The 226,471-nt window shown below is 55.5% G+C and carries 217 protein-coding genes, 3 tRNA genes, 2 pseudogenes and 1 riboswitch (1 of these 223 cut by a window edge); of the genes and pseudogenes, 119 read left to right on the top strand and 103 right to left on the bottom strand.

The annotated features are described in order from the left end of the window. Nucleotides 1-93 precede the first annotated feature (93 nt). Nucleotides 94-429, bottom strand: a complete 336-nt coding sequence (locus ABTW00_RS12835; RefSeq protein WP_433635919.1) for a nuclear transport factor 2 family protein — start codon at nucleotides 427-429, stop codon at nucleotides 94-96. A 490-nt stretch (nucleotides 430-919) separates the two neighbouring features. On the opposite strand from ABTW00_RS12835, the gene sufA reads away from it, so the two are divergent. The 7 genes from sufA (at nucleotide 920) to ldtE (ending at nucleotide 7,530) form a co-directional block, all read left to right on the top strand. Then, nucleotides 920-1,288, top strand: a complete 369-nt coding sequence (gene sufA, locus ABTW00_RS12830) for a Fe-S cluster assembly scaffold SufA (RefSeq protein ID WP_064545857.1) — start codon at nucleotides 920-922, stop codon at nucleotides 1,286-1,288. A gap of 10 nt (nucleotides 1,289-1,298) precedes the next feature. Continuing rightward, nucleotides 1,299-2,786 (top strand): Fe-S cluster assembly protein SufB, encoded by a 1,488-nt coding sequence (sufB, locus tag ABTW00_RS12825; protein WP_064545855.1) that lies wholly within the window; start codon nucleotides 1,299-1,301, stop codon nucleotides 2,784-2,786. Between the two features lie 17 nt (nucleotides 2,787-2,803). After that, nucleotides 2,804-3,550: a Fe-S cluster assembly ATPase SufC gene (gene sufC / locus ABTW00_RS12820; RefSeq protein WP_064545853.1), complete on the top strand. Its 747-nt coding sequence runs from the start codon at nucleotides 2,804-2,806 to the stop codon at nucleotides 3,548-3,550. Next, nucleotides 3,525-4,799: a Fe-S cluster assembly protein SufD gene (gene sufD, locus ABTW00_RS12815; RefSeq protein WP_433635917.1), complete on the top strand. Its 1,275-nt coding sequence runs from the start codon at nucleotides 3,525-3,527 to the stop codon at nucleotides 4,797-4,799. Before sufC ends, sufD begins: the two co-directional genes overlap by 26 nt. Beyond that, entirely contained in the window at nucleotides 4,796-6,016 is a 1,221-nt protein-coding gene (sufS, locus tag ABTW00_RS12810) for a cysteine desulfurase SufS (RefSeq protein WP_065357558.1), read from the top strand. The genes sufD and sufS overlap by 4 nt, the downstream gene beginning before the upstream one ends. A 12-nt stretch (nucleotides 6,017-6,028) precedes the next feature. Beyond that, nucleotides 6,029-6,445, top strand: coding sequence for a cysteine desulfuration protein SufE (sufE, locus tag ABTW00_RS12805; protein ID WP_433635915.1), 417 nt, complete (start codon nucleotides 6,029-6,031; stop codon nucleotides 6,443-6,445). A gap of 110 nt (nucleotides 6,446-6,555) precedes the next feature. Beyond that, nucleotides 6,556-7,530, top strand: a complete 975-nt coding sequence (ldtE, locus tag ABTW00_RS12800) for a L,D-transpeptidase LdtE (protein WP_433635914.1) — start codon at nucleotides 6,556-6,558, stop codon at nucleotides 7,528-7,530. A gap of 64 nt (nucleotides 7,531-7,594) precedes the next feature. Here the strand turns inward: ldtE and ABTW00_RS12795 are convergent, their stop codons facing one another. From ABTW00_RS12795 to ynhH, 3 genes are all read right to left on the bottom strand, one after another. Next, nucleotides 7,595-7,831, bottom strand: a complete 237-nt coding sequence (locus tag ABTW00_RS12795; RefSeq protein WP_002908860.1) for a major outer membrane lipoprotein — start codon at nucleotides 7,829-7,831, stop codon at nucleotides 7,595-7,597. A 310-nt stretch (nucleotides 7,832-8,141) separates the two neighbouring features. After that, entirely contained in the window at nucleotides 8,142-9,554 is a 1,413-nt protein-coding gene (pykF, locus tag ABTW00_RS12790; protein ID WP_064545844.1) for a pyruvate kinase PykF, read from the bottom strand. Between the two features lie 7 nt (nucleotides 9,555-9,561). Next, the gene (gene ynhH / locus ABTW00_RS12785; protein WP_425337848.1) at nucleotides 9,562-9,768 is read right to left on the bottom strand and encodes a protein YnhH; all 207 of its coding nucleotides are present in this window, start codon (nucleotides 9,766-9,768) and stop codon (nucleotides 9,562-9,564) included. 251 nt (nucleotides 9,769-10,019) lie between these two features. On the opposite strand from ynhH, the gene fumD reads away from it, so the two are divergent. Continuing rightward, complete coding sequence (fumD, locus tag ABTW00_RS12780; RefSeq protein WP_065357560.1) at nucleotides 10,020-10,235, top strand: fumarate hydratase FumD; 216 nt, start codon at nucleotides 10,020-10,022, stop codon at nucleotides 10,233-10,235. A gap of 9 nt (nucleotides 10,236-10,244) precedes the next feature. On the opposite strand, the gene ABTW00_RS12775 is transcribed toward fumD, so the two are convergent. After that, complete coding sequence (locus ABTW00_RS12775) at nucleotides 10,245-10,883, bottom strand: TetR family transcriptional regulator (protein WP_065357561.1); 639 nt, start codon at nucleotides 10,881-10,883, stop codon at nucleotides 10,245-10,247. Nucleotides 10,884-11,014: 131 nt separating this feature from the next. On the opposite strand from ABTW00_RS12775, the gene ABTW00_RS12770 reads away from it, so the two are divergent. The 4 genes from ABTW00_RS12770 (at nucleotide 11,015) to ABTW00_RS12755 (ending at nucleotide 15,933) form a co-directional block, all read left to right on the top strand. Further along, the gene (locus tag ABTW00_RS12770; protein WP_433635912.1) at nucleotides 11,015-12,865 is read left to right on the top strand and encodes a bifunctional sugar phosphate isomerase/epimerase/4-hydroxyphenylpyruvate dioxygenase family protein; all 1,851 of its coding nucleotides are present in this window, start codon (nucleotides 11,015-11,017) and stop codon (nucleotides 12,863-12,865) included. Between the two features lie 84 nt (nucleotides 12,866-12,949). Further along, a complete protein-coding gene (locus ABTW00_RS12765; protein ID WP_433635911.1) occupies nucleotides 12,950-14,299 on the top strand; it encodes an MFS transporter in 1,350 nt (449 codons plus the stop codon). Continuing rightward, entirely contained in the window at nucleotides 14,289-15,125 is an 837-nt protein-coding gene (locus tag ABTW00_RS12760) for a shikimate dehydrogenase family protein (protein ID WP_433635910.1), read from the top strand. Before ABTW00_RS12765 ends, ABTW00_RS12760 begins: the two co-directional genes overlap by 11 nt. Nucleotides 15,126-15,192: 67 nt before the next feature. Continuing rightward, the gene (locus ABTW00_RS12755; RefSeq protein ID WP_433635909.1) at nucleotides 15,193-15,933 is read left to right on the top strand and encodes a substrate-binding domain-containing protein; all 741 of its coding nucleotides are present in this window, start codon (nucleotides 15,193-15,195) and stop codon (nucleotides 15,931-15,933) included. Here ABTW00_RS12755 and ABTW00_RS12750 read toward each other — a convergent pair. From ABTW00_RS12750 to ABTW00_RS12735, 4 genes are all read right to left on the bottom strand, one after another. Continuing rightward, the gene (locus ABTW00_RS12750) at nucleotides 15,908-16,666 is read right to left on the bottom strand and encodes an ABC transporter ATP-binding protein (RefSeq protein WP_433635907.1); all 759 of its coding nucleotides are present in this window, start codon (nucleotides 16,664-16,666) and stop codon (nucleotides 15,908-15,910) included. The two genes, ABTW00_RS12755 and ABTW00_RS12750, sit on opposite strands and share 26 nt — an antisense overlap. Continuing rightward, the gene (locus tag ABTW00_RS12745; protein ID WP_065357567.1) at nucleotides 16,663-17,670 is read right to left on the bottom strand and encodes a FecCD family ABC transporter permease; all 1,008 of its coding nucleotides are present in this window, start codon (nucleotides 17,668-17,670) and stop codon (nucleotides 16,663-16,665) included. The genes ABTW00_RS12750 and ABTW00_RS12745 overlap by 4 nt, the downstream gene beginning before the upstream one ends. After that, a complete protein-coding gene (locus ABTW00_RS12740; RefSeq protein ID WP_433635905.1) occupies nucleotides 17,657-18,724 on the bottom strand; it encodes an ABC transporter substrate-binding protein in 1,068 nt (355 codons plus the stop codon). The genes ABTW00_RS12745 and ABTW00_RS12740 overlap by 14 nt, the downstream gene beginning before the upstream one ends. Before the next feature lie 190 nt (nucleotides 18,725-18,914). After that, nucleotides 18,915-19,022 carry a type I toxin-antitoxin system toxin Ldr family protein gene (locus ABTW00_RS12735; protein ID WP_433635903.1) on the bottom strand — a complete coding sequence of 36 codons (108 nt, stop codon included), beginning with the start codon at nucleotides 19,020-19,022 and terminating at the stop codon, nucleotides 18,915-18,917. Nucleotides 19,023-19,360: 338 nt separating this feature from the next. Between ABTW00_RS12735 and ABTW00_RS12730 the strand changes: the two genes are divergently transcribed. Continuing rightward, a complete protein-coding gene (locus ABTW00_RS12730; protein ID WP_433635902.1) occupies nucleotides 19,361-20,197 on the top strand; it encodes an alpha/beta hydrolase in 837 nt (278 codons plus the stop codon). Between the two features lie 23 nt (nucleotides 20,198-20,220). On the opposite strand, the gene ABTW00_RS12725 is transcribed toward ABTW00_RS12730, so the two are convergent. After that, on the bottom strand, nucleotides 20,221-21,921 hold the full coding sequence (locus ABTW00_RS12725) for a penicillin-binding transpeptidase domain-containing protein (protein ID WP_420811703.1): 1,701 nt from the start codon (nucleotides 21,919-21,921) through the stop codon (nucleotides 20,221-20,223). A 503-nt stretch (nucleotides 21,922-22,424) separates the two neighbouring features. On the opposite strand from ABTW00_RS12725, the gene ABTW00_RS12720 reads away from it, so the two are divergent. From ABTW00_RS12720 to ABTW00_RS12710, 3 genes are read left to right on the top strand one after another with little or no spacing between them, the layout of a single operon-like run. Then, a complete protein-coding gene (locus tag ABTW00_RS12720) occupies nucleotides 22,425-23,570 on the top strand; it encodes a transglutaminase domain-containing protein (protein WP_433635901.1) in 1,146 nt (381 codons plus the stop codon). A gap of 7 nt (nucleotides 23,571-23,577) precedes the next feature. Further along, the gene (locus ABTW00_RS12715) at nucleotides 23,578-23,904 is read left to right on the top strand and encodes a hypothetical protein (RefSeq protein WP_240492983.1); all 327 of its coding nucleotides are present in this window, start codon (nucleotides 23,578-23,580) and stop codon (nucleotides 23,902-23,904) included. Next, nucleotides 23,901-24,185, top strand: coding sequence for a heavy-metal-associated domain-containing protein (locus tag ABTW00_RS12710; RefSeq protein ID WP_433635898.1), 285 nt, complete (start codon nucleotides 23,901-23,903; stop codon nucleotides 24,183-24,185). Before ABTW00_RS12715 ends, ABTW00_RS12710 begins: the two co-directional genes overlap by 4 nt. A gap of 59 nt (nucleotides 24,186-24,244) precedes the next feature. Here the strand turns inward: ABTW00_RS12710 and ompC are convergent, their stop codons facing one another. Beyond that, a complete protein-coding gene (gene ompC / locus ABTW00_RS12705; protein ID WP_433635897.1) occupies nucleotides 24,245-25,435 on the bottom strand; it encodes a porin OmpC in 1,191 nt (396 codons plus the stop codon). A 355-nt stretch (nucleotides 25,436-25,790) separates the two neighbouring features. Then, nucleotides 25,791-29,318, bottom strand: coding sequence for a pyruvate:ferredoxin (flavodoxin) oxidoreductase (nifJ, locus tag ABTW00_RS12700; protein WP_433635895.1), 3,528 nt, complete (start codon nucleotides 29,316-29,318; stop codon nucleotides 25,791-25,793). 308 nt (nucleotides 29,319-29,626) lie between these two features. Here nifJ and ABTW00_RS12695 point away from each other — a divergent pair, with 308 nt between their 5' ends. Next, a complete protein-coding gene (locus ABTW00_RS12695) occupies nucleotides 29,627-29,893 on the top strand; it encodes a putative hemolysin (RefSeq protein ID WP_064545809.1) in 267 nt (88 codons plus the stop codon). Between the two features lie 3 nt (nucleotides 29,894-29,896). Here the strand turns inward: ABTW00_RS12695 and hslJ are convergent, their stop codons facing one another. Beyond that, on the bottom strand, nucleotides 29,897-30,337 hold the full coding sequence (gene hslJ / locus ABTW00_RS12690) for a heat shock protein HslJ (protein ID WP_064545807.1): 441 nt from the start codon (nucleotides 30,335-30,337) through the stop codon (nucleotides 29,897-29,899). Between the two features lie 123 nt (nucleotides 30,338-30,460). Then, on the bottom strand, nucleotides 30,461-31,450 hold the full coding sequence (locus ABTW00_RS12685; protein ID WP_433635893.1) for a 2-hydroxyacid dehydrogenase: 990 nt from the start codon (nucleotides 31,448-31,450) through the stop codon (nucleotides 30,461-30,463). Nucleotides 31,451-31,760: 310 nt separating this feature from the next. On the opposite strand from ABTW00_RS12685, the gene ABTW00_RS12680 reads away from it, so the two are divergent. From ABTW00_RS12680 to ABTW00_RS12630, 11 genes are all read left to right on the top strand, one after another. After that, entirely contained in the window at nucleotides 31,761-34,400 is a 2,640-nt protein-coding gene (locus tag ABTW00_RS12680; protein ID WP_433635892.1) for a YdbH family protein, read from the top strand. 35 nt (nucleotides 34,401-34,435) lie between these two features. After that, a complete protein-coding gene (locus tag ABTW00_RS12675; protein WP_416374502.1) occupies nucleotides 34,436-34,591 on the top strand; it encodes a YnbE family lipoprotein in 156 nt (51 codons plus the stop codon). A gap of 11 nt (nucleotides 34,592-34,602) precedes the next feature. Then, nucleotides 34,603-34,926: a YdbL family protein gene (locus ABTW00_RS12670; protein WP_064545799.1), complete on the top strand. Its 324-nt coding sequence runs from the start codon at nucleotides 34,603-34,605 to the stop codon at nucleotides 34,924-34,926. Between the two features lie 128 nt (nucleotides 34,927-35,054). Further along, nucleotides 35,055-35,411 (top strand): purine nucleoside phosphoramidase, encoded by a 357-nt coding sequence (gene hinT, locus ABTW00_RS12665; RefSeq protein WP_064545797.1) that lies wholly within the window; start codon nucleotides 35,055-35,057, stop codon nucleotides 35,409-35,411. Nucleotides 35,412-35,414: 3 nt separating this feature from the next. Then, the gene (locus tag ABTW00_RS12660) at nucleotides 35,415-35,789 is read left to right on the top strand and encodes a YcfL family protein (protein WP_433635891.1); all 375 of its coding nucleotides are present in this window, start codon (nucleotides 35,415-35,417) and stop codon (nucleotides 35,787-35,789) included. A gap of 22 nt (nucleotides 35,790-35,811) precedes the next feature. Beyond that, nucleotides 35,812-36,450, top strand: a complete 639-nt coding sequence (lpoB, locus tag ABTW00_RS12655) for a penicillin-binding protein activator LpoB (protein WP_167351058.1) — start codon at nucleotides 35,812-35,814, stop codon at nucleotides 36,448-36,450. Then, a complete protein-coding gene (gene thiK, locus ABTW00_RS12650; protein WP_271447528.1) occupies nucleotides 36,431-37,273 on the top strand; it encodes a thiamine kinase in 843 nt (280 codons plus the stop codon). Before lpoB ends, thiK begins: the two co-directional genes overlap by 20 nt. Continuing rightward, complete coding sequence (nagZ, locus tag ABTW00_RS12645) at nucleotides 37,261-38,286, top strand: beta-N-acetylhexosaminidase (RefSeq protein WP_433635889.1); 1,026 nt, start codon at nucleotides 37,261-37,263, stop codon at nucleotides 38,284-38,286. Before thiK ends, nagZ begins: the two co-directional genes overlap by 13 nt. A 38-nt stretch (nucleotides 38,287-38,324) precedes the next feature. Then, nucleotides 38,325-38,867, top strand: coding sequence for an alpha/beta hydrolase YcfP (ycfP, locus tag ABTW00_RS12640; protein WP_064545786.1), 543 nt, complete (start codon nucleotides 38,325-38,327; stop codon nucleotides 38,865-38,867). A 273-nt stretch (nucleotides 38,868-39,140) separates the two neighbouring features. Continuing rightward, nucleotides 39,141-40,445, top strand: a complete 1,305-nt coding sequence (locus tag ABTW00_RS12635; protein ID WP_065358180.1) for an NAD(P)/FAD-dependent oxidoreductase — start codon at nucleotides 39,141-39,143, stop codon at nucleotides 40,443-40,445. Between the two features lie 259 nt (nucleotides 40,446-40,704). After that, nucleotides 40,705-41,241 carry a glycine zipper 2TM domain-containing protein gene (locus ABTW00_RS12630; RefSeq protein ID WP_074398785.1) on the top strand — a complete coding sequence of 179 codons (537 nt, stop codon included), beginning with the start codon at nucleotides 40,705-40,707 and terminating at the stop codon, nucleotides 41,239-41,241. A gap of 54 nt (nucleotides 41,242-41,295) precedes the next feature. Here the strand turns inward: ABTW00_RS12630 and ABTW00_RS12625 are convergent, their stop codons facing one another. After that, nucleotides 41,296-41,931 carry a TetR/AcrR family transcriptional regulator gene (locus tag ABTW00_RS12625; RefSeq protein ID WP_064545781.1) on the bottom strand — a complete coding sequence of 212 codons (636 nt, stop codon included), beginning with the start codon at nucleotides 41,929-41,931 and terminating at the stop codon, nucleotides 41,296-41,298. A gap of 245 nt (nucleotides 41,932-42,176) precedes the next feature. Here ABTW00_RS12625 and bhsA point away from each other — a divergent pair, with 245 nt between their 5' ends. After that, complete coding sequence (gene bhsA / locus ABTW00_RS12620) at nucleotides 42,177-42,434, top strand: multiple stress resistance protein BhsA (RefSeq protein ID WP_064545779.1); 258 nt, start codon at nucleotides 42,177-42,179, stop codon at nucleotides 42,432-42,434. Between the two features lie 88 nt (nucleotides 42,435-42,522). Here bhsA and ldtC read toward each other — a convergent pair whose 3' ends face one another. Then, entirely contained in the window at nucleotides 42,523-43,482 is a 960-nt protein-coding gene (gene ldtC / locus ABTW00_RS12615; RefSeq protein ID WP_433635887.1) for a L,D-transpeptidase LdtC, read from the bottom strand. Between the two features lie 146 nt (nucleotides 43,483-43,628). After that, complete coding sequence (locus tag ABTW00_RS12610) at nucleotides 43,629-45,710, bottom strand: TonB-dependent siderophore receptor (RefSeq protein WP_433641031.1); 2,082 nt, start codon at nucleotides 45,708-45,710, stop codon at nucleotides 43,629-43,631. A 513-nt stretch (nucleotides 45,711-46,223) separates the two neighbouring features. Between ABTW00_RS12610 and ABTW00_RS12605 the strand changes: the two genes are divergently transcribed. The 7 genes and pseudogenes from ABTW00_RS12605 (at nucleotide 46,224) to ABTW00_RS12575 (ending at nucleotide 52,865) form a co-directional block, all read left to right on the top strand. Beyond that, nucleotides 46,224-47,045 (top strand): ABC transporter ATP-binding protein, encoded by an 822-nt coding sequence (locus ABTW00_RS12605; RefSeq protein ID WP_433635885.1) that lies wholly within the window; start codon nucleotides 46,224-46,226, stop codon nucleotides 47,043-47,045. Next, nucleotides 47,045-48,070, top strand: a complete 1,026-nt coding sequence (locus tag ABTW00_RS12600; protein WP_433635884.1) for a FecCD family ABC transporter permease — start codon at nucleotides 47,045-47,047, stop codon at nucleotides 48,068-48,070. Before ABTW00_RS12605 ends, ABTW00_RS12600 begins: the two co-directional genes overlap by 1 nt. After that, complete coding sequence (locus tag ABTW00_RS12595; protein ID WP_433635882.1) at nucleotides 48,067-49,119, top strand: FecCD family ABC transporter permease; 1,053 nt, start codon at nucleotides 48,067-48,069, stop codon at nucleotides 49,117-49,119. The genes ABTW00_RS12600 and ABTW00_RS12595 overlap by 4 nt, the downstream gene beginning before the upstream one ends. A gap of 8 nt (nucleotides 49,120-49,127) precedes the next feature. Continuing rightward, the gene (locus ABTW00_RS12590) at nucleotides 49,128-50,078 is read left to right on the top strand and encodes an ABC transporter substrate-binding protein (protein ID WP_433635881.1); all 951 of its coding nucleotides are present in this window, start codon (nucleotides 49,128-49,130) and stop codon (nucleotides 50,076-50,078) included. Then, nucleotides 50,044-50,974: pseudogene (locus tag ABTW00_RS12585) on the top strand (MurR/RpiR family transcriptional regulator). The gene ABTW00_RS12590 and the pseudogene ABTW00_RS12585 overlap by 35 nt, the downstream one beginning before the upstream one ends. A 128-nt stretch (nucleotides 50,975-51,102) precedes the next feature. Beyond that, the gene (locus ABTW00_RS12580; protein WP_433635880.1) at nucleotides 51,103-51,978 is read left to right on the top strand and encodes an NAD(P)-dependent oxidoreductase; all 876 of its coding nucleotides are present in this window, start codon (nucleotides 51,103-51,105) and stop codon (nucleotides 51,976-51,978) included. A 17-nt stretch (nucleotides 51,979-51,995) separates the two neighbouring features. Then, the gene (locus ABTW00_RS12575) at nucleotides 51,996-52,865 is read left to right on the top strand and encodes an oxygenase MpaB family protein (RefSeq protein ID WP_433635879.1); all 870 of its coding nucleotides are present in this window, start codon (nucleotides 51,996-51,998) and stop codon (nucleotides 52,863-52,865) included. Nucleotides 52,866-52,916: 51 nt separating this feature from the next. Here ABTW00_RS12575 and ABTW00_RS12570 read toward each other — a convergent pair whose 3' ends face one another. After that, a complete protein-coding gene (locus ABTW00_RS12570) occupies nucleotides 52,917-53,057 on the bottom strand; it encodes a hypothetical protein (protein WP_100250004.1) in 141 nt (46 codons plus the stop codon). A 249-nt stretch (nucleotides 53,058-53,306) separates the two neighbouring features. On the opposite strand from ABTW00_RS12570, the gene ABTW00_RS12565 reads away from it, so the two are divergent. After that, the gene (locus tag ABTW00_RS12565) at nucleotides 53,307-53,513 is read left to right on the top strand and encodes a glycogen synthesis protein GlgS (protein WP_064545763.1); all 207 of its coding nucleotides are present in this window, start codon (nucleotides 53,307-53,309) and stop codon (nucleotides 53,511-53,513) included. An 89-nt stretch (nucleotides 53,514-53,602) separates the two neighbouring features. Here ABTW00_RS12565 and ABTW00_RS12560 read toward each other — a convergent pair whose 3' ends face one another. Both ABTW00_RS12560 and ABTW00_RS12555 read right to left on the bottom strand, forming a co-directional pair. Continuing rightward, a complete protein-coding gene (locus ABTW00_RS12560) occupies nucleotides 53,603-54,904 on the bottom strand; it encodes a uracil/xanthine transporter (protein WP_433635877.1) in 1,302 nt (433 codons plus the stop codon). Nucleotides 54,905-55,049: 145 nt separating this feature from the next. Next, nucleotides 55,050-56,003, bottom strand: coding sequence for a LysR substrate-binding domain-containing protein (locus ABTW00_RS12555; RefSeq protein WP_433635876.1), 954 nt, complete (start codon nucleotides 56,001-56,003; stop codon nucleotides 55,050-55,052). Nucleotides 56,004-56,145: 142 nt separating this feature from the next. Between ABTW00_RS12555 and ABTW00_RS12550 the strand changes: the two genes are divergently transcribed. The 5 genes from ABTW00_RS12550 to ABTW00_RS12530 all read left to right on the top strand — a co-directional run bounded on the left by ABTW00_RS12550 (nucleotide 56,146) and on the right by ABTW00_RS12530 (nucleotide 59,382). Beyond that, on the top strand, nucleotides 56,146-56,673 hold the full coding sequence (locus ABTW00_RS12550) for an NAD(P)H-dependent oxidoreductase (protein WP_433635875.1): 528 nt from the start codon (nucleotides 56,146-56,148) through the stop codon (nucleotides 56,671-56,673). Nucleotides 56,674-56,689: 16 nt separating this feature from the next. Then, a complete protein-coding gene (locus tag ABTW00_RS12545) occupies nucleotides 56,690-57,673 on the top strand; it encodes an aldo/keto reductase (RefSeq protein WP_433635873.1) in 984 nt (327 codons plus the stop codon). A gap of 134 nt (nucleotides 57,674-57,807) precedes the next feature. After that, the gene (locus tag ABTW00_RS12540) at nucleotides 57,808-58,446 is read left to right on the top strand and encodes a carboxymuconolactone decarboxylase family protein (RefSeq protein WP_416374500.1); all 639 of its coding nucleotides are present in this window, start codon (nucleotides 57,808-57,810) and stop codon (nucleotides 58,444-58,446) included. A 123-nt stretch (nucleotides 58,447-58,569) separates the two neighbouring features. Beyond that, nucleotides 58,570-58,908, top strand: coding sequence for a thiosulfate sulfurtransferase PspE (gene pspE, locus ABTW00_RS12535; RefSeq protein ID WP_065358194.1), 339 nt, complete (start codon nucleotides 58,570-58,572; stop codon nucleotides 58,906-58,908). 156 nt (nucleotides 58,909-59,064) lie between these two features. Then, nucleotides 59,065-59,382 carry a putative quinol monooxygenase gene (locus ABTW00_RS12530; protein WP_064545745.1) on the top strand — a complete coding sequence of 106 codons (318 nt, stop codon included), beginning with the start codon at nucleotides 59,065-59,067 and terminating at the stop codon, nucleotides 59,380-59,382. Between the two features lie 48 nt (nucleotides 59,383-59,430). On the opposite strand, the gene ABTW00_RS12525 is transcribed toward ABTW00_RS12530, so the two are convergent. The 3 genes from ABTW00_RS12525 to ABTW00_RS12515 form a co-directional block, all read right to left on the bottom strand. Beyond that, nucleotides 59,431-59,507, bottom strand: a tRNA-Val gene (locus tag ABTW00_RS12525). A 4-nt stretch (nucleotides 59,508-59,511) separates the two neighbouring features. Further along, a tRNA-Val gene (locus tag ABTW00_RS12520) sits at nucleotides 59,512-59,588 on the bottom strand. 4 nt (nucleotides 59,589-59,592) lie between these two features. Continuing rightward, nucleotides 59,593-59,669 (bottom strand) — tRNA-Val (locus tag ABTW00_RS12515). 267 nt (nucleotides 59,670-59,936) lie between these two features. On the opposite strand from ABTW00_RS12515, the gene zinT reads away from it, so the two are divergent. Continuing rightward, nucleotides 59,937-60,590 carry a metal-binding protein ZinT gene (gene zinT, locus ABTW00_RS12510; RefSeq protein WP_433635871.1) on the top strand — a complete coding sequence of 218 codons (654 nt, stop codon included), beginning with the start codon at nucleotides 59,937-59,939 and terminating at the stop codon, nucleotides 60,588-60,590. Nucleotides 60,591-60,638: 48 nt separating this feature from the next. Here zinT and mdtK read toward each other — a convergent pair whose 3' ends face one another. Continuing rightward, nucleotides 60,639-62,012, bottom strand: a complete 1,374-nt coding sequence (mdtK, locus tag ABTW00_RS12505; protein WP_065356903.1) for an MdtK family multidrug efflux MATE transporter — start codon at nucleotides 62,010-62,012, stop codon at nucleotides 60,639-60,641. A 250-nt stretch (nucleotides 62,013-62,262) separates the two neighbouring features. On the opposite strand from mdtK, the gene ABTW00_RS12500 reads away from it, so the two are divergent. Continuing rightward, on the top strand, nucleotides 62,263-62,901 hold the full coding sequence (locus ABTW00_RS12500) for a riboflavin synthase (protein WP_065356904.1): 639 nt from the start codon (nucleotides 62,263-62,265) through the stop codon (nucleotides 62,899-62,901). A 42-nt stretch (nucleotides 62,902-62,943) separates the two neighbouring features. Here ABTW00_RS12500 and ABTW00_RS12495 read toward each other — a convergent pair whose 3' ends face one another. Together ABTW00_RS12495 and ABTW00_RS12490 are read right to left on the bottom strand one after the other, a co-directional pair. Then, nucleotides 62,944-64,899 (bottom strand): NAD(P)/FAD-dependent oxidoreductase, encoded by a 1,956-nt coding sequence (locus ABTW00_RS12495; RefSeq protein WP_271447514.1) that lies wholly within the window; start codon nucleotides 64,897-64,899, stop codon nucleotides 62,944-62,946. 17 nt (nucleotides 64,900-64,916) lie between these two features. Further along, nucleotides 64,917-66,158 carry an L-lactate MFS transporter gene (locus ABTW00_RS12490; protein WP_433635869.1) on the bottom strand — a complete coding sequence of 414 codons (1,242 nt, stop codon included), beginning with the start codon at nucleotides 66,156-66,158 and terminating at the stop codon, nucleotides 64,917-64,919. Between the two features lie 202 nt (nucleotides 66,159-66,360). On the opposite strand from ABTW00_RS12490, the gene ABTW00_RS12485 reads away from it, so the two are divergent. After that, the gene (locus ABTW00_RS12485) at nucleotides 66,361-66,909 is read left to right on the top strand and encodes a PadR family transcriptional regulator (RefSeq protein ID WP_433635868.1); all 549 of its coding nucleotides are present in this window, start codon (nucleotides 66,361-66,363) and stop codon (nucleotides 66,907-66,909) included. 36 nt (nucleotides 66,910-66,945) lie between these two features. Here ABTW00_RS12485 and cfa read toward each other — a convergent pair whose 3' ends face one another. Next, nucleotides 66,946-68,094, bottom strand: coding sequence for a cyclopropane fatty acyl phospholipid synthase (gene cfa / locus ABTW00_RS12480; protein WP_271447512.1), 1,149 nt, complete (start codon nucleotides 68,092-68,094; stop codon nucleotides 66,946-66,948). Between the two features lie 298 nt (nucleotides 68,095-68,392). After that, on the bottom strand, nucleotides 68,393-69,586 hold the full coding sequence (gene punC / locus ABTW00_RS12475; RefSeq protein WP_065356908.1) for a purine nucleoside transporter PunC: 1,194 nt from the start codon (nucleotides 69,584-69,586) through the stop codon (nucleotides 68,393-68,395). Between the two features lie 112 nt (nucleotides 69,587-69,698). On the opposite strand from punC, the gene punR reads away from it, so the two are divergent. Then, nucleotides 69,699-70,625, top strand: coding sequence for a DNA-binding transcriptional activator PunR (gene punR / locus ABTW00_RS12470; protein WP_064545733.1), 927 nt, complete (start codon nucleotides 69,699-69,701; stop codon nucleotides 70,623-70,625). A gap of 3 nt (nucleotides 70,626-70,628) precedes the next feature. Here punR and purR read toward each other — a convergent pair whose 3' ends face one another. Continuing rightward, on the bottom strand, nucleotides 70,629-71,654 hold the full coding sequence (gene purR, locus ABTW00_RS12465; RefSeq protein WP_064545731.1) for an HTH-type transcriptional repressor PurR: 1,026 nt from the start codon (nucleotides 71,652-71,654) through the stop codon (nucleotides 70,629-70,631). A 294-nt stretch (nucleotides 71,655-71,948) separates the two neighbouring features. On the opposite strand from purR, the gene ABTW00_RS12460 reads away from it, so the two are divergent. Then, entirely contained in the window at nucleotides 71,949-72,038 is a 90-nt protein-coding gene (locus ABTW00_RS12460) for a YnhF family membrane protein (RefSeq protein WP_100249952.1), read from the top strand. Between the two features lie 160 nt (nucleotides 72,039-72,198). Beyond that, on the top strand, nucleotides 72,199-73,365 hold the full coding sequence (locus tag ABTW00_RS12455) for an MFS transporter (RefSeq protein ID WP_064545728.1): 1,167 nt from the start codon (nucleotides 72,199-72,201) through the stop codon (nucleotides 73,363-73,365). 79 nt (nucleotides 73,366-73,444) lie between these two features. Here ABTW00_RS12455 and sodB read toward each other — a convergent pair whose 3' ends face one another. Together sodB and ABTW00_RS12445 are read right to left on the bottom strand one after the other, a co-directional pair. After that, complete coding sequence (gene sodB / locus ABTW00_RS12450) at nucleotides 73,445-74,026, bottom strand: superoxide dismutase [Fe] (RefSeq protein ID WP_065356909.1); 582 nt, start codon at nucleotides 74,024-74,026, stop codon at nucleotides 73,445-73,447. Between the two features lie 123 nt (nucleotides 74,027-74,149). Beyond that, nucleotides 74,150-74,965, bottom strand: coding sequence for a C40 family peptidase (locus tag ABTW00_RS12445; RefSeq protein ID WP_064545724.1), 816 nt, complete (start codon nucleotides 74,963-74,965; stop codon nucleotides 74,150-74,152). Between the two features lie 340 nt (nucleotides 74,966-75,305). Between ABTW00_RS12445 and ABTW00_RS12440 the strand changes: the two genes are divergently transcribed. Then, nucleotides 75,306-75,650 (top strand): Grx4 family monothiol glutaredoxin, encoded by a 345-nt coding sequence (locus tag ABTW00_RS12440; protein ID WP_035896299.1) that lies wholly within the window; start codon nucleotides 75,306-75,308, stop codon nucleotides 75,648-75,650. 56 nt (nucleotides 75,651-75,706) lie between these two features. Here ABTW00_RS12440 and rnt read toward each other — a convergent pair whose 3' ends face one another. The 4 genes from rnt to ABTW00_RS12420 all read right to left on the bottom strand — a co-directional run bounded on the left by rnt (nucleotide 75,707) and on the right by ABTW00_RS12420 (nucleotide 78,687). Then, the gene (gene rnt / locus ABTW00_RS12435) at nucleotides 75,707-76,354 is read right to left on the bottom strand and encodes a ribonuclease T (protein ID WP_064545723.1); all 648 of its coding nucleotides are present in this window, start codon (nucleotides 76,352-76,354) and stop codon (nucleotides 75,707-75,709) included. Between the two features lie 103 nt (nucleotides 76,355-76,457). Beyond that, nucleotides 76,458-76,865, bottom strand: coding sequence for a lactoylglutathione lyase (gene gloA, locus ABTW00_RS12430; protein ID WP_043000807.1), 408 nt, complete (start codon nucleotides 76,863-76,865; stop codon nucleotides 76,458-76,460). Nucleotides 76,866-76,937: 72 nt separating this feature from the next. Further along, entirely contained in the window at nucleotides 76,938-78,035 is a 1,098-nt protein-coding gene (locus ABTW00_RS12425; RefSeq protein ID WP_064545721.1) for an alkene reductase, read from the bottom strand. Between the two features lie 55 nt (nucleotides 78,036-78,090). Then, complete coding sequence (locus ABTW00_RS12420) at nucleotides 78,091-78,687, bottom strand: TetR/AcrR family transcriptional regulator (RefSeq protein WP_064545719.1); 597 nt, start codon at nucleotides 78,685-78,687, stop codon at nucleotides 78,091-78,093. Between the two features lie 143 nt (nucleotides 78,688-78,830). Here ABTW00_RS12420 and ABTW00_RS12415 point away from each other — a divergent pair, with 143 nt between their 5' ends. Beyond that, nucleotides 78,831-79,070, top strand: a complete 240-nt coding sequence (locus ABTW00_RS12415; protein WP_064545717.1) for a DUF1289 domain-containing protein — start codon at nucleotides 78,831-78,833, stop codon at nucleotides 79,068-79,070. A gap of 50 nt (nucleotides 79,071-79,120) precedes the next feature. Beyond that, on the top strand, nucleotides 79,121-80,017 hold the full coding sequence (locus ABTW00_RS12410; RefSeq protein ID WP_064545715.1) for an aldo/keto reductase: 897 nt from the start codon (nucleotides 79,121-79,123) through the stop codon (nucleotides 80,015-80,017). A gap of 46 nt (nucleotides 80,018-80,063) precedes the next feature. On the opposite strand, the gene ABTW00_RS12405 is transcribed toward ABTW00_RS12410, so the two are convergent. The 3 genes from ABTW00_RS12405 to ABTW00_RS12395 are packed head-to-tail and all read right to left on the bottom strand — an operon-like array spanning nucleotide 80,064 to nucleotide 83,191. Further along, nucleotides 80,064-82,088, bottom strand: a complete 2,025-nt coding sequence (locus tag ABTW00_RS12405; RefSeq protein WP_433635866.1) for an FUSC family protein — start codon at nucleotides 82,086-82,088, stop codon at nucleotides 80,064-80,066. Further along, nucleotides 82,085-82,945 (bottom strand): efflux RND transporter periplasmic adaptor subunit, encoded by an 861-nt coding sequence (locus ABTW00_RS12400; RefSeq protein WP_064545710.1) that lies wholly within the window; start codon nucleotides 82,943-82,945, stop codon nucleotides 82,085-82,087. Before ABTW00_RS12400 ends, ABTW00_RS12405 begins: the two co-directional genes overlap by 4 nt. A 9-nt stretch (nucleotides 82,946-82,954) precedes the next feature. Further along, nucleotides 82,955-83,191 (bottom strand): DUF1656 domain-containing protein, encoded by a 237-nt coding sequence (locus ABTW00_RS12395; protein WP_433635865.1) that lies wholly within the window; start codon nucleotides 83,189-83,191, stop codon nucleotides 82,955-82,957. A 195-nt stretch (nucleotides 83,192-83,386) separates the two neighbouring features. Here ABTW00_RS12395 and slyA point away from each other — a divergent pair, with 195 nt between their 5' ends. Continuing rightward, complete coding sequence (gene slyA, locus ABTW00_RS12390; protein ID WP_064545707.1) at nucleotides 83,387-83,827, top strand: transcriptional regulator SlyA; 441 nt, start codon at nucleotides 83,387-83,389, stop codon at nucleotides 83,825-83,827. A gap of 36 nt (nucleotides 83,828-83,863) precedes the next feature. Here the strand turns inward: slyA and ABTW00_RS12385 are convergent, their stop codons facing one another. Then, on the bottom strand, nucleotides 83,864-85,222 hold the full coding sequence (locus ABTW00_RS12385) for an MASE4 domain-containing protein (RefSeq protein ID WP_433635864.1): 1,359 nt from the start codon (nucleotides 85,220-85,222) through the stop codon (nucleotides 83,864-83,866). Nucleotides 85,223-85,438: 216 nt separating this feature from the next. Then, a complete protein-coding gene (gene slyB / locus ABTW00_RS12380) occupies nucleotides 85,439-85,906 on the bottom strand; it encodes an outer membrane lipoprotein SlyB (RefSeq protein ID WP_064545703.1) in 468 nt (155 codons plus the stop codon). Between the two features lie 274 nt (nucleotides 85,907-86,180). Between slyB and anmK the strand changes: the two genes are divergently transcribed. From anmK to pdxY, 5 genes are all read left to right on the top strand, one after another. Beyond that, nucleotides 86,181-87,305 (top strand): anhydro-N-acetylmuramic acid kinase, encoded by a 1,125-nt coding sequence (anmK, locus tag ABTW00_RS12375; protein ID WP_433635863.1) that lies wholly within the window; start codon nucleotides 86,181-86,183, stop codon nucleotides 87,303-87,305. A 94-nt stretch (nucleotides 87,306-87,399) separates the two neighbouring features. After that, a complete protein-coding gene (gene mliC, locus ABTW00_RS12370) occupies nucleotides 87,400-87,723 on the top strand; it encodes a C-type lysozyme inhibitor (RefSeq protein ID WP_064545700.1) in 324 nt (107 codons plus the stop codon). 57 nt (nucleotides 87,724-87,780) lie between these two features. Further along, nucleotides 87,781-88,437: a pyridoxamine 5'-phosphate oxidase gene (pdxH, locus tag ABTW00_RS12365; RefSeq protein ID WP_065357008.1), complete on the top strand. Its 657-nt coding sequence runs from the start codon at nucleotides 87,781-87,783 to the stop codon at nucleotides 88,435-88,437. Between the two features lie 125 nt (nucleotides 88,438-88,562). Then, nucleotides 88,563-89,837: a tyrosine--tRNA ligase gene (gene tyrS, locus ABTW00_RS12360; protein ID WP_065356918.1), complete on the top strand. Its 1,275-nt coding sequence runs from the start codon at nucleotides 88,563-88,565 to the stop codon at nucleotides 89,835-89,837. A gap of 65 nt (nucleotides 89,838-89,902) precedes the next feature. Next, entirely contained in the window at nucleotides 89,903-90,763 is an 861-nt protein-coding gene (gene pdxY / locus ABTW00_RS12355; RefSeq protein ID WP_433635861.1) for a pyridoxal kinase PdxY, read from the top strand. Nucleotides 90,764-90,846: 83 nt separating this feature from the next. Here the strand turns inward: pdxY and gstA are convergent, their stop codons facing one another. The 13 genes from gstA to blr all read right to left on the bottom strand — a co-directional run bounded on the left by gstA (nucleotide 90,847) and on the right by blr (nucleotide 102,833). Then, complete coding sequence (gstA, locus tag ABTW00_RS12350) at nucleotides 90,847-91,452, bottom strand: glutathione transferase GstA (RefSeq protein WP_064545694.1); 606 nt, start codon at nucleotides 91,450-91,452, stop codon at nucleotides 90,847-90,849. Nucleotides 91,453-91,599: 147 nt separating this feature from the next. Next, a complete protein-coding gene (dtpA, locus tag ABTW00_RS12345) occupies nucleotides 91,600-93,105 on the bottom strand; it encodes a dipeptide/tripeptide permease DtpA (protein ID WP_065356919.1) in 1,506 nt (501 codons plus the stop codon). 594 nt (nucleotides 93,106-93,699) lie between these two features. Then, complete coding sequence (gene nth / locus ABTW00_RS12340; protein WP_433635859.1) at nucleotides 93,700-94,335, bottom strand: endonuclease III; 636 nt, start codon at nucleotides 94,333-94,335, stop codon at nucleotides 93,700-93,702. Continuing rightward, complete coding sequence (locus ABTW00_RS12335; RefSeq protein ID WP_064545689.1) at nucleotides 94,335-95,030, bottom strand: electron transport complex subunit E; 696 nt, start codon at nucleotides 95,028-95,030, stop codon at nucleotides 94,335-94,337. Before ABTW00_RS12335 ends, nth begins: the two co-directional genes overlap by 1 nt. A gap of 3 nt (nucleotides 95,031-95,033) precedes the next feature. Next, complete coding sequence (gene rsxG / locus ABTW00_RS12330; RefSeq protein WP_433635858.1) at nucleotides 95,034-95,654, bottom strand: electron transport complex subunit RsxG; 621 nt, start codon at nucleotides 95,652-95,654, stop codon at nucleotides 95,034-95,036. A gap of 8 nt (nucleotides 95,655-95,662) precedes the next feature. After that, nucleotides 95,663-96,715, bottom strand: a complete 1,053-nt coding sequence (rsxD, locus tag ABTW00_RS12325) for an electron transport complex subunit RsxD (protein WP_433635856.1) — start codon at nucleotides 96,713-96,715, stop codon at nucleotides 95,663-95,665. Continuing rightward, nucleotides 96,716-98,950: an electron transport complex subunit RsxC gene (rsxC, locus tag ABTW00_RS12320; protein WP_433635855.1), complete on the bottom strand. Its 2,235-nt coding sequence runs from the start codon at nucleotides 98,948-98,950 to the stop codon at nucleotides 96,716-96,718. Then, nucleotides 98,943-99,518 carry an electron transport complex subunit RsxB gene (rsxB, locus tag ABTW00_RS12315; protein WP_064545681.1) on the bottom strand — a complete coding sequence of 192 codons (576 nt, stop codon included), beginning with the start codon at nucleotides 99,516-99,518 and terminating at the stop codon, nucleotides 98,943-98,945. The genes rsxC and rsxB overlap by 8 nt, the downstream gene beginning before the upstream one ends. Next, nucleotides 99,518-100,099, bottom strand: a complete 582-nt coding sequence (gene rsxA / locus ABTW00_RS12310; RefSeq protein WP_064545680.1) for an electron transport complex subunit RsxA — start codon at nucleotides 100,097-100,099, stop codon at nucleotides 99,518-99,520. The genes rsxB and rsxA overlap by 1 nt, the downstream gene beginning before the upstream one ends. A 77-nt stretch (nucleotides 100,100-100,176) precedes the next feature. After that, nucleotides 100,177-100,617 carry a DUF2569 domain-containing protein gene (locus tag ABTW00_RS12305; RefSeq protein WP_064545678.1) on the bottom strand — a complete coding sequence of 147 codons (441 nt, stop codon included), beginning with the start codon at nucleotides 100,615-100,617 and terminating at the stop codon, nucleotides 100,177-100,179. A gap of 84 nt (nucleotides 100,618-100,701) precedes the next feature. Further along, a complete protein-coding gene (gene ydgT, locus ABTW00_RS12300; RefSeq protein ID WP_064545676.1) occupies nucleotides 100,702-100,917 on the bottom strand; it encodes a transcription modulator YdgT in 216 nt (71 codons plus the stop codon). 284 nt (nucleotides 100,918-101,201) lie between these two features. Beyond that, a complete protein-coding gene (locus tag ABTW00_RS12295) occupies nucleotides 101,202-102,572 on the bottom strand; it encodes a GH1 family beta-glucosidase (RefSeq protein WP_433635852.1) in 1,371 nt (456 codons plus the stop codon). A gap of 117 nt (nucleotides 102,573-102,689) precedes the next feature. After that, nucleotides 102,690-102,833, bottom strand: a complete 144-nt coding sequence (gene blr, locus ABTW00_RS12290) for a division septum protein Blr (protein ID WP_064545672.1) — start codon at nucleotides 102,831-102,833, stop codon at nucleotides 102,690-102,692. A 236-nt stretch (nucleotides 102,834-103,069) separates the two neighbouring features. Here blr and ABTW00_RS12285 point away from each other — a divergent pair, with 236 nt between their 5' ends. Further along, nucleotides 103,070-104,110, top strand: a complete 1,041-nt coding sequence (locus ABTW00_RS12285; protein ID WP_433635850.1) for an oxidoreductase — start codon at nucleotides 103,070-103,072, stop codon at nucleotides 104,108-104,110. A gap of 44 nt (nucleotides 104,111-104,154) precedes the next feature. On the opposite strand, the gene add is transcribed toward ABTW00_RS12285, so the two are convergent. Then, the gene (gene add, locus ABTW00_RS12280; RefSeq protein ID WP_433635849.1) at nucleotides 104,155-105,156 is read right to left on the bottom strand and encodes an adenosine deaminase; all 1,002 of its coding nucleotides are present in this window, start codon (nucleotides 105,154-105,156) and stop codon (nucleotides 104,155-104,157) included. Between the two features lie 491 nt (nucleotides 105,157-105,647). Here add and ABTW00_RS12275 point away from each other — a divergent pair, with 491 nt between their 5' ends. Next, entirely contained in the window at nucleotides 105,648-105,920 is a 273-nt protein-coding gene (locus ABTW00_RS12275) for a hypothetical protein (protein WP_433635848.1), read from the top strand. A 193-nt stretch (nucleotides 105,921-106,113) separates the two neighbouring features. On the opposite strand, the gene ABTW00_RS12270 is transcribed toward ABTW00_RS12275, so the two are convergent. Then, nucleotides 106,114-106,632, bottom strand: a complete 519-nt coding sequence (locus tag ABTW00_RS12270) for a phosphoribosyltransferase (RefSeq protein ID WP_433635846.1) — start codon at nucleotides 106,630-106,632, stop codon at nucleotides 106,114-106,116. Between the two features lie 246 nt (nucleotides 106,633-106,878). Between ABTW00_RS12270 and ABTW00_RS12265 the strand changes: the two genes are divergently transcribed. Further along, nucleotides 106,879-107,649, top strand: coding sequence for a DeoR/GlpR family DNA-binding transcription regulator (locus ABTW00_RS12265; protein WP_433635845.1), 771 nt, complete (start codon nucleotides 106,879-106,881; stop codon nucleotides 107,647-107,649). Nucleotides 107,650-107,957: 308 nt separating this feature from the next. On the opposite strand, the gene ABTW00_RS12260 is transcribed toward ABTW00_RS12265, so the two are convergent. The 7 genes from ABTW00_RS12260 to malX all read right to left on the bottom strand — a co-directional run bounded on the left by ABTW00_RS12260 (nucleotide 107,958) and on the right by malX (nucleotide 116,112). After that, nucleotides 107,958-108,524 (bottom strand): nucleotidyltransferase family protein, encoded by a 567-nt coding sequence (locus ABTW00_RS12260; protein WP_433635844.1) that lies wholly within the window; start codon nucleotides 108,522-108,524, stop codon nucleotides 107,958-107,960. 100 nt (nucleotides 108,525-108,624) lie between these two features. Then, on the bottom strand, nucleotides 108,625-109,575 hold the full coding sequence (locus ABTW00_RS12255; protein ID WP_433635842.1) for a spore coat protein U domain-containing protein: 951 nt from the start codon (nucleotides 109,573-109,575) through the stop codon (nucleotides 108,625-108,627). After that, nucleotides 109,566-111,908: a fimbria/pilus outer membrane usher protein gene (locus ABTW00_RS12250; RefSeq protein ID WP_433635841.1), complete on the bottom strand. Its 2,343-nt coding sequence runs from the start codon at nucleotides 111,906-111,908 to the stop codon at nucleotides 109,566-109,568. Before ABTW00_RS12250 ends, ABTW00_RS12255 begins: the two co-directional genes overlap by 10 nt. After that, a complete protein-coding gene (locus ABTW00_RS12245; protein WP_433635840.1) occupies nucleotides 111,874-112,590 on the bottom strand; it encodes a fimbrial biogenesis chaperone in 717 nt (238 codons plus the stop codon). Before ABTW00_RS12245 ends, ABTW00_RS12250 begins: the two co-directional genes overlap by 35 nt. 22 nt (nucleotides 112,591-112,612) lie before the next feature. Then, entirely contained in the window at nucleotides 112,613-113,086 is a 474-nt protein-coding gene (locus tag ABTW00_RS12240) for a Csu type fimbrial protein (RefSeq protein ID WP_433635839.1), read from the bottom strand. A 194-nt stretch (nucleotides 113,087-113,280) separates the two neighbouring features. Then, nucleotides 113,281-114,453 carry a MalY/PatB family protein gene (locus ABTW00_RS12235; protein WP_433635838.1) on the bottom strand — a complete coding sequence of 391 codons (1,173 nt, stop codon included), beginning with the start codon at nucleotides 114,451-114,453 and terminating at the stop codon, nucleotides 113,281-113,283. Between the two features lie 66 nt (nucleotides 114,454-114,519). After that, entirely contained in the window at nucleotides 114,520-116,112 is a 1,593-nt protein-coding gene (gene malX / locus ABTW00_RS12230; protein ID WP_065356936.1) for a maltose/glucose-specific PTS transporter subunit IIBC, read from the bottom strand. Between the two features lie 176 nt (nucleotides 116,113-116,288). On the opposite strand from malX, the gene ABTW00_RS12225 reads away from it, so the two are divergent. Further along, nucleotides 116,289-117,317 carry a Mal regulon transcriptional regulator MalI gene (locus tag ABTW00_RS12225; RefSeq protein WP_433635837.1) on the top strand — a complete coding sequence of 343 codons (1,029 nt, stop codon included), beginning with the start codon at nucleotides 116,289-116,291 and terminating at the stop codon, nucleotides 117,315-117,317. Nucleotides 117,318-117,363: 46 nt separating this feature from the next. Here ABTW00_RS12225 and ABTW00_RS12220 read toward each other — a convergent pair whose 3' ends face one another. Both ABTW00_RS12220 and manA read right to left on the bottom strand, forming a co-directional pair. After that, entirely contained in the window at nucleotides 117,364-118,875 is a 1,512-nt protein-coding gene (locus ABTW00_RS12220) for a YdgA family protein (protein WP_064545913.1), read from the bottom strand. Nucleotides 118,876-118,973: 98 nt separating this feature from the next. Next, nucleotides 118,974-120,152: a mannose-6-phosphate isomerase gene (gene manA, locus ABTW00_RS12215; protein ID WP_433635836.1), complete on the bottom strand. Its 1,179-nt coding sequence runs from the start codon at nucleotides 120,150-120,152 to the stop codon at nucleotides 118,974-118,976. 199 nt (nucleotides 120,153-120,351) lie between these two features. Between manA and fumA the strand changes: the two genes are divergently transcribed. After that, nucleotides 120,352-121,998, top strand: a complete 1,647-nt coding sequence (fumA, locus tag ABTW00_RS12210; RefSeq protein ID WP_271447780.1) for a class I fumarate hydratase FumA — start codon at nucleotides 120,352-120,354, stop codon at nucleotides 121,996-121,998. 102 nt (nucleotides 121,999-122,100) lie between these two features. Then, nucleotides 122,101-123,504: a class II fumarate hydratase gene (gene fumC, locus ABTW00_RS12205; RefSeq protein WP_271447779.1), complete on the top strand. Its 1,404-nt coding sequence runs from the start codon at nucleotides 122,101-122,103 to the stop codon at nucleotides 123,502-123,504. Here the strand turns inward: fumC and tus are convergent. Both tus and rstB read right to left on the bottom strand, forming a co-directional pair. Further along, nucleotides 123,501-124,433, bottom strand: coding sequence for a DNA replication terminus site-binding protein (tus, locus tag ABTW00_RS12200; protein WP_433635835.1), 933 nt, complete (start codon nucleotides 124,431-124,433; stop codon nucleotides 123,501-123,503). The two genes, fumC and tus, sit on opposite strands and share 4 nt — an antisense overlap. An 81-nt stretch (nucleotides 124,434-124,514) precedes the next feature. Next, nucleotides 124,515-125,816 carry a two-component system sensor histidine kinase RstB gene (gene rstB, locus ABTW00_RS12195; RefSeq protein WP_433635834.1) on the bottom strand — a complete coding sequence of 434 codons (1,302 nt, stop codon included), beginning with the start codon at nucleotides 125,814-125,816 and terminating at the stop codon, nucleotides 124,515-124,517. A 603-nt stretch (nucleotides 125,817-126,419) separates the two neighbouring features. On the opposite strand from rstB, the gene ABTW00_RS12190 reads away from it, so the two are divergent. The 4 genes from ABTW00_RS12190 (at nucleotide 126,420) to ABTW00_RS12175 (ending at nucleotide 130,461) form a co-directional block, all read left to right on the top strand. Beyond that, nucleotides 126,420-126,914, top strand: coding sequence for a molybdopterin-dependent oxidoreductase (locus tag ABTW00_RS12190; RefSeq protein ID WP_064545638.1), 495 nt, complete (start codon nucleotides 126,420-126,422; stop codon nucleotides 126,912-126,914). A gap of 17 nt (nucleotides 126,915-126,931) precedes the next feature. Continuing rightward, the gene (locus tag ABTW00_RS12185; protein ID WP_433641028.1) at nucleotides 126,932-128,872 is read left to right on the top strand and encodes a putative bifunctional diguanylate cyclase/phosphodiesterase; all 1,941 of its coding nucleotides are present in this window, start codon (nucleotides 126,932-126,934) and stop codon (nucleotides 128,870-128,872) included. Between the two features lie 74 nt (nucleotides 128,873-128,946). Continuing rightward, nucleotides 128,947-129,768 carry a PhzF family phenazine biosynthesis protein gene (locus ABTW00_RS12180; protein WP_433641026.1) on the top strand — a complete coding sequence of 274 codons (822 nt, stop codon included), beginning with the start codon at nucleotides 128,947-128,949 and terminating at the stop codon, nucleotides 129,766-129,768. Nucleotides 129,769-129,918: 150 nt separating this feature from the next. After that, a complete protein-coding gene (locus tag ABTW00_RS12175) occupies nucleotides 129,919-130,461 on the top strand; it encodes an isochorismatase family protein (protein WP_433635832.1) in 543 nt (180 codons plus the stop codon). 126 nt (nucleotides 130,462-130,587) lie between these two features. Here the strand turns inward: ABTW00_RS12175 and rstA are convergent, their stop codons facing one another. Next, nucleotides 130,588-131,307, bottom strand: coding sequence for a two-component system response regulator RstA (gene rstA, locus ABTW00_RS12170; RefSeq protein WP_064545632.1), 720 nt, complete (start codon nucleotides 131,305-131,307; stop codon nucleotides 130,588-130,590). A gap of 140 nt (nucleotides 131,308-131,447) precedes the next feature. After that, nucleotides 131,448-131,522 (bottom strand): annotated as a pseudogene (locus ABTW00_RS12165) (type I toxin-antitoxin system toxin Ldr family protein); the annotation flags it as partial. 96 nt (nucleotides 131,523-131,618) lie between these two features. On the opposite strand from ABTW00_RS12165, the gene ABTW00_RS12160 reads away from it, so the two are divergent. Further along, nucleotides 131,619-131,954 (top strand): GlpM family protein, encoded by a 336-nt coding sequence (locus ABTW00_RS12160; RefSeq protein WP_064545630.1) that lies wholly within the window; start codon nucleotides 131,619-131,621, stop codon nucleotides 131,952-131,954. Nucleotides 131,955-131,957: 3 nt separating this feature from the next. Here ABTW00_RS12160 and folM read toward each other — a convergent pair whose 3' ends face one another. From folM to ydgH, 3 genes are all read right to left on the bottom strand, one after another. After that, the gene (gene folM / locus ABTW00_RS12155; RefSeq protein ID WP_433635831.1) at nucleotides 131,958-132,680 is read right to left on the bottom strand and encodes a dihydromonapterin reductase; all 723 of its coding nucleotides are present in this window, start codon (nucleotides 132,678-132,680) and stop codon (nucleotides 131,958-131,960) included. A 39-nt stretch (nucleotides 132,681-132,719) separates the two neighbouring features. Further along, nucleotides 132,720-134,102: an amino acid permease gene (locus ABTW00_RS12150; protein WP_223802561.1), complete on the bottom strand. Its 1,383-nt coding sequence runs from the start codon at nucleotides 134,100-134,102 to the stop codon at nucleotides 132,720-132,722. A gap of 168 nt (nucleotides 134,103-134,270) precedes the next feature. After that, a complete protein-coding gene (gene ydgH, locus ABTW00_RS12145) occupies nucleotides 134,271-135,221 on the bottom strand; it encodes a DUF1471 family protein YdgH (protein WP_065356948.1) in 951 nt (316 codons plus the stop codon). 525 nt (nucleotides 135,222-135,746) lie between these two features. Here ydgH and pntA point away from each other — a divergent pair. From pntA to ABTW00_RS12130, 3 genes are all read left to right on the top strand, one after another. Continuing rightward, nucleotides 135,747-137,276, top strand: coding sequence for a Re/Si-specific NAD(P)(+) transhydrogenase subunit alpha (pntA, locus tag ABTW00_RS12140; protein ID WP_064545620.1), 1,530 nt, complete (start codon nucleotides 135,747-135,749; stop codon nucleotides 137,274-137,276). Nucleotides 137,277-137,286: 10 nt separating this feature from the next. Next, entirely contained in the window at nucleotides 137,287-138,675 is a 1,389-nt protein-coding gene (gene pntB / locus ABTW00_RS12135) for a Re/Si-specific NAD(P)(+) transhydrogenase subunit beta (protein WP_064545617.1), read from the top strand. A 138-nt stretch (nucleotides 138,676-138,813) separates the two neighbouring features. Beyond that, entirely contained in the window at nucleotides 138,814-139,002 is a 189-nt protein-coding gene (locus ABTW00_RS12130) for a YdiH family protein (protein WP_064545615.1), read from the top strand. Nucleotides 139,003-139,103: 101 nt separating this feature from the next. Here the strand turns inward: ABTW00_RS12130 and uspE are convergent, their stop codons facing one another. Beyond that, the gene (gene uspE, locus ABTW00_RS12125; RefSeq protein WP_433635830.1) at nucleotides 139,104-140,054 is read right to left on the bottom strand and encodes a universal stress protein UspE; all 951 of its coding nucleotides are present in this window, start codon (nucleotides 140,052-140,054) and stop codon (nucleotides 139,104-139,106) included. A 254-nt stretch (nucleotides 140,055-140,308) separates the two neighbouring features. Here uspE and ABTW00_RS12120 point away from each other — a divergent pair, with 254 nt between their 5' ends. Next, nucleotides 140,309-140,794, top strand: a complete 486-nt coding sequence (locus ABTW00_RS12120; RefSeq protein WP_064545612.1) for an anti-virulence regulator CigR family protein — start codon at nucleotides 140,309-140,311, stop codon at nucleotides 140,792-140,794. 60 nt (nucleotides 140,795-140,854) lie between these two features. Here ABTW00_RS12120 and fnr read toward each other — a convergent pair whose 3' ends face one another. Next, nucleotides 140,855-141,607 (bottom strand): fumarate/nitrate reduction transcriptional regulator Fnr, encoded by a 753-nt coding sequence (fnr, locus tag ABTW00_RS12115; protein ID WP_122983151.1) that lies wholly within the window; start codon nucleotides 141,605-141,607, stop codon nucleotides 140,855-140,857. 196 nt (nucleotides 141,608-141,803) lie between these two features. After that, a complete protein-coding gene (gene ogt, locus ABTW00_RS12110; protein WP_064545610.1) occupies nucleotides 141,804-142,319 on the bottom strand; it encodes a methylated-DNA--[protein]-cysteine S-methyltransferase in 516 nt (171 codons plus the stop codon). 593 nt (nucleotides 142,320-142,912) lie between these two features. Between ogt and smrA the strand changes: the two genes are divergently transcribed. Further along, a complete protein-coding gene (gene smrA / locus ABTW00_RS12105) occupies nucleotides 142,913-143,476 on the top strand; it encodes a DNA endonuclease SmrA (protein ID WP_064545608.1) in 564 nt (187 codons plus the stop codon). Here smrA and ABTW00_RS12100 read toward each other — a convergent pair. Next, the gene (locus ABTW00_RS12100) at nucleotides 143,473-144,279 is read right to left on the bottom strand and encodes an IclR family transcriptional regulator domain-containing protein (RefSeq protein WP_433635829.1); all 807 of its coding nucleotides are present in this window, start codon (nucleotides 144,277-144,279) and stop codon (nucleotides 143,473-143,475) included. The two genes, smrA and ABTW00_RS12100, sit on opposite strands and share 4 nt — an antisense overlap. Before the next feature lie 167 nt (nucleotides 144,280-144,446). Here ABTW00_RS12100 and ABTW00_RS12095 point away from each other — a divergent pair, with 167 nt between their 5' ends. The 10 genes from ABTW00_RS12095 (at nucleotide 144,447) to ABTW00_RS12050 (ending at nucleotide 152,860) form a co-directional block, all read left to right on the top strand. Beyond that, the gene (locus tag ABTW00_RS12095) at nucleotides 144,447-145,136 is read left to right on the top strand and encodes a 3-oxoacid CoA-transferase subunit A (RefSeq protein WP_065356951.1); all 690 of its coding nucleotides are present in this window, start codon (nucleotides 144,447-144,449) and stop codon (nucleotides 145,134-145,136) included. Nucleotides 145,137-145,146: 10 nt separating this feature from the next. Next, nucleotides 145,147-145,803 carry a 3-oxoacid CoA-transferase subunit B gene (locus ABTW00_RS12090; protein WP_433635827.1) on the top strand — a complete coding sequence of 219 codons (657 nt, stop codon included), beginning with the start codon at nucleotides 145,147-145,149 and terminating at the stop codon, nucleotides 145,801-145,803. Nucleotides 145,804-145,812: 9 nt separating this feature from the next. Then, nucleotides 145,813-147,015 carry a 3-oxoadipyl-CoA thiolase gene (gene pcaF / locus ABTW00_RS12085; RefSeq protein WP_065356953.1) on the top strand — a complete coding sequence of 401 codons (1,203 nt, stop codon included), beginning with the start codon at nucleotides 145,813-145,815 and terminating at the stop codon, nucleotides 147,013-147,015. 9 nt (nucleotides 147,016-147,024) lie between these two features. Then, nucleotides 147,025-148,389, top strand: a complete 1,365-nt coding sequence (locus ABTW00_RS12080) for a 3-carboxy-cis,cis-muconate cycloisomerase (protein ID WP_433635825.1) — start codon at nucleotides 147,025-147,027, stop codon at nucleotides 148,387-148,389. Continuing rightward, nucleotides 148,367-149,131 (top strand): 3-oxoadipate enol-lactonase, encoded by a 765-nt coding sequence (gene pcaD / locus ABTW00_RS12075; protein WP_065356955.1) that lies wholly within the window; start codon nucleotides 148,367-148,369, stop codon nucleotides 149,129-149,131. The genes ABTW00_RS12080 and pcaD overlap by 23 nt, the downstream gene beginning before the upstream one ends. Continuing rightward, a complete protein-coding gene (gene pcaC, locus ABTW00_RS12070) occupies nucleotides 149,121-149,513 on the top strand; it encodes a 4-carboxymuconolactone decarboxylase (protein WP_065356956.1) in 393 nt (130 codons plus the stop codon). Before pcaD ends, pcaC begins: the two co-directional genes overlap by 11 nt. 87 nt (nucleotides 149,514-149,600) lie before the next feature. Next, nucleotides 149,601-149,966 carry a RidA family protein gene (locus ABTW00_RS12065; RefSeq protein WP_433635824.1) on the top strand — a complete coding sequence of 122 codons (366 nt, stop codon included), beginning with the start codon at nucleotides 149,601-149,603 and terminating at the stop codon, nucleotides 149,964-149,966. Next, nucleotides 149,963-150,619 carry a helix-turn-helix transcriptional regulator gene (locus ABTW00_RS12060; protein ID WP_064545592.1) on the top strand — a complete coding sequence of 219 codons (657 nt, stop codon included), beginning with the start codon at nucleotides 149,963-149,965 and terminating at the stop codon, nucleotides 150,617-150,619. The genes ABTW00_RS12065 and ABTW00_RS12060 overlap by 4 nt, the downstream gene beginning before the upstream one ends. Then, nucleotides 150,609-151,418, top strand: coding sequence for a PhzF family phenazine biosynthesis protein (locus ABTW00_RS12055; RefSeq protein ID WP_433635822.1), 810 nt, complete (start codon nucleotides 150,609-150,611; stop codon nucleotides 151,416-151,418). The genes ABTW00_RS12060 and ABTW00_RS12055 overlap by 11 nt, the downstream gene beginning before the upstream one ends. Before the next feature lie 191 nt (nucleotides 151,419-151,609). Then, nucleotides 151,610-152,860: a putative acyl-CoA thioester hydrolase gene (locus ABTW00_RS12050; protein ID WP_433635820.1), complete on the top strand. Its 1,251-nt coding sequence runs from the start codon at nucleotides 151,610-151,612 to the stop codon at nucleotides 152,858-152,860. Nucleotides 152,861-152,932: 72 nt separating this feature from the next. Here ABTW00_RS12050 and ABTW00_RS12045 read toward each other — a convergent pair whose 3' ends face one another. The 4 genes from ABTW00_RS12045 to ABTW00_RS12030 form a co-directional block, all read right to left on the bottom strand. Next, nucleotides 152,933-154,366 carry an aldehyde dehydrogenase gene (locus ABTW00_RS12045; protein ID WP_433635819.1) on the bottom strand — a complete coding sequence of 478 codons (1,434 nt, stop codon included), beginning with the start codon at nucleotides 154,364-154,366 and terminating at the stop codon, nucleotides 152,933-152,935. A gap of 131 nt (nucleotides 154,367-154,497) precedes the next feature. Next, entirely contained in the window at nucleotides 154,498-156,621 is a 2,124-nt protein-coding gene (locus ABTW00_RS12040; RefSeq protein ID WP_433635818.1) for a virulence factor SrfC family protein, read from the bottom strand. Then, nucleotides 156,618-159,599 (bottom strand): virulence factor SrfB, encoded by a 2,982-nt coding sequence (locus ABTW00_RS12035; RefSeq protein ID WP_433635817.1) that lies wholly within the window; start codon nucleotides 159,597-159,599, stop codon nucleotides 156,618-156,620. Before ABTW00_RS12035 ends, ABTW00_RS12040 begins: the two co-directional genes overlap by 4 nt. A gap of 3 nt (nucleotides 159,600-159,602) precedes the next feature. Beyond that, the gene (locus ABTW00_RS12030; RefSeq protein WP_433635816.1) at nucleotides 159,603-160,925 is read right to left on the bottom strand and encodes an SrfA family protein; all 1,323 of its coding nucleotides are present in this window, start codon (nucleotides 160,923-160,925) and stop codon (nucleotides 159,603-159,605) included. 258 nt (nucleotides 160,926-161,183) lie between these two features. Here ABTW00_RS12030 and ABTW00_RS12025 point away from each other — a divergent pair, with 258 nt between their 5' ends. Then, a complete protein-coding gene (locus tag ABTW00_RS12025) occupies nucleotides 161,184-162,782 on the top strand; it encodes an ABC transporter substrate-binding protein (protein ID WP_433635815.1) in 1,599 nt (532 codons plus the stop codon). Between the two features lie 9 nt (nucleotides 162,783-162,791). Continuing rightward, nucleotides 162,792-163,025 (top strand): DUF2526 family protein, encoded by a 234-nt coding sequence (locus ABTW00_RS12020; protein ID WP_065356965.1) that lies wholly within the window; start codon nucleotides 162,792-162,794, stop codon nucleotides 163,023-163,025. Between the two features lie 127 nt (nucleotides 163,026-163,152). Here ABTW00_RS12020 and ABTW00_RS12015 read toward each other — a convergent pair whose 3' ends face one another. Both ABTW00_RS12015 and ABTW00_RS12010 read right to left on the bottom strand, forming a co-directional pair. Further along, on the bottom strand, nucleotides 163,153-163,602 hold the full coding sequence (locus ABTW00_RS12015; RefSeq protein ID WP_065356966.1) for a DMT family transporter: 450 nt from the start codon (nucleotides 163,600-163,602) through the stop codon (nucleotides 163,153-163,155). Further along, nucleotides 163,599-164,117, bottom strand: coding sequence for a GNAT family N-acetyltransferase (locus tag ABTW00_RS12010; RefSeq protein WP_065356967.1), 519 nt, complete (start codon nucleotides 164,115-164,117; stop codon nucleotides 163,599-163,601). The genes ABTW00_RS12015 and ABTW00_RS12010 overlap by 4 nt, the downstream gene beginning before the upstream one ends. 38 nt (nucleotides 164,118-164,155) lie before the next feature. Between ABTW00_RS12010 and ABTW00_RS12005 the strand changes: the two genes are divergently transcribed. Both ABTW00_RS12005 and ABTW00_RS12000 read left to right on the top strand, forming a co-directional pair. Further along, a complete protein-coding gene (locus tag ABTW00_RS12005) occupies nucleotides 164,156-164,731 on the top strand; it encodes a helix-turn-helix domain-containing protein (RefSeq protein WP_433635814.1) in 576 nt (191 codons plus the stop codon). 173 nt (nucleotides 164,732-164,904) lie between these two features. Then, complete coding sequence (locus ABTW00_RS12000) at nucleotides 164,905-165,570, top strand: GntR family transcriptional regulator (protein WP_065356969.1); 666 nt, start codon at nucleotides 164,905-164,907, stop codon at nucleotides 165,568-165,570. 44 nt (nucleotides 165,571-165,614) lie between these two features. Here the strand turns inward: ABTW00_RS12000 and pqqU are convergent, their stop codons facing one another. Further along, a complete protein-coding gene (gene pqqU, locus ABTW00_RS11995) occupies nucleotides 165,615-167,726 on the bottom strand; it encodes a TonB-dependent receptor PqqU (protein WP_433635813.1) in 2,112 nt (703 codons plus the stop codon). 255 nt (nucleotides 167,727-167,981) lie between these two features. Here pqqU and ABTW00_RS11990 point away from each other — a divergent pair, with 255 nt between their 5' ends. Together ABTW00_RS11990 and ABTW00_RS11985 are read left to right on the top strand one after the other, a co-directional pair. Next, the gene (locus tag ABTW00_RS11990) at nucleotides 167,982-169,046 is read left to right on the top strand and encodes a YncE family protein (RefSeq protein WP_433635812.1); all 1,065 of its coding nucleotides are present in this window, start codon (nucleotides 167,982-167,984) and stop codon (nucleotides 169,044-169,046) included. A 141-nt stretch (nucleotides 169,047-169,187) separates the two neighbouring features. Beyond that, nucleotides 169,188-169,409: a YgdI/YgdR family lipoprotein gene (locus tag ABTW00_RS11985; protein ID WP_064545563.1), complete on the top strand. Its 222-nt coding sequence runs from the start codon at nucleotides 169,188-169,190 to the stop codon at nucleotides 169,407-169,409. A gap of 11 nt (nucleotides 169,410-169,420) precedes the next feature. Here ABTW00_RS11985 and feaR read toward each other — a convergent pair whose 3' ends face one another. Beyond that, entirely contained in the window at nucleotides 169,421-170,329 is a 909-nt protein-coding gene (gene feaR / locus ABTW00_RS11980; protein WP_433635811.1) for a transcriptional regulator FeaR, read from the bottom strand. Nucleotides 170,330-170,562: 233 nt separating this feature from the next. Here feaR and ABTW00_RS11975 point away from each other — a divergent pair, with 233 nt between their 5' ends. Next, nucleotides 170,563-172,062, top strand: a complete 1,500-nt coding sequence (locus tag ABTW00_RS11975) for an aldehyde dehydrogenase family protein (RefSeq protein WP_433635810.1) — start codon at nucleotides 170,563-170,565, stop codon at nucleotides 172,060-172,062. A gap of 104 nt (nucleotides 172,063-172,166) precedes the next feature. Here the strand turns inward: ABTW00_RS11975 and ABTW00_RS11970 are convergent, their stop codons facing one another. Next, nucleotides 172,167-173,093 carry a LysR substrate-binding domain-containing protein gene (locus tag ABTW00_RS11970; RefSeq protein WP_433635809.1) on the bottom strand — a complete coding sequence of 309 codons (927 nt, stop codon included), beginning with the start codon at nucleotides 173,091-173,093 and terminating at the stop codon, nucleotides 172,167-172,169. A 105-nt stretch (nucleotides 173,094-173,198) separates the two neighbouring features. On the opposite strand from ABTW00_RS11970, the gene ABTW00_RS11965 reads away from it, so the two are divergent. Further along, nucleotides 173,199-174,224, top strand: a complete 1,026-nt coding sequence (locus ABTW00_RS11965; protein WP_433635808.1) for a zinc-dependent alcohol dehydrogenase family protein — start codon at nucleotides 173,199-173,201, stop codon at nucleotides 174,222-174,224. A gap of 115 nt (nucleotides 174,225-174,339) precedes the next feature. Here ABTW00_RS11965 and ABTW00_RS11960 read toward each other — a convergent pair whose 3' ends face one another. Beyond that, on the bottom strand, nucleotides 174,340-174,726 hold the full coding sequence (locus ABTW00_RS11960; RefSeq protein ID WP_433635807.1) for a VOC family protein: 387 nt from the start codon (nucleotides 174,724-174,726) through the stop codon (nucleotides 174,340-174,342). Between the two features lie 191 nt (nucleotides 174,727-174,917). Continuing rightward, nucleotides 174,918-175,814 carry a LysR substrate-binding domain-containing protein gene (locus ABTW00_RS11955; RefSeq protein ID WP_433635806.1) on the bottom strand — a complete coding sequence of 299 codons (897 nt, stop codon included), beginning with the start codon at nucleotides 175,812-175,814 and terminating at the stop codon, nucleotides 174,918-174,920. 163 nt (nucleotides 175,815-175,977) lie between these two features. On the opposite strand from ABTW00_RS11955, the gene ABTW00_RS11950 reads away from it, so the two are divergent. Both ABTW00_RS11950 and ABTW00_RS11945 read left to right on the top strand, forming a co-directional pair. Beyond that, complete coding sequence (locus ABTW00_RS11950) at nucleotides 175,978-176,523, top strand: sugar ABC transporter (RefSeq protein WP_433635805.1); 546 nt, start codon at nucleotides 175,978-175,980, stop codon at nucleotides 176,521-176,523. Nucleotides 176,524-176,602: 79 nt separating this feature from the next. After that, on the top strand, nucleotides 176,603-177,448 hold the full coding sequence (locus tag ABTW00_RS11945) for an MBL fold metallo-hydrolase (protein WP_433635804.1): 846 nt from the start codon (nucleotides 176,603-176,605) through the stop codon (nucleotides 177,446-177,448). A 139-nt stretch (nucleotides 177,449-177,587) separates the two neighbouring features. Here ABTW00_RS11945 and asd read toward each other — a convergent pair whose 3' ends face one another. From asd to paaZ, 3 genes are all read right to left on the bottom strand, one after another. After that, a complete protein-coding gene (gene asd / locus ABTW00_RS11940; protein ID WP_433635803.1) occupies nucleotides 177,588-178,706 on the bottom strand; it encodes an aspartate-semialdehyde dehydrogenase in 1,119 nt (372 codons plus the stop codon). A 250-nt stretch (nucleotides 178,707-178,956) separates the two neighbouring features. Beyond that, nucleotides 178,957-181,224, bottom strand: a complete 2,268-nt coding sequence (gene tynA, locus ABTW00_RS11935; RefSeq protein ID WP_433635802.1) for a primary-amine oxidase — start codon at nucleotides 181,222-181,224, stop codon at nucleotides 178,957-178,959. A gap of 252 nt (nucleotides 181,225-181,476) precedes the next feature. Then, complete coding sequence (paaZ, locus tag ABTW00_RS11930) at nucleotides 181,477-183,522, bottom strand: phenylacetic acid degradation bifunctional protein PaaZ (RefSeq protein ID WP_433635801.1); 2,046 nt, start codon at nucleotides 183,520-183,522, stop codon at nucleotides 181,477-181,479. A gap of 285 nt (nucleotides 183,523-183,807) precedes the next feature. Between paaZ and paaA the strand changes: the two genes are divergently transcribed. The 13 genes from paaA to paaY all read left to right on the top strand — a co-directional run bounded on the left by paaA (nucleotide 183,808) and on the right by paaY (nucleotide 195,025). After that, complete coding sequence (gene paaA / locus ABTW00_RS11925; protein ID WP_065356980.1) at nucleotides 183,808-184,737, top strand: 1,2-phenylacetyl-CoA epoxidase subunit PaaA; 930 nt, start codon at nucleotides 183,808-183,810, stop codon at nucleotides 184,735-184,737. 11 nt (nucleotides 184,738-184,748) lie between these two features. Next, nucleotides 184,749-185,036 (top strand): 1,2-phenylacetyl-CoA epoxidase subunit PaaB, encoded by a 288-nt coding sequence (gene paaB / locus ABTW00_RS11920; RefSeq protein ID WP_065356981.1) that lies wholly within the window; start codon nucleotides 184,749-184,751, stop codon nucleotides 185,034-185,036. 7 nt (nucleotides 185,037-185,043) lie between these two features. Next, nucleotides 185,044-185,799, top strand: coding sequence for a 1,2-phenylacetyl-CoA epoxidase subunit PaaC (gene paaC, locus ABTW00_RS11915; RefSeq protein ID WP_433635800.1), 756 nt, complete (start codon nucleotides 185,044-185,046; stop codon nucleotides 185,797-185,799). 12 nt (nucleotides 185,800-185,811) lie between these two features. Further along, nucleotides 185,812-186,312: a 1,2-phenylacetyl-CoA epoxidase subunit PaaD gene (paaD, locus tag ABTW00_RS11910; protein WP_065356983.1), complete on the top strand. Its 501-nt coding sequence runs from the start codon at nucleotides 185,812-185,814 to the stop codon at nucleotides 186,310-186,312. A 7-nt stretch (nucleotides 186,313-186,319) separates the two neighbouring features. Further along, entirely contained in the window at nucleotides 186,320-187,390 is a 1,071-nt protein-coding gene (gene paaE / locus ABTW00_RS11905) for a 1,2-phenylacetyl-CoA epoxidase subunit PaaE (RefSeq protein ID WP_433635799.1), read from the top strand. After that, nucleotides 187,387-188,154 (top strand): 2,3-dehydroadipyl-CoA hydratase PaaF, encoded by a 768-nt coding sequence (gene paaF, locus ABTW00_RS11900; RefSeq protein ID WP_433635798.1) that lies wholly within the window; start codon nucleotides 187,387-187,389, stop codon nucleotides 188,152-188,154. The genes paaE and paaF overlap by 4 nt, the downstream gene beginning before the upstream one ends. Nucleotides 188,155-188,156: 2 nt before the next feature. Continuing rightward, entirely contained in the window at nucleotides 188,157-188,945 is a 789-nt protein-coding gene (paaG, locus tag ABTW00_RS11895; protein ID WP_433635797.1) for a 2-(1,2-epoxy-1,2-dihydrophenyl)acetyl-CoA isomerase PaaG, read from the top strand. A gap of 3 nt (nucleotides 188,946-188,948) precedes the next feature. Then, nucleotides 188,949-190,367: a 3-hydroxyacyl-CoA dehydrogenase gene (locus tag ABTW00_RS11890; protein WP_433635796.1), complete on the top strand. Its 1,419-nt coding sequence runs from the start codon at nucleotides 188,949-188,951 to the stop codon at nucleotides 190,365-190,367. Then, the gene (gene paaI / locus ABTW00_RS11885; RefSeq protein WP_065356988.1) at nucleotides 190,360-190,782 is read left to right on the top strand and encodes a hydroxyphenylacetyl-CoA thioesterase PaaI; all 423 of its coding nucleotides are present in this window, start codon (nucleotides 190,360-190,362) and stop codon (nucleotides 190,780-190,782) included. The genes ABTW00_RS11890 and paaI overlap by 8 nt, the downstream gene beginning before the upstream one ends. Beyond that, a complete protein-coding gene (pcaF, locus tag ABTW00_RS11880; protein ID WP_433635795.1) occupies nucleotides 190,782-191,987 on the top strand; it encodes a 3-oxoadipyl-CoA thiolase in 1,206 nt (401 codons plus the stop codon). The genes paaI and pcaF (ABTW00_RS11880) overlap by 1 nt, the downstream gene beginning before the upstream one ends. A 28-nt stretch (nucleotides 191,988-192,015) precedes the next feature. Further along, on the top strand, nucleotides 192,016-193,332 hold the full coding sequence (gene paaK / locus ABTW00_RS11875; RefSeq protein ID WP_433635793.1) for a phenylacetate--CoA ligase PaaK: 1,317 nt from the start codon (nucleotides 192,016-192,018) through the stop codon (nucleotides 193,330-193,332). A gap of 158 nt (nucleotides 193,333-193,490) precedes the next feature. Next, complete coding sequence (gene paaX, locus ABTW00_RS11870; RefSeq protein ID WP_164092374.1) at nucleotides 193,491-194,417, top strand: phenylacetic acid degradation operon negative regulatory protein PaaX; 927 nt, start codon at nucleotides 193,491-193,493, stop codon at nucleotides 194,415-194,417. An 11-nt stretch (nucleotides 194,418-194,428) separates the two neighbouring features. Next, complete coding sequence (gene paaY / locus ABTW00_RS11865) at nucleotides 194,429-195,025, top strand: phenylacetic acid degradation protein PaaY (RefSeq protein WP_064545557.1); 597 nt, start codon at nucleotides 194,429-194,431, stop codon at nucleotides 195,023-195,025. Nucleotides 195,026-195,129: 104 nt separating this feature from the next. Here the strand turns inward: paaY and ABTW00_RS11860 are convergent, their stop codons facing one another. Further along, nucleotides 195,130-196,020: a LysR family transcriptional regulator gene (locus ABTW00_RS11860; protein ID WP_064545555.1), complete on the bottom strand. Its 891-nt coding sequence runs from the start codon at nucleotides 196,018-196,020 to the stop codon at nucleotides 195,130-195,132. 102 nt (nucleotides 196,021-196,122) lie between these two features. Here ABTW00_RS11860 and ABTW00_RS11855 point away from each other — a divergent pair, with 102 nt between their 5' ends. Beyond that, nucleotides 196,123-196,680, top strand: coding sequence for an AAA family ATPase (locus tag ABTW00_RS11855; RefSeq protein WP_433635792.1), 558 nt, complete (start codon nucleotides 196,123-196,125; stop codon nucleotides 196,678-196,680). Between the two features lie 58 nt (nucleotides 196,681-196,738). Continuing rightward, nucleotides 196,739-196,966 carry a tautomerase PptA gene (pptA, locus tag ABTW00_RS11850; RefSeq protein WP_065356994.1) on the top strand — a complete coding sequence of 76 codons (228 nt, stop codon included), beginning with the start codon at nucleotides 196,739-196,741 and terminating at the stop codon, nucleotides 196,964-196,966. Nucleotides 196,967-197,011: 45 nt separating this feature from the next. On the opposite strand, the gene ABTW00_RS11845 is transcribed toward pptA, so the two are convergent. Then, a complete protein-coding gene (locus ABTW00_RS11845; protein WP_433635791.1) occupies nucleotides 197,012-198,391 on the bottom strand; it encodes a glycoside-pentoside-hexuronide (GPH):cation symporter in 1,380 nt (459 codons plus the stop codon). Nucleotides 198,392-198,413: 22 nt separating this feature from the next. Beyond that, entirely contained in the window at nucleotides 198,414-199,985 is a 1,572-nt protein-coding gene (locus ABTW00_RS11840; protein WP_433635790.1) for a sugar hydrolase, read from the bottom strand. Nucleotides 199,986-200,186: 201 nt separating this feature from the next. On the opposite strand from ABTW00_RS11840, the gene ABTW00_RS11835 reads away from it, so the two are divergent. Both ABTW00_RS11835 and ABTW00_RS11830 read left to right on the top strand, forming a co-directional pair. Further along, entirely contained in the window at nucleotides 200,187-201,008 is an 822-nt protein-coding gene (locus ABTW00_RS11835) for a helix-turn-helix domain-containing protein (RefSeq protein WP_433635789.1), read from the top strand. 3 nt (nucleotides 201,009-201,011) lie between these two features. After that, nucleotides 201,012-202,052, top strand: coding sequence for a LacI family DNA-binding transcriptional regulator (locus ABTW00_RS11830; protein WP_064545545.1), 1,041 nt, complete (start codon nucleotides 201,012-201,014; stop codon nucleotides 202,050-202,052). A gap of 25 nt (nucleotides 202,053-202,077) precedes the next feature. On the opposite strand, the gene ABTW00_RS11825 is transcribed toward ABTW00_RS11830, so the two are convergent. The 4 genes from ABTW00_RS11825 to ABTW00_RS11810 form a co-directional block, all read right to left on the bottom strand. Next, nucleotides 202,078-203,424, bottom strand: a complete 1,347-nt coding sequence (locus ABTW00_RS11825; RefSeq protein ID WP_083965154.1) for an MFS transporter — start codon at nucleotides 203,422-203,424, stop codon at nucleotides 202,078-202,080. 36 nt (nucleotides 203,425-203,460) lie between these two features. Next, nucleotides 203,461-205,944, bottom strand: a complete 2,484-nt coding sequence (locus ABTW00_RS11820) for a hypothetical protein (protein WP_433635788.1) — start codon at nucleotides 205,942-205,944, stop codon at nucleotides 203,461-203,463. A 29-nt stretch (nucleotides 205,945-205,973) separates the two neighbouring features. Then, nucleotides 205,974-207,056, bottom strand: a complete 1,083-nt coding sequence (locus ABTW00_RS11815) for a glycoside hydrolase family 88/105 protein (protein ID WP_433635787.1) — start codon at nucleotides 207,054-207,056, stop codon at nucleotides 205,974-205,976. A gap of 252 nt (nucleotides 207,057-207,308) precedes the next feature. Further along, nucleotides 207,309-207,893: a flavin reductase family protein gene (locus tag ABTW00_RS11810; protein WP_433635786.1), complete on the bottom strand. Its 585-nt coding sequence runs from the start codon at nucleotides 207,891-207,893 to the stop codon at nucleotides 207,309-207,311. Nucleotides 207,894-208,104: 211 nt separating this feature from the next. Here ABTW00_RS11810 and ABTW00_RS11805 point away from each other — a divergent pair, with 211 nt between their 5' ends. The 6 genes from ABTW00_RS11805 to ABTW00_RS11780 all read left to right on the top strand — a co-directional run bounded on the left by ABTW00_RS11805 (nucleotide 208,105) and on the right by ABTW00_RS11780 (nucleotide 213,821). Next, nucleotides 208,105-208,809 carry an ABC transporter ATP-binding protein gene (locus ABTW00_RS11805; protein WP_167351057.1) on the top strand — a complete coding sequence of 235 codons (705 nt, stop codon included), beginning with the start codon at nucleotides 208,105-208,107 and terminating at the stop codon, nucleotides 208,807-208,809. Further along, nucleotides 208,806-209,765 (top strand): ABC transporter substrate-binding protein, encoded by a 960-nt coding sequence (locus ABTW00_RS11800; RefSeq protein WP_433635785.1) that lies wholly within the window; start codon nucleotides 208,806-208,808, stop codon nucleotides 209,763-209,765. Before ABTW00_RS11805 ends, ABTW00_RS11800 begins: the two co-directional genes overlap by 4 nt. Nucleotides 209,766-209,841: 76 nt before the next feature. Further along, nucleotides 209,842-211,482, top strand: coding sequence for an ABC transporter permease (locus tag ABTW00_RS11795; RefSeq protein WP_433641023.1), 1,641 nt, complete (start codon nucleotides 209,842-209,844; stop codon nucleotides 211,480-211,482). A gap of 80 nt (nucleotides 211,483-211,562) precedes the next feature. Beyond that, nucleotides 211,563-212,408 carry an N-hydroxyarylamine O-acetyltransferase gene (nhoA, locus tag ABTW00_RS11790; RefSeq protein ID WP_433635784.1) on the top strand — a complete coding sequence of 282 codons (846 nt, stop codon included), beginning with the start codon at nucleotides 211,563-211,565 and terminating at the stop codon, nucleotides 212,406-212,408. Nucleotides 212,409-212,466: 58 nt separating this feature from the next. Beyond that, nucleotides 212,467-213,258 (top strand): MBL fold metallo-hydrolase, encoded by a 792-nt coding sequence (locus ABTW00_RS11785; protein WP_271446985.1) that lies wholly within the window; start codon nucleotides 212,467-212,469, stop codon nucleotides 213,256-213,258. A 41-nt stretch (nucleotides 213,259-213,299) separates the two neighbouring features. Then, complete coding sequence (locus ABTW00_RS11780) at nucleotides 213,300-213,821, top strand: shikimate kinase (protein WP_433635783.1); 522 nt, start codon at nucleotides 213,300-213,302, stop codon at nucleotides 213,819-213,821. A 146-nt stretch (nucleotides 213,822-213,967) separates the two neighbouring features. Here the strand turns inward: ABTW00_RS11780 and ABTW00_RS11775 are convergent, their stop codons facing one another. The 7 genes from ABTW00_RS11775 to ABTW00_RS11745 form a co-directional block, all read right to left on the bottom strand. Continuing rightward, entirely contained in the window at nucleotides 213,968-214,981 is a 1,014-nt protein-coding gene (locus ABTW00_RS11775; protein ID WP_064545528.1) for a magnesium transporter, read from the bottom strand. A gap of 54 nt (nucleotides 214,982-215,035) precedes the next feature. Beyond that, nucleotides 215,036-215,219, bottom strand: a riboswitch (M-box (ykoK) riboswitch). Nucleotides 215,220-215,490: 271 nt separating this feature from the next. Further along, nucleotides 215,491-216,171, bottom strand: a complete 681-nt coding sequence (gene narI / locus ABTW00_RS11770) for a respiratory nitrate reductase subunit gamma (protein ID WP_433635782.1) — start codon at nucleotides 216,169-216,171, stop codon at nucleotides 215,491-215,493. Continuing rightward, nucleotides 216,168-216,863, bottom strand: coding sequence for a nitrate reductase molybdenum cofactor assembly chaperone (narW, locus tag ABTW00_RS11765; RefSeq protein ID WP_433635781.1), 696 nt, complete (start codon nucleotides 216,861-216,863; stop codon nucleotides 216,168-216,170). The genes narI and narW overlap by 4 nt, the downstream gene beginning before the upstream one ends. Next, a complete protein-coding gene (narH, locus tag ABTW00_RS11760) occupies nucleotides 216,863-218,389 on the bottom strand; it encodes a nitrate reductase subunit beta (RefSeq protein ID WP_064545522.1) in 1,527 nt (508 codons plus the stop codon). The genes narW and narH overlap by 1 nt, the downstream gene beginning before the upstream one ends. Further along, the gene (locus ABTW00_RS11755; RefSeq protein WP_433640906.1) at nucleotides 218,386-222,126 is read right to left on the bottom strand and encodes a nitrate reductase subunit alpha; all 3,741 of its coding nucleotides are present in this window, start codon (nucleotides 222,124-222,126) and stop codon (nucleotides 218,386-218,388) included. The genes narH and ABTW00_RS11755 overlap by 4 nt, the downstream gene beginning before the upstream one ends. Nucleotides 222,127-222,185: 59 nt before the next feature. Then, nucleotides 222,186-223,571 (bottom strand): NarK family nitrate/nitrite MFS transporter, encoded by a 1,386-nt coding sequence (locus tag ABTW00_RS11750; protein WP_433640904.1) that lies wholly within the window; start codon nucleotides 223,569-223,571, stop codon nucleotides 222,186-222,188. A gap of 177 nt (nucleotides 223,572-223,748) precedes the next feature. After that, nucleotides 223,749-224,330: a TetR family transcriptional regulator gene (locus ABTW00_RS11745; protein ID WP_433640902.1), complete on the bottom strand. Its 582-nt coding sequence runs from the start codon at nucleotides 224,328-224,330 to the stop codon at nucleotides 223,749-223,751. A 123-nt stretch (nucleotides 224,331-224,453) separates the two neighbouring features. On the opposite strand from ABTW00_RS11745, the gene ABTW00_RS11740 reads away from it, so the two are divergent. The 3 genes from ABTW00_RS11740 to ABTW00_RS11730 all read left to right on the top strand — a co-directional run. Continuing rightward, nucleotides 224,454-225,944, top strand: a complete 1,491-nt coding sequence (locus ABTW00_RS11740; protein ID WP_433640900.1) for an MFS transporter — start codon at nucleotides 224,454-224,456, stop codon at nucleotides 225,942-225,944. A gap of 124 nt (nucleotides 225,945-226,068) precedes the next feature. Beyond that, a complete protein-coding gene (locus ABTW00_RS11735; protein ID WP_064545512.1) occupies nucleotides 226,069-226,470 on the top strand; it encodes an antitoxin Xre-like helix-turn-helix domain-containing protein in 402 nt (133 codons plus the stop codon). Beyond that, nucleotides 226,467-226,471 carry the 5' end (the start) of an RES family NAD+ phosphorylase gene (locus ABTW00_RS11730; RefSeq protein ID WP_209438766.1) on the top strand. Its footprint extends 694 nt past the window's final position, so only the first 5 of its 699 coding nucleotides appear in the window; the start codon lies at nucleotides 226,467-226,469; its stop codon lies beyond the right edge, outside the window. The genes ABTW00_RS11735 and ABTW00_RS11730 overlap by 4 nt, the downstream gene beginning before the upstream one ends.

Genomic DNA, 226,471 nt, shown 5'->3' with positions numbered 1-226,471 from the left:
TCACCATAGGATATAAACGGCAGTATTCTGCCTATTCAGAAAGCAACATCCGTTGTGACCTGATTCTTATTGAGAATGACAGCGCGTTTCGCATTACGGAAAATAGAACCAGGCAGTTGTAATGCGTTCATTTTTAACTTCAAAGACGGCTACGCTTTCCAGCGGATTGGGAGACAAACCGTATATCAGCTCATGGTCGAACACTTTATTACCTAATACCGTTCTGGAAATAAGCTTTGCTCTGAGTTGTGGATTGTTAAAGCGATTATTGACGTAAAACTCACGTAATGACGCTTTGCCTATCGTTGAGGGCGTTTCAGTGGGCATCCGATATCCTTTAAACTCATCTGAAAAGCAAGAGATAAATCCGTCAATATCATGCGCATTATATGCTTCAAACTGTGCTTTAACGATTGATTCTACTGACATGCAGCAACTCCATGTGTGAATTTTAATGCAAATTTAATGAATATGAAATCACATCAACGGCGCGGTCTCAAGACAAATTTATCCAGTTATGCCGTTGTCGCACGCATCACGTCAGAGGAATGTGGTGTACGGGGAATCATCATTGGTGGTGCGTTATATATCTCCATACCGTGTTTTTATAACTCATTGATAATGTTCTAAGTGCTTGATTCGCAGAAAGTCGAAAAACCGATTAAATAAATAGGCATTGGCTATGCATCTTTAGCACACCCTCATTTTTTGCCTATTACTCATCATAAATACATTATTTTTCAATTCATTATAAAAAAATCGCTATCTCACTCGCTCGTGTCGACAGGGTCTATGCTTATAAAAAGGCCTGAGAAAAGGGGCACCCGTGGAATACCCCCATGCGCTGAGGGTTGAAGTGATAATCATTATCACTAACATGGTGCTAGCCCCTTTGTGGCTCCACTGATGAGGTAGACCTATGGATTTGCATTCAGGAACCTTCGATCCCAACGATGTGACCTGGCGCGGCATTACGCTGACGCCGTCGGCCGCGGCGCATATTCGCGAGCTGGTCAAACAGCAGCCCACGATTCAGGGCGTACGTTTGGGGGTGAAGCAGACCGGCTGCGCGGGCTTTGGCTACGTGCTGGACGCGGTAAGCGAGCCGGATAAAGACGATCTGTTGTTTGAATCCGACGGCGCGAAGCTGTGGGTGCCTTTACGCGCAATGCCGTTTATTGATGGCACAGAGGTGGATTATGTGCGCGAAGGTTTGAATCAGCTGTTCAAATATCATAATCCGAAGGCGCAGAACGAATGTGGCTGCGGCGAAAGCTTCGGAGTATAGGCGGTACATAATGACGCGTAATACTGACGCAACTGACGATGTCCAGACCTGGGCCGGTGGCCCGCTGAACTACAAAGAAGGGTTCTTTACCCAGCTGCAAACCGACGAGTTGGCGAAAGGCATCAACGAAGAGGTGGTGCGGGCGATTTCTGCCAGGCGCAACGAACCGGAATGGATGCTGGAATTTCGCCTGAAGGCCTACCGCGCCTGGCTTTTGATGGAAGAACCTCACTGGTTAAAAGCGAAATACGACTCGCTGAATTACCAGGACTACAGCTATTACTCCGCGCCGTCCTGCGGCAACTGTGACGATACCTGCGCCTCTGAACCTGGGGCACGGCAACAAACGGGGGCCAGCAGCTTTTTAACCGATGAGGTGGAAGCCGCGTTTAATCAACTGGGCGTGCCGGTCCGCGAGGGCAAAGAGGTGGCGGTTGACGCGATTTTTGATTCCGTCTCGGTTGCCACGACCTACCGGGAAAAGCTCTCGGAGCAGGGCATTATCTTTTGTTCGTTTGGTGAAGCGATTCACGATCATCCCGAGCTGGTCAAACGCTATCTCGGCACGGTGGTGCCGGAAAATGACAACTTCTTCGCCGCGCTCAACGCCGCGGTGGCGTCGGACGGCACCTTTATTTATATCCCCAAAGGCGTGCGCTGCCCGATGGAGCTGTCGACCTATTTTCGCATTAACGCGGAGAAAACCGGCCAGTTTGAACGCACCATTCTGATTGCCGATGAAGGCAGCTATGTCAGCTACATTGAAGGCTGCTCGGCCCCGGTACGAGACAGCTACCAGCTGCACGCGGCGGTGGTGGAGGTGATCATTCATAAAGACGCGGAGGTGAAATACTCCACCGTGCAGAACTGGTTCCCTGGCGATAACAACAGCGGCGGGATCCTGAATTTCGTCACCAAGCGCGCGCTGTGTGAAGGCGAAAACAGCAAGATGTCGTGGACACAGTCGGAAACGGGCTCGGCGATCACCTGGAAATACCCCAGCTGCATTCTGCGCGGCGATAACTCGGTGGGCGAGTTCTTCTCGGTGGCGCTGACCAGCGGCCATCAGCAGGCCGATACCGGCACCAAGATGATTCACATTGGTAAAAACACCAAATCCACCATTATTTCGAAGGGGATCTCCGCCGGACACAGCCAGAACAGCTATCGCGGTCTGGTCAAAATCATGCCGACGGCAACTAACGCCCGTAACTACACCCAGTGCGATTCGATGCTGATTGGCCCTGACTGCGGAGCGCATACCTTCCCGTACGTGGAATGCCGTAATAACAGCGCGCAGCTGGAGCACGAAGCGACCACTTCACGCATTGGCGAAGACCAGCTTTTCTACTGCCTGCAGCGCGGAATTAGCGAGGATGACGCTATCTCAATGATCGTCAACGGATTTTGTAAAGATGTTTTCTCGGAGCTGCCGCTGGAGTTCGCCGTGGAAGCGCAAAAACTGCTGGCTATCAGTCTTGAACACAGCGTCGGTTAAGGATTAAGGAAAGTGATATGTTGAATATCAATGAATTACAGGTCTCCGTTGATGATAAAGAGATCCTGCGTGGCGTCAGCCTGAACGTGCGTCCTGGCGAGGTACACGCCATTATGGGGCCGAATGGCTCCGGGAAAAGTACGCTTTCCGCGACGCTGGCAGGCCGTGAAGATTATAGCGTGACGGGGGGAACGGTGACCTTTAAAGGGCACGATCTGCTGTCGCTATCGCCAGAGGAACGCGCGGGAGAAGGGATCTTTATGGCCTTCCAGTATCCGGTTGAGATCCCCGGCGTGAGCAATCAGTTTTTCCTGCAAACCGCTCTTAATGCGGTACGCGCCCATCGAGGTCAGGAACCGTTGGATCGCTTTGACTTTCAGGATCTGATGGAGGAGAAGATCAATCTGCTGAAGATGCCAGCGGATTTGCTAACCCGTTCGGTCAACGTGGGTTTCTCCGGCGGGGAAAAAAAGCGCAATGATATCTTACAGATGGCAGTGCTGGAGCCCGCGCTGTGTATTCTGGATGAAACGGATTCCGGGCTGGATATCGATGCGCTGAAGATCGTCTCTGACGGGGTTAACGCGCTGCGCGACGGCAAGCGCGCCTTTATTATCGTCACCCACTATCAGCGCATACTCGACCACATCAAGCCCGATTTCGTCCACGTCCTGTACCAGGGACGTATCGTGAAATCCGGTGATTTCCGGCTGGTGAAACAACTGGAGGAGCAGGGCTATGGCTGGCTTAGCGAACAACAGTAGCGCGCTGCAGCAGTGGCATGCGCTGTTTCAGGCGCGCGGCGGTCAGGCATCGCCTCAGGCGTTAGCGCATCTCCAGCAGGTGCATCAGCTTGGCTTACCGACGCGTAAAGACGAAGACTGGAAGTACACCGCGCTGGACAAGCTGCTGACCAGCACCTTCGTGGCACCTGCGCTGCCTGCGTTGACGGACGCGCAGCGGGATAGCCACGCGGTGGCGCTGGAGGCGTATCGGCTGGTGTTTGTGGACGGTCAGTTTGACGCCCGTCTTAGCGATGATGTCAGCAACAGCGGATTTGACGTTACGGTGGATAATCAGCGTCAGTCGCTGCCGGAGGCGGTACATCCTGAGGTCTTCCTGCATCTCACCGAAAGCCTGTCTACCAGCGTCACGCATATTCAAGTGCGCCGCAATCAGCGCCCCGACAAGCCGCTGCTGTTGCTGCACATTACGCGCGGTCTGGAAACGGACGAGATGAATACGGCGCACTATCGTCACCATCTCCAGCTGGCGGAAGGGGCGCAGGCGACAGTTATTGAGCAGTATGTCAGCCTGAATACCCTACGCCATTTTACCGGTTCAAGACTCACCATGGAGGTGGCTGACAATGCCCAGTTACAGCATCTGAAGCTGGGGTTTGAAAACGACCAGAGCTACCATTTTGCCCACAATGATTTGCGTCTGGGGCGCGATGCTGCCGCTTTTAGCCACAGTTTTTTACTGGGCGCGGCGGTGACGCGTCATCACAGCAGTGCACAGCTGAATGGCGAAAACAGTACGCTGCGACTGAACAGCCTGGCGATGCCGGTCAATTCGGAAGTCTGCGACAGTCGTACCTGGCTTGAACACAACCAGGGCTACTGCAACAGCCGCCAACTGCATAAAACTATCGTCAACGATAAAGGACGCGCGGTGTTTAATGGCGTGATTACCGTCGCGCCGCACGCCATAAAAACCGACGGTCAGATGACCAACAATAATCTGCTGTTGGGGCGTCTGGCGGAAGTCGATACTAAACCGCAGCTGGAAATTTATGCCGATGACGTGAAATGCAGCCACGGTGCGACCGTCGGGCGCATCGATGACGAGCAGCTCTTTTATCTACGCTCGCGTGGGATTGCGGTGGAGGAAGCCAGAAACATCATCCTCTACGCATTCGCCGCCGGGCTGACCGATGCCATTACCCTTGAAGCGCTGAAACAACATGTGCTCGCGCGCATAGGGCAACGTCTGGCAGGAGGTAAACAATGACCTTTTCCGTACAACAGGTGCGCGGCGATTTCCCGGTACTTTCCCGTGAGGTGAACGGTCAGCCGCTGGCTTACCTCGATTCCGCCGCCAGCGCGCAGAAACCCGAGCAGGTTATCCATGCCGAGGCGACGTTTTATCGCAACGGCTATGCTGCGGTGCACCGCGGTATTCACACACTCAGCGCCGAGGCTACGCAGCGGATGGAAGAGGTGCGTCAGAAGGTGGCGCATTTCCTTAACGCCGCGAGCGCGGAAGAGATCGTGTTTGTACGCGGTACCACGGAGGCGATTAACCTGGTTGCCAATAGCTGGGGGAGCAGCAACGTTCAGGCGGGTGACAACATTGTCATTACGGCGATGGAGCACCACGCGAATATCGTGCCCTGGCAGATGCTCTGTACGCGCACGGGCGCGCAGTTACGGGTGATCCCACTCAATGCGGACGGAACGTTGCAAATGGACGCCGCGTCTGGGTTATTTGATTCCCGCACGCGGCTGTTGGCGGTCACGCAGGTGTCTAACGTACTGGGTACGGAAAACCCGCTGGCTGAACTGATTGCGCTGGCGCATGGCTATGGCGCGAAGGTGCTGGTGGACGGCGCGCAGGCCGTGATGCATCACCCGGTTGACGTCCAGGCGCTGGGCTGCGACTTCTATGCTTTTTCCGGGCATAAGCTCTACGGCCCGACGGGTATCGGCGCGCTGTACGTTAAAACCGATATCCTGCAGGCGATGCCGCCGTGGGAAGGAGGCGGTTCGATGATCGCCACCGTCAGCCTGAGCGAAGGCACCACCTGGGCAAAAGCGCCGTGGCGCTTTGAAGCCGGGACGCCCAATACCGGCGGCATTATCGGGATGGGGGCGGCGCTGGATTACATCAACGGCCTGGGGCTGACGCAAATTGGCGAGTACGAGCAGACGCTGATGCGCTACGCGCTGGACGCGCTGGCGAACGTGCCGGACCTGCGCCTTTATGGCCCAGCGGACCGGCTGGGGGTGATTGCGTTTAATCTCGGCAAGCATCACGCCTACGATGTGGGGAGCTTCCTCGATAATTACGGTATCGCCGTACGGACGGGGCATCACTGTGCGATGCCGTTGATGGAATTTTATCAGGTGCCCGCGATGTGCCGGGCATCGCTGGCGATGTATAACACCGTTGAGGAGGTCGACCGCCTGGTGGCGGGCCTGCAACGCATTCGCCGTTTATTGGGATAACAGGGAGCAACCATGGCGGCTTTACCGGACAAAGATAAACTGTTGCGCAACTTCAACCGCTGCGCCAACTGGGAAGAGAAGTATCTCTATATCATCGAACTGGGCCAGCGCCTGGCACCGCTGAGCCCCGAGCAGCATAGCCCGGAGCATATGATTCAGGGGTGTCAGAGCCAGGTGTGGATCGTGATGGGGCGCGATGCGCAGGGGCACATCACGTTACAGGGCGATAGCGATGCGGCTATTGTTAAGGGCTTGATTGCCGTCGTATTTATCCTTTACGATGGGATGACCGCAGCGGATGTACAGGCTTTTGATGTGCGTCCCTGGTTTGAACACATGGCGCTGACGCAGCATCTGACGCCGTCGCGTTCTCAGGGGCTGGAGGCGATGATCCGCGCTATCCGCACGCAGGCGGCGAGTTTTAGCTAATATCAAATAGACAGCTTTCATTCTGTTACGAAAGGTGGGCGGACCGCTCACCACGCTGGTGGTTCAGCTTTCTGGCATGTTGTCAGTGAATATGAATAAGGAATCCAGATATGAAGCGCGCGTCCCTCTTAACACTCAGCATTTTAGGTGCCCTCAGCGCGATTTCCAGCGCCTGGGCAGTCGACTACCCATTACCCCCAGCCAATAGCCGTTTAATCGGCCACAATCAAACCTACACCGTTCAGGAAGGGGATAAGAACCTACAGGCGATCGCCCGCCGCTTTGATACGGCGGCGATGCTTATTCTCGAAGCCAACAATACGATCGCGCCGGTTCCTCGTCCGGGTACCGTGGTGACCATTCCATCGCAGATGCTGCTGCCGGACGTGCCGCGTGAAGGGATTGTGGTTAACCTTGCCGAACTGCGCCTGTACTACTTCCCGCCGGGCGAACAGCAGGTACAGGTCTACCCGATTGGCATTGGCCTGCAGGGGCTTGAAACCCCGGAAATGACGACACGGGTAGGGCAGAAGATCCCAAATCCGACCTGGACGCCGACGGCGGGTATCCGCAAGCGTTCACTGGAACGTGGCGTCACATTGCCGCCGGTCGTGCCTGCCGGGCCAAATAACCCATTAGGGCTCTATGCGCTGCGTCTGGCCTACGGTAACGGGGAATATCTTATCCACGGTACCAACGCGCCGGATAGCGTCGGCCTGCGCGTCAGCTCGGGCTGTATTCGTATGAATGCGCCGGATATTAAGGCGCTGTTTGCGCAGGTGCGCAGCGGCACGCCGGTGCGGGTGATTAATGAGCCGGTGAAGTACGCGGTTGAACCCAACGGCACGCGTTATCTGGAAGTGCATCGCCCGCTGTCGCAGAACGAAGCGCAGGATACGCAAACTATGAAGATGACGTTGTCGTCGGGCTTCAAGCAGTTTGCTGAACAGGTGAGTGAAGGGCAGGTGAAAAGCGCGCTGTCGCGTCGTGCCGGGTATCCGGTGATTGTCTCTGAGGGGAAGGGCGCGGCATCGGTACTGTCGGCTCAGAATAGTACAGCGACTTCAGAAACCGTTACGCAGTAGAGAAGGGTAAATCGTAGGCAAAAAAAATGGCGCACAATGTGCGCCATTTTTATTACCAGAACTCTTACTTACGGTAAGAGTGAGCCTGGTTGTCCAGACGCTGGTTAGCACGAGCTGCGTCGTCTTTAGCAGCCTGAACGTCGGAACGCATTGCGTTCACGTCGTTGCTCAGCTGGTCAACTTTAGCGTTCAGAGTCTGAACGTCAGAAGACAGCTGATCGATTTTAGCATTGCTGGAGCAACCTGCCAGCAGAGTAGAACCCAGGATTACCGCGCCCAGTACCAGTTTAGTACGATTCATTATAAATACCCTCTAGATTGAGTTAATCTCCATGTAGCGTTACAAGTATTACACAAACTTTTTTATATTGAGAATATTTTTTTATGCGATTTCCCTTATTTTTGATCGTTCGCTCAAAGAAGCATCGACTTTACGGTTTTGCGGGGAAAATGTGTGTGAAAACAGAGGACTTCCATCGGATTCATCTTAGATAATCAAAGTTTAAATAGTGACAGCCTATTGGATTTTTTATTGAGCTCGGTTATCAGAATGTATAAAAAAAGCGCCCGAGGGCGCTTTTTTAGGCAAACTATAATAAGTATGTGAATTATTACAGTACGTGCACGGAAGCAGTGTTGGTGGTGCCGCTTGGAACCAGCGCGCCGGAAACCATGACAACCACGTCGCCTTTCTGCGCCAGGCCGCTTTCTACAGCGACTTCTTTACCCATGCGGTAGAAATCATCGGTAGAGCTGATTTCTTTGACAACCTGAGCGACAACGCCTTTGCTCAGCACCAGCTGACGCGCAGTGGTTTCATTGGTGGTCAGCGCCAGGATGGTGGCATCCGGGAAGTATTTACGGATAGCGCGTGCGGATTTACCGCCCTGGGTAGCAACCACGATCAGCGGCGCGTCCAGTTTTTCCGCAGTTTCAACCGCGCCACGGCAAACGGCTTCGGTGATGCGCAGTTTACGGCTGTCGTTGTTGAACTCCAGACGGCTGGTCATCACGCGGTCAGTACGTTCGCAGATGGTTGCCATGATGGTCACAGCTTCCAGCGGGTATTTACCTTTAGCGGATTCGCCAGACAGCATCACTGCGTCGGTACCGTCGAGGATGGCGTTAGCGACGTCGCCAGCTTCCGCGCGGGTAGGGCGCGGGTTTTTGATCATGGAATCCAGCATCTGGGTCGCGGTGATAACCACTTTACGAGCACGGATACATTTTTCGATGATCATCTTCTGCGCGAAGATAACTTCTTCAACCGGGATCTCAACGCCCATGTCGCCACGAGCAACCATGATGCCGTCAGACGCTTCGAGGATTTCGTCGAAGTTGTTCAGGCCTTCCTGGTTTTCGATTTTGGAGATGATCTGGATGTTTTCGCCGCCGTGCGCCTTCAGGTGCTCGCGGATTTCAACGACGTCAGAACGTTTACGGATAAAGGAAGCCGCAACGAAGTCAACGCCCTGCTCGCAACCGAAGATCAGGTCCTGTTTGTCTTTCTCAGCCAGTGCCGGCAGAGCGATAGAAACGCCCGGCAGGTTAACGCCTTTGTTTTCACCCAGGTCGCCGTTGTTCAGCACTTTACAGATAACTTTGTTACCTTCGATAGCGGTGACTTCCATACCGATCAGACCATCGTCAACCAGTACGGTGTTACCAACGGACAGATCTTTGGTGAAGCCTTCGTAGGTTACAGCAACGATTTCGCTGTTACCGACAACAGATTTGTCAGTGGTGAAGGTGAAGGTCTGGCCAGCTTTCAGGGAAACGTCGTTACCGCCTTCCAGCTTGATAGTACGGATTTCCGGGCCTTTGGTATCCAGCAGGATAGCGGCTTTCTTACCGGTTTTGCTCATCACGTTGCGCAGGTTCTGGATGCGCTGACCGTGTTCAGCATAGTCGCCGTGGGAGAAGTTCAGACGCATAACGTTCATGCCCGCGTCGAGCATTTTGCCTAACATCTCTTCGGATTCGGTTTTCGGCCCGATGGTGCAAACAATTTTGGTCTTTTTCATGACAGTCTTAGTCTTTAAGTTGAGATTGAGAAGGATTGGGATTTTGAATTCTCGCTCCATGCGCGCACGGCCACGGAGTCAAACCTGTATTACGAAAGTTGCTATGCCACGCCATAAGGATAGGTGACATAAAAAAAGCGTGCAGAGGAAAGTGTGCTAGAGGTTCAGCATAGTCAAAAAGGCGATGTTTTAATCGTTTATTGATGTAGTCCAATGAGCTGAAACCATTCAAGAAAGAAACGCGGCGGATTATACGATGTTATGGCGAAAAAAGAAAATAAAAACGCTGTTTCAAAAATAAAACTAGCTAATTAACAAATCAAAAACGATTTTCTTGTGAAAATGTAACAGTGGCGATGCGCAACAATCGGTCTACCGACGCATAACGACAGGCGCAAATTTGCTTTATGGGCGAAACCAACCAATAATGAATTGATTATTAATGGAAATTAGCGAGCGTAAACGATGGGAAATCAGGCGAAAGACGACGTTTTATACCAGGAAATGTGTCGCGTAGTGGGCAAAGTCGTGCTGGAAATGCGCGATTTAGGGCAGGAACCAAAGCATATTGTGATTGCCGGGGTGCTGCGCACTGCGTTGGCGAATAACAAGGTCCAGCGCACAGAGCTGACGCGTGAAGCGATGCAGAAAGTGGTCACGGCGCTCTCGGGACAACCGTAACCCTTTGAATTACGCGATAACGAAGCGCAGAATCGATTTCACCGCCAGCTCGCTGTGATGGCGAATGAGCGCTTCATCATCGATGTCCGGAAGCGGACCTTCAAGGTAGAGACTATTAAAGCTGTAGAAGTTCGACACCTGATAGAAGCTAAAGCTGCTGATCAACCGATGAACGTCACGGGCCTCAAGTTCAGGCTGGAATATACCCAACTCTTGCCCACGGTGCAGAATCTGCTCCAGCAGAGAGAGGGCGCTCTTGTTCAGGCGCTTCAAATCGCCTGAAGCCAGCAGCCATTTTCCGCGCTGCATATTCTCCATACAGATAATCCGCATGAAATCCGCATGTTCGACATGATAGCGAACGCTCCACTTCACCAGCTGCACCAGCGCCTCAACCGGCGGCAGGTTCTCCAGCCCAAGCTTTTGCTCCGTTTCGCGAATGCGCGAATAAACATATTGCAGAACCGCCTGGTACAGCAGCTCTTTGGTTTTGAAGTAGTAAACCACCATCCGTTTTGTGGTCTGCGCCTCAGAGGCAATTTGCTCCATGCGTGCGCCAGCTAGCCCATGCTCGGCGAACACCGCAATGGCGGCGGTAAAAATCCGTGTTTTTAGCGACTGTGCTTCATCTTGAGCAATGGCTGACATAACAACTCCTGTTTATTTTACCGGGCACAAAAAATACACATAATGATCACAATTTAGCAACCAATTCTGGCATCTCTGAACCAAATGATTCATATTCGATGCAACTGTTACAGCGTGAGCCAGGTGAAACTATGTTGCGTTCTATTGCTACCGTATCCATTTCCGGAACCCTGCCTGAAAAACTGAGCGCGATTGCAGCGGCGGGTTATCAGGGCGTTGAAATCTTCGAAAACGATTTGCTCTATTATACCGGTACACCGGCGGATGTCCGTAACATGGCCGACGATCTGGGGCTTAAAATCACGCTGTTTCAACCGTTTCGCGATTTTGAGGGCGGCACGCGCGCCCAGTTCGCGGCCAACCTGGCGCGGGCGAAGCGCAAGTTTGCGCTGATGCATGAGCTGGGTTGCGACACGCTGCTGCTGTGCAGCAACGTACAGGCCGACAGTTCTGCCGACTTCGATCAGCAGGTGGCCGACCTGCGGGCGCTGGCGACGCTGGCGGAGCAGGAAAATATCCATATTGGTTATGAAGCGCTGGCGTGGGGGGCCCACGTAAACCGCTGGTATCAGGCGTGGGAGCGGGTGAAAGCCGTGGATAGCCCGGCGATGGGTATCGTGCTCGACAGTTTCCATATTCTGGCGCTCGGCGACGATCTTAGCCGCCTGCACGAAGTGCCGATGGAGAAAATCACTTTCCTCCAACTCGCCGACGCGCCATTGATGAAAATGGACGTGCTGGAGTGGAGCCGCCATTTCCGCTGTTTCCCGGGGCAGGGTGAACTGCCGCTGGTGGAATTTACCCGTGAACTGACTCGTTTAGGCTACCGTGGGCCGTGGTCGCTGGAAATCTTTAACGACGGTTTCCGCGCTTCACCGAACGGCGCGACGGCGAAAGATGGCTACCGTTCCCTGCTGTGGCTGGAGGAGCAAACCCACCGCGCGCTGGGCGAAAGCGATGCCGAACTCTTCCAGACGGCCGATCTTCCCGCTTTTAGCGATATCGAATTTATTGAATTTGCCGCCAGCCCCGCCGAGGCGAAAAAGCTGGGCGTCATGCTCGGTGGCATGGGGTTTCAATTGGCAGGGAAGCACCGTTCCAAGCAGGTAGCGCTGTGGAGTAACGGCGGTGCACGAGTGATCATTAACTATCAATCGCACAGTTGGGCGGATCACTTCTATCAACGTCACGGCGTTTCGCTGTGCGCCATGGCCTTGCGCGTCAGCGCCAGCGCGCCGATTATTGCCCGCGCCAAAGCCTATGGTTACGCGACCTGGCAGGGGGAGGTGGGGCCGAATGAGAGCACCATCCCTGCGGTGTGCGCACCGGACGGCAGTCTGGTTTATCTGGTGGATGACCAGAAGGATATCTACGCGCAGGATTTCAACCTCACCGACGCGGCGACCAACGGACAGCTGTTAGGGATCGACCATTTGGCGCTCGGTATGGAGGCTGACAGCCGCGACAACTGGGTGATGTTTTTCCGTGCGGTGCTGGGGTTCACGCTGGAACATGAGCAGACCATGCCCGATCCTTACGGCCTGGTACGCAGCCTGGCGGTGCAAAGCCCACAGGGCAACGTGCGCCTGGCGCTAAACATATCTCAGAGCCGCGCGACGCAGATTGCCCGCTCGGTGGCGTGTTATCAGGGGGCCGGTTTACAGCATGCGGCGTTCGCCAGCGGCGATCTGCCAGCTTTCCTGGAAAATCAGCCGCTGGCGGCCTCGCTATCGCTGCCGGTACCGGCCAACTATTACGAGGATTTACAGGCGCGGTTCGGCGACGCGGCGCAGGTGGAAACCTTACAGCGTCAGCAGATTCTTTACGATCGCGACGGGGCGGGCGGCGAGTTTTTACATCGCTACACCTGGCCGTTCAGCGAAGGACGCTTCTTCTTTGAATTAACCGAAAGACGCCACGGCTACGCGCAATACGGCGCGGTGAACGCTGCCGTGCGGCTGGCGGCTATGCAGTACCGTTAGCGGGGGGATGTACCACCCGGTACGCTGACGGACAGACCATAACAATAAACTTTCATCTGCACTCGACAACGACAGGTAAACACTATGAACTCACTTGGCCAAAATCGCGTGGCTACCGCTGAGGCGGTTAACGCGGTACCTCGCTCCCGGCGGCGCATTGGTATTCTGGCGCTGCTGGCAGTGGGGACCATGATTAACTATCTCGACCGTACCGTTCTGGGCATTGCGGCACCGCAGCTGACCCAGGAGCTCGGCATCAGCGCGGCGGTGATGGGGATTGTCTTTTCCGCCTTTGCCTGGACCTATGCGCTGGCGCAAATTCCAGGCGGCATGTTCCTCGACCGCTTTGGTAATAAGGTGACCTATTTCCTGGCCCTTAGCTTCTGGTCACTGTTCACGCTGTTCCACGGTTTCGCCGTGGGGCTGAAAACGCTGTTGCTGTGCCGTTTTGGTCTTGGCGTCAGCGAAGCGCCATGCTTTCCGGTCAATAGCCGGGTGGTCAGCGCATGGTTCCCGCAGCACGAGCGCGCAAAGGCGACCGCAGTCTATACCGTTGGTGAATATCTCGGACTCGCCTGCTTCGCGCCGCTGCTGTTCTGGATTATGGACGGCTTTGGCTGGCGCACGCTGTTTATTACCGTTGGCGTGGTCGGGCTGCTGTTTGCGCTGGTCTGGTGGCGTCACTATCGCGAACCGCACGAAGACCGCCGTCTGAGCCAGCAGGAGCGCGAATACATCACCGCGGGCGGCGGCATGACCACCGGTGCCGAGCAGCGTAAAGCCTTTAGCTGGCCGCTGGTGCGTCAGCTGTTGCGCAAACGGCAAATTATTGGTGCCAGCATCGGCCAGTTCGCAGGTAATACCGTTCTGGTGTTCTTCCTGACCTGGTTCCCGACCTATCTGGCTACCGAACGTCATATGCCGTGGTTGAAGGTTGGCTTCTTTGCCATTCTGCCGTTCCTGGCAGCGGCGGGCGGCGTGATGTTTGGCGGCTGGGTGTCTGACAAATTACTCAAAGCAACCGGCAGCGCGAATCTGGGCCGTAAGCTGCCGATTATCGCCGGCCTGCTGATGGCGAGCTGCATTATTAGCGCCAACTGGCTGACCAGCGACACGGCGGTGATCCTGGTGATGTCCTTTGCCTTCTTCGGGCAGGGGATGGTCGGCCTTGGCTGGACCTTAATTTCCGACATGGCGCCAAAAGGGTTGGGCGGTTTGACCGGCGGGTTGTTTAACTTCTGCGCTAACCTGGCGGGCATCCTCACGCCGCTGGTAATCGGTTTTATCGTCGCCGCCTTTGGCAGCTTCTTCTACGCCCTGGTCTACATCGGCGGCGCGGCGCTGCTCGGCGTAGTGGCGTATCTGTTTATTCTCGGCGACGTGAAGCGTATCGAACTGGATCTGCCTGAGCAGGAGGACGTACATGCAAATTAGTGGGCATACGCGGTTAATTGCTCATTTGGGTTATCCAACCGAAAGTTTTAAAGCGCCGATGATCTATAACCCCTGGTTTGCCGACCAGGGCGTGGATGTCAAAGTGGTGCCGATGGGCGTGAAGCCGGAAGACTATGCGGCGCTGATCCCCACGCTGTTTTCGCTCACCAACATCGCGGGGGCGCTGGTGACCATGCCGCATAAAATCGCCACCTGCGAACTGGTCGACCGGATGAGTCCCACCGCGCAGATTGCCGGTGCCTGTAACGCGATTCGCCGGGAAGCCGACGGTTCGCTGACTGGCGATATGTTTGATGGCGACGGCTTTGTGCGCGGTATCCAGCGCAAGGGGTTTCGCACTACCGGCGCGCGGGCGCTGGTGGTGGGCAGCGGCGGCGTGGGGTCAGCCATTGCCGCCTCGCTCGCGTCGGCGGGGATCAGTGCGCTAACGTTGGTTGACGCCCAAGAAAGCGCGGCGCGGGCGCTGGCCGATCGTTTGCACGCGCACTATCCGCAGCTGACGCTGACGGTGATGGCGGGCGATCCGGCGGGGCATTCGCTGGTGGTCAACGCCACGCCGCTCGGTATGTCGCCCGGCGATCCGCTACCGCTGGATGTCGAACGCCTTGATGCTGGGACGTTTGTCGGTGAAGTGGTGATGAAGCAGGAATACACTCCGTTGCTACAGGCGGCGATGGCCCGCGGCTGCCCGGTGCAGCGAGGTACCGATATGCTGTTTGAAATGATCCCGGCCTACCTGGACTTCTTCCATCTGCCGGTGGCGACGCCGGAGCAACTGCAGGCGCTGGCGGAAATTCGCTACTAAAGCGCTGGTCAATAGCGTAATAGCCCGGATAATATAACGCTTATTTTCGGGCTATAATCTTGCGCTTATGCACTCCACATTGACACTGATGGCGGCGGGAAGCCTTCGCCGCGCATTGATTCCCCTCCAGGCGGCGTTTACCGCACAGACCGATATTCCGGTTTCACTGGTTTTTGGCCCGGCGGGGCTTCTGCGTGAACGGATCGAGAATGGCGAGCGGTGCGCGCTGTTTGCCTCGGCGAACCGTCAGCATCCGCAAACGCTTTGTGATGCGGGGCGCGCCCGCGGTCTCCATCTGTTTGCCCGTAACACGCTGATGTTGACCGTTCGAAATACGCCGCAGACGATGGGCAAAACGTGGCTGGAGCTGCTGGCGGATACAACGCTGCGCTTAGGCACCTCCACACCGCAGTGCGATCCTTCAGGTGATTATACGTGGCAGCTGTTTGAGCGGATTGAACATAGTCATCCAGGATTGGGTAACGCGCTAAAGCAGCGTGCGATGCCGCTGGTTGGCGGGGAAAATTCGCTCACGTTACCGAATGGCGTTATCGCCAGCCGATGGCTTATTGATGAAGGGCACGCCGATCTGTTTATCGGCTATGCGCACTACGCGGCGGCGCTGGCGAATCAGGTGACAGTCAGCTGCGTGACGATCCCTGCGCCGTGGAACATCTGCTGTGAATACTACCTGACGCTGCTCGATGAGCGTGACGCCGCGCATCGGTTCTGCCAGTTTATCCTCGGTGAAGAGGGGCAGCGCTGTTTGCGCGACGCCGGGTTTATGTTGCCGGGCGACGAATGCTAAAGAGCGGCGTTACCACCGGAGACGGATAACCCTCAAGTTCGAGTCGACGGACCTGCACGCCGTAAGCCTGCTGGAGATTCGCTTCCAGCACTACCTCCGACGTTGGCCCGGCCAACCACTGGTTGCCCGGCATCAGCAGCAGCGTGTGGCTGGCGACCTGTAGCGCATGAGTGGGATCGTGCGTGGTAAACATCACCGTGCGCGACTGCGTGTGAGACAGATCGCTAATCAACTGCAATACCGTTTGCTGATTGCCCAGATCCAGCGCTGAACAGGGTTCATCCAACAAGATATTCTGATTGGCGCCGACCAGCGCGCGGGCGATCATCACCAGTTGCTGTTGGCCGCCGGAGAGGGCGCTGAATAGCGTCTCGGCCAGGTCAGCGATGTTTAGCTGGGCCAGCGCATCAAGTACCTGACGCTCATCTGCTTTCTGCGGCTGGGCGAAGAGGGCGATATGCCGCGCACGACCCATCAACACCACCTCTTTTACCCGCCAGCCGAAGGCCGGACGGAATGACTGCGGCACGATGCCCACTCCGCCGGAGGCTTTCACGCTGCCCGAAAGCGCGGGTAAAACGCCGGTAATGGTATCGAGTAGGGTACTTTTACCGCGCCCATTGGCGCCGAGAATCGCCCATATTTCTCCGGGCTGGCAGTGCAGGTTCAGCGGCGTAAACAGCGGAGACTGATGGCCATATTCCAGTTGGGATAGCGTTAGGGTCGGCGTCATTTCAGCATCCCTTTGCGGCTAGCCCGAACCAGCATCACGGCAAATAACGGCGCGCCAACCAGCGCGGTAATAATACCAATCGGAATCTCGGCGGCGGTCAGCGTGCGCGCCAGATCATCGACCACAATCATAAAACAGGCCCCCATCCAGAAGGCACAGGGGAGCAAACGGCGATGGTCGGCACCGCAGAGCATCCGCGCCAGATGTGGGATCACCAGGCCCACCCACGCAATACTGCCGCTGACCGCCACCTGCGCGGCAACCAGCAGTGCGCAGCAGAGCAGCACGCCGCGGCGCAGTGCGGTCACGCTGACGCCCAGCGCTTGTGCGTCTTTGTCGTCCAGCGACAGCAGGTTGATACGCCAACGCAGCCGGTACAGCACCAGCGAAGCGGCGACCACCGGCAGGGCCAGGAGCAGTACTTTGTGCCAGTTAGCGGTCGCGAAGCTCCCCAGCAGCCAGAAGACGATGTTGGGGAGCACTTCTTCCGTATCCGACAGGTACTGCATCAGGCTGACCAGCGCGGCGAAGAAACCGCTGAGCACGATCCCCGCGAGAATCAGTACCAGCGTGTTCTCCCGGCCCTGAAGCGCGGCGAGCAGATACACCAGCGTCAGCGCCAGTAGGCCGAAGAAGAAAGTGGTGCTCATCATCAGCGGCATACTCAGCCCGAGCAGAATGGCCAGCGTCCCGCCAAACGCGGAGCCGGAGGTGACGCCGATAATGTGCGGATCCACCAGCGGGTTCTGGAATACCCCCTGTAAGGTGGCACCGCACAGGCCAAGCGCGCCGCCTGCCAGCAGGGCGAGCAAAATACGCGGCAAGCGAACTTCCCAGACAATCTGATGGGCGATCGCTAACGTATTGTGCGGCTGCGCAAACTGAGTCAGCACCTGGCCTATCGACAGTTTGTATTGACCCAGGCAGAGAGAAGACACCGCCACGGCCAGGGTGAGCAGCATCAGACCACCCTGTACCTTGACGGCGTGACTACTGCTGTGCATTTGGCCGCCAGTCGGTACGATAAAAACGTTGGTAGTAATCCTGGGCCTGCGCGTCGACATCAATGTCCTGGTAGCGTTCCGGGTAGAGTTTTTTCGCCATCCACAGTTCGCCTATAGCCAATGCTTCCGGCATAGGATAGCCCCAGGCTTTCGCGTATTCTGGCATCAGCCACACGCGATGATTTTTCACCGCGTCAATGCCTTGCCACTGCGGGTCGTTGACGATCTGTTTGACCACCTCGGGATAACGGTCCTGCACGAAAATCACCTGCGGATTCCACTGCAATACCTGTTCCAGCGAAACCTGGCGTGCGCCTTTCACCGTAGCGGCGGCAACGTTCATCGCCCCTGCATGTTGCATCATCAGGCCGGTGTATTTACCGGAACCGTAGGTGTTCAGGTCCGGATTGGCCATATAGACGCGTACTTTTTCCGCCGCCGGAATATCCGCGACCGGCGCGTTAAATCTGGCGCGTGCGGCAAAGGTGTAGTCTATCAATGCATCCGCCTGGGCGGTGCGGTTGACCACGTCGCCAATCAGCCGAATACCTTGCTTGAGCCCGTCGTTGTAAGCCTGTTCCTCATTGGTCATTGAGGGATTCATTTTGTTTTTCTCACCCGCCGCGTCCTGGCGCAGAGAAATGGCTACCACCGGGATCCCGGCGTTGGTTATCTGCTGAATCATCGCCGCCGGCGCGTAGTTGGCGACAAACACCACCTGCGGATGCAGCGCCAGCAGGCTTTCCATATTCACCTGGGTCAGATCGCCGGGCATCGGCAGTTTGGCAATACCGGGCATAAAGCGCGCGAATTCTGGGCCGAGCTGTTTTTTCCAACTGCTTAATACGCCGACGATGTCGTCGGCGGCGTTGAGCTGCACGAGCAGGTTGAGCGTCTGGTGCTGGAGCACCACAACGCGATTCACGGTATCAGGCAGGGTGACTTTGCGACCCAGTTGATCGGTGACGGTACGCTCGGCCAGCGCAGGCGTTGCGGCTGTCAGGCTGGCACAAGCCAGCGTCAAGCTCAGGAGTAAACGTTGTAATGTAGACATGCATTGCTCATCGAGGAGGGGAATAATCGATGTATATTTGATTATATAACGATGAAAAATGCAAATCCTGTGAGCGGAATACCCCGAATAGTTTATGAGAAAATACCCAGCGACGAAAAGAGCCGCAAGGTTTCCCCTGCGGCCCGGTTCGGGCGCATGTTGCCATTCAGGCAGCCTGACGCCCGGGCGCTTACTTCCGCTTGCGCCACCAGTTAAGGATCAGACCGGTGAGCACGCCGACCATGACCGGAGCGGCCAGATCGTGCCAGAACATAAGCACCCACTGCATCAGTGTCATAGAGCCATCCTGATTGCAATGGCAATGGTTAGCGGCTATTCTTGAGTTGCTTGGGTTCAAGACTAGCCCCCGTTATGTTGCCAGATGATATCGAACAACGTGCGGGGGTTTTCTCTTTCCAGCAACAGATGCCGCCGGGGATCAAACCCCCGCAACGCTGCGCCTCTCCCACAACGTGGGATTACAGCGATCCTATAGCAGCGCCTGGAACCCATGCAATGCAGATGCTGTGTAAATATACAGTGCGATGCATTTTTCAGAATTTAGCCCGACGACCTTCATTTTTCCCTCTTATTTATCTGCTTAACTGAAAGCACTTTTCGCGTCAGGGTGACACTATGCGGCGTCGTCAATTTCTTCTCGGTTTGAGCGCCGCGCTGTTGGCGGCGAGGGCGGGGCTGTCTTTATCCACGCCTTCTGACGTCTCGACAGAGATGCTGCCGCTATGGCCGGGTATTCCGCCCGGCGGCGGCGGTCCAACGGGGCCATTGCAACTGAGCGTGCACGAGGCGCAGCGTCATATCGCTGTTCCCTTTCTCACCATTGTGACGCCAGTAAAGTCGAATGGGCACGGCGTGCTGGTCGCCCGAGGTTATACCGCTTATATACTCAGCTACCGCCTGCCGGGAGAAGGCTGGCACGACGGCTCTCGCGTTGCTTTACAGGATGCCCAGCGGGCGTTGCGCATCATCCGCCAGCGGGAGACGCGGGTGAGCGTGCTGGGTTTTTCCGCCGGAGGGCATTTGTTGGGAATGGCGGTAACGCGCGCTGACGAGCGCAGCTATACGCCGCTTGATGCGCTGGACAGCCTACCGGCGCGAGCCGATGGCGCGGCGCTGGTTTATCCCATCGTGACGCTGGAGAAACCTTACAGCCACAGTGCAACGCATCGTGTATTGGTGGGTAAGAATGCGACGCAGGCGCAGGATGCCGCCTGGTCAGCACAACATTACGTGACGCCCACAACTCCACCGATGTTTCTGGTCCAGGCGGAAGATGATTCGGTGTCCGATCCGCACAACACCTTAATTTTGCAGACGGCCTGCCTTCGTGCAGGCGTATCGGTAGAAATGCATCGTTATCCTTCCGGTGGGCATGGCTTTGGGATGGGCAGGGCAGGAACCCAAACTCTTGCGTGGCCTGAGCAGTATGAAAAATGGCTGCGGGAGAGGTAAGCACCGCAGCCAAATTTTGGCACTTACTGTATCAGCGCGTCCGGCGCGATATTCATATTCTTCAATACCGGCCCCATGATGTTGCCGAAAATCGGCGCGGCGACGGAACCGCCGAAGTGGGTACCGGCAGTGGGGTTGTTAACGACCACGACCAGTGCGACCTCCGGGTGGCTAACCGGCGCGACGCCTGCTGTGTAGTTCACATATCCGCCGTCATACTTGCCGCTATCGCCCAGTTTTTCCGCGGTCCCTGTTTTGGTCGCCAGTCGATACCCCGGCACCGCCGCCCGCACGCCGCTGCCGCCGGGAAGCACGTCGCTTTCCATCATATGTACCACGGTTTTGACGATCGACGGATCGGCCACCTGCTGGCCCATTACCGGCGGGGTCACTTTGGTGATCGACAGCGGACGATAGACCCCAAACGAACCCAGGGTGGCGTATTCGCGGGCTATCTGCAGCGGCGTGACGCGTAATCCGTAGCCGAAGGAGAAGGTCGCGCGTTCAATATCGGCCCACTGCCGACGGTGCAGCGGAAAATAGCCTACGCTTTCCCCGCTAAGCCCCAGGCCGGTGGGTTTGCCAAGACCGAACGCCTGATAGGTATCAACCAGCGCCTGTGCCGGCATCGCCAACGCAATATGAGAAACGCCGATATCGCTCGATTTTTGCAGAATACCGGTTGGCGTCAGCTGTGGCCAATGGCCCACGTCGCGAATCAGATGGCCATTGACGCGATAGGGGGTGGTATCCAGCAAAGTATTTGGCTGAATAATGTTTCTCTCCAGCCCCTCGATAATCACCAACGGCTTGACCGTAGAACCCGGTTCGAAGCTGTCGTTAATCGCCACATCACGCATTTGCGTTTGTGTTGCGTTATCGAAATTGTTGGGGTTGTACGAGGGATAAGAGGCCATGGCCAGAATCTCACCGGTATCAATTTTGACCAGTACGGCTGCGCCTGAGTCCGCTTTATTCAGCAGCACGCCGTCGCGCAGTTTGCTATACAGCGTATATTGGTCAAATTTATCAATACTGAGCTGAACGGTTGGCGGCTGTTTCGGCGCGTCATAATCAAGAACGTTAATAATACCGCCATTGGCATCTTTACGATAAATTTCCTTGCCCGGCTCGCCCTGTAAAATAGAATCGTAGCCACGTTCTACGCCGTTCAGGCCATTATTATCTGCCCCCACAATACCGATTAAAGGCGCCGCTGCTTCCCCCATTGGGTAGAAACGACTGTCGTCATACACTTCACTGATACCTTTTATATGCAGATCGGCGATATCTTTCGCAATCCCAAGCTCAACTTTGCGTCCCAGGAATAGAAAGTGACGGTGGGCATTCTGATAAATCTTGCTCGCAATTTGATCGACAGGGGTATTCAACGCCGAGGCGAGATATTGCCATTTCGCATCGTGGAAATTTGGGCTGGCCTCAACAATTTTTACCGGATCGACCACGACGTCGCGGGATGGAACGCTCATGGCGAGCGCCTCGCCATCGCGGTCGACTAATGTGCCACGGTTTGTCGGCAGCACCACGGTTCTCAGGGATCGTTGATCGGCCTCTTTTGCCAGCATTGGATGATTTAAAAACTGCAGGTCGGCAACCCTGATCAATAAAACGCCCAGGCAGCCAAGGATACCCAGACAGATTATTGTGTAACGAGACGTAATAAATGAGTCTTTATTTTGTTTTTCTGTTGATTTTCTTTTCATTTGTAACATAAAACCACATGAAATTTTATTTTTTATAATCAATTGCCCACTGGCCGTGATTTTTCAATGGCCGCATTAATGCAATATAAATACCCATTTACAGGCGAGTTCGCGAAACAGTTTACAGCTAACGTCATTGATAACAAGCCATTAAGTTAACATATTATTTCACACTCACAGACTTATTAGCGCGAGGTATGTCTGGTCAGTTAATGGGGAAATCGCCAACATTACCGACAAATATCCGCTGGAAAGAGCATGATTTACCCCGGAAACTATAATGACATCTGGTCTGGAAGAACGAGGTTATCAGAATAATCCGCAGTCCACCGTTTTTATCATTGTTATAACATAACGTTTGCTGTAGGTTGCCATATTTTGAGCGCGTAGGATTTTATGGCCTCTTATTCATTGTGGTGATGAATACATGGTCGCATAATAGCGGCCAACCTCCGCAGGTGCGGGGTTAAGCGCCAGCTTTTTCTGGTGATGAAGGATACACAATGCAAAGGCGTAACTTCCTCAAAGGTGCCGCTGCCCTCTCGACGCTGGGGCTGGTCAGCCCGGTTTTTGCGAAAACAGAAACGCAGGATCAACCTGCCGTCTCATCTTCCGGCAAATACCGCCGCTTCATTATGACCCAAACCTATAGCCTGAAAGCTCCGGAAGGCTCTTCCGGGAAGGTGAATTTGTGGATCCCCATACCGGAAGATACCGCCTTCCAGCAGCTGCTAAATCTCTCCTTCAGCGGCAACTACCAAACCGCCACACTGAATGCCAATAACCGCTACGGCGCAAAAGTGCTGTACGTGACCTGGCCGGCCTCAAGCGGCCCGCTGGATATTAAAGTGGAGATGGACATTGAAACACGCGACTGGGAAGTGCTGAAAGACAACCGTCTGGCCGACTGGCAACTGCCGAGCGAAGGTGCGGTGATCCCCGATGAGATTAAACCTTTCCTGCAGGCGACGGCGCATATTCCGGTTGATGGGCTGGTGAAAGAGACCGCACTTAACATTATCGGCAACGAAAAAGCGCCGCTGAAGCAGGCGCGTTTGATTCACGATTGGGTCAGCACCCATATGCATCGTGATGACGCGGTGATTGGCTGCGGTACGGGCGATGTCGGGGAGATTCTGAAAACCGGCAAACTCGGCGGTAAATGCACCGACATTAACTCGGTGTTTGTCGCCCTCTGCCGCGCGGCCGGCATTCCGGCGCGTGAAATGTTTGGCATCCGTTTAGGTGCGAGCCGCAAGCTTAATCAATACTCCACGAAAGCATTTGGCAGCGCCGACGATAAAGGCGTGGCTAAAATCAGCGGCGGTCAACACTGCCGCGCGATGTTCTGGTTAGCCGGTTTCGGCTGGATGCCGGCAGACCCGGCGGACGTGACCAAAATGCGTCTGACGGAGAAAAAGGAGAACGGCGACCCGGCGGTCGCCGCGGTGAACGATTATCTGTTTGGCAACTGGGAAATGAACTGGGTGGGATTCAACCACGCGCGTGATTTCACGCTGTCACCAGCCGCGGAGCAGGGTGATGTCAACAATCTGGGCTATCCGTATGCGGAAGTCGACGGTGACCCGCTGAATTTCTACGACCCAGCTGCGTTTAGCTACGACTATGTCAGCGTCGAACAGCATTAAGGGCGGAGTGTTAACGTTGCTCGCGGCGATCGTGGCCGCGGGCGCGTCAACGCTGTGCTGTATTGGGCCGCTGCTGTATCTGGTGTTTGGGGTTTCAGCCGCCGGGCTGGTGGGCATTCCGGGGGCTTCCTGGCTGCAAATACCGATGATTATTGTCGCCGTGGGGCTGATGGCGCGCGGATTCTGGCGTCTGCATCTGTCGTCGAAACCGGTATGCGTTAACGTCGTGAGCCGTCGGGTGCTGGTGTGGTTGTACTGGCTGGCGGTGCCGTTAGTGCTGGCCTTGATTACCTATCCGTATGTCTTACCGTGGGTCTGGGAGTGGATGGAATGAAAAAATGGGTGTGTCTGGCGTTGCTGATGTTTACGCCGTTGAGCTGGGCGGCTGATAAACAGGTCACCATTGATGTCGGCGAAATGAACTGCCCGCTGTGCGTGATTTCCATTAACCAGGCGCTGCGCAGCACCGATGGTGTGATTAAGGCGAAAGCTTCGTTGAAAACGCGCCAGGCGGTTGTGGTGGTGCCGGAGGGGTTTGATAATCAACGGTTATTAGCGGCAATTGCCAAAACCGGATTTAAAGGTGAGATTCACGGGGAAAGCGCGGTGCAGTGAGTCTGTGCTGGTGTGGTAAAAAGAGAAAACCCGCTGTTACCAGCGGGTTTTTTGTTGCATTAGAACTGGTAAACAAGGCCCAGTGCCACAACGTTATCGGTGTTGATACCGTTGTCAGCGTAGAAGCTGTCGTTGCCATCCAGCAGGTTGATTTTATAATCAACGTAGGTGGACATGTTTTTGTTGAAGTAATAGGTTGCGCCAAGGCTCATGTATTTAACCAGATCTTTATCACCACCAGTGAAATGAGCGTCATTGCTGGTTACAGTCAGATCCTTACCTTTAGACTGCAGGTAAGAAATTTCTGGACGCAGACCAAAGTCGAACTGGTACTGAGCAGTTACTTCAAAGTTCTGAGTCTTATCTGCAACACCATTGCTGTCACCGTATGGAGTCATGTTGCGGGTTTCCGCATACATGGTCGCCAGGTAGATGTTGTTCGCGTCGTATTTCAGACCAACGGTCCATGCGTCAGCTTTGTCACCTTTAGCGGTAGTACGAGTGATCTGATCGTTAGTACGGTCAGAAGATGCGTAAGCAGCAGAACCGCTGAAGCCCATACCGAAATCATAAGAAGTAGACATGCCAAAGCCGTCGCCGTTGTCATAACGAACTTCTTTGTCATTGCTTGCTTTGTTTGCAGCACCGTTAATGATGCTAGTCTCATCAGCCAGGGCACCACGGTTGTTAGTACCAACGTCATCAGGAGTACCCTGACTTTCGTTTTTGCCCTGGAACTGCAGCGCAAAGTTCAGACCATCAACCAGACCGAAGAAGTCGTTGTTACGGTAGGTTGCAACACCGTTAGCACGGCCGGTCATGAAGTTGTCAGCGTAGGTGTAGGAATCACCGCCGAATTCTGGCAGCATATCGGTCCAACCTTCTACGTCATAAAGCACGCCATAGTTACGACCGTAGTCAAATGAACCGTAGTCTCCGAATTTCAGACCAGCAAAGCCCAGACGGGTGAAGCCGGTACCAGTATTGCTTTCGGTCTGGTTCGCCATCACTTTGTATTCCCACTGACCATAGCCTACGAGTTGGTCAGTGATCTGAGTTTCGCCTTTGAAGCCGCCCTGGAAATACGACTGATCGCCATCGCTAGCAGAGTTGCTGGAGAAATAATGCAGACCATCTACCTTGCCATAGATGTCTAATTTGTTGCCGTCTTTATTATAAACTTCTGCGGCATGCGCTGCGCCTGCGGCTAACAGGGCAGGAATAACGAGGGCCAGTACTTTTCTGTTCATTGAATATATTCCTTTAGTATTTTTTATACGCGCACTTTCTGACTAAGAAAGCACAGTCATGCTAATAGAGACGAATCTGAGATGGTAAATAACATTTGTTACAACATGAGTAAAATCTAAAGGATATAATTCGGATGAAATGATGATAATTATCGTGAATGATTTGGTGGAATATATATAAAATAAAAATTATACAAATAAAAAGCGCTGACGTAAGCTACGGCCGTTATATGCCTTTTTGTCACACAACGTATTTATGTTGCCGTGTGTCTTTAATATTCTTCGTCATCTTAAAATGACAAGCCCGAATTTACATTCGGGCTTTTTTTATGGTTTGAGAATGACCTTAATTCGGTTATTCCTGCGGCGTCGGTTTTTCCGCCTTGCCGGCCATCATGGCGAGGAAGTCGTAGCGTTTCTGCAGATCCTCTGCCGCATCCTCCCACAGCTGCTCGGCCACTTCCGGCTGCTGGCTGTTCAAACGGCGGAAACGCTGTTCGTTCATTAACGTCTCGGCCAGCGCGTCTGACGGCGGACGGGAATCCAGCGCCAGCGGGATTTTACCTTCGTCGGCACGACGTGGGTCGAAGCGGAACAGTGGCCAGAAGCCGGTAGCGGTAAGCTGGCGCATCTGATCGTGGCTAAGCGCCAAATCGTAACCGTGCTCTTCGCAAGGGCTGTAGGCGATGATAATCGACGGACCCGGATAGGACTCGGCTTCCTGAATCGCTTTCACCGTCTGGTTAAGCTGTGCGCCCAGCGAGATCTGCGCGACGTAGACATGACCGTACATCATCATGCTGACGCCGAGATCTTTTCTCGCTTTACGTTTGCCGTGCTCGCCAAACTTGGTCACCGCGCCGAGCGGCGTCGCTTTCGAAGCCTGACCGCCGGTGTTGGAGTAGCACTGGGTATCAAGCACCAGGATATTGACGTTCTCGGTCAGGCTCATCACATGATCCAGACCGCCGAAGCCGATATCGTAGGCCCAGCCGTCGCCGCCAATCAGCCAGATAGACTTCTCGACCAGCGCGTCGGCGTCGGTGAGTAGCTCTTGCGCACCTTCCACGCCGTTCAGCACGCTGCGCAAGGCGGCCACCTGTTCACGACGTACTTCCGGCGTGGCATCAGCGTGCAGCGCCTCGTTCAATTCGGCCGGGATCTGCTCGGCGAAGCCGTCCAGCAGACGCATCACGCGCTGGCGGTGCTGATCGACCGTTAAACGGAAGCCCAAACCAAACTCGGCGTTATCTTCAAACAGCGAGTTAGCCCACGCTGGCCCGCGGCCGTTCGCGTCGGTGGTATATGGCGTAGAGGGCAGGTTACCGCCGTAAATAGACGAACAGCCGGTGGCGTTGGCAATCAGCATACGGTCACCGTACAGCTGGGTCAGCAGCTTGATATACGGCGTTTCACCACAGCCGGAACAGGCGCCGGAGTACTCAAACAGCGGAGTGATCAACTGCGAAGTACGGATATCAATGCGTTCCAGTGCGGTGCGATCGATTTCCGGCAGGTTGAGGAAGAAGTCATAGTTCACTTTCTCTTCTTCAACGTGCTCCAGACGCGACATCATATTGATGGCTTTGATCTCGGGGTTCTGGCGATCTTTCGCCGGGCAAACCTCAACGCACAGGTTGCAGCCGGTACAGTCTTCCGGCGCGACCTGCAGGACATATTTCTGACCGCGCATATCGCGCGATTTCACGTCCAGCGAATGCAGAGATGCCGGGGCGTTCTCCATCGCGTCCGGCGCAACCACCTTGGCACGAATGGCGGAGTGCGGGCAGGCGGCAACACAGTGGTTACACTGGGTACAGAGATCTTCTTTCCAGATAGGGATCTCTTCGGCGATATTGCGTTTTTCCCAGCGGGTGGTGCCAACGGGCCAGGTACCGTCTGGCGGCAGGGCGGATACCGGCAGGGCATCGCCGAGGCCCGCCAGCATGGCGGCAGTGACGGTTTTGACGAAGTCCGGCGCGGCGTCGGAGACGACCGGCGGGCGGTTTGGACTGCTGGCGCTCACCGGCTGTAGCGGCACTTCGAACAGCGACTCTCGGGCCAGCGCCAGCGCCTGCCAGTTACGCTCAACCAGATCCTGACCTTTGCTGCTGTAGCTTTTCGCGATGGCGTTTTGCAGCTCCATCAGCGCGCTATCGCCCGGCAGAATTTGCGTCAGGTGGAAGAACGCCATCTGCATCACGGTATTAATACGCGCCGCCAGTCCGCATTCGCGGGCAATTTTGGCAGCGTTGATCACATAAAAACGCGCGTGTTTCTGGTTCAACACTGCCTGTACTTCCTGCGGCAGGCGCGCCCACACTTCATCGGCGCTGTAAGGCGTATTAAGCAGGAAAATACCGCCGGGCTTCAGGCGCTCGGCCATCTGGTATTTATCAATAAACTGTAGCTGATGGCAGCCGACAAAGTCGGCCTGCGCGACCAGATAAGCAGAGCGAATTGGATTATCGCTCACGCGCAGGTGAGAGACCGTCAGGCCCCCGGCCTTTTTAGAGTCGTAGACGAAGTAACCCTGGGCAAACCACGGCGTAGAGTTACCGATAATTTTGATGTTGTTTTTGGTCGCCGAGACGCTGCCGTCGCTGCCTAATCCGTAGAACAGCGCCTCCAGACGCGCGTGAGATGGCAGGGTGTTTTCCATCTGCGGCAGGGAGAGGTGAGTGACATCATCATAAATGCCGACGGTGAAGCGCGACTTTGGCTTCGCCTGCGACAGCTCGTGGTAAATAGAAAGCACGCAGTCCGGGCCGAACTCTTTTGACGACAGGCCATAGCGGCCGCCAATCACCCGCGGCAGGGTTTCACGCTCACCCTGGTTGAAGGCTTCCGCCAGCGCGGTCATCACGTCAAGATAGAGCGGCTCGGCCTGGGCGCCCGGCTCTTTGGTACGATCAAGCACCGCGACGCTACGCACGCTTTCCGGCAGCGCTTGCAATAAATGTTTTGCTGAGAACGGACGATAGAGGCGAACTTTCAGCACGCCAACTTTTTCGCCGCGCGTCAGCAGTTCATCCACCACTTCTTCACAGGTGCCGATCGCCGAACCCATAATGACGATAACGCGTTCCGCCTGCGGGTGGCCGTAATATTCAAACGGCTTATAGCTGCGGCCGGTGGCATCGGCGAAATCATTCATCGCCTGTTCAACGTGATCGTAGACCGCGTTGTACCACGGGTTGGTGGCTTCACGAGACTGGAAGTAAGTATCCGGGTTTGCGGAGGTACCGCGAATAATCGGATGTTCCGGGTTCAGGGCGCGGGCGCGGTGGGCGGCGATGTCCTCCTGCGGCAGCAGGCCGCGGATCGTATCGTCGGCCAGCGGCACGATTTTGTTAATCTCATGCGACGTGCGGAACCCGTCGAAGAAGTGAATAAACGGCACGCGGCTCTTGAGCGTCGCAATATGCGAGATCAGCGCAAAGTCCTGCGCTTCCTGCACGCTACCGGCGCACAGCATGGCGCAGCCGGTCTGGCGCACCGCCATGACGTCGGAATGGTCGCCAAAAATAGACAGCGCATGGGTCGCGACGGTGCGCGCCGCGACGTGCAGCACAAAGGGCGTCAATTGCCCGGCCAGTTTATACAGCGTGGGGATCATCAGCAGGAGACCCTGCGATGAGGTGAATGATGTCGACAGTGCGCCGGTCTGCAAGGCGCCGTGCACGGCAGCAATGGCCCCGGCTTCGGACTGCATCTCTACCACGCGTGGGACGTCGCCCCAAACGTTTTTAAGCCCGTTTCCCGCCCACGCGTCGGCCTGTTCAGCCATGGTTGAACTTGGCGTGATCGGGTAAATGGCGATGACTTCACTGGTGCGGAACGCAACCGAGGCGACTGCACCATTACCGTCAATTGTGATCATTGATATGACACCTTACATTGCGCAAAAAAGAGGTTCACGGGTTTACCCATCAACCGGGAATTTGTCCTTAATTGACACATCGCTCTTAGGGATGATGTTAAGTGAAGTTTAGCAAACCCGGCGCTGAATCATTTTTGCTTTTGTGTCCTCGGGCCGCGTCTGTATCAATGATACGAATGTTTTTGGCCACAAAATTGCGAGAAAATGTTTCCAGAGCGCATAAATGCGCACTTCGTCTCTCGACGCAGCGGCCAGCGCTGCCTATGATGCTTAGGTTTGTTCTTATTTTTGCGATACGGAGAGAAGAGATGCGAGCTGCGTTTTTAGTCGGGTGTGCGGCGCTATTATTATCCGCGTGCAGCAGTGAACCTGTTCAGCAGGCAACGGCGGCACACGTGACGCCAGGAATGCGAGCGGCGATGTCCAGCTCGGGCGAAGCGAACTGCGCGATGATTGGCGGGTCACTTTCCGCCGCGCGCCAGCTGGACGGCTCCAGTATCGGCATGTGCGCGCTGCCAAACGGTAAGCGTTGCAGCGAGCAGTCTCTTGCTACCGGCACCTGCGGCAGCTACTAAGCCTTAATGCATCAGATCGGCCAGGCGATAGACCAGCGTCTGGTCCGCCGTGGCGAGCGTGAGCTGTTGTTCGGTTAAATCAACCTGCGCGCCCTGGCGCAGCATATTGCTGAGCGTGGCGTCCAGCACGTTAAGCTGAGCGTCGCTGCACAGTTTACGCGTCATGGCGAGTTCGTTCGCCTTTAATTCACCTTTATGCAGCGTTGCGGTGCCGGAAAAACCGTTGCACATGGTGCCGGAAACATAAATCTTCTCAAGAATCGGCTGCTTTTCGCCAAAGCTCAGTTCGAGCGGGGCACCGTTGCTGTTGACCGTTTGACCGTTCACACTTTCTAAAACAAAGCGGTGATGCTGAAGCTGCTCACCGTTCGTCGACATTTTGCTGTTATAGACACATCCAGACAGGAGGGCGGCCGCAGCCAGCAGGAGAAATAGGTTCTTCATGGTACAGGACTTCTTATAAATCATTAGTGGTGTGAATATGTTTGAAGCATAACTGTACAGCGGGAGGTGTCTGTGGGGCTTATCCGAAAATGCTCCCCAACCGTAGCCGGGGAGCATAACTCGTCAGGCGATTGCGTTAGGGCAATCAGTGCCGGTATCAATTTGCTGCAGGTTTTGCAGGGTGGTTTCTGAAATGCTGGTCAGTGCTTCTGCGGTCAGAAACGCCTGGTGACCGGTGAACAGCACGTTATGGCAGGCCGAGAGGCGGCGGAACACGTCATCCTGAATCACGTCGTTAGACTTATCTTCAAAGAACAGATCGCGTTCGTTCTCATACACGTCCATCCCCAGCGCGCCGATTTTCTGCGTTTTTAAGGCTTCAATCGCTGCCTGAGAGTCAATGAGCGCTCCACGGCTGGTATTGACGATCATCACGCCGTCTTTCATCTTCTCAAACGCGCTGGCGTTAAGCAGGTGATAGTTCTCGGGTGTGAGCGGGCAGTGCAGGGAAATCACGTCGGACTCGGCGAACAGCGTCGGCAGGTCGACGTATTCGACGCCCAGCTCCAGCGCGGCGGCGCTTGGATACGGGTCAAACGCCAGCAGGCGCATGCCAAAGCCTTTCAAGATACGCAGGGCGGCAACGCCGATTTTCCCGGTACCGATCACGCCGGCGGTTTTACCGAACATGGTGAATCCGGTCAGGCCTTCCAGCGAGAAGTTAGCATCACGCGTACGTTGATAGGCACGATGAATGCGGCGGTTCAATGTCATCATCAGACCGACGGCGTGTTCGGCTACGGCTTCCGGGTCGTAGGCAGGGACGCGTACGACGCGTAAACCGAGCTCTTTCGCCGCGTCAAGATCGACGTTGTTGAAGCCCGCACAACGCAAAGCGATATACTTCACGCCGTTATTTTTCAACTCTTCCAGCACCGGACGGCTGCCGTCATCGTTAACGAAAATACAGACCGCTTCACAGCCATGGGCGGTTTTGGCCGTTTTTTCCGTTAACAGGAAATCAAAAAACTCAAGCTCAAAGCCATATGCCTGATTAACATTTTGCAGGTACTTTTTGTCGTACTGCTTTGTACTGTAAACGGCGATTTTCATGAGACTTTTCTCCAATGATTTTAGAGTCAAGTTAGCACAATTCAAAAATTCTTACAAAATATAAAAATGTTTTGAAAGCTAAGGATTCGTAAAGAAACTCCCTTCAGTATACGCGCTTTAAATGGGGGCGCGAATGATGATTCTCAATCAGAATCAACTGAAATTCCTCACATTTTATTTTTCAGCAGCTATTCTTAAAACATCACAGCGGCTTTCACTCTCTGGTCTGACATGACACAATATGCGCCTTTGGACTGCCCGCTGCGCGGTCTGGCATCACCGCTTGCTCAATCAGGATATGACTGCACCCATGAAGGGTAAATATAAAGCCATTATTGCGCTACTCCTGCTTTTAGTACTTCTGCCGCTCACCTTGCTGATGACGCTGGGGTACTGGGTTCCTACGCTGGTGGGCATCTGGCTTCCGGCCGGTACGCGTATTGCGCTTAACGAGAGTCCTCGGCTGACGCGTTCAGCGCTGCATATTCCCGATTTGCGCTATCTGGTGGGGGATTGCGAACTTGCCGCCCTGAAAGACGTGACCCTGTCACATCCTAGCCGTTGGCGGCTACACGCCGCATCGGCCAACCTCAATTCCCTCTGTTTTAATAAGCTGCCGCAAAACGATGCGGTTCCCGGCGCGCCGCGCACGCTGGCGGAATGGCAGTCGATGCTGCCAAACACCTGGCTGACCATTGACGCGCTCAGCCTATCCCCATGGGAAAAATGGCAGGGGAAGCTGAAGGTTTCGCTGACGTCGCAGCGCCAGGATGTGGAGTATACGGGCGAGCAGGTTGGGCTACGCGCCAGACTGCACGGACAGGCGCTGACGGTGAGCGAATTTCACGCCAGCCTGATCGACGGAGAGCCGCCGGTTAAATTACTCGGCGAGTTCACGATGCCGCTGGTGCCGGACGGCTTGCCGGTAAAAGGGCATCTCGAGTCTACCTTCCAGGTGCCGCAGGTGCCTTCGCTAGTCGATGCGGAACTTAACTGGGACGGTAATCAGGGGCAGTTGGTGATGATGGCGCGCGGCGAGGGCGATCCCTTAGTCGATCTGCCCTGGACGTTAACGGAACAGCTGTTGACCATCAGCGATGGGCGCTGGAACTGGCCGTATCAGGCAGGCATTCCGCTCAGCGGCCGCGTCGCGGTAAAGCTGGAGAATTGGCAACAAGGGGTGGATAAAACGCAGGTGATCGGTCGCCTCAGCGTTCTGACCTCTGGCGATGCCGGGAAAGGCGTGGCGGTGCTGAACGTGGGGCCGGGCGTGCTGAGTATGGATAACAGCGACATGCCGCTTCAGCTGGTGGGAGAAGCGAAACAGGGCGATTTGATCTTTTACGCAAAATTGCCCGCACATCTCAGCGGCCCGCTGATGACGCCGGTTCTGGCGTTCCAGCCGGGGGCGCTTTTACGCTCGCGCGGGCGAGTGATTGATGCGCTGAATATTGATGACGTACGCTGGCCGCTAGCAGGGGTGAAAATTTCGCCGCAGGGCATTGATGGTCGCTTACAGGCTATTTTGCGTGCCCATGAACAGCAGACCGGCGATTTTGTGTTGCACCTGGACGGACAGGCTGACAATTTCATGCCGGACAAAGGTACCTGGCGCTGGCGCTATTGGGGAGATGGCCACTTTACGCCAATGCAGGCGCGCTGGGATGTGACCGGGACTGGCGAATGGCGTGACAGCGCCATTGTGCTGAATACACTCTCGACCGGCTTCGATAAGCTGCAATATGGCACCATGACCATTGATAAGCCGCGTCTGAAGCTGGAACAGCCTATCCACTGGATTCGCAATGAACAGCATCCTTCGTTTACAGGAACGCTGGCGCTTGATGCTAACGAAACCCGATTTACCGGCGGCAGCATGCTGCCCGCATCGGCGCTGACCTTTAGCATGCAAGGGCGAGATCCGACCTTCTTCCAGTTTAAAGGCGACCTGAAAGCGCGGGAGATTGGCCCGGTACGGGTGACGGGACGCTGGGACGGCGAGCGTTTACGCGGGCAGGCGTGGTGGCCAAAACAGTCGCTGGAGGTGTTCCAGCCGCTGGTGCCGCCAGACTGGAAAATGAAGCTGCGTGAAGGAACGCTGTACGCGCAGGTCGCGTTCTCTGCCGCCGCCGGGCAAGGGTTTGAAGCCGGCGGCCACGGCGTGCTGCGCAACGGCAGCGCGTGGATGCCGGATAACGAAATAAATGGCGTCGATTTTGTGCTGCCATTCCGCCTGAAAGCGGGCGTCTGGCAACTGGGAACGCGTAGACCGGTCTCCCTGCGAATTGCGGAAATCATTAACCAGGTCACCGCGCGCAACGTGACCGCCGATCTTCAGGGTACCTGGCCGTGGAGTGAAGACGCGCCGCTGCAGCTGAGCGATGTCAGCGTTGATGTGCTGGGTGGAAAGGTCACGATGCAGCAGTTGCGCATGCCGCAGCGCGACGCGGCGCTGTTGCGCTTGCAACATATTTCTACCAGCGAACTGGTGAGCGCGGTGAACCCGAAACAGTTCGCCATGTCCGGCCCGGTAGATGGGGCGCTACCGCTGTGGTTGAACGACAGCAAATGGATTATTAAGGACGGCTGGCTGCATAACCCTGGCCCGATGACGCTACGTTTGGATAAAGACACCGCGGACGCGGTAGCCGACGATAATATCGCCGCGGGGGCGGCAATCAACTGGCTACGCTATATGGAAATCTCCCGCTCGTGGACGCGGATCAATCTCGATAGTCTGGGTATGCTGACGTTACAGGCGACGGTGACCGGTACCGGAGTGATGGATGAGAAACGCAGTACGGTGCGCCTGAATTACACGCACCAGGAGAATGTTTTTGATTTGTGGCGAAGCCTGCGCTTTGGCGACAAACTTCAGTCATGGCTTGAGCAACACGCGACCCTTCCCGGCGTACCGTGTCGCAGCGGCACGGAATGTAAGGAGCAATAATGAGAGTATCCATCGCCATACTGGGCATTGCGACAATGACGCTGTTATCGGGATGCGTACCGCGCATTGAGGTGGCCGCGCCGAAGGAGCCGATTACCATCAATATGAACGTTAAGATTGAGCACGAGATCCGCATCAAGGCCGATAAGGACGTTGAGGATCTGTTGAAATCGCGTAGTGACCTATTCTGAGGGGCGCCAACATGAGAAAAATGCCTATCATCGCGGTCCTGCTGTGTGGCCTGTTTAGCGTTCAGGCGCTGGCGTTAACGCTATCAGAGGCGAGAACACAGGGGCGGGTAGGGGAAACGCAGGGTGGCTATCTGGCGGCGCTGGCTAAGGATAGCGACACGCTGACGCTGGTGAAGAAAATTAATCAGGCGCGTAGCGAAAGCTATCAGCAGCTGGCGTTGAGCAACAATCTCCCGCAGCAGGAAGTGGCACGGCTGGCGGGGAAAAAACTGATTGATAAAGCGCTGCCGGGTGAATACGTGCAGGGCATTAACGGCCAGTGGGTGCGTAAGTAGCGACCAGAGGTAAGAAAAATCGTATTACGGTTGAAAGAGGTGGCGTAACTCGCTCATACTCTGGCATCTAACCTGTTCGTCGGCAACGATTTTACCGACGGCATATCAGAATAATAAAGGAATTCCGTATGGCAGAAGAAACCATTTTCAGCAAAATTATTCGTCGTGAAATCCCGTCGGATATGGTGTATCAGGACGATCTGGTTACCGCCTTTCGCGATATCTCTCCGCAGGCGCCGACGCATATTCTGATTATCCCCAATACCTTGATTGCCACCACCAACGACGTCACCGCCGAACATGAGCAGGCGCTGGGGCGCATGATTACCGTGGCGGCGAAAATCGCGCAACAAGAAGGGATTGCCGAAGACGGCTACCGTCTGATCATGAACTGCAATCGCCACGGCGGGCAGGAAGTTTACCACATCCATATGCACCTGCTGGGCGGTCGTCCGCTGGGGCCGATGCTGGCGCATAAAGGCTAATCTATGAAATCGGCATGTCTGGGTCTTTTGTTAGGTACGGTGCTGCTGACCGGGTGTCATTCGCGTCCGGAAATCGCCGTCAGTGAACAGCAGACGCTGGTGATGGAGTCTAACGTTCTGGCGGCAGGTATCAGCGCGGAGAAGCCTGAGCTTTCGTCGTCAGATATTCAGGCGACCGCCAGCGCGAAACTGTTCAACGAAAGGCGGCAGCCGGTCACCGTTCACTATCGTTTTTATTGGTATGACGCCAGAGGGCTGGAAATGCACCCGCTGGAAGCGCCGCGCAGCATCACGATTCCGGCAATGGGGTCGATCACGCTTTACGGGACGGCTAACGGTTTAGGGGCGCATAAAGCCCGACTTTATCTTTATCTGTGAGGGGTAAACTGGAATGAGTAAATTGGGTCGCTATGCGTTGATGGCCTCGCTGGCGCTGGTGCTAGCAGGGTGTGCGGTGCGTGAACAACCGGCGCCAGTCGATACGGCAAATCCGCAGCAGCCACAACAGCCAGCTGAGCCGCAGCAGCCGGTGCCGACAGTACCGAGCGTGCCGACGATTCCGCAGCAGCCGGGGCCGATTGAGCACGGCGGTGAAACGCCTGCGCAGCCAACGCCGCGCGTACGGCACTATGACTGGAACGGCGCAGCACAGCCGCTGGTTGGCAACATGCTGCAAACCGGCGGCGTAACGGCGGGCAGCATTTTGCTGGTCGACAGCGTTAACAACCGCACCAACGGTTCGTTGAACGCCGGGGAAGCGACAACCGCGCTGCGTAACGCGCTGGCAGGTAACGGCAAGTTTACCCTCGTGTCTGCCCAACAGCTGGCGGTGGCTAAGCAACAGTTAGGCCTGTCGCCGCAGGACAGCCTGGGTTCACGCAGTAAAGCGATGGGCATTGCCCGTAACGTGGGTGCCCAGTACGTGCTCTACTCTAACGCTACCGGCAACGTGAACGCGCCGACGCTGCAAATGCAGCTGATGCTGGTACAAACCGGTGAGATCGTCTGGTCAGGTAAAGGTGCGGTTGCGCAACAGTAAGCTTTCACGTGACGCACTGCTGTCACGTGAATTTCCGCACTATCACATCGTCGCCAGCCCCGAATATGCGGGGCTGAGCGGCAGCAGCTGCATTCTTCAACACGGTGAACGGCGGCTGGTGCTGCGTCAGCATCATGCGTCCGACGCGCCGGAAAGCGAATTCCTTCGTCAATATCACGCCTTACGTCGACTACCCGCCACGCTGGCGCCAAAGCCTGTTTTTTATACGCACGGCTGGATGGCGGTTGATTTTTTAGCCGGAGAGATCAAAAGCGTGCTTCCGGCGCATCAACCGCTGGCGACTCTCCTGTATGATTTGCATCGGGAGCCTCGATTTGGCTGGCGGCTGGCGCTCCTGCCTTTGTTAGAACGGTACTGGCAGCAGTGCAGCCCGTCACGCCGTACGCCTTTCTGGCTGCGCAGCTTGCAACGGCTGCGCCAGCGGAAGGAGCCGCGGCCATTGCGACTGGCGCCGCTGCATATGGATGTCCACGCCGGCAATATTGTGCATACCGAAGGCGGTTTAAGGCTAATCGACTGGGAATACGCGGGCGATGGCGATATCGCCCTGGAGCTGGCGGCGGTGTGGATGCCGGACAATCAACAACGCTATCAACTGATTCAGGTTTATGCCGAGCTGGCGCATCTGTCTCCAGACGCCCTGTGGCAGCAGACATTACGCTGGCGTCCGTGGGTGCTGATGCTGATGGCGGGCTGGTTCGAGTGTCGCTGGCAACAAACCGGTGACGAACAATTTATCACGCTGGCCAATGAAATCTGGCAGCAGCTGAAGAACAAAAAGGAGGCCGTGTGGGGCCAGTAATGTTGGATGTGGAAGGCTACGAGCTGGATGCCGAAGAACGTGAGATTCTGGCGCACCCGCTGGTTGGCGGTTTAATTCTGTTTACCCGTAATTACCACGACCCTGAGCAGCTTCGTGAACTGGTCCGCCAGATTCGCAGCGCCTCGCGTAACCGACTGGTGGTGGCCGTCGATCAGGAAGGTGGCCGCGTACAGCGTTTCCGCGAAGGGTTCACGCGTTTACCGGCCGCGCAGTCTTTTGCGGCGGTGCTCGGGGAAGAGGACGGGGGCCGGATGGCGGTCGATGCGGGCTGGCTGATGGCCAGTGAGATGATCGCAATGGATATTGATATCAGCTTCGCGCCGGTATTGGACGTGGGCCATATCTGTACCGCCATTGGCGAGCGTTCTTATCATGAGGATCCGCAGAAAGCGCTGCTGATGGCGCGCCATTTTATTGACGGCATGCACGCCGCCGGGATGAAAACCACGGGTAAACACTTCCCGGGCCACGGTGCGGTCACCGCCGATTCGCACAAAGAGACGCCGCACGATCCGCGTCCGGAAGCGGATATCCGCGCGAAGGACATGGCGGTGTTTAAAACGCTGATTAGCGAAAACTCGCTCGACGCTATTATGCCGGCGCACGTCATCTACGACGCCGTTGATCCGCGCCCAGCCAGCGGCTCTGCGCACTGGCTGAAAACCGTGCTGCGCGGTGAGTTAGGTTTTGAGGGCGTGATTTTCTCTGACGACCTGTCAATGGAAGGCGCGGCGATTATGGGCAGCTATGCTGAGCGCGGCCAGGCATCGCTCGATGCCGGTTGCGATATGATCCTCGTCTGCAATAATCGTAAAGGTGCGGTCAGCGTGCTGGATAACCTGTCGCCGATCAACGCAGAGCGTGTTACGAAGTTGTATCATAAAGGTTCATTTAGCCGTCAGGAACTGATGGACTCCGCCCGCTGGAAAACGGTTAGCGCTCAGCTGGAGCAACTCCACGAACGCTGGCAGGAAGTGAAGGCTGGTCATTAACCCTCCCGGTGTGGGAGTAATGGTGTGGTGAGGACGCGATGATTATCTATTTACACGGTTTTGACTCGAATAGCCCAGGTAACCATGAGAAAGTGCTGCAACTGCAGTTTATCGATCCGGACGTGCGGTTGATTAGCTACAGCACGCGGCATCCGAAACATGACATGCAGCATCTGTTGAAAGAAGTCGACAAAATGCTGCAGTTAAACGCCGATGAGCGCCCGCTGATTTGTGGCGTAGGGCTGGGCGGCTACTGGGCGGAGCGTATTGGTTTTCTGTGCGATATTCGCCAGGTGATGTTTAACCCGAACCTGTTCCCGAACGAGAATATGGACGGCAAGATCGATCGTCCGGAAGAGTACGTGGATATTGCCACTAAATGTGTGAACAACTTCCGCGAGAAGAACCGTGACCGTTGCCTGGCTATCCTCTCTCGTCATGATGAGGCGCTTAATAGCCAGCGTTCAGCAGAAATGCTGCATCACTACTATGAGATCATCTGGGACGAAGAGCAGGGGCATAAGTTTAAAAACATTTCGCCGCATCTGCAGCGAATTAAAGCGTTCAAAACGTTAGGCTAAATTTTCGTCTGAGAAGCCCCGACGGCTTTGGGCTGTCGGGGCTTTTTTTTGTTAATTTTTAACCCCGCCGACACCTCTTTCGCCGACCGCAATGCCGTTCGCTCAACTTCTGCGCGATAAAACTTGATACACATCAATTTTGGTATGACCAATGCACCATTCATGTTATTCTCATTGCAGCTGAATGGTTTCTTGTGAGTAACTTGTTGTTAACTAAGAGCTAAATTAATAACTTTTAATTAACAATTGGTTAATAAATTTTAAGGGGGTCTCGTGACTACGCCAATGAAGAAAATTGTAATTGTAGGTGGCGGCGCTGGCGGCCTGGAACTGGCTACCCAGCTGGGACGCAAACTTGGCCGGGGTAAAAAAGCCAAAATTACGCTGGTGGATCGCAATCATAGCCACCTGTGGAAACCGCTGCTGCATGAGGTGGCGACCGGTTCTCTGGACGAAGGTGTCGATGCATTGAGCTATCTGGCGCATGCGCGTAATCACCACTTCCAGTTCCAGCTGGGGTCGGTGATGGATATCAACCGCGAAGCGAAAACCATCACCCTGGCAGAACTGCGCGATGAGAAGGGCGAACTGCTAGTGCCTGAGCGCAAGCTGGCGTACGACACGCTGGTGATGGCGTTGGGCAGCACCTCAAACGACTTCAATACGCCGGGCGTGAAAGAGCACTGCATCTTCCTTGATAACCCGCACCAGGCGCGTCGTTTCCATCAGGAAATGCTCAACCTGTTCCTGAAATATTCCGCTAACCTGGGCGCGAACGGTAAGGTGAACATCGCCATTGTTGGCGGCGGCGCGACCGGCGTTGAACTGTCCGCTGAACTGCACAACGCGGTGAAACAGCTACACAGCTATGGCTACAAAGGGTTGAACAACGAAGCGCTAAACGTCACGCTGGTGGAAGCCGGTGAACGTATTCTGCCTGCGCTGCCGCCGCGTATTTCCGGCGCAGCTCACAGCGAACTGACTAAAATGGGCGTGCGCGTGCTGACCCAGACGATGGTGACCAGCGCCGATGAAGGCGGTCTGCATACGAAAGACGGCGAATATATTGAGGCCGATCTGATGGTATGGGCGGCGGGCATTAAAGCACCAGATTTTATGAAAGAGATCGGTGGTCTGGAAACAAACCGCATCAATCAGCTGGTGGTTGAGCCGACGCTGCAAACCACCCGCGATCAGGATATCTACGCCATCGGCGACTGTGCTTCCTGCGCCCGTCCGGAAGGGGGCTTTGTGCCGCCGCGCGCTCAGGCGGCGCACCAGATGGCGACCTGTGCGCTGAACAACATTCTGGCGCAGATGAAGGGTAAAGAGCTGAAGCCTTACACCTACAAGGATCACGGTTCACTGGTGTCGCTCTCCAACTATTCAACGGTCGGTAGCCTGATGGGTAACCTGATGCGTGGCTCGATGATGATTGAAGGGCGTATCGCGCGTATGGTGTATATCTCGCTGTACCGTATGCACCAGATTGCGCTGCACGGCTACTGCAAAACCGGCTTGATGATGCTGGTGGGGAGTATCAACCGCGTCATCCGTCCGCGCCTGAAACTGCACTAATCGCGCCGAAAGGTTCCCGGCCTACATGCATCACAACATGCAGGCCGGATAAGCGCAGCGCCATCCGGCAATGTGCGCCAATGTTCCGTCCAAAGCGCTGCGCTTATCAGCGCTTTCAATTGTTATCTGCATCCACCTTCAGAATTCTCTCAAACATCTCTAATCCCACATAAAATCCTGCTTTTGAGTTTTTGTCTGATAGTCATGGTTTGACTTAAGTTGCACAATTGTTAGCAATAGCAACAAAGGAGGAAGTCCCGTGAATAAATCAATGTTGGCGGGTATTGGTATTGGCGTTGCAGCCGCTCTCGGGGTTGCCGCCGTAGCGAGTATGAACGTATTCGATCGTGGCCCGCAGTATGCGCAGGTGATCTCCGCTACGCCAATCAAGGAAACCGTTAAGAACCCGCGTCAGGAGTGCCGCAATGTGACGGTAACGCACCGTCGTCCGGTACAGGATGAAAACCGTATCGCCGGCTCGGTGCTGGGCGCCGTTGCCGGTGGGGTCATCGGGCACCAGTTTGGCGGTGGCCGCGGTAAAGACGTCGCAACCGTCGTCGGTGCTTTGGGCGGCGGCTATGCGGGTAACCAGGTGCAGGGTGCGATGCAGAATAACGACACCTACACCACGACGGAACAGCGCTGTAAAACGGTGTACGACAAGTCCGAGAAAACCCTCGGATATGATGTGACTTACAAAATCGGCGACCAGCAGGGCAAAATCCGCATGGATAAACAGCCCGGCAGCCAGATTCCGCTGGATAGCAATGGTCAGCTGGTACTGAATAAAGCCTAAAAAAGTGTGAGTGTGCTGATTCGCCCCTCCGTCACCCGGACTGAGGGGCGTTTTTTATACGGCAATCATCTGTGGCCACAGGCGCAGGGTGGTTTCGGTAATCTGCATCAGCGTTTCAAAGCTCGCCCCTTCGCGAGCGCTAATCGACATTCCCTGCAAAATACAGCTCAGAAACTGCGCCAGCTCGGCGACGTTTTTCTCTGCCGGGATCTCCCCGCGCGCCTGACGCAGCTGTAAGAACTGGCATAGCGTCTGTTCCTGTACCGCGTGACGCGACTTAATGGTCTTCGCAATTTCTTTGGAAGAAGCGGCCAGGGCGGCAGACGTGTTGATCATAAAGCAGCCCGCCGGCGTGTCTTTGCTGGTAAAGCAGGTGGCGACGGCGGTGAAATAGTGACGAAGCGCCTCCAGCAGCGTCTGGTCATCGCAGAACAGACAGGCTTCATTTTTCGACGCAAAACGGTTGATGTAGTGATCGAGAACGGCGCGGAATAGCCCTTCTTTATTCACAAATTCAGCGTACAGCGTCGGCGCCTTGGCGCCGGTGGCTTCGACAAGATCGGAAAGGGATGTTGCTTCATAGCCATACTGCCAGAACAGCGTCATCGCTTTATCCAGCGCCGCTTCCCGGTCGAATACTTTAGGTCGACCACGGCCTTTTTTCGCGCAACTTTGCGTGTCAGTTGTCATCGTGCCGCCTACCTCAGTCGGTGTTTAGTGAATGCTCATTATAAAAATAATCGTCGGCGGGGGCTAGCGGTTCCGTCGCAAAAAAGAATTCAACATATTCATATGAAAAATATATGAATTCTAATTAAATAAATGATCGTTATAAAAATCCGTTGACGTGTGACCTGGATCTCATTACTATTAATTTATCGATCGTTAAGTTAATAACGTCTGACCTACAAAAATTCATCTGCAAGGTAAAAATTATGAAAAACGTAAAAACCCTGGCTATCGCCGCAGTCCTAAGTTCACTGTCATTTGCAAGCTTTGCCGCTGTTGAAGTGCAATCCACTCCGGCAGATCAGCACAAAGTCGGCAACATTGCCGCATCTGCAGGTCCGAACCTGGCTTCTCTGGAACAAGAGCTGTCTCAGAAAGCCGATGAAATGGGTGCGAAATCTTTCCGCATCACTTCCGTTAGCGGTCCGAACTCCCTCCACGGTACCGCGGTAATCTATAAATAAGCGTTAAAACCCTCATAATGCTTATGCCACTGCTATAAAAAAGGCCCTGAGCGGAATACGCTCAGGGCCTTTTACTTTGGGCTTTCAACTACATACTTTGCTGCGCAATATCGTGATGACGGGTGACATCGACCGGCATTCCGGAGCGCACATCCATCACTTTTTTCATCACTTCGCTATCGGTAGCAGGGTTCTGGCTAAAGGCCTTCATCCCGGCGTTAAGCACAATCGGCAGGGTCTGCGGGTTATCATCAATATGCTCGGACAGCGGTTGATGAACCTCCACGAGATGGACGCCGTTTGGTTCAATCGACGCTTTAATCGGCGTATTGATAATGTTTACCTTGGTGCCAGGCGTGACCTGATCGAAAAGGGCTTTAATGTCGTTATCACGCAGGCGAATACAGCCTGAACTGACGCGCATCCCGATACCAAAATCGGCGTTGGTGCCGTGTAGCAGATACACGCCGCCGTAGGCCGCAAGACGAATGGCGTGATGCCCCATCGGGTTATCCGGTCCGGCAGGCATTACCGCTGGCAGCTCAACACCCTGAGCGCGATAGCGCGCGCGGATATTGGCGGTTGGCGTCCAGGTTGGGTTGGCGCGTTTATCTGAAACGGTGGTGACCATGGTGGGGGTCACCGTGGTGCCGCCAAGTTGACCAATGCCGATGGGGTATACGGTCACGGTTTTACTGCCCGGCGGGTAGTAGTACAGCCGCAGCTCGGCCAGATTCAGTACGATGCCTTCACGCGGTACGTCGGGTAGCAGTGTTTGCAGCGGGATAGTGAGTACGCTACCCGCGCGAGGCACATACGGATCGACGCCAGGGTTGGCCTGCAGCAGCGCCAGGAAACCCACGTTATATTTCTTGGCGATAGATTCCAGTGAGCCACCGCTGTTGTCGACGACGTGAAAACGGTTTTCGCCCACCAGACGGCTACCCGGCGGCGGCAGCGGCCAGGAGTTGGCGCTGGCTGGCAGCGCAACGCTGACGGCAAGGAGCAATCCTGCTAGCCAGCGTGAAAGTTGCAGAGCTTGACGCATCACTCTAATCCCTCAAAGTCAAAAATGTTGTCTAAAAGTTAAAGCAGCTATTATGCGTAAGCGGACTGTAGGGAAGTGATGAGTGATTGAAAGAGTATGTAAAGGTTAGCCCTCTCTGGCTGAAAGAGGGCTGGACGTTGGCGAAATCAGAAGGCCATTTTTACCGTAAACTGCACTTCGCGCGGGTCGCCAATCTGGTTACCCAGATTATTGCTGGCTATTGATGAGGTGTAGTAAGTCTTGTCGAACAGGTTCTTCACGTTCACCTGTAACGTAACCGGATACTGTAGCTTCATCCTGTAGGCGGCAAAGACATCCGCGACCGCGTAGCCGGGTAGAGAGTAATCTGCGCCGTTGGTACCGGAACGGCGGCTCAAGGCATGCCCCCCAGCGCCGAGCGTTAGCGTGTTGCTATCATAGACGTTGTTAATGTCATAGGTCAGGAACAGCGAACCGGTATGGCGCGGCACGTTGGGCAGCGGTTTACCTGCGTATTCTGGATCTTCCTCGACCCTGGCATCGGTATAGCCGTAGCTGGCAATGACGTTAAGGTTTTCGCTCAGCGAACCGGCGACATCCACCTCGATCCCGCGCGAGCGAACTTTGCCCGCGGTTTTGGCGTAGGTCTCGTCGCCAATGGTCTCGGTATAAAGCACGTTACGTTTGTGGATATCAAAGAAGGTAATGTTAGAGGTCACGCCGTCGAACAGGTCGAATTTGGCCCCCACTTCATAAGCAGTAGACTCTTCCGGCGGCAGGTCGCCAATATAGCTGGCGATAGACGACTGTGGCATAAACGACTGCGCAACGTTGCCGAACAACGAAACGTTGGGGGAAACCTTATACACAAGGCCAAACTTCGGCGTCAGCTTTTCGTCCTGGCTGTCGGTGTTTTCTTTGAACGGACGACCTTTTCCAGCGTACTGGGTGTAGTACTGATAGCGCACGCCCGCCACGGCAATCCACTTATCCGTGAGATAGAGCGCGTCCTGCAAATATGTCGCGTAGGTTTCCTGCTGAATGCGCTGATCGCTATCGGCCGCCGATACGGTGGTGCATTTATCCAGCGTCCCGTAGATCGGGTGATAGATATTGAGGCTGTTCTTGACGTTTTTGCAGCGGATCATATCGGTGCGCAGCAGGTCATAATTCTCATAGGCGATCCCGGTAAGCAACTCATTGTAGAAACCGCCAATCACCACGTTGCCCTGCAAATCGGCCCGCGTGGCGTGCATCCGCTGGGTGGAGCCCTGCGTCGCGTCTACACGGCGGGTCAGGTTGCCGGTTTTGGCGTCATAGGCCATCACGCGGGCCTGGTTGTCACTGTACATATCCTGGCTAAAGCTGTAGTCAAAACGCGCGGTCCACTGGCTGTTCAGACGGTATTCCGCGTTGAGCTGCGCCAGATCGGAATTGCCATCGGTAATGTTAAACGGCTCGTCGAAGCGTACCTTGCTCGGGACGTTGACCGCCTGACCGGTATCCAGATCGAAAATCGTGCCGCGGTCGAACGGCGTATTGTAGTTACGGTGCGACCACGAAAGGTTCACCGTCGCGTCGTCGCCAAACCAGGTCAGGGAAGGGGCGATAAAACTGCTGCGATCCTTGCCGAAGTTACGCCAGTAATCTTCATTCTGATATACGCCAATCAGACGATAGGCCAGTTGGGTGCCTTCAATGGGGCCGGTGACGTCAATCTGTCCACTACCGCCGCCAAAGCTGCTGGACGTCGCTGAAATATTGCCGGAGAAAGTGCGCTCTGGGCGCTTGGTCACGACGTTAATTAATCCACCCGGGTCAAGGATGCCGTACAGCGTGGAAGCAGGGCCTTTTAGCACCTCCACGCGCGAAGTGGCGGCGTTGAAGCTGCGCGGCAGCACGGTACGCAGACCGTTGGTCATAATCGAACCGTCGCGGTTGGCGCCAAAGCCGCGGCGAGTAAACGCGTCCTGGGTGCCGCCAAGGGTGTTGGTTTGCACCACGTTGGCCACGTTATACAGCGCTTCGTCCAGCGAGGTGGCGTGCTGATCTTCTAATACTTTATCGCTCACCGTGTTGACGACCTGCGGAATATCGAGCAGCGGCATCGACGTTAGCGTGGCGGTAGAACTGCTCAAGGGCTGGTAGCCGTCGGTGACGGTCTGGTCTGCCTGCGCGGTCGTGCCAATAACCGTCATCGCATCTTCTTTTTTCGTGTCGTCGCTGCGGGGCGTTGTTTCAGCCGCCATCAGCGAAGGAGAGCTGACGGCCCCCAGAAAAAGGAGTGAAAAAAGCGCACGCCCGGTGGTGCCCGTGAACGTCGGGGAGAAGTGTGTCATCTGTCTGTTTTCCCATAAAAAAACTGCCGATAGATGGCAGCCAAAATTAAAAAATCATTGCCCTGAATTGCGAAAGCTACCCGTTCACATCGCCAAAAATGTTCCGGATATGTAATTGAGAATCATTCAATCACGCAGCGATGTAGTAGTAAATGCAGTCGATGACAAATTTATTTAACGCTGGCGATGCCGATAATTGAGGACGGGATAAACAGGCGTGATGCTATTAAGGAATTGATTTTTATTGATTTTATTTCTCTCGTTTAAAGCGGGAAGGTGAGCGGCAGGTTAAAAGCCCGATGAAATGAAGCGGTAATGTAGCGCTATTGACTACTACATAACGGCATAGCATGATCAAAAGAGAATGAGATTTATTTAAAGTGCAGAACGATACCACGTCGTTGCGGCCGGAGAGAAAGAAATATGCCTCAGCGGCAAGAAAACCCGCAGGAACCCGGGATTGTGCTGGCGTCCCTGTGCGCTGGATACGGCGGCCAACGTATCGTCAATGACGTCAATTTGACGCTGCCTGTCGGAAAAATGACGGTGCTGGCAGGAGCGAACGGTTCCGGTAAATCAACCTTGCTGAATACCATCGCGCGGATGCTGAAACCGCTCGGGGGCTGCGTGCGTCTGGACGGGCGAGATATTCATCAGCAGCCGACGAAGCAGGTGGCGCGCCAGTTGGGCCTTCTGCCGCAATCGCCGCTGACGCCGGAAGGGCTGACGGTGTTTGAACTGGTCTCGCGCGGGCGCTACCCGTGGCAGGGACTCATTCGTCAGTGGTCCCCGGAGGATGAACATGCGGTGGAACAAGCGTTGCGCTTGACCGGTACGCTGGAATACGCGCATTTGACGGTAGACAGCCTTTCCGGCGGCCAGCGCCAACGCTGCTGGATAGCGATGGCGCTGGCGCAGCAAACTCCGACTATCCTGCTGGATGAACCCACTACCTGGCTCGATCTCCGCTACCAGGTGGAAATTCTTGAACTGCTACAACAGCTGACCCGTGAACATGGACGAACGGTGGTTACCGTGTTGCACGACCTTAATTTCGCCGTGAACTATGCCGACACGCTGGTGTTTATGAAGCAGGGGCGGGTGGCGGGCGTGATTAACGACTCGCAGGACTGTACGCCCGCGCTGATTAAGCAGGTGTTCGACGTAGATGTGCAGATGCTGCATAACCCACAGAGCGGTAAGCCCCTGTTTATGCCGTTTAGCGCCCGGCCGGTGACCGCCTGATGTCGATACAAAGCGTGCTTACGCGCCGAAGCGCAGGTTATCCGTCAGTCGCGTTTGCGGTACTCGGCTGTCTGTTATGCGTTGCGGCGGTGATTCATCTTGGACTGGGCGCGCGCACGATTGCACCGCGTGTCGTTGTCGATGCGCTGCTGCACTATGACCCGCACAATTTTGATCACCGTATCATCGTGAGTCTGCGTTTAACTCGCCTGCTGGCGGCGTTAATGACCGGGGCCGCGCTGGGCGTCGCCGGTCTGCTGCTGCAAACGGTTATCCGCAACCCGTTGGGTGAACCGCATATTCTCGGTCTGAACGCCGGGGCGACGCTGGCGGTAGTGGCCTGTTCGGCGGCCGGGATCTCGTTCGGCGAATGGGGAGTCAGCCGCCCTCTGACCGCGGCCGGCGGCGCGGCACTGCTGTTCGGCCTGGTGATGCTGCTGGCTTCCACCGGACGCGCAGGGGCGACGGCGATGAAGATTACTCTCTGCGGCGTGGCGCTGTCGGCGTTTGCCTCGGCGGTGACCGCTTCGATTCTTATCCTTGATGAGCAGACGCTCCAGGCCATGCGGACCTGGCTGGCGGGCGATTTGTCGGGCGTCAGCACGTATACGCTGCGCATCGCCAGCATTCCAGCGCTGTTGGGCGTACTGCTGGCGGCGTTCCTCGCCCCCCGGCTGAATATTCTGGCTCTCGGCGACCGCGTGGCGAGCGGGCTGGGCGTTGCGGTGACCCATACGCGCATACTGGGCGTGCTGGCGATTGCGCTGCTGTGCGGGGCATCGGTGTCCATTGCCGGCCCTATCGGTTTTATCGGACTGGTGGTGCCGCACGCCATTCGTCGCTGGGCCGGGCAGGATATCCGTATCGGGCTGCTGCTGGCGCTACCGACCGGCGCATTATTGTTGCTGCTGGCCGATATTCTGGCTCGCTGGCTGCTGGCGCCGCAGGAGCTGGCGACCGGCGTGATGACCGCGCTGGTCGGCGCGCCGATTTTTATCGCCATTGCCGTGAGTTTTTTTAAATGAGGCGCGCGTTAAGTAAAGCGGGTTTTCGCCCTTTGACGTGGGGGCCATTTCGTGTACTGCTGCGTCCCCGACAGGTAAAGATAGCCGCCGTGCTGGCGTTGGCGGTGGGGTTGCTGGTGATTTACGGCGTGACGCGCGGCTCGCTGCCTATTCCCACCAGCGCCATTGGCCGCGCGCTGTTTTATCCGGACGTACTTAGCGCTCAGCAGATGTATATCGTGCGCGATATTCGCCTACCGCGCCTGCTGATGGCTGTCTTCTGCGGCGGCATGCTTGGGCTGGCCGGGGCGGCGATGCAGTCGATCACCCGCAACGGTCTGGCTGACCCGGGGCTGATTGGCGTGAAAGAGGGGACTAGCGTGGTGGTGTTGACGCTGATTCTGGCTTTTCCTTCACTGAGCCTGACATGGCGTCCGCTTGCGGGAATGCTCGGTGGCATGCTGGTTGCGCTGGTGGTGATGGTACTGGCGCGCGATCTCTCGCGCCCGCGCTTTATTTTGATTGGCATCGGCGTGTCGTGGGCGCTGTCGGCAGCGATGGGGCTGTTTGTCACTACGGCGGATATTCGTGATGTACAAACGGCAATGACCTGGCTTGCGGGTAGCCTGCATGCGGTGACCTGGCCGCTGCTGGCGGTCGCCGTCGCGTGGGCGCTACCGGCGGTGGTCATCCTCTACCTGAGCGCTCGGGCGGCGGACGTGGCGATGTTGGGCAATCAGGTTGCCAGCGGCCTCGGCGTTCGCCTGGCGCGGCTGACCTTGCTGCGTTTCCTCGCGCCGGTTCTGCTGACGGCAGCGAGCGTCTCGTGCGTGGGGAGTCTTGGATTCGTTGGGTTGATGGCGCCGCATATGGCGCGTTTTCTCCTTCCCGGCGGCCAGGCATCGCTGCTGACCGGCAGCGCGCTGATTGGCGCTTTGCTGGTGTTATTGACCGATACGATTGGTCGACTGGCGTTTGCTCCGCTACAAATTCCGGCTGGAATCATCATTTCGCTGATTGGCTGCCCCTTTTTTATTTTACTGTTGTGGCGTCGTCGCGACGCTTTATGAGGTTCAGGATGACTTTTCGAGGGTTATTACCCGCTTTGTGGCTGATAAGCGCGGTTGCCGGTGCGCAAACGCAGGCATTCACCGACGATCTCGGGCGTGTCGTGCAGGTGCCGGCACACCCGAAGCGCATTGTTTCTATGCACGATCTTGATATTACCATCCCGCTGATTGAGCTGGGGGTACCGCCGGTGGCGAGCCACGGGCGCACGCGTCCGGATGGCAGCCACTATCTGCGTTCAAGCGCGCAGTTGACCGGCGTGGATTTCGATAATAGCGACATTAAATTCATCGGCACCGCCGACATTGACCTTGAAGCGGTGGCGGCGGCGAAACCGGATCTGATTATCACCGAGCCAAATCGTAACGTGCCGATTGAACAGCTGGCGAAGATTGCGCCAACGGTGAGTATTGACCATCTGCTGGGTAGCGCGCCGCGGATTTACCGCAAGCTGGCGCAGCTGACCGGCACTGAGGCACGTCTGGCGATACTCGACCGACGCTATCAGGCGCAGATCCAACAGCTGAAACAGACCGTGGATACGCAGAAAATCACCGTTTCGGTGATTCAGGCCAATAACGGCAAGATAACGGTTCATCATTCTTACCATGCCCTTGGCCGCGTGCTGCGTGATGCGGGCTTCCGTTTCCCTGCGCTGATTGAGCGCATCCCGGACGGCGAGCGCATTGATGTCAGCGCCGAACAGCTGCCGGATCTTGACGCCGATTTTGTCTTTGCCACCTGGCGCTCTGATACCGGCGGTAAACCGCAGGATGAAAGGGCTGAGATGGAGAAAGTGCTGCCGGGCTGGTGTGACTTTATGCGTGCCTGTCGCAGCGGGCATTATGTGCTGCTGCCGCGCGAAGAGGTCATTTCTAACTCGTATGCCGCCTTAAGCCTGCTGGTGGCGGAAGTCCAGTCGCATATTGCCGGAAGACCGATTCCGCAGGAGGTCAAATGAGCCCGCCGGTAGCCCGTCACGAAAAGCGACGGGTGGATTTGTTTGGCGAACGTCTGCGTAGCCGTACCCCCCAGCTCTCACCGCGTTTACTGACCGTCGTCAACTGGATTGATGACAATCGCGAAGCGGTGCTTGACCACACGGCGATGGAGATCGCCGCCGCCACGCAAACCTCGGACGCTACGGTGGTCCGCGCCATTCAGGCGCTTGGCTTTGCCGGGCTGCGCGATCTCAAGCAAACCATGCAGCACTGGTTTGGCCCGACCATCAGCTCTGCAGAAAAAATGGTCACCACCGTTGCGGCACTCACCAGCGATGTTAGCTCAAGTATTGATTTCGTGCTGGAGGGGCACCTGCGTGCCTGCGAGATGCTCGCCACGCCGGATAACCGTGCGGCGATTGCTCAGGCGGTGGCATTACTGAGTGAAGCTCGCCAGGTGGCACTGTTTGGCATTGGCGCATCGGGTATTTTAAGTGAGTACACCGCGCGACTATTCAGCCGCATCGGCCTGCCGTCTTACGTGCTGAATCGCACGGGGTTTAGCCTGGCCGAGCAGTTGATATCGCTGCAGCGCGGCGATGTGCTGATTATGATGGGCCAGAAGTCACCGCACCGTGAGGGGCTGACCACGCTCCGGGAGGCGGAGCGCTTAGGTATTCCGACGATTTTGCTGACCCAGGCGACCGACTCGCGGTTTAGCGAGATGTCGCAGGTGGTGATTCACGTACCGCGCGGCGAAAACGGCCGGGTACCGCTGCACGGGACGGTCATGGTGTGCCTGGAAATGCTGGTCTTATCGGTGGCGTCCACCGCGTCGCAGCGCACGATTCGCTCGATGAAACGTATTCACGATCTGCACAAAGCCATCGGTAAATCCGGTGGGCGAAAAGGGTAATCGCGCAAACTTTGCTAATGTCAGACCTCACGGTCGGAAACTATGATAGGTCGCAGGATTATCCGGTTGCTTTTTGGTCGGAAAATCATCAGGCTACAAAAAACGACCGAACATGTGAGGAGAGAGAAATGAAGGCACTGCCTGCGGTAGCGGTTCTGGGTTTAGGCGCAATGGGGCATGCATTTTCCGCCAACCTGCTCAAAAAAGGGTTCACGGTGTACGGCTGGAACCGCACGCCTGGGCGAGGGGAAGACCTCCAATCTCACGGTCTCCAGCTGTGCAACGACGCGGCGCTGGCCGTAGCCGATGCGTCAGTTATTATCGCAATGCTCACAGACGGTGCCGCCACGCAGGCGATTATCCGCGCCATTGCGCCGTCCTGCCCGCAGGGCGCGTCGTTCTGCCAGATGGGGACCATCGGTATTCAGGAAACCGCCGAGTCGATTGCGCTGCTTCATGCGCTGCGACCGGATATGCTGTATCTCGATGCACCGGTTTCGGGCACCAAAGCCCCGGCGGAAAACGCGCAAATTCTGGTGATGGCAAGCGGCGACCAGACGCGTGCCGGCGCCGCGCAGCAGGTATTCGACGCGATTTCTCGCGGTACCCAGTGGTACGGCGAGGCGGGTAATAGCCAGAAAATGAAGCTGGTGACTAACGCCTGGCTTATCGCCATGATGCAGGGCATTGCAGAGAGCATGCAGCTGGCAAAACAGTTTGGCTTCACGCCAGACCAGCTGTGGGAAACGCTGGAAGGCGGCCCGCTGGCGGCACCCTATGTGAAGGGCAAGCTGGAGATGATCCGCAAAGAGGATTACACCCCGCAGATGCAGCTTCAGCATGCGCTGAAAGACGCACGTCTGGCACTGGAGAATGCGCCGCAGGGAACGATGCCGATGATGAGCGATATCGCCGCACTGTGGGAAAAAGCCGCGCAAAACGGGCTGGCCGAACGGGATCTGGCGGCGGTCTACGCGTGGTTGGATAACGCGCGTCAGGGCTGACGGCGAAGGGGGCGGAAATGGAATGGCTACGCCAGCGAATTGAACATCAGGTGCTGGGCCTGACGGGAATGGCGCTTAAGGAAATTGATTTTGAGCACCCGGTCGGCGAACCGGGGCTGTTTGGCCCGCAGTCGGCCATCTGGCCAGTGCACGGTGACTTTACCTCTATGCTGTGCGGTGGCATCAGCGCGCTACTGTTGCAGATGCTGCACCCGCTGGCGCTGGCAGGCGTCTGGGATCATTCGTCGTTCCGCGAAGATATCTTTGGCCGCCTGCGCCGTACCAGCCAGTTTATTTCCGCCACCACTTTTGCCACGGAACGGGATGCCGAACGGCTGATCGCCAAAGTGAAAGCCATCCACATGCGTATTAGCGGTACCGACGTTGACGGGACACCGTACGCCGCCAGCGATCCGGATTTATTGACCTGGGTGCATGTGGCCGAATGCAGTTCGTTTATGGCCTCGCACCTGCGCTATCGGCGCACGGTGGTCACGCCCGCACGGCAGGCACAATACTTTATTGAATCGGCCAGCATTGCCGAAAAACTGGGGGCGCGCAATGTGCCCAAAACGCCACAGGCGGTGGCGGACTATCTCGAACAGATGCGCCCGCAACTGCGCTGCGATGCGCGTACCCGGGAAGTGGCAAGGGTTTTGATGACCACCCGGCTGCCAGGGCGTTTCGCGCAGCCTGCGGGGATGATTTTTATGAAAGCCGGTATCGATCTGCTGCCCGACTGGGCCCAGGAGATGCTGGATTTACGGCTGAACTCGTTGGAACAGCGAGTGGTTCGCGGTGGCGTGCATCTGATTGCGGCCGTTCTGCGCCGCTCGGTACGCAATGGCGCTTATCATTGCGCGATGCGGCGTATGCAGCGTAGATGAATGTGAAAAAGTGAGCGATAAAAAGGCCGGCACTCAGTGCCGGCCTTTTTATCAGATTTTGCAGGCATCGCCGCAGTCATCATCAGCGATAATCGCCTGCGCTTTTTTGTCTGCATCGTCCAGACGTTCCGCATTGCGCTCTTGCGCTTCTTCCAGACCGTCAAAAACCAGGTTATCGAGATCAATTTCCATTAGTTATGTACTCACTCTGTTCTACACTTGTCACAGTATATTGCAAAAGTGTTGATTGATGTACCCGCTTATGGACGTGACCGCCTATTCAGCACGAAGCGTCATCCCTGTTCCGGCCTTTTTGCCGAAATGTGACGTAGCGCCGCTGAAATGCGCACGCAGTGTTCAAAGAGATATCGATAACAGGCGAATACTGGAAACAGGAAAGCATATAACCTTAAAACGAGTACCAGATCGGAGGGATATGCAATGCAGAAACAGGATCTACAAGCATTAACTAATTTTGATTTTCTGGCCCGCAGTTTTGCACATATGTACGCGTCAGGCCATCCCATCGACATCAGCACGATCACTGGCAACATGAACGAGCAGCAGAGAATCTGGTTTTGTGCGCGGTACGACCATTACCGAAAGCAGGCTGAAAGGGCCAAAGCGCAAGCGCTGGAAATGTGTTAATCATTAGCGGGCCGAATGGCCCGTTCTTATTCAACCGGGCACGTTCAGTGCCCGTTGTTGTTTCCAGATAATGGCGTTATCCGGAACCTTTATTTGATGCGCTCCCACGGAATGATGTTATCCAGCAACACAGACAGCAGGATACCGACCAGCAGGCCATTGCTGAGCAGCGGGCGAAGGGTGAGCGGAACATCCTGCAGATACACGGGTGGCAGACTCATCAGGAATAGCCCAACAAACAGCGGCAGCGCGAGGCGATAGATATTCCGCGAGGTAAACTTGACCTGCTGGCTGAAAACGAGGCTGGAGTAGAGCAGCGGCAGATAGGAAACCAGCATCACCGCGCTGCTGACGCCCAACGGAATGGCGCAGAAGAAACGGGTGAGTGGGGTGATGAGTGCGACCAACAGGAACAGCATTCCGCCGTAGAAGAAGGAGCGTCGCGAACTATCGCCGGTCTGGGTTAACAATCCCACGGAAGACACAAACGGGGAAAACGGGATGACGGCGAACGGTACCGTCACCAGCGTAATGATGCCGGAGACGATAAAACTGCGGCGATAGTGAGCGCCGCTGGCCGTAGACGATGGGTAAAATACATCGGTACCGCGAATTGCGCCATAGGTGTTGCTGATGTTAACCAGCCCGGTCATTACGGCGGTCAGAATAATTCCCGGCGACAGCGCACCGTGACTGCCGAGCGGGAACCACTGCCAGTGCAGCTCACCGAAGGCGGTATCTGCGGCCCCAAAACAGAGACGCCAGATCGCCCAACCCACCACGGTACCTATCAGCAGCGCGTAGCGCGAAATACGCGGCGGCAGGAAAATAATCAGGCCAATCACAAACAGCATCACCGCCACCGAGAGCAGAAACGGGGCGAGCGACAGACTAACGGTAGTCCTGGCAATGCCAAAAGGCAGCCCCAACATACCCTTAAAGAAAATCGCCGTGAGCTGTGCCCCGAGCAGAAGCATAAAGGTGACCATCACCGTTGGGGTAAACAACTTCGCCAGCCGGTTCCCCAGCCCGCTGATGCCGATGAGGATGGTGAGCACCGCCGAGATCGCAATGCCTACCGCCAGACTGCTGGCGATATCATTCAACGGCGTACCGCGCGACGCTTCGGCCAGCGTAATTGTCAGGATCGTTCCCCACCACAGGCCGGTAGGGCCTTCCATAATGGCGCGGCGATGGCCGCAGAACGTTTGTAGCAGACAAGCAACGGCGGTGGTCAGGAACGCATACTGCGTCAGCATCAGCAGGCTGCTTGCTGGGAGGTGGAAGGCGGAAACCAGGGTGGGAGGGACCACCACGGTATTGCAGAATATAAAGAAGAACCATTGAAAACCGGACAGCAGGTTTTCGCGTGAAAAGAGAGAAATCGGCATAGGGCACATCCGTAAATAAACGCTACTGTATGCTTTTCTGTCACTCCTCGGGAAAAATCAGCACTAACGGCCTGAAAAGCGGAATGAAATGCCGCCCAGGCAGCATGAAATGCATTATTTGTGTGATGAATATATTGATTATCGCCTATGCAGCAAACTCTGCCAGTCTGGAAAGCGGGAAATGCAGCGAGGGATCCTGCCTCAGGATGTCCAGCAGATACTCAATCGTCACTCGTACGCGGGGGGCGATCAGCGCCCGATGCGGATACTGAATCACCATTTCATAGCTGCCGGGATCGTGCTGACCAAAGAGTAATACTTTCAACTGACCGGTTTGCAGGTGCGTGATGGCGTGATGGACGCCCACCTGCGCAATCCCCAACCCGAGCCGGGCCGCCTGTAGCTGAGCTTCGGGGGCGGAGAGAGTGATGGCCGCAGCGTCGGGTTCAAGCGTGGTCAGGCTATCGTCTGTACCACGGAATCCCCAGGGCGATACTCGTCCGCCAAGAAAGCGACGGGCAATCAGATGGTGGTTTTTGAGATCCTCTGGCGTTTGCGGCACACCCTGTTGAGCCAGATAATCCGGCGAAGCGACCAACACCATATTGAGCTGGCAGACCGGGCGTGAAATCAGCGAAGAGTCGACGATACGCCCGCCGCGGATGGCCAGATCGTAACCGTCGCGGACAATATCGGTCACCCGATCGTCAAAATCGATCTCCACGGACAGACCGGGATAGCGTTGACGTAGCCCCGGCAGCGCCGGCAGGAGTTGCTCGCGGCCAAAAGCGGCACTAGTGGAGATGCGCACATGCCCGCGGGTTTCCATTTTGCCGGCCACCACCGTATCGACGGCGGTATCCAGCGCGGCGATGGCAATGCGTGCTTGCTGAAGAAACGCCGCGCCTTCCTCAGTCAGACTCAGCTTACGCGTGGTGCGGTTCATCAGACGAACGCCCAGCGCTTGCTCAAGCCCGGCAATATTTTTGCTGATGGCGGCGGTACTCACTCCCTGAAGACGCGCGGCGGCGGCGAAGCTACCCGCATCGGCAGCATCGATAAATGACGTCATCGCGCGGACGCGCTGCGAGAGTTCCATGGTCGTCTCCTGAACGGGAATCGTGCTTGATTATTATTAACCTGAGGTTGAAAGCACTTCAACCATAAGTGCTATTAAGGTTATCAATCATCGGCCGCATACTGCCAGTCATACAAGATGATGGCACTAAAGTGAGGACGCTATGAAAACGCTGGTGATTGTATCCCATCCCTATTTTTCGCAATCGCGGGTGATTCGCGCCCTGCAACACACCGCAGAGCGCGCAGAGAATGTGACGATTCGTCACCTGGAGCAGATGTACGGTAATGATGCGGCGGCCATTGATGTCGCTGCGGAGCAGGCGGCCTACCGCGAGGCCGAGCGCGTGGTTTTTCTCTATCCCACCCACTGGTTTAATTTGACTCCGATGCTCAAAGCCTATCTCAATGAAGTCTGGACCTACGGCTGGGCATTTGGGACAGGCGGTACGGCGTTAAAAGATAAGCAGTTGCAGGTTGTGACTACCGCTGGCGCCAGCGAGTTTACCTATTCGCATGAGGGGCTGCTGAATAGCACCATGGAAGAGGTGCTGACGCCGATGAAGGCCAGCGCTCGCTATGTGGGGATGCACTATCGTCAGCCGCTGGCGTTTTATGAGGTGGCGAGCGGTAACAAAGACAAGATCGCTGATTTTCAGGCCCGCTTCGCGGCGCAACTGGCTGGAAAATAATGCAGAGGAGCGAGATATGATCAAACGTCAGTTGGGGCAGGGACTGGAGGTTTCCGCGTTATCGCTGGGGTCGATGGGCTATGGCAAAGCACGCGATCTGCCGGACCGGGGGCAGATGATTGAACTGCTGCGCAGCGCGGTGGCACGCGGAATGGATTTTTTTGACACCGCGGAGGTTTACGGCCCGTGGACCAACGAGGTGATGGTGGGCGAAGCGCTTGCGCCGGTGCGCCATCAGGTCAAAATTGCCACCAAGTTTGGCTGGGATATCGATCAACGAACCGGTGAACATCGGGGTGGCGTAAACAGTCGGCCAGAACAGATTCGCCGCTCGGTGGAGGGCAGTCTGAAACGTCTTGGCACAGACTATATCGATCTCTGCTATCAGCATCGTGTCGACCCTGATGTTCCGATGGAGGATGTCGCTGGAACGGTACAGGATCTGATTGCGGAGGGAAAAGTGCGCTGGTTCGGTATGTCCGAAGCCAGTACTGCCTCTATTCGACGTGCGCATGCGGTGCAACCTCTGGCCGCGTTACAGAGCGAATACTCTTTGTGGACTCGCGAGCCCGAAGCGCAGGTGCTTCCCACGCTGCAAGAATTGGGTATCGGTCTGGTCCCCTACAGTCCGTTAGGCAAAGGCTTTTTAACCGGTAAAATAGATACTGCAACGGTATTTGATCGCAATGATATTCGCGCGAAAACGCCACGCTTTACCGAGGATGCGCGTGCCAGCAATCAACGTTTGATTAGTCTGATTCGTGAGATTGCCGACCGTCATCAAGCCACGCCCGCTCAGATCGCGTTGGCGTGGCTGTTGGCGCAAAAACCGTGGATTGTCCCGCTGTTTGGCACCCGTAGCCTGAGTCGCTTTGAAGAAAATATTGGCGCGCTCAACGTGCGGTTGGATGAACAGGATTTACAGCGCATCGAGGGAGCCAATATCACTATTCAGGGCGAACGCTATCCGGCTGAAATCCTTCGGTTCTCTGGCAAATGACGGTCCCAATTTATGAAATTGAATCATAGCTCAGTTCTGATTCCTCCCTCTAATCATGGGCAAACCGGCTCAGTATACTGTGCTTATTGACCTGCTTTCAGGGGCGCGATGGCGCCCATCACGGAGACAATACCATGCAAAACCCACTGACTCATCAACAACAGGCGATGATCCCGATTGCGGCGTTTACCGCGCGTGGCGACATGAACCGACTGACGCTTGCGCTGAATGAAGGGCTTGACGCGGGGTTAACGGTAAATGAAATCAAAGAGATTTTGGTGCAGCTGTACGCCTACTGCGGCTTCCCGCGTAGCCTGAATGCGCTGGGCTGCTTTATGTCAGTCATCAATGACCGTCAGGCGCGGGGGATTGTCGATGAAGAAGGTAAAACCGCGACGCCGCCGATGGAAAACTGGGACAGCCTGACGGCGGGGACGGAAAATCAGACGCGGCTGGTGGGGCAGACGGTTAGCGGTCCGCTATTTGATTTTGCGCCAGCCATAGATGTGTACCTGAAAGCGCATCTGTTTGGCGATATCTTCCAGCGCGATGTACTGGACTGGTCCGCCCGCGAGCTGGCGACCATTTCAGCCCTGGCGGCGATACCGGGGGCGGAGAGCCAGTTGAAAAGCCACTATGCCATCAGCCGTAATAACGGCATCACGCCGGAACAATTCCACGCTTTTGTCGCTGTGCTGGCGGAAAAATGTACGCCCGATATCGCGACTCATGCTCGTACGGTACTGGCGCAGTATCTCAATGAAGCCGTTTAAAGCGTTCAACAGGGTAAAAGAGGGGAACCACGACAAAGGTCACTTTTTTACCTGGCATTGCGCCTATCCCATACAAAACAGAGGGCTATAATGCGATATAACGTTCAATAACGAGGAAATACCATGTCTCAACAAGCCCGATTACTGAAAAATATGCTGTTTGCTGGCGCTGTACTGCTGACCTCTACGGCCTCCTGGGCCGCGGAGCACTGGATTGATGTGCGCACCCCGGAACAGTATCAGGAAACGCACGTACAGGGGGCGGTGAATATTCCGCTTAAGCAGTTAGCTGAACGTATTGGGGAAGTGACGCAGGATAAGAATGACACGTTGTATCTGTACTGCAACACCGGCAATCAGTCAGGCAAAGCGGAAACGCTGCTGCAAAAAATGGGCTATAAAAACGCAGTTAATGAAGGCGGCCTGAAAGATGTCGAGAAAAAGCAGCCCCTGGTAAAATAGTGCTTTTCTCCACCCGCGGTAGGCTAGCGGCTTTCCCGTTGATAAAAGATAGATTGGCGTAATCGAGACGACGTTGCTAGCCTCAATAGTTCAGGTATCCGGGTGGTTCTCCTGTGAAACCACCCGATTTTGTTATTGACGCACGAAGGATCTCACATGAGCGAAGTTAAGATTGTTGCTACCCTGACGCCCCGCCAGGAACATATCGATACCATCAGAAAAGCTGCACAGGCGATGGTGCCTCTCACGCATCAGGAAGCGGGGTGCTTACAGTACGATCTGCATGAAAGCCGGGCGATTCCCGATGTCCGCGAACTGGCAAATGAAGGCGGTGTGTCGTTTGTTTTTATTGAGCGCTGGAAGTCGGAAGCCGATCTGAAAAAGCACGTAGCGATGCCCTATCATGATGATTTTCTGGCGATTCTGGATGGAAAACTGGATAGCATCAACGTACAGCGATTAACAAAACTGTAAGATTGATTAGCAGAAGAGAGAGAAGAAAAGCGCCATATCGAAGGGATATGGTGCGTTCGATTGGACTCGAACCAACGACCCCCACCATGTCAAGGTGGTGCTCTAACCAACTGAGCTACGAACGCGTAATGGTGCGTTTAATTGGACTCGAACCAACGACCCCCACCATGTCAAGGTGGTGCTCTAACCAACTGAGCTATAAACGCATAATGGTGCGTTCGATTGGACTCGAACCAACGACCCCCACCATGTCAAGGTGGTGCTCTAACCAACTGAGCTACGAACGCATTGTTGCTTGCGGCAACGGGGACGAATATTAGCGGCAGCAGCGGGCTGTGGCAAGCGGAAAATGTGTGATTTAACCCGACTGGAGAACTTTTGCCCATCTCTGCTGCATTTTTCTGCGGTTCATCAAACTCCGTTGATCTCCCTCGATTTTATGACACTGCTATTTTGCTTACGGCATCTTATCCGCAACCCTTTTTGTGACTGAGGATTGAAATTGAAAATGTTATGTTATAACGTTTTCACCTTCATGTGGACGATAAGGATAAATGCGAGTGAAACTTCTGGGAAAAATGGTTTTGGTGGCGGGGACGCTGCTGGTAAGCGGTCAGGCGCTGTCTCATGGGCATCACGATCACGGTCAGCCGCTGTCGGAAAAGGAACAGAAGGCGGCAGAAGGCATATTTGACGTTGCCGATGTGAAAGATCGCCCGCTGGAAGACTGGGATGGCATGTGGGAGTCGGTGAATCCATTGCTGCTTTCCGGCGATCTTGACCCGGTTTTCAAGCAAAAAGCCGCGAAAGATAAAAACAAAACATTTGCGCAAATTAAGGAATATTACCGCACGGGTTATGCAACTGACGTCAATATGATCGGTATTGAAAACGGCGTGATGGAGTTTCACGTGGGTGATAAGGTCAGCGCCTGTCATTATCGCTACGCTGGGCACAAAGTCTTAACCTATGCATCAGGCAAGAAGGGCGTGCGCTATCTGTTTGAATGCCAGGACGCAAATAGCGCTGCACCGAAATACGTGCAGTTCAGCGACCATATCATTGGGCCGCGAAAATCCAGCCACTTCCATATCTTTATGGGTAACACCTCTCAGGAAGCCTTGCTGACAGAGATGGACAACTGGCCGACTTACTACCCGTACCAGTTGAGCAAAAAGCAGGTGGTGGATGAGATGCTTCACCACTAAACGCAGCGCCCCCTCCACCTTTAGAAGGTGAGGGGGCTGGCCACATTATTATCGCGCGGCGCGCTGCAGAATGACCGCTGCCGGTTGGCGCTGAAGGAAGCGCATTCTCAGCATCATCATTACTGCCGCCGATGTCAGACCAATAATAAAGCCCCACCAGAACCCCGCCGGCCCCATACGCTCAACCACCAGATCGGTCAGCGCCAGCACGTAGCCGCACGGCAGGCCCAGCACCCAGTAGGCGATAAAGGTAATAAAGAAGATCGAGCGCGTATCTTTATAACCGCGCAAAATACCGCTGCCGATAACCTGGATTGAATCAGAAATCTGATACAGCGCGGCCAGCAGCATCAACTGGGCGGCCAGCGTGACGACTTCGGGATTATCGTTATACAGCAAGGCGATGTGGGTACGCATCAGGGTAGTGAATACCGCCGTACAGACGGCCATGCACACCCCAACGCCCAGACCGGTACGCGCCGAAACCTGCGCGTCAGGCGTCGAACCCTGGCCCAGACGGAAGCCGACGCGGATGGTCACTGCCGCCGCCAGCGACATTGGCAGAACGAACATCAGCGAGCTGAAGTTGAGCGCAATCTGGTGACCGGCAACGTCAACGATCCCCAGCGGCGACACCAGCAGGGCGACAACTGCGAACAGAGTCACTTCAAAGAACAGCGCCAGCGCAATCGGCAGCCCCAGCGTGGCCAGACGCTTAAGAATGGCGAAATCCGGGCGGCTGAAACGCCCACTATGGCGAATATCGCGCATCGAACCCGCATGGCGAACGTAGTAGAGCATGCTAAAGAACATCACCCAGTAAACCGATGCGGTCGCCACGCCGCAGCCCACGCCGCCCAGCTCCGGCATGCCGAAATGACCGTAAATAAAGATGTAGTTAACCGGAATATTCACCAGCAGGCCGATAAAGCCCATGACCATACCGGGTTTTGTTTTCGCCAGCCCTTCACACTGGTTACGCGCCACCTGGAAGCAAAGATAGCCCGGCGCCCCCCAAAGCAGTGCGCGCAGGTAGCCAACGGCTTTATCCGCCAGCGCCGGGTCGATGTTATGCATCGCGCGAATGATATGGCCAGCGTTCCACAGCACCACCATAATCAACACCGAGACAAAACCGGCCAGCCAGAACCCCTGGCGAACCTGTAACGCGACGCGTTCGCGGCGACCGGAACCATTAAGCTGGGCAATAACCGGCGTCAGCGCCAGCAGCAGACCATGGCCGAAAAGAATGGCCGGCAGCCAGATAGAGGTACCAATAGCCACGGCGGCCATGTCGGTGGCGCTGTAGCCGCCGGCCATGACCGTATCGACAAAACCCATTGCCGTTTGGGCCACCTGCGCAAGGATAACCGGGATAGCCAGAGCTAATAACTGACGCGCTTCGCTAAAATACTTCTGCACGTGAACACCTGTATTGTTGTTATTTATTCTCGCCGTACGCGGGCACGGGAGACAGATAAGCCGCCTTAACCGGCAGCAAGAAGAATAAATAGAGGAATTACTCCGGTATTGTAGCGAGGATTTGCTATTAATCTAGTCAAAAAAAAGGGGGCGTGCCGCGGAAGGTGGCAACCTGTTTTATCAACTGCTATTGTGCGTAGCAGATGAACCGGTAGCGATACCGGTACGATGATTAACAGGAGTTAACGATATGTTCACTGGTATTGTGCAGGGCACGGCAAAAATCGTGTCCATTGATGAAAAACCTAACTTCCGCACCCACGTCGTGGCGCTGCCGGAACATATGCTGTCTGGTCTGGAAACCGGTGCCTCGGTGGCACACAACGGCTGCTGCTTAACGGTCACGGAAATCAATGGCGACCAGATTAGCTTCGACTTGATGAAAGAGACGCTGCGCATTACCAACCTGGGCGATGTAAAGGTAGGCGATCTGGTTAACGTTGAGCGAGCGGCGAAATTCAGCGATGAAATTGGCGGCCACTTAATGTCGGGTCATATTATGACTACCGCTGAAGTCGCGAAAATTCTGACCTCGGAAAACAACAAGCAGATCTGGTTCAAAATCCAGGACCCATCGCTGATGAAATATGTCCTGTATAAAGGTTTTATCGGTATTGATGGCATTAGCCTGACGGTAGGGGAAGTGACGGCGACTCGTTTCTGCGTGCACCTGATTCCGGAAACGCTGGAACGGACTACGCTTGGCAAAAAACGTCTTGGCGACCGTGTGAATATCGAGATTGACCCGCAAACTCAGGCGGTAGTCGATACCGTAGAGCGCGTGATGGCGGCAAAAGAAGCGGCTGTGCAACAGGTCGTCGCGGAATAATCTAAAAGAATGCCCGACGCAGGCCGCGCCGGGCATTTTCCTCTATACGTCCATAGCCGCGTGGTGACCTTGATAAATGGCCGTGGTGATAGTCGACACCTTCACGCAGTCACCCACTTGCGCCACCCACGGCGCGCAGTCACGCAGCGCCTCAATTGTTTCATGACGTGGACGCTGCCCGAGTGCGCAAATTACCGATTTCCCAGTAATTTTTACCTGCTCTCCGCGTGCGTTTTCACATTCTACGCCGTCGTCGTGAATCGATAGCGCGCGGTGCTGGGTATAGACAGCAATTCCAGACTTTTCGATTTCTGCCAGCAGCAGCGGACGGTGGCGAATATTGGCATCGGGCGATAGCTGGGTGTTCATTTCAACCAGTTTAACCCGCTTATGCTGACGCGCCAGATGAATCGCGACCTCGCATCCTGCTAGCCCGCCGCCGAGCACAACAACCTCATCAGCGATCTCGCCCTGATGGTGATGGTAGTCATTGATTAGCACCACGTTGCGGTTATGGATGCCCGCAATCGGCGGAACGTTGGCTTCTGAGCCTGCGGCGATAATCAGCGCGTCGGGGCGGATACTGTCGGCAAGTTCTGGCGTGACCTGCGTATTCAGGCGAATATCCACACCTGCGGCGGCACAAAGTTTGCCGAGCGTTTCACCAAGCTGGTACATCTCGTATTTAAACGGGATGGCCTGTTCGCCAATAAGAATACCGCCTACCTCACTATTTTGTTCGCACAGCACCACGTCGTGACCGCGGCGAGCAGCGGTCCATGCCGCCTGCAGACCGCCGGGACCCGCACCAACTACTAGCACTTTTTTACGTTGCGGCGCGCGAGGGATCTCAAGTCCATCCCGTTCACGGCCAATCAGTGGGTTAACGGTGCAGCGGCGGGTTGATGTTTCTGCGCGTTCCGCCATGCAGGTAAAGCAGCGCAGGCAACGAATAATGGTATCATCCTGGTTGGCCATCACTTTATTCGGCAGTGCTGGGTCGGCAAGCAGCGCGCGCGCCATCTCGACAATATCGGCCTTACCGGAGGCGATAATCTCTTCCATCATCTGCGGATCGTTAAGGCCGCCGACCGTAGCGACCGGCACGCTGACGTGTTTCTTAATTTCAGCGGCCAGATAGACGTTGCTGCCATGTGGCAGGAACATCGACGGGTGAGTCAGCCCAAAGCCACGCTGATAGGTACCGGCGGAGACGTGCAGGATATCGACGTGGGATTCCAGCAGTTTGGCGATTTCAATCCCTTCAGCCAGGTCGTAGCCGCCGTCAAAAAGCTCAGAGCCGCTCATGCGAAACTCGATAGGGAAACCGTCACCCACCGCGCGGCGCACGCTTTGCAGTACTTCAATGGCGAAACGTACGCGATTTTCACGCGAGCCGCCATAGCCATCGGTCCGTTTATTAAACCATGGCGAAAGGAACTGGTTGATAAGCCAGCCGTGGCCGCCATGTACCATCACCATTTCGAACCCGGCGCGTTTAGCCAGCGCCGCTTTCTCGCCGTAGGCTTCGATAATCTCGGCGATTAGGGCCTCCGTTAGCTCGTGTACTTCACGCCCGTCAGGCCGTGTACCTTGACTTGGCCCCCATTGATAAAGACCTTCTTTCTGATTTTTGTCCGTCAGATAGGTACCTGCGTATTGGCCCGAATGCGAAAGTTCCACGCTGGCAATCGCGCCATGGCGGCGAATCGCGTCAGCGGTATAGGTAAAGCTGGCAAGCGACCCCGGTGTTTGCAGGTCAAGATGAAACATATGTGAACCTTCGGTTTTCGGGTGCACAACCAGCTCGCTGACGGTGACGTTTGCCACGCCACCTTTGGCGCGGTTTTCATAGAAGGCCGTGGAGGCGGGGCCGATGGTGCAGTCGGCGGTAATATCGGTGCCGCCCATCGGCGCGCCGAACATCCGGTTACGGAAATAGACGTTGCCGATTTTAATGGGCTGACAGAGATGTGGGTATTTGCGTGTGTTAGACATAATGTCTTCTCCGAAACTTATTGAGACAGTGCGTGTTTGTTGGTCGCGCGGAAGATAAGCGCCAGCAGCAGGGCGGCAACGCTAAAGGCCATGCCGATAGGGAATGCGGCTTTGTAGCTGTGGTTGCTGGCGAAGGTGGCGCTCATGATCGTCGGGCCGACGTAGCCTGCGATGGCGAAACCGCAAAACATAATCCCGAAATTGACGCTGTTGAAGCGCGCGCCGAACTGGTCGGCGGTGAAGCCAGGAAAGACGCCCATAAATGCGCCGAAGCACAGGCCGATTATCGAGATGCCGATGTAAAACAGTTCGCTATCGCCAGGACCGGCAAGATACAGCGAGTAGAGACCTGCCAGGGAGAGTACGCAGGCCAGCATTAACGTATTGATGCGGCCAATTTTGTCGGAGATTACCCCGGCGAGGACTCGCCCCAGAACGTTAAACAGCGCCAGAACGGAGACTGCCAGGGTGGCGGCGGCGATGGACATACCTATCATCATCCTTGCCAGCGGTGATGCGAGCGAAATACACATCAGACCGGCAACGGCGCCGCAGGTTAGCATTGCCAGCATGAGATAGAAGTTGGGGGAGCACAGCATTTGCCGCCAGTTTTTGTCGGAGCTTGGGCTCCCGGTCTTTGCACTCTGAGGCGCCTGCCAGCCTGGAGGAGTATAGCCATCCGGGCATTTGTCCATCACGAAAGCGCAGGCGCAGACGATAATCGCGAAGGTCAGACCAATAATTTTAAAGGCGGCGAGGATACCCGCTTCGGCGGTAATTAATGCGGCAATAGGGGGAATAATGACCGAGCTGATACCAAACAACGCGGTGGTGATGCCGCCGACGAAGCCGCGTTTATCCGGGAAAAACTTGATTGAGGTACTGATTGTCGCCCCGTAAACCATGCCGAGGCCCAGACCGGTGAGAATACCGTAGGTCCATACCAGATGGCTGATTTCGGTGGCATAACCGCAGAGAATCATACCGCCGCCAAACATCAGTCCACCGATAAAAATCACCAGCTTTGGGCCCAATGTGTCGTTAATTTTACCACCGGTGATCATGGTGATAGGGCCGACCGAGTTACAGACCACAAAGACAATCGCGAGATTCGCCGAAGTGATGACGCTGCCGTGCAGGCTGGAGAGGTATTCCGCCATCGGTGAGGCGAAAATGCTCCAGGCGTACATCGAGCCGACGCAGAGATTGATAAAGCAGCTGGCAGTGAGGATCCACCACCGTTTCCTTGAGTAATCCATTTTTTATCCTTAACTGTAAGTTATTTAATTTTTAACCAAATCAATATGTTATTAACAACCTGGGTGGGGATTCATTGTCAGTGACGCTAATCAATACAAACAAACATGTCAATATTTACATGTTTGTTTTTTCATGGTTGTCGAAAAGGATATGCCTGCGCAACGTGGTATACTCGGCAGGAAAAAAAACAGGTAGGTCAGAATGAAAGTATTAACCTATGCCATCCTTGGCTTGTTGAACCGGACGCCGATGACCGGTTATGACATCAGCAAAGCGTTTAATCATGAATTAGCCAAATTCTGGCATGCTAAACATAGCCAGATTTACGGTGAGTTGAAGAGCATGTTCAGCGATGGACTGGTGACCTACGATATTGAGATCAGCGGTGATATTCTGGAGAAAAAGAAGTACAGCATCACCAACGCGGGGCATCAGGCGTTGATGCAGTGGCTGCATAAAGATGAGCCGATAGAGAAAACGGCGAAGGACGTGTTTCGCGTACGGATGTACTTTTCCAGCTATCTGGATCTACCCACCCGTATTCATCTGCTGGAAAATCAGCGGATGCAGCACCTGGAGCGGCTTCACGTGCTGCAAAAAACCATGGAGCAATATCCGCAAGTGCCGCCGCTGAATAGTGACCGTTTTGGTGATTTTATCGTGCTGGAAGGCGCGATTGAACGTCAGGAAGGGATGCTGCGCTGGATAGATCGCTGTATTGGCTATTGCCGAAACGGTGAAAGGGAATAAAAGCGTCTGCGCCGATGCGGCGCAGACGCGAAGCGACTAGCGAGCGACGCGCAAACCACTCTCGACGCCACGTGAGAACATCACCTGCCATAGCTGAATATCTCGCGCGCGGAACGCACCCGCACAGGCGTTGAGATAGTAGCTAAACATCCGCTTGAATCGTTCAGAATAGTTGTCCGCGATTTCCGGCCAGCAGGCCAGGAAACGCTCGTACCAGGCCATCAGCGTGGTATCGTAGTCAGCGCCGAAGTTATGCCAGTCTTCCATCACAAAGTGGGGCTCGCTGGCGACGGCAATCTGGCGAACTGAGGGTAAACAGCCATTCGGAAAGATGTATTTGTTGATCCACGGATCGACGTTGTTATCGGTTTTCTTCGAACCAATGGTGTGCAGTAAGAACAGACCGTCGGGCTTCAGGTTGCGGTCGACGACGTTAAAATAGGTGTCGTAGTTCTTCGGACCCACGTGTTCGAACATCCCAACGGAGACGATACGGTCGAACTGGTCGTTCAGGTCGCGGTAATCCTGAAGCAGAATCTCCACATCCAGCCCTTCGCAGCGTGCTTGCGCCATTTTCTGCTGTTCGGCGGAAATGGTCACCCCTTTGACGCTAACCCCGTAGTTTTTCGCCATAAAGGCCGCCAGGCCGCCCCAGCCGCAGCCGATATCCAGCACGCGCATTCCCGGCTTCAGCTGCAGTTTCTGGCAGATGAGGTCGAGTTTGGCCTGTTGGGCTTCTTCCAGCGTTTTCGCTTCTTTCCAGTAGCCGCAGGAATACTGCATAAACGAATCGAGCATCCGGCTGAAAAGATCGTTGCCGAGGTCGTAGTGTTCTTTACCAACCTGCCAGGCGCGTCTGCGGCTCTGGAGGTTAAACAGACGAGCGCCGGCAACGCGCAGCGTATCTTTGAAATTGTGTGGGAGCTGGTTTTCTAACCCGGCACGCAGCACCTTGTCGAAGAAGATATCGAGACGATCGCATTCCCACCAACCGTCCATATAACTTTCGCCAAGACCTAACGAACCTTCTTGTAAAACACGTTTGAAAAGACGCGGATTTCTGACTTGAATATCGCAGGAGGCATTGCCATTGATTTCAATACCTGCTCGGTTTAGCAGCTCGCTAACGATACGATACCAGTCGTCGTCCGGTACACTTACTTCTTCTATACACGATGAGCTCATAGCTTCTCCATCCCGACCTGATGATCAGAACCTTAAAACAGCGTAGACGCTTTTTACTGGTTTGTGAGAAATGTCACGAAAGATTCGTGAGCCTGCTATCCGACGTAGCACAGAGGAAGGGAAGAACCCCTTGCCGAAAACCAATCCATGGTTCAACGGGAAGCAATCCTGCTCCCGCCTAATATGTTCAATGTATATTAATTATGTGATGCCGATCCAGTATAGGACGCTAAGTGTATTGATTCAACTAAAAACTTAGCGCCCTAATCATTTCTTATGGCATTGATATGAGTGATGTTTAGGCGTGGGAACCCGCGTGCTCATTTTGAAGTTCAGCACGACGAGCGGATAGCTGCATGCGATAGCCCAGTCCCGCGAGAATCACGGTAACCAGCATCACGCTGGTGGTGGTGAGCAGTGGGGTGACAATCAGCGTTGAGACCGCCAGGCTTGCCAGGAAGCACAGCCCCAACTGCAACGTGTTCTGCAGCGCGGCTGCACGACCCGTCGCCTGTGGAAAAGGCTTCAGCGCCTGCGCAACGACAATCGGATAAATCGCGCCGTTGGCGGTCGCCATGATGCAGAAGGGAATCAACAGCGCGGTCAGGGAGACGCCTTCAGCGAGGCCGACAGCCCAGGTTCCGATGACGCTGAGCGCGAAGAGCACCAGCAGCCACGGTAACATTTGGCTACCCTGCCATTTTTGCAGCGCCGCGCGACAGCCATAGCCGCCAATCAGAAAGGCGATGGTTTGCGGTACATAGCTCAGACCAATCACCGTCGGGCTGTAGCCCATTTCATGCAGAATAAATGGCGAACCGGTCAGCCAGGCAAAAAAGCTGGCGGAGCAGGCGGCGTAAATCAGCACGTTGCCGCGGTAGTCCTTACTGCGCAGCAGACGAATAAACGTGAGCTTCTCTTCACTGGCGACATTTTTATTGTGGGCAGGCTTCAGACGCAGCGCTGGCAGCATCAATACCAGGGTAATGATGAACAGCGTCGCGAAGATGGCCTGCCAATCAAAGTGGGCCAGCAGCCAGCTGCCGAGCAGCGGCGCAAGCGCAGGCGACAGGCCGACCAGCGGCATAATGGTCGCAAAAATACGGTTGGTGCGATGAGCGGGATAATAGTCGGTGACCATGGCTTGCCAGGTCACCGCGGCGGCACAAACGCCAACCGCCTGTACGAAGCGCAGCACCAGCAGGGTGGTACCATCGCGGACCCACAGCATTCCAAGGCAGCCGATGGCAAAAATGGTCAAACCGCTCAGCAGGATCGGTTTTCGGCCATAGCGATCGGACAAGGGGCCCCACAGCAATTGCGCCACGGCGAAGCCCGCAAGGAACAGACTGAGACTTGCGCTGACGGCGGAAGCCGGCGTTTGCAGGTCTTGCTGAATGGCGGCAAACGCCGGTAGGTACATATCGGTCGCCAGAAAGCCCAGCACGCTCAGTCCCGCGAGCCAGACTAAAAATCCTTTCCCAGGTTGCATAAATCGCCCTTTTTATCGTAGTTCACACTGTGCCGCCGAGTGTAGAGAGTGCATTCGCGGTTGTGAAACGCTAATATTTGAGCCATGGATTCAAATTTTTTGTAGGCAGGAAATGTGGTCTGAATATTCGCTGGAAGTGGTGGATGCGGTTGCACGCAATGGTAGCTTTAGCGCCGCGGCACAGGAGCTACACCGGGTGCCCTCTGCGGTAAGCTATACGGTGCGACAGCTTGAAGAATGGCTGGCGGTGCCGTTGTTTGAGCGTCGCCATCGGGATGTTGAATTAACGCCCGCTGGAGCATGGTTCCTGAAAGAAGGCCGTTCTGTTATCAAAAAAATGCAGATCACCCGTCAGCAATGTCAGCAGATTGCTAACGGCTGGCGCGGCCAGCTGGCGATTGCTGTTGATAATATTGTCAAGCCACAGCGTACCCGCCAACTGATTGTCGATTTTTATCGCCACTTCAGCGACGTCGAACTGATTGTCTACCAGGAAGTCTTCAACGGCGTCTGGGACGCGCTGGCGGATGGTCGCGTGGAGCTGGCGATTGGCGCGACGCAGGCAATACCGGTAGGGGGGCGCTTTGCCTTTCGTGACATGGGGATGCTCAACTGGCACTGCGTGGTAGCCAGTTCACATCCGCTAGCAAAAATGGACGGGCCGCTGAGCGATGACGTGCTGCGCAACTGGCCGTCGCTGGTGCGGGAAGATACGTCGCGATCGCTACCCAAGCGAACGACCTGGCTGCTTGATAACCAGAAAAGGGTGGTGGTGCCGGACTGGTCGTCGTCGGAAACCTGTATTTCAGCAGGGCTCTGTGCGGCGATGGTCCCAGGGCATCTGGCGCAGCCGTGGCTGGAAACCGGGGAGTGGGTAGCGCTGGAACTGGAGAACCCGTTCCCGGATGCGGCCTGTTGTCTGACCTGGCAACAGAGCGAAGCGTCGCCGGCATTAAGCTGGCTGCTGGAGTATTTGGGAGATAGCGAAACGCTAAATGAAGAGTGGCTGCGGACGCCCCTTCAGGACGCCCACAGTTAACCCTTAACGACGGTAATCGCGATAAGGGCCGTCGGCCACGGAGCGTCGCTCGATCAGGCGCGGATGCACCTCAATCGACTGCGACTCTTCGCGCTTGCTGACGATGCGATCCATGAGCATGTTGAAGGCCGTCTCACCGAGCGAATCTTTCGGCTGATGGATGGTGGTCAGCGCCGGGGTAAAGAAACGAGAGTTACGCACGTTATCATACCCGATCAGCGAAATATCCTGCGGCACGCGCAGCCCCATCTCGTCGGCGGCGCAAAGCGCGCCCATCGCCATGATGTCGCCGCCGCAGAAGATTGCGGTAGGGCGCGGGTGCTGAGAGAGAATTTGCTGCATAGCGCGATAGCCAGACTCCGGCTCGAAGTCACCCTGGACTATCCAGTTTGCCGGAACATTGATTTGCGCTTCTTCCATGGCTTTCATAAAGCCGGCGAGGCGACCTGCACCGGTGTTACGCTCCAGCGGGCCTGGAATGACGCCAATATCGCGATGCCCGCGTTCAATCAAGTAACGACCAGCCATATAGCCGCCTTCGAAAGCATTATCGATGACCGAGTCGGTAAAGTCGGCTTTGGCTTCGCCCCAGTCCATCACCACCATTGGAATATGGCGATACTCTTCCAGCATTGAGAGCAGGGATTCCGGATATTCGGAACACATCACCAGCAGGCCATCAACGCGTTTTTGCGCCATCATTGACAGATAAGCACGCTGTTTCTCGAGGTTGTTCCATGCGTTGCCAAGAATCAGGGTATAGCCTTTCTGGAAGCAGTTTTTCTCAACGGCTTCGATAATCTCAGCAAAGTAGGCCGCTTCGCTGCTGGTTGCCAGCAAACCAATTGATTTGGTGTGGTTGACTTTCAGGCTACGGGCAACGGCGCTCGGTGAATAGTGCAGTTCTTTGATCGCTGCCCACACCGCTTCCCGCGTCTCTTCGGCGACAAAACGCGTTTTGTTAATTACATGTGATACGGTTGTAGTGGAAACGTTTGCGCGCTTCGCTACATCTTTAATTGTTGCCATTCCATCTCACTCCAGACCCTGGCCTGCCCCTGATAAACTCGAAACGAAAACGTTTGCCTTTATACACCCTGACGCAATTTTGTGGATTGCGGTTCGCCAGGAAAACGATACAGGACGACAGGAGGGGGTCAATGGCCGGTACGCTTATAAATAAGCGTCGAATTTTGACGTATCCGGACGCAAAGTGGAAGAGCAAAAACCAACATCCTGCTAAATCTGTGAAGATTTTTACGATTATCTGTGCAAAAATGAGTGAGCTCAGTTTTACTGTGGTCATAAAAAGGAGAAAAATTGATGAGTACCGAACTTAAGATGTCGCTCACCACGACCGTTATTGTGCTGGGTCTGATCGTCGCCGCTGGACTTACCGCTGTTCTGCATTAATTCTTCCATGAGGGGGCGCCCGCGCCCTCATGTCTGATTGTTATCAAATTAGCAATAATCTTTTGCTGTTTTGTACACTTCTGTTTTTCTGTGATTGATGTCATGCTTTTGCCCTAAATTGCCATGCCGCGTCTGTCGTGCGGCCACCTGGAGCTTTTGCATGAAAATCAATTTTCCCTTACTCGCGCTGGCCATTGGCGCTTTTGGCATAGGGACCACCGAATTCTCGCCGATGGGTTTACTGCCGGTCATTGCAAAGGGCGTTGACGTCTCGATTCCTGCTGCCGGTATGCTGATTAGCGCCTATGCGGTTGGGGTGATGGTCGGCGCGCCGCTGATGACGCTGCTGCTTTCTCATCGCGCGCGCCGTAACGCGCTGATCTTTCTGATGGCTATTTTTACGCTTGGCAACGTGCTATCGGCTATCTCGCCGGACTACACCACCTTAATGCTGTCGCGCATTATTACCAGCCTGAACCACGGCGCGTTCTTCGGCCTGGGGTCGGTTGTGGCGGCAAGCGTCGTGCCGAAGCATAAGCAGGCCAGCGCGGTCGCGACGATGTTTATGGGCCTGACGATCGCCAATATTGGCGGCGTACCGGCGGCAACCTGGCTGGGAGAAACAATTGGCTGGCGCATGTCGTTCCTGGCGACTGCAGGACTGGGAATTATCGCCATTATCGGTCTATGGTTGTCATTGCCGAAGGGCGGGGCGGGTGAAAAACCTGACGTGAAACGTGAATTGTCGGTGCTGGTGCGCCCACAGGTGCTTTCCGCACTGTTGACTACCGTACTCGGTGCTGGCGCGATGTTTACGCTCTACACCTATATTTCACCGGTGCTGCGCACGATCGCCGATGCGACGCCGGGCTTCATTACGTTGATGTTGGTGTTGATTGGCGTTGGGTTCTCTATCGGTAACTACCTCGGTGGCAAGTTTGCCGACCGCTCAGTCAGCGGCACGCTCAAGGGATTCCTGCTGTTGTTAATGGCAATCATGCTGGCCATTCCGTTCCTTGCGCAAACGCAGGTCGGCGCCGCGTTTAGCATGGTGGTGTGGGGGGCAGCAACCTTCGCCGTGGTACCACCGTTGCAGATGCGTGTTATGCGCGTCGCGCACGAAGCGCCGGGGCTGTCGTCCTCGGTCAATATTGGGGCGTTTAATCTTGGTAACGCATTAGGTGCGGTGGCCGGTGGCGCGGTGATTTCCGGCGGACTGGGCTACAGCTTTGTACCGGTGATGGGGGCGATTGTCGCCGCGCTGGCCCTGCTGGTGGTTTTCCTGAGCGGCCGTCGTCACGGTGAAGAGGCGTTCGCCAGCCAGTAAAACAAAAACGCAGAAGGCGTCACCTTCTGCGTCACTTAGTCACCCCCGCGAAGCGCTGCAACGCGGGGTTTTTTGCTGCTTACGCTGCCAGATTATCAGCGACGAATGCCCAGTTTACCAGAGCCCAGAAGTGCTCCAGATAGTTCGGACGCGCGTTGCGGTAGTCGATATAGTAAGCATGTTCCCACACGTCTACGGTCAGCAACGGCTTGGCGTCGGTCGTCAGCGGGGTGCCCGCGTTAGAGGTCGACACGATAGCCAGAGAACCGTCCGCTTTCTTCACAAGCCAGGTCCAGCCTGCGCCGAAGTTTTTCACTGCGGCATCGGTAAACTGCGCTTTGAATTCTGCGAAGCTGCCGAAGGATTTATTAATGGCTTCAGCGACAGCACCGGTCGGTTCGCCACCGGCATTTGGCGCCAGGCAGTGCCAGTAGAAAGTGTGGTTCCAGACCTGAGCGGCGTTATTGAACACGCCGCCTTCAGAAGAGCGCACGATCTCTTCCAGCGTTTTACCTTCAAACGCGGTGCCTTTGATCATGTTGTTCAGGTTGGTGACGTAAGTCTGGTGGTGTTTACCATAATGATACTCGAGCGTTTCCACGGAGATATGTGGAACAAGAGCGTCTTTGGCATACGGTAATGCAGGTAATTCGAACGACATTGCTACTCTCCTTTTATTATTGTGTACTCTCAATAACCCTGTATTGAGTAGGGATAGAGTAGCAAATTAAAAGGTGAGAGAAAAGATAAGCTTACCCCGTTTATTAACAAACGGGGCAAATGATTAACGAATGGTCTTCGGGGTCACCACGCGGCGGGCACCAACATAATGGCGGACCCAGTAATCTTCGCTGAGCGATGTGATCTGGATGTCCTGACCGGTACGCGGCGACTGAATAAATTTGCCATTACCGACGTATACGCCGACGTGATCGGCGGTGCCGCGGCCCTGAGTGCGGAAAAAGACTAAATCGCCGCTTTCCAGCTCGCTACGGTTAACCGGGCGGGCATCGCGTAAGTGGTACATTTCGTTTGCGGTACGGGGAATACGGATATTCACCAGGTCTTTATACGCATAGTAAACCAGCCCACTGCAATCGAAGCCCGTACGCGGCGAGTTTCCTCCCCAGCGGTAAGGTTTTCCCAACTGGCCCATCAGCTTGTTCATCGCGGTTTTCTGCGCTTTCTGGACACGAACCTTATGCGCTTGTGCAATCGTGGTGGGTTGTGTTTCTACCGGGCTGGTGGTGCAGGTTTTCTTATGGCCTTTACGCGTCGTCTTACAGGTGGTCACCACGTTGGCGGTTTTCACAGCGCGGGTTTTCGTGGTTTTCGTTGCGGCGGTTTTGCGAGAAGTCGGGGCCGCTTTTTTAGCGACAACCGGTGTAGATTTTTTCTTAGCAACGGTGGTGGTGGTTTTTTTCTTGGTGTTGGATTTGTTAACCGTATTCTTTTTCTTACGTTCGCTGCCTTTCACCGGAAGCGACTTTTGCGCCGTGGGCGTTTTGGCATGCCCTGTAGCATGCGCCAACGGCGTGAAGGATAATGATGTAAACAACAATGCACAGAGCGTGAACGACCATTTTTTTATCTGCGCCACTGAACAACCCTCTGAGTATGCAGGCTAAATATCCTTGCCTGGGTATGGTTTACAAAACTCAACGATTCTAATCCATAAAAACACGAAATGTTAATAGTGTTTTTCACTCTAAAACGCTGTTTCGTTAGCAAGTGCAAAAAAAAACATCATTTGATACAGCTTCTGTTAAAAAATGAGCAGGTTTTTCATCTGTCTGTCGATAAACACATATTGATAAGGCAACTTTACCCATCAGACGATAAAATAGTAAGGCGTGAATAAAATGTTATTTTCTGTTCAGGCCGCAAAACGCTACAATGGCGCACTACTGCCGTAAAAAGAAGTTTGAGGAAGCAAGACAATGAGCGAAACAATTGAAAAAATTCAGCGCCAGATCGCTGAAAACCCGATCCTGCTGTACATGAAAGGTTCCCCGAAGCTGCCAAGCTGTGGTTTCTCCGCGCAGGCCGTTCAGGCACTGTCCGCCTGCGGCGAGCGCTTTGCTTATGTTGATATCCTGCAGAACCCGGACATTCGTGCGGAACTGCCAAAATACGCCAACTGGCCGACTTTCCCGCAGCTGTGGGTTGACGGCGAGCTGGTCGGCGGTTGCGACATCATCATTGAAATGTATCAGCGTGGCGAACTGCAGCCGCTGATCAAAGAAACCGCAGCGAAATATGCGGAAGAGCCGAAAGCTGAGTAATCGGCTAACAGGTACTGAAACAAAAAAGCGACCCGAGGGTCGCTTTTTTTATGCCGCTACTCGTCAGCCGCGATGGGCAGCGGCCAGCCGCCCAGGCGCTTCCAGCGGTTAACGATTTCACAAAACAGGAGCGCCGTCTGCTCGGTATCGTACAGGGCAGAGTGGGCCTGGCTGCTGTCGAAATTCATACCGGCGGCGGTGCAGGCTTTAGATAATACCGTCTGTCCCAGCGCCAGCCCGCTCAGCGCAGCGGTGTCGAAGGTGACGAAGGGATGGAACGGATTGCGCTTAAGCGAGGCGCGATCGGCGGCGGCCATCATAAAGCTGTGATCGAAAGTGGCGTTGTGCGCCACCATAATCGCGCGGTTACAATCGCTGTCTTTCATGCCTTTACGTACCATTTTGAAGATGGCATGCAGAGCATCATATTCGCTCACCGCGCCGCGCAGCGGATTATTGGGATCGATACCGTTAAACGCCAGCGCTTCCGGTTCGAGGTTGGCGCCTTCGAACGGCTCAACGTGGAAGTGTAACGTGGTGTCCGGCATCAGCCAGCCTTGCTCATCCATTTTCAACGTAATTGCCGCTATTTCGAGCAGGGCATCCGTTTTGGCATTGAATCCGGCAGTTTCCACATCGATGACTACAGGATAAAACCCACGAAAACGGTCGCATAGACCATTAAGTTGCGCATTGTCGGACATCAGAATCTCTTAACTCAGAAAAAGTAGCGCGCATTATGGCAAATTTTGCCGCGGCTTGGGAAGGCGGGTAAAAAAACGGGTGCGCAGCCGCACCCGAGGAGAATCAGTTGCCGAGACCTTTACCGGCATCTTTTTCTTCAATCAGTTCGATTTTATAACCGTCCGGATCTTCAACAAACGCAATCACCGTGGTGCCGCCTTTGACCGGGCCAGCTTCACGGGTCACGTTGCCGCCGTTCTGGCGAATGCGTTCGCAGGCTTCCGCGGCGTTATCGACGCTCAGGGCGATATGGCCATAGGCCGTGCCCAGCTCGTATTTATCCACGCCCCAGTTATAGGTCAGCTCGATCACCGCTTCGTCGCTCTCTTCGCCGTAACCAACGAATGCCAGAGAGTACTTGTATTCAGTGTTTTCGCTGGTGCGCAGCAGCTTCATGCCCAGAACTTTGGTGTAAAAATCAATGGAGCGTTGCAGATCGCCGACGCGCAGCATGGTATGCAGTAAACGCATGATATCCCTCGTCCTTACTTATGAATAATCTCACTAGTATAGCGGCGGAACGCCGCCGCTATCAATGCAGGATCACAGCGTAGGGTAATCGGTATAACCTTCCGCTCCGCCGCCGTAGAAGCTTTCCGGGCGCTGAGGGTTGAGCTCGGCTTTGTGCTGCAGACGAGCAACCAGGTCCGGGTTAGCGATGTAGTCGCGGCCAAAGGCCACGGCATCGATTAACCCTTTTTCAATGAGCGCTTCCGCTTTTTCTGGCGTATAGGCGCCCGCACCGATAATCGGGCCGTGGAAACGGGCGCGCACTTTTTCGCGGAACGCGTCGCTGTACGGCACGCCGCCGGCCCAGTCAGGCTCTGACATGTGCAGGTAAGCAATACCGCGTTTACCCAGCTCTTCAATCAGATACAACGCATCGGCTTCTTCGTTTGGGCCGTTGTCGACGTTCTGGAAGGTACCAATCGGCGAGACGCGGATACCGATACGCTCGGCACCCCATTCTTTAATACCGGCATCAACCACTTCCAGCACCAGACGGGCGCGATTCTCAACGCTGCCGCCGTACTGGTCGGTACGGTGGTTAGAAGAAGGCGACAGGAACTGGTGCAGCAGGTAGCCGTGCGCGGAGTGTAGCTCAACCAGGTCGAAACCGGCTTCACGCGCGTTGGCAATGGCCTGGCGGAAATCGTTGACGATCCCCGGAATTTCGGCTGTCTCCAGCGCGCGCGGCATGGAGGTATCGACGCGAATCGCATGGCCATTTTCGTCACGCAGCGAGGTACGAGTATTGGCGCTCAGCGCAGAAGGTGCCACCGGAGCTTCGCCGTTTGGCTGCAGGCTGTTATGCGAAATACGGCCGGTGTGCCACAGCTGAACGGCGATACGTCCGTCTTCGGCGTGAACGCCAGCGGTGATTTTCTGCCAGGCTGCAATTTGCTCTGGGCTGTGGAGACCGGGTGCCCCCTGGTAGCCTTTAGCCTGAGCGGAGATCTGAGTGGCTTCGGTGATAATCAAGCCAGAACTCGCGCGCTGGCGATAGTATTCCGCCATCAGCGGAGTAGGAATGTCGCCCGGTACAATGCTGCGCAGGCGCGTCAGCGGGGCCATAAACACGCGGTTCGGGGCGGTAACCGCACCCACTTTCAGTGGGGTAAACAGTTTTTCTTGCGACATGGTGACTCCTGAGTAGACCGGTCGTCTAGTGGTATGGGAAATAAAAACGCCGGGATCACTCCGGCGCGGCAATCAGATTCCTGACGTGCGTCAGCGCGCTTTCCAGCGGTGCCGAGCTGCGCGAAATTTTCGCCTGCAGATTCGCCCCCAGCCACAGAGAGTAAAGCACCTGGGCGGTGGTTTCGGCTTCGCCGTTGAACGTCAGGCAGCCTTCACGGCGGCCATTTTCCAGCGCTTGTGCCAGCAAAACCATAATCTGGCTGGCGCCTTTGTTCATTTCAGCGCGCATATCTTCGGAAAGATCGCACACTTCAGCAGAGAGTTTCACGGTCAAACAACCGCTGATCAACCCCTGCTGGCAAAACTGTTCGAGCGTATGCTGATAGTAGTTCAGCAGGCGATCGCGGTAGTTTCCCGCGCCCTGCGTAAAGTGCTGCACCAGCCGCTGGTGATAGTCGGCAAAATGCCGGTCCAGCATGGCCACGCCAAACGCCTCTTTTGAACGAAAATAGTGATAAAACGAGCCCTTGGGCACTTCTGCCGTTTTCAGGAGTTCGCTCAGGCCCATTCCGGTAAAACCGCGGTGCATGCAAAGACGCTCGCCGGTAGCCAGAATGTGTTCACGGGTATCATGTTCAATCAATTTGCTCATGGTTGGCACTGTAATAGACCGATTGGTCTAATGCAAATGAATTTTTGAAAATGCCGTCGGGCCCGCATCACAAGGGAGAAAAGTTGCGCCTGGTGAATTAAACGTCTTCAATGAAGGGATGACGAGGTAAAGAGGGGGCTAAGGTGGCGGAGCAACTGGAGTTTTTCCCGGTTCAAAGTCCGTGCCGGGGAATTTGTCAGTCGGATGAACGTGGTTTCTGCCGTGGCTGTTTTCGTAGCCGCGATGAGCGTTTTCACTGGCAGAATATGAGCGATGCGCAAAAACAGGAGGTGCTGCGGCTATGCCGCCAGCGGCTACTGCGCAAATTGCGCGCAGGTAAAGCGCCCGACGCGGAAGAACCTCAGCAGCCCTCACTGTTTTAAGCACAAAAGTGCGTATACTCGATCGAAATTTTTCCATTGAGGAAGTGGTTATGGTTCAACGTATTACCCTGGCGCCTCAGGGCCCGGAATTTTCACGTTTCGTGATGGGCTACTGGCGTCTGATGGACTGGAACATGTCCCCGCGCCAGTTGGTGAGTTTTATTGAGGAGCACCTGGATCTCGGCGTGACGACCGTCGATCACGCGGATATCTATGGAGGCTATCAGTGCGAAGCCGCGTTTGGCGAAGCGCTGAAGCTGGCGCCGCATCTGCGCGAGCGCATGGAGATTGTCACCAAGTGCGGTATTGCCACCACCGCCAAGCCAGAGCATGCGCTTGGTCACTACATTACCGATCGTAACCATATCATTCATAGCGCTGAGCAGTCGCTGCGCAATCTGGCGACGGATGCGATCGATCTGCTGCTGATCCACCGCCCGGACCCGCTGATGGATGCGGACGAAGTCGCGCAGGCGTTCACCGCATTGCACCAGAGTGGCAAAGTACGTCATTTCGGCGTCTCTAACTTTACGCCTGCGCAGTTCGCGCTGCTGCAATCGCGGCTGCCCTTTACTCTGGCGACAAATCAGGTTGAGATTTCGCCGATTCACCAGCCAGCGCTGCTGGATGGCACGCTCGATCAGCTACAACAGCTGCGTATCCGTCCGATGGCCTGGTCATGCCTGGGGGGCGGTCGTTTATTTAATGACGAGGAGTTCCAGCCGCTGCGCGACGAGCTGGCGAAGGTGGCGAACGAGCTGAACGCGGGCAGCATCGAGCAGGTGGTCTATGCGTGGGTAATGCGCCTGCCGTCGCAGCCGCTGCCGATTATCGGTTCCGGCAAAATTGAGCGCGTGCGCTCGGCGATCGTTGCGCAGTCTCTCGACATGACGCGCCAGCAGTGGTTCCGCATTCGTAAAGCGGCGCTGGGTTACGACGTTCCGTAATATTCCCCTTTATAGCCCGGCTGTGCCGGGCTATCTCATCTTGACCTTATGCCGTTTGCTCGGTCAGCGTGCCGGGAGCCGGTGCCGTCTCCAGCTGCGAGAGTGAGCAATACAGTCGCCAGAGAATCGATGCCAGCTCGACTGCCGCTGGCTGGTGGTGATGGGAGAGGGTTTGGCAAATGTGCTGGAGTTCCTCAAGCGTGGCGGCTAGCGGGCGTTGCTGAACGCCGCGCTCGCTCATGACATCACGCAATAAGCTAATGCACATATCTCGCACCTGAGATAGCGGGTCCGATCGTGATTCCCAGCCGCGCAGCTGCCACACCACGTGCGAACAGTTCAGCAGTACCACCCCCCAACGCAGCAGCCAGCGCCGCGCCGGTTCATCCTGGCTGGCGCTCAACTGGCTCACGTGATGGTACACCAGCGATTCGAACTCGTGCTCGCTGCTGGAAGGGTGGCGACTGAGTTGGTCAACAAAGTGACGGCGTAACGCACGAATATGGCGGCGACTTTTGCGCGCGTCGGACGCAGGCGTGAGCACGGCGAAAGCCAGCCATGCCAACCCTACGCCGATAATTTTCGCGAGGTCATCATTGAGAAAATCGCCAAAATTGTAGACCGGCGGGTTGGTGACGGCGATAAACGAACCCATGAAAACGATCAGCGATCCCCAGAGTCGCGCCTGTTTCGGCATTTGCAGCTTCAACAATTGCATCGTCAACAGCAGTGGGAACAGGAACAACATAAATTGCCACAGGTCACTGATTTGCACCATCAGGCCAAATTTGACGCCGAAGCTAAAGATGGATAGCAGAATCAGCGTGCGCATCAGCAGCGTCAGCGAGCTGAACGGTGAAGGAACGTTGGAGTACAAGACGCAGCAGATGGCTGCCAGCGTGAGCGCCGCCGCGCCGGATTCCCATTGTGTGCTGATGCTTAAGGCACCCACGCTAACGAGGGCAAAGAAGGTGCGAATTCCACTCCAGGCCGCTTCGGCGTGGTCGGTGTGACGCATCAAAGCCGGGGCGGCGGGAACGGTAAATTCGCTGATTGCGGTCGCGTTTTCCAGCCGTAACAGCCAGTGGCTGGTGGTCAGATAGAGGCGACAAAAATAGCGGAGTCGGCTCCAGAATGCATGATGGCGATAGTCTTGTGGGTCGGTTGGCGCGAGCGGGGCGATGATACGTGCGACGGTGTAGGCATCGCAATCGGGTTTGGCCAGCGCCTGCAGCAGTGACTCCAGTATCGGCCGTAAATTCTGCGGGGCATTGGGCCAGTTGAGCATCAGGCGACGCAGGCTGGAAATTACACTCGTCAGACGCAACTGTTGATGGAGCAGATAGTTTAATAACTTATTCTGCCGACGCAGCCGATAGTGGCTCCAGAATGCCTGAATACGCAGCAGGTTCATGGTCAGGATCTGCGCGATGACGCTCTGATGCGCGCTACGAATGGCATCGGTCGTGACCGGTTGCCACAGCATACTGGCGTGTTCCAGTAGCCGTGCGTGCATATTTTTCAGCGCGCTGAGCAGCGTGGTACCGTCGGAGGTGCTGGGTAAAATCATCATCATCAGCCCGCCGCATAAAATACCGACGATCACTTCACAGACGCGTGCCTGGGCAATTTCCCACAGTTTTGTGGCGTCGATGACGTTTATCATCGGGAACGCGATAATGGCACAGGTATAGCCGGCGAGCTGAAAAGCGTAGGCAACGTTGTTGGTGTACATCGCGCACGCCCAAGTGCAGAGTGCGAGCCAGCCGGACATCGCAAACAGAAAGAGCCACGGGTCGGTGAGCGTGTGTCCTGCGATAATCAGCGCAGCGCCTGCTCCCAGCAAACTGCCGGCGATGCGCCCGAGGCTTTTGCTGATGACGCCACCGACGGTAGGGAAACTGACCACGGCCGCGGAGGTCATCGCCCAGTAAGGCTCATCAAGATCCAGCCAATAGGCGAAACTCAGCGCCAGGCACATGGCAATGGCGTTACGCAGCGCATAACGCCATTGCGGCGGCGTCGCTTTAAACCAGGGCAGTGACTTCCAGGTCATCGCCGGAAGGGTCATTGTCGGTCACTCGCAATGGAGACGGTGCAGGTGGTACCCGCGACCAGTACCGTGTCAGCCGGTAACGCGCCGAGTTCAATACGCACCGGTACGCGCTGGGCCAGACGCACCCAGGGGATAGTCGGTTTGATATCCGCAACCAGCTTGCCATCGGTGGCCAGACTCTGGTCATGGATCGCACGACCAATACTGGATACGTGACCCTGTAACTTTTTATCGTCACTGTATAAAACGATATCCGCGCGATCGCCTTCACGAATATGACGGAGCTTCGTCTCTTCAAAATAGCCAACGACGTAGAAGGAGTGGCTATCAATCAGCGCAAAAACCGGGTGCCCGACGGCAGCATAGTTACCGACGCGTGTCGTCAGATTCGTGACCCAGCCGTCAACCGGCGCCTTGACTTCCGTTTGCGATAGCTGCCAACGCGCGTGCTCCAGTTCGGCTTTGGCGGCATCCGCATTCGCCTGCGCCACTTTTAGCGCGATATTGACGGTATCGATATCTTCGGCTGAGATGAAGTTTTGCGACAGACCGCGGCGGCGTTCAACTTCATGTTTTGCGCGCAGCAGGTCAGACTGAGCTTTCGCCACTTTCGCTTCCGCATTCATGATGGCGATTTTCCACGGCGTCGGGTCTATCTCAAACAGTACGTCGCCGGCTTTCACGTACTGGTTGTCCTTGATGTTCAGACTCAGAATACTTCCCGATACCTGCGGCGTGATATCAACCTGCTCAGCGCGGATTTTCCCGTCGCGCGTCCACGGGGATTGCATGTAGTAGTTCCACACCAGCCAGACGGCGATAATCGCCAGGGCAGCAATCAGCAGCGTTGAGAAATATTTTAATTTTTTCATTGGATGAGATCACCACAAGACCAGTAGCAGTAGCGCAAGGCAAACCGAAAGCGCGAAGAAAGAGAGATCCATTAACAGCGGGTGCCAGATATCGCCAGCGTACATCCAGTCGCGTAAAAGACGGTGCAGAATCAGCCAGAACAGGAAGCCGAGAAGGACAGCCTTAAATACAGGGGGAAAATAAATTGAAGCACCGACGACGAGGTCTTGTAGAGGCAGTCCCGGTATGTGGAGAATCAACTTCACAAGCAGAAATCCTTTGCAATTGAAGAGTTATAGCTCGATAGTGTGTCGTGTTTTGACATAAAATCACATGATTTGAAACAGTGTAATGCATAGCTCTGGTTTGCGTGCACGTGGCAATACATTTGTTTTGCTAATTTAATTACTGCACACTATTCTAAAATCAGTATAATAACTTAGCAAGCTAATTATAAGGAGATGAAATTGGAATCGCCACTAGGTTCTGATCTGGCACGGTTGGTGCGCATTTGGCGTGCTCTGATTGACCATCGCCTCAAACCTCTGGAACTCACGCAGACGCACTGGGTCACGCTGCATAATATCCATCAGCTTCCGCCCGAGCAGTCGCAAATCCAACTGGCTAAAGCGATCGGTATTGAGCAGCCGTCTCTTGTCCGAACGTTGGATCAGCTGGAAGAGAAGGGGCTGATATCTCGCCAGACCTGCGCCAACGACCGTCGTGCTAAACGCATTAAGTTAACGGAGAAGGCTGAGCCCCTGATTGAAGAAATGGAGGCAGTTATCAGCCACACGCGCGGCGATATTCTGGCAGGTATCTCCGCCGAGGAGCTTGAGATGCTTATCACGCTTATTCGTAAGCTGGAGCAGAATATTATCGAACTGCAATCCCGCGATTGATATGAAAAACCCGCGAACTTCGCGGGTTTTTTTCGCTTACTCCCAGACAACAACCCGGTTTCGTCCGGCCGCTTTCGCGCGGTACATGGCTTCATCGGCGCGGCGTACACACTCTTCGACCGGCACCGACAGATCGGTGGCGGTAAACACCCCCATACTGATAGTGATTGACTCCGGCAGTTGTGCATTGCTGCTGCTATTATCATGCTGACTGATGGCCAGACGGATACGTTCCGCAATCGTGCGAGCCACCTCCGGCGAGGTATTGACCAGCAATAGCGCAAACTCTTCGCCACCGATACGCGCCGCCACATCGTTCTGACGCACAGAGTCCTGCAGCACTCTGGCGACAAACTGAATGACTTTATCCCCCTGCAGATGGCCGTATTTATCATTTATACGCTTGAAGTGGTCCAGATCGCTGACAATAACCGACACCGGATGGCCGTTAGCGATCGTCGGCTGAAGGGCGGTAAACGAGTCATAGAAGTAGCTGCGATTAAACAGGCGCGTCAAAGGGTCGCGGATCGAGTTCTGGTATGAGTTGAGATACTTGGTGTTGGACTGACGATAAAGGGTAAACACGTCGCAGAACAGGACAAAAATCAGGAACAGGGTGGAGATGGTTTCGAACAACCGTGCCTGATACCAGCTGTAGCTGGCGGTATCCTGCCCGGACATCAGAACAAGCAGGGTAAAGATATAACAAGCGCAGAAGAATGCTCCACTGTACCAGAAAATGTTATTTAGCTGTGTCGTAAAGATAAGTGTCATTAGCGTCATCAGCCATATTATAACTAATGCCCAGTTGACAATATTGTTCCAAACTTCGCTGTATTGGTAAGTATTATTATCAACCAGTTTGACGCTCAATAAAGAATCATGGCTGGAGTAGAACCACGATAATACCAGCATAGCAATGGCGAACCCAAACACCCCGCATAAGATAAAAATATGATTTCGTATACTGTGCATGTCACGCGATTTTACCGCGTACAGCACTACGGAAGTAATAAACAATACCGCCATAATGATATTGCGGAAGAAATAAAATATTAGCGCATCATTATAGTTAATATTATCTGATGAACCGCACAGGAACCACGTAGGATAGCTGTTTAGCGTACCCAGCATCAGCACCGCTGAGCTAGCGAAGGCGCAGGCTATCGCCATCAGATAGAGACGCCGACGATCGCAGAAGTATTTCATCACCATGAAAACCGCAATCATGGTATGGAAAACCATCAGGAACATCGTCAGCGTGGGAAAAAGAATAGGTGCAATTGCCGGAACATGGCGAATAAAAACATTAGAAAAGTGATTGAGTAACAGAATGCCAATTAAGCAAATCGTGATATAAATCAAAAAACGCTGCAGGGGGAATTTTAAAAGCATATATGAGTCCTGTGTACGCTAAGCACTGCAAGCAACGGGGCATCCTGGCCCTATAAAATTTGAGTTTAATTGATTTCACGTAAAGAAATATTGTCCGTGCGCAAATAATAGATAGGATGAATAACTATTATATATTTGTCGTATGAATATTAATGAGAGTGGAATAAAGGCAGGAGTATGGGTACGCGCTTGTGGTAAACGCGTACCCGGAGAACATTAACGCGGAGACACAGTGACCTGTCGGCCGTTGCTCGCCATCACGACGCGCTGACCAGCAGAGAAGCGAGTATCACCCTGTTTCTGCACCACCATGATGGTGTTGCCGTCATCTTTACGAATTTCCAGTTCAACGCCCTGAGTTTTATTCATTGCACCCTGAACGCTCTGACCGGCTACGCCACCCGCGACAGCGCCCGCTGCGGTGGCCAGAGAACGACCGGTACCGCCGCCAACGGTGTTACCCAGGAAGCCACCCAGTACGGCACCGCCGATAGCGCCAATCACGTTGCTGTCATCGCCACCCTGAATTTGTACCGGACGAACGTGTACGATGGTACCGTAGGTGACGTTCTGAACCTGTTTCGCTTCGGATGCAGAGTAAACATCACCTGACAAACCGCTGTTGTTGACACATCCGGCCAGGGATAAACCAATCATTGAAACAGCCAATACACGTAACATCATTATGAATCTCCAGTTCACTAAGAATTGCTCTTATGAGCATCCGTACTAAACAATTATATGGTATTTGATCGGGGCGGTCATATATTCCGCATTCATTATTAATCATAATAAACCATCCTGACTTAACCAACGATAAACGCAAGGAAAACAGCGTCACTCCTGACGTTCTCACGAAAAATGAGACCTTTATTGTTAAAAAATTTTATTGGTTAATAGCATTACGTGGCACTTTATGCTGGAGTGTTAACTTTGCATAGCTGACTAAGGACGGCGTATGAAATCCGGACGGTATATTGGCGTAATGTCAGGGACCAGCCTTGATGGTGTCGATGTGGTGCTGGCGGTCATTGATGAACATAGCGTAACGCAGCTGGCGAGTCTTTCCTGGCCGATACCCATCGCGGTGAAAGAGGCGGTGTTGGCCATATGCCAGGGGCAGCCGTTAACGCTCTCGCAGCTTGGGCAGTTGGATAACCGTCTCGGGAATCTTTTTGCGGATGCCGTTCTGGCGCTGATGTCTCAGGAGAAGCTGGCGGCGCACGATATTGTGGCGATTGGCTGCCATGGGCAAACCGTGTGGCATGAACCGACTGGCGATGCGCCACATACTATGCAAATTGGCGATAACAACGTCATTGCCGCGCGAACCGGCGTCAGCGTGGTGGGCGATTTTCGTCGTCGCGATATGGCGCTGGGTGGGCAGGGGGCGCCGCTGGTGCCAGCGTTCCACCAGGCGCTACTGGCACATGTCAGCGAAAGGCGCATGATTTTGAATATTGGCGGGATCGCCAATCTCTCCCTTCTGATTCCTGGCCAGCCGGTGCGCGGCTTTGACACCGGGCCGGGGAATATGCTGATGGATGCCTGGATTTGGCGCAGTCTTGGCAAACCGTATGACAAAGATGCACTGTGGGCCAACGAGGGAAAAGTGATTTTACCTTTGTTACAGGACATGCTGAGCGATCCTTATTTTGCCGCACCGGCACCGAAAAGCACCGGTCGCGAGTACTTCAACTATGGCTGGCTGGCGCAGTTTCTGGCGCGTTATCCTGGGCTGCGACCTCAGGACGTGCAGGCCACCCTGACCGAACTCACGGCGGTGACTATCAGCGAGCAGGTTCTGCTCAGCGGCGGCTGTGAGCGCCTTCTGGTCTGTGGTGGGGGGAGCCGTAACCCGCTGGTGATGGCTCGTCTTGCGGGCTTGTTGGCCGGTACCGAGGTCGCGACGACCGATGAATACGGTATTAGCGGTGACGATATGGAAGCGCTGGCTTTTGCGTGGTTGGCGTGGCGTACGGTCGCGGGTCTACCGGGGAATCTCCCGTCGGTCACCGGCGCATCGCAAGCGACGGTACTTGGGGCGATTTTTCCCGCAAACCCGCAGAAGAATAAGAGTTAACTGACATCTTCTTTTACACTGGGCCGATAGACTTAAGCAAAATGGGAGTGGGACAATCACTCCTTGACCAGGAATGTCTAAAGGCTCAGAAAATATGAAAAAATTGCTTATTGTTGCCCTCCCTTTGATGCTCTCCGGCTGTAGCGCCTACAACCAATTTATGGAGCGGATGCAAACTGACACGCTGGAATACCAGTGCGATGAAAAACCGTTGACGGTGCATCTCAATAACCCGCGCCAGCAGGTGAGCTTCATTTATGACAACCAGCAGCTCAATCTGGCGCAGGGCGTCTCGGCTTCCGGTGCACGCTATACCGACGGTATTTATGTCTTTTGGTCGAAAGGCAACGAGGCGACCGTCTACAAACGTGACCGTATCGTGCTGAATAACTGTCAGTTACAAAATCCCAAGCGTTGAGATTTTCAGGCGAGCGGCGCACAATAACGTCACCCAATGATGACTAGTCCAAACGCCATGTCTGACAACGACGAACTACAGCAAATTGCGCATCTGCGCCGAGAGTACACCCGTGGCGGCCTGCGTCGCCACGACCTTCCTGCTGAACCTCTGCCGCTTTTTGAGCGCTGGCTCTCTCAGGCCTGCGAGGCAAAGTTAGCCGATCCGACGGCCATGGTGGTGGCGACGGTTGATGAAAATGGTCAGCCGTATCAGCGAATCGTTTTGCTGAAGCACTACGACGAAAAAGGGCTGGTGTTTTACACCAACCTGGGGAGCCGCAAAGCGCACCAACTGGAGAAGAATCCGCGTATTAGCCTGCTGTTTCCGTGGCATATGCTGGAGCGTCAGGTAATGGTGATTGGCAAGGCGGAACGCCTGTCGACACTTGAAGTGGTAAAGTATTTCCACAGCCGCCCGCGCGACAGTCAGATTGGCGCCTGGGTTTCCAAACAGTCCAGCCGCATTTCTGCGCGCGGGATCCTCGAAAGCAAATTCCTTGAGCTGAAGCAGAAATTCCAGCAGGGCGAAGTGCCTTTGCCGAGTTTCTGGGGCGGTTTCCGCGTCTCCATTGAGCAGATGGAGTTCTGGCAGGGCGGTGAACATCGTCTTCACGACCGTTTTTTATACCAACGTGAAGAAGGCGCGTGGAAAATCGACCGACTGGCGCCGTAAACCCCCAAATTTGTTGTTTTAAGCGCTAGCGCTGAGGGCGTCGGCGCTTTATTCTATAGAGCTTTCGCGTCTGGCGAAAAGTCGTGTACCGGCATAGGTGCAGTCGTATATACATGGAGAATTTGATGGCAAGCAGTAACTTGATTAAACAACTGCAAGAGCGGGGGCTAGTTGCCCAGGTAACGGACGAGGTAGCGTTAGCAGAGCGACTGGCGCAAGGCCCGATCGCGCTCTATTGCGGCTTCGATCCTACCGCTGACAGCTTGCATTTGGGGCATCTTGTTCCATTGTTATGCCTCAAACGCTTCCAGCAGGCGGGCCATAAGCCTGTTGCGCTGGTGGGCGGCGCCACCGGTCTGATTGGCGACCCGAGCTTTAAAGCCGCCGAGCGTAAGCTGAACACCGAAGACACCGTGCAGGAGTGGGTAGATAAAATTCGCAAACAGGTTGCACCGTTCCTCGATTTCGACTGCGGCGACAACTCCGCAATTGCCGCGAACAACTATGATTGGTTTGGCGGCATGAACGTGCTGACCTTCCTGCGCGACATCGGCAAGCACTTCTCTGTTAACCAGATGATTAACAAAGAAGCCGTGAAGCAGCGTTTGAATCGTGACGACCAGGGTATTTCCTTTACCGAGTTCTCTTACAACCTGCTGCAGGGCTATGACTTTGCCTGCCTGAATAAACTGCACGGCGTGGCGCTGCAGATTGGCGGTTCCGACCAGTGGGGCAACATCACCTCCGGTATCGACCTGACCCGTCGTCTGCATCAGAATCAGGTGTTTGGCCTCACCGTTCCGCTGATCACTAAAGCGGATGGCACCAAGTTCGGCAAGACCGAAGGTGGCGCAGTCTGGCTGGATCCGAAAAAAACCAGCCCGTACAAATTCTATCAGTTCTGGATCAACACCGCGGATGCTGACGTTTACCGCTTCCTGAAGTTCTTCACCTTCATGGACATTGAAGAGATCAATGCGCTGGAAGAAGAAGACAAAAACAGCGGCAAAGCCCCGCGCGCCCAGTATGTACTGGCCGAACAGGTCACCCGTCTGGTTCACGGCGAAGAAGGTCTGGTGGCGGCAAAACGCATTACCGATAGCCTGTTTAGCGGTTCTCTGAGCGCGTTGAGCGAAGCCGACTTCGAGCAGCTGGCGCAGGACGGCGTGCCGATGGTTGAGATGGAAAAAGGCGCCGACCTGATGCAGGCGCTGGTGGATTCTGAGCTTCAGCCGTCTCGTGGGCAAGCGCGTAAGACCATTGCCTCCAATGCGGTCACCATCAACGGTGAGAAACAAGCCGATCCGGAATACTTCTTCAAGGACAGCGATATTCTGTTCGGGCGTTACACCTTGTTACGCCGCGGTAAGAAAAATTACTGTTTGATCTGCTGGAAGTAATTTTCAGAAACAGGGGGGCGTGGGAAACTACGCCCCCTTCTTTTTATGTCGTCTGAGTAGAATCAATGAACAACATCCTTGCGATTCAATCCCACGTTGTTTTCGGGCATGCGGGCAACAGCGCTGCGGAATTTCCGATGCGTCGCCTTGGCGCCAACGTCTGGCCGCTGAATACCGTTCAGTTTTCCAATCATACCCAGTACGGCCAATGGACAGGCTGTGTGATGCCGCCTGCGCATCTGACGGAGATTGTGCAGGGCATTGCGGCTATCGATCAGCTTAAGCGCTGTGACGCGGTGCTGAGCGGCTATCTTGGCTCTGCGGAGCAGGGCGAGCATATCCTCGGCATTGTGCGTCAGGTCAAAGCGGCGAACCCGCAGGCGAAATATTTCTGCGATCCGGTAATGGGCCATCCGGAAAAAGGCTGCATCGTGGCGCCCGGCGTGGCGGAGTTCCACAAACGCTATGCGCTGCCGGCTAGCGATATTATCGCGCCGAACCTGGTTGAGCTGGAGATCCTCTCAGGCCACGAAGTCCAAAGCGTGAGTGAAGCCGTCAGCGCGGCTCGCGAGCTGATTGCCCTGGGGCCAGAGATTGTACTGGTTAAACATCTGGCGCGCGCAGGCTACAGTACCGATCGTTTTGAGATGCTGCTGGTGACCGCCGATGCCGCATGGCACATCAGTCGTCCGCTCATTGATTTTGGCTCTCGCCATCCGGTTGGCGTTGGCGACGTCACCAGCGGACTGTTGCTGGTTAAGCTCTTACAGGGGGCAACGCTGCGCGATGCACTTGAGCATGTGACGGCGGCGGTGTATGAGATTATGCTGACGACTAAAACGATGGGTGAGTACGAGCTGCAGGTTGTTGCGGCACAGGACCTGATTGCGAAGCCTGAGCACTGCTTTAGCGCCACGCAACTGTAACCTGGCGCATTTTGTCGGGCTACGTTCGCATATCTGCACGCGCAATGTAGCCCGGACGAGGCGAAATTAACTGCCGGGGACGATTATTTCAACCCTTCCGCCGCCAGCGCCGCGGCAACCGCCGGACGCGCCGCAACGCGAGCCATATAGTCCGCAATATTCTGATACCCCGCCATATCCATCTTCACGGCGAACGCCCAGCGCAGTACGGTAAACAGGTAAGCATCGGCAATGGTAAAGCGAGAACCGCTAATCCACTGTGCGCCAGCCAGCGACTCATCAATATAGGCCAGCTTTTTGTCCAACAGCGCACGAACCGTCGGTTTGTAGTCTTCCGGCGTATCCGGGCGGAACAGGGGGGTAAAGCCTTTGTGTAGCTCGGTGGCGATGAAGTTCAGCCACTCCAGCGTCTTGTAGCGGTTAATGCTGCCGACCGGCGCCAGCAGTTGACGGTCCGCGACGCTATCGGCGAGATACTGCATGATCGCCACGCCTTCGGTCAGCAGGGTGTTGTCGTCCAGCAGCAGGGCGGGAACCTGGCCTTTCGGGTTGACCTTCAGGAAATCGTCACCGTTTTCCATACGTTTGTGCATCAGATCGACGCCGATCAGCGTGAAATCCTTTCCGCTTTCCCGCAGCGTGATGTGCGATGCAAGGGAACAGGCGCCGGGTTTGTAGAACAATTTCATGGGTAACTCCTTCAGACTATGATTATTTTTGTTGTCCGTTGGCAGAAGGGCGGCCAATGGATATGAAAGTATGTTAGTGCCTGCGCAGATAAAAAAAAAGCCGCTAACATGCGTTAGCGGCCCAAAATTATTCGTTTCCCGATGACATTATGCGGAAGCGACTTTACCGTCAGCAGCAGGCTTTGAGTCGTCCTGAGTCATGCGGTTCAGTTTCGGTGCTGTCAGCAGCATCAGCACGGCGATAACGGCAGTGACAACGCCAATCTGCAGGAATACGCGGCCATACACTTCCAGAGACATCACCGGGTCGGTCACGTCTTCCGGTACCGCCATCATGCCAGCCACATAGCCGCCGATGATGTTTGCGCCAGCGGTGGTCAGGAACCAGCTACCCATGATGAAGCCCATCAGACGCTGCGGAACCAGCTGTGCAACCATTGCCAGACCCAGACCAGAGATCATCAGCTCGCCGATGCTCTGCAGGCCGTAGCTGATGATCAGCCAGTTAACGGAAACGATACCTGCGTCGGTGGCGAACTTCGCGCCCAGCGGCAGAATCAGGAACGCACCGGAGCACAACACCATACCAATCGCGAACTTGGTCGGCATCGGCAGGGTGTCGCCCATTTTGTTGTAGATAGCGGCCAGAATCGGGCTACCAATGATGATCCAGAACGGGTTCAGGGCCTGATACTGTTCCGGTTCGAACGCGATACCCAGAATAGAGTGTTCAACGTTACGAATCGCGAAGAAGTTCAGCGACGTCGGCATCTGGCTGTACAGCACGAAGAAGATGATAGCTTCGAGCATCAGGATAAAGGCCACAATCATCTTACGACGCGGCGCACCGGTCATGGAGAAGGTTTCTTTACCAAAGATAATGATGATGCCCAGTGCGATTACGCCCAGAACCATACGTGCGACGCCCTGGTTGTGCAGCAGCCAGGTCGCGATAGCGATCAGGATAACCACACCCACGATGGTCAGCAGCAGATTGCGGTAGTTAGTCGGCTCGAAGTCAGGTTTGGAACCGTATTGTTTAACCCAACGCTGGCAGAAGGCAAAGTTGACAACGGTGATCAGCATACCGACGACGCTCAGCGCGAACGCGGTGCTCCAGCCGTACTTAGCTGCCAGCCATGGCGTTGCCAGCATAGAGAAGAACGAACCGATGTTGACGGACATGTAGTACATCGTAAATGCACCGTCCAGACGCGGGTCGTCTTTGGCATAGCAGGTAGAGAGCAGGGAGGATGGGTTGGCTTTGAACAGGCCGTTACCCACGGCAATCGCCGCCATGCCCATATAAACGATACCGGCGTCGTGGCCTGACCATGCGACTAAAGCGTAGCCGATGGCGAGAACGACGGCCCCCAGCATGATAACGCGTTTTGTCCCCAGTACTTTATCGCCCAGCCAGCCGCCGATAGCAACCAGGCCGTAGACCAGAGCACTGAAGGAAGAGAACAGAGTAATGGAGTCCGCTTCGGACATACCCAGCTGTTTAACCAGGTAAACGGCCATGATGCCTTGCAGGCCGTAGAAACCAAAACGCTCCCACAACTCGATAGAGAAGATGAGATAGAACGCTTTAGGTTGTTTGAAGGCGTTTAAGCTAACGCTTTCCGTTGGTTTTTTGTTTGCAGTAGACACATATACCTCTTATTTACATCCCATTTCATGGGGGGTGTACTGGGCGGAGATGCTCTTTTTGGCACCCGCCTTATAGTTATTCTGGAGGGAAACGGCAAGTAATGTTCACTATCCTGCGCCTTCAGACAAGGCTTTTGCAATACTCTGTTACAAATAAAAAGTCTGGTACAATCAACCGTCTTTGCAAATGTTATTTAGCGTTAAATTTCACTGTTTAAAAATTGATGGTTTATTCTTCTGATAAAGTAGGGCGAAACTCGTAACGTAACCATATCTTCTGCTGATGGCGCTTAAAAGTAGTGATATAGGCTAGATTCTGAAAAATTGCTGGATGATCATCTTGTGCTCTGTAAGTGAGGCATTGTGATGATGGCGTCGTTTTCTACGTAAAGAAACATAAATGCAACATTATGTTGCCCGGATGTTTTCGTCAGCGTTTGTATAGAAATTTTCGCTCGCGATGACGTATTTAACCTGCCAAAGCGTTATATAAGCGCTAAAAGTGCCAAATACTGAATAATTATATGGGATTAAACGCTGCTTGAGTGAGGAGAGGCAGGCGTGGCGTTGACTTGCCACGCAGCCAGACATGAATTAAAGCTCGGTTTTCTCTTTATATTCACAGAGATCTTCGATGAGACAGGAACCACAGCGCGGCTTGCGGGCGATGCAGGTGTAGCGACCATGCAATATCAGCCAGTGATGGCAGTCAACCTTGAACTCGGCGGGAACCACCTTCAGTAGCTTATCTTCAACTTGCTCAACGTTTTTACCCGGCGCGAAGTTAGTGCGGTTGCAGACGCGGAAAATATGCGTGTCGACGGCGATGGTCGGCCAGCCGAAGGCGGTGTTGAGCACCACGTTGGCCGTTTTACGTCCTACCCCGGGCAGCGCTTCCAGCGCCGCGCGGTCTTCCGGAACCTCTCCGTCGTGCAGTTCAAGCAACATTCGGCAGGTTTTAATCACGTTTTCTGCCTTGCTGTTAAACAGACCGATGGTTTTGATGTACTCCTTCACACCGTCTACGCCGAGATCCAGCATCGCCTGCGGCGTGTTGGCGACTGGGTATAGCTTAGCTGTCGCTTTGTTAACGCTGACGTCGGTGGCCTGCGCTGAAAGCAGCACTGCAATCAGCAGTTCAAAAGGTGAGGTGAAATTCAGTTCTGTGGTCGGATGCGGGTTGTTGTCCCGTAGGCGACTTAAAATTTCCAGCCGTTTTGCTTTATTCATCAGGCTTTCTCTGCGGTATCAACGTCTGCGTTTGCTGCGCCAACGGCCTGCGCGCGGCGTTGTTTTGTTCGTTCGTCAATCAGGTATTTGATGGCCAGCAGCATGCCAAGGCCGATAAAGGCGCCAGGCGGCAGCATCGCCAGCAGGAAGGGGGTATCGGTGTGGAACACTTCAATACGCAATACCTTAGCCCAACTACCAAGCAGGCCGTCAGCGCCGTCAAAGAGGGTGCCATTGCCCAGCAGTTCGCGGATTGAACCCAGCACGAACATCGTGCAGGTGGCTCCCATACCAATAGCAAAACCGTCTAGCGCCGACAGCGCCGGGCCTTTTTTGGCGGCAAAGGCTTCCGCACGCCCAACCACGATACAGTTAGTGACGATCAGCGGGATGAAGATACCGAGAGACTGATACAGGCCGAAGGCGTAGGCGTTGATCAGCATCTGTACGGCGCTCACCACCGACGCGATAATCATCACGTAGATAGGGATGCGAATTTCCGCTGGCGTCCAGCGGCGCAGACTGGAGATGGCCAGGTTGGTCAGTGTCAGCACCAGCGTGGTTGCCAGGCCCAGCCCCAGGGCGTTGGTGGCGGTAGAGGTGACCGCCAATAGCGGGCACATGCCCAGCAGCTGAACCAGCGCGGAGTTGTTTTTCCAGAGCCCCTGGACAATAACCTCTTTAACCTCGCTCATGATTTACTCTCCACAGGCTTGCAGTTGCGACAGTTGATTCGGCAGCGTTTGAGCATACAATCCGGCGCGTTTCACCGCATTGACCACCGCGCGGGGGGTAATCGTCGCACCGGTAAACTGATCAAATTGCCCACCGTCTTTTTTTACCGCCCATTGGCTGTCGTCCGGGCCAGCGATTTTCTTCCCGCTGAAGAAGGTAATCCAGTCGGAGAGGCGGAGTTCAATTTTGTCCCCCAGCCCCGGGGTTTCATGATGCTCGGTGACGCGCGTGCCCAGCACGGTGCCGCTGAAGTCGGCGCCGACCAGCAGTTGAATCGCCCCGGAATAACCGTCTGGAGCGGTGGCTTCAATGACTGCGGCCACCGGTTTATCGTCCTTGCGGGCAATATAGATTTTGTGTGTGCCTTTCCCCAGTTCTGGGGCATCGACGACAAAGCAGCTCTTTAGCAGCGAATTATTATAGCTGTCAGCGGGAATGACCTGCTGGAACAGCGCATTTTGCTGCTTCTCTGCCTGCTCATCAATGGTGTGCTTGGTTAACTGGTTGATCGCCGCGGTGAGTCCGGTAGAACCTGCAGCGAATAGCGCCAGCGTGACACCGTGTTTACGCATGGTTTTTAACATCGTTATCCTCAGCGGTGTCCGTAAACGCGCGGGCGCGTGTAGTAGTCGATCAGCGGTACCGTAATGTTAGCCAGCAGCACGGCAAAGGCGACGCCGTCCGGATAGCCGCCGAAGCTGCGAATCAGCCACACCAGGAGGCCCGCCAGCGCACCAAAGATCAGACGTCCACGATTGGTCGTCGAAGCGGTCACCGGGTCGGTCAGAATGAAAAAGGCGCCTAGCATGGTCGCACCCGACAGCAGATGTATCTGCGGTGAAGCAAGGTCGTCCGGATGAAGCAGCCAGCCGAGCGTTGCGCAGACCGCCAGACTCAGCAGAAAACTCACCGGGATATGCCAGCGAATCGCTTCCTGCCATAGCAGGAACAGGCCGCCAGCAAGGTAGGCGAGGTTCACCCACTGCCAGCCCACGCCAGCCAGCGCGCCGTGATAAATGGCTGCGTTCAGAATCTCTTCTACCGACTGGCCGGCATGACGAGAGGTTTTGAAGGTATCCAATGGTGTTGCCTGGCTGATGCCATCAATACCCAACTTCAGGGCATTCATATCCTGACCCGAGACGGTGTGACCGGTAAAGATCATCTGCACCGCGTCCATAAAACCCGGCGTCGCGGCAGCAACGCCGTGCGGCGGCAGCCAGGAGGTCATCTGAACCGGGAAGGAGATCAGCAGAACCACGTAGCCAATCATCGCGGGGTTAAACGGGTTCTGTCCCAGTCCACCATACAGCTGTTTAGCAATAATGACGGCGAAGGCCGTGCCCAGGACAACCATCCACCAAGGTGCGAAAGGGGGAATACTGATGGCCAGCAGTAAGCCGGTCAGCAGCGCTGAGTTATCCGCAAGCGTTCGGGGAATATTTTGTTTGCGCAGGCGCAGGACCAGCGCTTCGGCAAGCCAGGCGGTCACAATCGCCAGGATGAGCTGAATAAAGGTTCCCCAGCCGAAAAACCAGCTCTGCACCAGAATACCGGGCAGGGCGGCGACGATCACCAGCATCATAATGCGTGATGTCTGGCGATGGTTGTGGGTGTAAGGGGAACTTGCGATCTTGAAAACCATTTAATCCTCGTTAACGGCCTGAGCGGCTTTCCTGGCTTGAACACGGGCAATAGCAGCAGCAACGGCGGCTTTGCGGGGATCGTCGTTGGCGGCTGGTTCGCTAACAGCGCTGTGCGCCGCTTTACGCGCTTTGGCGCGCGCGATGGCAGCTTCAACCGCGGCTTTACGCGGGTCAACGGTGTCGCTCTCGCTGACAACCGGCACGGTGTCCGCTGATTGTGCCGCTTTGCGCGCTTTGGCGCGCGCGATGGCAGCTTCAACCGCGGCTTTACGCGGGTCAACGGTGTCGCTCTCGCTGACAACCGGCACGGTGTCCGCTGATTGTGCCGCTTTGCGCGCTTTGGCGCGCGCGATGGCAGCTTCAACCGCGGCTTTACGCGGGTCAACGGTGTCGCTCTCGCTGACAACCGGTACGGTGTCCGCTGACTGCGCCGCTTTTCGTGCTTTGGCACGGGCGATGGCTGCTTCAACCGCCGCTTTACGCGGGTCGCTGCTGGCCTCTGTCACATCAACTTCTGGCTGCGTTTCAGCTTTACGGGCTTTTGCTCGTGCAATCGCCGCCTCGACGGCGGCTTTGCGTGGATCGATGACATCATTCGCGCTTTGACGTTTCTCCGCCTGCGCTGCGCGAGCCTGCGCTTTACGCGCTTCGCGCGCGGCAGTAACAGCGCTGTTATCCGGCAGTGAGCCGGATTGAATGACAATCGGCTGCGTTGCCTGCTGCTGTTTTTCACGCACTCGCGCCAGGGCGGCATGAATAGCGTCCTGGTCCCTGGCGGTCGGCTGCACGGCCGCTTTTTTATGGCGTTCTTCGCGGGCGACTTTCTCACGTTCAAGTCGCTGTTGGCGCGCTTCGAAACGGGCTTTCGCTTCGGCGGCGCGCTGTTCTTCCTGGCGGATGGCGTTGATTTCCGCCTTTTCCTGACGGAAATACTGCACCAGCGGAATACTGCTCGGACACACCCATGCGCAGGCGCCGCACTCGATGCAGTCTGACAGATTATGGGCGGTGGCCTTATCGTGCTGCTGACCTTTGCTGAACCAGTAAAGCTGCTGCGGCAGGAGGTCTGCCGGGCAGGCGTCAGCACAGGCACTACAGCGGATACAACCTTTTTCCTCTTCGGGTTCGCCCATTTCCGCAGCCGACGGGGCCAGCAGACAGTTGGTGATTTTCACCACCGGAACGTCGAGCCAGGGCAGAGTAAAGCCCATCAGCGGGCCGCCCATAATCACCATCTGATCGCTGGTCGGGCAGAATCCCGCGTGGCTCAGCAGGTGTTTGACCGGCGTACCGAGACGCGCCCAGACGTTGCCCGGCAGCGAAACCGATTCGCCGGTCAGCGTTACCACGCGTTCGGTCAGCGGCTCGCCGTCGATCACTGCACGCTTCACCGCGTAGGCCGTCCCGACGTTTTGCATCAGGATGCCAATATCGGAAGAACGTCCACCGTGCGGCACCTGCTTACCGGTCAAAATCTGCGTCAGCTGTTTCGCGCCGCCGGAGGGGTATTTGGTTGGAATGACGCGCAAACTTATGCCGTGGCAGCCTGCAAGCACTGCACGCATCATTGAGATGGCCTGCGGCTTGTTATCTTCGATGCCAATCAGCACCTGCTGCGGCTGCAGAATGTGCGCCAGAATCTGGATACCTTCGACGATCTGCGCAGCGCAGTCCTGCATCAGGCGATCGTCAGCCGTAATGTACGGCTCGCATTCGGCGGCGTTGATGATTAACGTCTCAATCTTATCGCCACCACCACGCAGTTTAGTACCGGTAGGGAAGCCTGCGCCGCCTAAACCAGCCACGCCAAACTGGTGAATACGTTCAATCAACGCTTCGCGGCTGTGATTTTTGTAATCATGCCAGCCGTCGCGGGGTATCCACCGGTCTTCACCGTCGGCATCAATGATCACGCTCATTTCCGGCAGCGCAGAAGGATGCGCCGTCGCATGAGGTTCAACGGCGACAACCGTACCTGAGGTTGGCGCATGAACGGGCAGCATCCGGCCCCAACCGCGGGTCAGCGGCTGGCCGCGCAGGACGCGATCGCCCGGCTGAACGCACAGTTCGCCTTCGGCGCCGATGTGCTGCTTCAGAGGGATCACAAAACGCTGGGCAAGCGGTATCTGGCGCAGTGGCGTGCCGTTAGACTGCGTTTTCATCTCTGGCGGGTGAATGCCCCCGTCGAAATCCCAGATTTTGTCTTTTCTGAAGGCGGAGAATAGCTTAAGCATGGTGTTCCACAGGAATAATTCGTACCGGGATCGTGTGCAGGTCCCATTTCCAGCTTTCGGTGGTCGTTTCTACCGGGCGTAATTCAATACACTGCGTGGGGCACGGGGCGACACACAAATTGCAGCCGGTACACAGGTCGCTCACCACGGTGTGCATGGCGCGCGTGGCACCAATGATGGCATCCACCGGGCAGGCCTGAATGCACTTGGTGCAGCCGATACAGTTATTTTCATCAATAACCGCCAGCATACGCACCGGCTCTGCCACAGCTTCACCGCCGCCGATAGGCTGCGGGTCGACGTTCAGTAGCTCGGCGATTTTCAACATGACGGCTTCACCGCCAGGCGCGCAGCAGTTAATTTTCTCCCCGTTACTCACCGCCTCTGCATACGGACGACAGCCCGGGTAGCCGCATTGGCCACACTGGCTTTGCGGCAGCAGTTCATCAATTTTTTCGACTACCGGGTCGTCCTCAACGGCAAAACGGCGTGAGGCGTAACCGAGAATGACGCCAAAAATCAGCCCTAACAGGCTGATTGCAGCGACAGCAATCCAGAAGGTCATCATTACAACTTCACCAACCCACTAAAGCCCATAAAGGCCAACGACATTAAACCGGCGGTAATTAACGCGATGGCGTTACCGCGGAAAGGGGCGGGCACGTCGGAAACGACCAGGCGCTCGCGAATGGAAGCGAAGAGCACCATCACCAGCGAGAAGCCTACGGCGGCGGAGAAACCGTACAGCGCCGATTGCAGAAAATTGTGGCCGAGGTTGATGTTCAGCAACGCGACACCGAGCACCGCGCAGTTGGTGGTGATCAGCGGCAGGAAAATACCCAGCAGACGATACAGCGCCGGGCTGGTTTTACGTACCACCATTTCCGTGAACTGGACGACCACGGCAATAACCAGAATAAAGGCCAGGGTGCGCAGATAGACTAAATCCAGCGGGATAAGAATCCAGGTATCAATAAGCCACGCGCAAATAGACGCCAGCGTCATCACGAAGGTTGTCGCCAGCCCCATTCCCATCGCGGTTTCCAATTTTTTGGAAACGCCCATGAACGGGCACAGCCCAAGGAACTTCACCAGGACGAAGTTATTTACCAGAACTGTACCGATAAAGAGCAATAAATAGTCAGTCATTATTCGACCTGTAACAAAAAAAGCCACCTATTATCTGACAAAGTGCCTCAAGCGACAACAGGTTAACTGTGGGGTTATTACGCGCGGGTAAAGGTGCGTTTAACCCGTTGAGAACGCTTGAGATACGGCACAATTAGCGCGGCTGCCAGCAGGGGCAGCAGAAGCTGACGCACGGCCAGATCGTCGGAGATAGGTGAAAACGCAAAAGCTTTGACCGCCAGCAATACGCCAATCATCAGCCAGATAATGTAGTGTTTTGGCACGTTGCGACGACGTTTGAAGAAAGCAATAGTCAGCCACAGCGTGTAATACCACATGGCAATAAACGACAGAAATGACAGACCAAGAAATAGGGTATTGCTACCGCCCATCTCTTTGACCAGCGCCAGAGTATGAGGATTAAGCAGGACGTAACCAAATTTCACCAGCGTGACGGTGATGCTTAAAAGCTGCACAAGCAGCCAGGCTAATGGGCCAAGTAGCCATCCGCCAATACGTTCTGCAGAATTATCTGACATTGTGTCTCCTGAAAATCAGCGCCAGTCATGAGAAGGGAAATACAGGTCGAGGAGTATAAGCAACTGGCGCTGAGGAAAAAACTATTATTGCACAAAACGCCAAACGTTCTTGGGAACCTGTCCAACATCGTACAAACGACCGCCAGAAACCAGCTCAGCACGGCGATGGTCGGCCGCGCGATACATATTGATAAGCTCTTCTGTGTTGGTCAGCGAATAGTTCAGGTGGTCGTAGAGTTTTTCAAGATTATCCAGCGAACTCACTTTGCGGAACTTTAATAAATAATCCAGAACGGTCATTTGAGGGCATCCATTATAATGTTAAAGCTCACCGTACACCGTTTTCTTCCGGGCAAAAGGGCGAAAACGAGACGGTTAATGCGGCATTTATAGCCAATGTGTTTATCGACATCCGTTTTAATAGAGAGTTCAGCGTATGCCGCTCAACCTCAGTGGGATATTGCGGATTATTTGGCTAATAAGAATGAATTACAATGACAGAAAATGTGCTTATTGATTTCACCCCAAAAAAGAGGGCGTTTTTAAGCAGTCAGGGCGTCGGTTGACGCCCTGAAAGGGTGGGTTTAGCGGTTTTCGCCGCGGCTGGCAATCACGTCTTTGTACCAGAAGAAACTTTTTTTACGTTTACGCGCCAGGTTCTGCTTATGGTCGACGTAAACAAAGCCATACTGCTTTTTGTAGCCGTTGAGCCAGCTTAGCAAATCGATAAATGACCACGGGTAATATCCGCGTACATCGGCACCGAGTTCAATTGCTTTTTCCAGCGCATCAATGTGTACGCGCAGGAAGTCGATCCGCGGATCATCAACCACTTCTCCATCGATAATCGGGTCAACCGCGCCCAGGCCGTTTTCAGTGATATAGATAGGAATATCGCCGTAGCGTTCTTTGATCATCATGATGCCATCGGTCAGCCCCTGCGGCCAGATTTCCCAGCCCCATTCGGTATAGACGCTTTCCGGATTGCGCACGAAGTAGAACAGCCCCTCGACGCCCTGTTCGCCGCTGACTTTTTCTTTGGGCGGCTGGGCGGAAACGGTCTCACGGCGATAGTAGTTGAGACCAATAAAGTCACAGCGGTTGTTACGCAGCAGTTCGTCATCGCCCGGCGCGAAGCGCGGTACGCCCCATAGCGCCTGCGACTGTGCCAGCAGTTCATCCGGATAGCGGCCTTTCAACACCGGGTCGTAGAGCCAGTGGGTATGAATGGCGTCCGCCAGCTCGGTTGCGGCAATATCTTCCGCGCTATTGGTCAGCGGCGAGTGCGGCTGAAGCACGTTCACAAAGCCAATTTCACCTTTTATCTCCATGCCGCGGAAGGCTTTCACGGCCATGGCGTGGGCGACAAAAACGTGGTGACAGGCCTGAATGGCGCGCGCCGGGTTACGCACTGACGGCGGATGGCTGCCGGTGATATAGCCGTGGCCAATAAACACGATGGTTTCGTTAAAGGTGGCCCATTTCTTCACCCGCGAGCCAAAGCGTGAATAACACAGGCGGGCATACTCTTCAAACGCCTCCGCAGTGGAACGCGCTTCCCAGCCGCCTTCATCCTGAAGCGCCTGAGGCAGGTCCCAGTGGTAGAGGGTAATCATCGGCTCAATATTATGCGCCAGCAGCGCGTCAATCAGATCGCTATAGAACTTCACGCCCGCTTCGTTGATTTCGCCGCGGCCTTCCGGCAACAGGCGGGGCCAGGAGATGGAAAAACGGTAGCTCTGCAGGCCCATTTCGGCCATCAGCTCAACGTCTTCTTTGAATCGATGGTAGTGATCGACGGCAACGTCGCCGTTGGTGCCCTGGTAGGTGGCCCCGGGTTGATGAGAGAAAATATCCCAGATGGACGGGCCTTTGCCGTCTTCGTTATATGCACCTTCAACCTGGTACGCTGCGGTAGCGGCACCCCAGAGAAAATTTTGGGGAAAAGCAGACATGTAACACTCCTTATCTGTGTGATAAGGGGAGTGTAAAGTGAGGCGTTATGATGTGCAACCGGTTTCAGAAACCGGTTGCATGGATGCGATCCGAATCACTTTTTTAACGTGTCGAAATTACTTTTTTTGCAGTGATGCGGTGGTCGTGGGTTCCGGCGACTTATAGTCGTCGATGTGATGCGCGACAAACAGCAGGAGAACGGAAAAACCCAGAATAACCCAACCAATCAGTTCAACAATACGAGACAATACGGAATTCATGAAATTTATCTAACAATCCATTGATAAAATAATGCCAGAGCAAGATCTTAGCGCGCCCGCGCCACAACGCAAGTTTTCAGCGGAATCGATTCTACGGATGCTTAATATTTCAACAATCGACCGTTTGCCTGGCCATAATGTTATTAAACTGTTGTACGGCATCATCAGATGAGGTCAAATAAGAAATCGATTACAAAATTAGTTTAATCCCGTTACTTCAGAAGTGAGGCTGCAATATGAGTGATCCAATTCGCGTTGGGCTGGTGGGCTATGGCTACGCCAGTAAGACATTTCATGCGCCGCTGATCGTCGGCACGTCGGGTATGGAACTGGCGTTTGTTTCCAGCAGTGACGCCGCTAAGGTACATGCCGACTGGCCAGCGGTCAGCGTGGTGTCCGACCCCCAGGCGCTGTTTAACGATCCGAGTATTGATCTGATTGTCATTCCTACCCCCAACGATACCCATTACCCGCTGGCTAAAGCAGCGCTGGAAGCAGGGAAGAACGTGGTGGTCGACAAACCCTTCACCGTGACACTGTCACAAGCGCGCGAGCTGGACACGCTGGCAAAACAGCAGGGCAAACTGCTTTCGGTATTCCACAACCGTCGCTGGGATAGCGACTTCCTAACGGTTAAAGCGCTGATTAATGAAGGTAAATTAGGCGATATCTCCCATTTCGAATCACACTTCGACCGTTATCGTCCGCAGGTTCGCGCCCGCTGGCGTGAACAGGCAGGGCTGGGTAGCGGCATCTGGTACGATTTAGGCCCGCATTTACTGGACCAGGCGGTCAACCTGTTTGGCTTACCGCAAAGCCTGTATGTCGATCTCGGCCAGCTTCGCCCGGGCGCGCAGGCAACGGACTACTTCCATGCGGTACTGACCTATCCACAGCGTCGCGTTGTGCTCCATTCCACGCTGCTGGCTGCGGCGGAAACGGCGCGCTATATCGTCCATGGCACGCAGGCCAGCTACGTGAAATTTGGCCTTGATCCACAGGAAGATCGCCTGAAAAACGGTGAACGCTTGCCGCAAGCCGATTGGGGCTATGACATGCGCGACGGCATTCTGACCACGGTTGAAGGTGAAGAGCGAGTCGAAGAAAGCTGGCTGACGTTGCCGGGTAATTACCCCGCATATTACGCCGCCATTCGCGATGCCCTGAACGGCATCGGTGAGAACCCGGTGCCCGCAGGTCAGGCCATTCAGATCATGGAGTTGATTGAGCTGGGCATTGAGTCCGCGAAGCATCGTGCTGCGCTGGCGCTGGTATAAAGAGCCAGGGAAAATCCCGGTAGCGAATGCCACCGGGATGATTTTTATCCGCGTTGTACGCGGGCGATGAGCGCCTGCTTTTCGCTAGCCGAGAGGAAGGCCATTTCCAGTCCGTTAATCTGCGCCTGGCGAATCTGCGCCGCAGTTAATCCCGCCGCAGGGGCGGCGATGTGATATTCGTGTTGAATATCGATCCCCTGTACGGCCGGGTCGTCGGTATTCAGGCTCGCCAGCACGCCGTGCTCCAGGAAGGTTTTCAGCGGGTGCTGCGCCAGCGATGCGACGGTACTGGTCTGAATATTGGAGGTCAGGCAGGATTCGATGCCGATGCGTTTCTCTGCAAGGAAATCCATCAACGCAGGATCTTCAACCGCTTTGACGCCGTGACCAATACGCTCCGCGCCAAGCTCACGAATGGCTTGCCAGATACTTTCCGGGCCGGCAGCTTCACCGGCATGGACGGTAATGCGCCAACCGGCATCACGGGCACGAGTGAAGTGGTCGAGGAACAGAGTGCCCGGGAAGCCGAGCTCGTCACCGGCCAGGTCGAGTGCGGTAATGCCATCACGGTGTGCCAGCAACGCGTTCAGCTCTTCTTCACAGGCCGCTTCGCCGAAGGTGCGGCTCATGATGCCAATCAGACGCGCTTCAACGTTAAAGGCTTTGCAACCTTCTTTTACGCCGGCAATCACCGCTTCGACCACGCCGTCTACCGGCAAGTGGTGGGTCATCGCCATATAACGCGGAGAAAAACGTAGCTCAACGTAGTGCAGGCCATTGCGCGCCGCATCTTCTACGTTCTCATAAGCAACGCGACGGCAAGCTTCTAAGGACGCCAGCACCTTAACCCCCCAGTCAAGCTTGCTGAGGAAGCTCACGAGATCCGGTTCATTGCTGGTGACCTGCACGTGCGGCAGTAAGGTTTCCAGCGTAGAGGCAGGCAGCGACAGATTAAACTGGCGGCCGAGATCGAGGATGGTTTGGGGGCGAATATTACCGTCAAGGTGGCGGTGAACGTCAGTTAAAGGCAGGTTGGTATCGATCATGGCAGCACTCTTATTTTAGTTAAAGTGCAAACTATTATACAACAGGGCAGTAACCAGTTAAAAGTTTTGAAAAAAACGCGGTGATACAATAATTTGGGAGAGCTATGGGGGAAATCATAGCATCTTTGCATTTTGATGCCCCTCTGAGTGGCAATGTTTGCGGATAACCCGATTTATCGATGTCCGCCTTCCAGCGTACCGTCCCGGTTGACAAGGCCACCGCGTAGATTGCTGATATTGAAACCAGATGCAATCCAGGTTTGATCCCGGCGTTGAGATTTACGATGAGGATTCGAATTAATTTGTGAACTTGTTCGCCGATAGCTACCAACGGAAATAAATCTGGAGAATAAAACCCCTCTTAATTATTTCGTATATACGCAGAAATGTGACCGGGCGCAAATCTATGGAGCTATTTTAAATATATACGTTATTGGCCCAGGCAGTAATGGCGCATTGTTATTAAGTCAACTCTTAAAGGAATAGTGAAAATGAAAATTATCAAAGGCGAAGACTATACATGTGATGGCTACGAAGTAGATGAACCTCGTATTGATAATGCTAGCGTCACACCCGGCTGGCATAAACATGGATACGTGTACTCCCTTAATAGCATTGAGCAAAAATTATTATGCGACCATGGTTATAAATTAGTCACCAACGGGTGGTACAGAAAAGGCGATTTCTATGAGATTCTTGATCCAAAAGGACGAGTCGTTGAACCTGATGAATTGATGTTGATTCTGAAAAAACTTGATAAATAATCATCAAATACTGGCTGCATTAATTATCTATTTATTGGTACAGCCAGTATCGACTTATATTAGTAGTGAAGATGCCGTTTATAGCTTATTGTTGTATGGCTAACATCTCTTGTCACTATAAATGGTAATGCAATACAAGCAATGATTGCATTACCCTGCTAGCTGAACGTGAATACCTTGTTGATTAATTTGGTTATTTTATCAGTCTGGCAACGTTTTGGCGATTTCGGTATTTATCCTCCCATGGCATGCCATATCCCACGAGCAGATCGTCATTTTCCATTTCGTAGGCATAGTATTGTTTCACCGGAATATTGACGCGACCCGGCTTGACAAAGAGTACGGCAACGGCAATAGAGGCCGGATGAAAGTTCTCCTGAATATAGTCGACAAGGCGTTTCATGGTTCCGCCTGACTCGATCGCATCATCAATCAGAATGACATGCCGATTTGTAATCTCAACATTTTGATGATAGACAATCGTCGAACTATTGTGACGTTCACCGGGGGTATGTGGGCACGAAATATAATCCATGCGAATATCGAAATTGAGTTGTCTGGTTAGGTCTGCCGTATAAAGGATCCCGCCAGGAACTACGGTAATCACGACGGCGTCGTCATAATCGTTATTTAATCGCGCAGCCACGTTACGAACGCCAGTGGCAATGCTTGCTTCATCGATAATAATATCGCCAATAGTATGTTGGTTCATCGTCACTCCAGTGTCATTCTTGTTTATGTGCATCGATAAGATTTCGTCAATAAACGTTGATCATTTCGTCATTGATGAAATCCGCAATCAAATCTTTAATATCCTGCAATGACAACAGTCTATGATACTGCCGTGCGTTAAGCAGTACGTCAGCATGGCAATCGTCAGCGAGCGGAAGTTGACAGAGACGTTGAGAATGCACGATCATGCTTCTTGTTGCTCGTTATCATGAATAAAGGAGTTATTTTGCTCGATTATGCAGCTTTTCCCGATCAACGGCAAGCACTGATTCGCCAAATTCTGGCGGAGAAAGGCAGGGTGGTTTGCGTAGAGCTCGCCGCGCAGTTAGGCGTGTCCGAACACACTATTCGCCGTGATTTACATGGGCTTAGCAAAGAGGGTGTTTGTAAAAAGGTCTATGGCGGAGCCGTGGCAACGCTGCCTGAGGCCGGAAATTACGTTGAGCGGAAAACAACCAAAGCGGACACAAAGAGCATAATCGCGCAGAAATGTGCGCAACTCGTCAAACCCAACGGGTGCGTATTTATTGATTCCGGGACAACCAATCTGGCGATGGCTGAAGCGCTGCCGCCAACCGTCGCGCTCACGGTCGTCACCAACTCACCGGAAATCGCCACCGCGCTGCTTAAAAAGCCGCAGTGTGAAGTGATTATGCTGGGCGGCGGCGTGCAGCGCGCATCCGGCGGCTGCGTTGGCGCTCCGGCGCTGGCACAGCTGAAGGGCATTCTCTTCGATCAGGGTTTTATCGGCGGTTGTGCCATGGCGCCCGAGTCCGGCCTGACCGGCTTCGACTACGCGGATTGTGAATTTAAAAAAGCGGTTATCCAGCAGTGCAGCGAGATTATTGTCGGCCTAACGTCCAACAAAATTCCCGCCGTTGCACGCTATATTGTCGCTGAAAGCCACCAGATTGATATTCTGGTAGTTGAGGAGAGCGTGAGTAAACAATATGCCGACGCTTTCCGGGAATATGATATTCAAATACACGCCGTTTAGCGTGATATGGCGAGAATAGGCTGCTTCTCTGATGACAAAAAACGGGCTCTTTTATCCCTCGTGATACTGAGTTCTGCGCATACCTCCATTCAGATGATGGCCTACGCTTTCCAGGCTAAGGATACTATGGCGGCGCTTTACCAAAGCAACAATCTTAACCACACGCCAACAGCGCGATAGTTCGACGCTCTTTTTTCCATTTTAATTTAAGAATATCGGCAAGTTAGCCGATATTAATCGGTGGACGATTTTTATTATATTAATGGAGCCGCGGAAGAATATGCAGCTGGTGCACGGTATTGAACAGATTAGTAAAGATGATCCTCAATAATCTGTAACAAAGGATACCTTGCCAGCCACCGCTTCTCCGCCACCCGCTGCCGGAAAATCGCGCGTTTTTCATGCTCAAAGCGCGGCGTTGGCCGTAGCCGTAGCTCAAACAGATCCTCAAGCCCATAGGGCGCTATCGTCTCCAGACGATGGTTATCCGTGAGCCTTACGGCTACCGCCGTTGCGGTCTCGGGCCAGAAACGTAGCGCATCTTCCGTTGAGCGATAGGAAGTGTCGCCGTTACGCCGGTGCATTCGCGCCTGGTTTTTCACCGACCAGTTAAAAGCGGGGCTAAGCCGCTTCAGGGTTGCCTCACGCTCGCGATCCTGCGCTTCAGAGCATTGCGAATCATTAAACCAGACCACATCCACGTCCGCAGGCACAGGAGACCGTGGGTATTTATGCTGATATGCCCAAACGGCGTCGCGCACAAAACCGGCGCCAATCCAGCCGTCGGGGAGATGAAGACGACGAAGGGCGATTAGCGCCTCCATCCTCAGCGCGTCGTTCAGAAGTAGGGCGTGCAGCGTTGGCAAATAGTTCATGGGTCGGCGTTTTCTCGATTAGGTGCGGGTTCCATATTACGCGGAAAGCAGTAAGGAGAAAGCAGACTTTTCGCCGTGCATCAGCGGCGATATCACGCGTTTAGTAGGTCAATGTCACCACCACCGTGTCGGTATAAACACCCGCTGACGGCCATTGCTGCGCCGGTACGTGGCCATAGACCACCATCTGCTGCGGCTGCCCGCCGCTGGCGTACTGCTTTTGCGGGTTGCCCGGTGTCCATTGCGCGGTATGGGCAGCGTCCTGGTAGAGATCGTAGCGGAGACATTCTCCGTTATTACAGATCTGGCGCTGGCTACCGTCCGGGTGTAAACCCTCGCCGATGCTTAACGCGTAGCTGGTGCCAGTAGGGCACTGGATGGCGATGCTGGCCGTCGCGTCCGCCTGAAGCTGGCTGCCCTGAACCGGGCTTTTATTGCCGAAGGCCATATCATCGACGTTGACTATCTCGCAGCCATTTTTGACGGTAGCAGTGGCGCTGATTTGATCGGTCACGGTGGTGCCGGAAAGCCCGCTGCATGAAGGCAGCGCCTGCATTGATGAGGCCGACGTGTAGCTTATCTGTACGCTGGTGGCGTAATCATAATAATCGCCCGCGCTAACGTTGTTTTGCCCGGCATTTATTTTACCAATCAACGGGATATCGTGCTCTACGTTGCCTTGTCCGGCCGCCAGCTCAAGGTCAATCTGTGCATAGACATCCCCGTTCTGGCTGAGCGGATGGTGAAGATCGTAAATCGAATACAGCGAAAAATAGAGCGGCGTGGTTGAGGGTTCATTCAGGCTCATCGGGATTGGGTCGTTAGCCATCAGTTTCAGGCAGGCGCGGACAAATTCGCTATGGTTGTCGTAGTTATTGCAGGTAAAGGGGAGTTTAGTGCTGGTGGCGCTACTTTGCCCTGGCGTGACGGTGCCAAAGTTTAACCCTGCCGGGCTGCCGTTCCAGCAGTTTGCCGCGCGGGCGTCCGGACTAAGCGTGAACATCAGCGTGAAAAGCAGGGCTGCTAGCCCCAAAAGGCGATTTATTGACATCGTGCGTTGAGCGTCTCCAGTGAACGAGTTGAGGTGAATTTTTGCGGCAGCGTTACGCGACAGGAGGATGATCCCCACTGTACCTTGAGGCTGCCGCCCGCCGGGGGATCTTCAAGATAGATTTTGCCGTCGTAGCCGGTAATGGTCTGTTGTGTCCCCCGTGCTGGCGCCTCACCGCGTTTATTTTCTACGTTAACTTGGGCGGAAAAGGGCACGCTTTTTCCGTTGGCCATTTTCACCGTCAGCAGCACTGCCCGGGTTTTATAGATGCTGAACCGGGCGAGCGCGCCGCGGCCGGTTTGGGGGATCACTACCTCTTCGGTGTAAGGCGCGCGATAGTCTTCTTCCAGACCTAACGCATCAATATCAATCCGATTTTCCTGATAAGGATTGAGGTTATTGAGGAACAACCTGCCGTTTTTATCCGTATGGCCTACCGGCCGATGCTCGAGATACACCGGCACGTTCGGGACATTGGCCGTGTCGACGATGGCAAACGCGCTGCCCAGCATACGCGTGGCGTAAAGGTTACCTGAGAACAGGCCTAACGCGCCGGAAAGGGAACCGTACAGCGCGTTATCGCTTGTCTGTCGATTCATCCCGAGAGCCATATCGCTCCAGCGGGTACGGCGTTGCAGGCTGGCATGCATATTGCTGCTCTTCCCATTCTGCGCCGACAGGTTCCAGCCCCAGCCTGGTTTGTTCGAATCCAGCGAGCGCGACAGGCTGGCCTGCAAGGCGTTACCGTCTTTATCGTGACTATTTTGCAACGACAGATAATCTTTGCGGTTATTCAATGGCATGCTGAAATTCAGGTACACCGTGGTATTGCGCTCGTCGCCCAGATCTTCAGTAATGCTCGAGGAGAGATTCACCTGATGGGGCAGGCTTTTTGACCACGACAGCCCGATATACTGCGAGGATGAATCGCAGTAATTTTGCCTCACCCAGCTCACGCCGAGGGTTCCTGGAGCATCCAGGGTAATGCTGGCGAATGCGGAATCTTCACGGGTGGTAAGATGGTTATCCGCAATAGAAGAAATATCGCGAAAGCCGCTATCCGCCTGTGAATGGTTAAAAGAGAGATTGAGTCGACGGTTATTCCACTGCCAGCCTGCGCCCCATTGGTGACCGCCATCCTGACGATACTGGCCGCTTGCCGCGTTGGCGTGAATGATGCCCAGCTCTGGCGACAGCAGATAATCCCAGCCTAGTCCCTGATAGTGCAGCGCTGTACTCTGTTCGGTATGGGCTTCCAGCGTGGTTTTGTTACTCAGGCCGTAGCGCCAGTCGCCAACGCCAACCAACTGGTTGTCGTAGCCAAAGGAGCGTTCCGTGTAATCCTCTCTTACCCAACCTGCGCTAATCCCCCAGGTCGTCAGTCCCGCCGAAAGCAGCTGCGTGGCGCCATACAGATCCAGGTTAACCACCCGCTGCTGGCCATTGATGTCGGTGATCACCACCTGGGCTCCCTCATTGCCGGTAAAAATGGGCGCCGTGTTGAGGGTGAACTGGCCGGGTTCGACCTTTTGCGAGGAGGTTTTTATGCCGCGCACGTACAGATCGACGGTGGATGGCAGCGTGACGCTGTCGGTCAGAATATCCTGCGATGAGGTGCTGAAATTAGGCTGTGTGGCATAGTTATGGGCCAGGCTCACGCCGCCAAAGCGAACGCTATGCGTCCAGCTTTGTGTCGAAGTAAAACTATCGCCGAGCGTCATGGAAAACAGCTTATCCACGTTCTGATAATTCCAGTTGCTCATCAGTCGCCGGGTGCCGTTTTGCGCGTTATTGGACCCGGTGGAATCCTGGGTATTCATCGACGTAGAGAAAAAGCCCGGACCAAGACCAAAGGTACGAAACTCGCTGGATAGCGAAGCATCCTGTTCGCCGTTTTCGTGGCTGGTGAACACGTTATAGTTCAGCGCCAGGCCGCGCACCTGCGGAGAAAGCTGGTCGGCATGAATCAGGTGTGAACCGTTGTCGTTGGTCAGCAGACTGTCGCGGCCAAGCCAGTCCTGGCTGGCGACGATATTGATGCTTTGGTTCAGGTTATCGAACGTGACGTTCAGCCCGTCCTGCGAGCTGAAATCGACGTAGCCTTTCTCCAGGGGCAGCGAGGCGGTTTTGATGTCCAGTTTGCGGGCATCACTGACGGCAATAAACAGTTTATTATCAATACTTTTGGCCTTCACGAAGCCTTTAATCGGCTGGCCGTTAATGACGGCGGTCAGATAGAGTGTCTCAGCGGCCGCGGCATGCGCGTGAAAACAGACCAGAAACCAGATTGGCAGCGTTTTAAGGTGTAAGGTTAAAGGTCTGTTTTTGCTCATTATCATTTAAATTCAGTGACAAGGATGACGCGCTGCTGATTCCATTAGGTAAAGGCCATTCCTTTTCACTGTGGGGCAATACGTACCCCAGTAGCCCCTGGCTCATCACCTGGCGTTTGCCGCCGGAGAGCAGGGTGAGATTGCCGAGCTTAATATGCTGCGCGCCGTTATTACGTACCTTAAGCATGACCGGGTGAGCCGAGCGGTCGAGGCTAAAAACGAGGTCCTGCGGATTGGGCGGCTGTGCGTTGCAGTTAACGAATACCGGAATGGAGTAGCGCAGTAAAAAGCGCACGCCATCTTTGGGCGCCATATTATTGGCGCCCGGGAGTTCATCAACCACCAGACGGTAGGCGCGTTCGTCGCCGCCGGTAAGTGGCGCTGGAACAATCACCCGGATCAGCTGCTGGCGGCCTGCGGGGATATTGGTCATCGGCGGGCTGACCGCAAGATCCCCGGTCTCGCTGAGCATTTCTTCGTTATTTTGCTGATGCCAGGCATAGGCGCGAATTTGTGCGCCAATCGCCGCGCTGCCGGTGTTCTTCACGTAAACGGCCTGCGCGGTTTCACCCGCGCAAAAGCCGATGTTAACCGGATAAACCTGAAGCGTAGCCGCCGCTGAAGGTAGGGCCAGCAGGGAGCCGGAGGCCGCGATCGCCGCCGCAATCAGTAAATGCTTCATCGGTTTCACCCTTAGGTTATGGTTAGTAGGCGACGGTCAGCGTGACGGTATCGGCATAATTGCCCGCCGGAGCCTGAGCAAGGGCGTCCGCGGTCACTTGACCGTATATTGGGATAAGCTGAACGCTACCGGTGCCGGTACTGCCGACCGGTGTTTTTGATAGTTCAGTACCCGCTTTATCTCCGTAAATGGTGTAAGCCACTTTATCGTTGTTGCTGTCCGACATCTCGTAGGGATGGTCCGCGGCGCTGCTGAGCTGGTATTCCGTACCATTGGTACAAATTACGCTCGCCTGGCTGGTCGCTTTTACCACGCCGCTATCGCTGGCATGTGAACCAAAATCCATATCTCCCACGCTAATCTGGCAGGATTTTTCGACGGTCAGCGAGACGTGCATATCGGCGGTAGCCGCTTCGTTGTAATCTGCCAAGGCGGCAGATGAAAATAAAATGCTAATCGCAGTCAGAGTTAATGCAGTGGCTTTACGGTTAATCATTTTAAAACTCTCTAATAAGGCCTGGTAATATTTCTTACTTGAAACTACGGGGGGCGGAGAATAGAGACTAAGAATTATCTTAGATTGAGTAATCGTGCTATGTCTAAGCGATGTGAATGACAAGATCTGGTATTAACAACTGAGCTCTAATGCATTAACGCTGCGCAACGCCGGGCGACGTTGCGCAATGAGGATTAGCGCAGGGTGTGGATGGCGGCAATCAGACGTTTGACGCCTTGCTCAAGCTTCACGCGCGGGCAGCCTGCATTCAGGCGAATAAAGCCGTTGCCTTCTTCGCCATAGGTATAGCCCGGCATAATCGCCACCTTCTGCTGTTTTATTAGCACCTCTTGCAGCTGACGATCGTCTATCTGTAACGGACGTAAATCGATCCACGCCAGATAGGTGGCTTGTGGCATGCGCCATTTTAGCTCCGGGAAGGCAGCGTTCAGCGTCTGCTGAATGTAGCGCATATTGTCCTGTAGATAGCCGCGCAGCGCATCCAGCCACGGCTCACCCTGCCGGTAGGCGGCAATATGGGCGACCAGCGCCGGTACGGACGGCGAGGAGAGGCCATCGCGACTTTTAAGGGCGTTGAGGTAATCATTGCGGCTGCCTTCGTCGTCAATCAACCCGTATGCGCCGGTCAAGGCCGGGATATTGAAGCTTTTCGAGCCCGAAGTGAACAGCGCCCACGGCCCTTGTGCCACGTCGGACCACGGAATGTGCTGATGACCGTTCCAGGTCATATCCATATGGATCTCATCGCTGATCACCCGCACGTTATGTTTTGCGCAAAGTGCGGCCATCGTTTGCAGTTCTTCGCGGGTCCAGACTTTGCCGGTCGGATTTTGCGGGCTGCACAGCAGCAGCACGCGGTTGTGCGGCTGAGCCAGCGCATCCTCCAGCTTCGCCATATCACAGAACCATTCGCCGTCTTGTTTATCCAGCGCGACGCCAACAACCTGACGCTGGTTGCCTTCAATCGTCTTAAAGAACGCGTCGTAGGCCGGTGTATGGACCACGATGCCGTCGCCGGGGTTGGACCACTGGCGGATCATTTCGGCAACCATATAGATAACCGATGGCCCGTAGACGATGCTATCAACGTCGATGGCGCTGTGGAAACGATGGGCGTACCAGTGGGCGATGGCGGGAAGAAATTCGTCGTTCTTCCAGCGGCTGTAGCCAAATACGCCGTGGGATAAACGCGTGCTCAGGGCATCGAGAATGCAGGGCGCCGTGGCAAAGTCCATATCTGAAATGGTAAACGGCAGCAGATCGGCATCGCCGAAACGGTCGGCAACGTAATCCCACTGTGTGCACCAGGTACCATGCCGGTCAATCACCGTTGAGAAATCAAACATGTGAGGATCCTAACGAAGAGAATAAGTGAGATATTTTGCCCCCGTTGTGTACGGGGGCAAAGGGGTTTAAGCCTGCACGGTATTCATCAATACCGACATTTCATCCTTAACCGACTGCACCTGCGGGCCAATAACGACCTGGAGGTTATGCTGGTTGAGTTTGACGACGCCAATCGCACGGTTGGCCTTCAGCGTATCAACGTCCACTTTATCCATGTCGCTCACCGACAGACGCAGGCGGGTGATGCAGTTGTCGAGAGAGACGATGTTCTCCGCACCGCCCAGCGCCGCGAGGATAGCCGGGACGTTGTAGCCCGATTTACCGGTTGCACCACTGGTGGTGTGCTCAGCAGCTGGAGCGGTATCAATGTCGCGGCCCGGGGTTTTGATGTTAAAGCGCACGATAGCGAAGCGGAAAATGGCGTAGTACACGGCGAACCAGACTGCGGCTACCACCGGCACCAGATACCACTTGGTGGACAGACCGTGCAGGATACCGAACACCACGAAGTCGATGATATTACCGTCGGTGTTACCGATGGTCACGCCCAGAATCGCCATCATGGTGAAGCCCAGACCGGTCAGCAGCGCGTGAATCACATACAGCACCGGCGCCACGAACAGGAACAGGAATTCGAGTGGCTCGGTGGTGCCGCCAACCACGCAGGCGATCACGCCGGAAATCAGCAGCCCCTTAATTTTATGACGGTTTTCCGGGCGCGCGCAGTGGTACATCGCCAGCGCGGCACCGGGCAGGCCGCCGAGGAAGGCCGGCATTTTACCCTGCGATAAGAAGCGGGTAGCGCTTTCTGAGAAGCCGTGAGTCGTCGGGCAGCTCAGCTGTGCCTGGAAGATAGTCAGCGCGCCGCTCACGTCGTGACCGCAGACGTCCATGGTGCCGCCCGCTTCGGTAAAGCGAATCAACGCAACCAGAATATGATGCAGGCCGAACGGCAGCAGCAGACGTTCGCCGGTACCAAAAATCATCGGGCCGAAGTCGCCGGCGCTATTGATCACGTGACCCAGCGCATTGATACCCATAGCGAAAATTGGCCACACCAGCGGAATCACCAGGCCGACCAGACCCAGCACAACGGTGGTGATAATGGGCACGAAGCGGGTGCCGCCGAAGAAGGCCAGCGCGTCCGGCAGGCGAATGGTGTGGAAGCGTTCATGCAACATCCACACGATAATGCCGCAGATGACCGCGCCAAGGATCCCGGTGTCGATCGACTGAATACCAATAATATTCTGAATGTTATTGGCTTTCAGGATCGCCGCGTCGGTCGTCGGCAATATGCCTTTCGCCGTCAGCCAGAAGTTAACGGCGAGGTTCATGACCGCATAGCCCACAAAACCGGCGAAGGCGGCAACGCCTTTGTTGTCGCGCGCCAGACCCAACGGGATGGCAATACAGAACATCACCGGCAGGAAGCTAAAGGCGAATGAGCCAACTTTGCTCATCCAGATAAAGACTGCCTGCAGGAACGGCGTATCGAGCCAGGGCAGGAGCGTCGTCACGTCATGGCTGCTTAACGAGCTGCCGATGCCGAGCATAATCCCACAGAAGGAAAGCAGCGCGACCGGCAGCATAAAGGTTTTGCCAAGCTGCTGGAAGAACTCCCAGAGGGTGACTTTTGGTGCGGTTTTCGCCGTCATGAAGCGACTCCTTATCCTGAAAAAGGGTTTCTTTTAAGTAACGGTAAAAGAAGATAAAACGTTTTATCATTTTTTAGTGAGAAACAAATCACAAAAGCAAGTGATAATACAGTTTATAAAGTACATACATTGATAAAACGTTTTATCGCTTAAGCAGAAGGAGTCGCGCAGGAGCTATGGCGATTGCAAAGAAAGTCACCATTAACGATGTTGCGCTAGCGGCAGGGGTTTCTGTCAGCACCGTTTCGCTGGTACTGAGCGGCAAGGGGCGAATCTCGTCGGCAACCGGCGAGCGGGTTTATCAGGCCATCGATCAACTGGGTTTCGTGCGTAACCGCCAGGCGGTCTCGCTACGCGGTGGGCAGACGGGGGTGATTGGTCTGATCGTTGGCGACCTGTCATCACCTTTTTACGCCGAACTGACGGCGGGGATGACGGCTGCGCTGGAATCACAGGGCAAAATGGTTTTTTTAACCCAGGGTGGCAAACGTGGGGAGCAGATGCTGCAACGCTTTGAAGCCCTGGTTTCGCAGGGCGTTGATGGCGTGGTGATTGCGGGGGCGGTGGATCAGGCATCGGAGCTGCGGGCTAAAGCGGCAGAAACCGCCACGCCGCTGGTGTTTGCCTCGCGTGCGAGCTACCTCGATGAGGTGGATATCATTCGTCCGGACAATATGCAGGCCGCGCAGCTGGTGACCGAACATCTGATTCGTCGCGGCCATCAGCGTATTGCCTGGCTCGGCGGGCAAAGTTCATCACTCACGCGAGCAGAGCGGGTGGGCGGTTATTGCGCCACGCTTATCAAGTACGGTCTGCCGTTTCACAGCGATTGGGTGCTTGAGTGCGAGTCCAGCCAGAAACAGGCGGCGGAAGCCATTACCGCGCTGTTGCGGCACAATCCGACCATCTCAGCGGTGCTGTGTTACAACAGCGTGATTGCCATGGGCGCCTGGTTCGGTCTGATGCGCGCGGGTAAACAAAGTGGTGAAGACAGCGTTGAGAGCTACTTTGAACAGCGCGTGGCGCTGGCGGCGTTTGCCGACGTACCGGAGGCGGCGCTGGATGACGTCCCCTTGACCTGGGTGACGACGCCTGCGCGGGAAATGGGCCACAGCGTGGCCGAACGGATTTTACAACGTATTGATACCGGTCAGGGGGCGGCGAGAAATCTGATTATGCCGCCGCGGCTGGTGGCGCGGAAATAATAAAAGCCCCTCGTTGAGGGGCTTTCGGTGCTGTAGCCGAAGTCGGTTACGGCGCGGGTGCTGCGGCCGGTTCTTCCGGATCGGCCAGCGTCGGGATACCGAACATACCGACGAACTCATCCAGCGGCATTTTTTGCCCGTTCAGCGTCACCTGGCCATTGGCGTACTGCAGGCTGCTGGTAATCGCATCGTCCTGCGTGGTGGTCAGGCGGAACATCTGGCCCATTGCCGCCAGCCCCTGTACCTGCTGTTTAGCAAGCTTCGCCGCTTCATCCTGCTGATAGCCTTCCAGCTGTGCAACCTGGGTCATCAGTTCAGTGGCCATCCCGGTCGGGATGTTGAGTTTCGCATCGAGCGATTTCACGCCACGATCGACCTGCTGTGCCAGCGTCTGTGCTTCACCGGTTGCCTGAGCAGGATCTTTCAGCGCCAGTGACAGGTTCAGAGAACTTTCGCCTTTGGCATTTTTCCAGCTAAGCGGTGACAGTGTCACAACAGGGTCGCCTTTCAGCAAAATCGGCAGCGAGCTGAACAGGGCGTCCACGGCTTGCTGCTGGTACAGTTCAGGATTTTGCGCCAGATCCGGTCGCGCCATCAGCGCCTGGGTCTTCGCCTGGTACTGCTGGCTGAACTGATGCATTGCTACGCCGTCGATACCGTCGACTTTTAGCGTCAATTGCCCGCTACCGAAATCTTTATTTTGTAGCTTCAGACTGTTGAGAGAGTAGTCCAGCTGGCTGTTGATTTTTTTGCCATCGGCGGTCAGCTCAGATTTGCCGGCGATGCGCATGCCGTTCAGTTCGGCCAGATCTTTTCCTTCCACACCAATAGCCAGGCGCTCAACGCTCAACGTCTGGTCGCCGATGCGTTCATCAAAGGTGGTCAGTTTGCTGGAACCGTCGGTTTCCAGATTGTTGAAAGTGAACTGCACTTTCTGACCGTATTCGTTAACCGCGTTCACCTGGCCGCTTTTGGCTCCGCCGGTCAGCGACACCAGGCTGCCCTGGTTGTCGGCGGAAAGCGTGAATTCACCGCCGCTAAAGGTCACCTTGTCGGTTTCTTTTTCGTAATCCAGCGGTTTGAGTGAAATAGCCGATGAGGTATCGCCGTTGTAGCTGATGCGGGTGTTGATATCAAACGGTGACTGACCTTTGGCAATATCAAACAGCGGCTTGGTGACATCGTTATTGACCAGCACCGTGTTGACTGACGCCATGGCGGGCACCAGATTGAACGATTTCAGCGAAGCCAGCGGGAAGGGACCGTGGCTGACGTTTTCATCCAGCAAGACACTCTGGCCCGGTTTCAGCCATGAGTTTTCGGCCCCGGCCAGCGGTTTGACGACCATTTTCAGCTGACTGCTGAAGACGCCGCGCTGGTAATCCTGGTAGCTCAGCTCCAGGCCCGCTTCTGGTGCGGTTAGCTTCAGCTGGGCATTCGCCTGCGCAACCATTTCGGCAATACGTGATTCAAGCTGTTTACCTGTGTACCAGGAGCCCGCTGTCCAGATAACCCCTAAAGCGACAATGACACCTGCAGCAACCCGCGTTTTTTTCATCATATTTGTCCATAAAAATGAAACCAGGCGGGAAGGCCGCCTGGTTAAGTCATAAGGCTATGCCAAAGAGTAGCAAGCCTGTCCGCAAACTTCAGTATTTACTTTAACTTATTATATACGCGCGCTAAACGACCGCTGCCGCTCACCTGAATAGGTGACTCATTGGCCGCGACAAAGGCAGATTCACCCGGTTGCAGCACCAGACGCTGATCGTTTTTACTCAGTACCGACTCACCTTCCAGGCAGAAGACAATCGCTGCGCCGTCCTGTGCGAGGTGGGTTTGCTCGGCGGAGACATCGTGTAGAGAGAACGCGAAATCATCGACCGGAATCGGAAAATCGAGCTCGCCGCCATGCTGAGTCGGTTGGGTTAACAGCGTGTTCGCCGGTTTCGCGGTGAATTTGACGTTGGCAACCAGTTCCGGAATATCAATGTACTTCGGCGTCAGGCCCGCGCGCAGGACGTTATCGGAGTTAGCCATCACCTCCAGACCGGTACCGCGCAGGTAGGCGTGCGGTGTTTCTGCGAACAGGAACATCGCATCGCCCGGGTTGAGCTTCACGATGTTCAGCAGCAGCGGGGAGAAGAGGCCGCTGTCGTCCGGATAGAACTCGGCAATCAGGCGAATAGCATCCCAGGCGTCGCCCTGTTGCGTTTCCAGCGCGGTGCGCAGCACGCGCAGGGCGTGGGCTTTTTCTTCGCCCTGCATATTTAGCAGGCCCGCGAAGAGGGCGCTGAGGCGCTCGCTGGTCGGTTCGGCGATAAACTGGCCGATAATCGGGTTGGCGTCAGCCACCGGCTCAAGCAGCGCGGCGATGTCGGCAAACTCGCGGAAGGCGTTCATCGCCAGGAACGGCGTCAGGGCAAAAACCAGCTCCGGCTTGTGATTCGGATCTTTGTAGTTACGTTCGGCCGCATCCAGCGGGATACCGGCGGCGTTTTCTTTGGCAAAACCGACTTCGGCGGCCATTTTGCTCGGATGCACCTGAATAGAGAGCGGCTGAGCGGCACACAGTACCTTAAACAAGTAGGGAAGCTCGCCAAAACGTGCGGCGACTTTTTCGCCCAGTAGCGCGGTTTTGTCGGCATCAATCACATCACGTAATGAATGTACGCTTCCTTTGCTATCCGTTATCTTTGAGCTGCTCTTGGGGTGCGCGCCCATCCATAGCTCCGCCATTGGCAGACCATCAGGATTGGCCATTCCATAGAGTTCCGTTAACGCAGTTTTGCTGCCCCAGGCATAGTTTTGCACTGAGTTGATGAGTTTTTGCATTATCAAGCCCTGTTTCAATGTGGATTCTTTGCGACGTATTAAAGCAAAAAAATGCGCTCTCGTATGCTCAAGAAATAAAAAGTCGTACTAGTCTCAGTTTTTGTTAAAAAATTGTGTACGATAGGGTAACTCGCTTTTAACCTGGGCAAATGGAAAGACTGCCCTTCACCACATCATCAAAGCTGTAAGTGAGAGCACAATGTCGAATAAACCTTTTTATTATCAGGATCCTTTTCCGTTAAAAAAGGACGAAACCGAATATTATCTGTTGAGTAACGACTACGTTTCCGTCGCAGAATTTGAAGGGCAGGAAGTCCTCAAAGTTGCCCCGCAAGCGCTGACGCTTCTCGCCAAACACGCCTTCCATGACGCCTCCTTTATGCTCCGCCCTGCGCATCAGCAGCAGGTGGCCGATATCCTGAACGACCCGGAAGCCAGCGAAAACGACAAGTACGTGGCGCTGCAGTTCCTGCGTAACTCTGATATCGCGGCCAAAGGCATTTTGCCAACCTGTCAGGATACCGGCACCGCGATCATCATGGGCAAAAAGGGTCAGCGCGTGTGGACCGGTGGTGGTGATGAAGCGGCGCTGGCGCGCGGCGTCTACGATACCTTCATCGAAGACAACCTGCGCTACTCGCAGAACGCCCCGCTGGATATGTACAAAGAGGTGAACACCGGCACCAACCTGCCGGCGCAGATCGATCTCTACAGCGTGGATGGCGACGAATACAAATTCCTGTGCATCGCGAAAGGCGGCGGCTCGGCGAACAAGACCTATCTCTACCAGGAAACCAAAGCGCTGATCACCCCGGCGAAGCTGAAAAACTATCTGGTTGAGAAGATGCGTACGCTGGGCACCGCAGCCTGTCCGCCGTATCACATTGCTTTTGTCATCGGCGGCACGTCAGCTGAAGCGACGTTGAAAACCGTCAAGCTGGCCTCGACCAAATACTATGATGGTCTGCCGACTGAAGGTAACGAGCACGGTCAGGCGTTTCGCGATGTGCAGCTCGAAAAAGAGCTGCTGGAAGAAGCCCAGAACCTGGGCCTTGGCGCACAGTTCGGCGGAAAATACTTCGCGCATGACGTTCGCGTGATCCGCCTGCCGCGTCACGGCGCTTCTTGTCCGGTAGGGATGGGCGTCTCCTGCTCGGCTGACCGTAATATCAAGGCCAAAATTAACCGTCACGGTATCTGGATTGAGAAGCTGGAAAACAATCCGGGCAAGTATATTCCGGAATCGCTGCGTAAAGCCGGTGAAGGCGAAGCGGTGAAGGTGGATCTCAACCGTCCGATGAAGGAGATCCTGAAACAACTTTCCCAGTATCCGGTTTCAACGCGCCTGTCGCTCAGCGGCACGATTATCGTGGGGCGCGATATTGCGCACGCCAAGCTGAAAGAGCGTATGGACAAAGGCGAAGGTCTGCCGCAGTACATTAAAGATCACCCGATCTACTACGCGGGCCCGGCAAAGACGCCGGAAGGCTACGCTTCTGGTTCTCTCGGCCCAACTACGGCAGGGCGTATGGACTCCTATGTTGACCAGCTGCAGTCTGAAGGCGGTAGTATGATCATGCTGGCAAAAGGCAACCGCAGCCAGCAGGTGACCGATGCCTGCCATAAGCACGGCGGTTTCTATCTTGGCAGCATTGGCGGCCCGGCGGCGGTGCTGGCGCAAAGCAGCATCAAGAGCCTGGAGTGCGTGGAGTATCCTGAACTGGGAATGGAGGCTATCTGGAAAATCGAAGTGGAAGATTTCCCGGCGTTTATCCTCGTGGACGACAAAGGGAACGACTTCTTCCAACAGATTCAGGCGTCACAGTGCGCCCGCTGCGTGAAGTAATCTTTTAACCGCCCTTCGGGGCGGTTTTTATTTGTACCATAATCATCTTAGCCTGCTTGAGCAATGTCACTTCACAATCACTTTGAATTCAAGGAGAAAGTAATGACAACGTCACGCCGCGAAAGCGATTCTATGGGGCCGATTGAGGTGCCAGCCGACAAACTGTGGGGCGCGCAAACCCAGCGTTCCCTCGAGCATTTTCGTATCTCCACCGAGAAAATGCCGCTTTCGTTGATTTATGCCCTGGCGCTGACCAAGCGCGCGGCGGCTAAGGTGAACCAGGATTTAGGTCTGCTGAAGGCCGACAAAGCTGGCGCTATCATTGCCGCGGCGGATGAGGTGCTGAACAACCAGCATCCGGATGAGTTCCCGCTGGCTATCTGGCAGACCGGTTCGGGCACGCAGAGCAACATGAACATGAATGAAGTGCTGGCAAATCGCGCCAGCGAGCTGCTGGGCGGCGAGCGCGGCATGTCGCGATTGGTACACCCGAATGACGATGTGAACAAAAGCCAAAGCTCCAATGACGTGTTCCCCACGGCGATGCACGTGGCGGCGGTGATTGCGCTGCGCGAACATCTGCTGCCGCAGCTGGCGGTGTTGCAGGCCACGCTACGCGAAAAATCTGAGCGTTTTCGCGATATTGTCAAAATTGGTCGCACGCATCTGCAGGATGCCACACCGCTCACGCTGGGGCAGGAGTTCTCCGGCTGGGTGGCAATGCTGGAACATAATCGCCGCCACCTGGAACAGAGTCTGCCGCACGTGAGCGAGCTGGCGCTGGGCGGTACGGCGGTGGGGACCGGCCTGAATACGCATCCAGAGTACGCGGTGCGGGTGGCGCAGGAGCTCGCGGCGCTGACTAACCAACCGTTTGTCACCGCACCAAACAAGTTTGAAGCGCTGGCCACCTGCGATGCCCTGGTGCATGCGCACGGCGCGTTAAAAGGGCTGGCGGCCTCGCTGATGAAAATCGCCAACGACGTACGCTGGCTCGCTTCCGGCCCGCGCTGCGGTATCGGTGAACTGTCGATACCGGAAAACGAACCGGGGTCATCCATCATGCCGGGGAAAGTGAATCCGACTCAGTGTGAAGCGATGACCATGCTCTGCTGCCAGGTGATGGGCAACGATGTGGCGGTCAACATGGGGGGAGCCTCGGGTAACTTTGAGCTGAACGTTTACCGGCCGATGATTATTCATAACGTGTTGCAGTCGATTCGCCTGCTGGCGGACGGCATGGAAAGCTTTAACGAGCACTGCGCGGTGGGTATTGAACCTAACCGCGAGCGCATCGACCAGTTGCTCAACGAATCGCTGATGTTGGTCACCGCGCTCAATACGCATATTGGTTACGATAAGGCGGCTGAAATTGCTAAAAAGGCGCATAAAGAGGGGCTGACGTTGAAAAACGCGGCGCTGGCGTTAGGTTATCTCAGCGCCGAAGAGTTCGACCGTTGGGTTCGTCCGCAGGAGATGGTCGGCAGTCTGACGGCTAAGGCTTAATCCGTCGCCAGCCAGAGGTGTAGCCGGGGGATAATCAACCGTAGCGGCTGCGCCTCTGGTTTATGGCGATACTGCACGTTATCGGCGTCATAGTTCAGTAGCTCGCCCAGGTCAGGGACGCTGACGCCATTGCGACCCGAAATCACGGCAATCAGCGGGCTGGGACAGGCGTACTGCACCTGCTTTTGTTCGCCTGCATACCAGACGCGAGCAATCGGCTGCACCTTCACCGGCCGTTTAATTTTCAGCCGGGCCTTTTGCGGCAGGGCGGCGATATCCTGATACTCGCGTTCCAGACGTGCTTGCCACTGTTCGCGGGTCCATGGCGGCACGGCGCGCGGCGACTTCAGGCTTTTCTCCAGTTGCGCCAGCACTTCATCGCGCGTCAGATTCTTGATGATATGTTTATTCGCCCAGCCAAAACGAATGGTACTGGGATCGGAGAGCAGCGCAAGCGAGCGGTAGGCATTGAGCGTAATCAGCCCGGGAATGTAGCGATGTACCCATTCGAAGCGCGCCACGGGCGGTAGGCCGGAATCAACGGTGATAATTTTCTCCAGTTCAGCCTTCAGGCCGTTAATCTGTTGCACTCGGGCGTTTATCGCCTCGTGTTGCTCGCTGCTGGCCTGCAGGCAGATGGCGCCCGGCAGACGCACTGCCGCCTTACTGCTGCGGTTTTCTGACTGCTGCTGGATAAACAGATGGCTAAAATGTTGCAGCGCCATGGCGAATGCCGTCAGCCCCAGGTATTGCTGCACCTGAATCTGCGATAACGGCGCGTGTTCAGATTCTTTACGTACTTCCGGCAGCACAAAAATGCGCGCCGTCAGCAGACGGCATGCCGACAGTTCGTTACGCAGCTCGACAAGGTTGCGCTCAAGCTGGCGGAAGGTATCGGTAAGTCGTTCAACGAGATCGTAGCGGGTCACGGCGAGTGTCCTGGTTAATTAGTTACAACATACTTTATATTAATGACTCTATACCAGGATGCAACACCGTGCAAACCCCGGTCAGCTAGCCGCGGGCAGGGAGATGTGGTGGTAGATCGGCCACTGTAGGCTAAAGCGCGCGCCGCCAAGCGGACTGCTGTCGCAGCTCGCGTGGCCGCCCATCGCGGTGGCGATGGAGTGAACAATCGCCAGACCTAAACCGCAACCCCCGGTGGCGCGATCGCGGCTGGGATCGAGGCGGACAAAAGGTTCGAAGACGCGTTCGCGCTCGTCAACGGCAATACCGGGGCCATCATCGTCCACCTGCAGGCAGGCCTGGCTGCCGTTGAGGGTGAGGCTCACCTGAATTTTCGTCTGGCTGTAGCGCATGGCGTTATTAATCAGGTTATCGAGCACGCGCTCCATCAGGCGCATATCGAGCGCGCCGTAGTCGCCTGGCGTCAGTTGAACCAGCGCGATTTCGCGCTGCGGGTTTACCGCCTGTACGTCTTCAACATGCGCGGCAATCCATCTGGGGAGGTTGGGCGTGGTGAGCGACAGTTCGGTTTGCGGCCGGTCGAGACGGGCATAGGTGAGCAGTTCCTCAATCAGCGCTTCGAGCTGCCCGATGTCCCGATTAAGCGCCTGTGATTCGGCCTCGGTGAGGTTCTCGCTCATTTCAAGCCGATAACGTAAACGCACCAGCGGCGTACGTAACTCGTGAGCAATGCCGTCGATCAGCTGCTTTTTGCTGGCGATCAGCGCGTTGATATTGTCGGCCATCTGATTAAAGGCGACACCCAGACGCTCGAAGCTCGACAGGCTGTCAAAGTGGATACGCTCTCCCAGATGCCCATCACCAAAGCGCTGGGCGGCATTTTCCAGGCGCAACATGTCCTGCCAGTGCGGCCGCATCCAGATAAACACCGGGAAGGCCAGTGAAATAGCGATAAATGCCATTAGCGCAATATCGAGTAGACGCATCTCGTGCATAAAATAGAGATAGGGGATGGGGCCGACGGCCAGCACGTAGTGGCTGCGCGGAATACGCTGAATAAACGTATATTCGTCGTCCAGCGCCACGATATCGCCTGCACGCAGGTGCTGCATGGCGTTATCGCCAAGCTGGAATTTGCTCAATGGTTCAATACGCAGGTCGAACGACAGATTCAAATCCAGCTCGTTGAGCGTTTTACTCCAGTTACGCGGGGGAATTTCGCGCAGCTCGCTGCGCATTAAATAGAGTGAGCTCTTCATCAGGTCATCAAGCGACTGACGACCCGCGCGTTCGGCGGTGAATTTATAGACCAGCCCGACCAGCATGGTCATGACCAGAAAGCAGACAAACAGCAGCAAATAGAACTGCACAAACAGCTTTTTCATTTAAAACCACCGAACGTTCAATATGTTAGCTAGTCAGCTCATCTTCTGGGCCAACTCGTTCCTGCCGATGCGCTGATTGAGAACGACGATATGAAGTCATCGAGCGCAGCGATCTGGGAGATTACACTGTCTGAACCCTTTCTGCATTCTCCTGGCCTATCTTGTTTGTGATAAAAGTTAGCCAGGGGCACGGGTGAAGGAGAACGGAAAGAGAGGGGGAAATACGTTTGAGTACGCCGGGACACGAAAATAAATTAAGACAGACGAGAAAATAGATTAACTCCTGCCAGTAGCGATAACGCCATCCAACATAACAAGCGATACTTCATGCTTGTTCAAATAACCCATTGTAATTGTGTGTTTATTTTTACAGGCAGAAAAGTGGTTTGTTTTTTGCGCTAACCTAAACTATTAAGTGTACAACAAATATCGAGAAGGTCTTTTTTTAATCAATAATAATAAAATAAATCATTCTAACTCATTGATTTAAATCATATAAAAAATAAATCAATTAATTGAATCCATAATGGCTGGGTAGCATATATTAATAACATGATGACTAAATTATAATTCTTTTACATCCGGTCAATAGTCGAGGTTAGAATGCGGTTAATTGTCATGCTGTTGAGCTTTATGGTCTCCACCCAGATCTGGGCGGGCGACCTTGCCAAACCTACCGGTAAAGTCATTTTAACCCTGTCCGGTAATATAGAAAATACAAACCGGGATGGGAAAGCCGTGCTGGATATCGCCAGTCTTGAGAAACTGGGCGTCGTCAGTTTCCAGACTACCTCTCCCTGGTATAATGGCCGCACTACTTTTACGGGTATTCCACTGCAAAAACTGATGGATTATGTCGGGGCGAAAGGTTCGGTTGTTAAAGTTACCGCGCTCAACGACTACACCACCATCATTCCGCTTAGCGATTTCAAAAAATACAATGTTATCCTTGCCTTAAAAATCAACGGAGAATATATGCCCATCCGTGATAAGGGGCCGCTATTCGTGGTGTATCCCTATGACAGCATCCCTGAACTGAATAATCAGGTCTATTATTCAAGATCGGCATGGCAAGTCAGCAGAATGGATATCGAGTAGGAGTTCAGCGGAACATCATGAACAGAATACTGGCTGGCATTATATTTTTTCTTTTTGTATCTACTGGATATATCTCTTTTCTTGTGCATGAAAGACAGCAAGAGCTACAAAAACTCACGCAATACACCGATTCATGGTCTGCCGCACAGATGGTATCAGAATATTATCGCTTTGAGTCGTGGCTCGGTCTTTACACCATTGATGACGCGATGACGCTCGATGATGTGCGTCTGCGCCTCGACATCATGCTCAGCCAGAGTGATTTAGTCAAAGAGGGAGATTTAGGCCATTATATAAACAGCAACAAAACGCACCATGCTCTGGCGATAAAGCTTGAAGAAACGCTTGATTATCTGGATGCTCATCTTGAGAGCATGAGTCGCCCGGAGCTACAAAAATATCTGAAAGTCATGCATACGTTGGATACCCCTCTTGGCCGCCTTTCATCCGGTGCATTAGACAAGGATGTCAATTCGATTAATAGTGCCAACCTCAAAATCAGAACGCTTTACTTTATTTATTCAGCCACTTCTGTGCTGCTGATAATAGTGAGTGCGATCCTCGGGATTCTCATATTTTATCAAAACAGGAATATCCTCAAGGCACACCTTCAGGTTAAGAATCTTGCCGACGAGTTGCAAAAATCAAAAGAGAAACTGCAGGTTCAGAATGTCAAGCTGGAGTATGACGCCTACCATGATTCTCTGACGGGGATGAACAACCGACATTTCTTCTGGGAAAAATTAAATCTCACCATTGCTCAGGCAGAAAAAAATGATGATTCTGTGACGGTGATGCTGTTTGATTTAGACCGGTTTAAAGAGGTAAATGATACCTACGGACACGATGTTGGCGATATCTTATTACAACAAATCTCCCAGCGTCTGGTCTCTATGAACCTTGATTCAGATACCTTTTATCGCTTAGGTGGCGATGAGTTTGCCTTTCTCGCGAGTGGTCTGACGGAGATGACTGCGGTTTCGCGAGCACAGAAAATATGCGCTGCTATTAACCAGCCCTATACTATCTATAACGCGATAATCAATATAACCACCTGTGTTGGTATTGCTATTTCAGATACTGAGCACCGCTCCGACTATCTCTATAAATTTGCCGATCTCGCGCTTTATGAAGCTAAAAATGAAGGCTCGAGTAAGATAAAAGTTTTCCGGCAGTGGATGCTAGAGAAGCTGCAGGAAAGCAGAACCCTCGAACATGATATGGCATTAGGGTTAGCGAATAACGAATTCGTCGTTTACTATCAGCCTATTGTCGATTCGTTCAGCAGTGAAATATACAGCTATGAAGCGCTTATTCGGTGGATCCACCCGCTGAAGGGACTCATGTCGCCGGATAGCTTTATTCCTGTGGCTGAAAAAACCGGCATGATTAACGAAATGGGAAAATCAGTGCTTGAGATGGCATGCCGGGAAGCGGCATCCTGGGTGGTGCCGGTGAAAATTTCGGTTAACGTTTCTCCTGTTCAGCTAAATAGCAAAGCCTTCGCCGGCATCGTCCTGGCGATTCTGAAAGAAACGGGGCTTCCTGCCGACCGTCTTGAACTGGAAGTGACGGAATCTTCTCTCTTTTCTGAGAGTAACACCCCGATGAATACCCTTAACAGGCTCAGAGCCCTGGGCGTGAAAATATCCATTGATGATTTTGGGACGGGATATTCTTCACTTTCGCGTCTGAGTCGAATTGCCTTTGATAAAATCAAAATTGATAAATCATTTGTGCATTCAATATCAATACAGGAAGACGCCCTTAATATCATTAAGCTTATCACCGGTATGGCGAAATCCCTCAATATGAAGGTTGTTGCGGAAGGGGTTGAAACCCGCGAACAACTGGAAAATCTTCAGGCGCTGGGCTGCGATTTCGCCCAGGGATATCTCTTCCGTCAACCTCAGCCTTATATCGATGGGGAAATCAAAAACGGTCCGCAGCATTCATAACCGATGGATGAGTCTGGCGCAGCCGCCGTATGGTAAAGTCATTGTTACTACCAGAACGATGACAGGTTTCTATGATGCAACAAATTGATTTTTTCATGGTTGATGCTTTCAGTTGTACTAATTTTTCTGGCAATGCTGCTGCGGTGTGTCCCCTTACAGAATGGTTGCCTGACGAGACGCTGTTGAAAATGGCTAAGCAGCATAATCAGTCAGAAACTGCATTCTTTGTCGGCAAAGAGAAGGGCTTTGAACTGCGCTGGTTTACTTCCCTGGGAGAAATCAACTTGTGCGGACATGCAACTCTTGCGGCCGCGCACGTCATTTTCGAACATCTTGATTACAAAGGCTCCGCTATCCATTTCGAAACTCGCTTTGTTGGTCCGTTGACCGTGACGCGCAGCGGTGATTGGCTGTCGCTGGATTTGCCGGCATGGAACACCCAGGCGGTAACGCCACCCCCTTTGCTGTTGGACGCCTTAGGTATCAACGCATACCAGGAAGTACGCGTCGCGCGCGATTATCTGGTCGTGTTAGATAATCAACGGCAGATAGCGGATCTACAGCCGGATATTAACGCCATGATCCCGCTGGATAAAATGGTTTGCGTCACCGCGCGCGGTGACGGGGAATATGATTTTGTCAGCCGTGTCTTCTGCCCTGGTGACGCGGTACCGGAAGATCCGGTGACCGGTTCTGCACATAGCATGTTGATTCCATACTGGGCGGATAAACTGCAAAAGACACAAATGCTGGCCCACCAGGGAGCAGAGCGCGGTGGCGAGTTGCGCTGCCGGCTTGAGGGGGACCGCGTCTACATTGGCGGGCAGGCAACGACTTATCTGATAGGTAAAGTGCTTCTGCGTCAGAGCGACCGCGCTGCAAACCCACGGGGTTGAAAAGGCAGCAATATCATCAGTGACAGAATGGTGAGCGGTACGGCCATTCGGAAAGAGGTACAGTGCAGTGCTACCTTAAAATCTGCGGGTTGTTCTCTGCGTTCGCTCGGCGTAATTTGTTTCATTTCGATACGTACGAATGAGGGTGTTATGCAGGCTTTATTGATTATCGACATGCAAGGTTTTGTTCCCGACCGCATTGAGCGAGGGATGAGTTATTTTCCTACCCGCAGTATCGACAATATGCGCACGGCAATCGGCGCATTTCGCGCAGCGGGTAAACCGATACTGCATGTTCGCCATCAAACCCTCGAGGCAGGTTCCCCGCTTCATCGTGATGGCGCCCATTTCCAACCTGTAGCCGGGTTTGAAGAGCAGGTGGGCGAGCCTGTATTTATAAAAACGACCTCATCGGCATTCAGTTCTACCGACCTTCACGGCTGGTTACAGCGCGCGCAGATTAGCGAGATCGCGGTGATTGGCGCAGTGGCGGGTTACTGCGTTAACTCCACGGTGCGCATGGGAGCGGACCTTGGGCTTTCTATAACGGTGATTCGCGATGCGGTGCTGAGCTTTCCGCTCGAGAGTGCGGAAATTAGCGCAGAAGACGTCTATCGCGTGACCCTGGGTTTGCTGGAAAACGGCTTTGCCAGAGGGATAAATACGGCTGAACTTCAGCTGAACAGTAACTGAATATAGATAATGCTGCCATTTGGCGTAAAATTCGCCAGGTGGCAGCATAAAATCGCTGTTTTTGATGACAGTGGTGCGCGCACTCTCGAGGGTTATATTTTTAATCTCAGCATAATATCCTGTTAGCTATTCCCAGGCATGCGGCGCGAACAGATAGCCTTTATTCCGCACGGTCTTAATACGGTATGGTTCGGTGGCGCTGTCCTGTAGCTTCTTACGCAGCCGTGAAATTGCCACGTCCACGCTGCGATCCATCCCATCGTAGCTGACGCCGCGCAGATTTTTCAGCAGCGCGTCGCGGTCCATAATTTGCCCCGCATGAGTCGCGAGCTCCCACAGCAAATCGAAATCGGCGGTGGAAAGGGCGATGCTTTCACCGCTCAACAGAACCTGACGGTTCACCGGGTCGATGACCAGCGTACCGAAGCGAATGGTTTTGTGCGGCGTCAAGGCAGGCTGCGCGGCGACCGTGTGACTCCCGTTACCCGGACTTTGTCGTAGGTGAAGACGCAGGCGCGCCAGCAGCACGGCGGGCGGGGTTGTTTTGAGAATATAGTCGTTCGCGCCCATTTCCAGTGACAGAATATGGTTCATATCGCTATCCAGCGAAGTGAGCAGTACGATAGGGCCCGCCCATTGACCGCGCAGATCGCGGCAAAGCGTCATGCCATCTTTACCCGGTAACATGATGTCCAGCAGCACCAGATCCGGATTTTCACGGGCAATCGTCGCTTCGGCATTATCGCCCCGCGGCTCGACCACCACATCCATATCATGCTTGCCCAGATAGGCGGCGATCAGCGCCCCGACATCCGGATCATCCTCAACATAAACGATCTTATTCATGACTCTACGCACTGGCTGACAAAACGGCTACGATACACCGCGCGCAGCTTTGCCGCCACAAAAAAGGCCGCAGAGATTCCCCCTGCGGCCTCGTTCGGGCGCATGCCGCCACTGCGGCGGAAATGACGCCCATGTCGCGATTATTTCCGACTACGCCAGTGACTCACTATCAGGCTGACCAATACGCCAGCGATGACGGGAGCGGCAAGATCGTGCCGCTTTAATTGCGAGCACGCGTCTGAATTTTCATTCATAAAGACAACCGCTTCCGCTATGCTGGAGCAACATGTTGTTTATTGGTGAATAATAAGATGGGGTTGTTAATTAAGGCGCTGCTTGGCGCGCTGGTTGTGGTGCTGATTGGCATTCTGGCAAAAACGAAAAACTACGCCATTGCAGGGCTGATTCCGCTTTTTCCCACTTTTGCGCTGATTGCGCACTATATCGTCGCCAGCGAGCGGGGTACCGAGGCGCTGCGGGCGACCATCGTTTTTGGGATGTGGTCGATTATTCCGTACTTTCTCTATCTGCTGTCGCTGTGGTATTTCACCGGCATGATGCGTCTGCCGCTGGCGTTAGCCGGCGCTGTGGCCTGTTGGGGCGTTAGCGCCTGGCTGTTAATTTTCCTGTGGGGCCGTTTTCACTAAGCGCTAGGCCAGAGGCCGCCCGCCGTCGACGGCGAAAGAGCGGCCGGTGACATAGCGGCTGCCAAAGAGATAATCGACAAGGTCGATTATCTCTTTCTCACCGCCGGCAATTTTCATCAGCGACTTATTCAGCGCTTTTTGCCGATACTCGGCGTCATCCCCTTCGTTAAACAGCACCAGCGCCGGAGCGATGGCGTTGACCTTCACCTCGGGCGCCAGCTTGCGGGCGAATGAGCGAGTCATATTGTCCAGTGCGGCCTTACTGGCGGCGTAGGCAATATGCTTATCGCTCCCGCGTTCCACCACATAATCCGTGAAATGAATAATATCGCTGGCGGCGTGCCCATGTCCGCGCAGCAGGTCTTCCAGCGCGTGGTTTAGCAAATAGGGGGCGTGCACGTGAATCTGCAGCATGGCGTTGAGCACCTGACTGAGCGGCGTGGTCGGGTTTTCCGCCTGCCAGCCGCTGGCGTTGTGGATGATGGCACGCAGGCTGGTACAGTGTGATTTCACCGCCTCGGCAAAGGCATTAATGCCCTCGTCGTGGGCGAAATCGGCCTGAATACAGACGGCTCCCGCTCGCTGCATCACATCAATCGCCGGATAGTGCGTACGATAGCTGAGGATAACCGGCTGTTGTTGGGTGAGAAAATGGTGGGCAAGGGCGAGGCCGATACGGCGGCCTCCACCGGTTATCAGTACGGGGTGTGATAGCATGTTTCCCATCGTTATCTCCATATGTATTCTGCGATGGGGCGACGCACGTTACCCCATTAGCATCCAGGTTGCCGGCACGGCGGCAACCAGAAGTAGGCCAATTAAGGCTAATTCGCGACGCTTGAGCAGGATATTATCTTCATGCGTGCGGCGCGCATAGATAAAGACTAACAGGCCCGGCGCATAGAGCACCACCGACAGCAGCAGGTGCATCGGGCCGGACGCATATAATAACCATAAGCCATAAATGCAGGCACCGACACCAATCACTTTATGCAGTGGACGGCGCGCTACTTTCAGCAGAAACGCGCCGACCAGGAAGTAAGGCACGAGGATCATCTCGGAAGCGATAGTCAGCAGCGTGTTGTAGTCTGAACCGGTCAGCCAGATCAGCACCAGGCTCGCCTGCACGCTGAGGTTAGTGAGCCACAGTGAGGCGGCTGGGGCGTTATTCGCATTCTGCCGGGCGAAGATGCGCGGAAACGCCTTATGCGTGGCGGCCAGCAGCGGCACTTCCGCCGCCATAATCGTCCAGCTCAGGTAAGCCCCGCAAACGGAGACAATCAGCCCGGCGGCAATCACGATTTCCCCCCAGGACCCCATCATACGCACCATCAGGCCCGCCATTGATGGATTGCGCATCTCTGCCAGTTCTGGGCGGGCAACGACGCCCATCGACAGCAGCGTGACCAGCAGATAAACCCCCAGCGCGGAAATCACCGCCAGCAGCGTCGCGCGCCCAACATCCTTTTTATTACGGGCGCGAGCTGATACCACCACCGCGCCTTCCACGCCAATAAACACCCAAAGCGTAATCAGCATGGTATTTTTCACCTGTTCCCACACCGGCACGCCAAGGTCGATGCCGTGGAAATCCAGGGTAAAGGTTTCGCTTTTAAAAGCGATCGCCGCCAGCACGATAAACAGCCCCAGCGGTACCAGCTTGGCCAGCGTCGCGGCCAGGTTGATGCTGGCAGCCGTTTGTACGCCGCGCAGAACCAGAAAATGAACCACCCAGAGCAGCACTGAAGCCCCGACAATGGATTGCCAGGTATTACCGTCGCCAAACAGGCGCAGTTCCGGCGTATCGGTAAAGAAACTGAGGGCGGAGAAAACAATCACCAGATAGGAGACGTTCGCAATGACCGCACACAGCCAGTAGCCCCATGCGGAACAAAAGCCGATCAGCTCACCGAAGCCTTCGCGAGCGTAGGTAAAGATCCCACCGTCAAGATCCGGACGGATGCGGGTCAGTACCAGCATGGCGATGGCAAGGAACAGAATCCCCACGCCGGTGATAGCCCAGCCAATCAGCAGAGCGGCGGGGCTGGCGACCTCGGCCATGTTTTGCGGCAGACTAAATACGCCCGCACCGAGCATTGAGCTCAGAACCAGAGCCGTCAGGGCGCTAAGCCCTAATTTCTTTTCCATGAGAATCCTGTCGTGGAAGGCAAAGAACAAGAATATTTATTTGGCGAAATCGCATAAACATGGAGGATTGCGCTGAGGCGGCGATTTTACGGAGAGCGATGCATACATGCAACAATGTATAAAAGAAATGAATAAAAAAAGGCGGCTTACGCCGCCTTTTGCTGTTGCTTACTTGTACAGGTCGGCGCTGATCGTGACGTTGCCGCCGCGTTCCTGCCATTCACGGGTAATGTGATAGTACTTCGCGCCTTTCTTCGCGGCGCGTTTTGCGACCTGGTAAGAGACTTCAGTCATGTTACCGTAGTTACCGGTGAACTTGATGCTGTCGAACGGAATCATCTGCGCCGCAGTGATTTTGTTCAGCTCTTCAACTTTGGTACCGTCCGGAAGCGTGACACTGTAACGCCCGCCTTTTGTTGTCTGTGTTTCGAAGAAACGACCTACGCCGGTGCCCGCGCCGACGGCGGCGGTTGTTGCCACGCCCGGGATCTCAACCTGTTTCGCCGCTTCGCCGCCTTCCGCCAGCAGCTTACGCCCGGCGTCAGAATCTGCCGGAATGGCATCCGGGCTCTGCAACACGCGTTTTTCCGCATCGGCTTTATAGATGTAGGCGGTAATACGCTGGTTACCGCCGTCGTTCGCATCCACCTGACGGACGATAAAGAAGGAGGCTGCGCCTTTGGCTTTGGCGGCCTTGGTAATGGCGTCGTTCACTTCCGGCTGGCTGCGATAGAAGCCCTGAACGGTGACGGTGTCATAAGGCACCAGCGCAACGGCCTGGTCTTTCGGCAGCTCCATCACACCGTTGATGATACGGTTTTTCGGTGCGTCGGCTTTCGGCGCATCTTCTTTATAAAGGTCGGCCGTGACGCGCCAGTTGCCGCTGTTACCGTAGTCAGAGGTATCGACAACATAGAAAGAGGCTGCGCCTTCTTTGTCCGCTTTACGGGACATGGCGTTGACCGCATCGCCAATGGCGGTATAGCGACCGGTGATCACCACGCGGTCATAGGGCTTCAGTGCGGACGCTTGCTCCGGGGTCAGCTCGGTGGCTGCATGAGCGGACATTGCCGCGGCAGACAGCATGGCGGACACGAGGAGGGTGTTCTTAAGCTTCATAAAAATAATCCTTCGCCTTGCGCAAACCAAATTCGGGTCATGTTGTTAACGGGAAAACGTCTGATTATGGCATTGAAATGACGCTACTGTCTGCGTCATTTTTAACTTCAGATGCGAACCCGGTGACGGTTTTGGATAACTTTTCCTGATATGTTGAAAAAACGGGCGCTTGACCAGAAAAAGCGGTCAACCATATGACTTTTTTAAGTTAATGGAATGTTAATCGCACCGTCTCGCCCGCGAAAAATCATGTTTTCCCACGGAGAAGAAGCGAATTATGAGGCTCGCTACTCAAATCGGGGCAAATATCGCTGTTTGTAGCCGCTGGAACTCCTTATTTGGCATTTAATGCAAAAATAGTGTTTTCCGGCGCTAGATCACAATCGGTATTTTCAGTAGGTTATAGTCAGTTTGTTACTGTTTTATTTATTCAGGTTGTTCGCCTGTTAGGTCACTTACGGGTTACCCGCAACAAACTGACAAAACGGCAAACCATCAAATAAGAACCGATATAAGGGAATAGTTATGCGTATTGGTGTACCAAAAGAAAGGTGGGCCCAGGAAACGCGAGTCGCAGCAACGCCGAAAACGGTTGAGCAGCTGCTGAAGCTCGGTTTTAGCGTGGCCATTGAAAGTGGTGCAGGAAAACTCGCCAGTTTTGATGACGAAGCATTTGTGCAGGCTGGTGCTGAGATCGTCTCTGGTGATGATATCTGGCAATCCGACGTTATCCTCAAGGTTAACGCGCCGCTGGATGAAGAGATTGCGCTGCTGAACCCGGGCACGACGCTGATTAGCTTTATCTGGCCGGCGCAAAATGCCGAGCTGATGGCAAAATTGGCTGAGCGCAACATTAACGTCATGGCAATGGACTCCGTGCCGCGTATTTCCCGCGCCCAGTCGCTGGATGCGTTAAGTTCGATGGCAAACATTGCCGGTTATCGCGCTATCGTCGAAGCGGCTCACGAGTTTGGTCGTTTCTTTACCGGCCAAATCACCGCGGCGGGCAAAGTCCCACCGGCGAAAGTGATGGTGATTGGCGCGGGCGTAGCGGGTCTTGCCGCTATCGGCGCGGCCAACAGCCTTGGCGCGATTGTGCGTGCGTTCGACACCCGCCCGGAAGTGAAAGAGCAGGTGCAGAGCATGGGCGCCGAATTCCTCGAGCTGGACTTCAAAGAAGAAGCCGGCAGTGGAGACGGTTATGCCAAAGTGATGTCTGAGGCGTTTATCGCCGCCGAAATGGCCCTGTTTGCCGCGCAGGCAAAAGAGGTCGACATCATTGTTACCACCGCGTTGATTCCGGGCAAACCGGCGCCGAAGCTGATCACCCGTGAAATGGTGGATTCCATGACCCCGGGCAGCGTGATCGTCGATCTGGCCGCGCAAAACGGCGGTAACTGCGAATACACCGTACCGAATGAAATTTTCGTCACGGCAAACGGCGTGAAGGTGATCGGCTATACCGATCTGGCCGGACGCCTGCCGACCCAGTCTTCTCAGCTATACGGTACCAACCTGGTAAACCTGCTGAAGCTGCTGTGTAAAGAGAAAGACGGCAACATTACCATCGATTTTGATGACGTTGTGGTGCGCGGCGTGACCGTCATCCGTGAAGGCGAAGTCACCTGGCCGGCCCCGCCGATTCAGGTTTCTGCACAGCCGCAGGCGGCGCAGAAAGCCGCGCCAGCGCCAAAAGAACCGGAAAAACCGGCGTCACCGTGGCGTAAATATGCGCTGATCGCACTGGCCATCATTCTGTTTGGCTGGCTGGCGAGCGTTGCGCCGAAAGAGTTCCTCGGCCACTTTACCGTTTTCGCGCTCTCCTGCGTGGTGGGTTACTACGTGGTGTGGAACGTGTCGCATGCGCTGCACACGCCGCTGATGTCGGTCACGAATGCTATCTCGGGCATTATCGTGGTTGGCGCACTCCTGCAGATTGGCCATGGAGGCTGGGTAAGTTTCCTGAGTTTTATCGCGGTACTGATCGCCAGCATTAATATTTTTGGTGGTTTCACCGTCACTCAGCGCATGCTGAAAATGTTCCGCAAAGGATAAGGGGTAACAAATGTCTGGAGGATTAGTTACAGCTGCATACATTGTTGCCGCAATCCTGTTTATTTTCAGTCTCGCCGGGCTTTCCAAACACGAAACGTCGCAGCAGGGCAACTACTACGGCATCGCCGGTATGGCGATTGCCCTGATCGCAACCATCTTCGGGCCGGATACCAGCAACGTAGCGTGGATCCTGCTGGCGATGATTATCGGTGGGGCGATTGGTATTCGCCTGGCGAAGAAAGTGGAAATGACCGAGATGCCGGAGCTGGTGGCGGTGCTGCACAGCTTCGTCGGTCTGGCCGCGGTGCTGGTGGGCTTCAACAGCTACCTGCAGCATGAAACCGGCATGGAACAAATTTTGGTCAATATTCACCTGACTGAAGTGTTCCTCGGTATCTTTATCGGTGCGGTCACCTTTACCGGTTCCATCGTGGCGTTCGGCAAGCTGTGCGGCAAGATGTCTTCGAAGCCGTTGATGCTGCCAAATCGTCACAAGCTTAACCTGGCGGCGCTGGTGGTTTCTTTCCTGCTGATGGTGGCATTCGTGCGTACCGATAGCGTGGGCACGCAGGTGCTGTGTCTGCTGGTGATGACCGTTATCGCGCTGGCCTTTGGCTGGCATCTGGTGGCGTCTATCGGCGGGGCAGATATGCCGGTAGTCGTCTCCATGCTGAACTCCTACTCCGGTTGGGCGGCGGCGGCGGCGGGCTTTATGCTCAGCAACGACCTGCTGATCGTTACCGGTGCGCTGGTAGGTTCTTCCGGTGCCATTCTGTCTTACATCATGTGTAAGGCGATGAACCGTTCGTTCATTAGCGTGATTGCCGGTGGTTTTGGTACCGACGGTTCCTCTACCGGTAGCGAAGAAGAAGTGGGCGAACACCGTGAAATTAACGCCGAAGAAACCGCCGAAATGCTGAAAAATTCCCACTCGGTGATCATCACCCCAGGGTACGGTATGGCGGTGGCGCAGGCGCAGTATCCGGTGGCGGAAATTACTGAGAAACTGCGCGCGCGCGGTATCAAGGTACGCTTTGGTATCCACCCGGTTGCCGGGCGTCTGCCGGGCCACATGAACGTGCTGTTGGCGGAGGCGAAGGTGCCTTACGACATCGTGCTGGAGATGGATGAAATTAACGACGATTTCGCCGACACCGATACCGTACTGGTTATCGGCGCGAACGACACCGTTAACCCAGCTGCTCAGGACGATCCGAAGAGCCCGATTGCCGGCATGCCGGTTCTGGAAGTCTGGAAGGCGCAGAACGTTATCGTTTTCAAACGTTCTATGAATACCGGTTACGCCGGGGTACAGAACCCGCTGTTCTTTAAAGAAAACACGCAGATGCTGTTCGGCGACGCAAAAGCCAGCGTGGACGCCATTCTGAAAGCTCTGTAATTACAGCGCGAAAAATTAAGGCCGCCGTCTTTGTGAGAGATGGCGGCCTTTTATTTGATTTATGATTGCTTTTGGTCAAAAAGTGCGCAGGGAAAGGTGTTATAATGTTCTATGTCGTCTAAACCAACAGAGGAACTTATGGATACCTTGTTTACGCCTGCACAACTGGCCATCGAATATCTTCGTCGCGAAACCACCTCTTTAACCCCTGCACAGTACCTGAAACGCTTAAAACAGCTTGAGCTGGAATTTGCCGACCTGATGGCGCTTTCTAGTATCGAACTGAAAGAAGAGATCGACTTTGCCTGGCGACTAGGGCTCCATTGATAGATTCTTGCGAACCTGGCCGCGTAATATAACGCCGGGATAATAACCGCAAGAGATAAAAAAACCGGCCATTGACCGGTTTTTTCGTCACTTAACACTGCTTAATCGTCTTCTTCGTCGTCCATTTCGACCGGCGTCTGGTAGTCGTTCGGCTTAATGGCGAGCAGGTCGCAGCGCAGGTGGTCAATAACCTGTTCGGCCGTGTTGCCGAGGAAGGCCGCAGAGATACCGGTTCGTCCGATAGTGCCCAGTACTACGATACCGGCGTCAAGATGCGCCGCCAGATCCGGAATCACCTCTTCAGGCAACCCTTTCTCTACGTGGGTGAACTTCTCGTCGATGCTAAATTTCTGGCGCAGCGATTTCATTGCCAGCAGGTGCTGACCGCGAATCGCATCGTTGTAGACGCTAGGGTCAAAATCAGGCAATTCAATGGCGATATTGATCGGCGTGACCGGATAAGCGCCAACCAGATGCACTTCGGTATGGTTGACCTGTTCGGCCAGTTCGATGGTCTCTTTGATCAGCTTCTCATTCAGCGCATTATGGTACGCTTCTTCGCTGGCAAGGTTGACCGCGACGAGCGCCTTACCGCCTTCCGGCCACGGCTGGTCTTTCACCATCCATACCGGGCATGGGCATTTGCGCAGCAGGTGCCAGTCAGTTGGGGTGAAGATAACCGATTCCAGCTTGTCGTGCTGGTGAGCCATTTTCAGCAACAAATCGTGACCGCCGCTGATGACTTCCTGGATGATGGCTTCAAACGGGCGGTTATGCCACACCACTTTAATTTCGAGGGGAACGCCGGCTTCCAGGTAGTATTTCGCCTGCTCGCGGATCCATGCGGTTCGCTGGCTAATCACGCCCTGGCGCATTGCGGTGCGCTCATCAGGAGACAAAAGGGTGGTCATTTCATAGGAAAAGTCATAGATCGGCAAAAAGGCTTTAATGCGGCCGCCAATCCGTTGATGAAGATACACAGCGCGTCGCAGCGCAGGCTGGTCGTCCTGGTTCGGATCGATCGCCACGAGCATATTTTGATATCTGGCCATACAGGGTCTCCTTACAGCTGTAACCACAGTTTGTAAGTAAAAGATAACTCATATAGTGGGATTGAAACAGGGGAGAACCTTCGCAAGATCAATAAACAGGATAAATAAACTTTCCTTAAGCCTGGTGAATTAACCTGTCGTCCCCGATGGCTCGGGGCATTTGGCGAAATTCAAAAATTCAGATTTATTGCGTAGGTTATTTTTCTCACAATGATATAAATTTCTAATGTCTGCCTGTACATAAGGAAATCATCATGTCTCAACGATATAGATTCTCAACGGTGCTCGCCGCGGCGCTTGCATTGGCACTGGGAGCGACGTCGGCTATTGCCGACCCCGGTAACGGGCATGGTAAAGGTAACGGGAATCATGGCAACAGCAACAAAGGCAACAGCCAGCAGTGGGATAAAGACCAGCATAACGATCATCGTTCTTCGTCGCGTAAGAACTATGGCAAACCCGATCACGTTGACCGTGATATCAGCTACGCAACGGCCAGACAGCTTGCCGTTAGCTACGGCCTGACCGGTTACAAATCTTTGCCGCCGGGCATTGCAAAAAATCTGGCGCGGGGCAAACCGCTGCCACCGGGTATCGCTAAAAAAACGGTCCCCGGGTCGATGCTCAATCAACTGCCTTATTACCCCGGCTATGAATGGCAGGTTATCGGCGATAACCTTGTGCTTATTGCCTTAAGTACAGCGATCGTCACGTCGGTGATTAACGGCGTGTTTGATTAGAGAGATGACATAAAAAACCCCGGCAAGCCGGGGTTTTTTTATTGTAGAACGAAACAGCGGTCAGGCGACGTTACGACTATGGCCCGCCAGCACTGCCAGCGCATCGCTGTTTTCAATGGTGATGTATTTACCTTTCACGGCCAGCATACCGCTTTTCTGGAAACGACCCAGCAGTCGGCTGATAGTTTCCACCGTCAGGCCCAGATAGTTACCGATATCGCCACGGGTCATGGTGAGACGGAACTCACGCGGCGAGAAACCACGCTGGGCGAAGCGGCGCGACAGGTTATAGATAAATGCAGCCAGGCGCTCTTCAGCGTTTTTCTTCGACAGCAGCAGGATCATGTCCTGATCGCCTTTGATCTCACCGCTCATGAGACGCATCATCTGCTGACGCAGATTGGGCATTTTACCGGAGAGATCGTCAAGAGTCTCAAACGGGATTTCGCACACCATGGAGGTTTCCAGCGCCTGAGCAAAGCTCGGGTGATGACCGGTGCCAATAGCGTCGAAACCAACTAAATCGCCGGCCAGATGGAAACCGGTGATTTGCTCGTCGCCTTGCTCGGTAATGGTGTAACTCTTAATGGTACCGGAACGGATCGCATAAAGAGACTTCAGTTCATCGCCGGCTTTGAATAACGTTTGCCCTTTCTGGATGGGCTTTTTGCGCTCGATAATATTATCCAGCTGATCAAGCTCATGCTCATTAAGAGTGAACGGTATGCAAAGCTGGCTGATGCTGCAATCCTGACAATGGATCGCGCAACCGCCAGACTGAATGCGTCGTATAATTCTCTTTTCCGGGATCATAGGTTTGCTCAAGCCGTAATTGATATTGGTCAATTTTAACATCTTTTTGGTGAGCAGGTAAGTCTCGACGCGCGTATTCACCCAAGATTAAAATGGGATAGCAAAGAATGAGATATATCTCATTGATATGTAGTGCAAATTTTCAGGCGCGTTGATGTGTAAAAGCGCCTGTTCCAGTCGTAAAGGGCACAGAAAATCAAAGCAGCAGATAGCCTTCATGCCGTAGAAGCCACTCTTTACGCTGTACGCCACCGGCATAACCGGTCATGGTGCCATTGCGACCGATCACGCGATGGCAGGGGACGACGATACTCACCGGGTTAGCGCCATTGGCGGCGCCGACTGCGCGGGCGGCCCCTGGACGACCGAGCCGATCGGCTAACTGCCCGTAGTGCATCACCTGGCCGCAGGGTATGGTGCGCAGGGTTTGCCAGACTTCGCGCTGAAATGGGGTACCGGCGGTGGCCGTAGGCAGTGTCTCAATCACCGCCAGATCGCCGTCAAAATAGTTCGTTAACTGCTGACTGAGTCCACCAGGGTTGCGCGACGTGACGCGAGTATAGCCTTCAGCACGGTAGTGGATATCCAACAGTTGCTCCATACGGTCGCTGTGTTCTTCCCACTCAACGGCGCGCAAATGAAAGTTTTCATCGCACAGAATCCACAGAGGGCCGAGCGGCGTGGCAATTTTATCTTCAAGTAACGTCAGCATGCGCACTCTCTATATATGTCCAGGCAAATTATTCCTGTTCGACACCATAGCATGTGAACGGCGGCTGACTCTATACCTCCGATGTATAACCATGCAAACAAGGAGGTTTATTTATAATCAACAGTAAAGTACGGTTAAATCGAATAATAATCGGATGAGGGTTCCACGGAAATATAACCCAGTAAACGCAGAGTAAAAGGTATCTCATTGAAGGAAAAGCAAAGAAAAATATGAAGAATGATGCAGAATAAAAATCGGGGTCTGTCGACATCGCCAGACCCCGCAGCAACCACACAGGTGTGTCCGTACCGTTTCCCACATTTTGCTCCGCGCAGCGGGTATTACTATTTATAACGGGTCTGAGCTTATTTTCCAGACAATTCTTGGTGATTTATTTCACGTATTATAAACAGGAATCGATAATTAATTGTGGATTTATATTATTTAAGTTTTGGTTAAATAATAAGCTCAGGGAATTGATTGCCGCTTCGTATATTTTACATGCCAATAGTTTTGGCTGAAAGGGAAAAGCGTTGAGCCAGCGCGACCGCGCGGCTATAGTATCCGCCTGTGGTAATAAGGGAGGAATTCTCATGAATCTTGACGACAAATCGCTGTTTCTTGACGCCATGGAGGATGTCCAGCCGCTGAAGCGCCACAGCGACGTTCATTGGCAGCCCGTCCGCAACGCCCGAACCCGCCAGCAGGTGGATACACTGCAGCTCGATAATTTTCTCACCACCGGTTTTCTCGACATTGTCCCGCTTGCCACCCCGCTGGAGTTTAAGCGTGAAGGGCTACAAATCGGCGTTCTGGATAAACTGCGGCAGGGGAAATACAGCCAGCAGGCCAGCCTGGATCTGCGTCAGCAGACCGTTGAACAGTGCCGTCAGAGTCTGTTTGCTTTTATTCTGCAGGCTGAGCATGACAATCTACGCAACATCCTGATTATTCATGGTAAAGGCAAAGAGGACGGCTCGCATGCCAATATTATTCGCAGCTATCTTGCCCGCTGGTTAACCGAATTCGATGACGTTCAGGCATTCTGTAGCGCGCTACCGCATCATGGCGGCAGCGGCGCATGTTACGTCGCGCTGCGTAAATCGGCGGCGGCGAAACAGGAAAACTGGGAGCGTCACGCTAAACGCAGCCGCTAGCGCAGCAAAAGCGTCAGCTCTGATGCGGCTTTTTGCAGTTCGGGCAACACGCGATCCAGCAATTCAGCCGCGGATACCTGTCCGGCATGAACACCGACGTTCAGCGCCGCCTCAACCTGGCCCTGTGAATTAAACAGCGGCACCGCCAACGAACGCAGCCCCATCTCCAGCTCCTGATCGTTTAACGCATACCCCTGTTGACGTACCGCCTTCAGCTCGCTGCGTAGCTTACTGACGGACGAAATCGTCTGCGGGGTATAGCGGATCATGGTGATGCGAGCCAGCATATCGTTGAGCTTTTCTTCCGGCTGGTAGCTCAACAGCACGCGCCCCATTGAGGTTGACCACGCCGGTAGACGGCTGCCGATATCGAGATCTATGGTCATGATGCGCGAGCTGGAAGCGCGGGCGATATAGAGAATATCGTCGCCGTCCAGAGTAGCGATTGAGCACGACTCATTAAGCATATCGCTCAAATGTTTTAGCACCGGCTGCGCAGAACGGGCCAGCGGCGTTGAGGCTAACCATGCGTGTCCCAGCGACAAAATGCGCGGGCGTAGCTGAAAGTTCTTACCATCCTCGGCGTAGACAAAACCCAGTTTACCAAGCGTATAGAGGCAGCGGCGTACCGCAGCGCGAGGGATGCCCGTCTTCTGGCTGATTTGCGAAATCGACAGCAGCCGGCGCTGCGGAGTGAAGGCCTGAATCACCTCCAGCCCGCGCGCCAGCGAGGCCATAAAATTAGGGTCCCCTTTAAACGGGTCGCTATCGCCCGTCATAATATCGTCTGGATGTTTCTCCATTTTTCTCTCCGTTTATGCCGCCGATCACATTCTTAGCCTAAACATACACGATGTTCGATTATCGCACCATATTTCGATTATCGCCCTTGACCGGCATCGTTAAGCAGGTCACATTTTGTGCGAACAACGAATATTAGTGCGATAACCGCACAACGAGGAGCAACCTGATGATTGATAAAAGTGTGCCGACGCTGGCGGATGCCGTCGCGGGTATCCACGATGGGGCGACCATTATGATCGGCGGCTTTGGGCCCGCCGGGCAGCCGACGCTGCTGATTGATGCGTTGATTGAACAGGGCGCACGTGACCTGACCATTATCAATAACAACGCCGGAAACGGCGAAATCGGCCTCGCGGCGCTGCTGAAGGCCGGGCGCGTACGCAAAATGATCTGCTCATTCCCACGCCAGGTCGACTCACAAATTTTCGATGACCTGTATCGCCGCGGCAAAGTGGAGCTGGAACTGGTCCCGCAGGGGAACCTGGCCGCTCGCATTCAGGCTGCGGGCGCAGGTCTTGGCGCCATTTTTACCCCAACGGGCTACGGCACGCCGCTGTCGGAAGGCAAAGAAACTCGCGAAATTGACGGCCGCCACTATGTGCTGGAATACCCGATTAGCGCTGACTTTGCGCTGATTAAAGCTCATCAGGCCGACCGTTGGGGTAACCTGGTCTACCGCAAAGCCGCGCGTAACTTTGGCCCAATCATGGCCACGGCGGCGAAAACCACCATTGTAGAAGTTGCCAGCATGGTTGCGCTCGGCGAACTGGACCCGGAAAACGTCGTCACGCCAGGCATTTTCGTGCAGCGCGTGTTCGCGCAGGAATCTTTCACCGCCAAGGCGCAGCGAGCTTAAGGAGCCCAAAATGCAAAAACTCTCTCGTGATGATATGGCAAAGCGCGTGGCGCAGGATATTCCGGAAGGCGCCTATGTGAATCTGGGAATTGGTCTGCCTACTCGTATCGCCAACTATCTGCCGTCTGACAAAGAGGTCTTTTTACACAGCGAAAACGGACTGCTGGGTATGGGACCGAAACCGGCACCCGGTGAAGAAGATCCGGAGCTGATTAACGCCGGCAAAGAGTACGTGACTCTGCTGCAGGGCGGCTGTTATTTCCACCACGGTGACTCCTTCGCCATGATGCGCGGCGGCCATCTGGATATTTGCGTGCTGGGTGCCTATCAGGTTTCTGCCGCTGGCGACCTCGCTAACTGGAGCACTGGCGCACCGGACGCGATCCCCGCCGTCGGCGGGGCGATGGATCTGGCGGTCGGCGCACGCCAGGTGTTCGTGATGATGGATCACCTGACGCGCGACGGAGAGTGTAAGTTAGTGGAGCACTGTACTTATCCGTTAACCGGCGTGGGCTGCGTCAGCCGCATTTATACCGATCTTGCCGTGATTGACATCACCACCAACGGCCCGGTGGTGCGCGAAATCTTCAACGGCATCTCTTTTGATGAATTACAGCGTATTACCCCCGTTGCCCTGACTTACGACGCGGTCGCGGAAAGCGCCTAAGGAATGATGATGAATCAAGCATTTATCTGCGACGCGGTACGCACACCGTTCGGTCGTTTTGGTGGTACTCTGGCGAGCGTACGCGCTGACGATTTGGCCGCTCTGCCGCTGAAGGCGCTAATGGAGCGCAATCGTGGGCTGGATCCCTCTCGTATTGACGATGTGATTTATGGCTGCGCCAATCAGGCTGGGGAAGATAACCGCAACGTCGCGCGTATGGCGTTACTGTTGGCCGGGTTGCCGGAGACGGTACCGGGTAGCACCATCAACCGTCTTTGCGGCTCCAGCCTTGATGCCATCGGCGTGGCGGCGCGGGCGATTAAAAGTGGTGAAACGCAGTTGATGATTGCGGGCGGCGTAGAGAGCATGTCGCGTGCGCCGTTCGTGATGGGTAAAGCCGAAAGCGCGTTCAGCCGTACCATGAAAATGGAAGACACGACCATCGGCTGGCGTTTTATTAACGCGCAAATGAAGGCACTGTACGGTGTGGATTCCATGCCGGAGACGGCGGAAAACGTGGCGACCGATTTTGCCATTTCCCGTGCCGACCAGGATGCTTTTGCGCTGCGTAGCCAGCAGCGTACCGCACAGGCGCAGGCCAATGGCGCGTTTAATGACGAGCTGATCCCGGTGTGGATCCCGCAGCGCAAAGGCGAAGCCCTGTGTTTTGCCCAGGATGAACATCCACGCAGCACTTCGCTTGAGGCGTTGGCGAAACTGAAAGGCGTAGTGCGTCCGGATGCAACCGTCACCGCAGGCAATGCGTCCGGGGTGAACGATGGCGCCTGTGCGCTGTTGTTAGCCAGCGAACAGGCGATGGCGCAGAATGATTTGCAGCCGCTGGCTCGCGTCGTCGGGGTCGCAACCGCCGGCGTCGCGCCGCGCATTATGGGGTTTGGACCGGCACCGGCCGTACGAAAAGTTCTGGCACAAACGGGACTGACGCTGGCGCAAATGGACGTTATCGAGTTGAATGAAGCTTTCGCCGCTCAGGCGCTGGCCGTGCTGCGCGATTTAGGTCTACCGGATGATGCCGCGCACGTTAACCCGCACGGTGGGGCGATTGCGCTGGGGCATCCGCTGGGCGCCTCCGGTGGACGGCTGGCGATGACCGCTGCCTACCAGTTACGTCGTACAGGTGGGCGGTATGCGCTATGTACGATGTGTATCGGCGTCGGCCAGGGGATCGCGCTGATTATTGAACGCGTATAAGGAGCTGGAATGAGTTTGTTGACCCCGCTATTGCGTACCCAGGCGCTGACGGATTTTTTCAGCGACCAGCAAACGGTGCAGGGGATGCTGGATTTCGAGGCGGCGCTCGCGACCGCACAGGCGCAGTGTCGGGTGATACCCGATGCTGCGGTTGCGCCGATTGTCGAAGCCTGTCAGGCGCAGTCTCTGGATTTACCTGCGCTGGCGAGGGCGGCAGCCGATGCCGGTAATCTGGCGATTCCGCTGGTTAAACAACTGACGCAGCGCGTGAAAGCGCACGATCCTGAAGCCGCGCGCTACGTCCACTGGGGGGCGACCAGCCAGGACGCCATTGATACCGGGCTGATTTTACAGCTGCGCAAGGCGCTTGATGAGACGCAAGTCCGCCTTCGACGCCTCACCCAGGTGCTGGCTGAACAAATTAATCGGTATCAGCACTCGCTGATGCCGGGCCGCACCTGGATGCAGCACGCGCTGCCCATCACCTTTGGTCTGAAGCTGGCCGGTACGCTCGATGCGCTATTGCGCTGGCAAGAGCGACTGGATGAACTGCGCCCGCGGGTGCTGGCGCTACAGTTTGGCGGCGCGGCGGGGACGCTGGCCTCGCTGAAAGACAAGGGGCCAGAGGTCGCAGAACGGCTGGCCGATACGCTCAATCTCTCGCTCGCTGACACCCCCTGGCACAGCCAGCGTGACCGCATCATTGAAGTCGCGAGCTGGTTTGCCGGGCTCTGCGGCACGTTGGGTAAATTTGCCAATGATTTCGCACTGCTGATGCAAACCGAAGTGGCGGAGGTGAGCGAACCTATTGCCGAAGGCCGGGGCGGATCGTCCGCCATGCCGCATAAGCGTAATCCGGTCAGCTGTGCGGCCATTCTCGCCGCCGTACAGCGTATCCCTGGGCTGATGGCGACGCTGTACGGCGCGCAAATTCAGCAGCATGAGCGCGCGCTAGGGGGCTGGCAGGCCGAGTGGGAAACGCTGCCAGAGTTGGTGATGTTGGCTGGCGGCGTGCTGGAAAACAGTGAATTTCTGCTGCGCGGTATGCAGGTCAATGAGGCGAAAATGCGCGCCAATCTGGATATCACCCATGGTCTGATTATGGCCGAATCCGTTACTCAGGCGCTGGCGGCCTTTATTGGCAAAGCCGACGCTCATCATCAGGTAGAAAAAATCTGTCATCGGGCCATTGCGCTGGATTGCCCGTTACAAGCGCTGCTGGAAAAAGATCCGCTGGTAAGCCAGCATTTTTCTTCCGCGCAACTCACGCAACTGCTGGACCCAGCGACCGCACTCGGCAGTACCGACCACTTTGTGCGCCAGGTTCTGGCGCGCTATCAGGAGCAGGGAAATGAATATCCATTATTGCCTTGAAGGACCAGAAACGGCACCGGTACTGGTGCTCTCCAACTCGCTAGGTACGACTCACGCTATGTGGGATGCGCAGATGCCCGCGCTGACCGAACATTTCCGCGTGCTGCGTTACGATACCCACGGGCACGGACAAACGACAAAACGCGGGAAGGTGACGTTGTCACAACTCGGTGAAGACGTGATTACACTGCTCGATCATCTGAATATCCCGCGCGCTTTCTTCTGCGGTATTTCGATGGGGGGCTTGACCGGTCTCTGGCTCGCTCGCTTCGCGCCGGAACGCTTTACTGCCGTTGCGGTGGCGAATACGGCGGCGAAGATCGGCGAGCAGGCCAACTGGCTGTCGCGTGCGCGCACCGTGCGAACCGAAGGCATGGGCGTGGTGGCGGCCGGGTCGGCGGATCGTTGGTTTACCCCTCAGTTTCGTCAACATCAGCCCGCGGTGGTTGAGCAGCTGTGCCATCAACTGGCGACTTCCGATGCGGAAGGTTACGCCGAATGCTGCGAGGCGTTGGCGGCGGCCGATTTACGAGGTGAAGTCGCGGCTATCAACGTACCGTTGCTGATTATTGCCGGTGAGCACGACCCGGTGACCACGGTGGCCGATGCCGATTATTTACATCAGCAAATTAACGGTTCTTTCCAGGTGGATTTAGCCGCGTCGCATTTATCAAACGTCGAAGCCAGCGAAGAGTTTACCGCGGCGTTGATCGCATTTTTACGGAGGGACGATGGAAGATAATCAACGTTATCAGCAGGGTATGGCGGTGCGCCGGAAGGTGCTTGGTGATGCCCACGTTGACCGGACGCTGCAAAAACTCACGCCGCTGAACGAAGAGTTTCAGGATTTCATTACCCGTTACGCCTGGGGGGAAACCTGGACCCGTCCGGGGCTGGACCACCATACCCGCAGTATGATCACTATCGCCATGCTGATTGCGCTCAATCGCGAAGCGGAACTGAAAATGCATCTGCGCGCGGCGTTCAACAACGGCGTGACCCGCGACGAGCTGAAAGAGCTGATCATGCATTCGGCGTTGTATTGCGGTCTGCCGGCGGCAAATGCCACGATGCATCTGGCACAGCAGGTTTTTGATGAAATGGATGCGCCGCAATCACGATAATTTCAACTTATGTTGAAATTTATAACTTTGTTGAATTAATAAAAAGACGGTGCTATCGTTATCTCTCCTTAACCGCAGGAGTTGACGATGGCACTTGTCCGCTATCCCACGAGTAAACCTTTTCCTTTTTCCGACGCCGTTGCGGCGAACGGATTTCTCTTTCTGTCTGGTCAGGTCTCAATGAGCCCGGACGGACAGCCGCTGTACGGTACCATCACCGAACAGGTTAATCGTATTATGCGTTCGGTCAGCGAGACGCTGGCGCGCGGCGACGCGCAATTGCGCGATGTGGTTCGGGCACAGGTTTGGTTAAGCGATATGGCGCACTTTACCGAGTTCAATCAGGCCTGGCGTCCGTGGTTCCCCGAGGGGTTCCCCAGCCGTAGCGTGACCACCAGCAGTCTGGCATTCAATCTCGACGTGGAAATTGAATTTCAGGCGGTGCTGCCATGATCGCGGAAAGGGATACCCTCATCGCCACCCTCAGCGCCTCGCTGGCAGCGTTGAAAGCCACGTTACCGGCGAATACCGAAGTGGTACTGCACGATTTAACCCAGCCGCAATCGTCGGTCGTCGGTATTGTTAACGGTCACGTCAGCGGGCGACAGGTGGGCGATGGTCTGCTGAGTGGGCCGGAGGAAGATGATGGTTTTCTGGGACTTATCGACGAGACGCAGCCGCCATCCTCCACGCGACTGTTCAGCGGTTACACCTCGTATGCGCGCGGCGGTAAACCGTTAAGCAGCGCGTCGACGCTGTACTACGATGCCAACGGAAAGGCGGTGGCGGCATTTTGCGTCAACGTCGACATGGAGCCGGTGATGCGTTTTCGCCGTGAACTGGATTATCTGGTCTCCGGCATCTCGGCAGCGCAGCCAGCGGAAAATCCGGCCACCCCGTTACCCTCGCAATCTCTGGCGGAGGTTCTTGCACGTTTCCAGGCCACCCCTGAGGAAAACCCAAAAGCGTTTCGACTGCGGGTGGTCAGCGAACTGCATTCGATGGGAATTTTCAAGATTAAGGGCAGCGTCAACGAAGTCGCCAGCGCGCTCGGCGTGACGCGTTACACCATCTACAACTACCTGGATAAGCTCAATGAACAATAATCTCCCGGCTACGCTTCCTTTTTATCAGGTTGATGCCTTCACCGCTAAACCTTTCGGCGGTAACCCGGCGGCGGTGATGCCGCTGAATCAATGGCCAGACGACAGCGTGTTACAAGCGATTGCCGCCGAAAATAACCTGTCAGAAACCGCCTTTTTTGTTCCCCTCGATGACGGCTTTCATCTGCGCTGGTTTACGCCTGCGGTCGAAGTCGATCTCTGCGGCCATGCCACGCTCGCCGCGTCCTGGGTTCTGTTTAACGTCCTCAACTATCCGCAAGAAACGCTGCGTTTCACCACCCGTAGCGGCTTGCTGACCGTCAAGCGCCAGGGCGATGAGTTGTGCATGGATTTTCCGACGAAAACGCTCCAGCCGATTGACGAACCGCAGGGATTGCTGGCCGCGCTTGGCATCACTACCGGCGTAGAAGGATTCTGGCAATCCGATGACATTGTGGTGCTGGTGAAGGATAAAGCGATCGTTGAAGGGTTAGCGCCCGATTTTAACCTGCTGTCGGCGTTTAAGACTCGTGGGGTGATCGTCACGGCACCGGATGAGGGCGAGTTTGACTTTGTGTCACGCTGGTTTGGCCCGCAGGTTGGGGTGAATGAAGATCCGGTGACCGGTTCGGCACATACCTGGCTCGCACCGTTCTGGGCCAAACGCTGCGGTAAAAATACCCTTCATGCGCAGCAGGGCGGCACGCGTAAAGGCACGCTGCGCTGCGTGTTGGGCACTGATGGCCGCGTTTCGCTGTATGGGCAAGCGAAGCTGATGATTGAGGGGACGTTCCGTCTATAAAATCAATGAGCAATAAATCGACCATTGAGCGACGGGTCGTTCAGCTAGCCGTCGTGTGCACGCTGGCGCTATATGGCCTGCTGATCTGGCTTTCCTGATATCGTAAAGCGTGATCGTGCAGGGTTAAAATAAAATAGCGTTCCATTATTATCGGTTCTCAGTTTCTATTTAACGTTGTTAATGGAGAACCGATGTCAAGAATACCTTATCTGGGCATGTCGACGCTGCTCTGTATGCCATTGGTGTTACAGGGCTGCGCCGCGCCTTCGTCAACAGGAACGGCGACAAGACCGCTGCTGACGGCGCAGGAAGCCACACCGTATACCACCGAAAACTATTTTGCGCAGGGCGGTCTGTTCAGCCAACCACAGGGGGCATGGCAGCCGTCGTCCATTGCCTTAACACACGTTGAGACGCCATGGCGCGTCGCGCCAAAAGGCGCGCCTTACACCCGCGTCCAGCAGGCCGTTGACGCCGCACTGGCGCAGCATAAAGGGAATGAGCGTATCTACATTCGTCTTGAGCCTGGCGTCTACACCGGCACGGTGTACATCCCGGACGATGCGCCGCCAATCACTCTTTTTGGCGCGGGAAAAGCGCCTGAGGATGTGCGTATTGAACTGGCGCTGGACTCGCAGTTTAGCCCAGCGAAATATCGCCAGACGGTCAATGCCGACCACTACCCGCCGAGCTCCCCGGCGTATTACCAGTATGCGCTGTGTGCGGGGAAAACCACGGCCACGATCGGCACCAATTGCGCCGCGGTATTCTGGTCGCAAAGTCACGATCTCCAGCTGGTCAATTTAACCATTGCCAATAGCCTGCTCGACACGGTTGACGGCGGCACCCACCAGGGCGTCGCCCTGCGAACTGACGGCGACCGCATTCATCTGCAGAACGTCCGCCTGCTAGGACGCCAGGACACGCTGTATCTCAACGTCAGCAATCGGCGCAATGATGCGCTGACCGATCGCATTAATCGGGTTTACGTACAGGATAGCTACATTGAAGGCGATGTTGACTATGTCTTCGGTCGCGCTAACGCGGTGTTTGACGGCGTGCATTTCCATACCGTCTCCAGCCGCAAATCGCCGGAAGCCTATGTGCTGGCACCGAATACGCTCCCGGATAATCCTTATGGTTTCCTGGTCAAAAATAGCCGCTTTACCACCGATGAGGGCTACAAAGATACCTTTAAAGCCAAACTGGGCCGCGCATGGGATCAGGGGGCAGGGAAAACGGGTTATTTGCCGGGCAAGACCGCTAATGGACAGGTGCTGATTGTCAACAGCACGATTGATAGCGGCTATGACAGCCTGTCACCATGGGGCGCGGCGGCCACCACGGCAAGGCCGTATAAGGGGAACGCGGAGCCTTCACGTCAGTTGAACGATGTGAACACTAACCGTCTTTGGGAGTGGAACACGCGCTGGGAAAAATAAGCCTCCGTGGCTGCGGAAAAGAGCCGGATACAGCGTTAACGCTTTATCCGGCCTGATTCGCGGCATGAAGGTTTAAAACGGCAGCGTTCTTGGCTGCGTCTGCATCGTCACCCAGCGTAGCTCGGTAAATTCATGAATTCCCGCACGACCGCCAAAGCGCCCATACCCGGAATCTTTGGTGCCACCGAAGGGCATTTGCGCCTCGTCGTGCACCGTGGGGCCATTGATGTGGCAGATCCCGGTCTGCAGATTTTGCGCCACGTTCCACGCGCGGGCGGTATCGCGGCTGTACACCGCCGACGACAGGCCGTAGGCGCTGTCGTTAGCGATGCGCACCGCTTCCTGCTCGTCACGGGCGCGGATCACGGCTTTCACCGGGCCAAATGATTCTTCGTGCCAGATACGCATCGCGGGCGTCACGCCGTCGAGTAGCGTGGCCGACATCTGCGTTGTGTTGGCCTTGCCGCCGGTTAACAGCGTCGCACCTTTGGCCAACGCATCGTCAATCAATGCATTGCAGCGAACCACGGTTTTCATATCGACCACCGAACCTGGCAACCCGTCCGGTAGCGCGTCGACATGCTTAACCAGCGCGGCGATAAACGCTTCGGCAATGCGGTCCTCAACGATAATACGTTCGGTGGACATGCAAATTTGCCCGGCGTTGGCGAAGGCTCCGAAGGTCGCGCCCGCTGCGGCCTGGTGAATATCGGCATCGTCCAGTATCAGCAACGGTGCTTTACCCCCCAGCTCCAGCACCACCGGTTTAAGATGCTTCGCGCAGGTTTGGGCGATAATCCGACCCACCGGCGTGGAGCCGGTGAAGTTCACGCGCCTGATGCCCGGATGGGCAATCAGCGCTTCGACAAATTCTGGTGCATCCTGCGGCGCGCAGGTCAGATAGTTGACGACGCCAGCGGGGAACCCCGCGGCGGCCAGCGCGTCGATAATCAACCTCTGGGTAGCCGGAGAAAGCTCAGAACCTTTGAGGATTACCGTATTGCCGCAGGCGAGCGGGGTGGCAATCGCGCGAACCGCCAGGATGATGGGGGCGTTCCACGGCGCCATTCCCAGTACTACGCCAGCCCCCTGACGCGTCGCCATCGCCAGATTGCCCGCAATATTCGATGGGATCACCTGGCCCTCAATCTGCGTGGTTAACGCTGCCGCTTCACGCAGGATCTCCGCGCCGAGGTGGACGTTAAACTCGGCCCAGTGCGCCGTCGCACCGGTTTCAGCATTCATGGCGGCAATGAACTGTTCGCGACGTTGTTCAAGCCGATCTGCCGCAGCAAGCAGCAGTCGTCGCCGCTCTCCGGGTGAAGTATCACGCCAGGCCGGAAAGGCGGCGGAAGCGGCGTCTGCGGCGTGCGCGGCATCAACCAGGCCAGCGGCCGGAGCAGTACTGGCTATAACGTCATTCACGGGATTCAGGCGTGTAAAGGTCGCATTGCCTTGCGCGGCGCACGCTTCGCCGTTAATAAACAGAGTACAGGTGATTGTCATGGAAACCTCTTATCGACTCGGGTAACGCTCTGAGTGTAGAGAGGTGCAAGCGTGCTGAATATCCAGAGTCCGGATTTCGCACGCTTTTTTTCAGCTTTTGAAAGCGGTTCACATCCGTGTGCCGCCGAGGGTTACGTTAGTAGCGTACGCAGCTCACGCTGCTGATTGTCGCTAAGCTGGAGGAGGTTCACCGCCTCGCCCGATTCGGTACAACGGGCATACAGCGCGACCAGCCAGTCGTACACGTAGCGGGTGGCGGCATGTACCGGCTGTTCGCCGAGCTGAGTCAGGCGTGCGCTGGAGGTTGCGACGTCGTGGGCGAAAACCGCGCTCCCTTTAGCAATACGGCTGGCAGGGCGCTGGTTGACGGGCTGTTCAGCATAGCCCAGCCAATGAATAAAGTTACCGATGATCGCCCGCAGCTGCGCCGCGCCGGCCTGCTGTTCAGCGCTGGCCTGACGGAGCTGCTGCGCCAGCCCTTGTCGCTGGCTGGCGCGCATCAGCGCCAGCATCAGCTGTTGTTGAGTCGCGGAAGTGAGCTGCGGATGCGGCTGGCGACTCCACTGGCGCAAATGTTTACACCACAGGGCGTAAACCTGTGACCCTCGATCCTGATTTGACGGCGTATGTTGACTGACCGTTTCCGGTGCGGCGAACAGGTCGACGGCCTCATTAAACAACCCGCTGGCCTTTTCTTCACGCTGCTGCTGAACCTGACACAGCGCCTCGAACGCGGGCAGGGCGGGAAGCAAGCTCTCCAGCAGCTCGCCGTGACGCGAAGCATGTGTTTGCAGTTCGCGAATCATCGCTTCTGCCTGTGTCGCATCCTGGCCTGCTGAATCAAGCAGCGGTTGGCACAAGCTGAATAACTGCTGCTGAAGCGTGTTCGCCATGGCGGTAAAACGGCGCTGGCGCAGTTCGGGCTGCGTGGCTTGCGATAGCCATTCAATCAGCCGTTGCAGGCTGCTGTGATCCAGCGCTTGCAGCGTTCCCCAATGCTGGCCTGGCTTGCCAACCAATTGTTGAATCGCCTCATCAAAGTGACGCTTATGCAAGAAACGATCGTCTTCCGGCGTAATTGCCCACACCAGCCCCGGCAGCTTGTTCTCCTGCGTGGGTTGGGTGTCGTTTACCCAGCGCAGCAGCGCTTTGGCGGTGGACGGAATCGCGGCGCGCTGGGCTGTGGCGTTACAGACCAGCAGGATATCCGGCTGCCGATGCTGGCGATAGTTTTCCAATAGCCAGCGACACTTACTGGCCCACAGCGGGGTGTCAGAAGTGAGTGACGGCACGGGAATATCAATAATATCCACATTGTCGAGCACGCCTTGTTCCGCGTTCAGCACCAGTTCAACGGTCAGCAGCGCCAGGGTGGCAACCGGTATGCTGACTGCGTTCTGATAACCGTCGTCGGTGAGCGGATGAACCAGTACCGCATCATCGCTCTCCCCACCCGGCGTCAGGAACGCGTCCATCGGCAGGGTAAAAGCATCCACCAATAGACTCAGCGGCGCCATCACTTCCCGGCGGTTGCCCGCCTGATGCAGGGTATGTGCTAACGTTAACCATTGCTGAGTGAGTTCCTGTTGTTCCCCCCACAGCAGCGACCACGCGCGTGCACGCGCGGTGAGATCCAACGACGGCAGGAGATGCGCGAACTGGAACCACAGATCGTCATCGATCGTCTGGTATGAGGTCGGCAGGGTATCGCGCCAGAAACGGGCAATCGTCGCCACTTCCGATGCCGTCAGGCCCAGCACCTGCTGCGGCTGGCGCAGGCTCTGCCAAGCGCGCAGGCGGGAGGCGATAAGGTGGCTATCCGGTGGACGAATATCGCCGCGCTGCCAGGCATGGGCGATAAACAGCTGTACCAGTTCGGCTTCACCGATCAGCACCAGCCGCAGCGGGAAGGCGTCGTCCGGCGTGGGCTGCTCGCGGCTAAAGCGAACCGCCATTTGCGTGAGGCTGTGACCGGGATTGATATGGCTGAAGTAGTCCAGCGTTTTACTGCCGGTTTGCACCGTCAGACGGCCATCGCCGTTGCCGCACAGGGTGCGCAGCAGGTGGGCTTTAGAGGCCTGTGAGTGGCCAAACAGCGCGATGCTGGCGGGCTGGGCGCGAGTCTCCTGACGCGCTTTCTGCTGAGCATCGAGTGCCTGCAGTCGAATCAGCAGCGCGTTGGCGTCATCATCCAGTAACGGATGCTCCTGGCGGGCGGCAGCGAGCCAGTCGATTACTGCGGCTATCGTGGTCATTTGAGGAATACGCTCCCGCTGTCGATCCAGTAGTGGCTGCCGCTGTGGCGTCGGTCAGCCAGAGTATTAAGTTTCAGGGTCAGGGCATCTGGCGAAACCGGCGTGCCGTCCTGAAGCCAGGCATCGCTCAACACAAACGACTGCGGCGCTTCGTGTCGGCTACCGCCTTCAAGCTTCAGGCGAACCTGCAGCACGCCGTCTCCGGCGATGGCTTTCGCCAGTTCTGGCGAGTTGATGCTCAACGTATACAGCGGCGTCGCGGGCCAGCGGGTGTTCGCCAGTTGGCGGAAGCCGAGGGTAACATTACCGCGCAGCGGGAAATGCAGGCGGGCGTCAAGCCTGGCGCCGGGTTTGTCGAGATCGAGATCGTGGTACCAGATATTTTCATCGCGCAGGGTGTTGACGGTTTTATCCAGTACGCCCAGATAGCGCACGGTGGAGTACGCGCCAATATCGGCGGCTTTAAAATTAAAGTGCGGCAGGCGCAGATCCAGCGCCAGACTGCACAGCATAGCTCCCACGGCGGCGGTGGATTTCGGGTTGCCAATACGCCCCTGTTGGCTGAATGGGTACCATTCATGGACATGATATTTATCCAGCCAGACCATCCGGTTGACCGGCACCGGTTGAAGGTAGCGAATCAGCGCCTGTATGCCCGGCAGACAGCCGGGACGCCCGGTAATCAGCAGCACGTCGCAGGCATAGTGTGAGATTGCCTCGCAGAGCGCGTGCAGCGGACCGGCGAGGGTAAACTCACCGGCTAGCATGGCCTCCTGCAATTGGCTGAAGGTTACTTCCAGCGGGACCGCCAGCAGGTCGAACGGCGCGCTACCGGCAGGCAAGGCGTGCTCCACGGCCTGGCCGACATAGTTCATCACGTTGCGAGTTGGCGTTTGGCTCAGCAATTCTCCGAAGGTGGCGTGCAGCCCGGCGAGCGGATCCTGCACGTCGCTTTGTTCCCACGCCGCCAGAATGGCGTGGCCGATGGGCATAAAGAGCTGCAGCGTGGTTTGCTGGCGCAGCACTGCCTGCGTATCCAGCCTGCCGGAGTCGCCAAACAGCGTGGCCATCAGCGCTTGTGCGTCAGCGACGCCGGATTTTTGCAGCTGGGTTTGCAGCGCGGGCAGCACGCAGCGCTGGATAATATCCAGCAGGACATCATCCCCGGCGATTTTAAACCCTTCGCGGAACAGCAGCTGTGGGGTGATTTTGACATTGCCGCCAATACCGTCGTCCAGTTGATACTGGGCGATAGCCATGTCTGTCGTGCCGCCGCCGAGATCGAGCGAGGCGACGCGTAGCGCACGGCCCTGCGCCATGCCAGGCTCCGGCTGGCGGTCCGGCCGCGCCATCGCGGCGAACAGCGCCTCCGTCTGCCCGGAGAAATGGGAAATCGCTTCGTTGTAGAGCCACACCAGCTGGCCGCAGCTGGCTTCATCCCACTCCATATGAATTTTCGGGATGGGCACGATGCTTTTTTCCTGCACGCGGACATGAGCGAAATCATCATCCTGCGGATGCCACCCCATGGCTTTCCACACCAACGCGATAGCTTCAAACATCCGGCGACGGAAAATTTCGCGTTCCTGCTTCGGCATGGCCGACGGTAGCGTGAGGATTAACGTACGCAGCTGACGCGGTGAGGCGGGGAAGCCCAGACGAAGACGCGTGGCGACGCTGTTAATCTGCCCCAGCGCCTGTGCCAGCAGTTCGCACAGCATATGGGTCATCAAGGTGCTGCGGCTGTACTGCGGCGAGAAGACCGGCATCCGTTCGTCCGGCGGCAGGGTAAACAGCGGCTGGCCTTCGTCATTCATCAGGTTCATCAGCGGGAAGGCGGTGGCCAGCGGTTCGCGCTGGGTCTTGCCATTCATCTGACTAAATCGCCAGTCCTGCACGGTGGGCGTTTCATCCCACAGATAGCGGCGGGGGCTGGAAATACCGCTGTAACCTTCCGTACCTAAACGCTGCATCGCCAGCTTACGGGCTTCATCCCCTACGCGTACCAGCGATGGCCAGATAAACGCATCTTCGCGGCCGCTTTCCACGGAGAAATGCTGCTTGCCGAAGCGCGATTCCGAGAACTCGACGCGGCTGGTGAACAGCGGTTCATTCAGGTATTGCGGTTCGCTTAATGAGCGCACCTGAAGCTCGGCGGTTTGACGTAAACCGTCGTTAGCGTCGCCGTGATCTTCGATGATGACGCCACAGGTGTGGGTATTGCCAACGTCGAGGATCAAATCTACTGGGATGGCCGGAGTGCTCAGCGTGGCGGTGACGATTTTAATTTCCGGCACCGCTAACTGTTCTCCCAGCAGCGCCAGAATATTCAGCCAGTGGCCTTGATATTCAAAGCTGCGCAGCGCCTGCGCCACATCGCGTTCGCTACGGGCCTCGTGGGCGGCAACGGTTTGCTGGAAAACTTCACGCAGCCAGCCGTCAATCCATGTTTGATCGAGGAAGTCGCTGATTTCATTGTCGCGCCACGCCAGCGCAAAGCGCGTACCGTTGAGCAGATCGCTGGCGACGGGTGACAGGCCGTTGACGTCATCGTCGCTAATCTGGCTATCAAATGCCAACGTTACGCGGTGCGTATTGCCCGCGTTATCCGGCTCAGCAAGGCGACGAATCTGCACCCGTGCCCAGTTGTCCGGCCCTTCAACGAAGGTGCGCGGCGGGTTAAATCGCAGGAAGGGCAGCGGCAGCCAGATGCCGTCTAACAGCGCGAGTGAATGGTGTAGCGTCAGGGTCGATTCCGGCTTCACCACCTCGGGCGCACGCCCAGCCTCACCGGGCAGCGTATAACGCTGATTGACCACGTCATAGTTCAGACGTAGCAGCGGGCCGTTGGCGGTTTTTCGCACAAAACGGCCGTTTTGCAGCGACTCCTGCGGGCTGAGACCGAAATCGAGAAACTGCACGCCGCTGTTGGCAATCAGCGTGACGCTCTGTTTGTAATCGCAAAGAGTGACCAGCATAGGTTACGCTCCCGTCTTCTTAAAGGTCAGCGGTACCACCGTTCTGGCGTCAAAGCGGGCGGTGCATACGGCAACGTTGCTGTTGCCGGGTTTACAGCTGATTTCCGGCAGCGGGTAGCGCGCGCCGTCGCTGCATTGCGCGTTACCGCGGCTTTTGATCATCAGCTCGCCGTTTTGATGCAGGCCAGAAAAGACCGAGGCTTTACAGACGATATTGCCTTCGCGCACGAGGCGAACGGTGCCTTTATTGTTCTGAATCTGGTAGCGCAGGCTCGGCGCTTTACCGGTATGCGCGTCACTGATATCCATCTGTGCCCGCCAGTTGCCGTTAAGGAAACGCGTGGTGCCCGCGCGCATCTGGTCGGCATCCATCACCAGCGCATCTTTCGGAATGACGGCAATCACCACCGGTTTTTCTTCTTCTTTCACCACCGGTTCCGCCTTCACGCTAGCCTGATGCAACGGCAGGCCGGCAATCAGTACCGGCATGGCGGGAGCTTGCGGGATAGCAGGCACGTCGGCGGTCTGAACGACGGGCTCGGACTCGGCCTGGGTGGTCGGGATCATCATGGGAACTGCAACGGCCACGGCGGCAACGGCTGCGGCAATCGGCAGGCCCCACAGCCAGCGTGGGCGGCGCTTTCTGGTGGCCGCCATCGGCATCACCGGTTCGGCTGGTGCCTGCGGTTCTTCAGGCTCCTCCACCGGCAGCTTGTAGGCGTTAATCAACGGTTCATTCGCTGAAATCAGCGGCGCATCGGCTTCGCTAAACGTCACGACGGCAGGTTCGGGTTCTTCCACGAGAGGCACTTCGGCAATGATCGGTGCTTGTGGCGGTTCAGGTTCAACGTAGCGCAGGCAGTCGAATACGTCTTCACGTGCGCCTTCGTTGAGATTCACAAAGCCCCAGAAGCTGATAACCGGCTTACCGTCGACAAGAAACAGATGATTTTCGCCGGGAAATTGCAGGGATTTATCCAGCAGGGCGCCGAACAGTTGCTGTGCGGTTTTGTCGGATTGCAGGCATTTTTTGCTGAGCGTGCGAGCGCTCTCCTGCAAGCCTTCTAAATAGTGCAGCGCCCTTGTTCGCAAGGTTTCATCCGCCGCTTTCCAGCTCGTCGCCACACCATCAATTGGCGAATACCAGTCCACCCGGTCGCCGTCATCATTTAATTGCGGTATCGCGAGGCACTCGACCAGCGCGTTTTGCTTACGTAAACGCAGGGTTTCGCGCACCTGAAGCGCGGAATGAAATACGGTTTGCCCGCCGCCGCCTACGGCCTGAAAGTCATCAAGACTTCCACTGCGTAAAAGAGTTTTTGCCACGTTCCTGTCCCATAGACTTCTTCACGGCATTACTTTACGCAAAGCAAAATGCAACAAACGGCGAAAGAGAGGGGTAAATAGGGTAATTCTCGTGGCATTGAATCGCTGGACTTAAGTCAAACCTGACGAAATACCGATGAAGAAACCAACAAATAAAGGTTATTCAGCATAACCTGAGACAAATTGGTTATTTGCCAGTTATCCGGGGCTGTGCTGTTATTAAGCCGTTCATATAATAAAATCGAAAGGCTTATAACCATGACCACAGGGAAAACGCTCCTCGCGCTGGCGCTCAGCGCGTTGTTACCGGCAAGCGCCGCCTGGGCGGCGAACAACGACACGCTCGTCTACTGCTCCGAAGCCTCACCGGAGTCTTTTAACCCGCAAATCGCCAGCTCGGGCCCGACGTTTGTCGCCAGCTCGCAAACGCTGTATAACCGGCTGATCAACTTTGATCCGGTGAAAAATACGCCGATTCCCTCATTGGCCACCGACTGGACGATTTCCCCGGACGGCCTGACGTATACCTTTACGCTGCGTCAGGGCGTGAAGTTCAACAGCAATAAATTCTTTACGCCGACCCGCGACTTTAACGCTGATGACGTGATTTTCTCGGTGCTACGGCAGAAAGATAGCGATCATCCCTACCATAAGGTTTCACAGGGGAACTACGAATATTTCAACGATGTGGGTCTCGATAAGCTGATTAAATCGGTGAAAAAGCTCGATGACTATCACGTGCAGTTTGTGCTGAGCGAACCAAACGCCGCATTCCTGGCCGACTGGGGGATGGATTTCGCGTCCATTCTGTCGTCGGAGTACGCCGATGCAATGATGAAAAAAGGCACGCCGGAGAACGTAGATAACTGGCCGATTGGTACCGGGCCTTATGTGCTACAGCAATATAAGGCCGACTCGCAGATTCGCTATCTGGCTAACCCTCACTACTGGGACGGCGCGGTACCGACGAAGCACCTGATTTTCGCCATCACCCCGAACGTCGAAACGCGTCTGGCGAAGCTACAGACCAATGAATGCCAGATTATCCCCGCGCCGTCGCCGGTGCAGTTTGATGTGATTAAAAACAATCACGATCTGGCTCTGCATGCGGTAGAAGCCTTGAACGTCGGCTATCTGGCGTTTAATACCGAGAAAAAGCCGTTCGATAATGTGCTGGTTCGCCAGGCGCTGAACTACGCCACCGACAAGCAGGCGATCGTCAACGCGGTGTTTATGGGCTCCGGTACGGTGGCGAAATCACCGATCCCGCCCAACATGATGGGCTTTAATAAAGCTCTCAAAGATTACAGCTACGATCCCGAAAAAGCGAAAGCGCTGCTGAAACAGGCTGGGCTAGAGAAGGCGGTTGAGGTGACGTTGTGGTCGATGCCGGTACAGCGCCCCTATAACCCGAACTCGCGCCGGATTGCGGAAATGATCCAGAACGATTGGGCCAAAGTCGGCGTGAAGGCCAAAATTGTGACCTATGAGTGGGGGGAATATCTTTCCGGTATCCGTAAAGGCGAGCATGGCAGCGCGCTGTACGGCTGGATGTCGGACAACGGCGACCCGGATAACTTTGCCAATACGCTGCTCGGATGCGATAGCATCAAAACGGGCTCTAACGCCGCGCGCTGGTGTAATAAAGAGTATGATGGCCTGGTGAAAAAAGCGTTGGTGGTGAGCGACCCGGCGAAACGTGCCGCACTCTACGAACAGGCGCAGGAGATTTACTACCAACAGGCACCGTGGATTGCGTTGGCAAACGGCAAAACGTTCTATGCCACGCGCAGCAACGTGACCGGCTACAGCGTGAGCCTGATGGGCAGCGATTTCTCGAAAGTGAAAATCAATTAAGGAGCAGGTATGTCACATCTGGATGAGGTTATCGCGCGCGTTGACGCGGCGATTGAAGAGAGCGTGATTACGCACATGAATGAGCTGCTGGTGGAGCTAAGCGACGATGCAGCGTTGAGTCGTGAAGATCGTTTTACCCAGCAGCAGCGCCTGCGCGTGACGATTTCCCATCATGGTCAGCACCTGCGCGAACAGGAAGAGGCACGTAAAGAGCAGCTCACATCCGGTGGGAGCATTCTTTAAGTTGGGCATTATTCCCGGCTGCGCTTTGGCCGGCCGGGCAACAATGTAGCGCTTGTCGGTCTGATAGGTATAGGTGCAGATTGCCGGATGGCGGCATCGCCTTATCCGGCCTACAACGTGACCGGTATTAAAACTGGCGTTTCGCCACCAGCCACGCGCCGACAATCAGCATCACCGCACCGCACACCGGCCCCACCAGCGCCCGCCAGGGCACACCATGGCTGCGCATCACATCCATCACCAGCCCGCCGATAAGCTGGCTGGCGACCAGGACCGCAATAGTGGTTGCCGCCCCCACGTACTGATAGCCGCTGATGCTGGCAAAGACGAAGAACGAACCCAACAGACCGGGAAGCAGCGTCCACCACTTAACGGTGGAGATCAGTTCGTTCACGCCAGCCAGTCCGTGTTTGATCAGCAGAATACTGACGAATAGCACAATACCCACCAGGGAATTGAGCAGCATCGCTACCAGGATCGTCGAGGCCGATTGGGTGATCCGCACCATCAGCGTGTTCTGGATAACCAGGCCGATACCGGCGGCGACCAGAAACGTCAACGTGAGGGATTGATTCATGCTGTACCATCCGGATCGCGACGGTTATCCAGCTGAAGTTGCATAAAGGTCAGGTCCAGCCAGCGGCCAAATTTGGTGCCCACCTGAGGCATTTGCCCGGTGGTGACGAAACCGTGTTTCTCGTGCAAATGCAGGGAAGCATGGTTTTGCGACTCGATGCCCGCGACCATTACGTGCTTACCGCGCCGCTTCGCTTCTTCAATCAGCGCGGCGAGCAGAATATGGCCCAGTCCCTTACCCTGATGGTCCGGATGAACGTAAACGGAGTGTTCGACGGTATGGCGGAAGCCATCAAACGCGCGCCAGTCGCCGTAGGAGGCATAACCGGTTACCACGCCGTTCTCTTCACTGACTAATACGGGAAAGTGCCCTAGCTGACGCGCTTCAAACCAGGCAATGCGGTTGTCGGTATCGACCGTTTTATCGTTCCAGATGGCCGCCGTGTGCAGCACGGCGTGGTTATAGATGACCGCTATCGCGGCACAGTCTTCTTTTGTTGCAAAACGGATAGGCATGGTTGCACCCTGTGTGTTGTTCACTATAGTATAACGATATGAATACTATTGAAGACAATTTAAATCAACGGATCGGCGCAAGAATTCGTATTGAGCGCGAATCGCGAAGCTGGTCGCTGAGTGAATTAGCCGAGCGAGCGGGCGTGTCACGGGCGATGATTCACAAAATTGAGCGTGGCGAAAGTAGCCCCACGGCGACGCTGCTGGCGCGGCTTTCCGGCGCGTTCGGCATCAGCATGTCAACCTTAATTGCCCGCGCGGAGATTCAGGAAGGGAAACTGTTGCGTTTCGCTGACCAGCCCGTGTGGCACGACCCACAAAGTCATTATCTGCGACGTCATGTTTCGCCGCGCGGCGAATTGCCTGTCGACTTGGTACAAATTGAACTTCCCGCAGGCAGCGATATCCCGATGCCGGCTTCGGCTTACGCGATGGCGCGTCAGCTTATCTGGGTGCAGCAAGGGGAATTGCTCTTCATGGAAGGGGACACTGGACACCGTATGCAGGCTGGCGACTGTCTGGAACTGGGGCCGCCAAACGACTGCCGTTTTATTAATGATAGCGATCACATTTGTGTTTATCTGGTTGTGCGTTTGAATATTCCACTCTCGTGATTATTTTGCCAGTGACGTATTAATGCGTCATTTGGCGAAGCGCTCTCACTTGCCTTAAATTTCATGCCCGCAACATCCGAAAAATATATATTGTATTTTTTGCACAAAAGAGAAAACGCCAGCTATTAATTATTATAGGCTCTGGGCCGATTATCCGTGGGGTTATAATAAATATGCTGGATTTTGCTAAAGCACAACGAATGAGCCTGACACAGCAGGTTGAAAATAATATCAAAAACGCACTTATCATTGGCGCATTAAAACCCGGTGCCCGACTCGTGACGCGTGAAATTGCCGAGAATCAAGGGATCAGCATTACACCCGTTCGCGAGGCGCTGCTGCGGCTGGTCTCCTTGGGGGCGTTGCAGGCTGCGCCAGCGCAGGCGTTTATGGTTCCGGTGCTAACCGATTCCAGCTATCGGGAAATAAGCCAGATACGACAAAATCTCGAAGGAATGGCGGCCGCAGCGGCCTCCGGGAATATGACCGCACAAAAAATGGAGGAACTCCATCGTTTGTTGGCGTTACTGCATGAAGCAAAAGCCTCTGGTGATATCACCCGCATGTTGCAGAGCAATTATCAGTTTCGTTTTCGAATATATGAATACGCGGAAATGCCTACTTTAATGATTCTTATCGAACAATTATGGGTTCGGGTAGGGCCAAGTTTCCACTATTTATATTTAAATTCAGTAGAACCGTTTCAGCAAACTAATTTATATCAGCGCCTGCTGACGGCGCTGGAGAAAAAAGACTCGATGGCCAGCCATACGGCAATGTGTCAGATTGTTGATGAATCAGCGCATTTTTTACAGCGCCAGTATTGCCCTAGCCATTAAGCCGCAAATACGTTTCCGGGTTTCCCCGGAAACGTTCACACGCTTTACTCAAAACGCCAGGCGACATTCACGCCAACGCCGTAGTTACGTCCCGGCGCCGGTTCGTAATAACGACCGTTAGACTCGTTGACGATGACGGAGCCGACGTATTGGCGGTCGAAGAGGTTATCGACCCGGCCAAATATATCCAGATTCCAGTTGCCGATATCGAACTTATAGCCGGTGTTCAACCCGACAACCGTCCACGACGGCGCACGGGCGGTGTTCTCATCGTTGGCCATGATATCGCTCATATAGCGTACGTCGGCGCCGGCATACCAGCCGCTCTCCGGCTCATAGCTCAATGAGGCAAAGCCCATATTGCGCGCAATTCCCGGGATGCGGTTGCCGTTACAGTTGGCGTCGTCACAGACGTTGGTGCGATAGGTTGCGTCAAGCCAGGTCCATGCCGCTTTGGCATGCCAGTTTTCTGCGAACTGCTGATCCAGCGACAGTTCGGCCCCTTGACGCCGCGTTTTACCGGCATTTTTGTAGCTGGTGCGCCCGCCGCTGCTGCTGTCGACGACAATCTCGTTATCGGTATCTGTCTGGAAGAGTGCGGCGGTGAGCAGTCCGTTACCAATGCGTGTTTTGCTGCCAATTTCTACGGTTTCGTTGGTCGAGGGCTGCAATCCGAAGTTCAGCCCACCGCGATCGTCCGAACGGTAGGAAAGCTCGTTGATCGTCGGTGTCTCAAAGCCACGTCCGGCCGAGAGATAAACGTTCCACGCATCGGTGACCGCGTACTTTAACGACCCCGCAGGTAGCCATTTGTGATAGCTGGCGTCACCGCTATCATCACCATTTTCCGCGGTGATGTAGTGGTCGTTGGAGTCAAACCACACCGAACTGTAGCGCACGCCCGCATCAAGACTCAGCTTCTCGGTGAGTTGCCACTGTGTTTGCAGGTAGGGATCGACGTTCCACATCAGGTTGCGTTCGTTGCGGCGCAGATTGCCTTTCTCTCCGTACTCAGGCGTGGTGCCATTCATCACGAAGTTTTCATAGCCGCGACGCTTCTCGCTCATATTTTCGTAGTTCAGACCGGTGGTGAAGGTGACCGGGACCAGCAGTTCGCCACGGTGGGTCCAGCGGGTATCGATGCCCTGATAGTGACGATCGAGGTCGATCACGCCGCCTGCGTGGGTAGGCTTAAGCTGAGGCTTGCGCGGAATCGACTGATACTGCGTGGTTTGACGCTCACCGGCATACATCATCACGCTCAAATCGTCCTGTTCACTGAGCTGACGCTCGTAGCGCAGGCCTGCCTGGGTCTGTTTTACGCTTTTGCGCATGTTGTACTGTTCGCCGCGCGGCGACTGTTCGCGGTTCTGGTGCAGTTCATTGTAATCCAGGCCGCCGGGATCGTTGGCCTTAATATCGACGCTGTTAAACAGCAGGGTCAGCTTGCTGACATCATCGATTCGCACGCCGAGTTTGGCGTTGGCGAGGTTTTTGCGCGCCGCGCTGTGGTCGCGATAGCCGCGGGTGATGAATCGATTCGTTGATACCGTGTAGTCGACGTCTCCCGCGTGGCTACCGTCACCGACCGCACCGGCCGCTTTCATGCCGTAGTGCCAGGTGCCATAGCTACCGTAATAGCTGCTGGCTTCCAGCGTCGTGGGCTGCTTGCCGCTTTCGGTAGTGACGTTGACCACGCCGCCGGACGAGTTGCCGTATAGCGCGGAGAAGGGGCCGCGCAGCACGTCAATATGATCCACGCTGCCAATATCGATGTTAGAGGTCTGCCCTTGTCCGTCGGGCATGGTCGCCGGAATGCCGTCAACGTACATACGGATGCCGCGCACACCGTAGGTTGAGCGTGAACCAAAACCGCGAATCGACAGCTGGAGATCCTGTGCGTAGTTCTGGCGATTCTGAATTTGCAAACCCGGCACGGCGCCGAGCGACTCTGACAGGTTGACGCGCGGCGTGGCGTGGCGCATATCCTCGCCGTCAACCACGCTGACCGCTGCCGGCGTATCCAGCTCAGAGACCGTCTGAGGGGTGGCGGTGACAATCAACGTTTGTTCGTCAGCAGCCCAGGAAAAGGGGGAGAAAGCAAGCGGCAACAGCAGCACAGGCAGCGTTACTGAGCGCACAGTAATGATTTTCATGAAAACTCGCAAAATGTACCAAATGGAACAGACCCGAATAGAGTAATACTTTTGTAAATATATTGAAAACTTTAGCAGCATAAATGGTTAATTTCAGGTGATGAAATAGAAACTTTTTGCCGCACCGTAGAAAGAAAAGCTCCACTTTGTACAAATTAATGATTACTATTCGCATCTACAAAACGTAGCGCCATGACGCTGCGAAGGCTGAAGCCATGTGAGCAGTAACAATTAAGTTCATCAAAGGGAGTCGTCATGTCATTACGTCAATTGTCCGCACCGCGCCTGCGCCGTTCTCTGTTGTTGAGTGCCTTACTGCTGGCGGGAAGCTTTAGCGCGCAGGCCGCAGAGGAAATGCTGCGTAAAGCGGTCGGTAAAGGGGCATATGAAATGGCCTACAGCCAGCAGGAAAATGCGCTGTGGCTAGCCACCTCACAAAGCCGTAAAACGGATAAGGGAGGGGTGGTTTACCGCCTGGACCCGACTACGCTGGAAGTGACCCAAACGATCCATAACGATCTTAAACCGTTTGGCGCCACCCTGAATACACAGACCCAGACGCTGTGGTTTGGCAACACCATCAACGGCGCGATTACGGCCATTGACGCGAAAAGCGGTGACGTGAAAGGGCGTCTGGTGCTTGATGGACGTCAGCGGAGCGAAACGGTGAAACCGCTGCAGCCGCGTCAGCTGGCGGTGAATGAGAAAACCAACACCGTGTATATCACCGGTATTGGTAAAGACGGCAGTGCGGTGTGGGTCGTCGATGGCGATAAAATTGCGCTGAAAACCACGATCGAAGGCACCGGCAGCTTCGGCACCGGGCTGGCGGTTGATGCGGAAAAACAACGTCTGTATGTCACCAACGCCGACGGCGAGCTGTTGACCATTGATACCGCGAGCAACAAAATCGTTAATCGTCAGAAATTGCAGGACGATGGCAAAGAGCACTTCTACATCAACCTGAGCCTGGATACCGCCGGTCAGCGCGCCTTTATTACCGACTCGAAACAGCCGGAACTGCTGGTGGTGAACCTGAAGGATGGCAAAGTGTTGTCGAAGGTGGATACCCAGGAAGGGCTGGCGGTGCTGTTTAACCAGACGCGTAACGAAGTCTATGTTACCCAGCGCAAAGCGGGCACCGTGACGGTTATCGACGCTAAAGATTACAAGGTGACCAAAACCATTCAGACCCCGACCTTCCCGAACAGCCTGGCGTTGTCCGCCGATGGTAAAACGCTGTTTGTGAGCGTGAAGCAGGAATCTACCCGTCAGAAAGAGGCGACCGCCCCGGATGACGTGATTCGTATCGCGCTGTAATCCCCCTGCGGGAGACGGTTGACGTCTCCCGTATCCTGCTAATTTATCTTCTGTTACATCCGCTTTATTTCATTTTGCGCCGTCGGGCATACAATGCACCCACTTAACCCCACTGCGGGTGGAAGAATGAACGGAGAAACCATGAAAAAATCTTTATATGCGCTGTGTGCGGGCCTGATGGTTCTGGCGCTGGCGGGCTGCACCACTAACTACGTGATGACCACCAAAAGCGGACAAACGATTGTGACGCACGGCAAGCCGCAGCTGGATAAAGAGACCGGTATGACCAGCTATACCGATCAGGACGGTAATGCGCGCGAAATCAACAGCAATGATGTGGCGCAACTGGTAGAAGATAACTGATTACGCTGACCTCAGCGGCCGCGTTTACGATACTCTCCGGGCGACATGCCGAACCGCTGCTTGAAGGCGGTGGAGAAGTGGCTGTGGTCGCTGAACCCCCAGCGGTAGCCAATTCCCGCGAGTTTCTCGTCATCGTGCGCGCTCAGTAGCGACTGGGCGCACAAATCTAAACGGCGATTTTTAATGTATTGCGCCACCACCAGACCTTTATCGGCGAACAGTCGGTACAGGCTACGGACCGACATCCCCGTTTCGCTGGCTAACCACTCAGGGCGCAAATGTTCTTCCTGGATAGCATCGTCGATCAAGCGCATGATTTTCTGATACTGCTTCTCTCGCCGCGACGGCTGCACGTCTTGTTGATGCAACATCGGACGCAGCAGGCAGACCATCGCATCAAGCGCCGCTTCGCTTTCGCTGGCGGAGAGCTGCGGACTACTCATGCTCTCTTGCAACAGGCGCTGGCTGAGCTGCACCATCGGTAGTGATTTATCCAGACGGGTGGCGACGCGAATTCCGCTGCCGCGCAGCTGGTTTTCCAGCAGTTGGCGAGGCAGCAACAGCGAGACCTGACGCGAGGTTTGCTGCCAGAGGATTGAACAGGGACGTGAAGCATCAATTAACGTCATATCGCCGCTTTGCAGGCACACCTGACGATCGTCCTGCTCAATGCTGGCTTCACCGGAAAGCTGAAAAACGGTATAGAACCAGGCGTCGTTGCCGCCACGGATCTCCTGGCGCGTGCGATACAGATTGACGTTGCGGGTGGTGACGGTACTGAGCTTCAGGCTACCCGCATAGCTGGTATCAATCTCGCCGTGGAAGTCGCCCTCCAGCGGACGCGCGGCAAAATGCCCGCAGACCTGATTAATCTTTGCCAGCCAGTCATGATACGTCTCACCGCCGTTTACCGCTGCCATACGCCATCTCTGCAATGAAAATGTGATGTTATTGTTGCATTTGTGTTTCTTTAAACAAGGCTGTTCACAGGAATATATGAAAGAACTATTACCTGCGACACACTTCTGCCAACGCAATCTGCTTAATTGCGGCGTCTGTCACAGCCGCACAAGCGAATGTCACAGAGACAAAAGCGACTTCTCCAGACCCGCCGTAGACTGAAATGACTAACCGCGAAGAATAAGGAGACGATATGTCCTCAGCACAGGTAGCACTGCTCCCGAGCGTACAGCAGTTTTTAGACCGTCAGCATGGCCTGTTTATTGATGGCGCGCAGCAGGCGGCGCAGAGTGAAAAACGTCTCACCGTCTGGGACCCGGCTACGGGCAAGGCGATTGCCACCACGGCAGACGCTAACACGGCTGACGTGGACCGCGCGGTGATGTCCGCCTGGCGCGCGTTTGTTTCCCGCAGCTGGGCTGGGCGCACGCCTGCCGAGCGCGAACGTATTCTGCTGCGCTTTGCCGACCTCGTTGAGCAGAATGGTGAAGAGCTGGCCCAGCTGGAAACGCTGGAGCAGGGCAAATCGATCAACATCTCCCGCGCTTTCGAAGTCGGCTGTACGCTGAACTGGATGCGCTACACCGCCGGGTTAACCACTAAAATCAGCGGCCGCACGTTGGATGTTTCCATCCCGTTCCCGCCGGGGGCGCGCTATCAGGCGTGGACCAAAAAAGAGCCGGTCGGCGTGGTAGCCGGGATCGTGCCGTGGAACTTCCCGCTGATGATCGGCATGTGGAAGGTGATGCCGGCGCTGGCGGCAGGCTGTTCAATCGTGATTAAACCTTCCGAAACCACGCCGTTAACCCTGCTGCGTGTGGCTGAATTGGCGATTGAAGCCGGCGTGCCGGAGGGCGTTTTCAACGTGGTGACCGGCAGCGGCGCCGAGTGCGGCGCTGCGTTAACCTCTCACCCGCACGTGGCGAAGGTGAGCTTTACCGGTTCGACCGCTACCGGCAAACAGATTGCCCGCGTTGCCGCCGACAGGCTGACCCGCGTGACGCTGGAGCTGGGCGGGAAAAACCCGGCCATCGTGCTGAAGGACGCCGATCCTGAGTGGGTCATCGAAGGGTTGATGACCGGTAGCTTCCTCAATCAGGGGCAGGTGTGCGCGGCCAGTTCTCGTATTTACATTGAAGCGCCGCTGTTCGACACGTTAGTCAGCGGTTTCGAGCAGGCGGTGAAATCGCTGCAGGTGGGGCCGGGAATGCTGGAGACCACACAGATTAACCCGGTGGTATCACAGGCGCATTGCGCCAAAGTGGCGGCTTATCTCGACGATGCTCGCAAACAGAACGCGGAGCTGATTACCGGCAACGTCGGCCCGGATGCGCAGGGTTTCTACATTCCGCCGACGCTTGTCATTAACCCGGACGCCAACCTGCGCTTAACCCGCGAAGAGGTGTTTGGCCCGGTTGTGAACCTGGTGCGTGTCACCGATGGTGAAGAGGCGCTGCGCCTTGCCAACGACAGCGACTTCGGTCTGACCGCCAGCGTCTGGACCCGCGATTTGACCCAGGCGCTGAACTACACCGACCGCCTGCAGGCCGGTACGGTATGGGTCAACAGCCATACGTTGATTGATGCTAATTTGCCGTTTGGCGGCATGAAACAGTCGGGTACGGGGCGTGATTTTGGGCCGGACTGGCTGAACGACTGGTGTGAAACCAAATCGGTGTGCGTTCGTTACTGAGTGATACCGGGTGGCGGCTACGCCTTACCCGGCCTACGGTGGAGGCGATACTTAACCCTATCGTCATGCACTGTAGGCCTGATAAGCGAAGCGCCATCAGGCAACTAAGCGGGTTCCTGCGTTTGTGCGACGGTCATCATCGCGGGCAACTCGCCGATCAGTTTATCGACGGCCAGCCGGATCTTAAGAGAAGGATGGGGCGTTTTCAGCCATACTGCATAAACCGGCCAGGTTCCTGATGACTGCGCTTTTAATATTTGTTTCAGTTCGCCGTTAAGCAGTTGCTCTTTGACCAGCCAGTAGGGCAGCCAGACAATCCCGGCTCCCGTCAACGCACTGTCTTTTACCGCCTGCATATCATCCATCATGATTCTGGCCGGTGGATTTATCTCGATCGTCTCCCCACGTGCATTTTGCACTCGCCATTTGAGAATGCGACCAGAATGAATGTAGGCCACCGCCTCGTGTAGATGAAGGTCTTCTGCACAAGCGGGCTCACCGGCGCGGCGAAGATAATCCGCAGAGGCGCAGAAAACCATGGTGTGCGAGGCCAGCTGGCGGGCAATCAGGCTACTGCTGTCGGCCAGCGCGCCGATCCTGACGGCCAGATCAAACCCTTCTTCTGACAAATCGACCTGTCGATCGCTGAACGAGATTTCCAGTATCAGCTGCGGATGTTCTTTTGCCAGAGCCGATAGCAGCGGCGCAATACACAGGTGACCGAGCAGAACAGGAACGGACACCCTCAGTTTGCCGTTGGCCTGCAGTTTGCCGCTGTCCAGGATATCCTCTGCCGCTTTGATTTCCGCCAGCGCCCGGCGACAGTATTCATAATAAAGCGAGCCTTCGTCGGTCAGACTCTGGCTGCGGGTGGTACGGCTAAAAAGGGTTACGCCCAATCGTTCCTCAAGCCGGGAGACGGTTTTGGCTACCGCCGAACGCGTGACGTGAAGTTTTGCGGCGGCTTGTGAAAAGCTCACCGATTCAGCCGCGGCGACAAAGACGGGGATACTGTTCAATTCACTTTTCATATTGTCGCCATCCAGGAATCAATCAGAGGAAATAGTATCTCCACTGTAGCGTAATGCGCAATGTTACCATCCATCACATCCGTGATTCACTTTGCAGGAATAACCATGAACCGTACGATGAAACGCTGGACGCTAAACGAAACCGGACGTCAGAATCTTAAACTTACCGAAGCAGAAATCCCGCAGCCCGGCCCGCATGAAGTCCTGGTGCGGGTGAATGCGGTCGCCCTTAACTACCGGGATAAGGTCATTATTGACGGTGGAATGGGTAATGGTATGCCCATGCCTTTCACGCCGGGTTCCGATATGGCCGGCGTGGTGGAAGCCGTCGGGCAGGGAGTGACCCGCTTTCGTCCAGGCGATCGTGTGATCTCCTCTTTTAACGCCGACTGGATAGAGGGCAAGCTGGAAAATAACGCCGCCAACCCGCATTACAACACCCTGGGGTACGCGATACAGGGCGTTCTGGCGGAATACGTGGTGATGAGTGAAGCGTGGCTGGTTGCGGCTCCGCGCACGCTCAACGACGCGCAAGCCAGTACGCTGGTGTGTGCGGGCCTGACCGCGTGGTTTGCGCTCGTGGAGCGCGGCCATCTTCGTGCCGGTGAAAGCGTACTGGTTCAGGGAACGGGCGGCGTGGCGTTGTTTGTCCTGCAGATTGCCAAAGCGATGGGGGCAGAAGTGTTTATTACCTCATCCAGTGACGACAAACTGGCCGCGGCGGCGGCGCTTGGTGCAGACCACGGTATTAACCGCAACAAAGAAGATTGGGTTGAAGCGGTCTATCGTCTGACCCATCAGCGCGGTATCGATCACGTTGTGGATACCGTCGGCGGCCGTCATTTTGCCGATTCCGTTCGCGCGGTGGCCTCACATGGTCGTATCTCGCTCATCGGCATGATGGATACGCACGATACTTCGGCATCGGGGGGATTATTGTTGCTCAAATCACCCACCATTCAGGGGATTGGCGTGGGTCATCGCCGGGCGCTGGAGGACCTGGTTCGTGCTGTTGATACGATCGCGCTGAAACCGGTTATCGATAAATCTTTCCGCTTCGACGAATTGCCGGAGGCGTTGGCATACCTGGATAAAGGCGCGTTTGGCAAAATCGTTATCGAGATTGGCTGATTTTAACGCCGGCTTTCGGTGAGAGCACCGCAATAACGAGATATGGACGATGCAAGGGGGACACGCGCTGACGTGCGCGTGTCCGTCTACTCAGTCACCGCGCTGCGATGCGGTTTTATCCCCACGCTTTGTTTTGGATGACGATTCTATATCCGTCAACATCCACAAATGTCTTCCCGTTTACATCCCAGTAAGGGTTGAATGACCGGGTGATTCTGAAACCGGCATTGACCATTTTTTCGCAAGCGTGGCGCCATTCTTTTTCATCCGGATAATAAAGAACGAGTAAATCCTCTGCGGTATGCAACGGTTGAACCGGATGGTATTCGCAATGAGTGAATTCGATATGCCAGCCTAAGTCTTTCCGGCCTAACATGATTCCGTTAAAACCGTCATGATCGTTGAATTCAGCAATTTTCTGCAGGCCTAGCCCCTGACTGTACATCAGAAAAGACGTTTCAATATCGGTGACGGGTTTGGCAATACGCATATGAGTAAACATCGGGAATGCTCCTGGCGAAGTTACGGCTTGTACGTTGGCATCCCGATGAGTTTACACGTTAACGTGTTTTTGATTTGTCGAGGAGAGCCTGCCAAACTGGCTTAATTGCTGAAACAGGTCGCGAAGATCGCCTCCTGGCGCAGGGTAAAAAGCACCAGGGTGGGGGAGTGATAGCCGTTAATGACCGCAAATTAAGCGATTGCAGATTGATTGATTTCAGCCAGCAACCAATCTTCAAAATAGGCTAATGCTGTTTCATTCACTCCCGTTTCCGCCGGCTTAACCAGACAGAATCTTTTACTCAGATTGTCTGATGCAGGCCAGGGAGAAACCAACAGTCCGCTGTTTAATTCACTTTCAATATACATTCGCGGGATCAGTGCTACGCCTTGTTTCGCCATGACCGCCGCAATGGCCATTTCATGCAAATCAAATCGATCGCCCTGAGTCGGGTTATCAATCATTAAACCACTTTCCCTGGCGTACTGATGCCAGGCGTCCGGGTTCTGTCGGCGGTGAATTCGCGGAAGTTCGTTGAGTTGTTCATCGCTATTCTTATGGGTTAATAGTGTCGGATGACATACGGGAATCAGTTTCTCCTCAAATAGAAACTGTATACGCATACCTGCCCAGGCGGAGTGTTCAAAATGAACGGCAGCATCAAAACCGCTACCAGATAAGATAAAAGGATCGGTTCTGGCCGCAATGTTTAATGTTATCCCTGGGTGCAACGATTTAAATTTGTTCAAGCGTGGAATAAGCCATCGACTGGAAAATGTCGGCAGGACAGCAATATCCAGACTTTGACTGCCCTCGGGCATTCCCATGATGTCTTGCGTGTCCCTTTCGAGCCGCTCGAGCGTTTCACGGACCTGATGCGCGTAGCGCGTACCAACAGGATTAAGCTTTACCCGGCTTCCCGTGCGGTCAAATAATCTGCAGTTCAGCAAGGATTCAAGACGTGCAATCTGGCGGCTAATCGCGCCCTCCGTCAGAGCCAGTTCTTCCGCGGCCCGCGCAAAGTTACCGTGTCTTGCGGCGGCTTCAAACGCCTGCAATGAGCTGCTGCTGGGAATTTTTCGACGCATATAAAGGGCCTCTTATACAGGATGCGCAATATACCTTCATTGACTTAATGTCACTACTTAATGACATATTATCGATTTTAAGCCGTAAAATCAGCGGGTAGCATGAGTAAAAATCATTAAGCGGGTGCAAGCCGCCTGCGGTCACTCATGCGGAGAACCCGTGATGTTCTATATCGTCGAATGCTCATACAGCGATCCTCAAAGCGAAGCCGAATGGAATGCGTTTTACAGCCAGATAAAGCTCCCCGCGTTAATCTCGGTTAACGGCTTCACCACCTCTCAGCGCTTTCGCGCGGTGACATTGGGTTGCCCGGTTTATCTGGCCATTCACACGGTGAAAAATGCCGAGGTGCTCAACAGTGAGGATTATCGTTTGAAAGGAGGAGGGAATTTCTCTCGTTGGCAAGACTTCATCACCGACTGGCACCGTAACCTCTATACGTGTCGCTACCCGGCGCCGGTCATCTCGACCGAGGAAATATTACTTCTCAGCGCCCAGCCTATAGCGTATTTAACGACGCAACTGGGGTATCCGGTATGGGAAATGCAGGCGGCGGGACTGGATAAATCGCCAGAACATCGTCTGGCCTACGTTGTACCGCATAATATGGCTGCACTGTTCATGAACCTGCCTGGCGTAGACCTCTACGAGGCAATGACACCGCAGTTGCAAAAAAGCGTGAAGATTCTCAAGAACGGGCATCATTAACCTCATGTTGAATCTTACTGTTTATATTTCTGAAATTCAGTCTGCTGAATGATACGCAACAACTCAACCTGAGGTCATTATGCGCGATTCCATTTTTCCTTCCCGACAGATTGGCGATTTTCACGTCACGGCATTAAGTGACGGTAATATGGCCGCCAGTCTGGAATTATTAACAGGCATTGAATTCGCCGATGCGCGCAGTATTCAGCATAATGCCGGAATTGCTGAAGCCGGCGACATCCATATTAACGGCTATCTAATCCGTGGCCGGGGGAGGACTATTCTGGTTGATGCCGGAGCAGGGGCGCTGAACAACGTTGGCGGGCAATTCAAAGCAAACCTTGCCATGGCTGGCGTTAGTACTGATGACGTGGATACCGTCTTATTGACCCACTGTCATCCTGACCATATTGGTGGTTTACTGGATGATGAAAGAAAGCCCGTTTACCCGCGAGCTGAAATCATGCTTCATCCTCTTGAAGCGGAATACTGGTGGGACGACAAAAAATTCAAATTAGCGAATGAGCGTGGACAGCGCAATTTTAATCTGGTTCGTGAGACGTTACGTACTTATACGCATAATGTGCGTTTTTTTAACGCCAATAAAATAGCAGGAGGCATACTGCCTGTCGGGTTGCCGGGGCATACGCCCGGTCATAGCGGATTCCGCATTGATTCAGCTGAACAATGCTTATTAATATGGGGAGATATTGTGCATTATCCTCATATTCAGTCCGCGCAACCGACCGTTTCTATCATGTTTGACTGCGATTCCGCTCAGGCTGAAGCAACACGGAAAAAGATCCTCGAGCAGGCCGTCAGGGAAAAACTCCTCGTTGCAGGCATGCACCTGGGCAGGGCCGGGTTTGCAAACGTCTATCGCGCGGGGAGTGGGTATCGTATTTCCTACGCTGAAGATGAATGAGAATGTCAGAATAACCCCTTATTCATTCGCGCCAGGCTCTACAACCACGGCTGTTCCAGCCTACAGGCAGCCACTGCCTGTAGGCCTGACAAGCGAATCGCCCCAAATCAGGCACCGGATAAGCCTGGGCCTTCCATCGTTAGATTCTGTGTAACAGTATATTCAGCATACGACGCAGCGGCTCTGCGGCCCCCCAAAGCAGCTGATCGCCGACCGTCAGCACCGAGTAGATAGGATCGTTGTTCAGCGCCATCTTCTTAAAGCGACCAATACCCACCTGAAGGGAACCGCTGATGTGGGCAGGGGTTAATTGCGTCACGCTTGCCTCCTTATTGTTTGGCACATAGTTCACCCACGGATGGGAATGCGTCACCAACGCTTCAAACTCGGCTTCACTGACCTCGCGCTTGAGTTTCAGCGTGATCGCCGCGCTATGGCAGCGAATCACGCCAACACGAATGCACAAACCGTTGACGGGGATAGTCCCCGCAGGAAGGCCCAGGATTTTGTTGGTTTCCGCTTCACCTTTCCATTCTTCCCGGCTGTTTCCATCGCCTAAGTCGCTGTCTATCCACGGGATAATGCTGCCCATCAGCGGTGCGCCAAAGTTGTCGATGGGCATCTTATCGCTGCGAATCAACTCGCTCACTTTGTTGACCAAAGGCAGCACCGAACCTGGATTTTCCAGCTCGTCGGTAGACAAATGCTGGCTGATATAAGCGCTTTGTGCGATAAGCTCCCGAACATGTTTGGCTCCCGCGCCGGAAGCTGACTGGTAGGTCATGACGCTCATCCATTCTATCAGGTCAGCGTCGATCAAACCGGCCAGCCCCATCAGACTTAATGTAATAGAGCAGTTACCGCCGACAAAAAGTTTAATCCCATCTTTGACTGCACGGTCGATATTATTACGGTTAACGGGGTCAAGAATAATGCAGGCTTTGTCATCCATGCGCAGCGCTGAAGCGGCATCAATCCAGTAGCCTTTCCAGCCATATTCAAGCAGGACGGGATAAATAGCCTTGGTATAATCACCGCCCTGACAGGTAATGATAATATCCATTTCGGCGAGCGCCTCAATAGAATGCGCATCCTTCAGGGTATAGCGGATGCCATCAATAGCTGGCCCGTGCCCACCTGCACTGGAGGTGCTAAAGAAATGAGCAGAAATCCCATTAAAATCATTCTCCTCCAGCATTCTCTGAAGCAAAACAGAACCCACCATCCCACGCCAACCAATAATGCCAACCTGCGTCATTTATTTAACCTTAATGATGTTGTTGAAATGTTAAACTCGAGGGGGATTTATATCTTATCTATAAAACATCGTCATCAAGGGAAGTGAAAAAAAACGCTTTAATAAGAATGTTTCATCGGGGGTTAGTAAAAATAATGAAAGGGCAATGACACAAATAGAAAAGGCGTTAATCTCAGAATGTAGAGATGATGAATATCCATCTGGCGGCTAAAAAAATGGCCTCATCGCTGAGGCCATTCGGTGCTGCCCATTATTTTTTCTTCTCACCCAGCGTCGGCGTCTCATCGAAAAAGTTCCACGGTTTCAGCAAGGCGTGGGCCCATTCGGTTGGCATAATCGGCCACTCTTCGGCGCGCGCCACGTGGGTGGTGCCGGTAGTGATCCACACCACGTCATCCTGGTTGTTCAGCGATTCGTCATCTTTCGCGTACTGACCGAGGCCTGTATCGTGCACCGAACGGTTCGGGTATTTGCCTTCCGGATAGCGCTCTTCCTGGTGATAGCGGGTGACCCACAGCTGTTTATCCATAAAGCTCAGACGGTGGTAAATCCATTCGTCCGGGGCAAACTTCGCGCCGGTTGCAGCCGGGTGGGTACCACCGGCATAAGGGATAATCTGATACGAAATCGGGTTCCCCATCCGATTCTCTTTGGTGGTATTGCTCAGCAGGCGAATGGTGCCTGGATCGAATTTCTGCGCCGCTTTCTGCTCAGATTCAATCGTATATTGATTCACCTGCATCGTGCTGGTACGTGGGCCGCCAGAGGTGTTCGGCTTCACTTCCGGGTCCATCGCCACCAGGGTGTTATTTTCGCCATCCACGTCAAGATCGAGGCGGAAGTTATAAATATGCTGGTGGGTGGTGCCGACGATATTGTGGTCGATCAGCGTACCGTAGCGGGTGTCATCTTTGGCGCTTGGGTCATGCATGGTCTTCGCCTTCACGCCTTTGACCGCCTCAATACCGGTCGCCCCGGCGTCAATACCGATGGTGCCGTTTTCGTGGAACACCCAGTCGAAGATGTAGTCGTAGTTACCGACGGTGCTAATCCAGCGGACCACCAGTTCACGACGCTCGGTGCTGACGTTCGGCTGACCCATTTCCTGGTGCTTATATTCCGGCCCGGCGTAGCGTTCGAAAATGGCGACTGCACGTGGGATGGTGGTCGGTGCGCCCGTGTAGTCAGCGATAGTTTCATCCAACAGCACCGCATTGTTCGGGGCGTCTTTACCGCGCGCGATCGGTGAGGTCAGGGTGCCCATGCCGTAGTCGCCGGAATCCAGGTACGCTTTAAAGTACCAGCCCACGTCCGGGTCGCCGTAAGGCACGATCATCCCGCCCAGCGAGCCTTCGTACATCACCTGGCGCTTGGTGCCGTTATCGTTATAGGTCACGGTGGAGAGAATTGGCCCCACGCGGGAGTTCAGGCGCAGGTGGAAGTCCCAGTTCTGCCAGTGGATCATATCGCCGGTGATGGTGTAGTTTTTGCCTTCCGGCTCGATGATATCCAGCGGTTTCACCGATTTTGCCACACGGTCGCGGCCATCAAACGGACGGGCTTCCATCGGCACTGGGATCACCGGGCCTTCTTCAATCTTGATGATTTTCTTCTGCTCAAGGTCAACGACCGCCACCAGATTTTCGATCGGGTGCGCCCAGTAGTTGCCGTCGCCGGTATCCAGATAGCTCACTACTTTCAGCAGGCGCGCGTCCTGCTTCAGGCCGTCTTTACCGTCGAAGTAACCGACGGTCAGCGGGGTGGTGATGACTTTAGTGGTGTCTTTGATACCGTGTTTCTTCAGTACGTCAGCAAATTCGCTGCTGGCGTTGATGATGTTCTGCACGCTGACGAAGTCGTCGATCAGCACCATGCCGTGCGCGTCTTTAATCGGTTTCCAGGAGAGGACTTTTTTGTTTTGCAGGTCAACCACGGCTTCAATCACGTGCTTACCGTCCAGCATTACCACATCAGCGGTGCGCGGAGTATTAACCGGGGTACCCTTTAACGCAAACGCCCAAACCGCCTTTTTGTCCGGCTCGTGCAGGGAAATTTCGGTGAAGCGGGTGTTCGGCTGGAACTCTGGCGCGGCCTTCACGATGGTGACCGCTTCGCTGATTTCAGCAGAAGAGAGCGAGTTCAGCGGGTGCGGCACTTTCTCTACCTGGAAGGTTTGATCGAGGCCCGACTGGAAAACGTCGTTAATAAAGGTATCGGACACCCACGCTTTACCGTCTTTCATCACCACCGGCACCTGCAGGTTCAGGGTTTTGCCGTTGACGATGGCGGTTTTGGCGCCCGGTTTTACCTTCACGAACGCCCCGTCTTTGATCAGGGTGTACATCTGCGCGTAGTCATCCCACTGAACGTCCGCGCCGAAATCCTGCAGGGTTTTGTCCATCGGAACCATATGCGCTTCGCCACCGTGGGCGAATGCCGGAGCTTGCCAGGCGCAGAACAGGGCGACGGCCAGCGCCAGCGCTGTTTTACGGTTTGAACGAATCGAGCCTTTTGACATTGTGACCTCATTTTATCGTTATGTTGTGCCTTGCCGCTGCTACTTCGGCTTCAGTCTCTTACCCTAACAGCCGATCGTCACGCAGCGTTTGCTTGCGCTTGCCAGGTTGTTTGTCAGTTTTGCCAGTTACAAAAAATGCCTCCGCGGAGGCATGAATGCTTATGTTGCCGGATGGCGGCGTGAACGCCTTATCCGGCCTACGTAAGTTTTGTAGGCCTGATAAGCGAAGCACCATCAGGCTTGCGCCACCGCTTACGCCGGGAAATCCCCGTGCTGACGCGCGACCAATGTCAGAATGGAATACAGCGCCACCGCCTGCTGATGCTGGTTGAAAATCTCCACCGCCCATTCCACCACGCCGGTGGCTTTCTCTTCGGCGTTGCGCTGGCGTTTGACCGTTTTACGTTTGCAGGTTAGACGTACCTGGATGGTATCGCCCGGTTTAACCGGCTCGATAAAGCGCAGGTTTTCCATGCCGTAGTTGGCGATGACCGGGCCGACGCCCGCGTCAACAAACAGACCGGCCGCCGCGGAAATCAGGAAGTAACCGTGCACCACGCGCTCGCCGAAAATGGAATCTGCCGCCGCAATCTTGTCCATATGGGCATAGAAATGGTCGCCGCTGAGGCAGGCAAAGTTCACGATATCCGCTTCGGTTAAGGTACGACGCGGGGTCAGCAGGCTATCGCCCGGCTGGATCTCTTCGAAGTATTTACGGAACGGGTGAATACGGTCTTCCACCACCTGCGCGCCGCGTACCCACTGCTGGCTGACGGCAGCCAGCATGGTGGGGCTGCCCTGAATTGCGGTGCGCTGCATATAGTGTTTCACCGCCCGCAGGCCGCCCAACTCCTCACCGCCGCCCGCACGTCCCGGGCCGCCGTGTACCAGCTGCGGCAGCGGGGAACCATGGCCTGTCGATTCCGCCGAGGACTCTTCGTTCAGCACCTGAATACGCCCGTGAGCGCGGGCCGCACCGAGGATAAACTCACGCGCCAGCTCGCCGCTTGCCGTGACCAGCGTGCCTGCCAGGCTGCCTTCACCGGCACGTGCCAGCGCCAACGCATGTTCGGTATTCTGATACGGCATCAGGGTGGCTACCGGGCCAAAGGCCTCAATGGCATGCACCGCAGAAACTTCATCCGGCTGTGCGCAGAACAGCAGCGTGGGTGGGAAGAACGCTCCGGCGGCGCGGAGATCCGCTTTACCGCCCAGCAGCACCTCGCATCCCGCTTCCACCAGGCGGTTAACGTTGTCCTGCACGTCCTGACGCTGCTCGTGATTGACCAGCGCGCCCATCTTCACGCCTTCCTGCACCGGATCGCCGACCACCACTTTTTGCAGACGCGCAATCAGCGCCTCGCTCACCGCTTTTACCTGCGCCTGCGGCACGATAATGCGGCGGATAGCGGTACATTTCTGCCCGGCCTTGGTGGTCATCTCGCGCACCACTTCACGAATAAACAGCGCAAATTCCGGCTGCTCCGGGGTGACATCGTTGCCCAGCACGCAGCAGTTTAGCGAGTCCGCTTCCATGGTGAAGGGGACAGACTTCGCCACCAGATTCGGATGCACGCGCAGCTGCTGCCCGGTATGCGCCGAGCCGGTAAAGGTCACCACGTCCTGGCTGTCGAGATGGTCGAGCAGGTCGCCCGCGCCGCCGCAGATAAGGCTAATCGCGCCGTTCGGTACCAGGCCGCTGTCGATAATCGCTTTTACCATCGCCTGGGTCAGTTGGGCGGTAGCGGTCGCTGGCTTGATGATCGCCGGCATCCCGGCAAGCCAGGTCGGCGCCAGCTTCTCTAACATGCCCCAGCAAGGGAAGTTAAAGGCGTTGATGTGTACCGCCACGCCGGATTTCGACGTCAGCACGTGGCGCGCGGCAAAGCCGCCCTGTTTGGAGAGCGGGATTAACTCGTCTTCCGGCCACAGCACGTCGTCCGGCAGCTCGCGACCACCGAGGCTGGCATAGGTGAACAGGGTGCCAATACCGCCTTCGATATCCACCCAGCTATCGCCGCGCGTCGCGCCGGTTTCGGCGGAGATGGCGTAGAAGTCAGCCTTCCGTTCCATCAGATGTTTGGCGACCGCTTTTAGCATCGCGCTGCGCTCAATAAAGGTCATCGCCTGAAGCGCTTTGCCGCCGTGCTCAATGGCGAAGCGGCGCGCCTGCGCCATATCCAACCCTTCGCTTGTGACTTCCCAGAGCGGTTCACCGCTGATGGCGTGATGAATGGTGCGGCTACGGCCACGGCCGGTTTGCCAGGTGCCGGATAAATAGCTAGCGAGCTGTTGCATCGTCAATCTCCAGATGTGTTCCTTAATCTTGTTATAGATAGTTCTTTTATGAATCATAAAATGCAAGCGAGATTTTAATATTTTATTAACAATGCGATCGCAGGCACTTTACCTTTATTGATTATGGTTCTGTTTTTATTCGTTTATTTAAAAGGCTTTGCGGTATGCATCACAAAAATCACAAACAAAATTTGTGGTTTTGTTTAACCTGAATGTAACTTTTAGAAAACAAAATGATTCACAAAAATTGATTTGTTGAATTTATCGGAATCATAAGGTGATGACGTGACAGAAGAACAACGCTTTGACCAGCGCATTGCGCAGGAAACAGCCATTGAACCGCAGGACTGGATGCCGGAGGCGTACCGCAAGACGCTGATCCGCCAGATTGGTCAGCATGCGCACTCGGAAATTGTCGGCATGCTGCCGGAAGGCAACTGGATCACCCGCGCCCCCACGCTTCGCCGTAAAGCGATTCTGCTGGCGAAGGTGCAGGACGAAGCCGGGCATGGCCTCTATCTCTATAGCGCGGCGGAAACCCTCGGCTGCGCGCGTGAAGACCTCTATCAGAAGATGCTCGACGGGCAGATGAAGTACTCCTCCATCTTTAACTACCCGACGCTCACCTGGGCGGATATCGGCGTGATCGGCTGGCTGGTCGACGGCGCGGCGATCGTCAACCAGGTGGCGCTGTGCCGCACCTCCTACGGCCCGTATGCCCGGGCGATGGTCAAAATCTGCAAAGAAGAGAGCTTCCACCAGCGTCAGGGCTTTGAAGCCTGTATGGCGCTGGCGGCGGGCAGTGAAGAGCAGCGTCAGATGCTACAGGACGCCATCAACCGCTTCTGGTGGCCAGCGTTAATGATGTTCGGGCCGAGCGATGACAACTCGCCGAACAGCGCCCGCAGCATGGCGTGGAAGATCAAACTGCATTCCAACGATGAACTGCGTCAGCGCTTCGTCGACAACACCGTCCCACAGGTCGAGATCCTCGGCATGAAGGTGCCGGACGCCGATCTGACGTTTGACGAAACTACCGGTCACTATCGCTACGGCGAAATCGACTGGCAGGAACTCAACGAAGTCATCAGCGGCCGCGGCATCTGTAACCACGAACGTCTGGGCGCCAAGCGCAAAGCCTGGGAAGAGGGGGCATGGGTGCGCGAAGCCGCGCTGGCGCATGCCGAAAAACAACGCGCTCGCGATGCCGCCTGAGGAGAAAAAGAATGAGCAAAACATACTGGCCGTTATACGAAGTGTTTGTCCGCAGCAAACAGGGGCTGTCGCACCGTCACGTGGGCAGTCTGCACGCCGCCGACGATCGGATGGCGCTGGAAAACGCCCGTGATGTCTACACCCGCCGCAGCGAAGGCTGTTCTATCTGGGTGGTGAAGGCGAGCGAAATCGTCGCCTCGCAGCCGGAAGCGCGCGGTGAGTTCTTCGATCCCGCCGAGAGCAAGGTCTACCGCCACCCGACGTTCTACACCGTGCCGGACGGCATGGAACATATGTGAGGCAACGATGAACATGCAAAACCCCGTTGCAACCTATGCGCTGCGTCTCGGCGATAACGGCCTGGTGCTGGCCCAACGTTTAGGCGCCTGGTGTGGCCATGCGCCGGAGCTGGAAATTGACCTGGCGCTGGCCAATATCGGCCTCGACCTTCTCGGTCAGGCGCGCAATTTCCTGAGCTATGCCGCCGAACTGAACGGCAGCGGCGACGAAGACACGCTGGCCTTTGGCCGCCACGAACGTCAGTTCAGCAACGTGCTGCTGGTCGAGCAGCCGAACGGCAATTTCGCCGACACCATCGCCCGTCAGTTCTTTATGGATGCCTGGCACGTGGCGCTGTTCAGCCGTCTGGTGAACAGCCGTGACGCGCAGATTGCCGCTATCGCCGCCAAAGGGCTGAAAGAAGTGCGTTATCACCTGCGCTTTAGCCGCGGTTGGCTGGAGCGTCTGGGCAACGGCACCGACTACTCCACGCAGTTAATGCAGCAGGCGGTCAACAACCTGTGGCGCTTCACCGGCGAGCTGTTTATGGCCGACGAGCTGGATATCAGCCTGAGCGAGCAGGGCATCGCCGTTGATCCCCGCGAATTGCAGGCCGAATGGCAAACGACGGTGCACACCGCGCTGCTCGACGCGGGCCTGCACATTCCTGAAGAAGCACCGTTCCGTCGCGGCGGCAAACAGGGGCTGCACAGTGAACATCTCGGCCCGATGCTGGCAGAGATGCAGTATTTACAGCGGTCGTATCCCGGCCAGCAGTGGTAGCAGGAGGTGGCTATGCAACGTCTCGCCGCAATCGCGCCCCCGGAAGTGCGTACCGTCTGGGGATTATTAAGCGCCATTCCAGACCCGGAAGTCCCGGTGCTGACCATTACCGACCTCGGCATGGTGCGCCGCGTGGAGCGTCACGGCGACGGCTGGGTGATTGGCTTTACGCCGACCTACTCAGGTTGCCCGGCCACCGAACATCTGCTGGGTGAAATTCGCACGGTGATGGCGGAGCACGGCTATACGCCTGTGCATATCGTATTGCAGCTTGACCCGCCGTGGACCACCGACTGGATGAGCCCGGATGCCCGCGAGCGTCTGCGTCAGTACGGTATCAGCCCGCCGCAGGCCCACGCCTGCCATGCCGCCGAACTGCCGAAGGATGTGGTGTGCCCGCGCTGCGGCAGCACCCATACCTCGCTGCTTAGCGAATTCGGTTCCACGGCCTGTAAAGCGCTGTACCGCTGCGACAGCTGCCGTGAACCCTTTGATTACTTTAAATGTATTTGAGGCTGCGATGACAACATTTCATTCGCTTACCGTGGCAAAGGTTGAACCGGAAACGCGTGATTCGGTCACCATTACCTTTGCCATTCCCGACGCGCTGCGTAGCGTTTACGCCTTCCGTCCGGGCCAGCATTTGACGCTGAAAACCCGCCTCGGCGGGGAAGAGTTACGCCGCTGCTACTCCATCTGCCGCAGCCGCTCGCCGTCTGAAATCAGCGTGGCGGTCAAAGCCATCGACGGCGGCCGTTTCTCTCGCTATGCCCAGAGCGATATTCAGCAGGGCATGGAGCTTGAGGTAATGGTGCCGCAGGGTCACTTCGGCTACCAGCCGCAGGCCGAACGCGAAGCCGAGTATCTGGCGATTGCCGCCGGTTCCGGTATTACGCCGATGATGGCGATTATTGAAGCGACGCTCGCCACCGAACCGGCGAGCCAGTTCACCCTGATCTACGGCAACCGCAGCAGCCACAGCATGATGTTCCGTCAGGCGCTGGCCGACCTGAAAGACCGCTACCCGCAGCGTTTGCAGGTGGTGCATCTGTTCAGCCAGGAGTCGATGGATAGCGACCTGTTACAAGGGCGCATCGACGGTGAGAAGCTGCACGCGTTCGGCAAAACCCTGCTCGATTTCAGCCGCTTTGACGAAGCCTTTATCTGTGGCCCGTCGGCGATGATGGACGAAGCCGAAGCGGCGCTGCGAGAACTGGGCGTGCCGGAAAAATCCATTCACCTCGAACGCTTTAATACGCCGGGCACCAGCGTGAAACGCGCCACCGGCGTGCAGGCGGAAGGCCGCACGGTCACTCTCCGTCAGGATGGACGCGATCGCCTGATTTCGCTGAGCGCCGAAGATGACAGCATCCTCGACGCGGCGCTGCGTCAGGGGGCGGACCTGCCCTTCGCCTGTAAAGGCGGCGTCTGCGCCACCTGTAAATGCAAGGTGGTGAGCGGTGAAGTGGCGATGGCCGCCAACTACAGCCTCGAAGCCGATGAAGTGGCGGCGGGCTACGTACTGAGCTGCCAGGCGCTGCCAACCAGCGGCGACGTGGTGGTTGATTTTGACGCGCGGGGGATGGCATGAGCGAACTGCTGATTACCCGTCACGACCGCGTGCTGCAACTGACCCTGAACCGCCCGCAGGCGCGTAACGCGCTGAACAACGCGCTGCTGACGCAGATTGCAGACGCGCTGGAAAGCGCGGCGGCGGACGCCAGCATCCGCGTTTGTGTGATTAGCGGCAACCCGCGTTATTTCGCCGCCGGTGCCGATCTCAACGAAATGGCGGAAAAAGACCTGCCCGCCACCTTCGACGATATTCGTCCGCGTCTGTGGGCGCGTATCGATGCTTTCAACAAACCGCTGATTGCAGTGGTGAATGGCTACGCGCTGGGCGCGGGCTGCGAGCTGGCGCTGCTGTGCGACCTGGTGATTGCCGGCGATAACGCCCGCTTTGGTCTGCCGGAAATTACCCTCGGCACCATGCCGGGCGCGGGCGGTACGCAGCGTCTTATCCGCAGCGTTGGCAAAGCGCTGGCCAGCCGCATGGTACTGAGCGGCGAAAGCATCGATGCCGAACGCGCCATTCAGGCCGGGCTGGTGAGCGACATTCACCCGGCGAACCTCTCCGATGAATATGCGCTGAAGCTGGCGGCGACCATTGCCCGTCATTCGCCGCTGGCGCTGCGGGCGGCAAAACAGTCGCTGCGTCAGGCGCATGAGGTGGGCTTGCAGGCCGGTCTGGTGCAGGAGCGTCAGCTGTTTACGCTGCTCAGCGGCACGGAAGATCGTCGTGAAGGCGTCAGCGCCTTTTTAGAAAAACGCACACCGGAATTTAAAGGACGCTAATCGTGGACGCATTCATTCTCAGCGAAGTGGAACAGGGCGTAATGACCCTCACCCTGAACCGCCCGGACCGACTCAATAGCTTTAACGACGTGATGCACCAGCAGCTCGCCGACTGCCTGAAACAGGCCGAACGCGACGACACCATTCGCTGCCTGCTGATTACCGGCGCCGGACGCGGCTTTTGCGCCGGACAGGATCTGAACGACCGTAACGTTGACCCGAGCGGCCCCGCGCCGGATCTGGGCATGTCGGTAGAACGCTTTTATAACCCGCTGGTGCGCCGCTTAGCCGCGCTGCCGAAGCCGGTTATCTGCGCCGTCAACGGCGTCGCCGCCGGTGCCGGCGCCACGCTGGCGATGGGCTGCGATATCGTGATTGCCGCACGCTCGGCGAAGTTTGTCATGGCCTTCAGCAAGCTCGGCCTGGTGCCGGACTGCGGCGGAAGCTGGGTACTGCCGCGCGTTGCCGGTCGCGCTCGCGCCGTTGGCCTGCTGATGCTTGGGGATAATCTCAGCGCCGAACAGGCCGCGCAGTGGGGGATGATCTGGCAGGTGGTTGACGATGCCGAGCTGAAAGATACCGCGCTGACCATGGCGCGTCACTTTGCGACCCAGCCGACCTATGGCCTGGGGCTAATTAAGAAAGCCTTACAGCTTTCCGAAACTAACTCGCTGGATCAGCAGCTTGAGCTTGAGCGCGATTACCAGCGCATGGCCGGTCGCAGCGACGACTATCGCGAAGGCGTCAGCGCCTTCCTCGCCAAACGTCCACCACAGTTCAGCGGGAAATAAGCCATGAGCCAGACTCTTCACACCGTCGCGGTGATTGGCGGCGGCACCATGGGGGCCGGGATTGTCGAAGTGGCAGCGAGCGCCGGGCACGCGGTACGGCTGTACGACATTTCCGCCGAGGCCATTACGCGCGCCATCGACGGCATTGCCGAGCGACTGAACGCCCGCGTTAGCCGCGGCAAAATTAGCACTGAACAGGCGCAGGCGCTGCTGGCGCGTATTACGCCGGCAACCGAACTAACGCAGCTTGCCGACGCGCAGCTGGTGATTGAGGCAGCGTCCGAGCGGCTGGAGATTAAAAAGGCGCTGTTCAGCGAGCTGGCAGAGATTTGCTCACCGTCAACGCTGCTGACCAGCAACACCTCGTCCATCTCGATTACCGCCATTGCGGCGGGCATTAAACACCCGGAACGCGTCGCGGGGCTGCACTTCTTTAACCCGGCACCGGTAATGAAACTGGTGGAAGTGGTGAGCGGTCTTGCCACCTCAACGGAAGTGGTTGAGCAACTTTGCCAGTGCGTGACCGCCTGGGGCAAACAGCCGGTACGCTGCCGCTCCACGCCGGGCTTTATCGTTAACCGCGTGGCGCGTCCGTATTACGCCGAAGCCTGGCGCGCGCTGGAAGAGCAGGTGGCGTCAGCGGAGGTGATTGATGCCGCGCTGCGCGACGGCGGCGGTTTCCCGATGGGGCCGCTGGCGCTGACCGACCTTATCGGCCAGGACGTGAACTTTGCCGTGACCTGTTCGGTGTTTAACGCCTTCTGGCAGGACCGCCGTTTTCTCCCGTCGTTGCTGCAACAGGAGCTGGCGCTGGCGGGGCGTCTGGGTAAGAAAAGCGGCCACGGCGTCTATCGCTGGCCGCTGGAGAATCAGCCTGAACCGGCGCTCGCTGCCGTCTCTGCTGACCGCGCGGCGAAAATGGTTAAAAGTGACGTTGTCACAGAGTTAGACAATGTACTGCTGCTGGAAACGACCGGTGAAACCGCGCTGGCCTTAAGCGTGCAGCTCCAGCGCCCGGTGGTGGTGTATGACCATGCCGCGAGCGATACCGTCGTGCTGGCAGGCGCGGAAACCAACCCGGACTCCGCCACCGATAAAGCGGTGTACTACTTCCAGCAGCAGGGCAAAAAAGTGCTGCGCATTGCCGACTACCCAGGGCTTCTGGTGTGGCGCACGGTGGCGATGCTGGCGAACGAAGCGCTGGATGCGGTGCAAAAAGGCGTAGCGAACGCCGACGATATCGATACCGCGATGCGTTTAGGAGTGAACTACCCGCGCGGGCCGCTGGCCTGGGGCGAATCGCTCGGCTGGGGACGCGTGCTGCGTCTACTGGAAAACCTACAACAGCACTACGGCGAAGAACGCTATCGCCCCAGTGCGCTGCTGCGCCAGAAGGCGCTGATGGAGATGCGTCATGAGTAACGAAGCCTGGCGCAACGCCCGCGCCATGTACGAAAAAGACACCTGCGCGCAGGCGCTGGGAATTGACATTATCGAGATGGACGACGGCTACGCGCAGATGACGATGACCGTATCGCCCTCGCAGCTGAATGGCCATCAGACCTGCCACGGCGGGCAGCTTTTCACCCTGGCGGATACCGCCTTTGCCTACGCCTGCAACAGCCAGGGGCTGGCGGCGGTGGCTTCAGCTGCCAGCATCGATTTTCTGCGTCCGGCCTTTGCGGGCGAGAAATTAACGGCCACCGCCCGGGTGAAGCAGCAGGGCAAACTGACCGGCGTCTATGACATTGAAATCGTCAATCCGCAGCAAAAAACCGTGGCGCTGTTTCGCGGCAAATCGCACCGCATTGGCGGCACTATTACAGGAGAAGTCTAATGCGTGATGCATTTATTTGTGACGGCATTCGTACCCCGATTGGCCGCTACGGCGGCGCGCTGGCGGGCGTGCGTGCCGACGATCTGGCGGCCATTCCGCTGCGCGAGCTGCTTAGCCGTAACCCGAAGTTAGACCCAACCTGTATCGACGACGTCATTTTCGGCTGCGCCAACCAGGCCGGGGAAGATAACCGTAACGTTGCGCATATGGCGACGCTGCTGGCGGGCTATCCGTACGGCGTTTCCGGCACCACTATTAACCGTCTGTGCGGCTCTGGTCTTGATGCGATTGGCTTCGCCGCCCGAGCCATTAAAGCGGGCGATGCGGACCTGATGATTGCCGGTGGCGTAGAGTCGATGTCCCGCGCGCCGTTCGTGATGGGCAAGGCGACCACGCCATACCAGCGTCAGGCCGAGATGTTCGATACCACCATCGGCTGGCGTTTTGTGAACCCGCTCATGCAGCAACAATTTGGTACTGACAGCATGCCGGAAACGGCAGAGAATGTAGCGGAATTGTTAAGCATCAGCCGGGCCGATCAGGACGCCTTTGCCTACCGCAGCCAGCAGCGCACCGCTGTCGCGCAGCGTGACGGCATTCTGGCGCAGGAAATCGTGCCGGTGCAGATTATCGGCAAAAAGGGCGCGGTTAGCGCGGTGCGTGAAGATGAACATCCTCGTGCGGAAACCACTCTGGAGCAGTTGGCTTCTCTGAAAACGCCGTTTCGTAAGAATGGTGTCGTCACCGCAGGTAACGCCTCCGGCGTCAACGACGGTGCCGCGGCGTTAATTATCGCCAGTGAACAGCAGGCGCATGCACAAGGCCTGACGCCGCGCGCACGCATTGTCGCTATGGCGACGGCTGGCGTTGAGCCGAAGTATATGGGGCTGGGACCGGTGCCGGCGGTGCGTAAAGTGCTGGAGCGCGCCGGGCTGAATATTCACGATATGGACGTGATTGAACTCAACGAGGCTTTTGCCGCCCAGGCGCTGGGCGTGCTCAGACAGCTTGGATTGGCGGACGACGCGGCGCATGTCAATCCCAATGGTGGCGCCATCGCCTTAGGCCATCCGTTGGGCATGAGCGGCGCGCGGCTGGCGCTGGCTGCGACGCTGGAGCTGGAACGACGCAATGGACGCTATGCGCTGTGTACGATGTGTATTGGCGTGGGTCAGGGCATTGCCATGATCCTCGAGCGAGTGTGAGCTAATTGACCTGCGAGTACCCTGCAAAATGACAACTACAACAACATTAGATCCGATTGAAACCGCATCGCGTGATGAATTACAGGCGCTGCAAACCGAGCGCCTGAAGTGGACGCTGAAACATGCTTACGAAAATGTCCCGATGTACCGCCGTAAGTTTGATGCGGCGGGCGTACACCCTGACGATTTTCATGAGCTGAGCGATTTCAGCAAGTTTCCCTGCACCACCAAGCAGGATCTGCGCGACAACTATCCGTTCGATACCTTCGCGGTACCGATGGATCAGGTGGTGCGTATCCATGCGTCTTCCGGTACGACCGGCAAGCCGACCGTCGTTGGCTATACGCAGAACGATATCGATACCTGGGCGAATATCGTCGCCCGTTCGCTGCGCGCCGCGGGCGGTTCGGCGAAGGATAAAATTCACGTGGCCTACGGCTACGGCCTGTTTACCGGCGGTCTGGGCGCGCACTACGGTGCCGAGCGCTTAGGGGCGACGGTGATCCCGATGTCCGGCGGCCAGACCGAGAAACAGGCGCAGCTGATTCGTGATTTCAAACCCGACATGATCATGGTGACGCCGTCTTACTGTCTCAACCTGATTGAAGAGCTGGAACGCCAGATGGGCGGCGACGCGCGCGGCTGTTCGCTGAGAACCGGCGTCTTTGGCGCCGAGCCGTGGACCTCGGGTATGAAGGCGGAGATTGAACGCCGCCTTGGTATTACCGCGCTGGATATTTATGGTCTGTCGGAAGTGATGGGGCCGGGCGTGGCAATGGAATGTATTGAAACCGGCGATGGCCCCACCATCTGGGAAGACCACTTCTTCCCGGAAGTGGTCAATCCGGATGATGGTACCCCGTTGGCCGACGGCGAGCACGGCGAACTGCTGTTCACCACGCTCACCAAGGAGGCGCTGCCGGTAATTCGCTACCGCACCCGTGACCTGACGCGCCTGCTGCCGGGCACCGCTCGCACCATGCGCCGTATGGATCGCATCAGCGGGCGCAGTGACGACATGCTCATTATTCGCGGCGTGAACGTTTTCCCATCGCAGGTGGAAGAAGAGATCCTCAAGATTGAACATCTGGCGCCGCACTATCAGCTGGAAGTCAATCGTCGTGGGCATCTTGATTCACTTTCGATTCGCGTTGAGCTGAAAGAGAGTAGTCTGGTGCTGAGCCACGAACAGCGCTGCCAGATTTGCCACCACCTGCGTCATCGCATTAAGTCGATGGTCGGCATTTCAACCGACGTCAGCATTGTTAACTGCGGCAGCATTCCGCGCTCTGAAGGCAAGGCCTGCCGCGTGTTTGATCTGCGCAAAGCCGCCGCCAACGGCTAACCCCTGTAGGCCTGATAAGCGCAGCGCCATCAGGCTGAACGGCGCAACGCTGCCGGATGGCGGCGTTGCCTTATCCGGCCTACAAACTCCTGGCGTTTCGCGGCTTTATTCCTGTGCTATGATTCAAAAAGGACAAAAACAACAACACTATGAATCATATGGAAAAACTCGATAGTTTTATTCAGCAGGCGGTCACCGCGATGCCGATCAGCGGCACCTCGCTGATTGCTTCGCTGTACGGTGACTGTTTATCCCAGCGCGGTGGCGAAGTCTGGCTTGGCAGCGTGGCGGCGCTGCTGGAAGGGCTGGGCTTTGGCGAACGCTTTGTACGTACCGCGCTGTTTCGCCTCAACAAAGAAGAGTGGCTGGACGTGGTGCGCATTGGCCGCCGCAGCTTCTATCGCCTGAGCGACAAAGGGTTGCGCCTGACGCGTCGTGCGGAGAGTAAAATTTACCGCGCCAACGCCCCGGAATGGGACGGCACCTGGCTGCTGCTGCTTTCCGAAGGGCTGGAAAAAAACACCCTTGCCGAAGTCAAAAAACAGCTGATCTGGCAGGGGTTTGGCGTGCTTGCGCCGAGCCTTTTAGCCTCGCCATCGCAAAAACTGGCGGACGTACAGTCGCTGCTGCACGAAGCGGGCGTAGCGGAGAACGTGATCTTCTTCGAAGCCCATTCGCCGCTGGCGCTCTCCCGCGCCGCGCTGCGGGAACGGGTAGAGGAGTGCTGGCATCTCACCGAACAGAACGCCATGTACGAAGCGTTTATCACGCTGTTCCGCCCCTTATTGCCGCTGCTGCGCGATGCGGAGCCGGATGAGTTAACGCCTGAACGCTGCTTCCAGATTCGCCTGCTGCTGATCCATTTCTATCGCCGGGTGGTGCTGAAAGATCCGCTGCTGCCGGAAGAGCTGCTGCCCGCGCATTGGCTAGGTCAGACCGCGCGCCAGCTCTGTATCAACATCTATCAACGCGTTGCTCCAGGGGCGCAGGCTTTCGTCAGCGAGAAGAGCGAAAGTTCGGTGGGCGAACTGCCCGCGCCGGGACCGATGTACTATCAACGCTTTGGGGGATTGCCTGAAGCATAACAGGAGAAGCCATGCCGATTTACCAGATTGACGGGATGATCCCGGTTGTTCCGACGGAAAGCTATGTCCACCCGACTGCCGTACTGATCGGCGATGTGATCCTCGGTAAAGGGGTATACGTTGGGCCCAACGCCAGCCTGCGCGGCGATTTTGGGCGTATCGTGGTGAAAGATGGCGCGAACATTCAGGATAACTGCGTGATGCACGGTTTCCCCGGCCAGGACACGGTGGTAGAGGAGGACGGACATATCGGCCACGGTGCGATTCTCCACGGCTGCGTCATTGGCCGTAACGCGCTGGTCGGCATGAGCGCGGTGATTATCGACGGGGCGACCATTGGTGAAAACAGCATCGTTGGCGCGTCGGCTTTCGTCAAAGCTCGGGCGGAAATGCCGGCTAACCATCTGATTGTGGGGAGCCCGGCAAAGGCGATTCGTACCTTAACCGAGCAAGAGCTTGAGTGGAAAAAGCAGGGCACCCGCGAGTATCAGGTGCTGGTCGACCGTTGCCAGAAGACGCTGGTTGCCGTTGAACCGTTAACCGAAGCCGAGCCGGACCGTAAGCGTCTGGCGTTTGACGAAAACCTGCAGCCTAAATCCGCTATTTAGCTCTCGTCTCCTAGGGAAATGTAGGCCTGATAAGGCAAAGCCGCCATCAGGCATTGGCTGCACATTGCCGGATGGCGGCTTTGCCTTATCCGGCCTACGCATTTTTATGAGTAGCGTAACGCATCCACTAACAGCGCAAACGCGGTGGTGTGCTGGCGACGGCTGGGATAGTAAAGATAGTAACCCGGAAAAGGCACGCACCAGTCGGCGAGCACATGCTGTAAACGCCCGGCGGCTACGCCATCGGCGATGGTGTCTTCCGGCACGTAGGCCAGACCCAACCCGGCTTCGGCGGCCTCAAGGCGTTGAGGCAGGGAGTTGAGGGTCAGTTGCCCTTCAACCCGAACCCGCAGCGGTTCACCGTGTTGTTCGAACTCCCATGCATACAATCCGCCGCGCGTTGGCAGACGCATGTTGATGCAGCGATGATGCTGAAGATCGTGCGGCGTTTGCGGAATACCATGACGGGCAAAATAGTCGGGTGAACCGACCACGGCCATGCGCATATCCGGGCCAATGCGCACCGCAATCATATCGCGCGCGACCTGTTCACCGAGGCGGACTCCCGCATCAAACCGTTCATCGACGATATCGGTGAGGGCGTTATCAACGATCACCTCAATATTGATGTCCGGGTATTGCTGCATAAACGGCTTGATTCGCGGCCAGAGCACCGTGTTCATCGAGTGTTCGGCAGCGGTGAGACGAATATTGCCTGCCGGTCGTTCGCGTGAATCGCGTAGGGCTGAAATTTCCTGTTCAATTTCCTGCAGATGTGGGCTGAGGCTTTGATAGAGTCTTTCACCCGCTTCTGTGGGGGCGACGTTGCGGGTGGTGCGCGTCAGCAGACGAACGTCGAGACGGCTTTCCAGATTACGCATTGCGTGGCTCAATGCCGACTGTGAAACCCCAAGCTGTGCGGCGGCACGGGTAAAACTCCGCTCGCGGGCGACGACCATAAAAGAGATCAGATCGTTGATGTTATCTTTTAACATAGGGAGTGACCATTAATGAATCTGGCTCATCGTTGCAGAATGATTTTTTCAGTGTAATAGCCGATGATTTATATGCAACAGGTGATATCAGGTGAGATGACAATGAAAATCAATGTGGTAGGCACCAGCGGCGTGGGTAAATCGACGCTGGCAAAGCGTCTGGCGGCGCTACTTTCCGTTCCCTATATCGAAATGGATACGCTTTACTGGCGATCCGGATGGCAGGGGGTCAGCGATGAGGCGCTTTTCGTCGGACTGGCGCAGGCAACCGCGGGCCCTGACTGGGTGCTGGACGGCAACTATAATCGCAGTCGTCCGGTAAAATGGCGCGAAGTGGATCTGGTGGTGTGGGTTGATTACAGTTTCTGGCGCACCTTTCGGCAGGCCGTCACGCGTGCGGCAGTACGCGCATGGCGTCAGCAAGAGCTGTGGCCGGGTACCGGCAACCGCGAGAGTTTTCGCCGTTCTTTTTTTAGCCGCGATTCGATCATTCTGTGGACGCTAAAAACCTGGCGTCTTAACCGCCAGCGCTACCTGCAAGACATGGCCGACCCGGCCTTGGCGCACATCCGCTTTGTACGCTTGCGTAATCAGCGGGAAACCGAGGCGTTTATCGCGCAATTAAGCGCTGAAATCCCCCCTTGTTCGCGCACGAAATGACGGATGAAGCGGCCTGACTGTGGTAGTTTTAGGGTTCTAACCATAAGGAGTCCTGCCCATGCCACACGTTGATATTAAATGTTTCCCCCGCGACCTGAGCGATGAACAGAAAACCGCGCTCGCGGCGGACATCACTGAAGTGTTGATTCGCCATCTTAATACCAAAGACCGCTCGGTCAGCGTGGCCCTGAACCAGGTGCAGGAAAGCGACTGGCAGCAGGTATGGGATAACGAAATTGCGCCGCAGATGGCGACGCTGATTAAAAAGCCGGGTTACAGCATGTGATGATGCAGTCGCCCGGCGTAGCTCTGGTTTGCCGGGCGACTTCTGTTAAGCGGTTTTCGTTGTAGCGACCGCGGTTATCTCTGCTGGCGCGTAGCGCCCGGCATCCAGGTCGGCGCGAATTTGCTCGTAGTCGTCATCCAGACGATAGAAGCGCCCAATACAGATCATCGAAGCGATAATCAACAGCACCGGGATATACAGATAGCAGGCTTTTATCGCCAGCATGGCGCTGTCGCTTTGCGTCGCGTTGGCGACATAGCCGCTGGACGAGAGCAGCACGCCGATAATTGCCCCGGCTCCCGCCATGGCGACTTTACCGAGGAAACCATTAATGGAGGTGAGAATACCTGCGGTATTAATGCCGGTTTTCCATACCCCGTAGTCGACCGGGTCGGCCTGCATTGAGAAGTAAATCGCCGTGCGCTGGCCTGCGCCGAGCGACAGGATCACGGCGCCAACAATCAGCCCCCACGTATTTGCTCCGGCCACAATCATCACCCCCATGCCCAGCAGGTTAATCGTGCTGGCGACCAGATAGACATGACGTTTTTTCATGCGGCTGGCGAGCATCGGTACCGTTAGCGTGCCGAGCAACGGCACGAAGGTGGAAATACCTGCGACCACTGCCGTGAGCTCAACGTTGCCGACGTAGTAGTGGAAGAAGTACACCAGCGCGCCGGTCTGGAAGAAAAACGCGCCCCACATCAGAAAAATATTGATGGCAAAAACAAACCACGGACGGTTAGCTCTCAGGCTCACCCACGCGCGCTTGAGGGTCATGCGCTCCTGGGTAATACTGATGCTCTCTTTCACGTTGCGAAAGCTAACCAGCAAAAAGAAGGTGGCGATAACGCCGAAAACGATCGCCGTAGAGAAGAAACCGTGTGCCTGGTTACCTTTACCCAGCGCGCTCACCAGCGGTAGCGTGGCGACGGCCACAATGGTTGCGCCAAGGGAACCAAGTAAAATGCGCACGGTGGAGAGCGTGGTACGCTCGCCGGAGTCGTTAGTCAGGAACGGCAGCATGGCGCAGAACGGAATATTCACCAGCGTATAGAGAAACGACAGGCACAGATAGGTGATAAAGGCGTATACCAGTTTGCCGGTGGTGCCAAAGTCCGGAACATAGAACGCCAGAATGCACAGTAGGCCAAAGGGAACCGCGCCGAACAGCAGATAGGGACGGCAGCGGCCCCAGCGGGTGGCGGTATTGTCTATCACCAGCCCCATCAGCACGTCGGCCACGCCGTCGACCAGGCGGGTGACGAGGAACATCAACCCAACGTAGTAAGCCGGTAAGCCCATCACGTCGGTGTAAAAAAACATCAGGTAAAGCGAGATAAGCTGCCACACCAGGTTGCAGGAGAGATCGGCGATACCGTAGCCCACGCGCTGTTTCCAGCGTTCAAACGTTGTTTCTGCCATATAAAGAGACTCGCGTTAGTTGTTACAGGCCGTACAGGCGGATAAACCAGGCTGGGGTACAGCTCCATGCATGGCAGTAGCTATTGATAAGCTTGCTACCATACGGAGAAAATTCAGGATGCTGCGGGTCAAACACCTCCCAGAAGGTGTCCGCGCCATAGCGCACCATTTCCCCCCAGTAGGCTTTGATCTCCTTGACCGCCTGTTCGCGCAGCCCGCATTGCAGCAGCGCGGCGATAAAATGATGACGGAGATAGGGGGTATTCATGGCGATAGCGGGCGGATGGCTCAGCAGCCGCTGCATAACCGTCAGACGCTGTTCCGGGTGGCCGACTTCCGCCAGTACCAGCCAGATTTGCGAAGCCCAGGATACCTGGCGCGCTTCGCCGCTGACGAAATAGCCCTGCGCGTCATCCCAAAGCTGCGTTTGCGCCGCGGTTTTCAGGCGTTGAAGCTGTGCGCGATAGGCGGCGACAAGCTGCGGTTCAAACCGCTCTGCCAGCCACAGGCCGCGTTGCAGGCAGTAGATCAGTACGCCCTGAGCCGAGGCCTGTTTGCTTAAATTTTCCTGCCAGTCGATAAACACCCACCAGTCGTCGCTGTCGCGCACGATCCCACCGTCGTCGAGGCGGGTAAAGGCCAGTTCAAGCTGTCGTCTGGCGACCGGCCACAATTCGCGCGCCGTAGCCAGATCTTCGGTGCTTTGCAGATAGTTGTAGAGAACATCGACAAAAAAGAGCGAGTAGTCGAACAGGAAGGTATCGTCGGCGATCGTCTGTGGTTTGACGAAGACATTGGCGGAAACCATGCCGTCGGCACGCGTGTGGCCAGCGAACAGATACAGGCAACGACGCACCAGATCGTGACGGGCGAACGTTACATCATTGACCAGAGCCTGCAGGCGAAGATCGCCCAACCACAGGCGGCGGTCGCGCTTCGGGCCGTCTTCAAAGACTTCCTGCATACAGTTTTTCAGCGTCAGTACCGACACCCGGTCAATGGCCTGGAGTTCGGTGTCGGCGCTTTCACATGGCGGGCACTGCTCGGGGGCCGAAGTGACGGTGTTGAGCAACAGGCTGTCGAAGCGCAGGCGGAATTTGCGCGACACGGCTTTGACCTCGATTTTTACGTAGCGGCAGCAGTAGCGACGCGGTAGCGCAACCTCGGCGGGCAGCACGTCCAGCCATAAGTCCTGCTGCTGCAGCCAACTGCTGCTGAGCCAGCCGCGGTAATCGCTAAACGGTTCACACACCTCGCAGAGCGTTTCACCAAAGGTGAGTTGCAGATGGGCGGGGGCATCCGGCGGACTCCCGGCGCTGTGGCAGGCAAACTGCAGATAGCCGACGCAGTGGCTGCCAAAATCGATAATTACGCTTTCTCCTTCGCTGAATTCGCGCTGATACAGCGCCTCCAGCGTACAGAGCGGCTCGGCACGCCAGCCGAACAGCGACTGCGGATCGGCAACGGCGTTAATGACGGCAAGCGGCGATCGCGGCTGACGATGCAGCTCAGGGGTGAGCGAGTCCGCTTTGTGCAAGAACTGCGGCTGGCGGACCATGGGAAGCTGGGCATTACGCTGAATGGCTTGTGACATACGACATCCTCGGAATAAGTTGTCCGCAGGATACGGCGGCGTGACGAACGGCAACCACTCTGCTAATGCCAAATTTGGTGGGAGAGTGGCACTGATGATGGGATAGTGCGACTGACGATCACAAATCCGCGATTCTCCATCGTCGCCAGGAAGAAAATGGCTTATCTTGCCGTGGTGCGCTAAGCCGTTTGGATAGCATCAATGATTACACTGACTACTGAATATTATTTCGCCAGTACCGGCGATAAGCTGGCAATGTATGCCAGCGACCCAGAGGATAATAACTGCGAGCATAACCACGAATTTGATGAGCTGGTGATTGTGGAGCAGGGACACGGTCTGCACGTTATTAATGGCCGCCCGTTGTATATTCAGCAAGGGGACGTTTTTTACGTCAAATCCGGCGATTTTCATTTTTACGATGAGCTGGGAACCCTTAAGCTGATTAATATTTTGATCAATCCGCAGGTGCCGTTCCATTATTTGCGGCAGATTGACACGCTGCTGGGGCAGTTTTCAGCGCAGCAGGCGAGCTGTTACGGCTGGCTATCGCCGGAGACCCGTATGGCTTGTAAGGATATGATTGCACAGATCTTTCTGCCCGAGATGCGGGAAGCGGAAAATCGGGCGTTACGCGAAGCGCGTTTTTTTCAACTGGTGACCACGCTGCAATATGCGCAAACCCAGGCCGAATACAGCTCGACCAAATATAAGCTGCATAAGCTATTAACCTGGCTACAAGAACACTGTTTTGAAGACCATAACTGGCAACAGCTGGCCGAGCGCTTCCATTTAACGACCCGCACCGCGTTTCGTCATATTAAAGAGGCGACGGGATTAACGCCGGATAACTATTTAAAACGGCTGCGGTTGGTTTCTGCACGGGTTAAATTACGTGAAACGGAAATGTCGGTGACCGAAATTGCTTATTTATGCGGCTTCGCTAACAGCAATCATTTCACCACACTGTATAAAAAGGTCTTTGGGATTACGCCGAGTGAAGAGCGGCGGCAGAAAGGATGAGAGATGAGTAAACCAGACAATCAGGCCGAGCGCGATGCGGGATATCGCCGCGTCCGGCTGGAGGATATCGCGACCCGTTGTCGCACCTCGCTCAGTACGGTGTCACGAGCCCTCTCGGGTGAAAAAGGGGTCAGCCACGAACTGCGTACGCGTATTCAGGAAGTGGCGCGGGCGATGCGGTACACCCCGGCTCAGGAGCTGGGTGGCGCGCGCATTGTTCTGGCCATTTCGCAGGTGGCGATGCTCGATTATAACCGCTACCAGTTCAGCTGGTATGTTCTGCAAGGCTTGAAAGAGCGTGCGAAAGTGCTGGGCGTCGATCTCACCACTCATCCGCTCAACGATAATGATAACGGCGCACTGCAAGCGCTGCTGGAAGAACCGGATGTAGGCGGCGTGCTGGCGCTGACGGTGGATGACAGCGGCTTTCTCAACACGGTAGTGAACCTGAAAAAACCGGCGGTGCTGGTGAACACCGAAGATCCGCTGATGCGCTTATCCAGCGTGCTGCCGTGTAACCGCTCGGCCACGCGTATGGCCTGTGAATACCTGCTGGATCGAGGCCATCGCGATATTCTTTTTTTGACGCATCCGGGCCGCCGAACGATTGAACAGCGTGAAGACGGCTGGCGAGACGCGATGCGTTGCCGTCAACTGCTGTGCGACGATTCACGTATCCTGACGGTCACCGACTGGCTACCAGAGCTGGCGGAGCAGGCGGTGATCGCGCGTTTTCGCGATAATCCGCGTGAGTGCACGGCAATACTCTGTGCGAATGACTCGCTGGCGCTCGGGGCGATCAATGGCGTGCGGGCCTTAGGGCTGCGGGTGCCGGAAGATATTTCGGTGATCGGGATGAATAACCTGCCGCAGGCGGAATTTGCCACGCCGCCGTTGACCACCGTACATTTGCCGGTACAGGAAATTGGCACACTGGCGCTGGAGCTGTTGCAGGATATGATTGCAGGAAGTGTGGAAATACCGCGACGTATTGAGCTGGCGTGCGCCATCGTGGAGCGTCAATCGGTGGCCCGTATCGCCTGATACGGGCCAGCCGGAGAGGAGCGGGTTACTCGAATTTGGCCCGTTCCATTTTCGGTACTAACAGCAGATACATCACCGCCCATGCCAGCAGGTAAGCGACAGAGCTGATGGCGAACAGCGCCCAGTAGTTGCCGGAGGCTTCCAGCACGGCGCCAATCACCGTAGAGAAGATAACGCTGCCGATCATCCCGAAGGTGCTGCCGATCCCGACGACGGAACCAACGGCGGCGCTTGGGAACAGGTCGGATACCGAGGTCAGAATATTGGCGGACCACCCCTGGTGTGCTGCCGCAGCTAAACCAACCAGCGCGACGGCGGCCCACAGATTTTCGACCTGAGTAGCGGCGAAAATCGGCAGTACCAGGCAGGCGCAAATCAGCATGGTGATTTTACGCGCGCGGGCGGTGCTAAAGCCTTTGCTCATCAGCTTACCGGGTAACCAGCCCGCGCCCAGACTGCCGACGATCGCGAACAGATAAATGACAATCAGCGGCAGACCCAGACCTTCCATGTTGATACCGCGCGACTCGTTGAGCCATTTTGGCAACCAGAACAGGAAGAACCACCAGATGGGGTCGGTCAACATTTTGCCTAATGCGACGGCCCACAGTTGACGGTAGCCCAGCAGACGCGTCCACTTAATCGCGGAAACGCTGACGGCTTCTTCTTTATCCTGGGCAATCCACGCCTGTTCTTCGGCGCTGGCTTTCGCTCTCACCGGACCAAAGGCGATAAACCACGGAATCAGCCACAGGAAGCCGACGGCACCGAGAATTAAGAATGCGCCGTGCCAGCCGTAATGTACCGCGATAAGCGGGATCAACGCCGGCGAGATGACCACGCCGATATTGACCGCAACCCCGAGAATACCGGTGGCCAGCGTACGTTCTTTCTTGGGATGCCACTCGGCAATGACCTTCATCGCGGCCGGAAAGTTAGCCGATTCACCGAGACCCAGCAGCACGCGCACCAGCGCAAAACCGGCAACCGAACCGACGACCGCGTGCGCCATTGCCGCGGCGCTCCAGACCACCATGGCCACCGCATAGCTGATTTTGGTCCCCAGTTTGTCGATAATGCGCCCGCACACCAGCGTGCCAACGCCGTAGGCGACGGTAAACGCATTGACCAGCCAGCTGTACTCCATCTGCGTCCAGCCGATATCTTTTTGCAGCATCGGCGCCAGCAGGCCGAGAATTTGACGGTCCATGTAGTTAACCGTCGTCGCAAATACCAGCATGGAACACACGACCCAGCGATAGTTGCTTTTCGGTTTCGCCACTTCGCGAGCGGGGTTGTGCAGCGTATTCGGATTAACGTCACCAGAGGTCTGCCCGGCAGGCGCAGACGGTTTATCTATTTGCGTATCCATTATTATTTTCCTTGCCCGGTCTCTGCCGGGCGTTGGTTACAGAGGAAGTTCACTGCTACTGCCTGCAACGGTCCACTGCTGTGGGTCAAGCGTGCGGTCTTCGGCGCTCACCCGTCCATCGGCCAGGAAGCGCACCGTGCCGTACAGGGGATCGTTGACTTCGATACTGCCGTCGTTATGTTGCGTCATGGTCAGGTCGTTAAAGCGCGCGCTGAAAGTATCCAGAGTGCTGTCGACCCGATCGTTGATGCGAACCAGCCAGCAGGTTTGTTGCCCGTTAAGGCGAATTTCACAGCCGCGGGTTGGGCCCGTATTCACCGTTTCGAACGCCTGATTGCCCACCAGTAGCGCCATGCCGTCGCCGCTACGTACGGCAGCGCGCTGGCCGTTGATAGCGACTTCATCGAACTGGCTTTGCGGCAGCCATGCATGCGTAAACGGCGGCTGATCGGCATGCAGATTGAACGTCAGTACGGCCAGCCCGCGATATTGCTGAACGCGAGGCAGCGTGCCGCAGCCACCCCAGTAAGAAGGGCGACCGAAACCGCCGTGCAGGGTTTCACCGGGGTGGTTAATCCAGATCTGCGCTTCGGGTTGGTTGCCAAGACGCAAATGGAAAGGCGTCTCCTGATAACCCCATTCTCCCCAGCGGTAGCCGGCAATTGAGCCCATCGCCGCGTGGCGGTTTTTGTAGTGATAGAGCTTGGCAATCCGGTTGGCCCCCTGAGCAAAGCACCACTCAATGGCGCTCTCTTTTTGCCACGCGGCCACCTCCGCCAGTTCTGCCGGTAGGGTGAGCAGGCCATCGCGCAGCAGCAGGGCGAGTTGCGGTAGGGCATGGAAACGACAGCCGTAGTTGCCTTTACCCCAGAGCAGACGTGATATCGCCGCCAGCTCCAGAGAGCGCCCGGCGCGAAGGGTATGTTCGTAAGAACGCCCCTGCGACGCGGTCAGGAATCCCTGGTGAGCGGAACGGGCAATCTGTGCCAGCAAACGCGCGATTGCCGCAATGGCGCGTTGGCTTATTTGTTCGTCGCCAGACAGGGCGGCCAGCGCGGTGAGCCCTTTCAGATCGATAGGGAAATAAGGCGCGGAGTTCCATTCGGCCATTTCGCACTGCTCGAAATGATCCAGCCAGCTGATGACGCGAGCTTTACCCGCCGCCGCCTGTTCGCGACCGCTGCGCCCGGAACGGGTGAAAATGGCATCCGGGAAGAGGTTGCCTGCCAGCAGCGCGGCGGTGTGGAACAGCAGCGCGTGGTTCTCAGAGAAGTACCACTGAACATCGTTGCCCGGTTCGTCCATCCAGTAACGGAAGCGCAGAATGGCATCATCGATGCGCCCGCGAACCGCGGGATCGATCTTGTCACCCCACACGGTGCGACACCACAGCAGCGGTACCAGCGTAAAGTCAGCGCAATCATGGCAGTCGAGTACCGACGGCAGAACGCCATCCAGCATCTGCTGAGTTTGCGCATCGTTAAGGCCGCAGGCCAGGCGCGCCAGCGCTTTGACGCTGCTGTATTCACCTTCCTGAGCAACCACGTTTAACGCTTCCGCAATGCGCGCTTCCTGGGTTTGCGGGATTGCCGTCTGGCGGTCGGCGTGGCAGATTTCGACGCCGAGGGTGCGGCTCATCCTGAAGCCTTCGCGCTGCAGCGTAATGTGGAAATTACGGAAGTCCGCCGGGATGTCTTCGCTTTCCGCAATGGCGACCAGCGACTCACCGGCGGGCAGACGGCTGTCCAGCGCGACCGGTTCATCAAGAGAGATAAAATCGCCCAGCACATTGACGTGCAGGTCATAGTCCGTCGATGCCGGCTGAGGAAATACCAGACGAATGGTGCCGCGGTTATACACCGGATGCTCAAAGGAGACGCCGTCAAGCAGCTGCTCCATCTCTTTGACCTGTGCGTCGACCAGCGGGGTTTCCAGTGCGACCTGCAGCGGTTCGCCGGCAAGGTAGTCGAGCTGGAAGAAGAAGCGAATATCGCGTTCGGCTAAGTCATCGAACCACAGCTCCAGCTCATTTTTCCCCGCTTTCAGCGAAAGGGTGAATTCGCGCTGATTTTCCAGGTTGCGCTGATAATCTGCCATCCAGAGCACTTCTTCGCCGTTCAGCTTGAGCAATGCGCCGCCGCAGGTCGCCAGACGGAAACGATACTCACCCGCCTGTGGGCAGTCGAGCTGCGTTCTGGCCCAGGCGCCGACGCGGGTAGGTCGGAACCAAAAGCCCGAGAGGTCGACTCTGTCAGAGGCAAACGGGAACCACCAGCGCGTATAGCTTGCGCTGGCGAACGGCTGCGGCTTTTTCTCGGCAAAGTGCTGGCGAAAATCATCGCGGCACGGGTAGGTGTGAGGAATAAAGTTTTTATGTTTGCTTAAAAAGAAAAACGGATCCATTTCGCCAGCCATTGGCGAATCCACCGTGTCATAGCGCAAACTTGTAATATCAGATAGCTGCCAGTAGCGCACGGCGTTACCCGCCGTTAAATTAAAATTACTATATTCAATAGCCATTTTTTTCTCCCAAAGAGAAGAGTCGTATTTTATTTGTTATCCGCCAGGCGCAAACCTTCACTCAGGCATAATATTGCCAACGCTTGCCCATAGCCGGTTGGTTGTAATGGAATGTCTTTATAAAATTGCAGGGTTCGCCCCATTCGCGTGCCATAAGAAACATTATGTACGGTTCCTTCGGCATCAATATTATCCTGAACAATTGCCAGCGCTTTCATTCCCGCTTCTAACCAGCGATCGTCGCCAATTCCCAGGCGCGCACCTTTTAATAAGCCGTAGCCAAAACCGGCGGTCGCGGAAATTTCGATATAAGAATCTGGATGGTCCAGCAGGGTGTGCCAGGCGCCGTTATCCGCCTGCAGATCGATAAGGGTATTCACCTGTTTCTTCAGGCATTCAATCAGGTATTCGCGCACGCCTGCGCCCACGTCGGCCAGCTCCAGCAGTTCAAGGATGCCAACGGTAATCCACGCGTTGCCGCGCGCCCAGCGGGCTTTGGCAAAGTTGCTATTCTCAACAAAGCTCCAGCCGTGGTACCACAAACCGGTTTGCGGATCGTTAAGATAGCGCGCATGCAGCAGGAACTGACGCACCGCCTCATCAACCAGCTCCTGACGCCCGGAAACCGTACCGTAGTGTGCGAGGAACAGCACCACCATAAACAGCGTGTCGTCCCAGATCTCCATTTCGTTAATACCGTCGGAAACCACATGCTGGAAACCTTGTTCCGGCGTCCGCGGGAGTTCAGTCATTACGCGGTTTGCCCAGTTATCCAGCACCTGCTGGTAGTGCGGCTGACGGTGATGGGACCAGAACAGCGAGAGAGGCAGCATCGGCGCGGTGGTATTTACGTTGAGGCTCGGCAGACCTTTTTCGATATTTCCCTGAAACCATTGGTAGATAATTTGATATAGATCATCAGACTTTGTGTTTTCCCATAAACGTACCAGTCCAAATAGCCCAACGCCCTGCGGCCATTCCCAGCTGGAGAATGAAATATAATCTCCGGCGCTACCGTCAAGATTGGGTTCATTAAAACGCCCATTATCTTTTAATTCAGTAAAGCCGCGCAGGAGTAAATCAATATTTTTATTCAGTGAACGCTTTTCCATTTTTATTCTCAGTCTACGTGTAAAGAGGATTTGGCAATAAGGATTAAATCACTACGCATTTCATATGCGCAATACGAAAAAATTTTGCGTTCATATTCTGTGAGCATTGCCGATATTTTATTGGTCTACGCAGACGTTTTTTTGCGCGAAATAGAGGAGGGAATTGTTGATAAAACAAAGAGTTGTTGGAACGGTGTTTCATTCCTGCTAAGAAGACTGCACAAATTTTTTGCGCAGTCTTCAAGAAAGACCTTATTGCGCGTCAATGAGCGGCACGCGGATCTGTTTACCACTGGCGACAAAGGTGCCTGCACCAAGATGATGTAGCGTATTGCGCTTATCATCGTCGAACTGCCAACGACCGGTGACGAACGCCCGTTCATCGGCAGCAGCGGAAACCACTTCGCCAAACAGGGTGTCATAGTGTGATGCCGCCGCGGTGGCGGGCAGCAGTCGGCACTCCATCCATGCCAGGCATTTTTCTTCCACCACTGGCAATCCCAGCACCGGTCCGTTAATCACCGGAATGCCGTAGGCATTGAACTTATCCTCTTCGCGCCCGCTGATGCTGCCAACCGCATAGGTCCAGTTGGCGGCGGCAACGCCCGGCACCACGATGCCAAAGGTACCGTTACGTTCAATAATTTCCCGCGACCAGGCATTTTTATCCACCACGATGGCGATGCGCGGCGGTTCGAATTCCACCGGCATCGACCAGGCCGCGGCCATCACGTTGCGGCGCTTCGTTTCATCGTCATAGCTGGTTATCAGAATGGTTGGGCCATGGTTAAGCAAACGGCTGGCGTGGTGAAGTTCGACGGGGCGAAAACGGCTCATAGAGGTTCCTCATAAACAGGGCGGATGCTGGCTAACACACTAAATTGCCATAAAAGCGTAATCAATGCGTCATCTTCGCTACCTATAGTCGCCCGCACTAAGTCCCAAAGAGGATACACATTATGTTTGCTCCCCTGATGTTCATGCAGGTGAGCGCGGCCCGGCGGGCATTGACCGCGGGTAGAGCATCGTTTTCCCAATGGGGAGGGCGATAATGCGCGCGCTGACCAGTATTCGGCTCGACGGCGTTTCCTTCGCTTTCGGTGCCACCACCGTGCTCAATCATATCAATCTGCATATCGATGCCGGCAGCATTGTCGCGCTACTGGGGCCGTCCGGCTGCGGTAAAAGCACGCTGCTGCGGCTGCTGGCGGGGCTGACCGTTCCGGCAGCTGGCGATATTCACTTCGGCGATCGTCTCGTCGCCAGGCCAGGCTGGGGTTTGCCGCCTGAACAGCGCGACATTGGCATGGTGTTCCAGGACTACGCCCTGTGGCCGCATATGACGGCGGCGCAGAACGTCGCTTTTCCGCTGCGTATGCGCCATGTCCCCCGCGACGAACGGCAGCGGCGAGTCAACGACGCATTGGCGATGGTCGGGCTTTCCGGCTTCGGTGAACGTAAACCCTCCGGGCTGTCCGGCGGCCAGCAGCAGCGGGTGGCGCTGGCGCGGGCGATCGTCGCCGAACCCCGCGTACTGCTGTTCGACGAGCCGCTCTCTAACCTCGACAGCGAACTGCGCGAGTCGCTGTGTATGGAAATGAGCCGCCTGTTGCGCCAGCTGGCGATTACCGCTGTTTACGTCACCCACGATCGCCGCGAGGCCGAACTGCTGGCGGACCGCATTGTGCATCTTTCTGCGGGCAGCATTGCCGCCGTCCGCACCGCTGCTTCTACTTCAGGGGAACTTGTATGAAAACCAGTCCAAAAGGTGTTGCGCTAGCGATGATGTTATCTGCTTCTATGGTGTCCAGCGCCCATGCGCTGACCGTGTATACGGCCGGGCCGGGGGCGCTGGCGAAAAGTCTGGCCAGCGGTTTTGAAAAGAAAACCGGGGTGAAGGTGAATATTTTTCAGGCCACTACCGGCAAAGTGATGGCGCGGCTAGAAGCCGAGCAGGCCAATCCGCAGGCGGATGTGCTGATCTCCGCTTCGTGGGATACGGCGGAAGACCTGCATCAGCGTGGCTGGCTGTTGCCCTACCAGAGCGGTAATGCCGATAAAGTTCCTCCCACGTTGAAATCGACCGATTACGTGGCGCAGGGGATTTCCGCGCTGGGGATCGTCTGGAATAGCAAAAGCGGCACACCGGAACCCAAAGAGTGGCGCGATCTCACCGACGCGGCCTTTAAAGATAAGGTCACCACGCCCGACCCGGCGCTTTCCGGCGCGTCGCTGGATTTGCTGATCGGGTTGCAAAACGGCATGGGCGATAAAGCCTGGGCGCTGTTCGAAGCGTTGAAAAATAACGGTATGGTGGTGAGTGGCCCCAATGCCCAGGCGGTGACGCCGGTGATGCAGGGGGCGAAAGCGGCGGTATTTGGCGCGGTGGACTATGTCTCTTACGGCAATATCGCGCAGGGAGAGTCGCTGAAGGTGATCTTCCCGGCCAGCGGCACGGTGATTGCGCCGCGCCCGATGATGATCCTCAAAACCACGCAGCACGCCGATGACGCTAAAGCCTTTGTCGACTACGTGCTGTCGCCGGAAGGCCAGACGATGGTTGCCGACACCTGGTTGATGCCCGCCCGCAGCGATGTGGCGGCAAAACGTCCGCTGCTTGGCGAACTGAAAGTACTGCCTACCACCAGCGACGGCAGCAGCGAGCGTAGCGCCGTTCTGGCCCGCTTTAGCACGCTGTTCGGGCAATAACGCTCGTTGCCCGGCCGAGGCGTAGCCGACGCCGGGGATTGGCTTCTCCCTCAAGGATCTTCGGGTGAAAAAACACATGATCGCCTGCGCCACGCTCGCCGCTCTGGTGGGGCTGGTGGCGCTACCGCTGTTATTTATTCTTTTACAGGCCATATTCCCGCAGTTCAGTGCAAGTTCGCTACGCGCGCCGTTCAGCGGGTTAATGGCGTTACTCGACGATTCGCAGCTTATGCCGATGCTGGGCGGTACGCTGTGGATTGCCTGCGGCGTTGCGCTGGCGAGCGTGATACTCGGCCTGCCGCTCGGCGTACTGCGTGGGCTCTTTAACCTGCCGCTGCCCAGACTGTGGGATATCGTGTTTCTGATCCCGTTTCTCACGCCGCCGTACATTGCCGCGCTGTCGTGGATGCTGGTGCTTCAGCACAACGGCTACCTGCAACAGCTGACCGGCTGGGATCTTAACGATCTGTTATTCAGCCGGCTGGGCATCGTGTTGGTGATGACGCTCAATATCTTCCCGGTGGTTTATTTCGCCGTTTCCCGCAGCCTGTTGGCGAGCGGCCAGCGGCTGGCTACCGTGGCGCGCGTGCACGGGGCTAACGGCTGGCAGGCCTTCTGGCACGTGACGCTACCGATGCTCTCACCGGCGCTGGCGGCAGGAATGCTGCTGGCGTTCACCCTGGCGATTGAAGAGTATGGCGTACCGGCGGCGTTAGGTTCGCGGGCGGGTGTGGTGATGCTGACCGTCGGGATCGAGAAAAAGCTCGCCGACTGGCCGATTGATTTAACCGGTGCTTCCTGGCTGTCTATTCTGCTGGTCGTGGTCGCGCTGCTGGCCTGGTGGCTGCAAAAGCGGTTAACCGGCAGCACCGAGGTGACCAGCGTGACCGGCAAACCCGCAGAGAACCGCGGGGCGGCGCTGGGCTGGATGCGCATGCCTGCACTGGCGCTGATGGCCTGCGTGGGCGGGCTGGCGGTTGTCCTGCCCGGCGTGTCGATGGTACTCACCAGTCTGATGGGAACACTCTCCGGCGGCGTGAATACGGGCAACCTTACGCTCAGACATTTTAGCGCGCTGTTTGCTCAGCAAGGCGATGCGCTGTCGGCGCTGGGCACCAGTCTGTCGCTGGCGCTGGCCTCTGCGCTGATCGTCGGCCTGCTGGGGCTGGTGGCGGCGTGGCTGGTACTGGTGCAAAAAATCAAAGGTAGCGCGCTGATTGACGCGCTGTCGTTGATGCCCGCCGCGTTACCAGGCGTTGTGGTTGGCGTAGGGCTGATCCTGCTGTGGAACCAGCCGTTCTGGCCGGTTTCACCGTATAACACGTGGTTTATGCTGCTGCTGTCCTATTGCTGTCTGCTGCTGCCGTGGCCGGTGCGTTACGTCAGCAGCGCGCTGCGTCAGCTGGGTGGCAACCTGGAACCCGCGGCGCGGGTGCACGGCGCGTCGCCATGGCAGGCGCTACGCCTGATTGTGCTGCCGCTGGTGTTCCCTGCGCTGCTGGCGGCGATGCTGATGGTGTTTGCCATCGCCTCGCGCGAGCTGGTGACGTCGTTGTTGCTGGCGCCGGCTGGCACCCAGACCGTGGCGGTGTTTATCTGGCGGCAGTTTGAGCAGGGTTCCGTCGGGCAGGGGATGGCGATGGCAAGCCTGACACTGTGCGTCGGTCTGGCGCTGATGCTCGGCGCGCTGGCGTTGATGCAGCGCAATATACGCTAGCTCAATCGATCGCACAAAACAGTCAATCTGCGGCGCAAAATAGGCTATAAAAGAACGGAAACCTCATGCTGGAGCCATTGATGACCCCTTTTTTAAACGCCTATTTTGCTCGTCTGGGTTGGACGGGCACACCGAATGTCTCACTTGAGACGCTGCGTAGTTTACATCTCCATCACAACAGCGCGATTCCCTTTGAGAACCTCGATGTTCTGCTGCCGCGAGAGATGCATCTTGATGACCAGGCGCTGGAAGATAAGCTGGTTCACGCGCGTCGTGGCGGCTACTGCTTTGAACAGAATGGCCTGTTTGAGCGCGTCCTGCGGGAGATTGGCTTCCACGTGCGTAGCCTGCTGGGGCGGGTTGTGCTGGCGCATCCGCCGCAGATGCCGCCGCGTACTCATCGCCTGCTGCTGGTCGAGGTCGACGGCGAGCGCTGGATTGCCGACGTTGGTTTTGGCGGCCAGACGCTGACCGCGCCGATCAAGCTGCTGGCGGATATTGTGCAATCGACCCCGCACGGTGATTACCGTTTGCTGTATGAAAATCAGGAGTGGATCCTGCAATACAGCCATCACGACCACTGGCAGTCGATGTACCACTTCGATTTGGGCCGTCAGTACGCTTCTGACTATGTGATGGGCAACTTCTGGTCGGCGCACTGGCCGCAGTCGCATTTCCGTCATCACCTGCTGATGTGCCGCCATCTGCCGGACGGCGGCAAGATGACGTTAACCAACTTTCACTTTACCCACTGGGATAAAAACCACGTGGTTGAGAAGGTGGATTTCCCGGACGTGCCCGCGCTGTATGAAGCGCTACAAACCCGCTTTGGACTTGGCGTCACCGATGCGAAATATGGCTTTAGCGTTAGCGAACTGGCGGCGGTGATGGCGGCGTTCGACACCCATCCGGAAGCCGGTAAGTAACAGGTAGCCCGGCCGAGGGATAGTCGACGCCGGGGTAAACCCTCAGGGATGAATAATCATGACATTAACGCTTCGTGTTTTACTGGAAAATCATCTCGCCAGCGGCGCTGACGATCGGCTACGTAACCGAGCCGGTCTAAGCCTATTGCTGGAGGATAAGACCACCTCAATTCTGTTTGATACCGGCCCGGATGACAGTTTCTATCACAATGCTGCTCTAATGGGCGTTTCTCTTGATAACCTCACGGCGACGGTGCTTTCGCACGGTCACTACGATCACTGCGGCGGCGTTCCCTGGCTGCCCGAAAACAGTCGAATTATCTGCCACCCGACAATTGGGCACGAGCGCTTTGCCGCGGTGAACGTTGCGGGGCGCAGTCACAAGCTGAAAAAGCTGTCGCGGGAGATTGATTACACGCGTCATCGTATGGAATACACCCGCACGCCGTTGCAGATTAGCGAGCGTTTTATCTGGTCAGGTGAGATTGCCGTCGATAGCCCGAAGGCCTACGGGGTGACCGGCGATCGAACGGATTTCGTGATCGATGAGGGCGTACTGATTTATCTCTCTGAACGCGGGCTGGTGATTATTACCGGCTGCGGGCACCGTGGGATTATCAACATCGTGCGGCACTGCCAGCAGATTACTGGAATCGAGAAGGTTCATGCAATTATCGGCGGCTTTCATCTACGCTGCGCTTCACCGCGCACGCTTTGGCAGGTCAGGCAGTTTCTGCATCAACTGAAGCCCGATAAAGTCATGGGCTGCCACTGCACCGGGGCGTGGGGCAAGCTGTGGCTGCCGGAGGTTATCTCCCCGGCGACCGGTGATACGTTTGTGTTTGAATAGCGATACTCCCTGCGTTGTTCGATTTTATTTATGAGGAAATAATGCATCTTTTTCTGATTGGTCCGGGCGGTGCAGGAAAAAGTACCGTCGGGGAAAAACTGGCCGTTCGTTTGGGGTATGCGTTTGTCGATCTCGATGCGCAATTTTGTGAGCGCGTCGCGAACATCCGTGAGTACCTTAAATCTGACGGCTATGAAGCCTATCTTGAGCAAAACGCTGCGTTGTTTGACGCGCTGTTGCTTGAGCGGAGCCAGCAGAATGTGGTTTTTGCGCTATCTTCCGGATTTCTTGCCACCGATATTCGTCCGGATATTGTCAAACGCAACCGCCAGCGCGTGCGGGAATGTGGGCGTTCGATTCTGCTTATGCCATCAAAGGATGCCGATGTCGCGTGTGGCTGCATCGTTACGCGTCAGCTTAAACGCGGATTTGGGCTCGTTCGGGATAAAGAAGAGGCCAAATTCCGCCAGCGATTTCCCGACTATATGGCGCTGGGCGATATCCAGATTTTCGCAATGGGCTCACCGGAAGTCATTGTTCACAAAATTATGGCTGCACTGTAGGCGGGCAATTTAAATCTTGTAGGCATGATAAGCGTAGCGCTATCAGGCAACCCGCCGCACATTGCCGGATAGCGGCATTGCCTTATCCGGCCTACAGCCCCGGAAAGATAACGAATAGAGCTGCAGGCGTTTACGATCTCAACAGATTAGTTTAACCCTAAGAAGTGCTGGGCGATTTTGAAGTAGATAATCAGCCCGGTGCCGTCAATCAGCGTCGCGATAAACGGCGCGGAGACCACCGCCGGGTCAATGCCGACGCGTTTGATGACCAGCGGGATCACCGAGGAAACCACGGCGCTCCAGAGGGTGACGCACACCAGCGTCAGGCTGACAATAAAGGTGATTTCCGGGCCAATGCCCATTATCCACGCCCGCAGGCAGCCTGCCGCGCCGAGGGTGATGGCGACCAGCATCGCCGTCGACATCTCTTTACGCAGGATCCGCCCCAGATCCCTAAGGCCCACTTCGCCAAGCGCCATCGCGCGCACCAGGGTGGACGTTATCTGCGTGCCGCTGTTGCCTCCGGTGCCAATCAGCAGTGGGATAAAGAACGCCAGCGCGATGGCGGATTCCAGCGCCTCTTCGAAGTGCTGGATCACGGTGCTGGTGTAAGCCTCGGCGATAAACAGCAGCAGCAGCCAGACGGCGCGTTTTTTCCACAGCGTAACCGGGCTTATCTCCAGATAGGGTTTTTCCAGCGGCAACGTCGCCCCCTGAAGCTGCGCGTCTTCGGTGATTTCATCCGCTAACAGCTGGTCGATCTCTTTTTCATTCAGACAGCCGATAAGTTTGCCGTTTTTAATCACCGGCAGCAGGGTCAGACGGTGCTTTTCGATAAGTTCCGCCGCCACGTCGCGGGTATCGTCCGGGCCGACGTGGAATAGGGTGGTGGTCATCAACTGCGCGACCGGCTGATTATCATCGGATGCCTGGAGCAGCGTGCGTGTCGATAATATTCCACGCAGGTTGTCGCCGGAAACCACGAATACGGCGCAGGGGAAATGGTCGTCATTTAATTGTCGCAGGAACATCTCGCGCGCTTCTTTTACGCTGAGTGGTTCCGGCAGCGAAATAAACGTTTTCGACATGTAGCTTGCAATAATATCGCCCGTTACAGGGACGGTTGGGTAGAGCGGCGCAGTGGCATGAATATAAGACATCAAAATGTTCCCTATAGAAATTCTATATAGGGCGAACAAAACAGGAAAAGCTGAGAAAAATCCCTACGTCCCGGTTTTAGCACTGAACAACGTATCTGTACGGTCTTGAGCCGTCAGAAGTTATCTTGGCAACACCTTGATTCGATGGATGCCTGTATTTCCCTGTGATGGTCTCTCTCGATACCACCAGGGCGATAACTTATGTTTATTCAGGAGCCTCGCCATAACAAGATTATTAATTACGATGCTGAGTGAATTTATATTTCCCGCGTGCCGTCAGGCACGGTGGTAAATTCAACGGACGTAATATAGCGCGTTATTACGCATTGTGGCGGTGAAAGATAAAGTGGTTGAGAATAGGTTTAATATTTTATTTGTGGCATAAAAAACCCGGCGTCGCGATGCTCGGCCGGGTTAGATGTAGGCCTGATAAGCGAAGCGCCATCAGGCATTTGGTGCGGGTTGCCGGATGGCGGCGATGCCTTATCCGGCCTACAGGGGCCGAGTTGCTATCGGCGTGAACGAACTACCTGATAACGTCGGGTCAGATATTCCACCGGGGCGCTCCAGACGTGCACCAGACGGGTGAACGGGAACAGCAGGAAGATGGTCATGCCCAGCACCAGGTGGATTCGGTAGACCCAGGCTACGCCATCCAGGTGCGCCGACGCGCCGCCGTGGAAGGTAACCACTGCCTGCGCCCAGTCGACCAGCTTCAGCATTTCGCTGCCGTCCGGATGCTGTGCGGAGAACGGAATGGTACTCAGGCCAAGGCAGCACTGGATCAACAGAATACTGAGGATCAAAATATCCGCGGTCGACGAGGTGGCGCGAATGCGTGGGTTAAACAGACGGCGAATCAGCAGGCCAGCGCCGCCGACCAGCGTCATCACCCCGCAGGCACCGCCGAGAATCATCGCCATCAGCTGTTTTTGCGACAGCGGCAGCCAGGATTCATACACCCAGTGCGGCGTTAGCATACCGAAGAAGTGGCCGAAGAAGATCCCCAGAATACCGACGTGGAACAGGTTCGACCAAATCACCATTCCGCGTTTGTCGAGCATCTGGCTGGAGGAGGCGCGCCAGGTGTACTGACCATAGTCGTAGCGCAGCCAACTGCCCAGCAGGAACACCGTGCCGCAGAGGTAAGGGTAGATGTCGTAAAAAAAGACGTTAAGGTACTGTATCATTTCGGGCCTCCCATACGGACGTCCACATACTGTGGCGCCACGTCCTGGCTAAAGCGTCGTTGATAGCTCTGCAGCGGAGAACTGTCGCAGGCGGTGGCGTTATCTTCGATAAACTTCACCTGTTCCTCTTCCCAGACCGCATCCAGCGCCTGGCGGGTATCGTCTCGCGCTTCGCCCGCCACCTGTTTTGTGACGCTGTCACTTGATAGTGAGGTATTGGCCAGCGTCAGCAGGGTATCGAACAGCTGATACCACGGCGCCTGACGCTGTTTCAGCCGACCGCCAATCAGCGCCAGAATCGGCGCCACGTTTTGCAAACCTTCCTGTGCCTGAGCCTGCGGCAGAATGCTGAGGTACTCCAGATAGAGCGGCAGATAGTCAGGCAGCTCGCGGCAGTTGAGCTGTAGACCCACCTGTTCATACTGCGCCATCAGCTCAACCATCGCCTGACCGCGGTCACGCGATTCGGCGTGAACATGTTCGAACAGCAGCAGCGATGTCGCCCGCCCGCGCTCAAAAATCTCACACCATTCGGCCTGCTTATCGAGTAATGAGGCCGTCAGGTGCTGCTCAAGGAACGGGCGCAGCGCCGGAGCGTCACTGTCGATTAACGCAAACAGTTCATCCTTGTTGTCCCAACTGAGTTCATCGGGGTACTCCAGCAGCAGCCCGATGATTTTCAGGATCCGCATTAGTCTTTCTCCCCGATGTTAATGGCGTCGATACGGTGGCTGTTAAACAGGTTGAACTTGGTGTCTGACCCGTGGCAGCCGTCGCCGAAGGTGAAGCCACAGCCGTTGCGTTCCGGGAAGGCGTCTTCCGCCATTTCACGGTGGCTGGTGGGGATCACGAAGCGATCTTCGTAGTTGGCGATCGCCAGGTAGCGATACATCTCTTCGACCTGTTCCTCGCTCAGACCCACTTCCTCAATGGCACGGGTGTCGGTCACGCCTTCTACGGTCTGCGAACGCTTATAGTGGCGCATCGCCATCATGCGTTTCAGGGCGCGCAGCACCGGGCCGGTATCGCCCGCGCTGAGCATATTCGCCAGGTACTGCACCGGAATGCGCAGGCTTTCCACCGCCGGCAGGACGCTATCGGTTTTCGGCAGGCCGCCCGCATCGGCGACCGACTGAATCGGTGACAGCGGCGGGACGTACCAGACCATCGGCAGCGTGCGGTATTCCGGATGCAGCGGCAGCGCCAGCTTCCAGTCCATCGCCATTTTGTAGACCGGCGAACGCTGGGCGGCATCAATCGTGTTTTGCGTAATCCCCTGTTTCAGGGCTTCCTCAATGACGGCCGGGTCATTCGGGTCGAGGAACACGTCGCACTGGCGCTCGTAAAGATCGGTCTCTTTCTCGGTGCTGGCCGCTTCTTCAATGCGGTCTGCGTCGTATAACAGCACGCCGAGGTAGCGGATACGGCCGACGCAGGTTTCCGAGCACACGGTCGGCTGGCCGGACTCTATGCGCGGATAGCAGAAAATGCATTTTTCTGATTTGCCGCTTTTCCAGTTGAAGTAGATTTTTTTGTACGGACAACCGCTGATGCACATGCGCCAGCCGCGGCACTTGTCCTGGTCAATCAGCACGATGCCGTCTTCTTCACGCTTGTAGATAGCGCCGCTCGGGCAGGTGGCGACACAGCTTGGGTTGAGACAGTGTTCGCACAGGCGCGGCAGGTACATCATGAAGGTATTTTCGAACTGACCGTACATCTCCTTTTGCATTTCCTGGAAGTTGTGGTCGTGGGCGCGTTTTTCGAATTCACCGCCGAGCAGCTCTTCCCAGTTCGGGCCCCACTCAATTTTGTTCATCCGCTGGCCGCTGATCAGCGAGCGCGGGCGGGCGGTCGGCAGGTTTTTGCCTTCCGGCGCGTTATGCAGATGCTGATAATCGTAGGTAAACGGCTCATAGTAGTCGTCGATGCCCGGGATCAGCGGGTTAGCGAAGATTTTTGCCAGCACGCCGACGCGTCCGCCCATGCGCGGCGTCAGTTTACCGCTGATGCCACGTACCCAGCCGCCTTGCCATTTTTCCTGGTTTTCCCAGTCCTTCGGGAAACCGATGCCAGGCTTGGTTTCGACGTTGTTGAACCACGCATATTCCATGCCTTCGCGGCTGCTCCAGACGTTCTTACAGGTCACCGAGCAGGTGTGGCAGCCAATGCATTTGTCGAGGTTTAACACCATCCCAACCTGTGAGCGAATCTTCATTTTGCCGCCTCCTGTACCTGATCGTTGCCTTCATCATCCAGCCAATTAATATTTTTCATTTTGCGGATCATAATGAACTCATCACGGTTCGAACCGACCGTTCCGTAGTAGTTAAAGCCCCAGGCCAGCTGCGCATAACCGCCGATCATATGGGTGGGTTTCGGGCAAATACGGGTCACCGAGTTGTGGATCCCGCCGCGCCGCCCGGTCACTTCCGAGCCGGGAATATTCATCAGGCGCTCCTGGGCGTGGTACATCATGGTCATGCCCGGCGGCACGCGCTGGCTGACCACCGCGCGGGCGGTGAGCGCGCCGTTGGCGTTAAATGCCTCAATCCAGTCGTTGTCGGCGATCCCCAGCTCTTTGGCATCGGTTTCGCTCAGCCAGACGATTGGCCCGCCGCGCGAGAGCGTCAGCATCAGCAGGTTTTCGCTGTAGGTGGAGTGAATGCCCCATTTCTGGTGCGGCGTCAGGAAGTTGAGCGCTTTTTCCGGGAAACCATTCGGCGGGATAGCGTTCATCTGACTCACGCTGCGGGTGTCAATAGGCGGTCGATAGGCCACCAGGCTTTCACCGAAGTCGCGCATCCACGGGTGATCCTGATACAGCGACTGCCGCCCGGAGACGGTGCGCCATGGGATCAGTTCGTGAACATTGGTATAGCCCGCATTGTAAGAGACGTGCTCGTCTTCCAGACCAGACCAGGTGGGGCTGGAGATAATCTTGCGCGGTTGTGCCTGAATATCGCGGAAGCGAATTTTTTCGTCCTCTTTGTTGGTCGCCAGATGGGTGTGGTCGCGGCCGGTAAATTCACTCAGCGCCTGCCAGGCCTTCACCGCGACCTGCCCGTTGGTTTCCGGGGCGAGGGCGAGGATCACTTCTGAAGCATCAATCGCCGTCTCGATACAGGGGCGACCTTTCGCTGGACCCTGCTGCTTGACATAGTTAAGCTTGCCGAGGAAGTCGACCTCGGTTTGCGTTTTCCAGCCGATGCCTTTGCCGCCGTTGCCCAGTTTGTCCATCAACGGGCCAAGCGAGGTAAAGCGTTCGTAGGTGGCCGGATAATCGCGCTCCACGGCGATAATATTTGGCGCGGTCTTACCCGGAATGAGATCGCATTCGCCTTTGCGCCAGTCCTGAATCGCGAACGGTTGCGCCAGCTCGGCGGGGGAGTCGTGCTGTAGGGGTTGCAGCACCACATCGGTTTCCGTGCCCAGATGGCCCTTGCAGATTTCAGAGAACGATTTGGCGATGCCTTTGTAGATATCCCAGTCGCTTTTCGATTCCCACGCCGGGTCGACGGCGGCAGAAAGCGGGTGGATAAACGGATGCATATCCGAGGTGTTCATATCGTCTTTTTCGTACCAGGTAGCGGTTGGCAGGACGATATCGGAGAACAAACAGGTGCTGGACATGCGGAAATCGAGGGTCACCAGCAGATCGAGCTTGCCTTCAATCGCAGCGGTCTGCCATTCCACTTCTTCCGGTTTCACGTCTTCTGAGGAGCCAAATTCCTCACTCTGAATACCGCTATCTGCTCCCAGCAGATACTTCAGCATGTATTCATGACCTTTACCGGAGGAGCCCAACAGGTTCGAGCGCCAGATAAACATATTACGCGGGTGGTTCTTCCCGCTGTCCGGCTGCTCGCAGGCCATGCGGATCTCACCGGATTTCAACCCTTGTACGGTATAGTCCTGCGGCGTCATCCCGGCAGCGTCGGCTTTCGCTTTCAGCGACAGCGGGTTGAGGTTGAGCTGCGGAGCGGACGGAAGCCAGCCCATGCGTTCGGCGCGCACGTTAAAGTCGATCAGATGGCCGGTGTATTTCGTCGGATCGGCCAGCGGGGAGAGCAGCTCTTTGGCGGTCAGCTTCTCGTAGCGCCACTGGCTGGCGTGATTGTAGAAGTACGACGTGCTGTTCATCTGGCGCGGTGGACGGTTCCAGTCCAGCGCGAAGGCCAGCGGCAACCAGCCGGTTTGCGGTCGCAGTTTCTCCTGCCCGACGTAGTGTGCCCAGCCGCCGCCGCTTTTGCCAATGCAGCCGCAGAACACCAGCATGTTGATCATGCCGCGGTAGTTCATGTCCATGTGATACCAGTGGTTCACCCCGGCACCGAGAATAATCATCGAACGGCCATGCGTTTTATGCGCCGTATCGGCGAATTCGAGGGCGATTTTTTCGATGTTCTGCCGCGATACGCCGGTGATCTGTTCGGCCCAGGCCGGGGTGTAGGCTTTCACTTCGTCAAAGCTTTTTGCCGCCAGATTGTCGTCCAGGCCACGATCGAGCCCGTAGTTAGCCAGCGTCAGGTCATAAATACTGACCACCAGGCGACGGCTGCCGTCGGCGAGGGTGAGTTCTTTTGCCGGCAACTTGCGCACCAGGATGGGATCCTGTTTCACGCTGCGGAAGTGCGGGTTTTCGTTGCCGCCAAAGTAGGGGAAGGCCACGCCCGCCACCGTGTCGCGACTATCGAGCAGAGAAAGCGTCAGCTCGGTCTCTTTACCGGATGCCTGTGATTCCAGGTTCCATTTGCCTTTTTCCCCCCAGCGGAAGCCGATAGAACCGTTTGGCACCACCAGTTCGCCATCGCTGTTGTAGGCAACGGTTTTCCACTCCGGGTTATTGCTTTCACCGAGGCCATCAACCAGGTCGGCGGCGCGCAGCATTCGGCCCGCGACGTACGAACCATCCTCGCGGCTATCGAGCATCACCAGCATCGACATGTCGGTATAGCGGCGGCAGTAGTTGATAAAGTAATCGCTCGGATTATCGAGGTGGAATGCTTTGAGGATCACGTGACCCATCGCCATCGCCAGCGCGCTGTCGGTACCCTGCTTGGGTGCCAGCCACTGGTCGCTGAGTTTGGCGACTTCCGAGAAGTCGGGGGTAATGGCGATGGTCTTGGTTCCCTTGTAGCGAACTTCGGTGAAGAAGTGGGCGTCCGGGGTACGGGTTTGTGGGACGTTAGAGCCCCAGGCGATGATATAGCTGGAGTTGTACCAGTCGGCAGACTCCGGCACGTCGGTCTGCTCGCCCCAGGTCATCGGCGAGGCCGGCGGCAGGTCGCAGTACCAGTCGTAGAAGCTCAGGCAGGTTCCGCCGATCAGCGACAGGTAGCGCGTCCCCGCGGCATAAGAGACCATCGACATCGCCGGAATAGGCGAGAAGCCCGCCACGCGGTCGGGGCCGTAGTTTTTGATAGTCCAGACGTTAGCGGCGGCGATCAGCTGGTTCAGCTCTTTCCACGATGAACGGACGAATCCACCTTTACCGCGTGCTTCTTTGTAGCGGCGGGTCTTCTCCGGGCTCTGCATAATGCTGTCCCAGGCCAGCACCGGATCGGTTTGCTGCGCCAGCGCCTCGCGCCACAGTTCAATCAGCTTCTTGCGGGCCAGCGGATATTTCAGGCGGTTAGCGCTGTAGAGATACCAGGAGTAGCTTGCGCCACGGGGGCAGCCGCGAGGTTCATGGTTGGGCATGTCGGGGCGGGTTCGTGGGTAGTCGGTTTGCTGGGTTTCCCAGGTCACCAGGCCGTTTTTGACATAAATCTTCCAGCTGCATGAGCCTGTACAGTTCACACCGTGCGTCGAGCGGACGATTTTGTCGAACTGCCAGCGCTGACGGTAGCTATCCTCCCAATCACGGTTATTGTCATAGACCTGTCCGTGACCATTGGCAAAAGTCTCGCCTTTCTGCTTAAAGTAGCGAAAGCGATCCAGTAGTTTGCTCATGACATTTTCTCCTGACGGGGGATTGCGCCCCCGTGGTTACACTGCTCACATTTTTATGTTTATTTGGACGTCGGTTTGCGGCGACCATAGACCAGCCAGGTCACCAGTACGCAGACGACGTAAAAGACAAAGAACACTTTCATGGCGCCAACCGGTGAACCGGTCATGGCGAGCGAGGTGCCGAACGCTTTCGGGATAAAAAAGCCGCCGATTGCGCCAATGGCGGAGATAAACCCCAGTGCGGCGGCGGTATCGGTCACCGCCTCATGCTGGGCCTGCTCGTCGGTGCCACCGCGCTTTTTCACGCTATCGATGGTGATTTGCCGGAAGATGACGGCGATCATCTGGAAGGTTGAACCGCTGCCCAGACCGGCGGTGAGAAACAGCCCCATAAACACCACGTAGAAGGCAAGGAAGCTGCCGGAACCGCTGCCCGGTAGGGTCAGGAACAGCAGGCCGGAGAAGAGCGCCATCAAAATGAAGTTCACCAGCGTGACCTTTACGCCGCCGAGGCGATCGGAGATCACCCCGCCAAACGAACGAGCCAGCGCGCCGATAAACGGCCCGAAGAAGGCGAGTTTGAGGATGTTGACGTCCGGGAACTGGGTTTTTGCCAACATGGCAAACCCTGCGGAGAAACCGATAAACGAGCCGAAGGTGGCGAGATAAAGCAGACTCAGCAACCACATATGTGGACGTTTGAGCACCGGCAGCTGTTCGCGCACCGAGGCTTTGGAACTGGCTATATCGTTCATCCCAAACCAGGCGGCGAGCGTGGCAATCACGAGGAGTGGTACCCAGACTAACGCGGCGTTGCTGAGCGCCAGCGTCGAACCGTCTTCTTGCGTGACGCCGTGAACGCCGATAAACGCAAACATGGGCAGAAAAATGACCGCCGGGGCGACCATCTGCATCACGCTAACGCCAAGGTTGCCCAGACCACCGTTGACCCCCAGCGCGCTGCCCTGTTTGGCTTTGGGGAAGAAGAAACTGATATTCCCCATGCTGGAGGCAAAGTTAGCGCCAGCAAAACCGCACAGCAGAGCGATGATGATAAATACCCAGAACGGAGTAGCGGTGTCCTGAATGGCGATACCTAACCAAATGCACGGAATAACAAGAATAACCGTGCTTAATACCGTCCAATAGCGGCCTCCAAATATAGGTACCATAAAGGAGTAGGGCACGCGCAAAATTGCGCCAGAGAGAGAAGGCAGTGCGGTTAATAAAAAGAGTTGGTCAGTTGTAAAATTAAAACCGACTTTATTGAGATTGACTGCCACTGCGCTAAATAACATCCAGACACAGAAAGCGAGTAATAAGCAGGCCACGGAAATCCACAGGTTTCTTCTTGCGATTGATTTACCTTTATTTTCCCAGAAGGCAGGATTTTCCGGTTTCCACTCCCTTAAAAGGTAATGATTATCTTTCTCATTGCTTGGCATAATACCCTCGATAGACACGTCATAAAAAAGAAACAAAGGAAAAACAGCGAAGTAGGTAGGAGAGGATTATTATCGTCTGGCCGTTTTATCTCTTTATCGTTGAAGAATAGATAAAAAAAGCGCGTTGTAAGAAAACGCGCTGTGAATAAAACGTTGTTAATTGTTACTAAATGTAAATTATGCGGGCTGAAGTTCTAACGCAATATAATGTTGTATATAACGAGCAAAGATTTCGTCGCTTATTTCCGTCATCCCTAGCGCATAAATTCCATCCAGTCCACACACCAGTGCAATTAATCGCCAGGCAATATTTTCCGCGCTATCTATTGGTCTGAATTCGTTTGCTTCTGTGCCCTGCAAAATCAGTGAAACGGTTTCCTTATGCCACATATCCATTGTCAGCAAGTAGGCGCCTTTAATATCACTGTCGCTGTCTGCCAGCAGTTGTGCTTCCCGCCACAGACGTACGTAAGGTTCAAGACGACCATCGTCGCTGCCGAGCATCGAAAAGAGACGGTCGTGCCAGCTGGCGTCATCGGCCACCAACGGCATATCGAGCATTTCACGAATCAGCCGGACAAAGGCGAGGGATTTCAGTTCGCCAATCGAGGTGAAGTGGTGGTGCACCTGGCCGCTGGAGACCCCGGCGACGCTGGCGATATGACGAACGGTCATGGCGCTAAAGCCGCCGCTCAGCGCGACTTTCATAGCGGTTTTGAGGATATCTTCCCGCCGTTCTTCTCGGGTTAAATAATTCATTTTTCTTCGTTTGAGTAGGGTTTATCCCAGAATAACAAAAAATTGGACATGCGTTCAACAATCCGGCAGGATCTCGTTTCTGGACGTGCGTCCAACAATAAATAATGATTTGAGGAACAAAAAATGTCACGCCAATGGTTAACGCTCATGGCTATTTTGATGGTCTATATCCCGGTGGCGATTGATGCCACCGTGCTGCACGTGGCCGCGCCGACGCTGAGCGTCGCGCTGGGCACCAGCGGCAATGAGCTGCTGTGGATCATTGATATCTATTCACTGGTGATGGCCGGAATGGTGCTGCCGATGGGTGCGCTCGGCGACAAAATTGGCTTTAAGCGCCTGCTGCTGCTGGGTAGCGGGATCTTTGGCCTGGCATCGCTGGCGGCGGCGTTTTCGCCGACCGCGCTGACGCTGATCGCTTCTCGCGCGCTGCTGGCCATCGGCGCGGCGATGATTGTCCCGGCAACGCTTGCCGGGATCCGCACTACCTTCGCGCAAGCGCGTCACCGTAATATGGCGCTGGGGCTGTGGGCGGCCGTAGGCTCCGGCGGCGCGGCGTTTGGCCCGCTGGTGGGCGGGATGCTGCTGGAACACTTCTATTGGGGATCGGTATTCCTGATCAACGTGCCGATTGTGCTGGTGGTTATTGCCATTAATGCCAGAGTGGTTCCACGTCAGCCAGCGCGACGCGAACAGCCGCTGAATCTGCTCCAGGCGCTGGTACTGATTGCCGCCATTCTGATGCTGGTGTTTAGTGCCAAATCGGCGCTGAAAGGGCAGCTTGCGCTGTGGCTGGTATCGATGGTCGCGCTTGCCGGTGCCGGTATGCTGTACTGGTTTGTGCGTAAACAGCTCTCAGCAACGCGTCCGATGGTGGATATGCGTCTCTTTACCCATCGTATTATTTTAAGCGGGGTGATGATGGCCATGACGGCGCTGATTACCCTGGTGGGCTTTGAACTGCTGATGGCGCAGGAGCTGCAGTTTGTGCACGGTAAAACGCCATTCGAAGCCGGGCTGTTTATGCTGCCGTTGATGGTGGCGAGCGGTTTCAGCGGCCCGATTGCCGGCATGCTGGTGTCAAAGCTTGGGCTGCGTGAGGTGGCGACCGGCGGAATGCTATTAAGCGCGCTGAGTTTCCTTGGCCTGTCGATAACCGATTTCAGCACCCACCCGTGGCTGGCATGGGGGCTGATGACGCTGCTCGGCTTTAGCGTTGCCAGCGCGCTGCTCGCTTCCAGTGCGGCGATTATGGCGGCGGCCCCCAAAGAGAAAGCGGCAGCGGCAGGCGCTATTGAAACGATGGCCTACGAGCTGGGCGCGGGGTTGGGCATTGCGCTGTTTGGTCTGATCCTGACCCGCAGCTATACCTCGTCAATCGTGCTGCCCGCGGGGATGGGCGACGCGGCTGCAGAGCAGGCTGCCTCCTCCATTAGTGAAGCGATCAAGCTGGCGCAGTCGATGCCCGCTGTTCCGGCACAAAGCCTGATGGAGGCAGCAAAAATAGCGTTTATCAATTCGCATAGCATCGTGCTGGCGACCGCCGGCGTACTGCTTCTGCTGCTGGCTGCCGGGATCTGGCGTAGCCTGGCTAAGATTCCGGACCCGGTCTAATTCCCGGGTAGACCCTTGTGGCTTTTTATCCGACAATGTACATTATTGAACAGTTAGGCTACAATTGTGATTAAATGTACACGCCGGTATTTGGCGTGTCGCGAAATGACGCATGGGAGGACATATGGCTACAGTACAAGAAAGCCATGTAAACGGTAACGTTGATACCAGCAAAGCGCTGCCGGTTGTGTTCCGTATCCTGGAAAAATGGCAGTGCAACACAGATGAACAGCTTCGGCTTCTGGGTATTAGTTCACGTTCAACATTGAACAAATACAAAGAGTCGAAGGGCGGCATTCGTTTAAGTCTGGATATTCAGGAACGGATGAGCTACATCCTGAATATCCATAAATGCCTGCGTTTGCTGTTCACCGCTGATGACAGCATCTATGGCTGGGTGCGCAAACCAAATTCCCATCCTTTCTTTGCGGGACGTTCAGCGATGGATGTGATGAACGGTGGACGTGTTGCCGATCTTTATGAGGTCGCGACGCGGCTTCAGTCATGGCGAGGGGGAATGGCGTGAT

The sequence above is a fragment of the Kluyvera georgiana genome, from assembly GCF_050990895.1.
Lineage (GTDB): Bacteria > Pseudomonadota > Gammaproteobacteria > Enterobacterales > Enterobacteriaceae > Kluyvera > Kluyvera georgiana.
This window is presented reverse-complemented; position numbering and strand designations above follow the sequence as displayed.

Excerpts from the sequence above, each read along its gene's own strand:
- ABTW00_RS12835 (WP_433635919.1), bottom strand. The coding sequence starts at position 429 with ATGTCAGTAGAATCAATCGTTAAAGCACAGTTTGAAGCATATAATGCG.
- sufA (WP_064545857.1), top strand. The coding sequence starts at position 920 with ATGGATTTGCATTCAGGAACCTTCGATCCCAACGATGTGACCTGGCGC.
- sufB (WP_064545855.1), top strand. The coding sequence starts at position 1,299 with ATGACGCGTAATACTGACGCAACTGACGATGTCCAGACCTGGGCCGGT.
- sufC (WP_064545853.1), top strand. The coding sequence starts at position 2,804 with ATGTTGAATATCAATGAATTACAGGTCTCCGTTGATGATAAAGAGATC.
- sufD (WP_433635917.1), top strand. The coding sequence starts at position 3,525 with ATGGCTGGCTTAGCGAACAACAGTAGCGCGCTGCAGCAGTGGCATGCG.
- sufS (WP_065357558.1), top strand. The coding sequence starts at position 4,796 with ATGACCTTTTCCGTACAACAGGTGCGCGGCGATTTCCCGGTACTTTCC.
- sufE (WP_433635915.1), top strand. The coding sequence starts at position 6,029 with ATGGCGGCTTTACCGGACAAAGATAAACTGTTGCGCAACTTCAACCGC.
- ldtE (WP_433635914.1), top strand. The coding sequence starts at position 6,556 with ATGAAGCGCGCGTCCCTCTTAACACTCAGCATTTTAGGTGCCCTCAGC.
- ABTW00_RS12795 (WP_002908860.1), bottom strand. The coding sequence starts at position 7,831 with ATGAATCGTACTAAACTGGTACTGGGCGCGGTAATCCTGGGTTCTACT.
- pykF (WP_064545844.1), bottom strand. The coding sequence starts at position 9,554 with ATGAAAAAGACCAAAATTGTTTGCACCATCGGGCCGAAAACCGAATCC.
- fumD (WP_065357560.1), top strand. The coding sequence starts at position 10,020 with ATGGGAAATCAGGCGAAAGACGACGTTTTATACCAGGAAATGTGTCGC.
- ABTW00_RS12775 (WP_065357561.1), bottom strand. The coding sequence starts at position 10,883 with ATGTCAGCCATTGCTCAAGATGAAGCACAGTCGCTAAAAACACGGATT.
- ABTW00_RS12770 (WP_433635912.1), top strand. The coding sequence starts at position 11,015 with ATGTTGCGTTCTATTGCTACCGTATCCATTTCCGGAACCCTGCCTGAA.
- ABTW00_RS12765 (WP_433635911.1), top strand. The coding sequence starts at position 12,950 with ATGAACTCACTTGGCCAAAATCGCGTGGCTACCGCTGAGGCGGTTAAC.
- ABTW00_RS12760 (WP_433635910.1), top strand. The coding sequence starts at position 14,289 with ATGCAAATTAGTGGGCATACGCGGTTAATTGCTCATTTGGGTTATCCA.
- ABTW00_RS12755 (WP_433635909.1), top strand. The coding sequence starts at position 15,193 with ATGCACTCCACATTGACACTGATGGCGGCGGGAAGCCTTCGCCGCGCA.
- ABTW00_RS12750 (WP_433635907.1), bottom strand. The coding sequence starts at position 16,666 with ATGACGCCGACCCTAACGCTATCCCAACTGGAATATGGCCATCAGTCT.
- ABTW00_RS12745 (WP_065357567.1), bottom strand. The coding sequence starts at position 17,670 with ATGCACAGCAGTAGTCACGCCGTCAAGGTACAGGGTGGTCTGATGCTG.
- ABTW00_RS12740 (WP_433635905.1), bottom strand. The coding sequence starts at position 18,724 with ATGTCTACATTACAACGTTTACTCCTGAGCTTGACGCTGGCTTGTGCC.
- ABTW00_RS12735 (WP_433635903.1), bottom strand. The coding sequence starts at position 19,022 with ATGACACTGATGCAGTGGGTGCTTATGTTCTGGCACGATCTGGCCGCT.
- ABTW00_RS12730 (WP_433635902.1), top strand. The coding sequence starts at position 19,361 with ATGCGGCGTCGTCAATTTCTTCTCGGTTTGAGCGCCGCGCTGTTGGCG.
- ABTW00_RS12725 (WP_420811703.1), bottom strand. The coding sequence starts at position 21,921 with ATGAAAAGAAAATCAACAGAAAAACAAAATAAAGACTCATTTATTACG.
- ABTW00_RS12720 (WP_433635901.1), top strand. The coding sequence starts at position 22,425 with ATGCAAAGGCGTAACTTCCTCAAAGGTGCCGCTGCCCTCTCGACGCTG.
- ABTW00_RS12710 (WP_433635898.1), top strand. The coding sequence starts at position 23,901 with ATGAAAAAATGGGTGTGTCTGGCGTTGCTGATGTTTACGCCGTTGAGC.
- ompC (WP_433635897.1), bottom strand. The coding sequence starts at position 25,435 with ATGAACAGAAAAGTACTGGCCCTCGTTATTCCTGCCCTGTTAGCCGCA.
- nifJ (WP_433635895.1), bottom strand. The coding sequence starts at position 29,318 with ATGATCACAATTGACGGTAATGGTGCAGTCGCCTCGGTTGCGTTCCGC.
- ABTW00_RS12695 (WP_064545809.1), top strand. The coding sequence starts at position 29,627 with ATGCGAGCTGCGTTTTTAGTCGGGTGTGCGGCGCTATTATTATCCGCG.
- hslJ (WP_064545807.1), bottom strand. The coding sequence starts at position 30,337 with ATGAAGAACCTATTTCTCCTGCTGGCTGCGGCCGCCCTCCTGTCTGGA.
- ABTW00_RS12685 (WP_433635893.1), bottom strand. The coding sequence starts at position 31,450 with ATGAAAATCGCCGTTTACAGTACAAAGCAGTACGACAAAAAGTACCTG.
- ABTW00_RS12680 (WP_433635892.1), top strand. The coding sequence starts at position 31,761 with ATGAAGGGTAAATATAAAGCCATTATTGCGCTACTCCTGCTTTTAGTA.
- ABTW00_RS12675 (WP_416374502.1), top strand. The coding sequence starts at position 34,436 with ATGACGCTGTTATCGGGATGCGTACCGCGCATTGAGGTGGCCGCGCCG.
- ABTW00_RS12670 (WP_064545799.1), top strand. The coding sequence starts at position 34,603 with ATGAGAAAAATGCCTATCATCGCGGTCCTGCTGTGTGGCCTGTTTAGC.
- hinT (WP_064545797.1), top strand. The coding sequence starts at position 35,055 with ATGGCAGAAGAAACCATTTTCAGCAAAATTATTCGTCGTGAAATCCCG.
- ABTW00_RS12660 (WP_433635891.1), top strand. The coding sequence starts at position 35,415 with ATGAAATCGGCATGTCTGGGTCTTTTGTTAGGTACGGTGCTGCTGACC.
- ycfP (WP_064545786.1), top strand. The coding sequence starts at position 38,325 with ATGATTATCTATTTACACGGTTTTGACTCGAATAGCCCAGGTAACCAT.
- ABTW00_RS12625 (WP_064545781.1), bottom strand. The coding sequence starts at position 41,931 with ATGACAACTGACACGCAAAGTTGCGCGAAAAAAGGCCGTGGTCGACCT.
- bhsA (WP_064545779.1), top strand. The coding sequence starts at position 42,177 with ATGAAAAACGTAAAAACCCTGGCTATCGCCGCAGTCCTAAGTTCACTG.
- ldtC (WP_433635887.1), bottom strand. The coding sequence starts at position 43,482 with ATGCGTCAAGCTCTGCAACTTTCACGCTGGCTAGCAGGATTGCTCCTT.
- ABTW00_RS12610 (WP_433641031.1), bottom strand. The coding sequence starts at position 45,710 with ATGGCGGCTGAAACAACGCCCCGCAGCGACGACACGAAAAAAGAAGAT.
- ABTW00_RS12605 (WP_433635885.1), top strand. The coding sequence starts at position 46,224 with ATGCCTCAGCGGCAAGAAAACCCGCAGGAACCCGGGATTGTGCTGGCG.
- ABTW00_RS12600 (WP_433635884.1), top strand. The coding sequence starts at position 47,045 with ATGTCGATACAAAGCGTGCTTACGCGCCGAAGCGCAGGTTATCCGTCA.
- ABTW00_RS12595 (WP_433635882.1), top strand. The coding sequence starts at position 48,067 with ATGAGGCGCGCGTTAAGTAAAGCGGGTTTTCGCCCTTTGACGTGGGGG.
- ABTW00_RS12590 (WP_433635881.1), top strand. The coding sequence starts at position 49,128 with ATGACTTTTCGAGGGTTATTACCCGCTTTGTGGCTGATAAGCGCGGTT.
- ABTW00_RS12580 (WP_433635880.1), top strand. The coding sequence starts at position 51,103 with ATGAAGGCACTGCCTGCGGTAGCGGTTCTGGGTTTAGGCGCAATGGGG.
- ABTW00_RS12575 (WP_433635879.1), top strand. The coding sequence starts at position 51,996 with ATGGAATGGCTACGCCAGCGAATTGAACATCAGGTGCTGGGCCTGACG.
- ABTW00_RS12570 (WP_100250004.1), bottom strand. The coding sequence starts at position 53,057 with ATGGAAATTGATCTCGATAACCTGGTTTTTGACGGTCTGGAAGAAGCG.
- ABTW00_RS12565 (WP_064545763.1), top strand. The coding sequence starts at position 53,307 with ATGCAGAAACAGGATCTACAAGCATTAACTAATTTTGATTTTCTGGCC.
- ABTW00_RS12560 (WP_433635877.1), bottom strand. The coding sequence starts at position 54,904 with ATGCCGATTTCTCTCTTTTCACGCGAAAACCTGCTGTCCGGTTTTCAA.
- ABTW00_RS12555 (WP_433635876.1), bottom strand. The coding sequence starts at position 56,003 with ATGGAACTCTCGCAGCGCGTCCGCGCGATGACGTCATTTATCGATGCT.
- ABTW00_RS12550 (WP_433635875.1), top strand. The coding sequence starts at position 56,146 with ATGAAAACGCTGGTGATTGTATCCCATCCCTATTTTTCGCAATCGCGG.
- ABTW00_RS12545 (WP_433635873.1), top strand. The coding sequence starts at position 56,690 with ATGATCAAACGTCAGTTGGGGCAGGGACTGGAGGTTTCCGCGTTATCG.
- ABTW00_RS12540 (WP_416374500.1), top strand. The coding sequence starts at position 57,808 with ATGCAAAACCCACTGACTCATCAACAACAGGCGATGATCCCGATTGCG.
- pspE (WP_065358194.1), top strand. The coding sequence starts at position 58,570 with ATGTCTCAACAAGCCCGATTACTGAAAAATATGCTGTTTGCTGGCGCT.
- ABTW00_RS12530 (WP_064545745.1), top strand. The coding sequence starts at position 59,065 with ATGAGCGAAGTTAAGATTGTTGCTACCCTGACGCCCCGCCAGGAACAT.
- zinT (WP_433635871.1), top strand. The coding sequence starts at position 59,937 with ATGCGAGTGAAACTTCTGGGAAAAATGGTTTTGGTGGCGGGGACGCTG.
- ABTW00_RS12500 (WP_065356904.1), top strand. The coding sequence starts at position 62,263 with ATGTTCACTGGTATTGTGCAGGGCACGGCAAAAATCGTGTCCATTGAT.
- ABTW00_RS12495 (WP_271447514.1), bottom strand. The coding sequence starts at position 64,899 with ATGTCTAACACACGCAAATACCCACATCTCTGTCAGCCCATTAAAATC.
- ABTW00_RS12490 (WP_433635869.1), bottom strand. The coding sequence starts at position 66,158 with ATGGATTACTCAAGGAAACGGTGGTGGATCCTCACTGCCAGCTGCTTT.
- ABTW00_RS12485 (WP_433635868.1), top strand. The coding sequence starts at position 66,361 with ATGAAAGTATTAACCTATGCCATCCTTGGCTTGTTGAACCGGACGCCG.
- cfa (WP_271447512.1), bottom strand. The coding sequence starts at position 68,094 with ATGAGCTCATCGTGTATAGAAGAAGTAAGTGTACCGGACGACGACTGG.
- punC (WP_065356908.1), bottom strand. The coding sequence starts at position 69,586 with ATGCAACCTGGGAAAGGATTTTTAGTCTGGCTCGCGGGACTGAGCGTG.
- punR (WP_064545733.1), top strand. The coding sequence starts at position 69,699 with ATGTGGTCTGAATATTCGCTGGAAGTGGTGGATGCGGTTGCACGCAAT.
- purR (WP_064545731.1), bottom strand. The coding sequence starts at position 71,654 with ATGGCAACAATTAAAGATGTAGCGAAGCGCGCAAACGTTTCCACTACA.
- ABTW00_RS12460 (WP_100249952.1), top strand. The coding sequence starts at position 71,949 with ATGAGTACCGAACTTAAGATGTCGCTCACCACGACCGTTATTGTGCTG.
- ABTW00_RS12455 (WP_064545728.1), top strand. The coding sequence starts at position 72,199 with ATGAAAATCAATTTTCCCTTACTCGCGCTGGCCATTGGCGCTTTTGGC.
- sodB (WP_065356909.1), bottom strand. The coding sequence starts at position 74,026 with ATGTCGTTCGAATTACCTGCATTACCGTATGCCAAAGACGCTCTTGTT.
- ABTW00_RS12440 (WP_035896299.1), top strand. The coding sequence starts at position 75,306 with ATGAGCGAAACAATTGAAAAAATTCAGCGCCAGATCGCTGAAAACCCG.
- rnt (WP_064545723.1), bottom strand. The coding sequence starts at position 76,354 with ATGTCCGACAATGCGCAACTTAATGGTCTATGCGACCGTTTTCGTGGG.
- gloA (WP_043000807.1), bottom strand. The coding sequence starts at position 76,865 with ATGCGTTTACTGCATACCATGCTGCGCGTCGGCGATCTGCAACGCTCC.
- ABTW00_RS12425 (WP_064545721.1), bottom strand. The coding sequence starts at position 78,035 with ATGTCGCAAGAAAAACTGTTTACCCCACTGAAAGTGGGTGCGGTTACC.
- ABTW00_RS12420 (WP_064545719.1), bottom strand. The coding sequence starts at position 78,687 with ATGAGCAAATTGATTGAACATGATACCCGTGAACACATTCTGGCTACC.
- ABTW00_RS12410 (WP_064545715.1), top strand. The coding sequence starts at position 79,121 with ATGGTTCAACGTATTACCCTGGCGCCTCAGGGCCCGGAATTTTCACGT.
- ABTW00_RS12405 (WP_433635866.1), bottom strand. The coding sequence starts at position 82,088 with ATGACCCTTCCGGCGATGACCTGGAAGTCACTGCCCTGGTTTAAAGCG.
- ABTW00_RS12400 (WP_064545710.1), bottom strand. The coding sequence starts at position 82,945 with ATGAAAAAATTAAAATATTTCTCAACGCTGCTGATTGCTGCCCTGGCG.
- slyA (WP_064545707.1), top strand. The coding sequence starts at position 83,387 with ATGAAATTGGAATCGCCACTAGGTTCTGATCTGGCACGGTTGGTGCGC.
- ABTW00_RS12385 (WP_433635864.1), bottom strand. The coding sequence starts at position 85,222 with ATGCTTTTAAAATTCCCCCTGCAGCGTTTTTTGATTTATATCACGATT.
- slyB (WP_064545703.1), bottom strand. The coding sequence starts at position 85,906 with ATGATGTTACGTGTATTGGCTGTTTCAATGATTGGTTTATCCCTGGCC.
- anmK (WP_433635863.1), top strand. The coding sequence starts at position 86,181 with ATGAAATCCGGACGGTATATTGGCGTAATGTCAGGGACCAGCCTTGAT.
- mliC (WP_064545700.1), top strand. The coding sequence starts at position 87,400 with ATGAAAAAATTGCTTATTGTTGCCCTCCCTTTGATGCTCTCCGGCTGT.
- pdxH (WP_065357008.1), top strand. The coding sequence starts at position 87,781 with ATGTCTGACAACGACGAACTACAGCAAATTGCGCATCTGCGCCGAGAG.
- tyrS (WP_065356918.1), top strand. The coding sequence starts at position 88,563 with ATGGCAAGCAGTAACTTGATTAAACAACTGCAAGAGCGGGGGCTAGTT.
- pdxY (WP_433635861.1), top strand. The coding sequence starts at position 89,903 with ATGAACAACATCCTTGCGATTCAATCCCACGTTGTTTTCGGGCATGCG.
- gstA (WP_064545694.1), bottom strand. The coding sequence starts at position 91,452 with ATGAAATTGTTCTACAAACCCGGCGCCTGTTCCCTTGCATCGCACATC.
- nth (WP_433635859.1), bottom strand. The coding sequence starts at position 94,335 with ATGAATAAAGCAAAACGGCTGGAAATTTTAAGTCGCCTACGGGACAAC.
- ABTW00_RS12335 (WP_064545689.1), bottom strand. The coding sequence starts at position 95,030 with ATGAGCGAGGTTAAAGAGGTTATTGTCCAGGGGCTCTGGAAAAACAAC.
- rsxG (WP_433635858.1), bottom strand. The coding sequence starts at position 95,654 with ATGTTAAAAACCATGCGTAAACACGGTGTCACGCTGGCGCTATTCGCT.
- rsxD (WP_433635856.1), bottom strand. The coding sequence starts at position 96,715 with ATGGTTTTCAAGATCGCAAGTTCCCCTTACACCCACAACCATCGCCAG.
- rsxC (WP_433635855.1), bottom strand. The coding sequence starts at position 98,950 with ATGCTTAAGCTATTCTCCGCCTTCAGAAAAGACAAAATCTGGGATTTC.
- rsxB (WP_064545681.1), bottom strand. The coding sequence starts at position 99,518 with ATGATGACCTTCTGGATTGCTGTCGCTGCAATCAGCCTGTTAGGGCTG.
- rsxA (WP_064545680.1), bottom strand. The coding sequence starts at position 100,099 with ATGACTGACTATTTATTGCTCTTTATCGGTACAGTTCTGGTAAATAAC.
- ABTW00_RS12305 (WP_064545678.1), bottom strand. The coding sequence starts at position 100,617 with ATGTCAGATAATTCTGCAGAACGTATTGGCGGATGGCTACTTGGCCCA.
- ydgT (WP_064545676.1), bottom strand. The coding sequence starts at position 100,917 with ATGACCGTTCTGGATTATTTATTAAAGTTCCGCAAAGTGAGTTCGCTG.
- ABTW00_RS12295 (WP_433635852.1), bottom strand. The coding sequence starts at position 102,572 with ATGTCTGCTTTTCCCCAAAATTTTCTCTGGGGTGCCGCTACCGCAGCG.
- blr (WP_064545672.1), bottom strand. The coding sequence starts at position 102,833 with ATGAATTCCGTATTGTCTCGTATTGTTGAACTGATTGGTTGGGTTATT.
- ABTW00_RS12285 (WP_433635850.1), top strand. The coding sequence starts at position 103,070 with ATGAGTGATCCAATTCGCGTTGGGCTGGTGGGCTATGGCTACGCCAGT.
- add (WP_433635849.1), bottom strand. The coding sequence starts at position 105,156 with ATGATCGATACCAACCTGCCTTTAACTGACGTTCACCGCCACCTTGAC.
- ABTW00_RS12275 (WP_433635848.1), top strand. The coding sequence starts at position 105,648 with ATGAAAATTATCAAAGGCGAAGACTATACATGTGATGGCTACGAAGTA.
- ABTW00_RS12270 (WP_433635846.1), bottom strand. The coding sequence starts at position 106,632 with ATGAACCAACATACTATTGGCGATATTATTATCGATGAAGCAAGCATT.
- ABTW00_RS12260 (WP_433635844.1), bottom strand. The coding sequence starts at position 108,524 with ATGAACTATTTGCCAACGCTGCACGCCCTACTTCTGAACGACGCGCTG.
- ABTW00_RS12255 (WP_433635842.1), bottom strand. The coding sequence starts at position 109,575 with ATGTCAATAAATCGCCTTTTGGGGCTAGCAGCCCTGCTTTTCACGCTG.
- ABTW00_RS12250 (WP_433635841.1), bottom strand. The coding sequence starts at position 111,908 with ATGAGCAAAAACAGACCTTTAACCTTACACCTTAAAACGCTGCCAATC.
- ABTW00_RS12245 (WP_433635840.1), bottom strand. The coding sequence starts at position 112,590 with ATGAAGCATTTACTGATTGCGGCGGCGATCGCGGCCTCCGGCTCCCTG.
- ABTW00_RS12240 (WP_433635839.1), bottom strand. The coding sequence starts at position 113,086 with ATGATTAACCGTAAAGCCACTGCATTAACTCTGACTGCGATTAGCATT.
- ABTW00_RS12235 (WP_433635838.1), bottom strand. The coding sequence starts at position 114,453 with ATGTTTGATTTCTCAACGGTGATTGACCGGCATGGTACCTGGTGCACA.
- malX (WP_065356936.1), bottom strand. The coding sequence starts at position 116,112 with ATGACGGCGAAAACCGCACCAAAAGTCACCCTCTGGGAGTTCTTCCAG.
- ABTW00_RS12225 (WP_433635837.1), top strand. The coding sequence starts at position 116,289 with ATGGCGATTGCAAAGAAAGTCACCATTAACGATGTTGCGCTAGCGGCA.
- ABTW00_RS12220 (WP_064545913.1), bottom strand. The coding sequence starts at position 118,875 with ATGAAAAAAACGCGGGTTGCTGCAGGTGTCATTGTCGCTTTAGGGGTT.
- manA (WP_433635836.1), bottom strand. The coding sequence starts at position 120,152 with ATGCAAAAACTCATCAACTCAGTGCAAAACTATGCCTGGGGCAGCAAA.
- fumA (WP_271447780.1), top strand. The coding sequence starts at position 120,352 with ATGTCGAATAAACCTTTTTATTATCAGGATCCTTTTCCGTTAAAAAAG.
- fumC (WP_271447779.1), top strand. The coding sequence starts at position 122,101 with ATGACAACGTCACGCCGCGAAAGCGATTCTATGGGGCCGATTGAGGTG.
- rstB (WP_433635834.1), bottom strand. The coding sequence starts at position 125,816 with ATGAAAAAGCTGTTTGTGCAGTTCTATTTGCTGCTGTTTGTCTGCTTT.
- ABTW00_RS12190 (WP_064545638.1), top strand. The coding sequence starts at position 126,420 with ATGCGGTTAATTGTCATGCTGTTGAGCTTTATGGTCTCCACCCAGATC.
- ABTW00_RS12185 (WP_433641028.1), top strand. The coding sequence starts at position 126,932 with ATGAACAGAATACTGGCTGGCATTATATTTTTTCTTTTTGTATCTACT.
- ABTW00_RS12180 (WP_433641026.1), top strand. The coding sequence starts at position 128,947 with ATGCAACAAATTGATTTTTTCATGGTTGATGCTTTCAGTTGTACTAAT.
- ABTW00_RS12175 (WP_433635832.1), top strand. The coding sequence starts at position 129,919 with ATGCAGGCTTTATTGATTATCGACATGCAAGGTTTTGTTCCCGACCGC.
- rstA (WP_064545632.1), bottom strand. The coding sequence starts at position 131,307 with ATGAATAAGATCGTTTATGTTGAGGATGATCCGGATGTCGGGGCGCTG.
- ABTW00_RS12160 (WP_064545630.1), top strand. The coding sequence starts at position 131,619 with ATGGGGTTGTTAATTAAGGCGCTGCTTGGCGCGCTGGTTGTGGTGCTG.
- folM (WP_433635831.1), bottom strand. The coding sequence starts at position 132,680 with ATGGGAAACATGCTATCACACCCCGTACTGATAACCGGTGGAGGCCGC.
- ABTW00_RS12150 (WP_223802561.1), bottom strand. The coding sequence starts at position 134,102 with ATGGAAAAGAAATTAGGGCTTAGCGCCCTGACGGCTCTGGTTCTGAGC.
- ydgH (WP_065356948.1), bottom strand. The coding sequence starts at position 135,221 with ATGAAGCTTAAGAACACCCTCCTCGTGTCCGCCATGCTGTCTGCCGCG.
- pntA (WP_064545620.1), top strand. The coding sequence starts at position 135,747 with ATGCGTATTGGTGTACCAAAAGAAAGGTGGGCCCAGGAAACGCGAGTC.
- pntB (WP_064545617.1), top strand. The coding sequence starts at position 137,287 with ATGTCTGGAGGATTAGTTACAGCTGCATACATTGTTGCCGCAATCCTG.
- ABTW00_RS12130 (WP_064545615.1), top strand. The coding sequence starts at position 138,814 with ATGGATACCTTGTTTACGCCTGCACAACTGGCCATCGAATATCTTCGT.
- uspE (WP_433635830.1), bottom strand. The coding sequence starts at position 140,054 with ATGGCCAGATATCAAAATATGCTCGTGGCGATCGATCCGAACCAGGAC.
- ABTW00_RS12120 (WP_064545612.1), top strand. The coding sequence starts at position 140,309 with ATGTCTCAACGATATAGATTCTCAACGGTGCTCGCCGCGGCGCTTGCA.
- fnr (WP_122983151.1), bottom strand. The coding sequence starts at position 141,607 with ATGATCCCGGAAAAGAGAATTATACGACGCATTCAGTCTGGCGGTTGC.
- ogt (WP_064545610.1), bottom strand. The coding sequence starts at position 142,319 with ATGCTGACGTTACTTGAAGATAAAATTGCCACGCCGCTCGGCCCTCTG.
- smrA (WP_064545608.1), top strand. The coding sequence starts at position 142,913 with ATGAATCTTGACGACAAATCGCTGTTTCTTGACGCCATGGAGGATGTC.
- ABTW00_RS12100 (WP_433635829.1), bottom strand. The coding sequence starts at position 144,279 with ATGGAGAAACATCCAGACGATATTATGACGGGCGATAGCGACCCGTTT.
- ABTW00_RS12095 (WP_065356951.1), top strand. The coding sequence starts at position 144,447 with ATGATTGATAAAAGTGTGCCGACGCTGGCGGATGCCGTCGCGGGTATC.
- ABTW00_RS12090 (WP_433635827.1), top strand. The coding sequence starts at position 145,147 with ATGCAAAAACTCTCTCGTGATGATATGGCAAAGCGCGTGGCGCAGGAT.
- pcaF (WP_065356953.1), top strand. The coding sequence starts at position 145,813 with ATGAATCAAGCATTTATCTGCGACGCGGTACGCACACCGTTCGGTCGT.
- ABTW00_RS12080 (WP_433635825.1), top strand. The coding sequence starts at position 147,025 with ATGAGTTTGTTGACCCCGCTATTGCGTACCCAGGCGCTGACGGATTTT.
- pcaD (WP_065356955.1), top strand. The coding sequence starts at position 148,367 with ATGAATATCCATTATTGCCTTGAAGGACCAGAAACGGCACCGGTACTG.
- pcaC (WP_065356956.1), top strand. The coding sequence starts at position 149,121 with ATGGAAGATAATCAACGTTATCAGCAGGGTATGGCGGTGCGCCGGAAG.
- ABTW00_RS12065 (WP_433635824.1), top strand. The coding sequence starts at position 149,601 with ATGGCACTTGTCCGCTATCCCACGAGTAAACCTTTTCCTTTTTCCGAC.
- ABTW00_RS12060 (WP_064545592.1), top strand. The coding sequence starts at position 149,963 with ATGATCGCGGAAAGGGATACCCTCATCGCCACCCTCAGCGCCTCGCTG.
- ABTW00_RS12055 (WP_433635822.1), top strand. The coding sequence starts at position 150,609 with ATGAACAATAATCTCCCGGCTACGCTTCCTTTTTATCAGGTTGATGCC.
- ABTW00_RS12050 (WP_433635820.1), top strand. The coding sequence starts at position 151,610 with ATGTCAAGAATACCTTATCTGGGCATGTCGACGCTGCTCTGTATGCCA.
- ABTW00_RS12045 (WP_433635819.1), bottom strand. The coding sequence starts at position 154,366 with ATGACAATCACCTGTACTCTGTTTATTAACGGCGAAGCGTGCGCCGCG.
- ABTW00_RS12040 (WP_433635818.1), bottom strand. The coding sequence starts at position 156,621 with ATGACCACGATAGCCGCAGTAATCGACTGGCTCGCTGCCGCCCGCCAG.
- ABTW00_RS12035 (WP_433635817.1), bottom strand. The coding sequence starts at position 159,599 with ATGCTGGTCACTCTTTGCGATTACAAACAGAGCGTCACGCTGATTGCC.
- ABTW00_RS12025 (WP_433635815.1), top strand. The coding sequence starts at position 161,184 with ATGACCACAGGGAAAACGCTCCTCGCGCTGGCGCTCAGCGCGTTGTTA.
- ABTW00_RS12020 (WP_065356965.1), top strand. The coding sequence starts at position 162,792 with ATGTCACATCTGGATGAGGTTATCGCGCGCGTTGACGCGGCGATTGAA.
- ABTW00_RS12015 (WP_065356966.1), bottom strand. The coding sequence starts at position 163,602 with ATGAATCAATCCCTCACGTTGACGTTTCTGGTCGCCGCCGGTATCGGC.
- ABTW00_RS12010 (WP_065356967.1), bottom strand. The coding sequence starts at position 164,117 with ATGCCTATCCGTTTTGCAACAAAAGAAGACTGTGCCGCGATAGCGGTC.
- ABTW00_RS12005 (WP_433635814.1), top strand. The coding sequence starts at position 164,156 with ATGAATACTATTGAAGACAATTTAAATCAACGGATCGGCGCAAGAATT.
- ABTW00_RS12000 (WP_065356969.1), top strand. The coding sequence starts at position 164,905 with ATGCTGGATTTTGCTAAAGCACAACGAATGAGCCTGACACAGCAGGTT.
- pqqU (WP_433635813.1), bottom strand. The coding sequence starts at position 167,726 with ATGAAAATCATTACTGTGCGCTCAGTAACGCTGCCTGTGCTGCTGTTG.
- ABTW00_RS11990 (WP_433635812.1), top strand. The coding sequence starts at position 167,982 with ATGTCATTACGTCAATTGTCCGCACCGCGCCTGCGCCGTTCTCTGTTG.
- ABTW00_RS11985 (WP_064545563.1), top strand. The coding sequence starts at position 169,188 with ATGAAAAAATCTTTATATGCGCTGTGTGCGGGCCTGATGGTTCTGGCG.
- feaR (WP_433635811.1), bottom strand. The coding sequence starts at position 170,329 with ATGGCAGCGGTAAACGGCGGTGAGACGTATCATGACTGGCTGGCAAAG.
- ABTW00_RS11975 (WP_433635810.1), top strand. The coding sequence starts at position 170,563 with ATGTCCTCAGCACAGGTAGCACTGCTCCCGAGCGTACAGCAGTTTTTA.
- ABTW00_RS11970 (WP_433635809.1), bottom strand. The coding sequence starts at position 173,093 with ATGAAAAGTGAATTGAACAGTATCCCCGTCTTTGTCGCCGCGGCTGAA.
- ABTW00_RS11965 (WP_433635808.1), top strand. The coding sequence starts at position 173,199 with ATGAACCGTACGATGAAACGCTGGACGCTAAACGAAACCGGACGTCAG.
- ABTW00_RS11960 (WP_433635807.1), bottom strand. The coding sequence starts at position 174,726 with ATGTTTACTCATATGCGTATTGCCAAACCCGTCACCGATATTGAAACG.
- ABTW00_RS11955 (WP_433635806.1), bottom strand. The coding sequence starts at position 175,814 with ATGCGTCGAAAAATTCCCAGCAGCAGCTCATTGCAGGCGTTTGAAGCC.
- ABTW00_RS11950 (WP_433635805.1), top strand. The coding sequence starts at position 175,978 with ATGTTCTATATCGTCGAATGCTCATACAGCGATCCTCAAAGCGAAGCC.
- ABTW00_RS11945 (WP_433635804.1), top strand. The coding sequence starts at position 176,603 with ATGCGCGATTCCATTTTTCCTTCCCGACAGATTGGCGATTTTCACGTC.
- asd (WP_433635803.1), bottom strand. The coding sequence starts at position 178,706 with ATGACGCAGGTTGGCATTATTGGTTGGCGTGGGATGGTGGGTTCTGTT.
- tynA (WP_433635802.1), bottom strand. The coding sequence starts at position 181,224 with ATGTCAAAAGGCTCGATTCGTTCAAACCGTAAAACAGCGCTGGCGCTG.
- paaZ (WP_433635801.1), bottom strand. The coding sequence starts at position 183,522 with ATGCAACAGCTCGCTAGCTATTTATCCGGCACCTGGCAAACCGGCCGT.
- paaB (WP_065356981.1), top strand. The coding sequence starts at position 184,749 with ATGAGCAAAACATACTGGCCGTTATACGAAGTGTTTGTCCGCAGCAAA.
- paaC (WP_433635800.1), top strand. The coding sequence starts at position 185,044 with ATGAACATGCAAAACCCCGTTGCAACCTATGCGCTGCGTCTCGGCGAT.
- paaD (WP_065356983.1), top strand. The coding sequence starts at position 185,812 with ATGCAACGTCTCGCCGCAATCGCGCCCCCGGAAGTGCGTACCGTCTGG.
- paaE (WP_433635799.1), top strand. The coding sequence starts at position 186,320 with ATGACAACATTTCATTCGCTTACCGTGGCAAAGGTTGAACCGGAAACG.
- paaF (WP_433635798.1), top strand. The coding sequence starts at position 187,387 with ATGAGCGAACTGCTGATTACCCGTCACGACCGCGTGCTGCAACTGACC.
- ABTW00_RS11890 (WP_433635796.1), top strand. The coding sequence starts at position 188,949 with ATGAGCCAGACTCTTCACACCGTCGCGGTGATTGGCGGCGGCACCATG.
- paaI (WP_065356988.1), top strand. The coding sequence starts at position 190,360 with ATGAGTAACGAAGCCTGGCGCAACGCCCGCGCCATGTACGAAAAAGAC.
- pcaF (WP_433635795.1), top strand. The coding sequence starts at position 190,782 with ATGCGTGATGCATTTATTTGTGACGGCATTCGTACCCCGATTGGCCGC.
- paaK (WP_433635793.1), top strand. The coding sequence starts at position 192,016 with ATGACAACTACAACAACATTAGATCCGATTGAAACCGCATCGCGTGAT.
- paaX (WP_164092374.1), top strand. The coding sequence starts at position 193,491 with ATGGAAAAACTCGATAGTTTTATTCAGCAGGCGGTCACCGCGATGCCG.
- paaY (WP_064545557.1), top strand. The coding sequence starts at position 194,429 with ATGCCGATTTACCAGATTGACGGGATGATCCCGGTTGTTCCGACGGAA.
- ABTW00_RS11860 (WP_064545555.1), bottom strand. The coding sequence starts at position 196,020 with ATGTTAAAAGATAACATCAACGATCTGATCTCTTTTATGGTCGTCGCC.
- ABTW00_RS11855 (WP_433635792.1), top strand. The coding sequence starts at position 196,123 with ATGAAAATCAATGTGGTAGGCACCAGCGGCGTGGGTAAATCGACGCTG.
- pptA (WP_065356994.1), top strand. The coding sequence starts at position 196,739 with ATGCCACACGTTGATATTAAATGTTTCCCCCGCGACCTGAGCGATGAA.
- ABTW00_RS11845 (WP_433635791.1), bottom strand. The coding sequence starts at position 198,391 with ATGGCAGAAACAACGTTTGAACGCTGGAAACAGCGCGTGGGCTACGGT.
- ABTW00_RS11840 (WP_433635790.1), bottom strand. The coding sequence starts at position 199,985 with ATGTCACAAGCCATTCAGCGTAATGCCCAGCTTCCCATGGTCCGCCAG.
- ABTW00_RS11835 (WP_433635789.1), top strand. The coding sequence starts at position 200,187 with ATGATTACACTGACTACTGAATATTATTTCGCCAGTACCGGCGATAAG.
- ABTW00_RS11830 (WP_064545545.1), top strand. The coding sequence starts at position 201,012 with ATGAGTAAACCAGACAATCAGGCCGAGCGCGATGCGGGATATCGCCGC.
- ABTW00_RS11825 (WP_083965154.1), bottom strand. The coding sequence starts at position 203,424 with ATGGATACGCAAATAGATAAACCGTCTGCGCCTGCCGGGCAGACCTCT.
- ABTW00_RS11820 (WP_433635788.1), bottom strand. The coding sequence starts at position 205,944 with ATGGCTATTGAATATAGTAATTTTAATTTAACGGCGGGTAACGCCGTG.
- ABTW00_RS11815 (WP_433635787.1), bottom strand. The coding sequence starts at position 207,056 with ATGGAAAAGCGTTCACTGAATAAAAATATTGATTTACTCCTGCGCGGC.
- ABTW00_RS11810 (WP_433635786.1), bottom strand. The coding sequence starts at position 207,893 with ATGAGCCGTTTTCGCCCCGTCGAACTTCACCACGCCAGCCGTTTGCTT.
- ABTW00_RS11800 (WP_433635785.1), top strand. The coding sequence starts at position 208,806 with ATGAAAACCAGTCCAAAAGGTGTTGCGCTAGCGATGATGTTATCTGCT.
- ABTW00_RS11795 (WP_433641023.1), top strand. The coding sequence starts at position 209,842 with ATGATCGCCTGCGCCACGCTCGCCGCTCTGGTGGGGCTGGTGGCGCTA.
- nhoA (WP_433635784.1), top strand. The coding sequence starts at position 211,563 with ATGACCCCTTTTTTAAACGCCTATTTTGCTCGTCTGGGTTGGACGGGC.
- ABTW00_RS11785 (WP_271446985.1), top strand. The coding sequence starts at position 212,467 with ATGACATTAACGCTTCGTGTTTTACTGGAAAATCATCTCGCCAGCGGC.
- ABTW00_RS11780 (WP_433635783.1), top strand. The coding sequence starts at position 213,300 with ATGCATCTTTTTCTGATTGGTCCGGGCGGTGCAGGAAAAAGTACCGTC.
- ABTW00_RS11775 (WP_064545528.1), bottom strand. The coding sequence starts at position 214,981 with ATGTCTTATATTCATGCCACTGCGCCGCTCTACCCAACCGTCCCTGTA.
- narI (WP_433635782.1), bottom strand. The coding sequence starts at position 216,171 with ATGATACAGTACCTTAACGTCTTTTTTTACGACATCTACCCTTACCTC.
- narW (WP_433635781.1), bottom strand. The coding sequence starts at position 216,863 with ATGCGGATCCTGAAAATCATCGGGCTGCTGCTGGAGTACCCCGATGAA.
- narH (WP_064545522.1), bottom strand. The coding sequence starts at position 218,389 with ATGAAGATTCGCTCACAGGTTGGGATGGTGTTAAACCTCGACAAATGC.
- ABTW00_RS11755 (WP_433640906.1), bottom strand. The coding sequence starts at position 222,126 with ATGAGCAAACTACTGGATCGCTTTCGCTACTTTAAGCAGAAAGGCGAG.
- ABTW00_RS11750 (WP_433640904.1), bottom strand. The coding sequence starts at position 223,571 with ATGCCAAGCAATGAGAAAGATAATCATTACCTTTTAAGGGAGTGGAAA.
- ABTW00_RS11745 (WP_433640902.1), bottom strand. The coding sequence starts at position 224,330 with ATGAATTATTTAACCCGAGAAGAACGGCGGGAAGATATCCTCAAAACC.
- ABTW00_RS11740 (WP_433640900.1), top strand. The coding sequence starts at position 224,454 with ATGTCACGCCAATGGTTAACGCTCATGGCTATTTTGATGGTCTATATC.
- ABTW00_RS11735 (WP_064545512.1), top strand. The coding sequence starts at position 226,069 with ATGGCTACAGTACAAGAAAGCCATGTAAACGGTAACGTTGATACCAGC.